This window comes from Streptomyces sp. NPDC015171 (assembly GCF_043079545.1).
GTDB lineage: Bacteria > Actinomycetota > Actinomycetes > Streptomycetales > Streptomycetaceae > Streptomyces.
Genome location: NZ_JBIBUO010000017.1, coordinates 1 through 164,079, shown reverse-complemented (window position 1 = coordinate 164,079; position 164,079 = coordinate 1). Strand labels below are relative to the sequence as shown.

At 73.5% G+C, this 164,079-nt stretch carries 157 protein-coding genes and 1 riboswitch; of the genes, 86 read left to right on the top strand and 71 right to left on the bottom strand.

What is annotated here, in order from left to right:
* The first annotated feature begins 2 nt into the window (after positions 1 to 2).
* Positions 3 to 92 carry a hypothetical protein gene (locus ACF073_RS34560; RefSeq protein WP_392075427.1) on the top strand — a complete coding sequence of 30 codons (90 nt, stop codon included), beginning with the start codon at positions 3 to 5 and terminating at the stop codon, positions 90 to 92.
* A gap of 120 nt (positions 93 to 212) precedes the next feature.
* Here ACF073_RS34560 and ACF073_RS34555 read toward each other — a convergent pair whose 3' ends face one another.
* Positions 213 to 1,049 (bottom strand): Rieske 2Fe-2S domain-containing protein, encoded by an 837-nt coding sequence (locus ACF073_RS34555; protein WP_392075426.1) that lies wholly within the window; start codon positions 1,047 to 1,049, stop codon positions 213 to 215.
* 162 nt (positions 1,050 to 1,211) lie between these two features.
* On the opposite strand from ACF073_RS34555, the gene ACF073_RS34550 reads away from it, so the two are divergent.
* Positions 1,212 to 2,129, top strand: coding sequence for a class I SAM-dependent methyltransferase (locus ACF073_RS34550; protein ID WP_392075423.1), 918 nt, complete (start codon positions 1,212 to 1,214; stop codon positions 2,127 to 2,129).
* A gap of 82 nt (positions 2,130 to 2,211) precedes the next feature.
* Here the strand turns inward: ACF073_RS34550 and ACF073_RS34545 are convergent, their stop codons facing one another.
* From ACF073_RS34545 to ACF073_RS34535, 3 genes are read right to left on the bottom strand one after another with little or no spacing between them, the layout of a single operon-like run.
* Positions 2,212 to 2,607, bottom strand: coding sequence for a hypothetical protein (locus ACF073_RS34545; RefSeq protein WP_392075422.1), 396 nt, complete (start codon positions 2,605 to 2,607; stop codon positions 2,212 to 2,214).
* On the bottom strand, positions 2,607 to 3,281 hold the full coding sequence (locus tag ACF073_RS34540; protein ID WP_392075421.1) for a hypothetical protein: 675 nt from the start codon (positions 3,279 to 3,281) through the stop codon (positions 2,607 to 2,609). The genes ACF073_RS34545 and ACF073_RS34540 overlap by 1 nt, the downstream gene beginning before the upstream one ends.
* Positions 3,272 to 3,868 (bottom strand): RNA polymerase sigma factor, encoded by a 597-nt coding sequence (locus tag ACF073_RS34535; protein WP_392075425.1) that lies wholly within the window; start codon positions 3,866 to 3,868, stop codon positions 3,272 to 3,274. Before ACF073_RS34535 ends, ACF073_RS34540 begins: the two co-directional genes overlap by 10 nt.
* 285 nt (positions 3,869 to 4,153) lie before the next feature.
* Here ACF073_RS34535 and ACF073_RS34530 point away from each other — a divergent pair, with 285 nt between their 5' ends.
* The 6 genes from ACF073_RS34530 to ACF073_RS34505 all read left to right on the top strand — a co-directional run bounded on the left by ACF073_RS34530 (position 4,154) and on the right by ACF073_RS34505 (position 6,875).
* On the top strand, positions 4,154 to 4,642 hold the full coding sequence (locus tag ACF073_RS34530) for an Asp23/Gls24 family envelope stress response protein (RefSeq protein ID WP_392075420.1): 489 nt from the start codon (positions 4,154 to 4,156) through the stop codon (positions 4,640 to 4,642).
* 100 nt (positions 4,643 to 4,742) lie between these two features.
* On the top strand, positions 4,743 to 4,913 hold the full coding sequence (locus ACF073_RS34525) for a hypothetical protein (protein ID WP_392075419.1): 171 nt from the start codon (positions 4,743 to 4,745) through the stop codon (positions 4,911 to 4,913).
* Positions 4,910 to 5,317 carry an Asp23/Gls24 family envelope stress response protein gene (locus ACF073_RS34520; RefSeq protein WP_392075418.1) on the top strand — a complete coding sequence of 136 codons (408 nt, stop codon included), beginning with the start codon at positions 4,910 to 4,912 and terminating at the stop codon, positions 5,315 to 5,317. The genes ACF073_RS34525 and ACF073_RS34520 overlap by 4 nt, the downstream gene beginning before the upstream one ends.
* Positions 5,318 to 5,363: 46 nt before the next feature.
* On the top strand, positions 5,364 to 6,032 hold the full coding sequence (locus ACF073_RS34515; RefSeq protein WP_392075417.1) for a DUF6286 domain-containing protein: 669 nt from the start codon (positions 5,364 to 5,366) through the stop codon (positions 6,030 to 6,032).
* A 29-nt stretch (positions 6,033 to 6,061) separates the two neighbouring features.
* On the top strand, positions 6,062 to 6,670 hold the full coding sequence (locus ACF073_RS34510) for an alkaline shock response membrane anchor protein AmaP (protein ID WP_392075416.1): 609 nt from the start codon (positions 6,062 to 6,064) through the stop codon (positions 6,668 to 6,670).
* Between the two features lie 49 nt (positions 6,671 to 6,719).
* Positions 6,720 to 6,875 (top strand): DUF6131 family protein, encoded by a 156-nt coding sequence (locus tag ACF073_RS34505; protein WP_392075415.1) that lies wholly within the window; start codon positions 6,720 to 6,722, stop codon positions 6,873 to 6,875.
* 220 nt (positions 6,876 to 7,095) lie between these two features.
* Here the strand turns inward: ACF073_RS34505 and ACF073_RS34500 are convergent, their stop codons facing one another.
* Together ACF073_RS34500 and ACF073_RS34495 are read right to left on the bottom strand one after the other, a co-directional pair.
* Positions 7,096 to 8,685, bottom strand: coding sequence for a phytoene desaturase family protein (locus tag ACF073_RS34500; protein WP_392075413.1), 1,590 nt, complete (start codon positions 8,683 to 8,685; stop codon positions 7,096 to 7,098).
* A complete protein-coding gene (locus tag ACF073_RS34495) occupies positions 8,678 to 9,148 on the bottom strand; it encodes an SRPBCC family protein (RefSeq protein WP_392075412.1) in 471 nt (156 codons plus the stop codon). Before ACF073_RS34495 ends, ACF073_RS34500 begins: the two co-directional genes overlap by 8 nt.
* A gap of 303 nt (positions 9,149 to 9,451) precedes the next feature.
* On the opposite strand from ACF073_RS34495, the gene ACF073_RS34490 reads away from it, so the two are divergent.
* Positions 9,452 to 9,640 carry a DUF6381 family protein gene (locus ACF073_RS34490; protein WP_392075411.1) on the top strand — a complete coding sequence of 63 codons (189 nt, stop codon included), beginning with the start codon at positions 9,452 to 9,454 and terminating at the stop codon, positions 9,638 to 9,640.
* A gap of 256 nt (positions 9,641 to 9,896) precedes the next feature.
* On the opposite strand, the gene ACF073_RS34485 is transcribed toward ACF073_RS34490, so the two are convergent.
* Positions 9,897 to 10,196, bottom strand: a complete 300-nt coding sequence (locus ACF073_RS34485; RefSeq protein ID WP_392075410.1) for a hypothetical protein — start codon at positions 10,194 to 10,196, stop codon at positions 9,897 to 9,899.
* Positions 10,197 to 10,642: 446 nt separating this feature from the next.
* Here ACF073_RS34485 and ACF073_RS34480 point away from each other — a divergent pair, with 446 nt between their 5' ends.
* The 7 genes from ACF073_RS34480 to ACF073_RS34450 all read left to right on the top strand — a co-directional run bounded on the left by ACF073_RS34480 (position 10,643) and on the right by ACF073_RS34450 (position 18,719).
* Positions 10,643 to 12,274, top strand: coding sequence for a sulfite oxidase (locus ACF073_RS34480; RefSeq protein ID WP_392075409.1), 1,632 nt, complete (start codon positions 10,643 to 10,645; stop codon positions 12,272 to 12,274).
* Positions 12,275 to 12,377: 103 nt separating this feature from the next.
* Positions 12,378 to 13,040, top strand: coding sequence for a fasciclin domain-containing protein (locus ACF073_RS34475; protein WP_392075408.1), 663 nt, complete (start codon positions 12,378 to 12,380; stop codon positions 13,038 to 13,040).
* A gap of 214 nt (positions 13,041 to 13,254) precedes the next feature.
* Complete coding sequence (locus ACF073_RS34470) at positions 13,255 to 14,565, top strand: NAD(P)/FAD-dependent oxidoreductase (protein ID WP_392075407.1); 1,311 nt, start codon at positions 13,255 to 13,257, stop codon at positions 14,563 to 14,565.
* On the top strand, positions 14,559 to 15,323 hold the full coding sequence (locus tag ACF073_RS34465) for a DUF1365 domain-containing protein (protein WP_392075406.1): 765 nt from the start codon (positions 14,559 to 14,561) through the stop codon (positions 15,321 to 15,323). Before ACF073_RS34470 ends, ACF073_RS34465 begins: the two co-directional genes overlap by 7 nt.
* Positions 15,320 to 16,603, top strand: a complete 1,284-nt coding sequence (locus tag ACF073_RS34460) for a class I SAM-dependent methyltransferase (protein ID WP_392075405.1) — start codon at positions 15,320 to 15,322, stop codon at positions 16,601 to 16,603. The genes ACF073_RS34465 and ACF073_RS34460 overlap by 4 nt, the downstream gene beginning before the upstream one ends.
* Entirely contained in the window at positions 16,600 to 17,916 is a 1,317-nt protein-coding gene (locus ACF073_RS34455) for a class I SAM-dependent methyltransferase (protein ID WP_392075404.1), read from the top strand. The genes ACF073_RS34460 and ACF073_RS34455 overlap by 4 nt, the downstream gene beginning before the upstream one ends.
* Entirely contained in the window at positions 17,913 to 18,719 is an 807-nt protein-coding gene (locus ACF073_RS34450; protein ID WP_392075403.1) for a DUF1295 domain-containing protein, read from the top strand. The genes ACF073_RS34455 and ACF073_RS34450 overlap by 4 nt, the downstream gene beginning before the upstream one ends.
* Positions 18,720 to 18,767: 48 nt before the next feature.
* Here ACF073_RS34450 and ACF073_RS34445 read toward each other — a convergent pair whose 3' ends face one another.
* Positions 18,768 to 19,517, bottom strand: a complete 750-nt coding sequence (locus ACF073_RS34445) for an anti-sigma factor domain-containing protein (protein ID WP_392075402.1) — start codon at positions 19,515 to 19,517, stop codon at positions 18,768 to 18,770.
* A complete protein-coding gene (locus ACF073_RS34440) occupies positions 19,514 to 20,098 on the bottom strand; it encodes a sigma-70 family RNA polymerase sigma factor (protein WP_392075401.1) in 585 nt (194 codons plus the stop codon). The genes ACF073_RS34445 and ACF073_RS34440 overlap by 4 nt, the downstream gene beginning before the upstream one ends.
* A gap of 458 nt (positions 20,099 to 20,556) precedes the next feature.
* On the opposite strand from ACF073_RS34440, the gene ACF073_RS34435 reads away from it, so the two are divergent.
* The 3 genes from ACF073_RS34435 (at position 20,557) to ACF073_RS34425 (ending at position 22,474) form a co-directional block, all read left to right on the top strand.
* Positions 20,557 to 20,880 (top strand): hypothetical protein, encoded by a 324-nt coding sequence (locus ACF073_RS34435; protein WP_392075428.1) that lies wholly within the window; start codon positions 20,557 to 20,559, stop codon positions 20,878 to 20,880.
* Positions 20,804 to 21,184, top strand: a complete 381-nt coding sequence (locus ACF073_RS34430) for an NUDIX domain-containing protein (RefSeq protein ID WP_392075424.1) — start codon at positions 20,804 to 20,806, stop codon at positions 21,182 to 21,184. The genes ACF073_RS34435 and ACF073_RS34430 overlap by 77 nt, the downstream gene beginning before the upstream one ends.
* Positions 21,185 to 21,310: 126 nt before the next feature.
* Positions 21,311 to 22,474: an agmatine deiminase family protein gene (locus ACF073_RS34425; protein ID WP_392075400.1), complete on the top strand. Its 1,164-nt coding sequence runs from the start codon at positions 21,311 to 21,313 to the stop codon at positions 22,472 to 22,474.
* Positions 22,475 to 22,530: 56 nt separating this feature from the next.
* Here ACF073_RS34425 and ACF073_RS34420 read toward each other — a convergent pair whose 3' ends face one another.
* Positions 22,531 to 23,079, bottom strand: a complete 549-nt coding sequence (locus tag ACF073_RS34420; RefSeq protein WP_392075399.1) for a DM13 domain-containing protein — start codon at positions 23,077 to 23,079, stop codon at positions 22,531 to 22,533.
* Positions 23,080 to 23,404: 325 nt separating this feature from the next.
* Between ACF073_RS34420 and ACF073_RS34415 the strand changes: the two genes are divergently transcribed.
* Positions 23,405 to 24,118 carry a hypothetical protein gene (locus ACF073_RS34415; RefSeq protein ID WP_392075398.1) on the top strand — a complete coding sequence of 238 codons (714 nt, stop codon included), beginning with the start codon at positions 23,405 to 23,407 and terminating at the stop codon, positions 24,116 to 24,118.
* A 99-nt stretch (positions 24,119 to 24,217) separates the two neighbouring features.
* On the top strand, positions 24,218 to 24,979 hold the full coding sequence (locus ACF073_RS34410) for a DeoR/GlpR family DNA-binding transcription regulator (RefSeq protein WP_392075397.1): 762 nt from the start codon (positions 24,218 to 24,220) through the stop codon (positions 24,977 to 24,979).
* A gap of 5 nt (positions 24,980 to 24,984) precedes the next feature.
* Here ACF073_RS34410 and ACF073_RS34405 read toward each other — a convergent pair whose 3' ends face one another.
* A complete protein-coding gene (locus ACF073_RS34405) occupies positions 24,985 to 25,464 on the bottom strand; it encodes a DUF3574 domain-containing protein (protein WP_392075396.1) in 480 nt (159 codons plus the stop codon).
* Positions 25,465 to 25,654: 190 nt separating this feature from the next.
* Here ACF073_RS34405 and ACF073_RS34400 point away from each other — a divergent pair, with 190 nt between their 5' ends.
* The 3 genes from ACF073_RS34400 to ACF073_RS34390 are packed head-to-tail and all read left to right on the top strand — an operon-like array spanning position 25,655 to position 28,376.
* The gene (locus ACF073_RS34400) at positions 25,655 to 26,125 is read left to right on the top strand and encodes a MarR family winged helix-turn-helix transcriptional regulator (RefSeq protein WP_392075395.1); all 471 of its coding nucleotides are present in this window, start codon (positions 25,655 to 25,657) and stop codon (positions 26,123 to 26,125) included.
* Entirely contained in the window at positions 26,122 to 27,783 is a 1,662-nt protein-coding gene (locus ACF073_RS34395) for an MFS transporter (protein ID WP_392075394.1), read from the top strand. The genes ACF073_RS34400 and ACF073_RS34395 overlap by 4 nt, the downstream gene beginning before the upstream one ends.
* The gene (locus ACF073_RS34390) at positions 27,780 to 28,376 is read left to right on the top strand and encodes a cysteine hydrolase family protein (protein ID WP_392075393.1); all 597 of its coding nucleotides are present in this window, start codon (positions 27,780 to 27,782) and stop codon (positions 28,374 to 28,376) included. Before ACF073_RS34395 ends, ACF073_RS34390 begins: the two co-directional genes overlap by 4 nt.
* A gap of 979 nt (positions 28,377 to 29,355) precedes the next feature.
* Here ACF073_RS34390 and ACF073_RS34385 read toward each other — a convergent pair.
* The 4 genes from ACF073_RS34385 to ACF073_RS34370 all read right to left on the bottom strand — a co-directional run bounded on the left by ACF073_RS34385 (position 29,356) and on the right by ACF073_RS34370 (position 32,518).
* A complete protein-coding gene (locus ACF073_RS34385; RefSeq protein ID WP_392075392.1) occupies positions 29,356 to 30,375 on the bottom strand; it encodes a hydroxyacid dehydrogenase in 1,020 nt (339 codons plus the stop codon).
* Between the two features lie 37 nt (positions 30,376 to 30,412).
* Positions 30,413 to 30,535 carry a hypothetical protein gene (locus ACF073_RS34380; protein WP_392075391.1) on the bottom strand — a complete coding sequence of 41 codons (123 nt, stop codon included), beginning with the start codon at positions 30,533 to 30,535 and terminating at the stop codon, positions 30,413 to 30,415.
* A 106-nt stretch (positions 30,536 to 30,641) separates the two neighbouring features.
* Positions 30,642 to 31,874 (bottom strand): Gfo/Idh/MocA family protein, encoded by a 1,233-nt coding sequence (locus ACF073_RS34375; protein WP_392075390.1) that lies wholly within the window; start codon positions 31,872 to 31,874, stop codon positions 30,642 to 30,644.
* Entirely contained in the window at positions 31,859 to 32,518 is a 660-nt protein-coding gene (locus ACF073_RS34370) for a ThuA domain-containing protein (protein ID WP_392075389.1), read from the bottom strand. The genes ACF073_RS34375 and ACF073_RS34370 overlap by 16 nt, the downstream gene beginning before the upstream one ends.
* Before the next feature lie 360 nt (positions 32,519 to 32,878).
* On the opposite strand from ACF073_RS34370, the gene ACF073_RS34365 reads away from it, so the two are divergent.
* Positions 32,879 to 33,517, top strand: coding sequence for a DedA family protein (locus tag ACF073_RS34365; RefSeq protein WP_392075388.1), 639 nt, complete (start codon positions 32,879 to 32,881; stop codon positions 33,515 to 33,517).
* A gap of 93 nt (positions 33,518 to 33,610) precedes the next feature.
* Here ACF073_RS34365 and ACF073_RS34360 read toward each other — a convergent pair whose 3' ends face one another.
* Both ACF073_RS34360 and ACF073_RS34355 read right to left on the bottom strand, forming a co-directional pair.
* Complete coding sequence (locus tag ACF073_RS34360) at positions 33,611 to 35,326, bottom strand: amidohydrolase (protein WP_392075387.1); 1,716 nt, start codon at positions 35,324 to 35,326, stop codon at positions 33,611 to 33,613.
* A 283-nt stretch (positions 35,327 to 35,609) separates the two neighbouring features.
* Positions 35,610 to 36,245: a TetR/AcrR family transcriptional regulator gene (locus tag ACF073_RS34355; protein ID WP_392075386.1), complete on the bottom strand. Its 636-nt coding sequence runs from the start codon at positions 36,243 to 36,245 to the stop codon at positions 35,610 to 35,612.
* A 91-nt stretch (positions 36,246 to 36,336) separates the two neighbouring features.
* Between ACF073_RS34355 and ACF073_RS34350 the strand changes: the two genes are divergently transcribed.
* On the top strand, positions 36,337 to 37,788 hold the full coding sequence (locus tag ACF073_RS34350; RefSeq protein ID WP_392075385.1) for a purine-cytosine permease family protein: 1,452 nt from the start codon (positions 36,337 to 36,339) through the stop codon (positions 37,786 to 37,788).
* Positions 37,789 to 37,798: 10 nt separating this feature from the next.
* On the opposite strand, the gene ACF073_RS34345 is transcribed toward ACF073_RS34350, so the two are convergent.
* Positions 37,799 to 38,308, bottom strand: a complete 510-nt coding sequence (locus ACF073_RS34345) for a hypothetical protein (protein WP_392075384.1) — start codon at positions 38,306 to 38,308, stop codon at positions 37,799 to 37,801.
* A 123-nt stretch (positions 38,309 to 38,431) separates the two neighbouring features.
* Here ACF073_RS34345 and ACF073_RS34340 point away from each other — a divergent pair, with 123 nt between their 5' ends.
* Both ACF073_RS34340 and ACF073_RS34335 read left to right on the top strand, forming a co-directional pair.
* Positions 38,432 to 38,791, top strand: a complete 360-nt coding sequence (locus tag ACF073_RS34340; protein WP_392075383.1) for a DUF779 domain-containing protein — start codon at positions 38,432 to 38,434, stop codon at positions 38,789 to 38,791.
* 75 nt (positions 38,792 to 38,866) lie between these two features.
* Positions 38,867 to 40,105: a phosphodiester glycosidase family protein gene (locus ACF073_RS34335; RefSeq protein ID WP_392075382.1), complete on the top strand. Its 1,239-nt coding sequence runs from the start codon at positions 38,867 to 38,869 to the stop codon at positions 40,103 to 40,105.
* 1 nt (position 40,106) lies between these two features.
* Here the strand turns inward: ACF073_RS34335 and ACF073_RS34330 are convergent, their stop codons facing one another.
* The 6 genes from ACF073_RS34330 to ACF073_RS34305 all read right to left on the bottom strand — a co-directional run bounded on the left by ACF073_RS34330 (position 40,107) and on the right by ACF073_RS34305 (position 45,332).
* Entirely contained in the window at positions 40,107 to 40,301 is a 195-nt protein-coding gene (locus ACF073_RS34330) for a hypothetical protein (RefSeq protein WP_392075381.1), read from the bottom strand.
* A gap of 102 nt (positions 40,302 to 40,403) precedes the next feature.
* A complete protein-coding gene (locus ACF073_RS34325) occupies positions 40,404 to 41,267 on the bottom strand; it encodes a phosphatidylinositol-specific phospholipase C/glycerophosphodiester phosphodiesterase family protein (protein WP_392075380.1) in 864 nt (287 codons plus the stop codon).
* Between the two features lie 160 nt (positions 41,268 to 41,427).
* The gene (locus ACF073_RS34320; protein WP_392075379.1) at positions 41,428 to 42,510 is read right to left on the bottom strand and encodes an acyl-CoA dehydrogenase family protein; all 1,083 of its coding nucleotides are present in this window, start codon (positions 42,508 to 42,510) and stop codon (positions 41,428 to 41,430) included.
* Positions 42,507 to 43,688, bottom strand: coding sequence for an acyl-CoA dehydrogenase family protein (locus ACF073_RS34315; protein ID WP_392075378.1), 1,182 nt, complete (start codon positions 43,686 to 43,688; stop codon positions 42,507 to 42,509). The genes ACF073_RS34320 and ACF073_RS34315 overlap by 4 nt, the downstream gene beginning before the upstream one ends.
* Positions 43,685 to 44,656 (bottom strand): NADPH:quinone oxidoreductase family protein, encoded by a 972-nt coding sequence (locus tag ACF073_RS34310; RefSeq protein ID WP_392075377.1) that lies wholly within the window; start codon positions 44,654 to 44,656, stop codon positions 43,685 to 43,687. Before ACF073_RS34310 ends, ACF073_RS34315 begins: the two co-directional genes overlap by 4 nt.
* A 67-nt stretch (positions 44,657 to 44,723) precedes the next feature.
* The gene (locus ACF073_RS34305; RefSeq protein ID WP_392075376.1) at positions 44,724 to 45,332 is read right to left on the bottom strand and encodes a helix-turn-helix domain-containing protein; all 609 of its coding nucleotides are present in this window, start codon (positions 45,330 to 45,332) and stop codon (positions 44,724 to 44,726) included.
* 269 nt (positions 45,333 to 45,601) lie between these two features.
* Between ACF073_RS34305 and ACF073_RS34300 the strand changes: the two genes are divergently transcribed.
* From ACF073_RS34300 to ACF073_RS34270, 7 genes are all read left to right on the top strand, one after another.
* The gene (locus ACF073_RS34300; RefSeq protein ID WP_392075375.1) at positions 45,602 to 47,140 is read left to right on the top strand and encodes an ATP-dependent DNA ligase; all 1,539 of its coding nucleotides are present in this window, start codon (positions 45,602 to 45,604) and stop codon (positions 47,138 to 47,140) included.
* Positions 47,137 to 47,610, top strand: a complete 474-nt coding sequence (locus ACF073_RS34295) for an NUDIX domain-containing protein (protein WP_392075374.1) — start codon at positions 47,137 to 47,139, stop codon at positions 47,608 to 47,610. The genes ACF073_RS34300 and ACF073_RS34295 overlap by 4 nt, the downstream gene beginning before the upstream one ends.
* 75 nt (positions 47,611 to 47,685) lie before the next feature.
* A complete protein-coding gene (locus tag ACF073_RS34290) occupies positions 47,686 to 49,071 on the top strand; it encodes an NADP-dependent succinic semialdehyde dehydrogenase (protein WP_392075373.1) in 1,386 nt (461 codons plus the stop codon).
* A 26-nt stretch (positions 49,072 to 49,097) separates the two neighbouring features.
* Positions 49,098 to 49,331 (top strand): DUF6213 family protein, encoded by a 234-nt coding sequence (locus ACF073_RS34285; protein WP_392075372.1) that lies wholly within the window; start codon positions 49,098 to 49,100, stop codon positions 49,329 to 49,331.
* 664 nt (positions 49,332 to 49,995) lie between these two features.
* Positions 49,996 to 51,054, top strand: coding sequence for a type III polyketide synthase (locus tag ACF073_RS34280; RefSeq protein WP_392075371.1), 1,059 nt, complete (start codon positions 49,996 to 49,998; stop codon positions 51,052 to 51,054).
* The gene (locus ACF073_RS34275; protein WP_392075370.1) at positions 51,051 to 52,274 is read left to right on the top strand and encodes a cytochrome P450; all 1,224 of its coding nucleotides are present in this window, start codon (positions 51,051 to 51,053) and stop codon (positions 52,272 to 52,274) included. Before ACF073_RS34280 ends, ACF073_RS34275 begins: the two co-directional genes overlap by 4 nt.
* A 7-nt stretch (positions 52,275 to 52,281) precedes the next feature.
* Positions 52,282 to 52,800, top strand: coding sequence for a cupin domain-containing protein (locus tag ACF073_RS34270; RefSeq protein WP_392075369.1), 519 nt, complete (start codon positions 52,282 to 52,284; stop codon positions 52,798 to 52,800).
* A gap of 52 nt (positions 52,801 to 52,852) precedes the next feature.
* Here ACF073_RS34270 and ACF073_RS34265 read toward each other — a convergent pair whose 3' ends face one another.
* Positions 52,853 to 54,079, bottom strand: coding sequence for an acyl-CoA dehydrogenase family protein (locus tag ACF073_RS34265; protein WP_392075368.1), 1,227 nt, complete (start codon positions 54,077 to 54,079; stop codon positions 52,853 to 52,855).
* A 170-nt stretch (positions 54,080 to 54,249) separates the two neighbouring features.
* Here ACF073_RS34265 and ACF073_RS34260 point away from each other — a divergent pair, with 170 nt between their 5' ends.
* On the top strand, positions 54,250 to 54,894 hold the full coding sequence (locus tag ACF073_RS34260; protein WP_392075367.1) for a TetR family transcriptional regulator: 645 nt from the start codon (positions 54,250 to 54,252) through the stop codon (positions 54,892 to 54,894).
* Positions 54,895 to 54,898: 4 nt separating this feature from the next.
* Here the strand turns inward: ACF073_RS34260 and def are convergent, their stop codons facing one another.
* Entirely contained in the window at positions 54,899 to 55,438 is a 540-nt protein-coding gene (gene def, locus ACF073_RS34255) for a peptide deformylase (RefSeq protein ID WP_392075366.1), read from the bottom strand.
* Between the two features lie 152 nt (positions 55,439 to 55,590).
* On the opposite strand from def, the gene ACF073_RS34250 reads away from it, so the two are divergent.
* From ACF073_RS34250 to rocD, 8 genes are all read left to right on the top strand, one after another.
* Positions 55,591 to 56,829, top strand: coding sequence for a MurT ligase domain-containing protein (locus ACF073_RS34250; protein WP_392075365.1), 1,239 nt, complete (start codon positions 55,591 to 55,593; stop codon positions 56,827 to 56,829).
* A 20-nt stretch (positions 56,830 to 56,849) separates the two neighbouring features.
* Positions 56,850 to 57,578: a type 1 glutamine amidotransferase gene (locus tag ACF073_RS34245; RefSeq protein ID WP_392075364.1), complete on the top strand. Its 729-nt coding sequence runs from the start codon at positions 56,850 to 56,852 to the stop codon at positions 57,576 to 57,578.
* Positions 57,579 to 57,858: 280 nt separating this feature from the next.
* Complete coding sequence (locus tag ACF073_RS34240; protein WP_392075363.1) at positions 57,859 to 58,884, top strand: 6-phosphofructokinase; 1,026 nt, start codon at positions 57,859 to 57,861, stop codon at positions 58,882 to 58,884.
* Positions 58,885 to 58,988: 104 nt separating this feature from the next.
* The gene (locus ACF073_RS34235; protein WP_392075362.1) at positions 58,989 to 59,939 is read left to right on the top strand and encodes a cytochrome c oxidase assembly protein; all 951 of its coding nucleotides are present in this window, start codon (positions 58,989 to 58,991) and stop codon (positions 59,937 to 59,939) included.
* 136 nt (positions 59,940 to 60,075) lie between these two features.
* Entirely contained in the window at positions 60,076 to 60,243 is a 168-nt protein-coding gene (locus ACF073_RS34230) for a hypothetical protein (protein ID WP_392075361.1), read from the top strand.
* A 37-nt stretch (positions 60,244 to 60,280) separates the two neighbouring features.
* A complete protein-coding gene (locus ACF073_RS34225) occupies positions 60,281 to 60,766 on the top strand; it encodes an Lrp/AsnC family transcriptional regulator (protein ID WP_392075360.1) in 486 nt (161 codons plus the stop codon).
* A gap of 153 nt (positions 60,767 to 60,919) precedes the next feature.
* On the top strand, positions 60,920 to 61,729 hold the full coding sequence (gene ddaH / locus ACF073_RS34220) for a dimethylargininase (protein ID WP_392075359.1): 810 nt from the start codon (positions 60,920 to 60,922) through the stop codon (positions 61,727 to 61,729).
* Positions 61,729 to 62,946: an ornithine--oxo-acid transaminase gene (gene rocD / locus ACF073_RS34215; protein ID WP_392075358.1), complete on the top strand. Its 1,218-nt coding sequence runs from the start codon at positions 61,729 to 61,731 to the stop codon at positions 62,944 to 62,946. Before ddaH ends, rocD begins: the two co-directional genes overlap by 1 nt.
* 86 nt (positions 62,947 to 63,032) lie before the next feature.
* Here the strand turns inward: rocD and ACF073_RS34210 are convergent, their stop codons facing one another.
* Both ACF073_RS34210 and ACF073_RS34205 read right to left on the bottom strand, forming a co-directional pair.
* Complete coding sequence (locus tag ACF073_RS34210) at positions 63,033 to 63,632, bottom strand: DUF305 domain-containing protein (protein WP_392075357.1); 600 nt, start codon at positions 63,630 to 63,632, stop codon at positions 63,033 to 63,035.
* Positions 63,633 to 63,724: 92 nt separating this feature from the next.
* Positions 63,725 to 64,123: a DUF6153 family protein gene (locus ACF073_RS34205; protein ID WP_392075356.1), complete on the bottom strand. Its 399-nt coding sequence runs from the start codon at positions 64,121 to 64,123 to the stop codon at positions 63,725 to 63,727.
* A 278-nt stretch (positions 64,124 to 64,401) separates the two neighbouring features.
* Between ACF073_RS34205 and ACF073_RS34200 the strand changes: the two genes are divergently transcribed.
* The gene (locus tag ACF073_RS34200; protein WP_392075355.1) at positions 64,402 to 65,127 is read left to right on the top strand and encodes a lysophospholipid acyltransferase family protein; all 726 of its coding nucleotides are present in this window, start codon (positions 64,402 to 64,404) and stop codon (positions 65,125 to 65,127) included.
* A gap of 113 nt (positions 65,128 to 65,240) precedes the next feature.
* Here ACF073_RS34200 and ACF073_RS34195 read toward each other — a convergent pair whose 3' ends face one another.
* From ACF073_RS34195 to ACF073_RS34155, 9 genes are all read right to left on the bottom strand, one after another.
* Positions 65,241 to 66,836 (bottom strand): alpha/beta hydrolase, encoded by a 1,596-nt coding sequence (locus ACF073_RS34195; RefSeq protein WP_392075354.1) that lies wholly within the window; start codon positions 66,834 to 66,836, stop codon positions 65,241 to 65,243.
* A gap of 112 nt (positions 66,837 to 66,948) precedes the next feature.
* Positions 66,949 to 67,740 (bottom strand): urease accessory protein UreD, encoded by a 792-nt coding sequence (locus ACF073_RS34190; protein WP_392075353.1) that lies wholly within the window; start codon positions 67,738 to 67,740, stop codon positions 66,949 to 66,951.
* Entirely contained in the window at positions 67,728 to 68,405 is a 678-nt protein-coding gene (gene ureG / locus ACF073_RS34185; protein ID WP_392075352.1) for an urease accessory protein UreG, read from the bottom strand. The genes ACF073_RS34190 and ureG overlap by 13 nt, the downstream gene beginning before the upstream one ends.
* A 102-nt stretch (positions 68,406 to 68,507) precedes the next feature.
* On the bottom strand, positions 68,508 to 69,182 hold the full coding sequence (locus ACF073_RS34180; protein ID WP_392075351.1) for an urease accessory protein UreF: 675 nt from the start codon (positions 69,180 to 69,182) through the stop codon (positions 68,508 to 68,510).
* Positions 69,183 to 69,192: 10 nt separating this feature from the next.
* The gene (locus ACF073_RS34175; protein WP_392075350.1) at positions 69,193 to 70,914 is read right to left on the bottom strand and encodes an urease subunit alpha; all 1,722 of its coding nucleotides are present in this window, start codon (positions 70,912 to 70,914) and stop codon (positions 69,193 to 69,195) included.
* A complete protein-coding gene (locus tag ACF073_RS34170) occupies positions 70,907 to 71,218 on the bottom strand; it encodes an urease subunit beta (protein WP_392075349.1) in 312 nt (103 codons plus the stop codon). Before ACF073_RS34170 ends, ACF073_RS34175 begins: the two co-directional genes overlap by 8 nt.
* A gap of 11 nt (positions 71,219 to 71,229) precedes the next feature.
* A complete protein-coding gene (locus ACF073_RS34165) occupies positions 71,230 to 71,532 on the bottom strand; it encodes an urease subunit gamma (protein ID WP_392075348.1) in 303 nt (100 codons plus the stop codon).
* Positions 71,533 to 71,758: 226 nt separating this feature from the next.
* Positions 71,759 to 72,037 (bottom strand): type II toxin-antitoxin system Phd/YefM family antitoxin, encoded by a 279-nt coding sequence (locus tag ACF073_RS34160; RefSeq protein WP_392075346.1) that lies wholly within the window; start codon positions 72,035 to 72,037, stop codon positions 71,759 to 71,761.
* Positions 72,038 to 72,068: 31 nt separating this feature from the next.
* Entirely contained in the window at positions 72,069 to 73,157 is a 1,089-nt protein-coding gene (locus tag ACF073_RS34155; RefSeq protein ID WP_392075345.1) for a S1C family serine protease, read from the bottom strand.
* Positions 73,158 to 73,360: 203 nt separating this feature from the next.
* Between ACF073_RS34155 and ACF073_RS34150 the strand changes: the two genes are divergently transcribed.
* The 3 genes from ACF073_RS34150 (at position 73,361) to ACF073_RS34140 (ending at position 75,361) form a co-directional block, all read left to right on the top strand.
* Positions 73,361 to 73,996, top strand: a complete 636-nt coding sequence (locus ACF073_RS34150) for an ATP-dependent Clp protease proteolytic subunit (protein WP_392075344.1) — start codon at positions 73,361 to 73,363, stop codon at positions 73,994 to 73,996.
* An 8-nt stretch (positions 73,997 to 74,004) separates the two neighbouring features.
* Positions 74,005 to 74,310: a hypothetical protein gene (locus tag ACF073_RS34145; RefSeq protein WP_392075343.1), complete on the top strand. Its 306-nt coding sequence runs from the start codon at positions 74,005 to 74,007 to the stop codon at positions 74,308 to 74,310.
* Positions 74,311 to 74,651: 341 nt separating this feature from the next.
* A riboswitch (cyclic di-AMP (ydaO/yuaA leader) is annotated at positions 74,652 to 74,884 on the top strand.
* 3 nt (positions 74,885 to 74,887) lie between these two features.
* Positions 74,888 to 75,361 carry a C40 family peptidase gene (locus tag ACF073_RS34140; RefSeq protein WP_392075342.1) on the top strand — a complete coding sequence of 158 codons (474 nt, stop codon included), beginning with the start codon at positions 74,888 to 74,890 and terminating at the stop codon, positions 75,359 to 75,361.
* A gap of 812 nt (positions 75,362 to 76,173) precedes the next feature.
* On the opposite strand, the gene ACF073_RS34135 is transcribed toward ACF073_RS34140, so the two are convergent.
* Positions 76,174 to 76,626: an ATP-binding protein gene (locus ACF073_RS34135; RefSeq protein ID WP_392075341.1), complete on the bottom strand. Its 453-nt coding sequence runs from the start codon at positions 76,624 to 76,626 to the stop codon at positions 76,174 to 76,176.
* Positions 76,627 to 76,838: 212 nt separating this feature from the next.
* Here ACF073_RS34135 and ACF073_RS34130 point away from each other — a divergent pair, with 212 nt between their 5' ends.
* The gene (locus tag ACF073_RS34130) at positions 76,839 to 77,699 is read left to right on the top strand and encodes a helix-turn-helix domain-containing protein (protein WP_392075340.1); all 861 of its coding nucleotides are present in this window, start codon (positions 76,839 to 76,841) and stop codon (positions 77,697 to 77,699) included.
* A gap of 9 nt (positions 77,700 to 77,708) precedes the next feature.
* The gene (locus ACF073_RS34125) at positions 77,709 to 77,930 is read left to right on the top strand and encodes a DUF397 domain-containing protein (RefSeq protein ID WP_392075339.1); all 222 of its coding nucleotides are present in this window, start codon (positions 77,709 to 77,711) and stop codon (positions 77,928 to 77,930) included.
* Between the two features lie 82 nt (positions 77,931 to 78,012).
* On the opposite strand, the gene ACF073_RS34120 is transcribed toward ACF073_RS34125, so the two are convergent.
* The gene (locus ACF073_RS34120; RefSeq protein WP_392075338.1) at positions 78,013 to 79,140 is read right to left on the bottom strand and encodes an 8-amino-7-oxononanoate synthase; all 1,128 of its coding nucleotides are present in this window, start codon (positions 79,138 to 79,140) and stop codon (positions 78,013 to 78,015) included.
* A gap of 147 nt (positions 79,141 to 79,287) precedes the next feature.
* Between ACF073_RS34120 and bioB the strand changes: the two genes are divergently transcribed.
* From bioB to ACF073_RS34100, 4 genes are all read left to right on the top strand, one after another.
* The gene (bioB, locus tag ACF073_RS34115; RefSeq protein ID WP_392075337.1) at positions 79,288 to 80,547 is read left to right on the top strand and encodes a biotin synthase BioB; all 1,260 of its coding nucleotides are present in this window, start codon (positions 79,288 to 79,290) and stop codon (positions 80,545 to 80,547) included.
* Complete coding sequence (locus tag ACF073_RS34110) at positions 80,540 to 81,829, top strand: adenosylmethionine--8-amino-7-oxononanoate transaminase (protein WP_392075336.1); 1,290 nt, start codon at positions 80,540 to 80,542, stop codon at positions 81,827 to 81,829. Before bioB ends, ACF073_RS34110 begins: the two co-directional genes overlap by 8 nt.
* Before the next feature lies 1 nt (position 81,830).
* Positions 81,831 to 82,547, top strand: coding sequence for a dethiobiotin synthase (gene bioD / locus ACF073_RS34105; RefSeq protein ID WP_392075335.1), 717 nt, complete (start codon positions 81,831 to 81,833; stop codon positions 82,545 to 82,547).
* Between the two features lie 341 nt (positions 82,548 to 82,888).
* Entirely contained in the window at positions 82,889 to 83,590 is a 702-nt protein-coding gene (locus tag ACF073_RS34100) for a class I SAM-dependent methyltransferase (RefSeq protein WP_392075334.1), read from the top strand.
* Positions 83,591 to 83,622: 32 nt separating this feature from the next.
* On the opposite strand, the gene ACF073_RS34095 is transcribed toward ACF073_RS34100, so the two are convergent.
* On the bottom strand, positions 83,623 to 83,997 hold the full coding sequence (locus tag ACF073_RS34095; protein ID WP_392075333.1) for a fic family toxin-antitoxin system, toxin component: 375 nt from the start codon (positions 83,995 to 83,997) through the stop codon (positions 83,623 to 83,625).
* 4 nt (positions 83,998 to 84,001) lie between these two features.
* The gene (locus tag ACF073_RS34090; protein ID WP_392075332.1) at positions 84,002 to 84,244 is read right to left on the bottom strand and encodes a toxin-antitoxin system HicB family antitoxin; all 243 of its coding nucleotides are present in this window, start codon (positions 84,242 to 84,244) and stop codon (positions 84,002 to 84,004) included.
* Positions 84,245 to 84,362: 118 nt separating this feature from the next.
* Between ACF073_RS34090 and ACF073_RS34085 the strand changes: the two genes are divergently transcribed.
* From ACF073_RS34085 to ACF073_RS34075, 3 genes are all read left to right on the top strand, one after another.
* On the top strand, positions 84,363 to 85,175 hold the full coding sequence (locus ACF073_RS34085; RefSeq protein ID WP_392075331.1) for an ABC transporter ATP-binding protein: 813 nt from the start codon (positions 84,363 to 84,365) through the stop codon (positions 85,173 to 85,175).
* Between the two features lie 4 nt (positions 85,176 to 85,179).
* Positions 85,180 to 87,756, top strand: coding sequence for an ABC transporter permease (locus ACF073_RS34080; protein ID WP_392075329.1), 2,577 nt, complete (start codon positions 85,180 to 85,182; stop codon positions 87,754 to 87,756).
* A 126-nt stretch (positions 87,757 to 87,882) separates the two neighbouring features.
* Positions 87,883 to 88,770 (top strand): LLM class F420-dependent oxidoreductase, encoded by an 888-nt coding sequence (locus ACF073_RS34075; protein ID WP_392075328.1) that lies wholly within the window; start codon positions 87,883 to 87,885, stop codon positions 88,768 to 88,770.
* Between the two features lie 81 nt (positions 88,771 to 88,851).
* On the opposite strand, the gene ACF073_RS34070 is transcribed toward ACF073_RS34075, so the two are convergent.
* Positions 88,852 to 90,477 carry a phospholipase D-like domain-containing protein gene (locus ACF073_RS34070; RefSeq protein ID WP_392075327.1) on the bottom strand — a complete coding sequence of 542 codons (1,626 nt, stop codon included), beginning with the start codon at positions 90,475 to 90,477 and terminating at the stop codon, positions 88,852 to 88,854.
* 679 nt (positions 90,478 to 91,156) lie between these two features.
* Between ACF073_RS34070 and ACF073_RS34065 the strand changes: the two genes are divergently transcribed.
* From ACF073_RS34065 to mug, 7 genes are all read left to right on the top strand, one after another.
* A complete protein-coding gene (locus ACF073_RS34065; RefSeq protein ID WP_392075326.1) occupies positions 91,157 to 91,582 on the top strand; it encodes a GNAT family N-acetyltransferase in 426 nt (141 codons plus the stop codon).
* Positions 91,583 to 91,733: 151 nt separating this feature from the next.
* Positions 91,734 to 93,161: a hemolysin family protein gene (locus ACF073_RS34060; RefSeq protein WP_392075325.1), complete on the top strand. Its 1,428-nt coding sequence runs from the start codon at positions 91,734 to 91,736 to the stop codon at positions 93,159 to 93,161.
* Positions 93,158 to 94,177, top strand: coding sequence for a hemolysin family protein (locus ACF073_RS34055; RefSeq protein ID WP_392075324.1), 1,020 nt, complete (start codon positions 93,158 to 93,160; stop codon positions 94,175 to 94,177). Before ACF073_RS34060 ends, ACF073_RS34055 begins: the two co-directional genes overlap by 4 nt.
* A gap of 1,014 nt (positions 94,178 to 95,191) precedes the next feature.
* Complete coding sequence (locus ACF073_RS34050; RefSeq protein ID WP_392075323.1) at positions 95,192 to 95,980, top strand: SGNH/GDSL hydrolase family protein; 789 nt, start codon at positions 95,192 to 95,194, stop codon at positions 95,978 to 95,980.
* 10 nt (positions 95,981 to 95,990) lie between these two features.
* The gene (locus ACF073_RS34045) at positions 95,991 to 96,350 is read left to right on the top strand and encodes a DUF4326 domain-containing protein (RefSeq protein WP_392075322.1); all 360 of its coding nucleotides are present in this window, start codon (positions 95,991 to 95,993) and stop codon (positions 96,348 to 96,350) included.
* A 73-nt stretch (positions 96,351 to 96,423) separates the two neighbouring features.
* Positions 96,424 to 97,866, top strand: a complete 1,443-nt coding sequence (gene purB / locus ACF073_RS34040; protein WP_392075321.1) for an adenylosuccinate lyase — start codon at positions 96,424 to 96,426, stop codon at positions 97,864 to 97,866.
* A gap of 62 nt (positions 97,867 to 97,928) precedes the next feature.
* Positions 97,929 to 98,459, top strand: a complete 531-nt coding sequence (gene mug / locus ACF073_RS34035) for a G/U mismatch-specific DNA glycosylase (protein ID WP_392075320.1) — start codon at positions 97,929 to 97,931, stop codon at positions 98,457 to 98,459.
* On the opposite strand, the gene ACF073_RS34030 is transcribed toward mug, so the two are convergent.
* The 3 genes from ACF073_RS34030 to ACF073_RS34020 are packed head-to-tail and all read right to left on the bottom strand — an operon-like array spanning position 98,420 to position 100,544.
* Positions 98,420 to 98,863, bottom strand: a complete 444-nt coding sequence (locus ACF073_RS34030) for a hypothetical protein (RefSeq protein ID WP_392075319.1) — start codon at positions 98,861 to 98,863, stop codon at positions 98,420 to 98,422. The two genes, mug and ACF073_RS34030, sit on opposite strands and share 40 nt — an antisense overlap.
* Positions 98,864 to 98,904: 41 nt before the next feature.
* Positions 98,905 to 99,621, bottom strand: a complete 717-nt coding sequence (locus ACF073_RS34025; protein WP_392075318.1) for an ABC transporter permease — start codon at positions 99,619 to 99,621, stop codon at positions 98,905 to 98,907.
* 2 nt (positions 99,622 to 99,623) lie between these two features.
* Positions 99,624 to 100,544, bottom strand: a complete 921-nt coding sequence (locus ACF073_RS34020; protein WP_392075317.1) for an ATP-binding cassette domain-containing protein — start codon at positions 100,542 to 100,544, stop codon at positions 99,624 to 99,626.
* Between the two features lie 107 nt (positions 100,545 to 100,651).
* Between ACF073_RS34020 and ACF073_RS34015 the strand changes: the two genes are divergently transcribed.
* From ACF073_RS34015 to ACF073_RS34005, 3 genes are all read left to right on the top strand, one after another.
* Positions 100,652 to 101,806, top strand: coding sequence for a sensor histidine kinase (locus tag ACF073_RS34015; protein WP_392075316.1), 1,155 nt, complete (start codon positions 100,652 to 100,654; stop codon positions 101,804 to 101,806).
* Between the two features lie 14 nt (positions 101,807 to 101,820).
* Complete coding sequence (locus tag ACF073_RS34010) at positions 101,821 to 102,477, top strand: response regulator (protein ID WP_392075315.1); 657 nt, start codon at positions 101,821 to 101,823, stop codon at positions 102,475 to 102,477.
* 280 nt (positions 102,478 to 102,757) lie between these two features.
* Complete coding sequence (locus ACF073_RS34005) at positions 102,758 to 103,900, top strand: ROK family transcriptional regulator (RefSeq protein WP_392075314.1); 1,143 nt, start codon at positions 102,758 to 102,760, stop codon at positions 103,898 to 103,900.
* A 252-nt stretch (positions 103,901 to 104,152) separates the two neighbouring features.
* Here ACF073_RS34005 and ACF073_RS34000 read toward each other — a convergent pair whose 3' ends face one another.
* Positions 104,153 to 104,914: a GntR family transcriptional regulator gene (locus ACF073_RS34000; RefSeq protein ID WP_392075313.1), complete on the bottom strand. Its 762-nt coding sequence runs from the start codon at positions 104,912 to 104,914 to the stop codon at positions 104,153 to 104,155.
* Between the two features lie 256 nt (positions 104,915 to 105,170).
* Positions 105,171 to 106,055, bottom strand: a complete 885-nt coding sequence (sigJ, locus tag ACF073_RS33995; RefSeq protein ID WP_392075312.1) for an RNA polymerase sigma factor SigJ — start codon at positions 106,053 to 106,055, stop codon at positions 105,171 to 105,173.
* 154 nt (positions 106,056 to 106,209) lie between these two features.
* On the opposite strand from sigJ, the gene ACF073_RS33990 reads away from it, so the two are divergent.
* The 5 genes from ACF073_RS33990 to ACF073_RS33970 all read left to right on the top strand — a co-directional run bounded on the left by ACF073_RS33990 (position 106,210) and on the right by ACF073_RS33970 (position 114,701).
* The gene (locus ACF073_RS33990) at positions 106,210 to 107,049 is read left to right on the top strand and encodes an alpha/beta fold hydrolase (RefSeq protein ID WP_392075311.1); all 840 of its coding nucleotides are present in this window, start codon (positions 106,210 to 106,212) and stop codon (positions 107,047 to 107,049) included.
* Between the two features lie 138 nt (positions 107,050 to 107,187).
* Entirely contained in the window at positions 107,188 to 108,774 is a 1,587-nt protein-coding gene (locus ACF073_RS33985; protein ID WP_392075310.1) for an alkaline phosphatase D family protein, read from the top strand.
* 224 nt (positions 108,775 to 108,998) lie between these two features.
* Positions 108,999 to 110,402 carry an SWIM zinc finger family protein gene (locus ACF073_RS33980; protein ID WP_392075309.1) on the top strand — a complete coding sequence of 468 codons (1,404 nt, stop codon included), beginning with the start codon at positions 108,999 to 109,001 and terminating at the stop codon, positions 110,400 to 110,402.
* The gene (locus ACF073_RS33975) at positions 110,399 to 113,107 is read left to right on the top strand and encodes a DUF6493 family protein (RefSeq protein WP_392075308.1); all 2,709 of its coding nucleotides are present in this window, start codon (positions 110,399 to 110,401) and stop codon (positions 113,105 to 113,107) included. Before ACF073_RS33980 ends, ACF073_RS33975 begins: the two co-directional genes overlap by 4 nt.
* Positions 113,108 to 113,261: 154 nt before the next feature.
* Positions 113,262 to 114,701, top strand: coding sequence for a GNAT family N-acetyltransferase (locus tag ACF073_RS33970; RefSeq protein WP_392075307.1), 1,440 nt, complete (start codon positions 113,262 to 113,264; stop codon positions 114,699 to 114,701).
* A 227-nt stretch (positions 114,702 to 114,928) separates the two neighbouring features.
* Here the strand turns inward: ACF073_RS33970 and ACF073_RS33965 are convergent, their stop codons facing one another.
* Complete coding sequence (locus ACF073_RS33965; protein ID WP_392075306.1) at positions 114,929 to 116,164, bottom strand: trans-sulfuration enzyme family protein; 1,236 nt, start codon at positions 116,162 to 116,164, stop codon at positions 114,929 to 114,931.
* A 60-nt stretch (positions 116,165 to 116,224) separates the two neighbouring features.
* Between ACF073_RS33965 and ACF073_RS33960 the strand changes: the two genes are divergently transcribed.
* The 6 genes from ACF073_RS33960 to ACF073_RS33935 all read left to right on the top strand — a co-directional run bounded on the left by ACF073_RS33960 (position 116,225) and on the right by ACF073_RS33935 (position 122,402).
* Positions 116,225 to 116,710: an Lrp/AsnC family transcriptional regulator gene (locus tag ACF073_RS33960; RefSeq protein WP_392075305.1), complete on the top strand. Its 486-nt coding sequence runs from the start codon at positions 116,225 to 116,227 to the stop codon at positions 116,708 to 116,710.
* Between the two features lie 53 nt (positions 116,711 to 116,763).
* The gene (locus ACF073_RS33955; RefSeq protein ID WP_392075304.1) at positions 116,764 to 118,455 is read left to right on the top strand and encodes a DUF885 domain-containing protein; all 1,692 of its coding nucleotides are present in this window, start codon (positions 116,764 to 116,766) and stop codon (positions 118,453 to 118,455) included.
* A 209-nt stretch (positions 118,456 to 118,664) separates the two neighbouring features.
* The gene (locus tag ACF073_RS33950) at positions 118,665 to 119,342 is read left to right on the top strand and encodes a hypothetical protein (RefSeq protein ID WP_392075303.1); all 678 of its coding nucleotides are present in this window, start codon (positions 118,665 to 118,667) and stop codon (positions 119,340 to 119,342) included.
* 160 nt (positions 119,343 to 119,502) lie between these two features.
* A complete protein-coding gene (locus ACF073_RS33945; protein WP_392075302.1) occupies positions 119,503 to 119,748 on the top strand; it encodes a ferredoxin in 246 nt (81 codons plus the stop codon).
* Positions 119,738 to 121,129: an NAD(P)/FAD-dependent oxidoreductase gene (locus ACF073_RS33940; protein ID WP_392075301.1), complete on the top strand. Its 1,392-nt coding sequence runs from the start codon at positions 119,738 to 119,740 to the stop codon at positions 121,127 to 121,129. Before ACF073_RS33945 ends, ACF073_RS33940 begins: the two co-directional genes overlap by 11 nt.
* A 34-nt stretch (positions 121,130 to 121,163) precedes the next feature.
* Entirely contained in the window at positions 121,164 to 122,402 is a 1,239-nt protein-coding gene (locus tag ACF073_RS33935; RefSeq protein ID WP_392075300.1) for a cytochrome P450, read from the top strand.
* Between the two features lie 79 nt (positions 122,403 to 122,481).
* On the opposite strand, the gene ACF073_RS33930 is transcribed toward ACF073_RS33935, so the two are convergent.
* Positions 122,482 to 122,958: a rhodanese-like domain-containing protein gene (locus ACF073_RS33930; protein ID WP_392075299.1), complete on the bottom strand. Its 477-nt coding sequence runs from the start codon at positions 122,956 to 122,958 to the stop codon at positions 122,482 to 122,484.
* Between the two features lie 94 nt (positions 122,959 to 123,052).
* On the opposite strand from ACF073_RS33930, the gene ACF073_RS33925 reads away from it, so the two are divergent.
* Positions 123,053 to 123,499 carry an Lrp/AsnC family transcriptional regulator gene (locus ACF073_RS33925; RefSeq protein ID WP_392075298.1) on the top strand — a complete coding sequence of 149 codons (447 nt, stop codon included), beginning with the start codon at positions 123,053 to 123,055 and terminating at the stop codon, positions 123,497 to 123,499.
* Here the strand turns inward: ACF073_RS33925 and ACF073_RS33920 are convergent.
* From ACF073_RS33920 to ACF073_RS33900, 5 genes are all read right to left on the bottom strand, one after another.
* Positions 123,496 to 126,489, bottom strand: coding sequence for an AAA family ATPase (locus ACF073_RS33920; protein WP_392075297.1), 2,994 nt, complete (start codon positions 126,487 to 126,489; stop codon positions 123,496 to 123,498). The two genes, ACF073_RS33925 and ACF073_RS33920, sit on opposite strands and share 4 nt — an antisense overlap.
* Positions 126,486 to 127,649, bottom strand: coding sequence for an exonuclease SbcCD subunit D (locus ACF073_RS33915; RefSeq protein WP_392075296.1), 1,164 nt, complete (start codon positions 127,647 to 127,649; stop codon positions 126,486 to 126,488). The genes ACF073_RS33920 and ACF073_RS33915 overlap by 4 nt, the downstream gene beginning before the upstream one ends.
* 104 nt (positions 127,650 to 127,753) lie before the next feature.
* On the bottom strand, positions 127,754 to 128,383 hold the full coding sequence (locus ACF073_RS33910) for a YigZ family protein (protein ID WP_392075295.1): 630 nt from the start codon (positions 128,381 to 128,383) through the stop codon (positions 127,754 to 127,756).
* Between the two features lie 65 nt (positions 128,384 to 128,448).
* Positions 128,449 to 128,994, bottom strand: coding sequence for a SixA phosphatase family protein (locus ACF073_RS33905; RefSeq protein WP_392075294.1), 546 nt, complete (start codon positions 128,992 to 128,994; stop codon positions 128,449 to 128,451).
* A complete protein-coding gene (locus ACF073_RS33900) occupies positions 128,991 to 129,728 on the bottom strand; it encodes a hypothetical protein (protein WP_392075293.1) in 738 nt (245 codons plus the stop codon). Before ACF073_RS33900 ends, ACF073_RS33905 begins: the two co-directional genes overlap by 4 nt.
* A gap of 140 nt (positions 129,729 to 129,868) precedes the next feature.
* On the opposite strand from ACF073_RS33900, the gene ACF073_RS33895 reads away from it, so the two are divergent.
* The 3 genes from ACF073_RS33895 to ACF073_RS33885 all read left to right on the top strand — a co-directional run bounded on the left by ACF073_RS33895 (position 129,869) and on the right by ACF073_RS33885 (position 133,414).
* Positions 129,869 to 130,276, top strand: a complete 408-nt coding sequence (locus ACF073_RS33895; RefSeq protein WP_392075292.1) for a CoA-binding protein — start codon at positions 129,869 to 129,871, stop codon at positions 130,274 to 130,276.
* A 216-nt stretch (positions 130,277 to 130,492) separates the two neighbouring features.
* A complete protein-coding gene (locus tag ACF073_RS33890) occupies positions 130,493 to 132,127 on the top strand; it encodes an APC family permease (protein ID WP_392075291.1) in 1,635 nt (544 codons plus the stop codon).
* A gap of 66 nt (positions 132,128 to 132,193) precedes the next feature.
* Positions 132,194 to 133,414 (top strand): 4-hydroxybenzoate 3-monooxygenase, encoded by a 1,221-nt coding sequence (locus tag ACF073_RS33885; RefSeq protein WP_392075290.1) that lies wholly within the window; start codon positions 132,194 to 132,196, stop codon positions 133,412 to 133,414.
* A gap of 96 nt (positions 133,415 to 133,510) precedes the next feature.
* On the opposite strand, the gene ACF073_RS33880 is transcribed toward ACF073_RS33885, so the two are convergent.
* The gene (locus ACF073_RS33880) at positions 133,511 to 133,876 is read right to left on the bottom strand and encodes an ArsR/SmtB family transcription factor (protein ID WP_392075289.1); all 366 of its coding nucleotides are present in this window, start codon (positions 133,874 to 133,876) and stop codon (positions 133,511 to 133,513) included.
* A 61-nt stretch (positions 133,877 to 133,937) separates the two neighbouring features.
* Here ACF073_RS33880 and ACF073_RS33875 point away from each other — a divergent pair, with 61 nt between their 5' ends.
* Complete coding sequence (locus tag ACF073_RS33875; protein ID WP_392075288.1) at positions 133,938 to 135,047, top strand: cation diffusion facilitator family transporter; 1,110 nt, start codon at positions 133,938 to 133,940, stop codon at positions 135,045 to 135,047.
* A gap of 39 nt (positions 135,048 to 135,086) precedes the next feature.
* Here ACF073_RS33875 and ACF073_RS33870 read toward each other — a convergent pair whose 3' ends face one another.
* The 3 genes from ACF073_RS33870 to ACF073_RS33860 all read right to left on the bottom strand — a co-directional run bounded on the left by ACF073_RS33870 (position 135,087) and on the right by ACF073_RS33860 (position 137,231).
* Positions 135,087 to 135,644, bottom strand: coding sequence for a YbaK/EbsC family protein (locus tag ACF073_RS33870; protein ID WP_392075287.1), 558 nt, complete (start codon positions 135,642 to 135,644; stop codon positions 135,087 to 135,089).
* 43 nt (positions 135,645 to 135,687) lie between these two features.
* Positions 135,688 to 136,260, bottom strand: a complete 573-nt coding sequence (locus tag ACF073_RS33865) for a helix-turn-helix domain-containing protein (RefSeq protein WP_392075286.1) — start codon at positions 136,258 to 136,260, stop codon at positions 135,688 to 135,690.
* Positions 136,261 to 136,466: 206 nt separating this feature from the next.
* Positions 136,467 to 137,231, bottom strand: a complete 765-nt coding sequence (locus tag ACF073_RS33860) for an acyltransferase (RefSeq protein WP_392075285.1) — start codon at positions 137,229 to 137,231, stop codon at positions 136,467 to 136,469.
* A gap of 111 nt (positions 137,232 to 137,342) precedes the next feature.
* On the opposite strand from ACF073_RS33860, the gene ACF073_RS33855 reads away from it, so the two are divergent.
* Complete coding sequence (locus ACF073_RS33855) at positions 137,343 to 137,882, top strand: gamma carbonic anhydrase family protein (protein ID WP_392075284.1); 540 nt, start codon at positions 137,343 to 137,345, stop codon at positions 137,880 to 137,882.
* 26 nt (positions 137,883 to 137,908) lie between these two features.
* Here the strand turns inward: ACF073_RS33855 and ACF073_RS33850 are convergent, their stop codons facing one another.
* Entirely contained in the window at positions 137,909 to 138,553 is a 645-nt protein-coding gene (locus tag ACF073_RS33850) for a DedA family protein (protein ID WP_392075283.1), read from the bottom strand.
* Positions 138,554 to 138,812: 259 nt separating this feature from the next.
* Between ACF073_RS33850 and ACF073_RS33845 the strand changes: the two genes are divergently transcribed.
* Positions 138,813 to 139,883 (top strand): YbhN family protein, encoded by a 1,071-nt coding sequence (locus ACF073_RS33845; RefSeq protein WP_392075282.1) that lies wholly within the window; start codon positions 138,813 to 138,815, stop codon positions 139,881 to 139,883.
* A gap of 43 nt (positions 139,884 to 139,926) precedes the next feature.
* Here ACF073_RS33845 and ACF073_RS33840 read toward each other — a convergent pair whose 3' ends face one another.
* From ACF073_RS33840 to ACF073_RS33805, 8 genes are all read right to left on the bottom strand, one after another.
* Entirely contained in the window at positions 139,927 to 140,994 is a 1,068-nt protein-coding gene (locus tag ACF073_RS33840) for a class I SAM-dependent methyltransferase (RefSeq protein ID WP_392075281.1), read from the bottom strand.
* On the bottom strand, positions 140,991 to 142,172 hold the full coding sequence (locus tag ACF073_RS33835; RefSeq protein WP_392075280.1) for a glycosyltransferase: 1,182 nt from the start codon (positions 142,170 to 142,172) through the stop codon (positions 140,991 to 140,993). The genes ACF073_RS33840 and ACF073_RS33835 overlap by 4 nt, the downstream gene beginning before the upstream one ends.
* Positions 142,169 to 142,966 (bottom strand): alpha/beta fold hydrolase, encoded by a 798-nt coding sequence (locus ACF073_RS33830; protein ID WP_392075279.1) that lies wholly within the window; start codon positions 142,964 to 142,966, stop codon positions 142,169 to 142,171. Before ACF073_RS33830 ends, ACF073_RS33835 begins: the two co-directional genes overlap by 4 nt.
* Positions 142,967 to 142,969: 3 nt before the next feature.
* Positions 142,970 to 143,290 (bottom strand): acyl carrier protein, encoded by a 321-nt coding sequence (locus tag ACF073_RS33825; RefSeq protein WP_392075278.1) that lies wholly within the window; start codon positions 143,288 to 143,290, stop codon positions 142,970 to 142,972.
* Complete coding sequence (locus ACF073_RS33820) at positions 143,287 to 148,173, bottom strand: beta-ketoacyl synthase N-terminal-like domain-containing protein (protein WP_392075277.1); 4,887 nt, start codon at positions 148,171 to 148,173, stop codon at positions 143,287 to 143,289. The genes ACF073_RS33825 and ACF073_RS33820 overlap by 4 nt, the downstream gene beginning before the upstream one ends.
* Position 148,174: 1 nt before the next feature.
* Positions 148,175 to 156,121, bottom strand: a complete 7,947-nt coding sequence (locus ACF073_RS33815) for an SDR family oxidoreductase (RefSeq protein WP_392075276.1) — start codon at positions 156,119 to 156,121, stop codon at positions 148,175 to 148,177.
* 476 nt (positions 156,122 to 156,597) lie between these two features.
* Positions 156,598 to 158,604 (bottom strand): RICIN domain-containing protein, encoded by a 2,007-nt coding sequence (locus ACF073_RS33810; protein ID WP_392075275.1) that lies wholly within the window; start codon positions 158,602 to 158,604, stop codon positions 156,598 to 156,600.
* A gap of 389 nt (positions 158,605 to 158,993) precedes the next feature.
* A complete protein-coding gene (locus ACF073_RS33805; RefSeq protein ID WP_392075274.1) occupies positions 158,994 to 160,322 on the bottom strand; it encodes an MFS transporter in 1,329 nt (442 codons plus the stop codon).
* Between the two features lie 71 nt (positions 160,323 to 160,393).
* Here ACF073_RS33805 and ACF073_RS33800 point away from each other — a divergent pair, with 71 nt between their 5' ends.
* Positions 160,394 to 161,404 carry a GlxA family transcriptional regulator gene (locus ACF073_RS33800; protein ID WP_392075273.1) on the top strand — a complete coding sequence of 337 codons (1,011 nt, stop codon included), beginning with the start codon at positions 160,394 to 160,396 and terminating at the stop codon, positions 161,402 to 161,404.
* 52 nt (positions 161,405 to 161,456) lie between these two features.
* Here the strand turns inward: ACF073_RS33800 and thpD are convergent, their stop codons facing one another.
* The 4 genes from thpD to ACF073_RS33780 all read right to left on the bottom strand — a co-directional run.
* On the bottom strand, positions 161,457 to 162,347 hold the full coding sequence (gene thpD / locus ACF073_RS33795; protein WP_392075272.1) for an ectoine hydroxylase: 891 nt from the start codon (positions 162,345 to 162,347) through the stop codon (positions 161,457 to 161,459).
* Positions 162,344 to 162,904, bottom strand: a complete 561-nt coding sequence (gene ectA, locus ACF073_RS33790; RefSeq protein WP_392075271.1) for a diaminobutyrate acetyltransferase — start codon at positions 162,902 to 162,904, stop codon at positions 162,344 to 162,346. The genes thpD and ectA overlap by 4 nt, the downstream gene beginning before the upstream one ends.
* Before the next feature lies 1 nt (position 162,905).
* A complete protein-coding gene (locus ACF073_RS33785; RefSeq protein WP_392075270.1) occupies positions 162,906 to 163,310 on the bottom strand; it encodes an ectoine synthase in 405 nt (134 codons plus the stop codon).
* Positions 163,311 to 163,360: 50 nt separating this feature from the next.
* A partial coding sequence (locus ACF073_RS33780) for an aminotransferase class III-fold pyridoxal phosphate-dependent enzyme (RefSeq protein WP_392075269.1) occupies positions 163,361 to 164,079 on the bottom strand: 719 nt, incomplete at its 5' end.

Below are 164,079 nucleotides of genomic sequence, written 5' to 3'. Positions count from 1 at the left end.
AAATCGCCGCCGCGATCGCCTTCCTGGCCAGCCCCGCCGCGTCGTACGTCACGGGCGCGGTGCTGGACGCCCACGGTGGCTACAACGCCTGAACCGGAACCCCGCTGCGCGCCCCGAAAAAGCTGAACCCGGACGGCGTCGAGGCGGGCGGGTCGGCTCCGGCCACGCGTCTGTCGAGTTCGCCGGTCCGGAAGGCGAGTTCCTCGGGTGGATCAGAGTTGCGCGAGGCGCACCTCCACGGCGCCGTCCGGAGCAATCCGGCATTCGAAGCTTGGCTGCGGTGCCGTCGCCGGGCCCTGGAGGGTGGCGCCGTCCGAAAGCCGGAACCGGCTTCCGTGCCAGGGGCATTCGATGCAGTTCTCCAGCACCTTGCCCTCATGGAGCGGGCCGTCCATGTGGCTGCACCGGTCGGCCAGCGCGTTCAGCGCCCCCTCTTCGTCCCGTACCACCACCAGCGCCACCTCACCCGTCATCCGGCGTACGGGCACGCCCACGGGAAAGTCGTCCAGCGTTCCGACGCGGTGCCAGCCGGGTTCGACCAGGACCGGCACGGCCTCCGCATGGTTGACACCGGCGGCCTGCCGGTAGGCGAGATGACCGCCGAGTACGCCCCCGACCGTGGCGACGGTCAGCCCCCCGAAGCCGAGCACGCGGCCCAGCACAGGGCGCCCCTTCGTCCGCGCCGTCAGAGAAGCGGCGTAGGAGACGACAGCCGCGAGGTTCGCCGCCGCGTGGACCAGACCCACCCGGGACTGCCGTGGGCGCTGCTCCGCCCAGTCCACCCAGCCGGCCAGGGCGGCAGGTGCCGCGGCGACGAGTCCGACCGCCACCAACCGGCGTGCCGCCCGGCTCTCACCCGGCAAGAGGTCGAGGATCGCGGCGGAACTCCATGAGCCGATCGGGAGTTGCACGAGGGCGGGATGGAGCGGATGGCCGAGCCATAGTCCTCGCAGGACGTCCCTGCCCCGCCCGAGGGGCAGTGTGCGCACGGTCGTACGCATGCGCGTGGCCACCCCGTCCAGCCACTCCTGGTCTTCGAGGGCGTCCATGAGCGTCGCGAGCGCACCGCTGCGCGAGCCCTGCGGTCCAGGCGTCGGTTTTGTGAGTTTCATGCCGCCCGACTTTCCCATTCCGCCCCTGACAAACCGGACCACCGCGCGGGCGGGAACCCGCCGAGCCGGTCGGCCAGGGGTGGTGTTGAATACGGCTCCATGAGCGAGAGCGGGCGTGCGGCGAGCCGGACGGCGGTGCTGGTCTGCCAGGGGCGGGCGGCCGCGAACGGGAGGGTTGCCACAGAGCGGTTCGCGGATCCGGTGGCGACAGAGCTGCTGCGCGTGGCGGAACGCACCGCCGTGGACGAGGTACGCGCGAACACTCCGCCGAAGGGCTGGCGGGAGCGCACCGCGTACGAGAGTGTGCGGGCGTGCGCCGACGTGGTCGTCCCACGGACGGTCGCGATCGACGAGGCACTGCGCGCCCGTATGACCGGTCAGTTCGTGGTCCTCGGGGCCGGCCTGGACACGCGCGCGTGGCGTCTGCCCGGGCTCGCGCAGACAGATGTGTGGGAGGTCGATCATCCGGCGTCCCAGCAGGACAAACGGGCCCGCCTCGCCGACGCGGCGCCGGCGCTCCGCGCACCGGACGCGGGCAGTCGCCTCGCCGCCGAGCTGCCGGCCGTCGCCCGATCCGTACGGTTCACGCCGGTCGATCTCGCCGTCGATGATCTCGGTGCGGCGCTGGATGCCGCCGGGCACGACCCGTCCTCGCCGACGACCTGGTTGTGGGAGGGCGTCGTCCCGTACCTCACGCGCGACCAGGTGCGCACCACAGTGGCCGCACTCGCCGCGCGGACGGCACCGGGCAGCACACTCGTCGTCAACTACCAGGCGCCGTCGGCGAAGGCGGCCGCAGGGCGGCTGCTGACACGCGTGCTCGGCAGTTCGATCACCTCGGGCGAGCCATGGCGCTCTCTGTGGAAGCCGGAGCGGATGGCCGCACTGCTCGCGGAGTACGGCCTGCGGGTGGTGTCGGACGACGACCTCCTCGCCCTCGCGCATACCCTCGGCGGCCCGGCACGCGTGCGGGCGTCCTTGCGGTCGAGTCGCGTGGCCGTCGCAAACCGCGCCTGACGTCTGTGTTGTGCCCGCTGTGGGGAACGACCGCGGCCATGGCAGGCATTCGCTCCCTGTGCGGAGGGGAACGCGGCCGATCTCACCGCTGGTGGTCGGCGGATCCGTCGCCTGAAGGGCTCCAGGCGGCGATACGGGTCACCGTGACCGTCACGGTGACCGGCTCCGGGGCGGGGAGGCGGGAGGTGACGGCGGTCCGCACCCGGTCGTGGACATTGCGGGCGATGTCCAGTGCCCGCCGGCCCTCGGCGAGTACGCAGCGCACCTCGATGTGCCATCCCCCGCCGTCCGGCGAACGGTCGGCGCGGATGCCCGCGCCCGCCTCGGGTGACGTGCGGTGCGGCGTGGTGTGCGTACGGGCGGGCGCGGCTGCCGCGAGGCGGTGGGCGAGGCCGGGTTGCAGGCCGCCCACGCCGGGAACCGCGAGGGCCGCCTCGGCCGCGACGCCGCGGAGTGTGCCCGCGCCGACGGTGGTCATCACGTACTCCCACCCGCCGGGGGGCCGGCGCCGACGGGCGGCGGCCACGGTTCCAGGACGTCGGCCACGGTGATGTCGACGGCCGTGACAGCCAGACCCAGGTCCGCTCCGGCCGAGTGGAGGACCGATCGGCGCACCTGGTGGACCCGCTCGGGCAGCGGGCTGTCGAGGGCGGCGGCCAGGGTCATGGTCACCCGCACGCCGGCGCCCTCGCCCGCAGGTGTGAACCGGCAGATCGCGGCCCTGGCACCGGGGACCGTGTCCGCGGCCCGCCGCAGTACTTTCGCAGCGGTGCACTCGGCGATCCGCAGGTCCCGGTCCGGGTCGGCCAGGGGCAGCAGCCGCCCGAGCCGCACCTCTGCCCTGACGATGTCCATGACGCGGTCGGCGAGCACGTGGAGGCCGGACGTGTCCTCGGCGCACAGTGCCCGGGTGACCGCGTTCACGGCGGCCAGCCCCTCGACGGCCTCGCGGCAGTACGGGCAGGACACGGTGTGCGGGTCCGCCGCCGGCGCCTCGTCCCGCGCCTGTTCCCAGACCCGGCTGAGCAGGCGGCCGCAGGGCAGGACCTCATCGCCCGCGAACAGGGGCCCGTCGGCGGCGGCCTCGCGAGGGCGGGGCCCGTCGGCGCCGGGCGGTTCGGGAGTCCGCGTGTGCGGGTGGTCTATCGCCATGGGCCCATCGCCTCCTGCAGGGATCGACGTGCCCTGAACAGTCTGCCGCGCACCGTCGGCTCACTGGCCCGCGTCACATGGGCGATCTCCTTGTAGGGCAGACCTTGGACTTCGCGCAGGATCCAGCAGATGCGCTGCCCGGCGTCCAGTTCGGCGAGCGCGCGGGTCAGGGCGGCGGTGGCCGCGTCCTGCTCGGCGGCCCGGGCGGGCTGGCTCCGGGCATCCCCCGCCACGGGTTCGCCGACGGTGTTCAGGGAGAGGGGCGGCGGCCGGCGCCGGCGCATGGTGAGACAGCGGTTGACGGTGATCCGGTACATCCAGGTACGGAACTCCGCGCCGTGGCGGTATTCCGGCAGACGGCGCCAGGCGCTGACGAAGGCGTCCTGAACGGCTTCCTCAGCGTCCTGCGGGTCGCCGAGCATGCAGCGGGCCAGGGAAAGCAGCGGCCGGCCGTGCCGCCGGACGAGAACGGCGAAGGAGTCCTCGTCGCCCTCGGCCGCCCGTATGGCCAGCAGCCGGTCCGGCACGTCGCGTTCCGGCACGTCGCGTTCTGGCACTTCACGTTCTGGCACTTCACGTTCTGGCATGTCGCGTTCCGGCACTTCACCTTCTGGCATGTCGCGTTCCGGCACTTCACGTTCTGGCATGTCGCGCTCTGGCAGATCGCGTTCCGGCAGATCGCGTTCCGGCGGTGGGAAAGCAGTGCGTTCGATCATGGCGCTCCCGCGCAGGGCTCGGGCCGTCCGGGTACCCGATGGGCGATCTGTGACGCACACCACATGCGATGCGCGTGAGGAACGTGCTGCCCGATATGTCCAACCTTGTGACGGGCGCCACACCGGCGTCCGACCGAATCGATCGAGGCGACCGCCATGACGGAGAACATCACCAGCGTCGGCGGGGCCAGCCGTCCCGAGGCGGGCCTGAGCGCGTTGAAAGGCCGTACCGGGGCCGGGGCTCCGGCCGAGACCCGGGGGAAGACCACGATCGCGGACGGGGTGGTGGCCAAGATCGCCGGCATGGCCGCCCGTGAGGTACCGGGAATCTACAACCTGGGAGCGGGGATGGCCCGCGCCTTCGGCGCCGTGCGCGACCGCGTCCCCGGCACAGGCGGCGGGTCCCTCACGCAGGGAGTGAAGGTCGAGGTCGGCGAGCGGCAGGCCGCCGTGGACCTGGACGTCGTCGTCGAGTACGGCGTCTCCATCGTCGATGTCGCCGGCGGCGTACGTACCAATGTCATCAGCGCCGTCGAGCGCATGACGGGACTGGAGGTCGTCGAGGTGAACGTCGCCGTCGACGACGTCCACCTCCCCGACGACGAGGACGAGCTGAACGAACCGGACGAGGGCCGCGTGCGGTGACCGCCGCCGTGACCGCCGTCCACCGTCGTGACCACCGCCGTGTCCTCGGGCCCGAGCGGGCGGTCACGGCGAGAGGCACCCTCGCGAGACAGGTGAATGCATGATGAACACAGCGACGACGGGCCTCGCGGCCGGCATGGCCCTGGGCTTCGCCGCGTACTTCGGCGGATTCTGGGCGTTCCTGCTCGTTCTCGTCCTGGGCACGGTGGGGCTGGCCGTCGGCCTCGCCCTGCAGGGCGACCTCGACCTCCACACGCGGAGACAGCGATGAAGAGCCGGCCCGGCTCTCCTGACGAGGGGGCGGGCCCGCCGGCGGCGGCCGCCGGCCTGCCGTCCCCGGCCGAGCGGGGCGCCACCGTCATCCCGGACAGGGTGGTCGCCCGTATCGCCGCCCGGGCCGCACGTACCGCGCAGTCCCAGCGCGCCGCCCTGCCGCCCGGCCGGGACGGGCCGGCGGCGCCCCACGCCTCCGCCGCCGTCCATACCGGCTCGGTGCGCCTGCACCTGACGATGGACCTGCCCTATCCCACCGACATACCCCAGGTCTGCGAGCGGATCCAGCGCGATGTCGCCGAACGGGTGGCCCAGCTGACCGGTCTGAAGGTGCCGGAGGTCACCCTCACCGTCCGGCGGCTGGTGACCGCCGCCGGCGCGAGCCGGGGGCGGGTCCGGTGAGCGGCCACGCGGCCCCGACGACCGCGCATAGGGAAGGGGGATCACGATGACATCCGATTCCGGTCCTCCCGGCCCCGGCTCCGCGCCGTCCGCGGTGCCGCCGGCCAAGGAGCCCGGCCCGACCGCAGGCGACGTGTCCGGCTCGAACCCCCGGGCCGGTGAACACGGCGAAGGGCACCGGACGCACCGGCCCTGGTCCGCACGCCGCCTTCCGGCCGCACTGGTCGCCTCGGTGGTTCTCGTGGCGGCGGGCGCTGCACTGATCGACGTGATCGCCGTACGGGCGGGACGCCCAGCGGCGGCCTGGCGCCGGCATCTGGCCGACGAACTGGCCTCCCGCCCCGTCGACGACGTCTGGATGCTCACGGGAGCCGCCGTGGCCGCCGCCCTCGGCATCTGGTTGCTCGTGCTGGCACTCACTCCCGGCCTGCGCCACTCGCTGCCCCTGCGCTCCCCCGCGCCCTGGCTGCGGGCCTCCCTCGACCGAGACGGCGCCGCCGATCTGCTGCGCGACGCCGCCATGCGGGTACCCGGGGTCAGCAAGGCCCGCGTCCGGGTGCGCCGCCACCGCGTCACAGCACGCGCGGACGTTCGTTTCCGCGACCTCGACCAGGTGAAGGACGACCTCACCGCCGGCCTCGAGCACGAGCGCGACCGGCTCGCCCTCGCCCGCCCTCCCCGCATCGCCGTACGAGTGCGGCGACGCACCCACTGACCGAAAACCCCTGGACCGGAGCACGCACCATGACGCCGCGACCCGTACTCAACCGCAGTCTGCTGGCCCTCGCCGGGCTGGTACTGCTCGGCGGCGGTCTGCTGATCCTCTTCGCCGGACTCGATCTCTACCGGCGGCACGATCTGGTCCCGCCCGCCGGCTGGCCCCTGACCGCCCCGGACGCTGTCCTGCTGGGCTCCGCCGACCGGGCCCGCTGGAGCGATCAGGGCTGGTGGTGGTGGCCCGCGGTCATCGCCGCCCTCGCCCTCGTCGTCCTGCTCGCCCTGTACTGGCTGCTCGCCCAGCTACGCCGAGACCACCCCGGAGCACTGCCCGTCGGCGGCACACCCCCGAGGGAAGGCGTCGAACTGCGCGACTCCGCGCTCAGCGACGCGATAGCCGCCGAAGCCGGCGCGCTGCCGGGCGTCGACCATGCGGCCGTACGCATCACCGGCCGCCCTGCCCACCCCCGCACCCGCGTCGGGCTCACTCTCACCTCTCAGGCGGCGCCCGGCACCGTCCTCGACGTCCTGTGCCAGGGCCCGCTCCGAACCGCCCGTCTGTCCACCGGCTCCCCTCCCATGCCCACCGAGGCCCGGTTGCAGGTCGCCGGCCACAAACCGCACCGCGCGGAGTGAGGAGGAGACCGTCCGTCCACCGGCACCACTACCTCCCAAGGGAGAGATCATGATCATCGTAGGCATCATCCTGCTCGTCGTAGGTTTCCTCACCGGGATATCCATCCTGTGGACCATCGGGATCATCCTGCTGGTCGTCGGCGCCATCCTGTGGATCCTCGGCTCGATGGGACACGCCGTCGCCGGGCGACGCCACTACTGGTGACCCAACCGCGGCCCGCCCGCGACGGATCCCCCCGGGACCGCCGCGGCCGGCCGCGGACCCCTGCGCCGTCGGCGAGGTGCGCCGACGACGAGGCGCGGCGACGACGAGGCGCCGCGCGGGACGCGGCGGGCAGCCAGCACATACGGTGCACTCCGGAGCGGGGGCCGGACGCGGCCCGTCTCCGGACCACGCAGACGTCGAACGCCTCGCGCCGGTCGGTTCAGATCCGTTGGGCACGGTGGAGGAGGGCGTGCGGTCCGCAGGATCGCAGCGCCGCCCGGGCGGCGTTCGCTCCGGGGGCGCCGTGGACTCCTCCGCCGGGGTGGGCCGCGGCGGAGGCGAGGTAGAGGCCCTTGACGGGGGTCTCGGGCCGGCCTGTGCCGGGGACGGGACGGAAGACCGCCTGCTGGTGCAGGGCGGTGGTGCCGTTGTTGATGGCGCCGTTGCGGAGGTTCTCGTTCATGGCCTGAAGGGTGAGGGGGGCCAGGATCCGGCGGGCGAGGATCCTCGTGCGGAAGCCGGGCGCGAACCGTTCCACCTGGGCCTCGACGCGGTCCGCCATGGCTTCCTGCTCGCGGGCGTCCCAGCTGCCGGTGATGCGGTCGGGACCGGCGTCGGAGGTGACGCGCTGCGGGACGTGGGTGTAGGCCCACGCCGATTCCGTGCCGACGGGTGAGCGGCTGGGATCCGCCGTCGTCATCTGTCCGAGCAGGGCGAACGGCTCGTCGGGCACCTGTCCCATGGCGATCTGCGCGGCGAACCGGGTCAGGCTGTCGACGCCGTCGGCCACGTGGACCGTCCCCGCGCCGGCGGCCTGCGGGGCCGTCCACGGCACCGGTCCGGTCAGCGCCCAGTCGACCTTGAAGGTCGCGAAGTCCCACTGGAAGCGCTCCAGATCGCGCAGGAGGCGGGACGGCAGGTGTTCCTCGCCCACGAGCTCCCGGTACAGCGCCGGTGCCGAGGTGTCCGCGAGCACGGCACGCCGCGCGCTCACGGCTTCGCCGCCCGCCGTCCGGACGCCCACCGCCCGGCCGCCCCGTACGACGACGGACACGGCGCGCTCCCCGCAGCGCACGACGCCGCCGCGGTGCCGAAGGCGGCTCACCAGCGCCGCGGTCAGAGCGCCTGCCCCGCCGACGGGGACCGGGAAGCCGTGGCTCTGTCCGAGCATCGACATCAGCCAGCCGAATCCGCCGCTGCCCACCGCCTCGGGAGCCAGGTCGGCGTGCAGGGCGTTCCCGGCCAGCAGGAGCCGTCCGCCCTCGCCCCGGAACTCCTCGTCGCCCAGCCGGCGCACCGGCAGCAACAGCTTCCGGGCCAGCCGCAGTCCGCCCGCGGCGCGGAGCTTCGCCGCCAGCCGGAGCCCGGAGCGGACCGGCGGGAACGGCGTGAACAGGGCCTGCACCAAGTCCCGCCCGACACGGCCCCACACCTCGTACAGGTCCCGCCAGGCGTCACCGTCGCCCGGCGCGAACTCCTCCAGCCCGGACGCGGTCTCCCGCACGCGGCGCTCCAGCACGGCGCATCGTCCGTCCCTGAGCGGGTGGGCCAGCACGCGCGGGGCGTGGCTCCATCGCAGTCCCTCCGCTGCGAGGTCGAGACGGGCGAGGACCGGTGACACGGCAGCCAGCGGGTAGAAGGCGCTGAAGAGATCGGAGACGTAGTCGGGGTGGACACCGCGGTCACTGCGCACGGCGCCGCCGGGCTCCTGCTGGGCCTCCAGCACTTCCACGCTCCACCCTGCGTCCGCGAGCACGTTGGCCGCCACCAGCCCGTTGGGGCCGGCACCGATCACCACCGCGTCAGGCACGGCCGGCCCCGGCGCGGTCCCGCCCGGCATGGTCCTGTTCCACGAGCCTGGCGAGGCGTGCGAGCATGCCCCGGTGCCGCAACTGGAACACCGCTTCACTGGCGGCGTTGTGGAGGGTGCCTCCCAGGCCGCGCAGGGGGTGCTCATCGCAGATGACGAGCGTTTCGTCCTCGCCCCAGGGCCGGAGCTGGAGGAAGATCCTCGCTGTCCCGAGCGATTTGAACGCGGCTTCCAGTTCCAGCTCACTGCCGGTTTCCCGGTGGCGGACCGTCGTCACCCCGTCGGCCGTCCAGGGCCCCAGCCGCACGGTGTAGCGGAGCCGGGATCCGACGGCGGGCCAGGTCTGGTCGAGCGGCACGGACGTGGAGGGCCCCACCACCCACTCCCCGTACCGGTTCGGATCGGCGAGCACCGCCCATACCGCCTGCGAGGGACGCCGGATCAGCTGGTGACGGACGGCCATGGAGGGAGCCTCTCAACGGATGGGGGGTGGCACGGCCGCGCTGTACGGCACTCGGAACGCCTGCCTGTGTGCGTACCCGCGCTCGGCCGTGGCCGGACCTCTCGGGCACGCGGGCACGGAGGATCCTTCGTCCACCTTGTGGTGTCACGGTCATGGTGCGCGTACTCGAGCGCCCGCGCATCTCGCCCGCGCCGCCCTCGCATCTCGCCCGCACCGAAGGAGCGTGCGGCTTCGGTGGCGAAGTCCCTCTGCCCCTGCTTGGCTGGGAAGGACCCCGCACTCCCCCCCGACCGAGGTTTGATCATGAGCACCGAGAACCAGCCGAACGAGCGGGTCCGGCAGATGCGCGACAAGGCCGAACAGCTGGAGCAGGCGGCGCAGCACTCCGCCGATCCCGCGGAACGCCGAAGGCTGACGGACAAGGCCATGCGCATCCGGCGGCAGAGCGAGCAGGAGAACGGCAGGGGCAGCGGAACCATGGACCCCATGTAGGCACACCCGCGGACGACCTGGGCCCGCGCCGGGTCCCCGGCGTCGGGGGTGCCGGCCGGCCGCCGGCCCGTCGTACGCCCCACCCGCCGACGTCCGCCCGGCCGCCCGCCGGTACCGGCCGCCCGGCGTCACGTCCGGCGGATCCCCGCGGGGCGCGTCACGAGGTGCCGGGCGCCGGTGGCGCCGAGCGGGCACCTCCTCGGCGGACGCGGTCCCGGACTGGACGGCCGGGGCGTGGCGAGTGGGCGAGGGGGCCTCAGGAGGTCTCGCCCTCATGGGTGCGATCGGCGGACGGTCTGCTGGAGTCGAGCCAGGTGCCGAGCGGGCCGGCGGCACGCGAGGCGTCCAGGGTGAGGTGCAGTCGCGTCCCGCTGCCCGAGGGGCCCGCGGGACAGCTGCGCTGCTCGTCGCCCGAGAACAGCAGCCGGAGCGCGTCGGCGACGCGCCGGGCCGCCGCGGGGTCGGCGGAGACCAGGCGGACCTCCACCCGGCCCTGGCCGCTCGGGTCGTGGGCGGCCTCGGGAGGAAGGGGGCGGAGCGGGGCTTCGGATGTCATGGAGCGGAACCTGGCCCGGACCTGAGCGGCCCGAATCTGTCTTCCGACGAGGACGAGACCGGCTCGAACACCGGCGTACGAGGTGCCCTCGACCACTTCAGCGTACTCCTGCGGCCCGGCGGAGCAGCCGCTCCGGTGCGCCTCACCGAGGGCGGGTCGGGGCACCTGTCGTGGAGTGATCGAACACAGCGTCACGGGACGCCACCCTCGGTCACGCATGGCGAGGCCCCGCTGTGCGAAATCAGAGCAGACCTGTGCGAGGGTGCCTGAACTCCTGCTCAGGCACCCTCGCACAGGCTTTTCCCCTCGCAGCAGGGACGGCGATGCCCCGTCGGCGTACATCCGGGTAATCCGTTGCGGAACGTCTGGGGGATTGGTCCGGGATCTTTTTTCACCTGATCAGGTCTCGGGCCAATCCGCCCGGCGGGCAGAACCGGATTCCCTGCGTGAGGGACGAAGAGAGGGATCAGCGAGTACGGCCAGGTCTGCCGCTTCTGGCGCTGGGGGCGCTGAGCGGGGTGTTGGCCGGCTTCGCCGCGCTGGCGGCGGCCGAACTGGTCGCGGCGCCGGTGCGGCCGCAGTCCAGTCCGGTGATCGCGGTGGGCGGCGCGTCCATCGACGCAACGCCTGCCCCGGTCAAGGACTGGGCGATCCGCCACTTCGGCACCAACGACAAGCTGGTACTGCAGCTCGGCATCCTCGCCGTCCTGACCGTACTGGCCTTGGCGCTGGGTGTGCTGGCGGTGCGGTTTCGGCGGGTCGGAGCCGCCGGGATCCTTCTCTTCGGGATCATCGGGGCAGCGGCCGCCATCAACCGGCCCGACTCCACCGGCATCACCGACGCACTGCCCTCCATCGTCGGGGCCATTGCGGGGGCTCTGCTCCTGTACGTGCTGGCGGGCCGTCTGACCACGGTGAGAAGGTCACCGGCCTCAGTGGCCGAGCCTGTGCCCGGGGAAGCGGCAGAGGGTCTGGCCGCATCTGAGCGATGGGACCGGAGGGGATTCGTCCTGGCGGCCGCATCAGCCGCAGTCGCCTCCGCGGGGGTGGGCGCGCTGGGCCGGTCGCTGAACGCCTCACACGGCAAGGACGCGATCGCCTCACGGAACAAGCTCGTACTGCCGGCACCGGGGTCACCGGCGCGTCCCGTGCCCAAGAGGGCCGCGCTGCGCGTACCCGGAATCAGCCCGTTCGTCACCCCGAACACGGACTTCTACCGGGTGGACACCGCGCTGGTGGTGCCCAGGGTGGACGCCACGACCTGGCAGCTTCGTATCCACGGCAAGGGCGTACGCCGCCCGGCCGCCTACTCCTTCGACGACCTGCTGCGCAGGGAGCTGATCGAGCGGGACATCACCCTGACCTGTGTCTCCAACGAGGTCGGCGGCCCGTATGCGGGCAACGCCCGCTGGACCGGAGTACGACTGGCCGACCTGCTCGCCGAATGCGGCGTCGAACCGCCGTCCCGGGGAGGGCGGGCGGACCAGTTGGTGGCCCGCTCGGTGGACGGCATGACGATCGGCAGCCCGGTCGAGGACGTCATGGACGGCCGGGACGCCATGCTCGCGCTCGGTATGAACGGCGAACCGCTGCCCTTCGCACACGGCTTCCCCGTCCGGATGGTGGTCCCGGGCCTGTACGGCTTCGTGTCGGCCTGCAAGTGGATCGAGGACATCGAGCTCACCACCTTCGATTCCTACGATCCCTACTGGGTCAAGCGGGGCTGGGCCCGCAGGGCCCCGATCAAGACCGAGTCCCGGATCGACACCCCCAAGCCCTTCGCCCGGCCCAGGGCCGGCACGGTGATGGTGGCCGGGGTCGCCTGGGCCCAGCACCGGGGCATCGACAAGGTCGAGGTCCGTATCGACGACGGCCGCTGGCAGGAAGCCCGCCTCGCCGCCGAGGACACCCGCGACACCTGGCGCCAGTGGTCCCTTCCCTGGCAGGCCACCACAGGCGGGCACACCCTGACCGTGCGCGCCACCGACCGGACCGGCGCGGTGCAGACCGACCAACGCACCCGCACCATCCCCGACGGCGCCAGCGGCCGGCACTCCGTGGTCGTGACCGTCGACTGACCGCCCACCCCCCATGGCAAGGGTCCCGTGGCCCTTTGCGAACCACCTTTCCGCAACACCCCCTGATGCAGCGGAACGCTGCACTGTCCGACAGGAGAACATGATGAACCCCCGTATCCGCCGCACCGCCGGTCTCCTCGCCGCCGCTGCCGTGCTGCCCCTGGCGCTGACTGCCTGCTCCGACGCAAGCAGCGACTCGAGCAAGGCCGACTCCGCCGACAAGGCGTCGGCTCCGGCCGCCAAGAGCAGCGACGACATGGGCGGCTCGACGGAGTCCGCGAGCAGCATGGACCAGCCCTTCGGCCCCGCCTGTTCCGCCGTGCCGAAGAACGGTGCCGGCTCCTTCGACGGCATGGCCAAGGACCCGGTCGCCACCGCCGCCTCCAACAACCCGGCCCTGTCCACCCTCGTGAGCGCGGTGAAGAAGGCGGGCCTGGTCGACACCCTCAACAACGCCCAGGACATCACGGTGTTCGCGCCGACCAACGACGCCTTCAAGAAGATCCCGAAGGCCACCCTTGACAAGGTCCTGAACGACAAGGCCCAGCTGACGAAGATCCTCACCTACCACGTCGTCGGCAGGAAGCTCACGCCGAAGGACCTTCGGAACGGCTCCTTCGACACGCTGGAGAAGTCGAAGGTGATGACCTCCGGCTCCGGCGAGTCCTACAAGGTCAACGACTCCGCGAACGTGGTCTGCGGCAACGTGAGGACCGCCAACGCCAACGTCTACATCATCGACACCGTCCTGATGCCGAAGAGCTGACGCTGGTGCGGGCCGAGGACGCGCGCCCCGGCCGGTCGCCTTGACGGGAGCGACCGGCCGGCCCGCGTCCTTCGTGCCGGGGCATCCGCCGGCCGCCCGACCGGCACAGCCTGCCGGACGCCCTGATCACAGGGCTGGTCCGTAGATCTCACCGCCTGCGGACCGGTCCTCCGACAGTGCGCCGTTTCATCCGACCGGGAAGGGACACACCACCGTGGAACGATCATCCGACCCAAGGCCGAGCGGGCGGGCGGCGGGTGCCGGGAGCTCGCGCCGTACGGCTGTCATCGGCAGCGGGGTGGCGGGACTGACCGCCGCGTACCTCCTGGCCCGCGCCCACCAGGTCACCCTCTACGAGGCCGACGACCGCCTCGGCGGCCACGCCCACACCCACGACCTCACCGGGGCCGACGGGCGCACGCACCGCGTCGACTCCGGATTCATCGTGCACAACCGCCGCACCTACCCGAACCTGCTCAGGCTCTTTCGCGAACTCGGCGTGGTCACGCAGGAGTCGGAGATGAGCATGTCCGTGCGCTGCGAGGGCTGCGGCCTTGAGTACGCCGGCGCCCGCGGACTTCGGGGGCTGTTCGCCCAGCCGCGCAACACCCTGCGCGGTCCCTACCTGCGCATGCTGGCCGAGGTACCGCGCTTCCACCGGGCGGCCCGCCGTCTCCTGGACACGGGCGCCGACGACACTCTGACGCTCAGTGCCTTCTTGGCCCGGGCCGGCTTCTCGTCCTACTTCCGCGCGCACTTCATGACGCCGGTGGTGTCCGCGGTGTGGTCCTGCGACGCGGAGACGGCACTGCGGTATCCGGCGGTCCATCTCTTCCGGTTCCTCGCCCACCACGGCATGCTCTCGGTGAGCGGATCACCGGTGTGGCGGACTGTCACGGGCGGCTCGGGAACGTATGTCGAACGGATCGCGGCCCATCTGCACGAGGTACGCGCCGGCACCCCCGTGCGGTCCGTGCTCCGGCATACAGACGGCGTGGAGGTGACCGCGGACGACGGGACCACTGCCTCCTACGACCACGTCGTCGTCGCCGCACACCCCGATCAGGCACTGCGGCTGCTCAGCGACGCGACCCCGGAGGAGAAGGAAGTCCTCGGCGCCTTCCGCTACTCGCCCAACGCCACCCTGCTGCACACCGACACCTCCCTGCTTCCGCGGGCGGGCGGGGCCCGCGCGTCCTGGAACTACCTGATGCCCGACTGCCGGGCCGGTGCCGACCGGGTGCGGGTGAGCTACGACATGAACCGCTTGCAACGACTCGACACCCCGCAGACGTACGTCGTCACCCTCGGCGGCCAGGACCGCGTCGACCCCGCCCGGGTGCTGGCCCGCATGTCCTACGAACACCCCGTGTACACACCCGAGTCGGTCGCTGCCCAGCGCCGGCTGCCCGAACTGACCACGGCCGTCACGGCGTTCGCGGGCGCTTACCACGGCTGGGGCTTCCACGAGGACGGCTGCCGCAGCGGTGTCGAGGCCGCCGCGGCCCTAGGGGTGAGATGGTGACCGACCTGCCTGTACGGCGGCAGGCACGGCCGGGGGCGCCGGCCCTGTACCCGTGCACGATCACCCACGTGCGCCGGGCTCCCCGGCGCTACGCCCTGCGGCACCGCACCTATATGTGGCTGGTCGACCTCGACCACCTGCCCGTACTGCCGCGTCCGCTGAGGCCGCTCGCACACTTCTGTACCCGCGACCACTTCACCGGGCGTGCTCCGTCGCTCCGCGCCGCGCTCGACGGCTTCCTGGGCGAGCACGGCATCGACCTGCGGGGCGGCCGGGTGCTGATGCTCGCGCACGCAAGGGTCCTCGGGCATGTCTTCAACCCGCTGACCCTGTACTGGTGTTACGGCCGCGATGGCGGCTTGCGCTGTGTGGTGGCCGAGGTCCACAACACCTACGGCGAGCGCCACGCCTACCTGCTGCGCACCGACACGGCCGGCACCGCCACGGTCGCCAAAGACTTCTACGTGTCGCCCTTCCATCCGGTCGACGGCCACTACGAGATGCGGCTCCTGCCGCCCGCTGAGCGCCTGCGGTTGTCCGTGACGCTGCGGCAGCCCGGCAGCCCGCCTTTCACCGCCGCGGTGCATGGCAGGCGCCGCGAGGCGACGGTGCCCGTGCTGCTACGCCTGGCCCTGCGTCATCCCTGGTCGACCCTCAGGGTGTCGGCCGCCATCCGCTTCCACGGTATCCGCCTGTTCCTGCGGGGCCTTCCGGTGCAGCCGCGCCCGGGCCGCCGCACCCCGGAGAGTACGTCATGACCCAAGTCGAACCCCGTCCCGCCGCCCGCCGTCGGGCCGGCGTCGAAACCCTGCCCGTCGACGGCGAGCGCTGGCCCGATGTGGCCGCCGTACCCCGGGCGTCCTGGCCGGTGCGGGCCGTCACCGCCTCCGTACTGGAACGCGCCCTGCGGCGGCTGCCCCTACGGGTCCGGTTCGCCGGCGGCTCCACCCTCGGCACGGGCGGCCCGCTGATAGAAGTGCGTGACCCGAAGGCGTTCCACGCCCGGATCGGCACACGCGGGCTCATCGGGTTCGGTGAGTCCTATATGGCCGGCGAGTGGGACGCGCCGGACCTGGTCGGCGCGCTCACCGTGCTCGCTGCCCACGCGGCCGATCTGATCCCCGCGCCGCTGCAAGGGCTGCGCGGTGTGTGGGCGCAGCGTCAGCCCGACAGGCAGCGCAACACCCCCGACGGGTCGCGTACCAACATCAGCCGTCACTACGACCTGTCCAATGATCTTTTCGCGTTGTTCCTGGACGAGACGCTCACCTACTCCTCGGCCGTGTTCCGGGGCTTTCCCGCGGACTGGTCGCTGCTGGCCGCTGCCCAGCAGCGCAAGATCGACCGTCTGCTGGACCTGGCCGCTGTCCGCGAGGGCACCCGCCTGCTGGAGATCGGCACGGGCTGGGGCGAGCTCGCCCTGCGGGCCGCCGCCCGCGGCGCGCACGTCACGTCGCTCACGCTGTCGAAGGAGCAGCGTGAACTGGCGACGGACCGCGTACGTGAGGCCGGCTGCGCCGACCGCGTGTCGATCGAGCTGTGCGACTACCGCGAGGCCCGCGGCAGCTACGACGCGGTGGTCAGCGTGGAGATGATCGAGGCCGTCGGCGCCGAGTTCTGGCCCGTCTACTTCCGCACTCTGAACCGGCTTCTGGCGCCGGGCGGCCGGGTGGCGCTGCAGGCCATCACCATGCCGCACGAGCGGATGACGGCCGCCCGTCACACCTACACCTGGATCCAGAAGTACGTGTTTCCCGGCGGCCTCATCCCCTCCACGCAAGCCATCGAGGAGACGGTTCGCGACCACACGGCACTGGCGGTGGCCGCCCGGGACGGTTTCGGCGCGCACTACGCGGAGACGCTGCGTCTGTGGCGGGAGCGGTTCACGGACCGCGCCGCCGAGGTCGGCGCTCTCGGTTTCGACGCGACTTTCCGCCGTCTGTGGACGTTCTATCTGGCCTATTCCGAGGCCGGATTCCGCTCCGGATACCTCGACGTCCAGCAGTACCTGCTCACCAAGGAGGACCCGGCGCGATGACGACCGCCCGCACTTCAGCCCTTACCGGTGCCGCACAGCGGCTCGCCGCCCTCGCGGAGGGCGCGCTCGGCGGCCCGCTGCCGGTGCGGCTGCGCACCTGGGACGGCAGCGAGTCCGGTCCGGCCGGCGCCCCCGTGGTCGTTGTGCGCTCGCGGCGCGCACTGCGCCGCCTGCTGTGGCAGCCTGGCGAGCTCGGTCTGGCCCAGGCATACGTCACCGGGGAGATCGACGTGGAAGGCGATCTCCCCCAGGGGCTGCGTGCCATGTGGGCCGCCGTTCGGGAGCGGGGTCTGCACGCCCCGAGGCTTTCCCCGGCCGACTGGACACGCGCGGTTGCCGAGGCCGTGCGGCTCGGTGCCATCGGCCCGCGACCGCCTGCGCCCGCCACTCAGGCCCGGCTGCGCGGCGGCCTGCACAGCAAGGCCCGCGACCGGGCGGCCATCAGCCACCACTACGACTTGTCCAACGACTTCTACAGCCTCCTTCTCGACGAGACGATGGCGTACTCCTGCGGCTACTGGACTGGGGCGGAATCCCAGGCCGGGCCGGCCGATGCGCAGCGCGCCAAGCTGGAGCTGATCTGCCGCAAGCTCGGCCTCGTCCCGGGCGCCCGCCTGCTGGACATCGGCTGCGGCTGGGGCTCGCTGACCTTGTACGCGGCCGAGGAGCACCAGGCGCAGGTCACCGCCGTCACCCTGGCCCGCGAGCAGGCCGCCTACGTGCGGGAACAGGTGCGCGGCCGGGGGCTGGAAGACCGGGTGGAGGTGGTGTGCCAGGACTACCGGGACATCACCGGCTCCTCCTACGACGCCGTGGCCACCGTCGAGATGGGCGAGCACGTCGGAGACGAGGAGTACCCCGCCTTCGCAGCCGCCCTGCACCGGCTTGTCCGCCCGCAGGGGCGCGTGCTGGTCCAGCAGATGTCCCGCGGCACGCGGGCACCGGGCGGCGGCGCGTTCATCGAGGCGTACATCGCCCCGGACATGCACATGCGGCCGACGGCCGAGACCGTCGGCCTGCTGGAAGCGGCTGGGCTGGAGGTCCGGTCGGTGGAGTCGATGCGCGAGCACTACGTGCGCACCATCGAGGCCTGGCACCGCACGCTGGAGGAACGGTGGGAGCAGTTCGTCAGGCTGGTCGGCGAGGAGACGGCCCGCGTGTGGCGGCTGTACCTGGTCGGCGGGGCCCTGGCCTTCGAGGAGCGGCGCATGGGTGTGGACCAGTTCCTCGCCGTACGCCCGAAGGCCACGGGTGACAGCGGCCTGACGGGGGCGGAGGCCGGCGACTGGTACCGGCACCTGGGGGAGCGGTGAACCCGCTCGCCTGGGACGTGTTCGCCGCCAACCTCGGATGGGCGGCCGCAACGGCGCTGGCGGTCATGCTCGGCACCTTCGCGATGGCCCTGAACCTGGCCATGCACCGTGTCGTCGACGTCGCTTGGGGTGTGGCCTTCGCAGCCGTGGCGGTGGTGACCTTCGGCCTCTCGGACGGCCAGGGCGATCCTGGCAGGCGCCTGCTGGTCACCGGCCTCATTCTCGTGTGGGGGTTGCGGCTCGCAGTCCACATCGCCCGGCGGGGCAGCGGCCACGGCGAGGACCCGCGGTACGAGGAGATGCTGTCCCGCGCGCGGGGCAACCGGAACGTGTACGCCCTGCGGAAGATCTACCTGCTGCAGGGCGCCCTGGTGTGGCTGGTGTCCCTGCCGGTGCAGGCAGCCCAGTACACGCCCCGGCCGCTGTCCGCCCTGGCCTGGGCCGGCACGGCCGTCTGGGCTGTCGGGCTGTTCTTCGAAGCTGTCGGCGACGCCCAACTGGCCCGTTTCAAGGCGGCCCCGGCCAACCGGGGCCTCATCATGGACCGGGGACTGTGGCGGCTGACCCGGCACCCCAACTACTTCGGGGACTTCTGCGTCTGGTGGGGGCTGTTCCTCGTCGCCTGCGACGGCGGATGGCAGGCCGCCGCGGTGTCCGTCGTTTCACCGCTGGTGATGAGCATGTTGCTGATCAACGGAAGCGGGAAGCGCCTTCTGGAACGGCATATGGCAGGCCGCCCCGGCTGGGACGCGTACGCGGCCCGCACCAGCGCCTTCTTTCCCCGGCCACCGCGTCGGGGCTGATAACCGCGGGGGGAGCCCGTCCGTCGGACGGGCTCCCCCCGCGTACGCTCACGTTGGTACGCCGAGCAGGGCGAGGGGCGCCGACGTCGGCTGCTTCGATCCGCCTGCCGGTTCCAGCGTGATGCCAACCCCGGAGGCGTCGTCGACCGCTCCCTGCAGGGGCACGGCCTGGTTGCTGCGGCCGGGGTCCATCAGGCCGGCCGAGCGCATCTTCCCGCCGTCGGCGAACCACAGCTGGTACACCTTGCCCCGCGGTGGTGCCGCCATCTTGGACGCCACGAACACGGCCCGGTCCCGGCTGGCGGAGATCACCAGCGTGCCCGCTCCGCCCGCCACCTTCGCCGAACGCGACTTGGCATCAGGCGCGGCCAGCACACCGGCCAGGTCCTCGACGTGCCGCTGAGCCTGGGCGGCCTGGCTCTGCGCGTCCTGGGCGCGTTCGTACTGCCATACCGCGGTTCCGCCGAAGGCGGCCGCTGCGGCCGCACTGGCGGCCAGCGCCCACCGGGCAAGGCCCCGGCCGCGCCGCACGCCACGGCGCACCCGCTTCAGTGGCACGGCACCGGGCGGCACCTGCCGCACGGTGGTGATGCGCCGCAATACCTGTTCGCGCATGACGGGGCGTGTGCCCACCGTGGCGGCCAGGGCCAGGCGTCCGGTGGTCGCCGTGAACTCCGCGACCTCCTGCTCGCAGGCGTCGCACTCGGCCAGGTGATGCTCGAAGGCGGCGCGCTCATCGTCATGCAGCGCATGCAGCGCATAGGCGCCGGTCAGAGCATGCAGGTCAATCGTGGTCATGCGGTCACCCCCAGGCAGTCACGGAGCCGGATGAGGCCGTCGCGCAGCCGGGTCTTCACCGTGCCCAGAGGCAGCGCGAGCGCCTCGGCGACCTGCCGGTACGTCAAGCCGCGGTAATACGCGAGGGTGACAGCCTGCCGCTGCAGCTCAGTCAGAGTGCGCAGGCAGCGGCGCACCTGTTCCTGCTCCAGCCGGGTTTCCACCTGCTCGGTGACCTGGTCATAAGCGGGCGTCCGCTCCAGCAGCGCGGCCTTGGTGTCCCGCGCGGCGGCGGCCTCCACCGACCGGACCCGGTCCACTGCGCGGCGGTGGGCCAGCGTCAGGATCCAGTTCAGTGCCGTGCCCCGCTCAGGCCGGTAGCGCGGAGCGGTCCGCCACACCTCCACGAGCACATCCTGCGCCACCTCCTCCGACTGTGCCTGGTCGCGCAGCACCGCACGGACGACGCCAAGCACAGAACCCGCCACCGCGTCGTAGACCGCAGCGAACGCCTCCTGATCTCCCAGAGCGACTTCGTGCATCAACTGTTGCAGGTCGGGCCTGGATGACGGATGGGCGCCGATGTGCACGGCTTCCTTCACAACGGTTCTCCCTGAGTGGTGCGGTCCGGAACGTCCCCGCGTAATCCGAGGCCGAACGACCCGGGGATTGGTCACACGGCCTACAACATGACCGCGGCCGCAATCGTCATGCTTCGAACAGCAGTCCCATCGACTCACCGCCCTCACGCATCCGGACCCGCCGTATGAAAGCTTCACCCTTGAACAGATCTTCGGTGGTCCCTGCAACCGACCCTGCCAGAAGCCGACGGCATGGACACGCGCACACCCGCCGTGGGTATGAACGGTGACGAGCCAGGCAGGGAGCGGCCACCGGCCGACGCCCACCCCGGATGTCGGTCCGAGCACAGGTAGCCGCGGGCGTCCCTCTCGGGGGCCCGTGCCTGGACCGCCTACGGACGGCGCCAGCTGACCCGCTCCTACCTGCCGCCCGTCCCCGACCACCTGGCCTGGGCACGCCCCTGCCGGCCCGGATGTGGGTGCCGGCACCGCAGTTGTGGGAGGACCTGCTCACCGAGTACGGCTTCCGCGTCGAGGCGATCGACCTGCTGCGCCACACCGAGGGGAGCACCCCGGTCGTCCAGCAGCTCATCCGCGCCCGCCGCCTCCCCGACCGGCCGGCACGGGTTTCCAGCCGCCCTCGCACCGCCGAGCCACCGGTGCCGCACGCGGCCGTCGGTGTCGGCGCGACCCTCCTCAGCGGGCAGGGACTGCTCCTGGGCCGCCATCCGCGCGGCACCCCTCGAACCGCCCGGCGGGGCCGTCGAGGCCGGGGAGTCCTTCGAAGCCGCTGCGGTCCGTGAACTCGGCGAGGAGACGGGGCGGATCGCCCGCCCGGAGGACGTGCGGCTCCTGGGAACACTCGTCGACCACGTCGACGGTGTCCTACGGGTCACGGTGGGCGCGCTCGTCCACGCCTGGCGGGGGCGGCCGGCCACGCACCGGACGAGAGCGTCGGCGACTGGGCCTGGCACCTCCTCGACCACCTTCCCGACGGCCTGTTCGTGTGCAGCGCGCGGATCCTCACGGCCTGGCGCCCCGACCTGCCCGTCGACCACACGCCGGCGCACTTCACGCCCTTCGCCTACGGCACCCCACCCACGATGACGGCGGACGGCCCGGCATGACACGCTGCCCGGACTGCGCTTCCAGCGCCGGTGACCGCGCGGTCCGGGCACGGGCCGTCAGCCGATGCCGCCGGACGGTCTCGGCAGCCCACGATCGGAGCACACCATGTCCCACCTCCCCTTCTCCCGCCGCACCGCCCTGCACGCCTTCGCCGGGACCGGCGGCGCCTTCGCCCTCGGCGTCTCGGCCTGCGCCCCCGAGGACTCCGTGGGCGGCGGCACGTCCACCCGCTCCTCCCGCGGCTCGGCGTCGGACGGCACGCGCCGCTTCGGTGCCGAGTGGGAGAGCCACACGCGTACGTTCATGTGCTGGCCGGCGCTCGCCTCCGTCTGGGAGGAGGACCTGCCCCGTGTACGGGGGGACATCACCCGCATCGCACGGGCCGTCGGCGAGTACGAGGCGGTCGTCATGTCGGCCCGCCCCGAGCAGCGGGCGGTGGCCCAGCGGGCGTGCGGATCACAGGTCGAGGTGATTGCGCTCGCCGTCGACGACCTGTGGGCCCGCGACACCGTCCCCGTCTTCGTCGAGGACGACGGTGAGGTCGTCGGCGTCGACTTCAACTTCAACGGCTGGGGCGGCAAGCAGGAGCACACCCACGACGCCCGGGTGGGCCGTGAGCTGCTCGGCGAGTACGGCATCCCCCACGAGCGGGCGCCGCTGGTCGCCGAGGGCGGCTCCTTCGAGACCGACGGCGAGGGCACCCTCCTCGTCACCGAGAGCTCGATCGTCAACGACAACCGCAACCGTGGAAAGAGCCGGGAGCGGATCGAGGAGGAGCTGATCGGGACCCTCGGTGTGGAGAAGGTGATCTGGCTGGCGGGCGTCCGCGGCGAGGACATCACCGACGCGCACGTGGACAGTCTCGTACGGTTCACCGCGCCGGGCGTGGTCCTCCTCGACCAGGCGTTCCCCGGCACTCCCCCGGACTCCTGGTCCCGTGCGGCCGACCAGGCCCGTTCCGTGCTCAGCAGGGCGACCGACGCGCGGGGCCGGCGCTTCGAGATCGTCGACCTGCCGCAGCCCGACCTCGACAGGATCGCCGGCGCGGGTGACGACTTCGTGTCCACGTACGCCAATTTCTACATCGCCAACGGCGCTGTCCTCCTGCCCGAGTTCGGCGACCGGAAGGCGGACGCCCGGGCGAAGGCCATCCTCCAGGAGCACTTCCCGAACCGGGACGTCGTCCAGGTGCGGATCGGCACCATCGCCTCGGGCGGCGGCGGGATCCACTGCTCCACGCATGACCAGCCCGGCAGGCCCGCCGCCTGAGGCGGCGCGTCCCGACCGGGTTCGCCGCTGCTGCGAGGAGGGACGGGAGCGGTGACTCAGCCGGCCGTGCGCAGCTGTGCCGCGCCGAAGGACACGCTGAAGCGCTCGCACCAGATCGAGACGCCGGTGAGGTCGTCGAGCTCCACCGAGGCGGGCAGTGCGTAGTTCTGGTCGCCCTTGTTGCCCTTGAGCGCGCCGAGGTCGACGTGCCGGCCGTCGTCGAAGAGCCGCCATCCGCCCGTGCCCGCCTTCACCGGGGCGTCGGTGATCCAGACGTGCAGCGCCGGGCCGTTGCTGGTGTCCAGGTCCTCCAGGCGCAACGTGCGAGTGCCGTCGGGGAGTCCGAGGACGCGGCCCCTGCCCCGGGTGGTGTGCTCATGGCTGATGAACGTCCCCTGGGCGAGGGTCGTCGGCTCGCCGGCCCCGGCGCCCGAGCCGCTCGCGCCCGGCGCCTGGGTGCCCGCGGCGGGGAGTGCCTCGCGTACCGTCTCGTCGGTCCACACCTTCCATGGCTGGAACCAGTACAGCCCCGCCGCGGCCAGGGCGAGGACGAGGGTCAGGGCGCCGGTGGTCACCGCCTTGCCGGGCCTTCGCCGAACGCGCATGTCTGCCTCCAGGTCACGTCGAGTGATGCTCGTGATCGATTCAACGGCGAGGCGGCGGCTCCGCCTCCCGGATCCGGATGACGGAAGTCTTACGGCGCCCGGCACGTGCTCACGGAAGGCCGTGTGCCCCGTGCCGCGCCGGGCCGCGGATTCGCGGCGAACGCGTGATCTTACCGATTGCTGACGCACCGCCGGAGCGGCGCCCGCACCGGTCGGACCGCCTCTAGCGTGAGCGGTGCATCCCCGTCCGTGACCGGCCGGCGCGTCCTGCGCCGGGGGCCGGTACGGCGTGGAGGATCCCGCATTTCCATGGAAGGACAGGAAGATGACTGTCGAGACGCTCCCGGTCTGCGCCTACCCGGACTGCGCCAACCCCGCCGAGGCGCCGACGCCCGGGGCCCCCGCGCCTCGATACTGCGCTCACCCCGAACACAACGCGCTCGGCGCGTTCCGTACCTTCCGGGCCAAGAGGCAGCAGCGCAAGGAAGAGAGGCGCCAGGCGGCCGAGGCGAAGAAGGCGGCAGCGGCCCCCGCCGCGGGCCCTGCCGAGACGGTCGTCGCCCCCGTGGAGGAGGCGACGGCGCCCGCGCAGGACGGGGTCGCGGGCCGCGACGATCTCGTCGCCCTCATGTCGCGGCTGGCCACGGACCTGCCCGTCTACCTCGAAGAGCTGGCCGTCATCACGGACTCGGCCGCGGCGGAGGAGCGCATCGCGACGGTGACCAGTGCCTCCGCTCAGCGCACCCTGGCCGCCGAACAGCGCACCGTGCTGGCGGAGGAGGCGGCGGAGACGGCCATAGCCGAGCTGGACGAGGCGGCGCGGCGGTTCGAGGAGGAGACGGAGAAGGTCCGCGAGGAGGCCGCGCGGCAGATCGCCGACGCCGAGTTCGTGCGTGCCGAACTCGGACGCTACCGCGAGCGGGTCGGTCAGCTCGAAGTCCGTCTCGACATGGTGCGCGAGGAGGCGGACACGGCCCGCCGGGAGCGCGGCGACCTCGCGCTGGAGCTGGAGCGGCACCGCGCGGAGCACAAGCAGTAGTCATCGCCCGCCTCGCGGCGAGCAGCATCCGCTCGCCGCGAGGCGCGGGGCACGGAGCGCGGGGCACGGGGGGTTCCCGATTGCTGACGGGGAGGAATCATGCAGGGCGAGGAGCGGCAGCGGCTGATACTCGCATGGGCGCGGGACCGGGGTTCGGTCGATGTGCAGGTCTTGGCCAAGGAGCTGGACGTGTCGTCCGAGACGGTCCGGCGGGATCTGCGCCTGCTGGAGTCGCACGGCTTGTTGCGGCGTACGCACGGTGGCGCGTATCCGGTGGAGACCCGGCACTACGAGACGACGCTGGAGATGCGCACCCGTCGTCTGGTGCCGGAGAAGAAGCGGATCGCGAGGGCGGCGGTGAAGCTGCTGGGACCCGCGGAGACGGTGTACATCGACGAGGGGTTCACTCCGGAGCTGATCGCCGAGGCGCTGCCCGTCGACCGGCCGGTGACGGTCCTGACGCCCGCGCTGGGCGCCGCGCACCTGTTGAGCCGGCGGGAGAACACGACCGTGATGCTGCTGGGCGGTCAGGTGCGGGGAGGTACGCGGTCCGCGGTGGGGCCGTGGGTGGTGCAGATGCTGGGCGAGTTCGTGATCGATCTGGCTTATCTGGGCGCGAACGGGATTTCACGGGAGCACGGGCTGACGACACCGGATCCGGCGGTGGCCAAGACCAAGGCGCAGGTGATGAAGGTGTCCCGGCGCAAGGTGTTCTGCGGGGTCCACACCAAGTTCGGCGCCGTGAGTTTCTGCCGGTTCGCCGACGTCCGCGACTTCGAGGCCGTCGTCACCGACGCCGAGCTGTCCCTGGCCCAGGCGCGGCTGTTCGGCCGGGCGGGCGCTCGGGTGCTGCGTGTATGAGCCCGTCAGAAGTCGACCCGTTCGTCGTCGTCGACGCGGGCGACCGACTCCTGCTGGAACCGCTTGCCGTACGCGGCGCGGATCTCCTCGATCCTGCGGCCGGCTCCGGCGGCCTCGCCCCTGGGGTAGAGAAGGGTGAGCCGGTACGACCGCTCCCGTTCGATCGTTCCGTGCGCGTCGCGGTATTGGCCGTGAACGTCGTCGACGGTCAGGCCGGCGGGGAAGCGTGGCGTGACGAGCGTGTCCAGGAAGCCGCGGAACTCCGCGTCGGTGACCGGCGCTCCCCCGTCCGGCCGGGCGGTGCCGAACAGCAACTCGGTCTTGATGTACGGCTTGCCCACGGGAGCGACGGACGCCGGTGCCCCGGACGGCGCCGGGCCGTGCCCGCCGAAGGCGGCGTACGCGGCGGAACCGCTCGCGCCGAGAAGCGCGGCGGCGAGGGTGACGGTCACCATGCGGGTGCGGGCGGCGAGCTCGAACGACACGGGCGGCGGTCCTTCTGGTACGGCGGCGGGATGCCCTTGCTCAACGAGCGGACCTTCTGGATGTATCGCCTGAATCGGCCTTCTCCGGATGAAGATCAGGGACAGCGCGATATGCACGTCAGGGGCTCGGCGACGAAGTAATTAGACAAGCAACTTGGCAAAGTTGCTTGTCGAGTTTTACGGTAGGGGCATGGACACGAACCCCGGGCCGCGGCAGACCACCGCGACCGCGCAGCGCCTCAACGACGCGATCAAACGCCTGCGCGCACGCCTGCGCACGGAATCGGGGCAGCACGCGACCGGGCTCACCCCCACCCAGCTCGCCCTGCTGGCGAGCGTGGTGCGCGAGGGCCCGGTCACCGCGGCCCGGCTCGCCTCGCTGGAACACGTCAGCGCCCAGTCCATCGCGCAGAGCCTCGCGGTGCTCAAGGCGGCCGGTCTCGTCCACAGCGAGCCCGACCCCGAGGACGGCCGCAAGAAGCTGGTGAGCCCCGACCCGTCCGCGACGGAACTGGTCGACCGGCTGCTCTCCGGGCGCGACCGCTTCCTCGCGCGGGCCATCGACCGGGTCGTCGCACCCCACGAGCGCGCGGATCTGGAACGGGCCGTCGAACTGCTGGAGCGTCTGGCCGCCGCCGATCTGAACGACGACGGCATATGAGGACCGCCGCCGCCCGCACCGACACTCCCCCGCACGGCCTCTCCCGCAAGCCCTTCGCGTGGACCTTCACCACGCCCCTCTACGTCGGCTCCAGCCTCAACCCGATCAACAGCTCGATCATCGCGACCGGCCTGGTGCCGATCGCCGACGACCTGCGTGTCCCGGTGGGCAGCACCGCCGTACTGGTCTCCTCGCTCTACCTGGCCAGCGCCGTCGCCCAGCCCACCGCCGGCAAGCTCGCGGAGGTGCTCGGCCCGCGCCGGATCTTCCTCTCCGGCATCGTGCTGGTGCTGCTCGGCGGCCTGGTCGGCGGCCTCGGCCAGAACATGGCGATGCTGACCGTCGCCCGGGTTCTCGTCGGCGTCGGCACCTCGGCCGGGTTCCCCTGCGCGATGGTGCTGATCCGGCGCCGCGCCGAGGAGGCGGGCCTCGCCCAGCCACCCGGCGGAGTGCTCGGCGGCATCGCGATCGCGGGCATGGCCACGGCCGCCGTGGGCCCGCCGATCGGCGGGCTGCTGGTGGGCGCGGCGGGCTGGCGCTGGGCCTTCCTGATCAACATCCCGGTCACCGCGATCGCGCTGGCGATGGCCCTGCGCTGGCTGCCCCGGGATGCCGGGCTCGACCGCGCGAACAGCGGCTTCCGGCGGATCGCCGACCGGATCGACCTGCCCGGCATCCTCGGCTTCGCGGTGTCGATGAGCGCCCTGGTCATCTTTCTCATGGGCCTGCCCCGCACCGAGTGGGCCGCGCTGGCCGTCTTCGTCCTGGCCGCCGTTCCCACGGTCGTCTGGGAGCTGCGCGGGACCGCCCCGTTCTTCGACTTCCGCGGGCTCGCCGCCAACGGCGCTCTCGCCCGCACCTATCTGCGCCAGGCCCTCACCCTGCTGGGTGTCTACTCCGTGATGTACGGCATGACCCAGTGGATGGAGGCCGCGCACGGGATGTCCACCGTGACGGCGGGACTCCTGCTGCTGCCCATGGGCGCGGTCTCCGCGGTGCTCTCGCGCCCGCTGGCCAGCCGCAACCTGGTGCGCGGACCGCTGATCGCCTCGGCGGTGACCATGCTGCTCGGCTCGGTCGGCATCATGCTGCTCACCTCGCACAGTCCCGCGCTCGCGATCGTGCTGGTCTCCCTGGTCTTCGGCGTCACCTCCGCCGCCACCACGGTCGGCAACCAGACCGCCCTCTACCTCGCCGCACCGCCCGACCAGATCGGCACCGCCTCCGGCCTGTTCCGCACCTTCGGCTACCTCGGCACCATCACCTCCGCCGTGATCGGCGGCATCGTCTTCCGCGACGGCGCGAGCGACCACGGCCTGCACACCCTCGGACTCGTCCTGGTCGGCGCGGGCGTCGCCGTCCTGCTGCTGACCGCTCTCGACCGCCGCCTGATGAACCGCGGCGGGGAAGGGCGGCCCGCCGCCAAGACCGGGCCCGGGACTGGCACCGGCCCCGGCACCGGCACCGGCACCGGCACCGGCACCGGCACGGAGAGGACGAAGGACCCCGACACCGCCGAACAACCACCCCGCACCGGCGAACGCCCCCTCAACCCCGAGAAGTCTCACACCCCTGAGACCCATCGCACCCCTGAGAACCCTCGCACCCCTGAGAACCCTGACACCCCTGCGAACCCGCACAAGGAGACTCCCGCGTGAGCACCCCCGACCTCCCCACGATCAACCCCGAGCGCACCGCCCTGCTGGCCATGGACTTCCAGAACGGGATCGTCCCGCTCGCCCCCGACGCCGACGCGCTCGTGGAGCGGGTCAAGGGCGCCATCGCCGACGTCCGTGCCGCCGGCGGCACCATCGGATACGTCCGGGTCGCCTTCACCGAGGACGACTGGGCGGCGGTCCCCGAGACCAACAAGGCCTTCGCCGCCGTCGCCGGGGCGAAGATGCTGCATCACGAGGACCCGGTCACCCAGATCGACGAACGGATCACGCCGGAGGACGGCGACATCGTCGTACGCAAGATCCGCTTCGGCTCGGTCTCCACCACCGATCTGCACGAGCAGCTGAGCGAGCGCGGCATCGACACGCTGATCCTCACCGGGATCAGCACCAGCGGCGTCGTCCTGTCCACGCTCATCGACACCGCCGACCGCGACTACCGCGTCCTCGTCCTGACGGACGGCGTCGCCGACTCCGACCCGGAGACCCACCGGGTACTGATCGACAAGGTCTTCCCGAGCCGGGCCCACCTCCTCGACAGCACCCAGCTGCACGACCTGCTGCGATCCGCCTGACACGACGCCGCTCCCGCTGCGGCGTTCTCGCCCGGCGCGACGCAGACCGACCGTCGACGAACGGGGCGCTCTGACGAACAGGGGCTTGGCGATCACAGGTCCGATGAACGCCAGCAGCCGGTCCGCGACCAGATGCCGGGCCGGCCCACCTTGACAGTCGAGCCGCGGTCCTGGCACGCCGATGCCGGGGCCCAGGTCGGTGGAGGCGGTCAACGAGCGGGCCGCGCTCTTCAGGTCGTTCTCCCATCCCGGGAGCTGGTCCGGGCTGATCCATTCACTGTAGTGCGCTGCGACGGAGAGGAACCGTGTCTCCTCCCGGGTTCGGGCTGCGACCGTCGTCGACAGCCGGTCGGCCACGTCCTTGGGCCTCAGTTCGCTTGTCACGAGACCGAACGCGAGGCTCACGAGGAGGTACCGGCCGGCTGTCTCCGCGTCGGGGAGAGGGATACCGAGTTCGTGCAGGGCTTGGACGTACAGTTCACGGATCTCGGTCTGGTCGCTCCTGCGCGGCAGGCCGGCCAGTTCGCGCAGGGCAGGCGAATCACCTCCGTCAGCGAGCACATGTGCGGCGAGCATCGGGAGTTCCTCGGGAGGGAGTACCTCTGCCACGTACTGCCAAGCGCTCTGCTGAAACTGGTCCATGCGGCCATCGTGAGGGTGACGAGACACCCTGGCCAGCCGATTACTGTTGTGGCCTCGGTTTCCACTTCCTCTGGGTCTTGCCGGGGACCTTGGTGAGCCGGGCTATTTGCCTTTGGGTGCTGTCGAGCGATCTCGGACGGCCCAGGGGCGGCCCGCTCGCGGCGCGCGACTGAATTTGCCGAAGCGACCGGAGCGATGCCGTGTGGGAGCGCCTGGATCTCCGCCGGCCAGTTCCCCGTTGTGACCTGTCGTTCCTCGCACGATCTGGCACAGGTCTGGCACCGTCGGTTCTCACGCGGCGCAGGCCGATGCGCGCTATCGGGGCGGGACGTGATGTTCAAGCCGAATGGGCAAGGCCCTCGCGAGTTACCTGCCCCCGCAGCGGTTTGCCCGTCAGCCAGCGTTCGAGTTCCGTGACCGCGTATTCGCCGAGGCGGCGTACCTCCCTGCCCTGGGCGCCGGCGATGTGGGGGGTGATCAGTACGTTGGGCAGAGCGAGCAAGGGGTGGCCGGGCGGGAGGGGTTCGGGGTCCGTCACGTCGAGGTACGCCTCCAGTCTGCCGGAGGCGCACGCGCGGGTCAGGGCCTCGGTGTCGACGATGGCGCCCCGGGCCGTGTTGACGAGTGCGCCGCCGTCGGGGATGAGTCCCAGCATCCCGGCGTCCAGGAGGCCGGTCGTCTCGGGCAGCAGGGGCGCGTGGACGCTCACCACCGCCGACCGGCGGCACAGCTCGGCGAGTTCGACGCGTTCGGCGCCCAGCCGGCGGGCCTCTTCGTCCGTCACGTACGGGTCGTTGAGGAGCAGCCGGTATCCCGCGTCGGACTGGCGCAGGCCGGCCAGGACGCCACGGCCGATGCGCGAGGCGCCGACGATGCCCACCGTGGTGCCGTCGGCGCCCGTACGGCCGGCGAAGTCCGGCCAGCCGGCGCCGTAGCGGGCCGCTGAGGTCAGGGTGCGCCGGGCGGCCAGGGTGATGAGAGCCAGCGCGTAGGAGACGACGGGACCCGCGTTGGCGTCGGCCGCCGACGACACGACGATGCCCCGCTCCCACACCGCCTCGCTCACCAGCGACTTGACGCTGCCGGCGGCGTGCATCACGGCGCGCAGGCGCGGTGCGCCGGCCAGGACGTCGGCGGTGAGACGGGGGCAGCCCCAGCCGCTGATCAGGATCTCCGCCTCGGCGAGCGCGGCGGGAAACGCGGCGGGAAACGCCGCCTGTGCGGTGGAGCGTGACGGTCCGGGGGTCAGCCGGACCAGTCCGGAGAGCCGGGTGCGCAGTTCTTCGGGCAGTACCTCGTCGGCGATGGCGGGGTCCATGACGTACACGGCCGCGGGCAGGTCGGGGGGAGCTGTCATGTGTGGTGGTTCTCCGTGGGGTCGTGCGGGGGGGGCGTCAGGCGCGCGGCAGGGGCGGGGTCATGGTCGAGGAGGGGGGCAGGGCGGGTACGGCGGCTTCGTCCCGGGTGCCGGGCGGCGCCGCGTCCTGGAGCGGGCGTTCGAGCAGATCCGTCGGCACGAGCCGGTCCGCGGTTCCATTGTCCTGAAGTTGCCTGCCGTGTGTGTGGGGCGTTCTCCTGTCGCTGCCGAGTCGCGGGCGGCCGGCGTGTGGGGGTGGGTGTGGGTCAGAGGGTGGGTCGGGGTACCGGGGCGGGGCGCTCGCAGGTGCTGGTGACCGGGAGCGCACGGCCCTGGCCCGCCGCTTCCATGAGGGTGAACATGATGTCCAGGACATGCGCCGCGAGTTCGGCCGACGCGCGGTGCGGGCGCCCGTCCGGCAGGGCCTCGGCCAGATCGGCGAGGCCGGTGCCGCGTCCCGCGTCCGGGTATCCGGCGGACACGGGCAGGGGTTCCCAGCCGTCGCCGCGGTGGATCTCGACGAGACCGTCGAAGGCGTTCGGGTCGGGCACGGACAGCGAGGCGTCCGTGCCGTGCACCTCGATGCGCGGCAGCCGGGCGGCGCGCACGTCGAAGCTCATGACGAGGGTGGACAGGGCTCCGCCCGTGTGTTCCAGGACGCCGGTGACGTGGGTGTCCACCGCCACCGGGAAGGTGTGCCCGGCGCGGGGCCCGCTGCCGATCGTCCGTTCGGCGTGCGGCCGGGAGGAGGCTCCGGTCGCACGGGCCACCGGGCCCAGCAGGTGGACGAGGGCCGAGAGGTAGTAGGGGCCCATGTCGAGTAGGGGGCCGCCGCCGGGCTGGTAGTAGAACTCCGGGTCCGGGTGCCACTTCTCGTGTCCCGCGCTGGTCATGAAGGCGGTGGCCGCGACCGGTCTGCCGATCAGGCCGTCGTCGACCGCCTTGCGCGCGGTCTGGGTGCCGGTGCCGAGGACGGTGTCGGGCGCGCAGCCGACGCGCAGTCCCGCCCCGCGCGCCGCGGCCAGCACGGCGGCGGCCTCCTCGCGATTCGCCGCGAGGGGCTTCTCGCCGTACACGTGCTTGCCCGCGGCGAGCGCCGCGAGGGCGACCTCGGCGTGGGCGGCCGGGATGGTGAGGTTGAGCACCGCGTCCACGTCGTCCCTGGCCACGAGGGCGGCGACGTCCGGTGCCACGGCCGCCTCGGGCGCCTTTCCCGTCACGGTCGCATCGGAAAAGGCCCGCACCGCTGCCGGCACGGACCCACCCCGCGTACCGAACGCCTCTGATACGCCCCACGTACCGACCGCCTCTGACACGCCCCGTGTACCGACCGCCTCGGACGCGAACCGTGTCGTGAGCGCCTCCGCCCGGCTCCGGTCGAGGTCGGTGACGGCGGTCAGCCGCAGGGACCTCAGCCGTGCCAGTGTCGAGAGGTAGGCGCCGCTGATCCTTCCCGCCCCCACGACGCCGATGCGCAACGGCGTCAGCGGCTCGCCCACAGCAGTCCCCTCTCGGTGAGGGTGCGGACCTCCGGTACGTCGAAGTCGTCGGGCTTGTGCCCGATGGTCGAGACGAACACCCGTCCGGCGCCCCAGGTCCTGGTCCACACGGCGGGCATCACCACGGGCCGGTCGTGGAGTCCGTCGGGCGGGAAGGTGGTGGTGGCCAGCACCTCGATGTGCGGGTCGGTGAGCACCCAGTACTGCTCGGTGTGTACGGCGAAGTCGGCGAGGCCCGCGATGACGGGGTGGCCGGCGTGCTCGGGCGACAGGCGGTACGTGTGATCGAGGAAGCCGGGCGGGTGCATCACGAAGGTGCCGCCGGTCAGCAGGTGGTAGCCGTGGTCGTGGAAGGAGTCGACGATGCCGCCGTGCCAGCCGGCGAGGCCGGTGCCCGCGCGCACCGCGGCGGCGAGATTGCCGCTCTGCTCCGGGGTCGCGGTCCCCATGGACCAGCACTGCACGATCAGATCGGTGGCGGCCAGGCGCTCCGCGTCCTCGTACACCGCGAGGTCCTCGGAGGTCTCGACGACGAATCCCCGCTCCTTGAGGAACGGGACGAATCCGTCGCTGATCAGTACGGGCTGGTGCCCGTCCCAGCCGCCGCGGACGACCAGCGCCCGCCGGGTGTCCTCAGTGGTCATGGTGATGGCACGCTCCCATCGGTATCGCCGCTGCTCGGGGTGGCGCACAGTGCCCTGGGAACCGGAGCGGAGGTTCTGCCTGGGGTGCTTCCGGGCTCATCCCCCCGGGCAGCCCCGGCCGCCTCCGGCCACCCCCGGCCACCCCCGGTTGCCTGCCGGAAGGAATCGGGACGTCGTCCGGCCGGAGCATAGTGAACCGGGTAGGGGGCGGGGAACCGTCCGGACCGGACCGGACCGGGCCGTTCCGGGCCGCGGCCCGGAACGGAGAGCCCCCGGTGTCCGGACCGGCGCGCACCGGTGCGCCGGACAGGTGATGCTGGGGAGCGGACAGGTCCCCGAGAAGGCCAGGAGGCTCGGCCGGTGATCGCCGTCAATCCGATGGACAGCGCCGCGGTACTGGCCGCCTTCGGTGCGCTCGGCGTCCTGGTGGTGATCTTCGCCGAGTCGGGCCTGCTGGTCGTCGGCTTCTTCCTGCCCGGTGACACGCTGCTGTTCCCGGCCGGGGTGCTGTGCGCGGGCAGCGCGGGGCAGCCGCCCCGGCTGGCGCTGTGGCAGGTGCTGGTGTGCGCGGCGGTCGGGGCGGTGGCGGGCGGCCAGGTGGGGTACCTGATCGGGCAGCACGGCGGGCGGGCACTGCTGGCGCGTACCTCCGGGCGGCGGCTGCGGGGCGCGGTCAGCCGGGCCGAGCGGCTGCTGGCGCGCTACGGCTACGGCAAGGCGCTGGTGATCGGCCGGTTCGTGCCGCTGCTGAGATCGGTGCTGCATCCGGTGGCCGGGGCCCTGGGGGTACCCGTGCGGCCCTTCACGCTCTGGCAGAGCGTGGGCGGTGTGCTGTGGTCGCAGACGCTGGTCCTCGCCGGATACACGCTGGGCGCCTCGGTCCCGCACATCGACGACTATCTGCTGCCGCTGGTGGCCCTGGTCGTCTTCCTGTCGCTGCTGCCCCTGGTGCCGGAGGCCCTTCGGGCCCGCCGGGCGCGGCGCGACACCTCCCGCTGAGGCCCGCGCCGGGCACCGCGGATACGCCGCCCGGCGCGTGCGACCCGACCGCCGGCCACCGTGATCGCCACCGGCAGCCCGGCCGGCCCGCCGCTACACCCGCACCGACCGGTACGCGACCCGACCGCCCACCACCGTCAGCACCACCGGCAGCCCGGCAAGCTCGGTGTCGGGCATCCGCAGCGGGTCGTCGGCCAGCACCGTGAGGTCGGCGCGGTGGCCCACGGCGATCCGTCCGGCGCGGTCCTCCTCACCGGCGGCCCAGGCGGCGTTCACGGTCATGCCCTGGAGCGCCTGCAGCGGGGTGAGGGCCTGGTCCGGGCCGTGCGGGGGCAGCGAGAGATCGGCCGGGCGGCGGTGCCGGGCACCGGCCATGACCTGGAGCGGCGGGTAGGGCGCGATGGGCCAGTCGGAGCCGAGGACGACCCGCGCCCCGGCCTCCCACAAATCACGGCAGCGGAACGCCCGCCCGGCCCGCTCCTCGCCGAGCCGCCGGGACCAGTTGTCGGTGTGGTCCGCCCGGGTGAACTCGCAGCAGTGGGTGGGCTGCATGGAGGCGGCGACACCGAGCGGTCCGAAGCGTCCTACGGTGTCGTCCGGGACGGTCTCGATGTGCTCCACCCGGTGACGTACGGTGCCGGGGCCGTCCGTCCGTACCGTCTCGGCCTGGGTGCCCGTCGGTGCCGTCCCGGCCTGAGTGTCCGTCCGTACCGTCGCGGCCTGGGTGCCCGTCGGTGCCGTCCCGGCCTGGGCCCGCTCGACGGAGTCCAGCACATGGCGCACCGCCGCGTCGCCGATCGCATGGGTGGCCGTGGGGACGCCGGCCCGGTGCAGGGCCGCGATCACCTGGGCGTAGCGCCTCGGATCGGGCCAGTAGGCGTGGCCCGACTCGCCGTGGCAGTCGGGGCTTTCGAGCCAGGCGGTGCCGTTGTCGATCGTGCCGTCCATGAACAGCTTCACACCCGCCACCCGCCACAGCGCGCCACCGGTGCCCTGCGCTCCGATCAGCCCGGCGACGGCGTCGTCGTCCGCCTCCGGCGGGCACCAGGGGGCGATACGCAGCCGCAGGGGCAGCGCGCCCTCGGCCTCCAGGGCGGCGTACACGCCGAGGCTGTCGCCGTTGGCGTCCATGGCGTGCCCGCCGGTGAGCCCGGACGCGGCCATCGCGGCCAGCACCTCGGCGGCCCGGGTCCGGATCTCGGCGTCGGTGGGGCGGGGGGCGACGGCCTCGACGAGTGCGCAGGCGGCGTCCTCCAGCAGCAGTCCGGTGGGCCGGCCGTCGGCGTCGCAGACGATCTGCGAGCCCTGGTCGAAGCGGCGCGGTCCGTCGACGCCGGCCAGTTCCAGCGCCCGTGCGCTGGCCAGCGCCGAGTGGGCGTCGAACAGGTCGATCAGGGCGGGCACGCCGTCGAGGACGTCCGCGAGGGGCGCGTTGCCGACCGGGGCGGTGCCGAAGGCGTTGGGGTCGAGGCCCCAGCCGCGCAGCCAGGTGCCGGGGCGCAGCCGCCGGGCCGCCTCGGCGAGCGCGGCCCGTACGGCGGCCAGGTCGCGGCAGCCGGACAGATCGACGCCCATGGTGCGCTCCGCGCCGGAGACCGGGTGCAGATGCCCGTCGGTGAGCCCCGCGGTGACCACCGCTCCGCGCAGGTCGACCACGGTGGTGCCGGGCCCGGCGACGGCGCGGGCGTCCCGGTCGTCGCCGAGGAAACTGATCCGGCCCCGCTCCGCGGCGAGCGCGGTGTGCGGCAGGATCCGGCCCGTACCGGGGTCGAGCAGCCGGGCGGAGAGCAGGACGAGGTCGGCGGGCACGGGGCTCCTTCGGTCTTCGGTCACAGGGGGGCGGGGGCGGGGCTCGGCCGGCGATTCGGCCGGCGGATCGGCCGACGGCCCGCTGACCGAGCCAGCCGCCCGGTCGGCCGCCGGCTCGGTCAGCGGGCCGGCCGACCGGTTGACCGGCGACTCAGCCGGCGGGACAGCCGACCGGTTGGCCAGCGGCTCAGCCGACGCCTCGGTCAGTGACTCAGCCAGCGCTTCGGCCGGCGTCTCAGTCAGCCGTTCGGCCGGCGACTCAGCCGGCGCTTCGGCCGGCGACTCATTCAGCCGTACGGTCGAGTGCGCCTTGTGGCAGGTCGAGTTCCCGTTCGGCGGTCGTCAGCGCCATACGGAGGACCGCCGCGGGGCGCTCGGGGGTCGCGGTGTTGGCGTGGACGCCGAGGCCGTCGAGGACGACGAGGATCTGGATGGCGGTGGTCCGCGGGTCGGCGGTGCGGAACTCGCCGGCGGCCACACCGTCCCCGATCAGGGTTTCGAGCCGCCCACGCCAGGCTGCCTCCTGCTGGGCGACCCGGTCGCGCAGCACCGGCCGGTAGCGGCTGAGGTGACGGGCGTTGATCCACAGCCGGCTGATGGCGTCGTACGCCTCTCCCGAGGTGCGGGCGAGGAAGCGGGCCAGCAGGCCGGTGGGGGTGTCCGCGGGGTGCCCGGCCGGGAGGAGGCGGTCGAGTTCCCCGGTCGCGGCGCTGCCGAACGCCTCGGCCACGAGGTCCTCCGCCGAGGGGAAGTAGTGACTGATCAGCCCGGGACGGACGGCGAGTTCCTCGGCGATCCGGCGCAGGGTGACGCACTCCAGGCCCTCGGCCAGGGCGACGGCGGCCGCGGCGTCGACGATCTCCGCCCGGCGGGCGGCCGGGTCCTTGCGAATCCGTTTGCGCTGAACGCTTGACGACATGACGGCGATGCTATTGAGTGTGCGACCAATAAGCAAATGGTCATGTGCCCAATAAGCGTCCGGGCCGACCCCACCGCTCCCGGAGGGCCTCATGGCGTCCATGCTTCCCGACCCGCACCCCGACGCGGGGCCCACGGCCGGCGACGGGATCGCCGCCGCCTCCCGGGCTCCCGGGCGCACCGGCGGCATCGAGGCCCACGGCATCGACCACATCCCGGACTCCGAACGCCGGGGCAGGCCCCGGGAGCTGTTCCCCGTGTGGGCCGCCGCGAACGTCAACTACCTGAGCCTGGTGGTGGGCGGCGCGCTGGTACTGATGGGCCTGACCCTGTGGCAGGCGCTGGCCGTGATCGTCGTCGGCAACCTGTTCTGGCTGCTCACCGGCCTGCTGGCGATCCCCGGCCCGGCGGCGGGCACGCCCAGCGAGGTCGTCACCCGGGCGCTGTACGGGGTGCGCGGCAACCGGGTGAACAACGCGGTGACCGGCTGGATGATCTCCGTCTGCTACTTCGCGCTGAACCTGGCCGCCGCCGCGACCGCCGCGTTCTCCCTGGTGGACCGGGCCGGTCTGCCGGTGAACACCGCCGTGAAGGCGGCCGTCGTGGTGCTCATCGCCGCCGTCACCCTCGCCATCAGCGTCTACGGCCATGCCGCGATCGTCCGGCTCTACGTCCCGATCACCCTCGTGCTGACGGCCGTGTTCGCGGTGCTGGGCGTCGCGGTGCTGCGGCACACCGACTTCGGCCACGCCCCCGGCCGGCCGCTGACCGGCACCGCCCTGTGGGCGACCCTGCTGGCCGGGGTCGCCCTGATCGCCTCCGGCCCCCTCTCCTACACCACCAGCGCGGACTTCTCCCGCTATCTGCCGCGCAGCACGCCCGCGAAGGCGGTGGCCGGCTGGACGGCGCTCGGCGGCTTCCTGCCGGGCCTCGTGGTGTGCGGCCTCGGCGCCTGCGCGGCGACCGCCGTCGACATGAGCGACCCGGAGTCCTCGCTGCAGCGGCTGCTGCCCGGCTGGTTCCGGCCGGTGTTCCTGCTGGCGCTGGTCCTCGGCACCATCGCGCTCAACGCGCTGACCGCCTACAGCGCGGGACTCGCCCTCCAGGCCGTCGGCATCCGCATCCGGCGTTCGCTCAGCGTCCTGGTGGACGGCGCCGTCTCCGTCTCCCTCACCCTGTACGCGCTGCTCGTGTCCGACTTCCTCGACACCGTCGGCGACGTGCTCCAGCTGACCGTGGTCCTGCTCGGCCCCAGCACCGCCGTCTACGCCACCGACATCCTGCTGCGCCGCAACCGCTACGACGGCCCCGCGCTCGCCGACGAGAGCCCCGCCGGGCCCTTCTGGTACACCGGCGGCGTCAACTGGTCGGGTGCGCTGGCCCTCGGCGCGGGCGTGACGGCGTCGGCGCTGTGCGTCGACACCGTCTACACCGGACCGGTGGCCGCCGCCCTCGGGGGTGTCGACCTGGCCCTGCCGGCGGGTCTCGTGGCGGCCTCGGCGGTGTACGCGCTCCTGATGCGGGCTACCCCGGCCGCCGGCTGACCCCGGCCGTTCACCGCCCCTCGGAGTCCTCGCGGCGCTCGCGGTCCGGGCGGCGGGGGCGGTGGACGGAGTCCAGCTCGCCCACGGCCGCGCGGATGTGCCCCGGATCCCCCGGGCCGCCACCGGCGCACCGCCACGACGGACGCCCGGCCTCCTCGCCCGGGTGCAGCCCGAGCCCGTGCACGGTACAGACCGGCCATGTCTGCCACAGACACCCCATGACCGTTTCCTGGGCCGCCTCGGCGACGGCCCACAGGGCCCCGGCCGGGGTCGACTCCGGCTCCAGCGCGTTGCCGTGCCAGTCACCGTTCGCGAGGGCCACATGGAGGACCTCGCCCGGCCCGTCCGCACCGTCCTCCCCGTCCGGCCAGCCCGGGTACGCGACGAGGCGCAGCGGAGGCTGCTCGGGCAGGGTCGCGGCCAGGTCCCGGTTGACCACGGCCAGCGCCTCGTCCCACAGGGGGTGTTCGCCCTCGGCGGTGAGACGCGGCTCGGGCTCGTCAGGGAAAGATCGGTGCATCTCCGCATCCTCGCAGGCCGGCCGGAAGGCGGTGACGGCGGGCAAGCACGCCTTCTGGACCGATCCATGACCAGCCGTGAGACTGGACCCGGTCCACGCTCCCCAGCTGTCCAGGACGGTGCCATGGAAGTCGAGACCCCGCGCGTCGAACTCACTCCGCAGGCCCAGGAACTGATCCGCCGCCTGCGTACCGCACACGGCCCGCTGATGTTCCACCAGTCCGGCGGCTGCTGCGACGGCAGCGCCCCCATGTGCTACCCCGACGGCGAGTTCCGCACGGGCGACTCGGACGTGCTGCTGGCGGAGCTGGCGGTGGAGGGCGTACCGGAGCCCGTCACGTTCTGGATGTCGCGCAGCCAGTACCAGGCGTGGAGCCACACCCGGCTGATCGTGGACGTCGTACTGGGCCGGGGCAGCGGTTTCTCCCTCGAAGCACCCGAGGGGGTGCGTTTTCTCACCCGTTCTCGCGTCGTCGACGCCTAGTCGGCCCGCCGGCCGCCCGGGTCTGGTGCACTGCCCCTGCACATAGGGACAGTTGACGAGACATCAGGAGGCACGGTGACCAGACGTCGCGGGCGTTCGGCAACGGGCAGAACGGTTCTCACGGTTGTCACGGCGTTCGGTGTGCTGGCCGGTGCGGCCCTCGCGGGGGCGGCGCCGGCCGGTGCCGTTCCGGCGGGCAGACGCGTCGCGCCGGGTGTCACCTACCGGCAGTTCGACGTCACCGCCGGGGCGGGGACGGCACGCGTCCACCTGCTCACGGTGGACCTGGCCGATCCGCACGTCCGCGTCGACCTGCTCCACCCGGGCGCGGTGGCGGCCCGGGCGACGGTCTCCCGGCTGGCGGACTCGGCCGGCGCGGTGGCCGGGGTGAACGGCGACTTCTTCGACATCACCGAGACCCAGCACCCCGGCGTGGAAGCCACCGGCGCGGCCGTCGGACCGGCCGTGGCCGCCGGGGAGGTGTTCAAGGCGGCGGTGCCGAAGGGCCAGCGGTTCGGCCCCTCGCTGCCTCCGGGCACGGCCACCGAGGACGTGTTCGGCGTGGGCACCGACCGGCGGGCCCGCCTGGACCGGCTCTCCCTGACCGGCTCGGTCACCACCCCCGAGGGCTCGCTGCCCCTCAAGGGCCTCAACCAGTACGCGCTCCCGGTGAACTCGGTCGGCGCCTTCACCGCGCGCTGGGGCACCGCCTCCCGGGTGCGTGCCGTCTGCGGCACCGACACCCAGCGTTCGGCGCCGTGCAGCGACGAGACCTACGAGGTGAAGGTGCGCGACGGCCGGGTGGCCGCCGTCTCCGACGCCCCGGGCAGCGGCACGATCCCGGCGGACACCACGGTCCTGGTGGGCCGCGAGGAGGGCGCTCGGCAGCTGCGCGAGCTGTCCGTCGGTGACCCGGTGGACATCACCCACGCCCTGGTGGCGGCCTCGTCCGAGGTGCCGTACGCCTTCGCGATCGGCGGGTTCCCGGTGCTGCGCGGCGGCGCCCCGCTCGCCGGCCTCGACGACACCACCTCGGCGGTGCGCACGTTCGTGGGCTGCACCGGCGGCGGGCGGCAGCTGCTGATCGCGGCGCTGGACGGCGCCGCCGACTACCGCACCGGCATGACCGTCGCGGAGGAGGCGGCCGTCATGCAGGCGCTGGGCGCCTCCGACGCGTTCAACCTCGACGGCGGCGGCTCGACGGAGATGGTCACCCGCGACACGGGCGCCGGAGCCGTGACGGTCCGCAACCACCCGAGCGGCGGCGCCGAGCGCCCGGTACCCGACGGCATCGGTGTCTTCTCCGCCGCCTGAGTCACGGCCGCAGGCTGCTCACCAGGTCGGCGGTCGCGGTGAGCCCGCTGTGAATGGTGGGCGCCATGCTCGTGCTGGCCAGGTAGAAGCCGAGCAGCATGCAGATCAGGGCATGGGAGACCTTCAGCGAGCAGTTGCGGATAAAGATCACGGCAAGGATCAGAAGCAGCAGCACCACAGAGATGGAAATGGCCATCGGGAACCTCCTCCGCCACGCCCCATGTGCGGCGTTCGGCCGCAAGTGTGGCGTAGCGGAGGGTTCGTCCGGGCGGCTGACATGTCCTCCGATCGTGTGGTGTTACGCGGAGGGGCGGGCGTCGAGGAAGGCTTCGAGGCCGGCGAGGTCGTCGGTGTTGAGGTAGTCGACACCGGCGGCGAGCAGTTCCGACCACAGGGCGTCCCGGTCCGGGCCCGCCGTGTCGGGGGTGGCCCAGAACCGGACCCGCTGCCCGCGCGCGTGGGCGGCGCCGGTGATGCTCCGCAGCTTCTGCCGCTCGGCGGCCGGGAAGTCGCCGGTGCCCGTCCAGGTGAAGTTCTGCGTCCAGTTGTCGCTGATCAGGGAGATGAGGGAGGCCGGGGCCGCGCTGCCGAGGTCGCTGAGCCGGCCGTCGTAGAAGGCGCGGCGCTCGGTCTGCGCCTCCATCGGGGTACGGGCCGCCCGGTCGCCGGAGACGACCACGGTGACGGGGCCGGGGTGGACGCGGCCGTGCGCGTACCGGGTGAACAGGTGCGGGTGGCGGCGCAGCGCGCGGTCGAGGGCGAGGTAGGTCGAGGAGCCCTCGGTCTTGATGTCGACGAGCAGTTGGAGCGGCCGGCGCCGGCCCCGGTAGACGGAGCCGTGGTTGGCCTCGGTCCGGGCGGCGAGCGGGGCGAGGTAGAGGGACTCCAGGGTGCGGGACGGGTCGAGGTCGGAGAGCTCGTGGCCGATCAGGAGCTGGTCGCCGACGAGGAAGATGTCGGCCTCGACGCTGCCGAAGCGGTGGTCGAGGGCGTCGGACAGGGGCCGCGGGTGGGCGTAGTCGTTGTGGGCGTGCGCCTGCCACAGCGGGCGCGGCCCGTGCCGCTGTCCGGCGGCCGGGGCGGGGCTCGCGGTCAGGGCGAACGTGCCCGCGAGGGCGGCGCCGAGGGTGGTGAGGGCTCTGCGGCGGGTGGTGAGGGCCATGCGCTGCCTCCCTGGGGGTGCCGGATGGGACCGGGGAGAGTATGGAGGCAATGACCGCGCACGTGCCCCTCTCTCGCGGGGAGTTGGCACCCTGTTCACTTCACCGGCGGGCGCGCGGGAAAGCCCGCCCCGGGCCGGGGCGGGCTTCATCGGAGGTGCGTCAGGGGGCCTGGAGATCGACCAGCCCGGCCAGCGCCGAGCGATGCGCGCCCGCCGTGCCGTAGGCGATCGAGTCGGCCTTGGCCCGCTTCAGATACAGATGGACCGGGTGCTCCCAGGTCATGCCGATCCCGCCGTGCAGTTGCAGCGCCTCCTCGGTGGCGCGCACGGCGACGGGTGCGGCGTAGGCCTGGGCGACGGCCACCGTGACGTCGGTGTCCGCACCGGTGGACAGCGCGTCGGCGGCGGCGCGGGCGGCGGCCCGGAGGCTGACCACCTCCAGCCACAGCTGGGCGAGCCGGTGCTTGAGCGCCTGGAAGCCGCCGACCTGCCGGTTGAACTGCCTGCGCTCCTTCAGGTACCGGACCGTCTCGGTCAACGCCCAGTCGGCGACGCCGAGTTGCTCGGAGGCGAGCAGTCCGGCGGCGGCCCGCAGGGCACGCCGCACGGCGGGCGCGCAGTCGCCGACGCGCCGGCCGGCCGCGCCGGCCAGGGTGACCGTGGCCAGCGGGCGGGTCAGGTCGAGGGAGACCTGCGGGGTGACCGTCGCGGCCTCGGCGGCGACCGCGTACAGCCCGCCGTCGTCGGCCGGGACGAGCAGGACGTCGGCGACCGCGGCGTCCGCGATCCCCGTCAACTCGCCGTGCAGCGTGCCGTTCTCCAGCCGTACGGTCGTGACCGGGGCGCCCGCCGCCGTGTGCAGGCCGACCGCGAGGGCGCCGATGGTGCGCCCGGAGGCCAGCTGCGCGAGCAGCTCCCGTTCGCCGCAGGCGAGCAGGGCCTCGGTGGCCACGACCGCGCTGGTGAGGTAGGGCACCGGGGCGACGGCCCGGCCCAGCTCCTCCAGTACGACGGCGGCCTCGCGGTGGGAGGCGCCCTGGCCGCCCTGCTCCTCGGGCACCAGGAGGCCGGCCAGGCCCATGCCCTCGGTGAGGGACTTCCACAGCGCGCGGTCGTGCGGGGCGTCCGTCTCGGTGCGGGCGATCACACCGGCCGGTGCGCAGTGGTCCGTGAGCAGGTCGCGGACGGCGGCGCGCAGCGCCTCTTCCTCCTCCGAGTACAGCAGGTCGGACTGCGTCGTCATCGGGCCAGGTCCTTCCATGCGACGTCCTTGTCGGTGCGCGGCTCGGCGGGCAGGCCGAGGACGCGCTCGGCGACGATGTTCAGCAGCACCTCGCTGGTACCGCCCTCGATGCTGTTGCCCTTGGAACGCAGATAGCGGTAGCCGGCGTCGCGGCCGGTGAAGTCGACGAGTTCGGGCCGGCGCAGGGTCCAGTCGTCGTACAACAGGCCCTCTTCGCCCCGGAGTTCCACCTCCAGGCCGCTGATCTCCTGGTTGAGGCGGGCGAAGGCGAGCTTCATCCCGGCGCCCTCGGGTCCGGGCTGTCCCGCGACGAGCTGCTGGCGCAGTCGCTCGCCGGTGAACCGGGCAACCTCGGCCTCCACCCACAGCTTCAGCAGCCGCTGGTGCAGTTCGTGGGTGCGCAGCGCGGGGCGCTCGCGCCAGGTCTTCGCGACCGGGCCGATCATGCCGCCCTCGCGGGGCAGCCGCATGCCGCCGATGGCGACGCGCTCGTTGTTGAGCGTGGTCTGGGCGACCCGCCAGCCGTCGCCGGCCTCGCCGAGGCGGCGGGAGTCGGGGATGCGGACGCCGGTCAGGAAGACCTCGTTGAACTCGGCCTCGCCGGTGATCTGGCGCAGCGGCCTGACCTCCACGCCCGGGTCGGTCATGTCGCAGAGGAAGTAGGTGATGCCCGCGTGCTTGGGCACGCCCGGGTCGGTGCGGGCGATGAGGATGGCCCAGCGGGCCAGGTGGGCGCTGGAGGTCCACACCTTCTGCCCGTCGACCACCCAGTCGTCGCCCTCCCGGACCGCGCGGGTGCCGAGCGCGGCGAGGTCGGAACCGGCGCCGGGCTCGCTGAACAGCTGGCACCAGACCTCCTCCCCGGTCCACAGGGGCCGCAGGAAGCGTCGCTTCTGCTCCTCGGTGCCGTACTTCAGGATCGTCGGCGCGGCCATGCCGAGGCCGATACCGATGCGGCGGGGGTCGTTGTCCGGTGCACCGGCGGCCTCCAGTTCGGCGTCCACGGCGCTCTGGAGGGAGCGCGGGGCGCCCAGTCCGCCGAGGCCCTCCGGGTAGTGCACCCAGGCGAGGCCCGCGTCGAAGCGGGCCCGGAGGAAGTCCAGGCGCCCGGTCGTGGCGGGCGGGTGCGCGGCCAGCAACTCGCTTGTGCGGGTGCGCAGTTCCTCGGCGTCGGTCATGCCGCTGCTCCGTTCCCGGGGACGACCGCGATCCGGCCCGTGGTCACCCCGTCGGCGACGCGCTGCACGGCGTCGGCCGCCTGCGCGAGCGGCACCCGCTCGCTGACGAGGGGCTTGATGGCGCCCCGCGCGGCCAGCTCGGTGAGCTGCTCGTGGCAGTGCTGGATCAGCTTCGGGTTCTTGGTCGCGTACAGGCCCCAGTGCAGGCCGAGGATCGAGTAGTTCTTCACCAGGGCGTGGTTGAGGGCCGGGCTCGGGACGGTGCCGCTGGCGAAGCCGACGACGACGATCCGGCCCTCGAAGGCCACCAGCTTGGCGGACTGGGCGTAGGCCGCGCCCCCGACCGGGTCGTAGATCACGTCGGCGCCCCGCCCGCCGGTGGCCTCCTTCACGGCGGCGACGACGTCCTCGCTCCGCCGGTCGACGACCACGTCGCAGCCCAGTTCCCGGGCGACGGCGGCCTTGTCGGCGCCGCCCACGACGCCGATCACCGTGGCGCCCGCCGCCTTGCCGAGCTGTACGGCGGCGCTGCCCACGCCCCCGGCGGCGGCGTGCACGAGCAGGGTCTCCCCCGCCTCCAGAGCGGCCCGGCGGTGCAGACCGAACCAGCCGGTCTGGTAGCCGATGTGCAGGGCCGCGACCTCGGCGTCGTCCAGCGACTCGGGGGCGGGCAGCAGGGCGCGGGCGTCGGCGAGGGCGTACTCGGCGAAACCGCCGTGGGGCAGTGCGGGGTTGGCGATCACCCGGCGGCCGTCCTCGGTCTCGCCGCAGATCTCCACGCCGGGTGTGAAGGGCAGCGGCGGACGCACCTGGTACTGGCCCCGGCACAGCAGCGCGTCGGGGAAGTTGACGTTGGCGGCGCGCACCCGCAGCAGCACCTGGCCGTCGCCGGGCGTGGGGCGCTCCACCTCCGCCAGGCGCATCACCTCGCTCGGCTCGCCGTTCTCGTGCACTTGCCATGCCTGCATGCGGGGCCTCCACGGGACTGCTTCGTCTGACCGGGTTCCGAACGCATACTAAGCGGTCGCTTGCTGATCAGGGAACAGCCTGCCCGTCCTCGGTCCCGGTTCGCTTGCTGGACGCCGGCCGGGCCCGTACGTGCATCCGCTCCCCCTGCGGCCCGAACAGGCTCAGGAACTCCACCGGCCCCTCCCCGGTCGATCCGAACCAGTGCGGCACGCGCGTGTCGAACTCGGCCGCCTCCCCCGCCGTCAGCACGACGTCGTGCTGTCCGAGCACCAGCCGCAGCCGCCCGGACAGCACGAACAGCCACTCGTAGCCCTCGTGGGTGCGCGGGTCGGGTTCGGCCGCCCGCTGCGGCTCCACCATCTTGTAGGCCTGGAGGCCGCCCGGCTGCCGGGTCAGCGGATAGAGCGTGCGCCCGAACCGCTCGATCGGCTTGGCCCGGATCCGGGGGTCGCCGACCTGCGGGGCGCCGACCAGCTCGTCCAGCGGGACCTGGTGGGCCTGGGCGATGGGCAGCAGCAGTTCGAGGCTCGGCCTGCGCAGCCCGGACTCCAGCCGGGAGAGGGTGCTGACGGAGATGCCGGTGGTCTCGGACAGCGCCGCCAGGGTCACCTCCCGCTGCTTGCGGATCCGCCGCAGTCGCGGGCCCACCTCGGCGAGAACGTCGTCGGTACTCATATGCGTATTGCAGGTTCGGCAAAGCGGTTTGTCAATGCGGCAGCGGGCTCGGCGAGCCCGGGGAGCGGCGGTCCCGCGGGCCGGTGCCGATCACGTGTTGCCGGGACCGCGTCGACCACCCGGTGCCGGACCGGCCGCACCCCGTACGGGCGGCCTCCGCGTGTCCGAAGGCGCGCGCACGGCACGGTCCGCGCGCGCGAGGTGCGCTCCGCCCGCGGCCGGTCCCCCGCCCGGGTGTAATCGGGCCGCCTCCGGTGCACCATGACTGCATGCTGCTGAGCCGGTTGGCCGAGGTGTCCCGTGAGGTTGCCGCGACGGCGGCGCGGTCCCGCAAGACCGCGCTGCTCGCCGAGTTGTTCCGGGACGCGGAGGCGGACGACGTGCCCATCGTCATCCCCTACCTGGCCGGGCGGCTGCCGCAGGGCCGGATCGGGGTCGGCTGGAAGGCGCTGAGCAACCGGGTGCCGCCCGCCGCCGAGCCCGGTCTCACGGTCCGGGAGGTCGACGCCCGGCTCACCGAGCTGAGCAAGGTGTCCGGGCCCGGCTCCCAGGCGGAGCGGGCCCGGGTCGTCGGCGAGCTGATGGGCGCGGCCACCGAGGAGGAGCAGCGCTTCCTGTTCGGGCTGCTCACCGGTGAGGTCCGCCAGGGCGCCCTGGACGCGGTCGCGGTGGAGGGCCTCGCCCGGGCCACCGGCGCCGCGCCGGCGGACGTACGGCGGGCCGTGATGCTCGCGGGATCGCTGCAGACGGTGGCCCGGGCGCTGCTCGCCGAGGGGCCCGGGGTGCTGGAGCGGTTCCGGCTGACCGTGGGCCGCCCGGTGCTGCCGATGCTCGCGCACGCCGCGTCCTCGGTCGCCGAGGCGGTGGACAAGCTGGGCGCCTGCGCGGTGGAGGAGAAGCTGGACGGCATCCGGGTCCAGGTCCACCGGGACGGCGACACGGTACGGATCCACACCCGCACCCTGGACGACATCACCGACCGGCTGCCCGAAGTGCGGGCCGCCGCCCTGGGGTTGGCGGGCGAGCGCTTCATCCTGGACGGCGAGGTGATCTCCTTCGACGCCGCGGGCCGCCCCCGGTCCTTCCAGGAGACGGCGGGCCGGGTCGGCTCCCGTACGGACGTGGCGAAGGCCGCCGAGGGGACCCCCGTCGCCCCCGTCTTCTTCGACGCCCTCTCGGTCGACGGCCGTGACCTGCTCGACCTGCCGTTCGCCGAGCGGCACGCCGAGCTGTCCCGGCTGGTTCCCGAGCCGATGCGGGTGCGGCGCACGGTGGCCGCGGGCCCGGACGACATCCCGGAGGCGGAACGGTTCCTCGCCGACACACTGGCCCGCGGCCACGAGGGCGTGGTGGTCAAGGCGCTCGACGCCGCCTACAGCGCGGGCCGGCGCGGCGCCTCCTGGCTGAAGGTGAAGCCCGTCCACACGCTCGACCTGGTGGTGCTGGCCGCCGAATGGGGCCACGGCCGGCGCACCGGCAAGCTGTCCAACCTCCACCTGGGCGCGCGCACCCCGGACGGCGGCTTCGCCATGCTCGGCAAGACCTTCAAGGGCATGACCGACGCGCTGCTCGCCTGGCAGACCGACCGGCTCCGGGAACTCGCCGTCGAGGACGACGGCTGGGTGGTCCGGGTCCGCCCCGAACTCGTCGTCGAGATCGCCTACGACGGCCTCCAGCGCTCCTCCCGCTACCCGGCCGGCGTCACTCTCCGCTTCGCCCGCGTGGTCCGCTACCGCGAGGACAAGCGCCCCGAGGAGGCCGATACCGTGGAAGCCCTGCTGGCGGCACACCCGGAGGTCAGGCCGTGACGGTACGGACGACGAAGCGCAGCGCGGGACTGCTGTTGTTCCGGCACACCGACCAGGGGATCGAGGTGTTGCTCGGCCATATGGGCGGCCCGTTCTTCGCGAAGAAGGACGCGGGAGCCTGGACCGTGCCGAAGGGCGAGTACGAGCCCGACGAGCCGGCCTGGGAGGCGGCCCGGCGCGAGTTCCAGGAGGAGCTGGGTCTTGCTCCGCCGGACGGCGAGGCCGTGCCCCTGGGCGAGGTCGTGCAGTCCAACGGCAAGATCGTCACGGCCTGGGCGGTGGCGGCGGACCTCGACCCGGAGACGATCACCCCGGGCACCTTCACCATGGAGTGGCCGCCGCGCTCCGGCAGGACCCAGGAGTTCCCGGAGCTAGACCGGGTGGCGTGGTACGGACTCGACCGGGCCCGCGCGCTGATCATCACGGCCCAGGCCGCGTTTCTCGACCGGCTGGCTGAGCACTCGGACTGACCAGGGCCTGTCGCGTTGCGCCTTGCCGGGCCGCGCGCGAAGGTCGAGTCAAGCCCGCTCCCAGGGAGGTCAGCCATGCCCATCGCGACGGTGAATCCGGCGAACGGCGAGACGCTCAAGACGTACGAGCCCATGGGCGAGGAGGAGCTGGAACGCCGGCTCCAGCTCGCCGAGGCCACGTTCCGTACGTACCGGACGACCTCGTTCGCCGATCGCGCCCGGTTGCTGAACAAGGCCGCCGACCTGCTGGACGAGGACCAGCGGGAGATCGGCCGGGTGATGACCACCGAGATGGGCAAGCCGGTCAAGCAGGCCCGCGCGGAGGCCGCCAAATGCGCCAAGGCGATGCGCTGGTACGCCGAGCACGCCGAGCGGCTGCTGGCCGACGAGGAGCCCGCCGAGGCGGACGTACGGGACTCCGGGGCCTCCTGGGTGCGGGTGCGCTACCGCCCGCTTGGCCCGGTGCTCGCCGTGATGCCCTGGAACTTCCCGCTGTGGCAGGTGATCCGGTTCGCCGCGCCCGCGCTGATGGCCGGGAACGTGGGCCTGCTCAAGCACGCCTCCAACGTGCCGCAGACGGCCCTGTACCTGGAGGACCTGTTCCACCGGGCGGGCTTCGGCGAGGGCTGCTTCCAGACGCTGCTGATCGGCTCGGGCGCGGTGGACGACATCCTGCGCGACGAGCGTGTGAAGGCGGCCACCCTGACCGGCAGCGAGCCGGCGGGCCGGGCGGTCGCCGCCACCTCCGGGGAGATGATCAAGAAGACGGTGCTGGAGCTGGGCGGCAGCGACCCCTTCGTCGTGATGCCCTCCGCCGACGTGGAACGGGCGGCCGGGGTCGCGGTGACCGCGCGGGTGCAGAACAACGGGCAGTCCTGCATCGCCGCCAAGCGGTTCATCGTGCACACCGAGGTGTACGACGCCTTCGCCGAGAAGTTCGTCGCGGGCATGAAGGCCCTCAGGACCGGCGATCCGCTGGCGGAGGAGACCGAGATCGGGCCGCTCGCCAGCGAGCGGGGCCGCACGGACCTGGAGGAGCTGGTCGACGACGCCAGGCGCAGCGGCGCCGAGGTGCTGTGCGGCGGCGAACGGCCGGAGGGGCCCGGCTGGTACTACCCGCCGACCGTCCTCGCCGGCATCACCCGGGAGATGCGCATCCACCGCGAGGAGGCGTTCGGTCCGGTCGCCACGCTGTACCGGGCGGACGACCTGGACGAGGCGGTGCTGATCGCCAACGACTCCCCGTTCGGCCTGAGTTCGAACGTGTGGACGCGTGACGAGAACGAGGTGGAGCGGTTCGCCCGGGACCTGGAGGCCGGCGGCGTGTACGTCAACGGGATGACCGCCTCCCATCCGGCGTTCCCGTTCGGCGGTGTGAAGCGGTCGGGGTACGGGCGTGAGCTGTCCGGGCACGGAATCCGGGAGTTCTGCAACATCACCACGGTTTGGCAGGGTGCGTGAGCGCGGCGCGGCTACCATCCCGTTCTGTGAACCGCGAAGTGACCCTGCCTCTGATCGTCGACGACCGCGGTGCCTTGCAGGTGGCGGCGGCCGACGTGAGTAAGTTGCTGCGGACCGTGGGCGCGCGGTGGCTGCATCTTGTCGATGCGGGCGAACAGGAGCTCGACGAGGACACCGTGGCCGCACTGACCATCGAGCTGGCCAAGCTGGCGGACCGTATCGACGTGGCGTGCATCGCGCACAGCAGCGGGGCGCCGTAACGCCCCGTGTCCGCCCACCTGGGCCGGCGGCGCCGGCGGCGCCCGGAACACGCCCTCGTACGTCTGCGGCAGGCTCCCGTACCGGTGTGCCAGGCCGGGTCGGGCGCACCGGTCTCCAGCCCCCGCCGCACCGCAGCCGTCACCTGCCCCCTCGCCGTGCGGGCGCCGGAGCGTCAGTGGCTCATCCCGGCCGGCCGCACGGCCTTCCGGCACCCGGCCGGGAGGGCCGACGCGGAGTCCGAGTGTCCTGGCCGGCCCTGACCGCGTCCCCGCCGGACGTCGCGGCGGCCTCCACCGCCAACTTCGCCGCCCGGCGCGGCTCTTGCGGCCGGACCGCCGCCGGCCAGCGCACCCGCCACGGCTGTCTCCAGGGGCGCCGCGCCGCTGTCGATCCGGGGCACCGGCGGGTGGGCGGCGGGGGCGGGGGCGAGGGCCCGTGCGGCGTTCCCCAGCAGGTCTTCGGCCGTAACAGCGGTCATGGCGCTTTCCCTCGTCCGGCGGCACAAATCGTTCGTCGAGCCTGACACGGGGTCCCCGATTCGGAGTAATCCAACGCGAGATCGTCGCCCTCTCGGGTGACGGTGGGTGGAGCACCCACAGAGGTGAACCACCTTCCGACCCGGTTGGCACAGGCCATCCGGAAACAGGAAAGCAGGGACGGTTCATGGCGACCTTGTGCAGACCCTCGGTGTCGGTCCCGGAGCACGTGATCACGATGGAGGAGACGCTGGAGCTGGCGCGCTCCCGCCACGAGGACCACCCGCAACTCCCACTGGCCCTCCGGCTGATCGAGAACACCGGCGTCAAGAAGCGGCACATCGTCCAGCCCATCGAGGAGACCCTCAAGCACCCGGGTTTCGAAGAGCGCAACAAGCTCTACGAGGCCGAGGCCAAGGCCCGGGTGCCCGCGGTGATCCAGCGGGCTCTGGACGACGCTGAGCTGCTCACCAGCGACATCGACGTGATCATCTACGTCTCGTGCACGGGCTTCATGATGCCCTCGCTCACGGCGTGGCTGATCAACGAGATGGACTTCGACAGCACCACCCGCCAGCTCCCCATCGCCCAGCTGGGCTGCGCGGCCGGCGGTGCGGCGATCAACCGGGCGCACGACTTCTGCTCGGCCTACCCGCACGCCAACGCGCTCATCGTGGCCTGCGAGTTCTGCTCGCTGTGCTACCAGCCCACCGACCTCGGTGTCGGCTCGCTGCTCTCCAACGGCCTGTTCGGCGACGGCATCGCCGCCGCCGTGGTCCGCGGCAGCGGCGGCACGGGCGTCCAGCTGGAGCGCAACGGCTCGTACCTGATCCCGAAGACGGAGGACTGGATCGCCTACGACGTGCGGGCCACCGGTTTCCACTTCCTGCTGGACAAGCGGGTGCCGACGACCATGGAGCCGCTCGCGCCCGCGCTGAAGGACCTGGCGGGCACGCACGGCTGGGACGCGTCCGACCTGGACTTCTACATCATCCACGCGGGCGGTCCGCGGATCCTCGACGACCTCAGCACCTTCCTTCAGGTCGACCCGGAGGCGTTCCGGTTCAGCCGGTCCACGCTCACCGAGTACGGAAACATCGCCAGCGCCGTCGTCCTGGACGCGCTGCGCCGGCTCTTCGAGGAGGGCGGCGCCGAGGACCGGGCGCGCGGACTGCTCGCCGGGTTCGGCCCCGGCATCACCGCCGAGATGACGGTGGGCCGCTGGGTCAACGGAGACACCCGATGACCCAGGAGGTCCTCCTCACCGGCACCGGGGCGCCGCCCCCGATCCGGCACTGGCCGGCGCTCGACCTGCCGGGCACGGAGTTCGACCCGGTGCTGGCCGAGCTGATGGCCGAGGGCCCGGTCACCCGCGTCCAGCTGCCCAACGGCCGGGGCTGGGCGTGGCTGGTCACCCGGTACGACGACGTGCGCATGGTGGCCAACGACCCCCGGTTCAGCCGTGAGGCGGTCATGGGCCGGCAGGTCACCCGGCTGGCCCCGCACTTCATCCCGGACCGGGGCGCGGTCGGCTTCCTCGACCCGCCCGACCACACCCGGCTGCGCCGCTCGGTGGCCGCCGCGTTCACCGCGAAGGGTGTGGAGCGGGTGCGGGAGAAGGCGCGGGACATGCTGGACGAACTGGTCGGCGAACTCCTGCGGGGCGGCCCGCCCGCGGATCTCACCGCGGCGGTGCTCAGCCCGTTCCCGATCGCGGTGATCTGCGAGCTGATGGGCGTCCCGGCCGGCGACCGGCACCTCATGCACGTCCGTACCCAGCTGATCCTCTCGTCCTCGCACGGCAAGGACGTCAGCGAGCGGGCCAAACGGGAGATGGCCGGGTACTTCGCCGACCTGATCGGGCTGCGCGAGACCAGCACGGGCGAGGACGTCGCCTCGCTGCTGGGAGCCGCGGTGGGCCGGGGCGAGATCACGCCGGACCAGGCCGTCGGGTTCGCCGTACTCCTGCAGATCGGCGGCGAGGCGGTCACCAGCAACAGCGGGCAGATGTTCTACCTGCTGCTGACCCGTCCCGCCCTGGTCGAGCGGTTGCGCGCGGAGCCGGGGATCCGCCGCCGGGCGATCGACGAACTGCTGCGCTACATACCGCACCGCAACGCGGTCGGGCTGTCCCGGATCGCCCGGCAGGACATGGAGATCGGGGGCGTCCGCATCCGCGCGGGCGACCCGGTCTACGTGTCCTATCTGGCCGCCAACCGCGACCCCGAGGTGTTCCCCGACCCGGGGACCATCGACTTCTCCCGCAGCCCGAACCCGCATGTGGCGTTCGGCTCCGGCCCGCACTACTGCCCCGGCGGCATGCTGGCCCGGCTGGAGGAGGAACTCCTGCTGGACGCCCTGCTGGACCGGGTACCCGGCCTGCGGCTGGCCGTGCCGCCGGATCAGGTCCCCTTCAGCAGGGGCACGCTGATCCGGGGGCCCGAGGCCCTGCCGGTGACCTGGTGAGCCGCCCATGACGACCGAGGGACTGTACGTGCCGCCGGGCCACGGCCGGATCGTCGAGACGCCGGCCCAGCGGGTGACGTTCAAGGTCACGGGCACCCACTCGCGGGCGGCCTCCACCTTCGAGGTGGACGTGCCGCCGGGCTTCGACGTGGGCGCCCATGTGCACACGCGCAGCGAGGAGCTGTTCTACGTCCTGGAGGGCGAGCTGGACGTGCTCGCCTTCGAGCCGCGGGTCCGCACTCCCGACAACTGGCAGAAGTGGGAGTCGAGTTCGGGCAACCGGGTGGTCCGGGCGACGCCGGGCACGCTCATCGTCGTACCACCGGGCTGCCCGCACGCCTTCGCCAATCCCACGGACGCCCCGGCGAGGATGTTCTTCCAGTCGTCTCCCCCGCCGGACCACGAGAGGTACTTCGACGAGCTGCTGGAGATCCTCAGGGACGGCGGCCCGCCGGACCACGAGGCGATCGAGGCGCTGCGGGCGAAGTACGACATCGAGCAGCTCACGCCGTTGCGGCACAGGTGAGCGGGCCGGCCCGCGGGGGCGCCTTCCCCGCGGGCCGGCCCGGTGCGGCGCGCTACCGGATCGGCATCCCCGACAGGGTGCGCGCTATGACGAGCCGCTGGATCTCGCTCGTGCCCTCGAAGATGGTGTAGATCGCGCTGTCCCGGTGCATCCGCTCGACCGGGTACTCGCGGGTGTACCCGTTGCCGCCCAGGATCTGGATCGCCTGCGCGGTCACCTTCTTCGCGGTCTCGCTGGCGAACAGCTTGGACATCGAGCCCTCGGCCGCGGTGAACGGCTTGCCGTTCACCGCCATCCACGAGGCCCGCCACACCAGGAGCCGGGCGGCGTCGACCTGCGTGCGCATGTCCGCGAGCTGGAAGGCGACGCCCTGGTTGTCGATGACGGGGCGCCCGAACTGCTCACGGGTCATGGCGTAGTCGAGGGCGACCTCGTACGCGGCCCGGGCGGTGCCCACCGCCATGGCCCCGACGGCGGGCCGGCTCGCCTCGAAGGTGGCCATCGCCGCGTTCTTCACGCGCTCCCCGCCGGCCTTGGCCCGCTCCCGGGCGCGGGCGAGCCGCTCGTCCAGCTTCTCCTTGCCGCCGAGCAGGCAGGAGCCGGGGACCCGGACGCCGTCCAGGACGACCTCGGCGGTGTGCGAGGCGCGGATGCCGTGCTTCTTGAACTTCTGGCCCTGGGACAGCCCGGCCGTGCCCGGCGGGACGATGAAGGAGGCGTGGCCCTTGGAGCCCAGCTCCGGGTCGACGACGGCGACGACCACGTGGACGTTGGCGATGCCGCCGTTGGTCGCCCAGGTCTTGGTGCCGTTGATCACCCATTCGTCGGCGGCCTCGTCGTACACGGCACGGGTGCGCATGGAGGCGACGTCGGAGCCGGCGTCGGGTTCGGAGGAGCAGAACGCGGCGACCTTGACATCGGTCGGGTCGCCGTACATCTGCGGGATCCAGGTGCCGATCTGCTCCTCGGTCCCGTTGGCGAGGACGCCCACGGCGGCGAGGCCGGTGCCCACGATGGACAGGGCGATGCCCGCGTCGCCCCAGAACAGCTCCTCCATCGCCATCGGGATGCCGAGGCCGGTGGGGTCGAAGTACTGCTGCGCGTAGAAGTCGAGGGAGTAGATGCCGACCTTGGCCGCCTCCTGGATGACCGGCCAGGGGGTCTCCTCGCGCTCGTCCCACTCGGCCGCCGCGGGACGGATCACATCGGCGGCGAAGCCATGGAGCCAGTCCCGGACTTCCCTCTGTTCGTCGTTCAGCTCCATGGTGAACTCGGCCATGTCCCCTCCAGCGGCGGCGGTGCGATGTTACTAGCGGTAACCCGAGTCTGTTACTGATGGGTAGGAAAAGTCAACCGGCGATGACGCCTCGGCATCCCGTTCGATGTCAGGGGACCGGTCAGTGTTAGTTTGCGCAGGCGTCACCGAATCAGCACGGGTGGGGAGAGCACATGGACACCACGCAGCGGACCGAGCAGCAGCGGTCCGCCGACCGCCGACGGCGCGAGCTGCTGGAGGCCGCCGACCGGGTGGTGCTGCGCGACGGCCCGCAGGCGTCGATGAACGCGATCGCGGCGGAAGCGGGAATCACGAAGCCGATCCTGTACCGGCACTTCGGCGACAAGGGCGGTCTTTACGCGGCCTTGGCCAAACGGCACACCGACGCCCTGCTCGCCTCGCTGCGGGCCGCACTGGACGCGCCGGCCGAGCGGCGCGAGCGGGTCGAGTCCACCCTGGACACCTACCTCGCCGCCATCGAGGCCCGGCCCCAGGTCTACCGGTTCCTCATGCACCCGGCGGAGGGCAGCCAGGGCGGCGACCCGGGCTTCGACGTCGGCAAGCACAGCGTTCCGCTGCTGCGCCGGATGGGCGAGGAGCTGGCCCAGGTCATCGAGGAGCGGGTGGACCTCGGCCCGGAGAGCCAGCAGCTGGCCCGGGTCTGGGGGCACGGCATCGTCGGGATGATGCACGCCGCCGGCGACTGGTGGCTGGGAGAACGCCCCTGCTCCCGGGCCGCGTTGGTGCGCTCCCTCGCGGATCTGCTGTGGGGACGGCTCGCCGCGGCCGGGGACCGGGCGGGCGGCCCCGGCTTCTGACCCCTCACCGGCTCCACGGAGCCCGCTCGGCCTGCCGGAGCAGTCTGCGTCTGCGCCAGCCCGTGAGACGGTCCGCGTACACGCGCCCCTCCAGGTGGTCGCACTCGTGCTGCAGGCAGCGGGCGAAGAAGCCGGTGCCGTGCACGGTGACCGGTTCGCCGGTCACCGTGCGGCCCTCGACCACCGCGTGGTCGTAGCGCTCGGTGCCCGCTTCGAGGCCCGGCAGGGACAGACAGCCCTCCGGGCCCCTGATGACGACACCGTCGGCCTCGACCAGGCGGGGGTTGACCACGTGGCCGAGATGGCGCACGTCCTCGTCGTCGGGACAGTCGTACACGAACACCCGCAGACCGACCCCGATCTGGTTCGCGGCCAGGCCCACCCCCCGCGCCGCGTACATCGTGGCGAACAGGTCCTCCACGAGGGCCGCGAGGTCCGGACCGAAGTCGGTGACGTCCCGGCAGGGCTCGCTCAGGGCGGTGTCGCCGAGCAGGGTGAGGGGCCGGACGCGCCCGTGGGCGCCCGGGATGGAACCGTGTCGCATGGCGGCAAGGGTACGGTTCCTTAAGCTCATGCCCGTCGCCGGAGGCGGGAGGCGGGATTCGGGTGTGCGAACGGATCTCGATAGGCTGACGTTCACACCACGTTGCCGGATGGCCCCAGGCGCGGCGCGTACGCAAGGAGGATCGAGAACTGATGGCAGGCAACTCGGACCCGCTCTCGCCGCGGGCCAAGCTGGCCGTGACCGCGGGCAAAGCGGTCGCTGCGGCCTCGCGGGCAGCGGGACGCGGCAGCGGGTCGGTGATCGGTGGCCGGATCGCGCTGAGACTCGACCCCGACCTGCTCGCCCGGCTCGCCCAGAACCTGGACGTCGTCCTGGTGTCGGCGACCAACGGCAAGACCACGACCACCCGGCTGATCGCCGAGGCGCTGCGCGCCGCCGGCCCGGTCGTGTCGAACGCGCTCGGCGCCAACATGCCGGCCGGCATCACGTCCGCGCTCGCGGGCGGCTCGGAGGCGAAGTTCGGCGTCATCGAGGTCGACGAGAAGTACCTGGCCGGAGTGGCCCGGGACACCGACCCCAAGTGCATCGCCCTGCTGAACCTCTCCCGGGACCAGCTGGACCGCGCCGCCGAGACCCGGATGCTCGCCGAGAACTGGCGCGAGGGCCTGGCGGGCTCCAAGGCCGTCGTCGTCGCCAACTGCGACGACCCGCTGGTGGTGTGGGCGGCGTCGTCCTCGCCGAACGTGGTCTGGGTCGCGGCCGGCCAGATGTGGAAGGACGACGCCTGGTCCTGCCCGTCGTGCGGCGGCGTGATGCAGCGCCCCGGCGACGACTGGTTCTGCGGTGAGTGCGGCTTCCGCCGGCCCCAGCCGACCTGGGCGCTCTCCGGCGACCATGTCCTGGACCCGCACGGCTCCGCCTGGCCGATCCACCTCCAGCTGCCGGGCCGCGCCAACAAGGCGAACGCGGCCAGCTCGGCGGCCGTCGCCGCCGTCTTCGGGGTGCCGCCGCAGGTCGCCCTGGAGCGGATGTACCAGGTGCAGGCGGTGGCCGGCCGGTACGACGTCGTCCAGTTCCAGAACCGCGATCTGCGGCTGCTGCTGGCCAAGAACCCGGCCGGCTGGCTGGAGACGTTCTCCCTGATCGACCAGCCGCCCGCCCCGGTGATCCTGTCCGTGAACGCGCGCGGCGCCGACGGCACCGACACCTCCTGGCTGTGGGACGTGGACTACACGCGGCTGACCGGCCACCCGATCTTCGTGATCGGCGACCGGAAGCTGGACCTCGCCGTCCGTCTGGAGGTGGCCAACCAGCACTTCCAGGTCTGCGAGAACCTCGACCAGGCCGTGCAGATGTGCCCGCCGGGCCGGATCGAGGTCATCGCGAACTACACCGCGTTCCAGGACCTGCGCCGCCGCGTCGGCAACTGATCACGAAGGGCGATCACCTCATGAGCGACAACCAACTGCGGCTGGTGTGGATCTACCCCGACCTGCTGAGCACCTACGGCGACCAGGGCAACGCGCTCGTCGTGGAGCGGCGGGCCCGGCAGCGCGGCCTGGACGTGGCCCGGCTCGACGTGCGCAGCGACCAGCCGATCCCGACCTCCGGCGACATCTACCTGATCGGCGGCGGCGAGGACCGTCCGCAGCGGCTGGCGGCCGAGCGGCTGCGCCGCGACGGCCATCTGCAGCGTGCGGTGCAGAACGGCGCGATCGTCTTCTCCGTCTGCGCCGGCTACCAGATCCTCGGCCACGAGTTCATCAACGACCTCGGCCAGCGCGAGCCGGGCCTCGGCCTGCTCGACGTGGTGTCGGTGCGCGGCGAGGGCGAGCGGTGCGTCGGCGACGTCCTCGGGGACATCGACCCGCAGCTCGGCCTGCCCCAGCTGACCGGTTTCGAGAACCACCAGGGCGTCACCCACCTCGGCCCGAGCGCCCGCCCCTTCGCCCGGGTCAGCATCGGCAAGGGCAACGGCACCGGGGACGGCACGGAGGGCGCGTACAACGGGACCGTCTTCGGCACGTACATGCACGGCCCGGTCCTCGCCCGCAACCCGCTCATCGCCGACCTGCTGCTGAAGCTGGCGCTCGACGTCAACGCGCTGCCGCCGATCGACGACCACTGGTACGAGGCACTGCGCAACGAGCGCATCGCCTCGGCGCAGCAGCCCGCCTAGCCACCACGGCACGGCACAGCCCGCGTAGCCACGGCCGCGCGACAGCCTGGAGCAGGCTGTCGCGCGGCCGTGGGCGTAACCGGGGATTCAGCGGGATTTCAGCGTGGTCCGGCAGGCTTGTCCAGGGCCCGCCTGACAGCCCGTCCGCTCACATGTGCGGGCGCGTCCAGCAGGCGGACGCCTGCTGCGGAGCGACCCCCTCACGCCGGTAGGGTGACCGGGAATCCGCCGGACAACGTGGTCCGGTTACCCGGCCCACGTTGAGAAGGTATTTCGGGCTATGCGCATTGGTGTCCTCACGTCCGGCGGCGACTGCCCCGGCCTGAACGCCGTCATCCGGTCCGTCGTGCACCGCGCCGTCGTCGACCACGGCGACGAGGTCATCGGTTTCCGGGACGGCTGGAAAGGCCTCCTGGAGTGCGACTACCTCAAGCTCGACCTCGACGCCGTGGCCGGCATCCTGGCCCGCGGCGGCACCATCCTCGGCTCCTCCCGGGTCCGCCCCGAGCACCTGCGGGACGGCGTGGAGCGGGCCAGGGGCCATGTCGCGGAGCTGGGCCTAGACGCGATCATCCCGATCGGCGGCGAGGGCACGCTGAAGGCGGCCCGGCTGCTGTCGGACAACGGGCTGCCCATCGTGGGCGTGCCCAAGACCATCGACAACGACATCGCCGTCACGGACGTCACCTTCGGTTTCGACACCGCGGTGACCGTGGCGACCGAGGCGCTCGACCGGCTGAAGACCACCGCCGAGTCCCATCAGCGGGTGCTGATCGTGGAGGTCATGGGCCGGCACACCGGCTGGATCGCGCTGCACTCCGGCATGGCGGCCGGCGCCCACGCCGTCGTCGTGCCCGAGCGGCCCTTCGACATCGAGGAGTTGGCGAGGAAGGTCGGCGAGCGGTTCGAGGCGGGCAAGCGGTTCGCGATCGTGGTCGCGGCCGAGGGGGCCAAACCGCGCCCCGGCTCCATGGAGTTCGACGAGGGCGGCAAGGACATCTACGGCCACGAGCGGTTCGCGGGCATCGCGCGCCAGCTCTCGATCGAGCTGGAGCAGCGGCTCGGCAAGGAGGCCCGGCCGGTCATCCTCGGGCATGTGCAGCGGGGCGGCACGCCGACGGCGTACGACCGGGTGCTGGCGACCCGGTTCGGGTGGCACGCGGTGGAGGCCGTGCACCGGGGCGAGTTCGGCCGGATGACGGCGCTGCGCGGCACCGACATCGTGACGGTGTCCCTGGCCGAGGCCGTCGAGACGCTGAAGACCGTCCCCGCCGAGCGGTACGACGAAGCGGAGTGCGTGCTGTAGTCCGCTCCGGAACAACCCGCCCCCGGTCGCAGCCGTGACCGGGGGCGGTTCTACTCTTGGGGGCGGACAGACACGTACAACCCCCACGAATCAGGAGCCGCCGGATGGATCACAGCGGGCACGGCATGATGATGGATCTGCCGCCGTTCACGCTGGGGCGGGGGCTCCAGTGGTCGGCGGATCCGTTCTTCCTCGTGGCCTGTCTCGCCGGGCTCGCGCTGTACGGCTGGGGGGTCGTGCGGCTGCGCCGGCGCGGGGACTCCTGGCCGGTCTCCCGGACCGTGTCGTTCGTGGCCGGCGTGCTCACCATCGCACTGGTGATGTGCACCAAGCTGAACGACTACGGCATGGTCATGTTCAGCGTGCACATGGTGCAGCACATGGTGATCAGCATGCTGTCGCCGATCCTGATCCTGCTCGGCGCCCCGGTCACCCTGGCGCTGCGCGCGCTGCCGGCGGCCGGCAAGGGCCGCAAGGGGCCGCGCGAGCTGCTGCTGTGGCTGCTGCACAGCCGGTACATGCGGATCATCACCCATCCGGCGTTCACCATCCCGCTGTTCATCGCGAGCCTGTACGCCCTGTACTTCACCCCGCTGTTCGACTTCCTGATGGGCTCCCGAACCGGGCACATCGCGATGATGGTGCACTTCCTCGCGGTCGGTGTGGTGTTCTTCTGGCCGATCATCGGCGTGGACCCGGGTCCGCACCGGCCGGGGCATCTGATGCGGATGCTGGAGCTGTTCGCCGGCATGCCGTTCCACGCGTTCTTCGGTATCGCGCTGATGATGGCGTCGGAGCCGATGGTCGAGACGTTCAAGCACCCGCCGGCCTCGCTCGGCATCGAGGCGCTGTCCGACCAGAGCGCGGCGGGCGGCATCGCCTGGGCCTTCAGCGAGGTCCCGTCCGTGCTGGTCCTGATCGCGCTGCTGTTCCAGTGGTACCGCTCCGAGCAGCGGCAGGCCAAGCGCGCCGACCGGGCCGCCGACCGCAACGGCGACCAGGAGCTGGCGGCGTACAACGCCTACCTGGCCTCGCTGAACGCGCGCGAGAGCTGAGGCCCGGCGCGCGCCTGAGCTGTGTCCCGGAACCCTTGCGGGCCGGAGCGGTGTCCGCTCCGGCCCGCCGCCGTATCCCCTCCGGGCCGGAATCGGGGCACCATGGTCGGGGACGGACCACGAGGAGGGTGCCGCGATGCCCGGTTCCACGAACGGTTCCACCAAGGCGATGGGGGCGCTCACGGTCGGCGGGCTGGTCGTCGTGACCGCCTACACGGTCGCGCTCGGCAGCAACGGCTGGCTGTGGTTCGGATGGGTGGTGCTGGGGCTGCTGACCCTGGCGCTGATCGTCACCCAGTCCTGAACCGCGCCGTCCGGGCGGGTCTGGTTACAGTGCCCGCATGAACAGCAGGACGCCCTCCTTCGACGAGCTGGACCGCCAGATCGTCATCGCGCTCATGGCGAACGCCCGGACCAGCTTCGCCGAGATCGGCGCGGACGTGGGGCTGTCCGCCACGGCGGTCAAGCGGCGCGTGGACCGGCTGCGGGAGACCGGGGTGATCACCGGGTTCACGGCGACGGTCAGGCCGGCGGCGCTCGGCTGGCGCACGGAGGCGTACGTCGAGGTGTACTGCGAGGGCGCGGCCCCGCCCCGGCGCCTCGCCGAGGTCGTCCGCAACCATCCGGAGATCGCGGCGGCCATGACCGTGACCGGCGGCGCCGACGCGCTGCTGCATGTGCGGGCCCGGGACGTGGAGCACTTCGAGGAGGTGCTGGAGCGGATCCGCGCCGAGCCGTTCATCCGGAAGACGATCAGTGTGATGGTGCTGTCCCATCTGCTCCCGGAGAGCCCGGAAGCGGGCGCCACTCACGCTGCCCCCGAATGACCCGTGCGACACGCAGGAGTCATGCGTGCCGCCCGGGAACAACGCAGCGATGCTGCGCATCTGCGCAATCTTTCTCGCTTGTCGCGCGTCCCCCTCCCTTCCTACCGTGGTGTCACCCCTCAGTGACACACAGGAAAACGGAGGAAACCCTCTGTGTCCGAACGTCGTGTGCCGCGTGCTCGGCGTTTTCTCGTCTGCGAACCCAGACACTTCGCCGTCCAGTACGCGATCAACCCCTGGATGCAACCGGACCGGCCCGTCGACATCGACCTGGCCCAGGAGCAGTGGCAGTCGCTGATCCGGGCCTACCGCACGCACGGCCACACCGTCGACAGCGTCGAGCCGGTCCCCGGGCTGCCCGACATGGTGTTCGCCGCCAACGCGGCGTTCGTCGTCGGCGGCCGGGTCTTCGGTTCCCTCTTCCACGCTCCGGAGCGGCGTCCGGAGTCCGTCCACTACGACACCTGGTTCAAGACGGCGGGCTATGACGTGCACCGCCCCGAGGCGGTGGCCGAGGGCGAGGGCGATCTGGTGTGGACGGGCCGCTACGTGCTCGCGGGCACCGGGTTCCGCACCACCCGGGAGGCCCATCGCGAGGTGCAGGAGTTCCTCGGCCACCCGGTGATCGGCCTCACCCTGGTGGACCCGTACTTCTACCACCTGGACACCGCGCTGTTCGTCCTGGACGACGACAACATCTGCTACTACCCGGAGGCGTTCTCGCCGGGCAGCCGGGAGGTGCTCGACCGGCTGTACCCGGACGCGGTGCCGGCCACCCGCGAGGACGCTCTGACGTTCGGCCTGAACTCCGTCTCCGACGGCCGGCACGTCTTCATCGCGCCCAGGGCCGAGGCGCTGGCCGAGCGTCTCGCGGGCCACGGCTATGTCCCCGTCCCCGTCGACCTGTCCGAGCTGCACAAGGCCGGCGGTGGCATCAAGTGCTGCACCCAGGAGATCCGCTGATGACCGCACCCGCGCGCCCCCGTACGTCCGACGACCTGATCCGTGCGGAGGAGCCGGTTCTCGCGCACAACTACCATCCGCTGCCCGTGGTCGTGTCCCGGGCCGAGGGCACCTGGGTCGAGGACGTCGAGGGCAACCGCTACCTCGACATGCTGGCCGGCTACTCGGCCCTCAACTTCGGCCACCGGCACCCGGCGCTGATCGAGGCCGCCCACCGCCAGCTGGACCTGCTCACCCTCACCTCCCGCGCCTTCCACAACGACCGGCTCGCCTCCTTCGCCGAGCGGCTCGCGGAGCTGACCGGCCTGGACATGGTGCTGCCGATGAACACCGGCGCCGAGGCGGTGGAGAGCGGCGTCAAGGTGGCCCGCAAGTGGGCGTACGACGTGAAGGGCGTGCCGGCCGACCGGGCGACGATCGTCGTCGCGGCGGAGAACTTCCACGGCCGTACGACGACCATCGTCAGCTTCTCCACGGACGAGACCGCGCGCACCGGCTTCGGCCCCTTCACCCCCGGCTTCCGGGTCGTGCCGTACAACGACCTGGCCGCGCTGGAGGCGGCGGTCGACGAGACCACGGCCGCGGTGCTGATCGAACCCATTCAGGGCGAGGCCGGGGTGATCATCCCGGACGACGGCTATCTGACCGGTGTGCGGGAGCTGACCCGGCGCAAGGGCTGCCTGTTCATCGCCGACGAGATCCAGTCGGGTCTCGGCCGCACGGGCCGTACCCTCGCCGTCGAGCACGAGGGCGTCGTCCCGGACATGCTGCTGCTCGGCAAGGCGCTGGGCGGCGGCATCGTGCCGGTGTCGGCGGTGGTGGCCCGGCGCGAGGTGCTGGGTGTGCTGCATCCGGGTGAGCACGGCTCGACGTTCGGCGGCAACCCGCTGGCCGCGGCGGTCGGCACGGCCGTGATCGAGCTGCTGGAGAGCGGTGAGTTCCAGCGCCGGGCGGCCGAGCTGGGGGTGGTCCTGCGGGACGGGCTGACCGAGCTGGTCGGCCAGGGCGTGACCGGGTTCCGGGCGCGCGGGCTGTGGGCCGGGGTGGACGTCGACCCGGCGCTGGGCACCGGCCGCGAGATCAGTGAGCGTCTGATGCGCGAGGGGATCCTGGTCAAGGACACCCATGGCTCGACGATCCGGCTGGCGCCGCCCCTGACCATCACGGCGGAGGAGCTGGGGTCCGCCCTCGCCGCCCTGCGCAGGGTGCTGGCCTGAGCGGCGGGCGGGGGCCGGTGGCGTCACCGGCCCCCGCCCGCCGTCGGTCGTCCCGCGCCGGGCTCAGCGCGTGCCGGGGCGCCGGGTCAGCGCGTGCCGAGGAGTCGCTTCATCTCCTTGATCTCGGCGCTCTGCGCGATGACGACGGCGTCGGCCATGGCTTTGGCCGCGCCGTCCCGGCCCTTCGCCCGCTCGGTGGCGGCCATCTCGACGGCGCCCCGGTGGTGCTCGGTCATCAGCGTCAGGAACCGGGTGTCGAAGTCCTTGCCGGTGGCCTTCCGCAGGGCCGTCATGTCGGCGTCGCTCATCATCCCGGACATACCGCTGTGACCCGAGTGGTCCATGCCGGCCATGGGGAGCTGCTCGCCCCAGGCCCGCAGCCAGCCGGTCATGGTGCGGATCTCCGGGTCCTGTGCCTTCTCGATGCGCGCGGCCAGGTCCCTGACCTCGGCCGAGGCGGCCCGGCCGGCGGCGAGCCGGGCCATCTCCAGGGCCTGCTGGTGGTGCGGGATCATGCCCTGTGCGAAGGCGACGTCCTGGGCGTTGTGGGCGCCGGCGGTCGCGCTCGGGGCGGAGCCGCCGTGGCCGCTGTCGGCGTGGTCGCCGCCGCAGGCGGCCAGGACGAGGGCGCCGGCCGCGGCGAGGGCGGCGAGGGCGGCACGGCGCGTCAGGGTACGGGTGGTCATGCGGGAACTCCTGTTGCTCTGAAGGGATTTCGGGCACACGTGCGCACGGCCGCGGCACCCGCGCGGGGCAGGGCGTGCGGCCGGGGCGGCCTCTAGATCCGCAGGAGTTGGAGTTCGGCCAGATCGGGCGGGGCGCGGGCGCCTTCCGGCGTGGCGGCGGCGGCGGAGTGCGGACGGACGGCCGCGGCGGCAACGGTCACCGGGCCGGGGACCGGTCCGGGCAGCTGCGGACCGTCGTGCACGGCGCCCGAGGCGCAGCTCGCGTCGGCGTGGTGCGGCCGATGGCCGCCGCAGTGGCCGGCCCCGTCCGGGCAGTCGTCCGGTGCGCCGACGGCGACCGCGCCGTGCGCGGCACGCATGGGCCCGGCATGCCCCATGCCCCCGCCGGGCGCCAGCGCGTGCATGCCGAGCAGCCCGAGCAGGAGGCCCAGCACGAGCAGCCCGGGACACCGCAGGGGCGGTCGCGGGGCGTGCTTCGGGATGCCGGTCATCGGGGACATCGTACGAGGGCCGGGGGCGGCGGCCGGGCAGGGGCACGGCGGTGCGGGGAGGGGACGGTGGACGGTTCCCCGGCGCGAGCACGACGGACGGCTCCGCGCGAGCTTGCCCGATGTGGTCTGTCGGCCTGGTCATGACGGCCGGAATGCGACTTAATGTCCAGATGGGGCCCATCGCCGCGCTCCGGGCCGCACGCACGGGGACCCGACCGCATGTCCGCGCCGCGGCGGGGCAGTCACCCAGCGAGCCGTAGCCGAGTGAGGAGCGAGCCGTGTTCTACCACCTGCTCAAGTACGTGCTGCTGGGTCCGCTGCTCAGACTGGTCTTCCGGCCCCGGATCGAGGGCCTGGACCACGTACCCGCGTCGGGCCCGGCGATCGTCGCCGGCAATCATCTGTCCTTCTCCGACCACTTTCTGATGCCGGCGATCCTGAAGCGCCGCATCACCTTCCTCGCCAAGGCGGAGTACTTCACGGGGCCGGGGCTGAAGGGCCGGCTCACCGCGTTCTTCTTCCGCAGCGCCGGGCAGATCCCGGTGGACCGCTCCGGCAAGAACGCGGGGCGGGCCGCGATCCGCGAGGGTCTCGGGGTGCTGCGCAAGGACGAGTTGCTCGGCATCTACCCGGAGGGCACGCGCTCGCACGACGGCAGGCTCTACAAGGGCAAGGTCGGGGTCGCGGTGATGGCGCTGCGGGCGGGCTGCCCGGTGGTGCCCTGCGCGATGATCGGCACGTTCGAGGCCCAGCCGCCCGGCAAGGTGGTGCCGAGGATCCATCCGGTCACCATCCGCTTCGGCGAGCCGCTCGACTTCTCCCGCTATGCCGGCATGGAGGACGAGAAGGCCGTGCTGCGGGCGGTCACCGACGAGATCATCTACGCGATCCTCTCCCTGTCGGGGCAGGAGTACGTGGACGAGTACGCGGCCGACGTCAAGGAACGCCAGGCCGCGGAGCGGGGCGCACGGGAGCGCAGGTTCCCGCGGGCACCGCTCGCCTGACCGGTCCCTGGGCGGCGGGGCCGGCGCGGCGCGGGAGGCCCGGCACCCGGGACAGGGCACGGCGAAGGGGCGGCCGGGAAGTCCGGCCGCCCCTCGTCACCGTATCGGCGGGGTTACGGCTTGGGCGTGGTGTGCGGGGCGCAGGTCACGTCCTTGCCGTCCAGCTTGCCGTCGAGCAGGTAGGCGTCGACGCGCTGGTTGATGCAGGGGTTGACCAGGCCGGTCACACCGTGGGAGCCCGCGTCCTTCTCGGTGATCAGGCGGGAGCCCCGGAAGCGCTTGTGCAGTTCGACGGCGCCGTCGTACGGGGTGGCGGCGTCACGGGTGGACTGGACGATCAGCACCTGCGGCAGGCCCTTGTGGGTCTTGACGTCGACCGGGTGGTGCTGCTTGCCGGGCCAGGTGGCGCACGGCAGGTTCATCCAGGCGTTCGCCCAGGTGAGGAAGGGGTAGTCCTTGTGCAGCCGGGTGTTGTCCCGGTCCCACTTCTGCCAGCTGGTGGGCCACTTGGCGTCGGCGCACTCGACCGCCGTGTAGACGGCGTTGCTGTTCTCCGAGGCGATGTTGCCCGCGGTGTCCGACAGGTCGGGGGCAGCCGCGTCGACCAGCGCCTGGGTGTCACCGGCGACGTACTTGCTGAAGACGGTGGCGACCGGCACCCACGAGGAGTCGTAGTACGGGGCGCTCTGGAAGAAGGAGATCAGCTCGGCCGGGCCGACGACCCCGCCGATCGGGTGCTGCTTCGCCGCGGCGCGCAGGTCGAGCCACTTGGCCTGGACGGCGGCGCGGGTGGTGCCGAGGTGGAAGGCGGCGTCGTTCGCGGCGACCCAGTCCTGCCAGTCCTTCCAGCGGCCCTCGAAGGCGACGTCCTGGCCCAGGTTGGCCTGGTACCAGATGTTCTCGCGGGAGGGGTTGACCACGCTGTCGACGATCATGCGACGCAGGTGGCCGGGGAAGAGGGTGCCGTAGACGGCGCCGAGGTAGGTGCCGTAGGAGACGCCCAGGTAGTTGAGCTTGCGCTCGCCCAGCGCCGCGCGGATGACGTCCAGGTCGCGGGCGGTGTTGGGCGTCGTCATGTGCGGCAGCATGGCGGCGCTGCGCTCGCCGCAGCCCTCGGCGTACTCGCGGGCGAGCTTGCGCTGGGCCCTCTTGTCCGCCGCGCTGTCCGGCACCGGGTCGGCCTTCGGCGCCTTGACGAACTCCTGCGGGTCGACGCAGGAGATGGGCGCGGAGTGGCCGACGCCGCGCGGGTCGAAGCCGACGAAGTCGTAGGCCTTGGCCACATTGGCCCAGATGGGGTTCTTGTTGGTGACCCGGGTCGGGAAGCGCAGACCCGAGCCGCCGGGGCCGCCCGGGTTGTAGACGAGCGCGCCCTGGCGCTCCTTCTTGGTACCGGTGTTGCCGATCCGGTCCACGGCGAGCTTGATCTGCTTGCCGTACGGGTGCGCGTAGTCGCGCGGCACGCTGACCCAGCCGCACTGGATGGGCTTCGCCAGCCCCCAGTCGGCCGGGCAGTCCTGCCAGTGGACGCCGGCCTTCGCGGCGCGGGCGGCCGCGATCTCGGCGCCCTTGGCCTCCCGGTCCGGGCCGGGACGGCCGGCGGCGCCGGCCATGGGTGCCGAGACGGCACCCGCGATCAGAGTGGCGGTGACAAGTACTCCGGCGGAACCGAGTGCCAGCAGACGGCTCTTCGGCCTGTTCTCCCTCAAGTGGGCCCCTCCCCCTACCTCGCTGAGTGTGGTCAGACGGGGATCCTCTCGGCTGTGAGCCCGCTGAGAACAGAGCTCTTCACCCTTCTTTACCAATCCGATAACCGGATGATCATGTCCCGCTGAGCGTGACGCTCCGGCCGAACCGCGTCAGTACCTCGTCCAGCAGCCTCCGCAGGCGCAGCGCGTCCGGCGCGACGGCGGTGACCAGAGCGGCGGGGCCCGCCAGAGGCACCAGCGCCGCGTACTCCCCCAGCGGCTGCGCCTGAAGGGGGCTCTGGGCGAACTCCGGGCGGACGAACACGAGTTGTCCCACCGCGCGATGTCCGGCGAGCACGGCCGGGCCGTCCCAGCCGCCCGGTGCGCCCGGCCCGCAGGCCAGCTCCTGGTCCAGCACGGTCCGGCCCGCGATCCGCACGGTCAGCCGGCTGGTGAGCCGCCCGGAGCGCTCCCCGGCCCGCCCCAGCACCTGCTCCTCGCGCAGCACCAGACGGGCACCGGCGCCCAGTTCGGCCCGGGTGGCGAGGTACAGCTCGCTGCCGTCGACGGAGATCAACTGCTCGGGCAGCCAGTGCAGTTCGCCCCCGTCGGCCACGTCGAGCCGTACGTCGTACCGGGCCTCACCCTTGGCCTGGCCCGGCAGGGCGAGGGTGGCGGCGGCCGACCCGACGTGCAGCCGGGCCCCCTGTGCCACCCGGGCGGCCAGCGTGAAGCGGTCACCGCCGAGCGGTCCGCTCATCGCGCCGACGACCATGACCCGCGCCTCCGGTCCGGTCGAGCGGATACGGCGCAGCGCCAGCGGGCCCTCGCCGTCCAGGACGGGCAGCACCGTGCCGCCGCGGCCGTCGGCGCGGGCCTCGATCCGGGCACTCGCCCGGACCCCCGCAGCGGTCACGCCGTCCATGCGGCGAGCCGTTCGCGGACCCACGCGGCCACGTCGGCGACGCCGGGCTCGCCGCGCAACGACTGCATCACGACCGGGAGTTCGGCCCGCTGCGCCTTGGCGTCGGCGGCCATCCTCGCGAGATCGGAGCCGACGTACGGGGCGAGGTCGGTCTTGTTGACGACGAGCAGGTCGGCGGTGGTGACGCCGGGCCCGCCCTTGCGCGGGATGTCGTCGCCGCCGGCCACGTCGATCACGAAGATCTGGGCGTCCACGAGCCCCTTGGAGAAGGTGGCGGTGAGGTTGTCGCCGCCGGACTCGACGAGGATCAGGTCCAGCGGGCCCACCGCGTCCTCCAGGTCCTCGACGGCCTCGAGGTTGGCGGAGATGTCGTCGCGGATCGCGGTGTGCGGGCAGGCGCCGGTCTCGACGGCGGTGATCCGCTCGGGCGGCAGTACGGCCTCCCGGAGCAGGAACTCGGCGTCCTCCCGGGTGTAGATGTCGTTCGTGACGACCGCGAGGGACAACTCCTCGCGCAGCGCCCGGCAGAGCGCGGCGACGGTGGCGGTCTTCCCGGAGCCGACGGGCCCGCCGAGCCCGACGCGCAGGGCCCGCCGGGTCCCGTCGGTGCGGTGGGCGTCCGCGCTGACGGCGGCCGGGCCCTCGTGGGTGTGGTCGAGGTGCATGGCATGGCTCCTTCTCAGCCGGGTTCGGCCTCGCCGGGCCGTCCGGGGTCGGCGGACGGGGCCGTGCGGGCCCGAGGGGGGGTGGGGGCGCGGCCCCCGGGGTCAGGAAGCGAACAGTCGTACCGGCCAGCCGGAGTGCCACTCCGCGCCGACCTCCAGCAGCGGCCCGGAGGCGGCGGGCAGGGCGTCCATGCCCTCCTCGGCCACCTTGCGCGCGGACTCCACCGCCGCGTCGGCGACGCGGTCCAGTTCCGGCGCCAGGCGGGCCAGCACCCCGGTCGCCTCGAACGGATCGAGGCTCAGCAGCCGCACGGTGGCCGTCGCCGGCCCGCTCACGCTCTCGTACACCGCGCAGTGGGCCGCGTCCTCGGGTGCGAGGCCGGCCGCCCGTGCGACCAGGCCGAGCACCACCGGCTGATGGGCTCCCTTGGGGAACTCCCGTGCCAGGGACTCGAGTTCTGCGCTCGGCCAGGCGGTGCGGGCGGCCCGCAGCAGCTGCCGGCCGAGGCGCCGCGCCGCGGCCCGCAGGGCCGGGGACGGGGTGCGGGCGTCCGCCGCCGCGTCCAGCTCGCGCGGGTCGGCGCCCAGGACGGCCGCGGCCGCCAGCGCGCCCGCGACCAGTCCCGCGGTGTGCAGCCGGCCCCGGCAGAACTCCTCCAGGCTCGCGGCGTCGGTGATCCGGCCCGCCTTGACGGCGGCCTCCGCCCCGCCGGAGTGCGCGTGCCCTCCGGCGGGGAAGCGGCCGTCGCCCAGGACGAGCAGTGCTGCCCGTGTCATCGCGTCACCCTCAGAAGAGGAAGTAGCGCTGGGCCATGGGCAGTTCGACGGCCGGGGCGGCCTCGACCAGTTCGCCGTCGATGTGCACGGCGAAGCTGTCGGGTTCGATCCGTACGTCCGGCCGGGCGTCGTTCTCCCGCATGTCGGCCTTGGTGACCGCGCGCGTGGACTCGATCGCCACGAACCGCTTGCCGAGCCCCAGCCGCTCCGGCAGCCCGTCCTCGATCGCGAGCCCGGCAACGAAGTTGACGGAGTTGGCGGCCGGGGCCCGGCCGATCGCGCCGTACATCGGGCGGGGCAGGATCGGCTGCGGAGTGGGGATCGAGGCGTTGGCGTCGCCCATCTGCGCGTACGCGATCTGTCCGCCCTTGAGTACGAGGAGCGGCTTGACCCCGAAGAACGCGGGCTCCCACAGCACCAGGTCGGCGAGCTTGCCGGTCTCGACGGAGCCGATCTGGGCGGCGAGGCCCTGGGCGAGTGCCGGGTTGATCGTGTATTTGGCGACATAGCGCCGCACCCGGTGGTTGTCGGCGCGGCCGTCGCCGGGCAGCGCGCCCCGCCGGCGCTTCATGACGTGGGCGGTCTGCCAGGTGCGCAGGACGACCTCGCCGACCCGGCCCATGGCCTGGGAGTCGGAGGAAATGATCGAGATCGCGCCGAGGTCGTGGAGTACGTCCTCCGCGCCGATGGTGGACGGGCGGATCCGGGACTCGGCGAACGCCAGGTCCTCGGGGACGGCCGGGTTGAGGTGGTGGCACACCATCAGCATGTCGAGGTGTTCCTCGGCGGTGTTGACGGTGAAGGGCCGGGTCGGGTTGGTGGAGCTGGGCAGCACGTTGGACCGCGAGACCACGGTCATGATGTCGGGCGCGTGACCGCCGCCGGCGCCCTCGGTGTGGTACGAGTGGATGCCCCGGCCCGCGATGGCGGCGAGGGTGTCGCCGACGAAGCCGGCCTCGTTCAGGGTGTCGGTGTGGATGGCGACCTGGATGCCGGTCCGGTCGGCGACGGTGAGCGCGGCGTCGATCACGGCGGGCGTGGAGCCCCAGTCCTCGTGCAGCTTCAGTCCGGCGGCGCCGCCGCGGATCTGCGAGAGCATCGCCTCGTGGCTGACCGTGTTGCCCTTGCCGAGGAAGCCGACGTTGACCGGGTAGGCCTCCATCGCCTCGAACATCCGGGCGAGGTGCCAGGGTCCTGGTGTGACGGTGGTGGCCTTGGAGCCCTCGGCGGGGCCGGTGCCGCCGCCGACCAGGGTGGTGATGCCGGAGGCCAGCGCCTCGTCGGCGATCTGCGGGCAGATGAAGTGGACGTGCGCGTCTATCGCACCGGCGGTGAGGATGCGCCCGTTGCCCGCGATGATCTCGGTCTCGGGGCCGATGACCAGGTCGGGGTGGACACCGTCCATGGTGTCGGGGTTGCCGGCCTTGCCCAGGGCGGTGATCCGGCCGTCGCGGATGCCGATGTCGGCCTTGACGACGCCCCAGTGGTCGACGACGACGGCGCCGGTGATCACGGTGTCGGGGGTGCCCTCGGCGCGGGTGGCGCAGGACTGGCCCATGGACTCGCGGATGACCTTGCCGCCGCCGAAGACCGCCTCGTCCCCGGATGTGCCGGGGCCGCCGGAGCGGTCCTCCTCGATCTCGATCAGCAGGTCGGTGTCGGCGAGCCGGATCCGGTCGCCGGTGGTGGGCCCGAACAGGTCGGCGTAGGCGGCGCGGGAGATCTCAGGCATCGAGGGCGCCTCCGGTCTCCCCGCGCAGTCCGGGCACGATCCGGGCGCCGGCCAGCGGCACGAGTTCCGTCTCGACGGGGATGCCGGGCTCGAAGCGGACGGCGGTGCCGGCGGGGACGTCGAGCCGCTTGCCGCGGGCGGCGGCGCGGTCGAACTCCAGGCCGGGGTTGGCCTCGGCGAAGTGGTAGTGGGAGCCGACCTGGATCGGCCGGTCGGCGGCGTTGAGTACGGTCAGCCGGGTCACTTCACGGCCGGCGTTGCAGACGACGGCGTCGTCCGCGAACAGGATCTCTCCGGGAATCATCGCGGCCCCCGTCAGATGATCGGTTCGTGGACGGTGACGAGCTTGGTGCCGTCCGGGAAAGTGGCCTCCACCTGGACGTCGTGGATCATCTCCGCGATGCCGTCCATGACGTCGTCCCTGGTCAGAACCTTGCGGCCGGAGGACATCAGCTCGGCGACGCTGCGGCCGTCCCGCGCGCCCTCCAGGATGTGCGATGTGATGAGGGCGACCGCTTCCGGGTGGTTGAGCCTGAGCCCGCGGGCCCGGCGCCTCTCGGCCACGTCGGCCGCCACATGGATCAGCAGCCTCTCTTGTTCGTGCGGCGTCAGTTGCACGTCCCACCTCACAGTCCTTGCTCCGGACCGTGCGGGGTCCGGCTGCCGCAGCCACCACGACGGGGATAGGTGTAACACACAGACAAATACCCGGATCGTCGTCAATCCGGGTCAGAAAAACCCCTGGTGGCGTGGATGGGCAGGCTAGAACGCCGGAGTTTCAACGACGTTAACCAGACTTTGGCTCGCGGATGACCCCGCTATGGGCTCCCGCAGAGAGAGCGGCTCAGGAGGTGCCCGGCCGCCGGTGCTCGGCGGCGATCCCGAAGCGGTGCCGCTCCTGCGGCGCCGAACCGGTCTCGCGCACCCGGGACACCGAGCTGACGACCTGGTCCTCGGGCTGCTCGTCCAGGGCGTCGAGCCGCTCCAGATCGGCGGCCGAGACCAACGCGACCAGCGGCTTGCCGTGCCGTGTCACGACGACCCGCTCACCGCCGTACACGACCCGGTTGATCAGGTCGGCGAGTTCAGCCCTGGCTTGCGTCACCGGAATCTCGTAGGCCATACCCCCAGCTTACGGGGCACTCCACCGGTGCCTACTGCTTCGGGAGGACCACATCGGTGCTCCAGTCCTCACCGAATCGAGTGACGTGACCGTCGTCCATCGTCGCCCCCGCGTTGAGGCTGTACTTGCCTTCGAGCGGCATCTTCTCGCCGGGGGTGGCGGACTGGAGGACGTCGCACATGTCACCGACCGTGGCCACCGGGGTGTCCTTGATCGCGGTGATGACGTCGCCGGTCTCCAGGTTGGCCTTGGCCGCCTCCGAGTCGGTCGCCACCGACTGCACGAACAGCCCTTCGGTGCCGTCCTTCAGCAGGCGCTGCTGCGTATCGGACACCAGTTGCTCCGACTTGGGATCGTCGGCGTACAGGGAGCTGAGGCTCGCGTCGTCCAGGGACGCGAGCAGCCATCCGGGGGCGTTCTTCTTGTCGCCGTCGGACAGCCCGTCCAGCCTCGAGCGCACATGCTCGCCGCTGATCGAGTAGTACTGCCCCTGCGCGTCGGGGTTCCCCAGGGTGTTCAGCCCGACCACCTTGCCGTCGGCGTCCAGGAGCGGGCCGCCGGAGTTGCCGGGGTTGATCGTGGCGGAGTGCTGGATCGTGTCCGAGTAGTGGGGCAGGGAGGGCGAGGGATCCGCCGGCACGTTCGGCGACTGGACGACGCCCGCGGTGTAGACGGGCTTCTGCTCCTCCGGGTTCTTGTCGAAGGACGCCGGGTAGCCGATGGCCGTGACCGCGTCGGCGGCCTCGACCTTGCCGCTGTCGCCGAACTCCAGCTGTTCGAGGTCCTTCTGCGGCGCGGTGAACTGCAGGACGGCGATGTCCTGGCACGGATCGATGCCGAGGATGCGGACAGGTTCCTCGCCCTTGTCCGGGATGACGGCCTTGAGGGCGCTCTCACCGGCGACGACATGCGCGTTGGTGACGATGAGCCCCTGTTCGGCGTTGTAGATGAAGCCGCTTCCGAAACCCGTCTTGCCCACCACGTGGACAGTGGCCGGTGCGGCCTTCTCGAAGATTTCCTGCGGCGAATCGTCCGCCGGGGCCGCGTACGCGACCGTTCCGCCCATCACCAACGACGCGACCGCCGGTGCGGCGAGCGCGGCTCTGAGTTTCGCATCCACGGCGCGGAGCCTTCCGACATCGGGCGGCATCCCACCGGGACCAGCCCGGAAATGATCGCTTGCACAACCAGCTTAAGCGGGTGCCCGGGGCCTGTCCTGGCGAGCCGTCACCAGCCGAGCCCTTCCCCCCTTCTGTACGTCCTGTACATTTTTTACGGACAGCTCGCCGAAGGCGGCTCCGCCGCGAGGAAGGGTGTGCCCCCATGTCCCGACCGTCCGCACGTCATGTCCTGCCCGAGTTCACCGAACGCACCGGATCCTCCGTGCGCACCCTGGATCCGTACGCCAAGCTCTTCGAGGACCGGATCGTCTTCCTCGGCACACCGGTCGACGACACGGCCGCGAACGATGTGGCGGCCCAGTTCATGTACCTGGAACACGCCGCTCCCGACCGGGACATCACGCTGTACGTGAACTCGCCGGGCGGCTCCTTCGACGCGATGGCGGCGATCTACGACACGATGCGGTACGTCACGTGCGACGTGGTGACCTACTGCCTGGGCCAGGCCGCCGCCCCGGCCGCCGTGCTGCTCGCCGCCGGCACCCCGGGCAAGCGCTTCGCCCTGCCCGGCGCGCGGATGGTGATCCGGCAGCCCGCACTGCCCGAGCCGGTGCGCGGCCAGCCGAGCGACCTGCTCATCCAGGCCGAGGAGTTGACCCGGATCCGCGCGATGCTGGAGGAGATGCTCGTCCGGCACACGGGGCGCACGCCCGGCCAGGTGCGCGAGGACCTGGAGCGCGACCTGATCCTGGACGCCCCGGGGGCGCTCGCGTACGGTCTGGTGGACGGCATCGTGCCCAACCGCCGGGACACGCCCGGCGCACCGGACGCGAGGTGAGCCGCCCCATGCTGCCGGATCTTCCGCCACTGCCCGCCCTGACCCGGGCCGAGGGCGAAGTCATCGACCGCTACCTGGACGCGGTCGACCTGCTGGGCCGTATCAATCCGGCCCGGCACGGGGACACCTACCGCGGCATGCGAGCGGCTCAGGCGCTGGTGCGCAAGGCGGCAGAGCTGTGCGACGCGCTCACGCTGATGCACCGACGGGGCGAGACGGAGCTGCACGGGGACACGCTGGCACGCGCGTTGCGGGTGCTGGACGGTGAGCGCCGGGCCGCTCTCGTCGCGCTCCCGCCGGACGACGTCGGCTGAGGCGGACACCTCTCCGGGCCGTCCGGTCCCGTGCGTCGACACGACCCGTGCGGACCGAACTTGAAACGGCCCGAACGACGTACCGCCGACCGGTGTACATCCAGATCGATTTCCGGGCCTCCCGAGTTGCGCGATACGCGGGTCCATGGGCCGCAGAAGAGGGCATCGTCCCAGGTCCGGGGCTACGTAACGGTTCTGACGGAGGCTCGGGCGGAGCAGTGTCCACCCGAACGGATGAGTGGTGAGTAACGCCACAAATCCCCGATTCCATTGGGATTTTCGGACAGCAGTGAGTGAAGATCCCTGTCTGACGACAAGCCCCCGCCACCGCGGCGGGGCGATCCGGGCGGACGCCGAGTCCTGCCGCCGCCCGGATGACCGGTCGACAGAAGTGGATCGGCAGGAGTGGAGGACCCAGGCAAGACGGGTCGCCGGAACGAGTGCTCGGCTGTTCGACACAGCCGGGTCGCACGCTCCGAGCAGCCCTTGGGGTGAAGCCGTGGCAACGCGGCCGGGCAACTTCGCCAGCCCGAATCCGACAGGTCATCCTTCACAGGCGGCTGACGAAGGGTTGCGCATGACTGCGCTCAATCGTGTCCCGTCGCTGATGGCCCGGGCCGGCACGGCCTCGGCCCTGACCCTCGCCGCCGTGGGCGGCTCCATCGCGGTGCCCGGTCTCGCCGGCGAGGCCTCGGCCGCGACCACAGCGACGAAAGCACTGCAGATCGCCGCGTCCAAGAAGGGTGCCCCGTACTCGTGGGGGGCGACCGGTCCGCGCAGGTTCGACTGCTCGGGTCTGACGCTCTACTCCTACAAGAAGGCGGGCAAGAAGCTGCCGCGTACCGCCGCGCAGCAGTACAACAAGTCGCACCACATCTCCGCCCACAGCCGCAAGGCGGGCGACCTGGTCTTCTTCCACTCGGGCTCCAGCGTCTACCACGTCGGCATCTACGCCGGCCACGGGAAGATCTGGCACGCCCCGAAGACCGGTGACGTGGTGAAGCTCCAGAAGATCTGGACGAGGAGCGTCTGGTACGGCCGGGTGAGCTGACCCGCCGTCAGGCCAGGGGCGGCTCCGGCAGCAGGGCCGCTCCCAGCGCCGTCAGCGCAACCCCGGTGACCGCCCGGATCCCTGGGGCGGCCCGGGGCCCGACGAACAGCGCGAGCAGCGGTGTCCTGGGCGGCCTCGGCCGCGGCCTCCTCCGGCGACGGACGGCCCGGACAGCGCCCCCAGGGCGCACCCGCCGAGCGGGTGCGGGGGCGGCACCGCTGGTGCACCGCCGTGGGCCGCCACCGCGGGGTCCGGCCGGCCGAGGCGGGCTCACCGCAGCTCGTGGCCCGCGCCGGGCGGGTGCTCGACGAACCGGAGCGGGCCCGGCACAAGCCCGCACGACTGACTGGCGGTGAACCGCGGCTCAGCGCCTCCCGGCCCACCGGGGCGCGTCCGCCCCCGCCGACGCACGGCGCGTCCCGCCGAGCACGTTCCGGCGTACGGCCCCCGGTCGCGGACTGCGAGGCGTCGGCCGGTGTCCTCGTGGCAGCGGCCGGCGAGGTGGATCCGGCGCTGACCCACACCTTCTGTGGCATCCGCCCCCGCGGGCAGCGGCTCGATCTCCCGCCGGGCCGGAGGGTACGGCGCCGTGCCGACCCCGGCGCCGCTGGTGCCGGCCCCCCTGACACGCCGTGATGTGCGCGCTCGTCGGCGCGGGGCTCGGGGCGGCCGTCGTACCGGAGACGGCGGCGCGGACCGCGACCGCACAGGGCGGGGCAGGCGGCGGGCGGCCGGCCGCGAGGGATCCGGCGGCGGGCGTTTTCCGGGCACGCGGCCGGGGGCGGCCGGGCAGGCCGGGCCGCGAGGCTCGCTCAGGGTTCCTGTCCCGCCGGGACGGGCGCGGCCGGGACCATCCAGGGAAGCTCGATGGAGACCGTCTTGCCGCCCTCGCGGGTGGGGCGGACCCGGAGTCTGCCGCCGCACTCCGCGGTGAGCCAGCGGATGATGACCATGCCGCGGCCGTTGTCCTGCTGGACGGCGGCGGGCAGTCTCTTCGGGAAGCGCGGGTGGCTGTCCGTGACGCCGATGCGCAGGTGTGCGTCATGGCGCAGCGCGATGTCGACCGTGAAGGTGGGTGACTGACCGAAGGTGTGCTGTACGGCGTTGGTGGCGAGTTCGGAGACGATGAGCCGCACGGTGTCGGCCACCTCGGTGTCCGACGGCAGGCCCCATTCCACGAGGGTTCCCACCACGTAGGAGCGGGCGGCGGAGACCGAGGCGGGATCGCTCGGCAGAGTGACGGATGCTTCCAGATGGTCTGCCATGGCGACGTCGTCCCTTTCCGACGGGGCCGCGGTCCGACATACAGCGGAGGGTTCGAGTACGGTCCCGGACTGGTGCTTGCTCGCCAGCCTGCCATCAACGGGCCGTCACAGGGAGCGATCCACCAAGATATGCATATATCTGTCGCCCAAAGCGGTGAACTCTACTACGCGAGACCGTATTTGGGTGGCCCGGAGGGAGTAAGGAGGAGCCCATGCAGAACGGTCCTGCGGTGCGCCGCCGCAAACTGGGCGCCGAATTGCGCACCATGCGTACCGCCACCGGGCTCACGAGCGGGGAGGCGGCCCGGCTGGTCGGCTGGCACCAGTCGAAGGTGAGCCGCATCGAGACCGGCGCCAGCGGTGTGAAACCGGCCGATCTGCGCTTGCTGCTGGACGCCTACGGGGTGCGCGACAAGCATCTGCGCGAGTTGCTCCTGATGCTGGCGGGGGCGGAGGACGCGGGCGGGCGGCACCGCTGGTGGCACGCCTACCGCGGGGTGCTGCCGCCCACGTACCGCGACTTCATCAGCCTGGAGTCGCAGGCCGGCGCGATGCGCACCCTGGAGACCACGGTGGTACCGGGGCTGCTGCAGACCGCCGAGTACGCCCGCGCGGTCACCCGGGCGGCCGTGAAGGACCTGGCCGAGGACCGCCTCGACACGCTGGTCGAAGTGCGCCTGGCCAGGCAGGACGTGCTCCATTCGGACCCGCCGCTGGTGCTGGACGCCGTGCTGGACGAGGCGGTGCTGCGCCGTGAGGTCGGCGGCCCCGGCGTGATGGCCCGGCAGCTGGAGCGGCTGATGGAGGCCGCCCGGCTTCCGCAGGTACGGCTCCAGGTTCTGCCCTTCACGGCCGGCGCGCATGTCGGCCTCACCGGGCCTTTCGTTATCTTCTCATTTCCGAGCACTTCTGATCTGGATGTGGTTGTTCTCGACCAGCTGACGAGTAGCCTCTACCTGGAACGGAAAGAAGACCTCATGGCCTACACCGAGGCCTTCAACACCCTTCGGTTCCACGCCCTTTCCCCCGAGGACTCGTTGGACTACATCGCCGGGATAGGTGACGGCGCGTAAGGAGGCACCATGTCAGCACTGCCTCGGAACGTCCCTGCCAGTACCGATCTGCACGACGTGCGCTGGCTGCGCAGCAGCTACAGCACGGGAGCGAACAACTGTGTGGAGACGGCCCGGCCGCGCTCAGGGCCCACGGCCGGACTCCTCGCCGTACGCGACTCCAAGAACCCCGCCGGACCCGCGCTGCTCTTCTCCACCGACAGCTGGGCCGACTTCGTGACCACCCTCTGATCAGAGCGGACGATCAGATCGGATGATTAGATCCGATCATTCCCAGTCGTTCTCAGGCGACGCACGGCCGTGTCACGCCGACTCATGGTCGCGTTTCGCCGATGACTCGTACAGCGCGTTCGATCTCGGCCCCGGAGAGGTCCGCGCGGGCGGTCAGCCGCAGCCGTGAGATGCCGTCGGGCACGGAGGGAGGGCGGAAGCAGCCCACGGCCAGGCCTGCCGTACGGCAGTCGGCCGCCCAGCGCACCGCCTGCTCCGGGGACGGAGCCCGCACGGAGACCACCGCGGCGTCCGGACGCACCGCTTCCAGACCCGCGGCGGTCAGCCGTGCGTGCAGTTCCGCGGCCACCGCACGGGCCCGCGCCGCCCGTTCCGGCTCGCGCTCCAGCAGCCGCAGCGCCGCCAGCGCGGCACCGGCGGCGGCCGGCGCGAGTCCCGTGTCGAAGATGAACGTCCGGGCCGCGTTGACCAGGTGGTCGATCACCCGGGCCGGGCCGAGGACCACCCCGCCCTGACTGCCGAGCGACTTGGACAGGGTCGCCGTGACGACCACGTCGTCGGCGCCCGCGAGCCCGGCCGCGTACGGGGCGCCCCGGCCGCCGTCGCCCAGCACGCCCAGCCCGTGCGCGTCGTCCACCACCAGTCCCGCGCCGTGCTCCCGGCACGCGGCGGCCAGCGCGGCCAGCGGCGCCTGGTCCCCGTCGACCGAGAACACCGTGTCGGAGACGGCGATCGCCGCGCCCGCGCGGGTGCCGAGCGCCTTGCGCACGGCCTCCGGGTCGGCGTGCCCGACGACCTGCGTCTCGCCCCGGGCGAGCCGGCAGCCGTCGATGAGCGAGGCGTGGTTGCCCGCGTCGGAGACGATCAGCGAGCCGTGCGGGCCGAGCGTGGTGACCGCCGCCAGATTGGCCGCGTACCCGGAGGAGAACACCAGGGCCGCCTCGAACCCGCAGAACGCGGCGAGCGCCCGCTCCAGCTCGGTGTGGAGCGCGGTGGTGCCGGTGACCAGCCGGGAGCCGGTGGCGCCGCCGCCCCAGGTCCGGGCGGCGCCGGCCGCTCCCTCGATGACCTCCGGATGGCGGGCAAGGCCCAGGTAGTCGTTGCTCGCCAGGTCCAGCAGCGGCGAATCGGCGGGGCGCGGACGCAGGGTGCGGACGAGTCCGGCGCGGCGCCGCGCCCCGGCCTGCTCGTCGATCCAGCCGAACGCCATGGGTCCTCCGGTGCTTTTGTAGGTAGCGGACAGACCCTAGCGGCACCACCTGTCCCCCAGGATGTGGCAATACCCACACGGTGAACCCGCTCCGTTGTGCAAAGTCTCCTTGGCCCGGGGCGGTCCCGTAGGACAGGATCGGGCCTCATGGACCTGCTGAACACGCTGGTGGACAAGGGGCTTCGGCGCGAGCTGCCGACCCGCGAAGAAGCGCTCGCCGTGCTGGCCACCTCCGATGACGACCTGCTCGACGTGGTGGCCGCGGCCGGCAAGGTGCGCCGGCACTGGTTCGGCCGACGGGTGAAACTCAACTATCTGGTCAACCTCAAGTCCGGGCTGTGCCCGGAGGACTGCTCCTACTGCTCCCAGCGGCTGGGCTCCAAGGCCGACATCCTGAAGTACACCTGGCTCAAGCCCGACGAGGCCTCCGAGGCCGCCGCCGCCGGTCTCGCGGGCGGCGCCAAGCGGGTCTGCCTGGTGGCCAGCGGGCGCGGCCCGACGGACCGGGACGTCGACCGGGTCTCCGAGACCATCAAGACCATCAAGGAGCAGAACGAGGACGTCGAGGTGTGCGCCTGCCTCGGCCTGCTCTCCGCCGGCCAGGCCGAGCGGCTGCGCGCGGCGGGCGCGGACGCCTACAACCACAACCTCAACACCTCGGAGTCCACGTACGGGGACATCACCACCACCCACACGTACGCCGACCGGGTGGACACGGTGCGGAAGGCGCACGCGGCCGGTCTGTCCGCGTGCTCGGGTCTGATCGCGGGCATGGGCGAGACCGACGAGGACCTCGTCGACGTGGTGTTCTCGCTGCGCGCGCTGGACCCGGACTCCGTTCCGGTGAACTTCCTGATCCCCTTCGAGGGCACCCCGCTGGCCGAGGAGTGGAACCTCACCCCGCAGCGCTGCCTGCGGATCCTCGCGATGGTCCGGTTCGTCTGCCCGGACGTGGAGGTCCGGATCGCGGGCGGCCGCGAGGTGCATCTGCGCACCATGCAGCCGCTGGCGCTGCACCTGGCCAACTCCATCTTCCTCGGCGACTACCTGACCAGCGAGGGCCAGGCCGGCAAGGCCGACCTGGACATGATCGCGGACGCGGGCTTCGAGGTGGAGGGCGCGGACCGGGTCACGCTGCCGGAGCACCGGACGGCGGGCGGCGGCTGCGGCTCGCACGCGGAGGCGGGCTGCGGTTCCCACGCGGAGGGCGGCTGCGGTTCCCACGCCGGAGGCGGGTGCGGCTCGCACGAGGGCGGCGGCGTCTGCGGTACGGCGGCCGAGCCCGCGGCTGCCGCTGCGGCCGAGCCCGCGGCGGCGCACGAACCCGCCGGGGCGCAGGCGCCGCGCACCGACCTGGTCTCGGTCCGCCGCCGGGGCGCCGGAACGGACCTCGCCCCCAATGCCTGAGCGGTCCCCCCTGGGTGTGCCCGAGCTGCTGGAGCTGGACCGGCGGCATGTGTGGCACCCGTACGGCCCGATGCCCGGGCGCGTGTCCCCGCTCGTCGTCGAGTCGGCGAGCGGGGTCCGGCTGCGCATGGCGGACGGCTCAGGCGAGCTGATCGACGGCATGTCGTCCTGGTGGTCGGCCATCCACGGCTACCGGCATCCGGTCCTCGACGAGGCCGTGCGCGAGCAGCTGGGCCGGATGAGCCATGTGATGTTCGGCGGGCTCACGCACGAGCCCGCCGTCCGGCTGGCGAAGCTCCTTGTCGATATGTCGCCTGACGGCCTCGAGCACGTCTTCCTGGCCGACTCGGGGTCCGTGTCGGTCGAGGTCGCGGTGAAGATGTGCCTGCAGTACTGGCGTTCGCTCGGCCGGCCCGGCAAGCGGCGCCTGCTGACCTGGCGGGGCGGCTACCACGGGGACACCTGGCAGCCGATGTCGGTGTGCGACCCCGAGGGCGGGATGCACGAGCTGTGGTCCGGTGTGCTGCCGCGCCAGGTGTTCGCGGACGCACCGCCCGCCGCGTACGAGGAGTCGTACGCGGAGCAGCTGCGCGAGCTGATCGCCGCGCACGCGGACGAGCTGGCCGCGGTGATCGTGGAGCCGGTGGTGCAGGGCGCGGGCGGGATGCGCTTCCACTCCCCCGCCTATCTGCGGGTGCTGCGCGAGGCGTGCGACGCGCACGACGTGCTGCTGGTGTTCGACGAGATCGCCACCGGCTTCGGCCGCACCGGCGCGCTGTTCGCAGCGGACCACGCGGCCGTCGCCCCGGATGTGATGTGCGTGGGCAAGGCGCTGACCGGCGGCTATCTGACGATGGCGGCCACCTTGTGCAACGCGCGGGTGGCGGACGGCATCTCCCGGGGCGAGGTGCCGGTGCTGGCGCACGGCCCGACGTTCATGGGCAACCCGCTGGCGGCGGCCGTGGCCTGCGCCTCCGTCGAGCTGCTGCTGGGCCAGGACTGGCTCTCGGAGGTCAAGCGGATCGAGGCGGGCCTGCGCGAGGGGCTCGCGCCGGCGCGCGAGCTGCCCGGGGTCCGGGACGTCCGTGTCCTCGGGGCCGTCGGGGTCGTCCAGCTCGACCACGCGGTGGACATGAAGGCCGCCACCGACGCGGCCGTACGGGCGGGCGTGTGGCTGCGCCCGTTCCGCGACCTGCTCTACACGATGCCGCCGTACGTCACCTCGGACGAGGACGTGGCACGGATCGCGCGCGCGGTGTGCGCCGCGGCGCGGGAGGGATGAGATGCCGGTACTGGTGATCACGGGGACGGGCACGGAGGTCGGCAAGACCGTCACCACCGCCGCCGTCGCCGCCGCCGCGCTCGCGGCGGGGCGCTCGGTGGCCGTGTTGAAGGCCGCCCAGACGGGCGTACTGCCGGACGAGCGCGGGGACGCGGACGAGGTCGTGCGGCTGGCGGGTCCGGTCACGGCCGACGAAGTCGCCCGTTACCCCGAGCCGTTGGCGCCGGGCACGGCGGCCCGGCGGGCCGGGATGGCGCCGGTGCACCCGCACGAGGTGGCCGAGCGGGCCGCGAAGCTGGCCACCGAGCACGATCTGGTGCTGGTCGAGGGGGCGGGCGGGCTGCTCGTCCGGTTCGACGCGGCGGGCGGCACACTGGCCGACGCGGCCCGGCTGCTGGACGCGCCGGTGCTGATCGTCGCGCAGGCCGGGCTCGGCACGCTCAACACCACCGAGCTGACGGCGCGCGAACTGCGGCGCGGCGGTCTTGAGCCGCTCGGTGTGGTGATCGGCAGCTGGCCCCGCACCCCGGATCTGGCCACCCGCTGCAATGTGGCGGACCTGCCGGAGGTCGCCGGCGCCCCGCTGCTCGGCGCGCTGCCCGCCGGCGCCGGGACGCTGCCGCCCGCCGCGTTCCGCACGGCGGCACCGTCCTGGCTCGCGCCCCGGCTGGACGGGACCTGGGACACGGAGGCGTTCCGGGTACGGGAGGCGCCGTAGCCCGCGCTGGGGTGGCGGGGCGGGAGGCGCCGTAGCCCGCGCCGTGGCGGCGGGGCGGGCGCCGTGGCCTGCGGCGGGCCGGTGGGACGCACCCTGATCCCCGGCCCGGCTCGGCAGGCTCCGCAGCCCCGAAGGCCGGTGCGGCGGGCACCGCGAGCCCGCCCGCGACGAGGCGTTCGCGTGGGCGGGCCCGGTGTCCGCGCCCGCCTCGGTTCGCGGTGACGTACGCACGAGGCGGCCCGCTCGGTGCCGCCCGGCCGGGGTACGGCGGTCCGGCGGGGGTGCGGGGCCGTGTCCCGGGGGACACTCTTCCCAGGACCGTGCTGTCCAGGGAGGTTGCCATGAGGCTGCTGTCCACCCGTTCCGGCCAGGTGGCGCGGGATCCCGTCCACCATCCGCTGTTCGCCCGGTACTACGCCCGGATCAGTGTGGCCGCCGAGTCGGGGCTCGGGCTGGCCGGGCTGCGGGACCGGCTGCTCGCCGGGCTGTCCGGGCGGGTCATCGAGATCGGCGCGGGCAACGGGCTGAACTTCCGGCACTATCCCGCGACCGTCGCCGAGGTCGTCGCGATCGAACCGGAGCCGCTGCTCAGGCAGTTGGCGCTGGACGCCGCGCTGCGCGCCCAGGTGCCGGTCGACGTGGTGCCCGGCGCGGCGGAGGCACTGCCGGTCAAGAGCGAGGCGTTCGACGCGGTCGTGCTGTCGCTGGTGCTGTGCAGCGTGCGGGATGTGGCACGGACGCTCGGCGAGGTGCGGCGGGTGCTCAGGCCCGGCGGCGAGGTGCGGTTCTTCGAGCACGGGCGGGGCGGCGGCCCGGTGATGACGCTGGCCCAGAAGGCGCTGGACCACACCCTGTGGCCGGTGCTGAACGGCGGCTGCCATCTGTCCCGGGAGCCGGTCGCCGCGCTGCGCGAGGCCGGGTTCCGCCTCGGGCCGCAGCGGCGGGTGATGCTGCCGGAGCGGGGCCCGGCGCTGCCGACCTCCTACTGCGCCCTGGGGGTGGCCTGGCGGCCGGACGAGCCGGACCGGCCCGACGAGCGCTGACCAGCGCCGCCGGGCGTTGCCGCAGGCCGTCGTCAGCTGGTCCAGCGGCGCAGTTCGCGCGCGATGTCGTCGACGCCCGCCGTGCCGTCCTTCACCAGCCGGGCCAGGTCCCTGACCTGCTCGGGTGTGGTGACGACCTTCGCCCCGCTGGCGACCAGATAGGCGTAGGCGACCGCCGAGGCGAACAGCGCGTTGGAGCGCTCCAGGGCCGGCACATGGATCAGGAGCTGGAGCAGGGAGGCGGCGCGGGCGTGCGGGTCGTCGTATACGGGCACGCCGAATATGTCGGCCCGGTGCCGGGCGACGGCGGCCACCAGGGCACCCCAGTCGGTGACCTGCGGATCTCCGGGGGTCCGCTGTTCGGCGAGCATGAGCAGCCAGGCGAGGTCGATGCTGAGGTCGTTCAAGATGTCAGCGGCGGCCTTCAGCGGCGTCGGTGCCGCGGTGCTCGGTGAACTCCTCGGCGAACACGGACTCGTACTGCTTCATGAAGTCGGCGGCGGCGTCGACGAACGCGCGGCCCGCCTCGCCGGTGTCCTGTCTGACCAGCTCTTCGATGTAGCGGTTGACGCTCATGCCGCGGGCCAGGGCGCGCTCGCGGGCCGCGCGGGCGGTGTCCTCGTCCACGCGCACGTTCAGCTGGGTCTTCGCCATGCCTCGACGCTAGCGCCGGAACGCTAGCAACGGCAAGGGCGCACGGAGGCGATGCGCCGGGTCCCGGGTGTCCCTTACGCTCGCCCCCTACGGGAGTTCCGGCGACCGGGAGGCGGCCTTGTCGACACCTGCTGCGCAGCACGCACCCGACCGCACCCCGGACGGCGGGAGCGCGGCCCGCGCCCGCGGGCTGACCAAGGCGTACGGCTCCGGTGAGACGGCCGTACGCGCCCTGGACGCGGTGGACGTGGACATCGCGCGGGGCCGGTTCACCGCCGTGATGGGCCCCTCGGGATCCGGGAAGTCCACGCTCATGCACTGCCTCGCCGGACTCGACACCGTCACCGCCGGTCAGGTCTGGCTCGGCGACACCGAGATCACGGGGCTGCGGGAGCGGGAGCTGACCCGGCTGCGGCGGGACCGGATCGGGTTCATGTTCCAGTCCTTCAACCTGATCCCGACGCTGACCGCCGCCGAGAACATCACGCTGCCGATGGACATCGCGGGCCGGCGGCCCGACCCGGAGTGGCTGGACCAGGTCATCGACACGCTCGGGCTGCGGGACCGCCTCGGGCACCGGCCGGCCCAGCTCTCCGGCGGCCAGCAGCAGCGGGTGGCGTGCGCGCGGGCGCTGGCCGCCCGGCCCGAGCTGATCTTCGCCGACGAGCCGACCGGCAATCTGGACTCACGGGCCGGCCTGGAGGTGCTGGGCTTTCTGCGCGGCGCGGTGGACGACCTCGGGCAGACCGTCGTCATGGTCACCCACGACCCGGGTGCCGCCGCCCACGCCGACCTGGTGCTCTTCCTCGCCGACGGGCGGATCGTGGACGAGATGCCGCGGCCGACGGCGGACACCGTGCTGGAGAGAATGAAGCGGTTCGACGTGGTCCGGGGCCGATCCGGCGACGGACGCAGCGCCCAGGAGGGCTGATCCGGTGCTCAAGGCGACCCTGCGGAGCTTCCTCGCGCACAAGGGACGGCTGGCGCTGTCCGCGCTGGCCGTGATCCTCTCCGTGGCGTTCGTCGCGGGCAGCCTGATCTTCTCCGACACCGTCACCCGCACCTTCGACCGGCTGTTCGCCTCCACCGCCGCCGATATGACGGTCCAGCCGAAGCAGGACCTGGGGGCGGCCCGGCTGAGCGGTGCGGCGCCGACCCTGCCCGCCGCGCTGCGGGACCGGGTGGCCCGGATCGACGGGGTCGCGGCGGCGCGCGCCGAGGTGTCGGTGCAGAACGCCGTCGTGGTCGACCGCCACCACAAGTCCGTCGGCCCGACCACCGGGGCCCCGACCATCGCCATGGCCTGGTACGCCACCGACCGCAGCCCGGTACGGCTGACGTCGGGCCATGCGCCGCGCGGGGCGGGCGAGGCGCTGCTGGACGCGGACACGGCCGGCAAGAAGCACGTGCGGATCGGTGACACGCTGACCGTGCAGGCGCAGCCGGGGGCGTTCCGGGTCCGGATCGTCGGCATCGCCACCTTCACCACCACCAACCCGGGCGCCGCCCTGGTCTTCCTGGACCCGGCGGTGGCCGGCCGGGAACTGCTCGGCTCGTCCGCGCGGGCGACCGGCATCGCGGCGGACGCGGCCCCCGGCGTCTCCGACGCGGAACTCAAGCACCGGATCGGCGCGGCGATCGGCACCCGGACGTACGACCTGAAGACCGCCGCCGAACAGGCCAAGTCGGCCGCGGCCACGCTCGGCGCCTTTCTCGACGTGATCAAGTACGTGATGCTGGGCTTCGCCGGTATCGCGCTGCTGGTCGGGGTGTTCCTGATCGTCAACACGTTCTCCATGCTGATCGCCCAGCGCACCCGCGAACTGGGCCTGCTGCGGGCGCTGGGCGCGGACCGGCGGCAGGTGCGGCGCTCGGTGCTCACGGAGGCGCTGCTGCTGGGGCTCGTCGGCTCGACACTCGGTCTCGCCGCCGGGATCGGACTGGCGTTCGGGCTGATCCGGCTGATGAGCACGTTCGGGATGAACCTGAAGGCCACGGAGATGGTGATCGGCTGGGGGACGCCGGTCGCGGCCTATGTCGTCGGCCTCGGCGTCACCTTCGTGGCCGCCTATCTGCCCGCGCGGCGCGCGGCGGCCGTCTCGCCGATGGCGGCCCTCGCCAGTGACGGGGTCGCCGAAGCGGGCGGCGCCGGCAAGCCGTTGAAGGTGCGGGCGATCGCCGGGGCGGTGGTCGGGGCGGCCGGGGCCGCGGCGCTGGCCGGGTGCGCGGCGGCGACCCGGACCGGGCAGGCCGCCGCGCTGCTGGGTGCCGGTGTCGTCCTGACGCTGATCGCGACCGTGGTCGCCGGACCGCTGCTGGTGCGGCCGGTGATCCGGGTGCTGGGCGCGGCCTTCCCCGCGCTGTTCGGGCCGGTCGGCCGGATGAGCCAGCGCAACGCCCTGCGCAACCCGCGCCGGACCGGTGCCACGGCCGCGGCGCTGATGGTGGGCCTCGCCCTGGTCGGCGGGATGTCGGTGGCGAGCGCCTCGATGTCCGCGTCGTTCGACCGGCAGATCGACCGGACACTGGGCGCCGACTTCGTCGTCCAGAACGCCAACTTCACCCCGTTCACCCGGCAGATCGCGGACCGGGTGACGGCGACGCCGGGTGTCGGGCTCGTCGTACGGCAGCGGCTCACCTCCCTCGCCGTACGGCTGCCGGACGGGCGGCGGGTGACGACGTCCGCCACCGGGTACGGCCCGCGGCTCGACGAGGTCGCGCACCTGACGTACGCGCGGGGCGGTTCGGCGGCGGCCCTGGCCGACGGTCATCTCGCGCTGGACGCCGACTACGCCGCCGACCACGGGGTGCGGATCGGCAGTCTGCTGCCGGTCGAGTTCCCCGGCGGGCGGCGGGCGGAGCTGACCGTGGGCGCGCTGACCGACCAGGAGTCGGCCGAGGGCTTCGGCAACCAGGGCGGCATCTTCTTCGGCCTGGCGACGCTGGAGAAGTACGTGCCGCACGGCCAGGACTCGGCGCTCTACGTCAACGCGGCCCCCGGCACGGACCCGACGGATCTGCGTCCGCGCCTGGAGCGGACGCTCACGGCGTTCCCGCAGGTCCAGGTGCGCGACCAGGCCGACTACAAGGATCTGGTCCACGATCAGATCGCGGTGCTGCTGTACCTGGTGTACGCGCTGCTCGGGCTGGCGATAGTGATCGCCGTGCTCGGTGTGGTCAACACGCTCGCCCTGTCGGTGGTGGAGCGGACCCGGGAGATCGGGCTGCTGCGGGCGATCGGTCTGGGGCGGCGGCAGCTGCGCCGGATGATCCGGCTGGAGTCGGTGGTGATCGCGGTGTTCGGGGCGGTCCTGGGTGTCGCGCTGGGGCTGGTGTGGGGGGTGTGCATGCAGCAGGTGCTGGCCCTGCGCGGGCTGACGGCGCTGGCGATCCCCTGGGGCACGATCGTCGCGGTGGTGATCGGTTCCGCGGTGGTGGGCGTCGTGGCGGCGCTGCTGCCGGCGCTGCGGGCGTCGCGGATGAACGTGCTGGCGGCGATCGCCCACGAATGACCGCCCGCGAATGACCGCCCACGAGTGATCCCCCCCCCCCCCCCCGGCCGGGGCGGACGGGCGGGGCTCGGGCTGGCGTGATGGAATCGGGGAAGTGCTCAAGTCGTCTTCCACCGGGGAGAGTTCATGACGCGTCCGTTCCGCTTCGGAGTCAATCTGCTCACGCCGGCCCCCGCCGCCGAGTGGCGTGCCAAGTGCCGCCGGGCGGAGGAGCTGGGGTACGACGTGATCCTGGTCCCGGACCATCTCGGCATGGTCGCGCCGTTCCCGGCCCTGGTGGCGGCGGCGGAGGCGACCGAACGGCCGCGGCTCGGCACGTTCGTGCTCAACGCGGGCTTCTGGAATCCGGCGCTGCTGGCCCGCGAGGTGGCGACCACCGACGCGCTGACCGGCGGCCGGCTCGAACTCGGCCTCGGCACCGGGTACGTACGGGCGGAGCACGAGGCGGCCGGGCTGCCGTACGGTTCGCCGGGCGAGCGGGTGGACCATCTGGAGCGGACGGTGACGGAGCTGACCCGGCTGCTCGGCTCGCCGGAGCACGAGCCGCGTCCCGCCCAGTCCCGGGTGCCGGTGCTGATCGGCGCCAACGGCGACCGGATGCTGCGGCTGACCGCCGAGCACGCGGACATCGCGGCCTTCACCGGGGCCCGGCCCGGCAAGGCGTCCGGCGCGCTGGTTCCGCTCGGCCCCGAGGAGCTGGACGAGCGCCTGGCGCGCTACCGGGCGCTCGCGGCCCACCGGGCGGAGCCCGCCGAGCTGAACCTGCTGATCCAGTTCGTGGCCGTCACCGGTGATCCCGAGGCCGCGGTGCGGCCGATGCTGGAGCGTCAGCCGCACCTGACCGCCGAGCGGGTACGGGACCTGCCCATCGTGCTGGCCGGTCCGCTGGAGGACGTGGTGGCGAAGGTGCGGGCGCAGCGGGAGCGGTACGGGTTCTCGTACCTGACCGTGCTGGAGCCGTTCATGGAGGCGTTCGCGCCGGTGCTCGACCGGCTGCGCGAGGAGCCCGCGTGATGCGGTCCCCCCGCGTCGGGCGGAGCGGCGGAGGAGGATCCCGGTGAATCGCTCACCGGTGGCCCCTCCGCCGGGCGCCCCCTAGGCCCGGCAGACGCCGCGGGCGTAGTCGTACGTGGCCGTCGCCTGGGAGTACCGCCACTGCGGGTCCAGCAGATCCGCCTTGAGCTGGGCCGCCGCCCCGGGGCTCTCCACGACGTAGCCGAAGTCCTGGAGCCAGGACGGGTAGAGGTTCTTCGAGCCGATGTAGAACGCCGCGTCGTCGACCGACACCAGCTTGTGGTGCTGGGCGTACGGGTGGCCGTCGGCCCACTTGGCACTGTTCGAGCTGCGGAAGGTGGCCAGCTGGAGGGTGGAGCACATCGTGGTGCGGGCGGCGCCCTTGTCGCCGGTGAGCAGGGCGAGGCGGTCGCGCAGGGTGTCGCTGACCTCCGAGAGGGACTTGATCTGCGAATAGCCACCGCTGCCGACCGCGCCGCGGTTGGCGGGGTCGCTGACCACGATGCGCACCTTCACGCCCGCGGCCATCTTCGCGGCGAGGGCGTCGTAGAGCCTGATGTCGTAGCGCGGCAGGGGCGGGCAGGTGGCGTTGAGGTCCTGCTGGGAGATCTCGATGTGGTCGCGGGCGCTCGCGACGAGGGCGCGCAGGGCGCTCTCCTCGGGGTTGACCGTGTCGTAGTCGCGGTCGGCGTTGGTGTTGTCGTGCAGCCCGATCACGCACTTGGTGTCCGGAGCGCTGGGCAGGGCCGGGCGGAACTCCGAGGCGGGGTCGCTGTCCTTGATGCCGACGCCGAGGCCGCCGACGGCGATCGCGGGGACGTCACCGCCGGGGCGCGGGGTGCCGGCGTCCCCGGCCAGCGACGGCATGCAGCCCGCCCCGTTCGACGCGGCGAACCAGACGCTGGCGATGTTCGACTTGTTCGCGCAGGTCCAGGCCCACAGCGTGTCCAGGTACCGGCCCGCCGACTTCGCGGCGGGGCCGGTCAGCGCGAGGTCGACGTCCGTCACCGGGTGGGCGGTGTCGACGTAGTCGTCCTTCCAGCCGTTGATGCCGCCGGTGACGACCGACTGGTTGTCGACGACGAGCAGCTTGGAGTGGTTCCAGGAGAACGCGGTCTTCGAGGTGGTCATCGATGCCACGTTCAGCGTGATGTCGTCGGCCGCGCTGCCCAGCTTGGCGGTCAGCTCGTCGCGGTACTTCGACGGCACCACATTGAGGTGGTAGACGGGCGCGGCGCCGACGAGGACGCGTACCTTCAGCTTGTGGCCGGCGGCGGCCGAGGCCTTGAGCCCGTCGGCGATCGCATCCTGGAAGGCCCCGTTGGGGAACGGCGCGAGGGAGGATATGTCGACGGTGTGCGTCGCCTTGGAGATGTTCTCGGTCATCTTGGCGAGCAGCCGCTCGGTGCCGGGCCGTTCGGCGCACTTGTCGTCGCCCCAGCAACCGGGCGTCTGGAGCAGCCAGTCGGAGCCGCCGGCCGTCGAGGAGTCGAGCCGGTTGCCCTCGGTGCGCTCCCAGACGCTGCCTTCGAGACCGGGCGAGACCTCGCGCAGCGTCTGCTCCACGCTGTCCAGGTGCGGGGTGGCCGATGGACCGGCGGAGTCCGCGAAGGCCGGAGCGGCGGGCAGCACCGCGAGGACGAGAGAACAGGCGGCGGCGCGGCGCGGCATACGGATGCCGCGGCGGCGGAGCTGACGGTGAGGCAAGTCTTCTCGCATTCTGGCTGGCGTCGACAGACGCCTTTTCAAGATCAACTTCGGGAGATTACCAAGCAGGCGAAGACCGCCGGAACCGCCGACGGCACCGTTGGCCGAGAACAGCTCCTCGCTCCCGGCCCTGCCAAGAGTCGGAAGTCAGAAGTCAGAGGGCAGGAGGAGGGAGACCGGTCGAAGTCGCCGTCCACCAGGCCGAGTCGGTGGACCCAACAGGGCCGACACCTCGCGTTCGCGGGGGGGAGGGGAAGGAGGACGGCGAGCCGTTCGGTGGCGGCGGCTGCGGGCGCGGCGGTGACGGTGGCGGGGCGGGGCCGGACGGCGCGGGCGAGGGCCCGGCCCACCTGCTCGCCTGCTCGCCTGTTCGCCTGTTGCCCTGTTCGCCATGGGGCTCGCCCACCTGCGGGGCGCGGGGGACGGGGGCGCGCTCGTCGCCGTCCTCGTCGTCCTCACCGCGAGCACGATCCCGTTCCCCGCGCCCCTGGCCGCGCACGGGCGGCGACGCGCGGACCGCCACCGAGGGCCTGGCCCGGACGTTCCGGGCGGGCCATCACCGCCGCTGCGGCCATCATGATCGTGGCGGTCGGCCCCGTGGGACACGGTCCGGGACCGGCCGCTCCCCGGCACGGAAACCCGTTCGCAGGCCCGGCCGGCGCTCTGCTTGGCTCATCCCATGAGCGATCTCCACATCCGCTGCGCCACCTTCTCGGACATCGATTCCGTGCTGCGGTTCTGGCGCGACGCCGCGGAAGGAACGAGCATCAGCGACGACCACGACGGACTGGCCCGGCTCATCACGAGGGACCCCGAAGCCCTGCTCCTCGCCGAGCACGACGGCGTCCTCACGGGAACCGTGATCGCCGGTTTCGACGGCTGGCGGTGCCATCTGTACCGGCTCGCGGTGCATCCGGAGCGGCGGCGGCAGGGCATCGGCTCGGCCCTGCTGGCCGCCGCCGAGGAGCGGCTCGTACGGCTCGGCGGGCGGCGCGCGGACGCGATGGTGCTGGTCCGCAACGAGCGGGCGCGGCACGCCTGGGGCGCGGCGGGATACGGGCCCGAGGAGCACTGGCGGCGCTGGGTGAAGCCGCTCACCGACTGAACCATGACACCCACTTTGCCCATCCTTTACTATTGAGGGGCACTCGGTCCCCGATGAAAGGTTGTGAGCGTCCGCCCATGGGCGAGCCTCCCAGTCCGCGACACCGCGCGATCTCCCCTGCCCTGTCCGACCATGGGACGGGGGTGACCCGATGACGGAAGTGCTGCTCCTCCTGGTGGCGATCCTGCTGTCACTGGCCTGCGGCGCGTTCGTGGCGGCGGAGTTCTCGCTGACCACCGTGGAACGCGGCGAGCTGGAGCGGGCCGCCGAACGCGGCGAGCGCGGCGCCCCGGGCGCCCTCAAGGCCGTACGGAACCTGACCTTCCAGCTCTCCGGCGCCCAGCTCGGCATCACCGTCACCAACCTGGTGGTCGGCATGCTCGCCGAGCCGTCGATCGCCAAGCTGCTGGCCGGACCGTTCCGGGCGATGGGGCTGTCCGGGACCACGGCGAGTTCGATCGCGCTGGTGCTGGGCACGGCCCTGTCGACGGTCTTCCTGATGGTCGTCGGCGAGCTGGTGCCCAAGAACTGGGCGATCTCCTCGCCGCTGGCCGTGGCCAAGCGGGTGGGCAGCGCCCAGCGCCTGTTCAGCGCGGCCTTCCGGCCCTTCATCACGCACCTGAACAACACGGCCAACCGGTTCGTGCGCCGCCTCGGCATCGAACCCGCCGAAGAGCTCGCCTCCGCGCGCGGCCCGCAGGAGCTGGCCGCCCTCGCCCGGCACTCCGCCAGGCAGGGCGCGCTGGAGGCGGACACCGCCGAGCTGTTCGTCCGCACACTGAACCTGGCCGACCTCACGGCCGAGAACGTGATGACCCCGCGCGTCCAGGTCGTCGCCCTGGACGCGCAGGCCACCTGCGAGGACGTGGCCAACGCCACCCGGGCCACCGGCCTGTCCAGGTTCCCGGTCTACCGGGGCAGCCTGGACTCGGTCGTCGGCACCGCCCACATCAAGGACGTGCTGGCCGTCCCCGCCGACCAGCGGCGCCACCGCAGGGTCGCCCAGGTGATGCGCGAGCCGTTCCTGGTGCCCGAGTCCCTGACCGTGGACCGGCTGCTGGACCAGCTCTCCGGCAGGCGCACCATGGCCGTCGTCATCGACGAGTACGGCGGCACGGCCGGCGTCGTGACGCTGGAGGACATCGTCGAAGAGGTCGTCGGCGAGGTGCGCGACGAGCACGACCCGCACGAGACGCCCGACATCGCCCCCGCGGGCGCGGACGAGGAGGGCCGGGCCCTCTACTCGGCGGACGGCGCCGCCCGCACCGACCAGCTCGCACGCGTGGGACTGCGCGTGCCCGAGGGGCCGTACGAGACGCTGGCCGGCCTGATCGCCGCCCAGCTGGGCCGGATACCCGCCGTCGGCGACCGTGTGGAGGTGGCCGGCTGGCGGCTGGACGTGGTCGACGCCGCGGGCCGCCGGGCCGCCCGGGTGCTGCTGCACGCACCACTGGACGACGGCGAACGGACCGACGGGACCGACGGCGCCGCCGGGGCCGACAGGGCCCGTGGAACGCGCGGGAGCCGTGGGACGCGCGGAGGTCGTGGGACGCGTAGGACACGGGAGGAGACGCGATGACCGTCGTACAGCTGCTGATCGGCCTGGCGACCCTCGTCGTCAACGCCTTCTTCGTGGGCGCGGAGTTCGCCCTGATCTCCGTGCGCCGCTCGCAGATCGAGCCGCTGGCCCAGGAGGGCGACCGGCGCGCGCGGAGCGTGCTGTGGGGCCTTGAGCATGTGTCGGCGCTGCTGGCCGCCGCCCAGCTCGGCATCACGCTGTGCACGCTGGTGCTGGGCGTGGTCGCCGAACCGGCCATCGCGCATCTGCTGGAACCGGTGTTCCACACGCTCGGCGTGCCCGCCGGCGCCGGTCACGTCGTGTCGTTCGTGATCGCGCTGACCCTCGCCACCTATCTGCACATGCTCCTCGGCGAGATGGTCCCCAAGAACATCGCGCTCGCGGAGCCGGTGCGCAGCGCCCTGATCCTCGGCCCGCCGCTGGTCACGCTGGCCCGGGCGCTGCGACCGGTGATCTTCTCCATCAACGCGTTCGCGAACGGCCTGCTGAAACTGTTGCGGGTGGAGGCGAAGGGCGAGGTCGCCGCGACCTTCACGGACACCGAGCTGGCCGAGATCGTCAAGGACGCCAGCCAGGCCGGCCTGATCGACGACCGGGCGCAGGAGCGGCTGCACGACGCGCTCGAACTGGGCAGCCGGCCGGTACGGGACGTGATCGTCCCGCTGGAGCGGGTGGTCTACGCGCGCGTGGGCGTCACCCCGGAGCAGTTGGAGCGGCTGTCGGCCGACTCGGGCTTCTCCCGGTTCCCGGTGGTCGACACCGGCCGCCGGATCGTGGGCTACCTGCACGTCAAGGACGCGCTGGACGCCTCGCCACGGGACATGCCCTTCCACCTGCGGGACATGCGGCCCATCGCCCGCGTGCGGGAGGGGACGCCGCTGGACGACGTGCTCACCGCGATGCGGGGCAGCCGGACGCACCTGGCGGCCGCGCTCGGCGACGACGGCAGACTGGCGGGCCTGGTGACCATGGAGGACGTCCTGCGCGAACTGTTCGGCCAGCCGGCGCAGGGGTGACGCCACGGGCGGGCCCCGGGGTGAGGCCCCGGGGCCGGTCCCGCCGAGACACTCGGAGAGCGGCGCTCCGGCCAGGCACTCCAGGGCAGGACTCCGGCGTGACACCGCGGGGCGGCGCATCGCCGTGATACTCCTGGGGCGGTCCCGCGACGCGCTCCGGGGCGGTCCCACGAGACACCCGGAGGAGGCGGCTCCGGCCACACACTCCGGGGCAGGGCTCTGACGGACACTGCTGGGCACGGCTCCGACGTGTTGCTCCGAGGCCGGTCCCGCGAGGCGCTCGGAGGGCGAGGCTCCCGTCAGACACTTCGGGGCGGGACTCCGGCGTGACCTGCTGGGCAGGGCCCGGGGCCAGCACGCTCTCGACGCGAGGCTCCGACGCGACACCGCGGGGCGAGGCTCCGGCGGGACGCTGCGGGGCGGTCCCGCATGACGCCCGGAGGGCGCGGCTCCTGTCGCACACTTCGGCTCAGGACTCCGGCGTGCCCTGCGAGGGCAGAGCCCCAGGGGCAGCACGCTCTCGACGCGACACCGCGGACAAGGCCCCGGCGGGACGCTCCGGGGCCGGTCCCGCGAGACGCCCGGCGGGCGGTGCGGCGCAGGGCTCCGACGGACACTGCGGGGCAGAGCGCCGGGCGCCGCACGCTCTCGGCGCGAGGTTCCGGGGCCCCGGACCGCTATCGCTTGGCCAGCGTGGCCCGGGGCGACACCCCAAGGGGCCGCGATTCCCCAGCGCCCCCCGGGGCGGCCGGTTCATCGGTGACCTGGGCGCTTCCTTCCTCGGTTATCGGGCCCCGGAGCCCCGACGAGCCCTTTCGCGGTGTCACTCCCCCGCGGGCCCCGCCCCCTGCGGGCCCTCCCATCTGCGACGCTCGCGGACCGCCGCCCACGGGCCCATCAGATGCCCGCCGCCCCCGCCCCCGAGCCCTCCCCGGTGCTGTCCGCGCTGTCCGCCGGGGCCGTTCCGGGGCGACCGACCGGCGGGTATGCCGCCGGGATACCATCGCTGTCGCCATGCAGACGAATCCCACACCTCCCCCGTACAGCAGCCTGGTCGCGGTCGGCGACTCCTTCACCGAGGGCATGTCGGACCTGCTGCCCGACGGCTCCTACCGGGGCTGGGCCGATGTGCTCGCCACGCGGATGGCCGCCCGCACTCCCGGGTTCCGGTACGCCAATCTCGCCGTGCGCGGAAAGCTGATCGGCCAGATCGTCGACGAGCAGGTGGCGGTTGCCGCGGCCATGAACGCCGACGTGATCACCCTGGTCGGCGGTCTCAACGACACCCTGCGCCCCAAGTGCGACATGGGCCGGGTCCGTGCCCTGCTCACCGAGGCCGTGGAGCGGCTCGCGCCCTCCTGCAAGCAGCTGGTGCTGATGCGCAGCCCTGGCCGCCAGGGCCCGGTGCTGGAGCGCTTCCGGCCGCGCATGGAAGAGCTGTTCGCCTGCGTGGACGAGCTGGCCGCCCGGCACGGTGCCCTCGTGGTCGACCTGTACGGGGCGCCCGCGCTGTCCGACCCGCGGTCGTGGGACGTGGACCGGCTGCATCTCACGGCGGACGGGCACCGCAGGGTCGCCGAGGCGGTGTGGCAGACGCTCGGATACGAGCCGGAGGACGCCGAGTGGCGGGTGCCCCCGCCCGCGACGCTCCCGCCGGGCTGGATGACACGGCGGGTCGCGGACGCGCGGTTCGCCCGGGAGTACCTGCTGCCCTGGATAGGCCGGCGGCTGACGGGCCGCTCCTCCGGCGACGGCCGCCCGCCGAAGCGGCCGGAGCTGCTGCCGTACGAGGGGCAGGCGTAGCGTTCCCGGCATGAGCACGCGCGTGATCAACGTCAGGGGCCGGATCCACGAGTTCGGCCCCCGGCTCGAGCACGCGCCCGCGGACGTCGTGTACGTCGGCCGCCGCTGGACGATGGGCGGCTGGGACCTGCCCCGGCACCCGCTGTACAACCCGTTCGCCTACGACACACCGAAGAAGAAGCGGGACGGCACCCGCGCGGAGGTGATGGCGATGTACCGGGCCCGTCTCCTGGAGCACCCGGAGCTGCTGGACCTGATCCCCGGGCTGCGCGGGAAGACACTGGCGTGCTGGTGCGCACCCGAACCGTGCCACGCGGACGTGCTGGCCGAGCTGGCCGAAACCGCCCAGCGGCCCGGACGGACCGGGTGACCCGCGTCTCGTAGCTTCCGCCGAACACCCCCATGGCGCTGGCCTGCACAAACCGCCAGTAGAATCTGGACACGTGACTCCTGCGCCCGCCAAGCCCCGCATCCCCAACGTCCTCGCCGGACGCTACGCCTCCGCCGAGCTCGCCACGCTCTGGTCGCCCGAGCAGAAGGTGAAACTGGAGCGGCAGCTCTGGCTCGCCGTGCTGCGGGCCCAGAAGGACCTCGGCATCGAGGTGCCGGACGAGGCGATCGCCGACTACGAGCGCGTCCTCGACACCGTCGACCTGGCCTCGATCGCCGAGCGCGAGAAGGTCACCCGGCACGACGTGAAGGCGCGGATCGAGGAGTTCAACGCCCTCGCCGGCCACGAGCACGTGCACAAGGGCATGACCTCCCGTGACCTCACGGAGAACGTCGAGCAGCTGCAGATCCGGCTCTCGCTCGAGCTGATGCGCGACCGTACGGTGGCCGTGCTGGCGCGTCTGGGCAAGCTCGCGGGCGAGTACGCCGAGCTGGTCATGGCCGGCCGCTCGCACAACGTGGCCGCGCAGGCCACCACCCTCGGCAAGCGTTTCGCCACGGCCGCCGACGAGCTGCTCGTCGCCCACGGCCGGCTGGAGGAGCTGCTCGGCCGGTATCCGCTGCGCGGCATCAAGGGCCCGGTCGGCACCGCGCAGGACATGCTGGACCTGCTGGGCGGGGACGCGGCCAAGCTCGCCGAGCTGGAGCACCGGATCGCGGGGCACCTCGGCTTCGCCCAGGCGTTCACCTCGGTCGGCCAGGTCTACCCGCGCTCGCTGGACTACGAGGTCGTCACCGCGCTGGTGCAGCTGGCGGCGGCGCCCTCCTCGCTGGCCAAGACGATCCGGCTGATGGCCGGGCACGAGCTGGTCACCGAGGGCTTCAAGCCCGGCCAGGTCGGCTCCTCCGCGATGCCGCACAAGATGAACACCCGCTCCTGCGAGCGCGTCAACGGCCTGATGGTCATCCTGCGCGGCTACGCCTCGATGACCGGCGAGCTGGCCGGCGACCAGTGGAACGAGGGTGACGTGTCCTGCTCGGTGGTGCGCCGGGTCGCGCTGCCGGACGCGTTCTTCGCACTCGACGGCCTGCTGGAGACCTTCCTGACCGTCCTCGACGAGTTCGGCGCCTTCCCCGCCGTCATCGCCCGTGAGCTGGACCGCTACCTGCCGTTCCTGGCGACCACCAAGGTACTCATGGGCGCCGTGCGGGCCGGGGTCGGCCGCGAGGTCGCGCACGAGGCGATCAAGGAGAACGCCGTGGCCACCGCGCTCGCCATGCGCGAGCAGGGTGCCGAGCGCAACGATCTGCTGGACAAGCTCGCCGACGACGAGCGGCTGCCGCTCGACCGCGAGCGGCTGGCCGCGCTGATGGCCGACAAGCTCTCCTTCACCGGTGCCGCCGCCGCCCAGGTCGGTGTGGTCGTCGGCCGGATCGAGGAGATCGTCAAGCAGCGCCCGGAGGCCGCCGGCTACACCCCCGGAGCGATCCTCTGACCCGCACCCCGCGCTTCACCAAGGCGGAACTGGAGGCCGCCCGCGACCGCCTCGTCCCGGACGTGGCCGCGGACGGCCTCCAAGTGCTCTTCTGCGGCATCAACCCGGGGTTGATGACCGCCGCGACCGGCCACCACTTCGCGCGCCCCGGCAACCGGTTCTGGCCGGTGCTGCACCTGTCCGGCTTCACCCCCCGGCTGCTGAAGCCGGCCGAGCAGGGTGAGCTGCTGTCGTACGGGCTCGGCATCACCAATGTGGTGGCGCGGGCGACCGCGCGGGCGGACGAGCTGACCGCCGAGGAGTACGTCGAGGGCGGGCGGCTGCTGACGGCGAAGGTGACGCGGCTGCGGCCGGGGTGGCTGGCGGTGGTCGGCGTGACCGCGCATCGCGCGGCCTTCGGTGACCGCGCGGCGCGGGTCGGCCCGCAGGAGCGGATGATCGGGGAGAGCCGGGTGTGGGTGCTGCCCAACCCCAGCGGGCTGAACGCGCACTGGACGGCGGCCACGATGGCGGAGGAGTTCGCCCGGCTGCGGGCGGCGGCGGGGGCGGACGGTCACGGCGGGTCCGTCTCCGTCACTATCCCGAGCAGCTGAAACGGCAGTTCCCTGTCCCACTGGGAGACGCCGAGGGCGACCCAGCGGCCCGCTTCGGGCACCCGCCACAGCTGGACGTCCGGAACGTGGTCGCTGAGCCCGGACCAGGGCTGGTCGATGTCCTCGCCCCCCATGGCCCGTTCGAGCACGCTGTAGAGGCTGAAGTGCCGGGGCCCGCCCCAGCGCTCGCCGAGCCGCTCCGCGAGACCGTCCCGGTCCGCCTCGTACTGCGCCTCCGTCTCCTCGCGCTCGCTGCCGTCGCCCTCCCAGAAGTCCTCGCTGGTCTGCAAGGCGGCTATGTGATAGCCGGGCCCGCTCTCGCCGTGCTCCGTCCTGCCGTGCGCCGCCGGGAACTCCCGGGCGCACAGCAGGTCGATGAGGGCCAGGCACTTCGCGATGTCCATGAGATCCAGTAAAGCGGGCACCACTGACAATTGGCGGCCTGTCAGGCGTCCCTGCGCCGAAGGCTCCACGCGCCGGCGAACAGGGCCGCGGCGGCCCACAGCGCGGTCACCGCGAGCCCGCTCCACGGGCCGAGCATGCCGTCCCCGTGGCTGTGCAGGGCCACTTGGCCGGCCCGGTCGGGCAGGAAGTCGGCGACGCCACCGGACAGGTCGCCGACGACGAAGGACACGATCAGCAGGAACGGGATCAGCACGGAGAGCGTCACGATCCCGCTGCGCAGCACGGCCGCGAGCCCGGCGGCGAACAGGGCCATCAGGGTCAGGTGCAGGCCGCAGCCCACTGCGGCGCGCACCCCCTCGGACCAGCCCGGGGCCGAGCCGCCGAGCACCGCCCGGCCCACCAGGAGGGTGACGAAGCCGGTGAGCAGGCCGACGGCCAGCACCGGCAGCGCGATCGCCGTCGCCTTCACGGCGAACCAGCGGCCCCGGTCCGGCACCGCCGACAGCGTCAGCCGCAGCGCGCCGCCCCGGAACTCGCAGGAGACGGCCGCCGTGCCGAAGGCGATCGCGGCGACCTGCCCGAAGCTGATGCCGAAGAACACCGAGAACAGCGGGTCGGTGTCACCGCCGTCGGCGTCGGCCGAGGCGAGCGCGGAGAACGCGGCGGTGGCGACGAGGATCGCGGCGAGGGCGCCCAGCAGGGAGCGCAGCGTACGGATCTTGATCCACTCGGCGTGGAGCACGGGGGCGAACGACATGGTCAGACCTCCTGGGGCAGTGCGGTGAACTCGGCCTCGGCCGCCGTCAGATCGAGATAGGCCTCCTCAAGGGTGGCCTCGCCCGCGGCGAGTTCCAGGACCGGGACGCCCTCCTTGGACATCAGCCGGCCGAGGTCGTCCACGCGCGCGTGGCGGACGGTCCAGGTGCCGTCCGCGTCCTGTGAGGCGTCGTGTCCGTGCCGGGCGAGGAGGTCGGCGAGGGCGGCGGAGTCGGTGGTGCGGACGCGGACGTGCGGCCGTACGCGCGCCTGGATGAACTCCCGCACCGGAGTGTCGGCGAGCAGCCGGCCCCGGCCGAGGATCAGCAGGTGGTCGGCGAAGACGGCGGTCTCGCCCATCAGATGGCTGGAGACCAGGACCGTACGCCCCTCGGCGGCGAGCCGGCGCAGCAGGCTGCGGATCCACACGATGCCCTCGGGGTCGAGGCCGTTGGCGGGCTCGTCGAGCAGGACGACCTCGGGGTCGCCGAGCAGGGCGGCGGCGATACCGAGCCGCTGGCGCATGCCGAGGGAGTACGTGCGCACCCGGCGCCGCGCCACCGGGGCGAGGCCGGTCTCCTCCAGGACCGCGTCGGCCCGGCGGGCCGGGATGCGGTTGCTCGCGGCGAGGGCCAGCAGATGGTCGCGCGCGGTGCGGGAGCCGTGCGCTGCGCGTGCGTCGAGCAGGGCCCCGACGTGGCGCAGCGGTTCACGCAGGCCGGCGTAGGCCCGGCCGCCGATCAGGGCGGTGCCCGAGGTGGGCCGGTCGAGGCCGAGGACGAGGCGCATGGTGGTGGACTTGCCGGCGCCGTTCGGGCCGAGGAAGCCGGTGACGCGGCCGGGGCGGACGCTGAAGGTGAGCCCGTCCACGGCCCGCCGGCCGCCGTACTCCTTGGTGAGGTCTCGTACGTCGATGCTGGTCATGGCAACAGCCTGGCCGGGTGGCGGAGTTGGGGCCTCCCCCGCCGGTGGAGACCGTCTCCCCCGTGCGGGGGAGGTCCGTTGTCGGTGCCGCCTGCGACGATGGCGTCATGGTCCGCCTTCTGCGCCCGCTGCTGCGGGGGACGACGTACACGCGCCTGCTGCATCTGTGGGTGCCGATGCTGGTGGTCAGCGTCTGGCTCTTCGTCGCGCCGTCGGCCCCGTGGGTGCCCGCGCTGTTCCTCGTCCCGCTGGGTCTCGTGCCCGCGGTGCGGATGGGCGAGGGCGTGCAGGCACGGCTGCTGCTCACCCCCGGCGAGGTGGAGCCGGGCATCGCCGAGACGCCGTCGGCGACATGGCGGGACCGGCTGCGCACGGTGCTCTGGCTCGAACTGCGGATGCTCCTCGGCGGGGCGGCGGTGTTCGCCACGGTGTGGCTGCCCGTCGTCGGCTACGAACTGGCCCGGTGCGCCTGGGGCCACGCGCCGTCCGGGGTGCCGCTGCTGGACCGGCTGCCCCCGCACCGCGCCTGGGCCCTGCTGACGCCGCTCCCGCTGCTCGCCCTGTACGGCGTGGTCGTCGGGCTCGGTGCGCTGGTCACCGCCGGGGCGCGGCGGCTGCTCGGGCCGTCGGCCGCCGAGCGGCTGGCCGCGCTGGAGGAGCGCACCGAACAGCTGCTGGAACGCACACGGATCGCGCGCGAGTTGCACGATTCGATCGGGCACGCCCTGACCGTGGCGGTGGTGCAGGCGGGTGCGGCGCGGGCGGCGGGCGATCCGGAGTTCACCGACCGGGCGCTGGGGGCCATCGAGGAGACCGGCCGGGCCGCCCTCGCGGACCTGGACCGGGTGCTGGGCGTCCTGCGGGAGGCCGAGCGGCCGGCGGGCGCGCGGCCCACGCTGGCCGAGGCGGGCCGGCTGCTGGAATCGGCCCGGGCGTCCGGGGCGAAGGTCGACGCCGAGGTGACGGGCCCGGTCGAGGCCGTGCCGGGCCCTGTGTCCCGCGAGGGGTATCGCATCCTCCAGGAGGCGCTCACCAATGTGCTGCGGCATGCGGGAGCGGTGCCGGTGCGGGTCCGGGTGGCGGTCGCCGGCGGCACCGTCGCCCTGGAGGTCCGCAATCCGCTGCCGGGACCGATACCCGGCGCCGGGCGGGGCAGCGGCCTGCGGGGCATACGGGAGCGGGCGGCGCTGCTCGGCGGCACCGCCCTGACCGGTCCGGACGAGGGCGACTGGCAGGTGCGCGCGGAGCTGCCGCTGGGCTGATCTAGGCTGGCCGGATGCCGGTCACCGTACTCCTCGTCGACGACGAACCCCTGGTCCGCACGGGGCTGCGGGCCGTGCTCGAGTCCCAGCCCGACATCGAGGTGGTGGGCGAGGCGGCCGACGGCGCCGCGGTCATCCCGCTGGTCCGGCGGCTGCGGCCCGACGTGGTCGCCATGGACGTACGGATGCCCCTGATGGACGGCATCGAGGCCACGCGCGCGGTGCTGCGGACGGTGGCCGAGCCGCCGAAGATCCTCGTGGTGACCACTTTCGAGGACGACGAGTACGTGTACGAGGCGCTGCGCGCGGGCGCCGACGGGTTCCTGCTGAAACGGGCGCGGCCCGCCGAGATCGTGCACGCGGTGCGGCTGGTCGCGGAGGGCGAGTCACTGCTGTTCCCGGCCTCCGTACGCCGTCTGGCCGCACGGTACGGCGACGGCGGCCGGCCGGCGCGGGCCACGCTGGAGCGGGCCCGGCTGACGGAGCGGGAGGCGGAGGTGCTGCGGCTGATCGCGCGCGGGCTGTCGAACGCGGAGATCGCCGCCCGGCTGGTCGTGGGCGTGGAGACGGTGAAGTCGCATGTGAGCGCCGTACTGGCCAAGATCGGCGCGCGCGACCGGACCCAGGCGGTGATCGCGGCCTATGAGTCGGGGTTCGTGGAGCCCCGCTGACGGACGGGGGACGAGAGGCATATGGCCGCGCTGACCGAGGACGGGCAGGTTCCTGCGGCCTCCCTGACCTACAACGGGCAGGTCCGTGCGAGCCTCCCTGACCGACGACGGGCAGGTCCGTGCGAGCCTCCCTGACCGACGACGGGCCGGGGTCGTCAGGCCGGGTTGGCCGACGGTGGCCGGCCTGGCCGGAACACGACCGGCGGGCCCGGCACTCGCCGGGGTGCGCCGGCGCCGAGTACGATCCGGCCAACACGCCCGCGAGCTGGGAGGACGGACGGTGGGGCAGCTGACCGGCGGCGATCCCTCGCTGCTGCGAAGGATCAATTCCGCGGTGGTGCTGCACGCACTGCGGGCCACGGACTGCGCGACGCTCACCGAGATCACCCGTGTCACCGGACTGTCCCGGCCGACGGTCGAGGGCGTCGTGGAGGGGCTCATCGACGGCGGGCTCGTGGTGGAGGCGGCGGCCGACGACGGCGGCACCCGCCGGCAGGGACGGCCCGCCCGGCGGTTCCGGTTCCGGGCCGAGGCGGGGCATCTGCTGGGCCTGGAGATCGGGCCGCACCGGGTCGCCGCGCTCCTGTCCGATCTGGACGGGCGGGTGCTGGGCGCGCAGGCCAAGGAGGTCGGTGTGACGGCCTCGGCGGACGAGCGGCTCGACCGGCTGCGCGGCGCGGTCGCCGAGCTGCTGCGCCGGGCCGGGGTCGCGCGCGGTTCGCTGCGGGCGGTGGGCGTGGGCACGCCGGGCATCGTGGCGGCGGACGGCACGGTGCGGCTGAGTACGGCGCTGCCGCAGTGGACGGGGCTGAACCTGGGCGAGCGGCTGAGCCGATCCTTCAGCTGTCCGGTGCTGGTGGAGAACGACGCCAACGCGGCGGCGCTCGCCGAGCACTGGAAGGGGTCGGCGACCGGGACGGACGACGTGGTGTTCGTGCTGGCCGGGCTGAGCCCGGGGGCCGGTTCGCTGATCGGCGGGCGGCTGCACCGGGGCTACGGCGGGGCGGCCGGGGAGATCGGCGCGCTGCATCTGCTGGGCCGCGAGGCGACGCCTGAGGCGCTGCTGTCCACCACCGACGAGCCGTTGCACCCGCTGGACGAGCAGGCGGTCGCCGAGGTGTTCGCGCTGGCGCGCAAGGGCGACCAGCGGGCCCGTGCGGCCGTCGAGCGGTTCATCCAGCGGCTCGTGCACGATGTGGCCGCGCTGGTGCTGGCGTTGGATCCGCAACTCGTCGTGGTGGGGGGCTGGGCGGCGGGCCTGGACGGCGTCCTGGAGCCGCTGCGCCGCGAACTGGCCCGATATTGCCTGCGTCCGCCCCAGGTGACGCTGTCGCTGCTCGGTGAGGCGGCGGTGGCCACGGGGGCGCTGCGGCTTGCGCTGGACCATGTCGAGGAGCAGTTGTTCGCGGTCACGCGGAGCTGAGCCGGGGCGGGGGTGGTCGGGTGCGGCGCCGTGGTGGCTGGCCGCGCGGTCCCCGCGCCCCGGAGGGGGCGTCACTGCCGTCATGCCGGTGCGGCGCCGTCGTGGCCGGTCGCGCGGTTCCCCGCGCCCCTGGAGGTGGGTGACTGTCGACGGGCAGGCGCGGCGCTGTCACGACTCACCGCGTAGTTCCCCGCGCCCCTGAGGGGGCGTCACTGCCGTCGTGCTCCTGGACGCGGGGGGGGGCTGGGTGGGTCAGGACGCCTGCTGCTGCGGGTCGTGGTGTATCTCCACGCCCGCCGATTCACCGAAGGTCAGCCGGCAGGTGTCGGCACGGTAGGTCGCCACGGAGAGCGCGGCGGTGCGGCCCCGGACGAGGAAGCGGGTGGTGACGACCAGGACGGGCGAGCCGGGGAGCCGGTCGAGTTCCCTGGCGTCCTCCGCGCGCGCGGAGCCCAGTTCGACGGCGCGCTCCTCCCCCTCCAGGGGCAGGTGCTGCAGTTCCCGCAGCACCGCACGCGCGCGTGCCGCGCCGGACGGGGCGTCGATCGCGGTCAGGCCGGGCACCGAAGCCGCCGGGATGTAGAGCAGTTCGGTGGCGACCTGCTGGCCGTGGGACATGCGGGAGCGACGGACGGCGTGCACGAGCTCGCCGGTGCCGGTCTCCAGGGCCGCGGCGACGGCGGCGGGCGGCGCCGCCTGGGCGCTGTCGACGGGCTGCCAGACGTCTCCGGCGGCGCCGGGCCAGGCATGCTCCTCCGTACCGACGGCCACGCCCACGCGCGGGGGCGCGACGGTCGTGCCGACCCCGCGGCGGCGCTGCAGCCTGCCTTCCAGCTCCAGCTGTTCGAGGGCCTGGCGGAGCGTGGCACGGGCCACGCCGAAGCGGGCTGCGAGGTCACGCTCGTTGGGCAGGATCTCGCCGACCGAGAACTCGGAGTCCAGTGCCTCGGTGAGCACGGTCTTGAGATGCCAGTACTTCGGTTCCGGCACCGATTCCAGCTGCGTGGTCCCCACCCTGTCCTCCGCAAGAGCCGTGGTCCGGCGGTTTTTAGCGCCCTTGTTTATTAAAGGTTGTTTCACTTATCTGCGACGATAGGGCGGCCGCCACCCTTGGTCAAGACCAATCCTCGACCCCTTGGGGAAAGCACGGGCGAGCCGCCGCGGAGCGTTCATGAGGCGTTCGTACGCGGCGCCCCGTGTGACATCCCGGCAAAGCCCCTGTCGCACGGCAGGGCCCCCGCCGTACGACGGGGGCCCTGCCGGAGGCGGCTCAGTGGCCGACGAGGTGCCGGAGCTTGTCCGGGTTGCGGTGGATGTACACCGCCGTGACGCGGCCGTCGGCGATGTCCAGCTGGAACAGGCTGTCCGGCTTCTCGCCGGACAGGACCAGCACGGCGGGGCCGCCGTTGACCTCCAGCGCACGGAACGACAGGTCCGTCGGGGCCTTGCGCAGGGCGCCGAAGAGGAAGCGGCCGACCTTGTCGGCGGTGTGCAGGACGCGCACCGGCGCCTTGGCCCTGCCCCCGCTGTCGCCGACCAGCCGCACGTGGGGGGCGAGCAGCGACATCAGCCCCGCCAGGTCGCCCCCGCCGGCGGCGGCGAGGAAGCGCTCGGTGAGGTCCCGGCGCCGGGCGGGGTCGACGTCGTACCGGGGGCGCCGTTCGGCGACATGACGGCGGGCCCGCCCGGCGAGTTGCCGTACCGCCGGCTCGCCCCGGTCGAGCAGCGCGGCGATCTCGGCGTACGGGTACCCGAACGCCTCCCTGAGCACGAACACCGCGCGCTCCAGGGGGGACAGCGACTCCAGGACGACCAGGACCGCCAAGGAGACCGTGTCGGCGAGCACGGCGCGCTCCGCGGAGTCCGGGACGGTGTCGGCGGCCTCGGTGAGGTACGGCTCGGGCAGCCACGGCCCGGTGTACGCCTCGCCGCGCGCCTGCACCTGGCGCAGGCGGTCGATGGCCAGCCGGGTGGTGACGCGCACCAGGTAGGCGCGCGGTTCACGGATGTCCGTACGGTCGGCCCGGTACCAGCGCAGCCAGGCGTCCTGGACCACGTCCTCGGCGTCCGCGACCCGGCCGAGCATGCGGTAGGCGACTCCCGTGAGCAGGCGCCGGTGTTCCTCGAAGACGTCCGTGGCGAGGTCTGCGGTCACGGCTCCATCCCATCCGACACGTCTTGCCCGTGTCCACCTGATTGCCGGTCTCCGATGTGCGTCCGACTGTGGCCACCCCAAGGGGCTACCCGTCGGTAGTAATTGCTGACAAGCTGTCTACGACGTCCGTCAGCAGCCAGACGAGGAGCACCCCATGTCCGCCACCGTCTCCTTCAAGGTCCCCGCCCCGCACGGCCCGAGGGACGTGACCGTCTCCTACGCGCGCGTGGGCCGCGGCGAACCGCTGGTCCTGCTGCACGGCATCGGCCACCACCGGCAGGCCTGGGACCCGGTCGTGGACATCCTGGCCACCGAGCGCGAGGTGATCGCCGTCGACCTGCCGGGCTTCGGCGCGTCCCCGGGGCTGCCGGAGGGCCTGGCCTACGACCTGCCCGGCACCAACGCCGTGCTCGGCGCCCTGTTCGAGGCGCTGGAGCTGGACCGCCCGCACATCGCCGGCAACTCGCTGGGCGGTCTGCTCGCGCTGGAGCTCGGCCGGGAGAAGCTCGTACGGTCGGTCACCGCCTTCTCCCCCGCCGGCTTCTGGACCGAGGCCGAGCGGCGGTACGCCTTCACGGTGCTGCTCGCGATGCGGGGCATCGCCCAGCGCCTGCCGCTGCCGCTGGTGCGGCGGCTGTCCCGGACGGCGGCCGGCCGTGCCGCGCTGACCAGCACCATCTACGCGCACCCCGGGCGCCGTGCGCCGGAGGCGGTGGTCGCCGAGACGCTCGCGCTCGTGGCCGCCACCGGCTTCGAGGCGACCCTGCGGGCGGGCGCCACCGTACGGTTCACCGACAATCTGCCGGGCCTGCCGGTCACGGTGGCCTGGGGCAGCCGCGACCGGCTGCTCGTGCGCCGCCAGGGCGTGCGCGCCAAGCAGCTCATCCCGCACGCCCGGCTGGTCCGGCTGCCCGGCTGCGGCCACTGCCCGATGAGCGACGACCCGGCGCTGGTCGCGCGGGTCATCCTGGACGGCAGCCGCGAGCGCAGCTGACCTCACGTCAGCCCGGGCGGGCGGACGCACCGCGGGTTGTTCACTTGTGGTTCGCGTCCCCGCCGCAGCGCGGCAGTAGGTGTGGCTGTGCACACCGGCCGGATCCCGTACGGCCGTCCCGTCCCTGGAGGCGCAGCCATGTCACACCGTCCGCTCCCCGGCCGCCGCAGCGTACTGCGCGGCTCCCTCGCCGCTTCGGCGGCCCTGACCCTGCCCGTCGGCCTCGGCGCGGCCCCGGCGTTCGCCCGCTCGGGGCGCCCGCGAGCGGGCTGGGGCGTGCAGACCGGTGACGTGACCGCGGACTCCGGTCTGGTGTGGGTGCGTTCGGACCGGCCGGCCCGGATGATCGTGGAGACCTCGGCCACCGAGTCGTTCCGCGACCCGCGTCGCTGGCACGGCCCGCTGCTGGGCTCCGGCACGGACTTCACCGGCACCACCCGGCTGCACGGCCTGCCGTCCGGCGAGCAGATCCACTACCGTGTCCTGCTCGCCGACCCTGACGACCCGCGCCGCACCGGCGAGCCCGTGACCGGCACCTTCCGTACGGCCTCCCGGCGCCGCCGGGACGGCGTGCGCTTCCTGTGGTCGGGCGACCTGGCCGGCCAGGGCTGGGGCATCAACCCCGACCTCGGCGGCTACCGCATCTACGAGGCCATGGGGCGGCTGGACCCGGACTTCTTCCTGTGCAGCGGCGACAACATATACGCCGACGGCCCCATCACCGCCACCCAGGCGCTGCCAGACGGCAGCACCTGGCGGAACGTCACCACCGAGGAGAAGGCGAAGGTCGCCGAGACGCTCGCCGAGTACCGGGGCAACTTCCGGTACAACCTGCTCGACGCGAACCTGCGGAAGTTCAACGCCCAGGTGCCCTCGGTCGTCCAGTGGGACGACCACGAGGTGCGCAACAACTGGTACCCGGGCGAGGTGATCGCCTCCACCGACGCCCGCTACACCGAGAAGAGCGTCGACGTGCTGGCGGCGCGCGCCAAGCGGGCGTTCAGCGAGTACTTCCCGCTCTCCTCGCTGCGCTCCGGCGCCGAGGAGGGCCGGGTCTACCGCGTGCTGCGCCAGGGCCCGCTGCTCGACGTGTTCGTCCTGGACATGCGGACCTACCGCAACGCCAACTCGGCCGACGACCAGACCGTCGACCCGCAGGGCATCCTCGGCCGGGAGCAGCTGGAGTGGCTCAAGCGCGAGCTGTCCCGCTCGCGCGCGGTGTGGAAGGTGATCGCCGCCGACATGCCGCTCGGGCTCGTCGTACCGGACCCGATGGAGGAGAAGCCGAACTTCGAGGCGGTGGCCCAGGGCGACCCGGGCGCCCCGCTCGGCCGTGAGCTGCAGATCGCCGAGCTGCTGCGGTTCATCAAGCACCGGCGGATCACCGGCACGCTGTGGCTGACGGCGGACGTGCACCACACCTCCGCCCAGCACTACCAGCCCTCCCGGGCCGCGTTCACCGACTTCGAGCCGTTCTGGGAGTTCGTCTCCGGGCCGCTGAACGCCGGGGCGTTCCCGGCCAGCGCGCTGGACGGCACCTTCGGTCCGGAGCGGGTGTTCGTGAAGGCGCCGACCGCGTCGAACGTCTCGCCCGCCGGCGGCTACCAGTTCTTCGGCGAGGTCGACATCGACGGCGACAGCGGCGAGCTGACGGTACGGCTGCGCGAGCAGGACGGCACCGTGCTGTTCACGCGGACGCTGCGGCCCGGCCTGGTCGGTCAGTAGGCGGCACGCGCGGAGCCGCCGGGTCCCGTACGTCCTTGGCCGTCCCGCGCCCCCTCCCGTCCGTGCCGCGTCCGCTCCCGGCCGTGACGCGTCCCGGCGCCAGTTGCCGGGCGCGGCACGGCCGCCACCCGCCAACCGCGAACCCGCCTCCCCGCCTCCCCCCTCCCCGGCAGGCGTTTTCGCAGGTCAGGCGGATTGTCAGTGGCCGCCTCTACGGTTTTTCCATGACGCGATCTCTGCAGGCCGTGGCCTATCGCCGACCCTCCGCACTCGAGTCCTCGCCGGACGGGAGCCGGCTCGGTCTTGAAACCTCCCGGGGTGCGACGCCCACGGGTGTCGAGGATCATCCGCGGTTCTTCACGGGCTTCCTGACTTCGCCTCAGGTCGCCGCGGCGGGGCTGCTGGCCGTGGCCGACGTGGCGGCGGCGCGCTACTACCAGCCGCAGCTGCGCGCCTCGCTCGACCCGGTGGTGACGGGCAACGGCGACCGGCTGCGCTTCGAGTCCTTCTCCGGCTGCGGCGGGGTGTACGCCCGGCTGGACGTGCTCACCCCGGGCCTTGACGGCGGCGAGGTGGGGCACGGCACGACGAATGTCGACGTCAACAACCCGCTGCGCGAGGCCCTCTCCCGGCTCGGCACGGACGATCCGCTCCATCTGCGGGTCGGCCCGGACGAGCTGGCGGTCACGACGCTGGACGGCCCGGTCGTGGAGAAGAAGGTCCCGCTGCCCGACCGGTGGCTGCGCGGCTTCGCCGAGGCCCAGGTGACCGCCGCCGGCTTCGATCTGCGGGCGGAGCTGCCGGCCGACGAGGCCGTGCGGTTCCTGCGCGGCCTGCCGAGGGCCGGCGGCGGCCGGCGGGCCGCGGGCGGACCGCGCTGGGTGGTGCCGGCGGGCCGGGGGCTGCGGCCGACGACGCGGGCGGTGCCGGGTGCCGTCTGCCTGCCGGGTCCCGAGCGGCTGGCGGCACTGCAGCGGGTGCTGCGGCACGCGACGGCGCTCCGGGTCTACGGCCCTCCCATCGGCGCCGCCGCCGCGACGGCCGCCGCCTGGGAGGTCGTCCTGCCCGGGATGCGGCTCACGCTCACCCTCTCCCCCGACGCCGCGCGCGGCTTCTCGGGCGAGGGCGGCGTGCTGGAAGCGCTCGCCACGGAGGAGGCCGCCGAGGACGCCGAGCTGATCGCGGTGCTGCTGGCCTGGGAACCCCGCGTCGAGGTGGCCGGCCTCGCGGCGGCCTCGGGCCTGACGCCCGAGCGGGTGCGCGCCGCGCTGGTCCGGCTCGGCACCTCGGGCCGCGTCGGCTACGACACGGCGGAAGCCGCCTACTTCCACCGCGAGCTGCCCTACGACGCCGAGCGCGTCGAGCGGCACAACCCGCGGCTGCGCTCGGCCCGGGCACTGGTCGCGGCGGGCGCGGTGCGCCTGGACGGCACGCTGGCGACGGTGACCGCCGAGGACGGGCATGTGCACCGGGTGCGGGACGAGACGGGGGTGCTCAGCTGCAGCTGCCTGTGGTGGGCGCAGTACCGGGGCGGGCGCGGCCCGTGCAAGCACGCGCTGGCGGTGCGGATGGTGCGGCGGGGCGCCGCGGCGGGACAGGACACGGCGATCGACGGGGGTGTGCGATGACCGCACTGATGGACGCGGTACGGGGCGGGCGCACGGCGGACACGCTGCTGCTGGTGACGGGGATGACGGCAGCGGAACGGCGCGCGTGCCTGGGCGAGCTGAAGGAGCTGCGCAAGGAGCTGCGGGGCGTCCCGATCTGGGAGAGCCGGGCGGAGCGGGTCCTCAAGGCGCTGCACCTGGCCGGAGCCGCCTGTCACACGGGGGCCGCTGCGGCCGCCGCCTGGCTCGCGGCGAGCGATCTGCGCTGGACCCAGGCGCCCCCGGACACGCTCCTGCGGGCGCTGGAGTCCCGGGACACGGGCTGGCAGGCCGATGTCGCGCACCGGCTGGCGGGCCGCCCCGTCTCCGCGCGCGTGCCGTACGGCCTGATGGCGGGTCTGGTCAACCGGTCGGGGTGCGCGGCGCCGGTGACGGACGCCTTTGTGATCGGCTGGGTCCGGCACATCAGCGGCCGTAGCCAGCGCCGTGACGACATCATCGCGCTGCTGCGCCGTGAGCCTCACCTGGCACCGCTGGTCGGCGGACTGTTCGCCGTCACGGATCTCAGCGAGGTCCGCTGGGTGCTCGACGAGGGACCGGGCTGGTGGCCCGGCGCGCTGGCGGCACTGGCCCGGGAGGGTCTCCTGGACCGGGCCTTCCTGGTCGACGCCTGCGTCGCCCGGCTGCTGCGCGGTGGCGGCCCCACCGACCACCGCACCTTCCTGCCGTTCCTCACCGCGTTCGCACTCACCCGGGAGGAGGAGCGGGCGCGGATCCCGGACTGGACCGCGCTGGCCCGCGACGCGGCCTCCCCCGTCGCCGCCCACGCGCAGACGGTGCTGTCCGCCCTGGCGCTGGACGGCGAGCTGACGACGCGGCAGCTGGCCGAGGTCTCCGAGGCGCTGCTGTTCCGCCGGGAGAAGAAGCTGGTGCGGACCCAGTTGGTCCTGCTCGGCAAGGTGCTCCGCCGTGAGCCCGCCACGTCGGCCGCGTTGCTGCCGGTGGTGGCCCAGGCGTTCGGGCACGAGGACACCCAGGTGCAGGAGCGGGCGCTGAAGCTCGTGGAACGGCACGCGCAGGGACTCGGCTCCCCGGAGGTGCGGAACGAACTGACCGCAGCCATCGACCAGTTGGTTCCGGCGCTGCGCGCCCGGGCCGCGACGGCGCTGGGTGTCACCGCGGCCGGTTCCGAGGACGCGTTCGAGGAGGTCCTGCCGCCGGCCCCGGAGCCCGTACGGCTGCGGTCCGCTCCGGCGTCGCCGGAGGAACTGACCGAGGAACTGGGTGCGCTGCTGGCCTCCGACGGCGACGTGGCCGCGTTCGAGCGGGCGCTGGACGGTCTGGTGCGCCACGCGTACCGGGATCCCGGCGCGCTGCGCGAGGCGCTCCTACCGGTGACCGCCAACCGCTGGTGGCAGCACGGTCCCCAGCAGTGGCCCCGCACGGACGACATGTTCGGCACCACCCGCTACGGCACCCTCGACGCCAAGGACGGCCTCGATCTGCTCCTCGCGACGCTGCACGACAAGGTGACCACGGCCACGCTCGACGCGGGGGTGCGGCAGGGGCCGAAGGAACACGAGTGCGCGCACAGCGGGCTCGCCCGGGTCTTCGACTCCCGGCTCCGCGAGGTGGCCCACCGGCTGCGCACGGACCCGCTGCCGCTGCTGCTGGCCACGCCCACCTGGCACACGGGCCTGCTGGAGCCCGCGGAACTGGTGGACCGGCTCGCCGAGTACCGGCGCCTGGACGCCCGGGTCGGCGCCGCCGACTTCGCCCAGGCCCTGCTGCGCGTGCGCCGGGACGACCGTGCGGCGGCGCAGGAGGCGGCCGCGCGGGCGAAGGCGCTCGGCACCCGGGAAGGCGGACGGCTCGCCCACTGGCTGACCGGCGGCGACCCCGCCCCGGGCAGAGGGCTCGCCCACTGGCTGCGCACCGGCGGCGCCGCTCCGGACCCGGCGCGGCGCCGGACCAAGGGGGTCCGGATCCTCGTGGAGCTGGGTGAGATCCCGGAGCTGCAGGCGGGCTTCCCGCAGGAGTTCCGCCGGCTCGGCCGGCCGCTGTCCGTCTTCACCGACCGCTGGCACTGCTCCCACTGGAACCAGGCGATACGCCCGCACTGGGCCGCCGTGCTCCCGGAGCGGCGGGAGCTGGTCGCGGCCCGGATGCTGCCCGACCTGGCCGCGACGGCCGTCGACGACGACCGCGGTGCCGCCGTGCTTCCGCTGCTCGCCGAGGCGCACGGCGAGGCGGGCGAGGCCGTCCACCTGTGTGTGGCGTACGGACTCGGTGCGCGGCACCAGGAGGACCGGCTCGCCGCCGTGGACGCCCTGCTGGTGCTGGCCGCCCGAGGGCAGCTCGAAGCGGGGCGGCTGGGCACGGATCTGGGTGAGCTGGTGGGACGGGGTGCGGTGAAGCCGCAGCGGCTGGCCGAGTCGGCACGGACGGCGGCGGCCACCGGAGCCCATGCGACGATGTGGGAGACGCTCCGGCACGCCCTGCCCGTTCCGCTGGCCGGTCTCGCGACGGCCCGCCCGGAGGCGGCGGCCGTGGCGGCGCGGGGTCTCGGGGAGCTGCTGGCCGTCGCGGCGGAGTGTGCCGAGCGGTCCGGGGCACGGGGAGACGTACCGCATCTCGCGGCGACGGCGGCGCGGGCCGGTTCCTCCCGTCTGGTCACCCAGGCGCGGCGGCTGCGGGACGCCCTGGCCGGGGATGCGGCCGCCTGAGCCGGACCGGGACGCCCGCACCCGCTCACCCGCTCACTCCCTCGCCCGCTCATAGCTCACAGTGGAAAAAGCAACAAAGGCGGCGGAAGCGTGCTTTACCTATCGGTCACAATCAGTTCGTGATCACGCAACACCTCTCGTCCACAGTGGGTGCATGACTCCAGACCTTCCTGATGTGACCCGGGCGAGGCACGGACGGCCCGTGCACCACTGGCGGCGGGACGTCGTCGAGCTCGCCGCGCTCTTCACGGCCGTGACCGTCGCGGACGCGGTGGCCAACCTGATCGGGCACGGACCCGACGGCCCGGCCCTGCTGCTGATCTCGGCGCTCGCGCTGACCGCGACGGCGGGATTCCACGTGTGGTGGTCACGCCGCCACGGACACGCACCCCCGGTGAGTGATACCGACGCCCGGCCGACCGCCGAGTCGCGGCCGGCCGGGCCGTCCGAGCAGCCCAGCGCCGGCGAGGCGGCCGGCGTGCTCTGGCGGATGCGGACGACGGTGAAGGACGAGCCCGGCTCCCTGGCCGCTTTGTGCACGGCGCTCGCCGGGCAGCGTGTGGACATCCTGAGCCTGCAGACCCATCCGCTGGCCGACGGGACGGTGGACGAGTTCCTGCTGCGGGCGCCTGCCACGGTGGCGGCGGCCGAGATCAGCCGAGCGGTCGCGCTGGCCGGGGGCATGGACACCTGGATCGAGCGGGCCGACGCGCACGACCTGGTCGACGTGCCCACCCGGGTGCTCGGCCTGGCGTCCCGCACCGCCCTGGACGCCGCCGAACTGCCGCTGGCGCTGCGTCAGTTGCTGGGCCGCTGCACCATCCGGTCGCTGCCGGGCACGCCGGTCGGCGGGGGCCGCGGTCCGCGGCCGGTGCCGGTCGAGGGCGTCCTGGAGGACACCGTGATGCGGCTGCCGGCGTCCGACGGCGGGGTGCTCATGGTGGAGCGGCCGTATCTGCCGTTCACCCCCACCGAGTTCGCGCGGGTCCGGGCACTGGTGGAGCTGGACGGCCGGCTGGGGCCGCGGATCCCGAGCGGTCAGGACGTACTGACCCTGCCGGAGGGGGCCGACATCACCGTGCGCCGGGTCGACACCGGTGACCTGGCGGCGGCCAGGGCGATGCACGAGCGGTGCTCGCCGCGCACCCTCGGGATGCGGTACCACGGTCCGGTCAGCGACGCGGACCGCTATCTGAACCACCTGCTCAGCCCGCGCTTCGGCCGGACGCTGGCCGCGCAGACCGCCTCCGGCCGGATCGTCGGCCTCGGGCATCTGCTGTGGGACGGCGACGAGACGGAGGTCGCGCTGCTGGTGGAGGACGACTGGCAGCAGCGGGGTGTCGGAGGCGAGCTGCTCGGCCGGCTGGTGGCGCTGGCGGTGGAGGCGGGCTGCGCCAGCGTGTACGCCGTGACCAAGGCGTCCAACACCGGCATGGTCTCGGCGATGCGCGGCCTCGGGCTGCCGCTGGACTACCAGATCGAGGAGGGCACGCTGGTCATCACGGCCCGGCTGGACAGCGCGCCGGCCGCCGGCCGGCCGACCGTCGACACCGCCCGGCGGCGACTGGGCGACCACCCGGCCCACCGCGACTGACCTTCCCACCCCCGGACGGGACTCGGGACAGACCCGCACCGGCACGGGACGAACCCGCACACCGCACGCCCGCCGAGCAGCACGACGGCCGGTGTCCCGGCGGCGGGCCGCCCGTGTCCCGGCGCCGGGCCCGGCGGCGTTCCGTCACGCCGGCACCAGGTCACGGCGGCGAAGCCGGTCCCCCCCCCGGTCCCGGCAGGCCGGGGACCGGGGGGGACCGGCTTCGCTCAGCCCACCGCCTCCCGCAGCGGCACCGGCGTCCGGACGGGCTGCCCCAGCGCACGGTCCAGGTCGGCCCAGAGGTCGTCCACGTCCTCCAGGCCCACGGACAGCCTGAGCAGCCGGTCGCTCACGCCCGCCCCGCGCCGGTCCTCGGCGTCCACGATGCGGTGGCTGATGGAGGCGGGATGTTGGATGAGCGTGTCGACGCTGCCCAGGCTCACCGCCGGGGTGACGAGGCGTACCCGGGAGATCACCTCGTGCGGGTCGCCGTGCACCTCGAAGGCGATCATCGCCCCGCCGAGCCGCGGATAGCTCACCCGGGCCACGCGCGGATCGGCGGCGAGCCGGCGGGCCAGCTCGGCGGCGTTCGCGGAGGCGGCCCTGACCCGTACCGGCAGGGTGGCGAGGCCGCGCAACAGCAGATAGCCGGCCAGCGGATGCAGCACCCCGCCGGTGGCGAACCGTATCCGGCGCAGCCGCCCGGCCAGCTCCTCGTCGCAGGCCACCACCCCGGCCAGCACATCGCCGTGTCCGCCGAGGTACTTCGTCGCGCTGTGCAGCACCAGCCGGGCGCCCTGCTCGGCCGGGCGTTGCAGCACGGGCGTGGCGAAGGTGTTGTCGGCGAGCAGCGGGACCTCGCCGCAGGCGCGCGCGACGGCCCGCAGATCGAGTTCGGCCAGGGTCGGGTTGGCCGGGGACTCCACCATCACCAGGCCGGTGTCCGGGCGCAGCGCGCCGGCGATGCCGTCCGGATCGGTCCAGGTGACCTCCGTGCCGAGCAGTCCGGCGGTCAGCAGGTGGTCGCTGCAGCCGTACAGCGGCCGGACCGCGACGACATGGCGCGGTCCCGCGGCGGCGGAAGCCTCCCCGGCCGGCCCGGGCCGGAGGTGCGGGACGGCCAGGAGGACCGCGCTGAGCGCGGCCATACCGCTGGCGAAGGCGACCGCCGACTCGGTGCCCTCCAGGCGGGCGAGGGCGGTCTCGAAGCGGGCGACGGTCGGATTGCCGAGGCGGCCGTAGACGGGCGGCCCCACCGGGTCGGCGCCGTCGGCGGCGAACGCGTCGATGCGGGCGGCCTCGGCGCGGCTGTCGTAGGAGGGATACGTGGTGGACAGGTCGATCGGCGGGGCGTGCAGGCCCTGGCGGGCGAGATCGTCGCGGCCGGCGTGCACGGCCTCGGTGGCCAGAGCTCTCGGTGCGGTGCGTACCTCGTCGTAGGCACTCGTGGTCGCTGTGTCCATGGGCGGAAGAGTGAACATCGAACGGTTCCCGGCGTTCGAACACCGTGCTACGTTCGGCCAATGGCCGAATCCGTCGTACTGGATCCGGTGGACCTGCATCTGCTGCGGCTGCTGCAGAACGACGCCCGGACCACCTACCGCGACCTCGCCGCACAGGTGGGTGTGGCGCCGTCGACCTGTCTTGACCGGGTGGCCCGGCTGCGCCGCTCGGGCGTGATCCTCGGCCATCGGCTGCGCCTCGATCCGGCCATGCTCGGGCGCGGCCTCCAGGCGCTGCTCTCGGTGCAGGTACGGCCGCACCGCCGCGAGCTGGTCGGGCCGTTCGTGGAGCGGATCAGGGCGCTGCCTGAGGCGCGGACGGTGTTCCATCTGACCGGCCCCGACGACTATCTGGTGCATGTGGCGGTCGCGGACACGGCCGATCTGCAGCGGCTGGTGCTGGACGAGTTCACGGCGCGGCGCGAGGTGGCCCGGGTGGAGACCCGGCTGATCTTCCAGCAGTGGGAGTGCGGCCCGCTGCTGCCGCCCGGCCACGCCCAGAGCTGAATCCCCCCGTTCGCGGGTGACGCGGAGATCCTCCTCGTACGAGGATGGACCGCATGTCTGAGACCCAGAGCCCGCTGCCCCGTCAGGTCGCCGACGCATATGTGGACGACCTCATCGCCCTCGACCCGATCACCGGTACCTACCTCGGTGTGCAGGAGAGTTCGAGCCGACTGCCCGACTACTCACCGGCCGGTCAGGAGGCGCTGGCGGAGCTGGCGCGTGCCACCCTCGCCCGGCTGGACGAGGCGGAGCGGCGGCCCGGCGCGGACAGCGACGCGGAGCGGCGCTGCGGGCGGCTGCTGCGGGAGCGGCTGACCGCCGAACTCGGCGTCCTCGACGCCCAGGAGCACCTGCGCGCGATCGGCAACATGCACACGCCCGGCCACGCCGTGCGGGAGGTCTTCACGGTCACCCCGGCGGAGACGGAGGAGGACTGGGCGGCGATCGCGGAGCGGCTGCGCGCGGTGCCCGGCGCGCTCGCCGGCTACCGGGAGTCGCTCGAACTCGGCCTGGAGCGAAAGCTGTTCGCAGCCCCGCGGCCGACCGCCACCTTCATCGGCCAGCTCGGCGAGTGGACGGACACGGACGGCACGGGCCGCGGCTGGTTCGAGGACTTCGCCGCCGCCGGGCCCCAGGCGCTGCGCGCGGAGCTGGACGAGGCGGCCCGGGCGGCGACCGGCGCCCTGCTGGAGCTGCGGGCTTGGCTGCGGGAGGTGTACGCGCCGGCGATCGAGGACGCCCCGAACGTGGTCGGCCGGGAGCGGTACGCGCCCCTGGCCCGCTACTTCAACGGCACCGACCTGGACCTGGACGAGGCGTACGCCTACGGCTGGGCGGAGTTCCACCGCCTCCTCGGCGAGATGAAGCAGGAGGCGGAGAAGGTGCTGCCCGGCGCCGAGACGCCGTGGACGGCGCTCGCGCACCTGGACGAGCACGGCCGGCACATCGACGGCGTGGACGAGGTCCGGGACTGGCTCCAGGGGCTGATGGACAAGGCGATCGAGGAGCTGGACGGCACGCACTTCGAACTCGCCGAGCGGGTACGGAAGGTGGAGTCGCGCATCGCCCCGCCCGGTGGCGCCGCCGCCCCGTACTACACGCCCCCGACGGAGGACTTCTCCCGGCCCGGCCGGACCTGGCTGCCCACGATGGGCCAGACCCGCTTCCCGGTCTACGACCTCGTCTCGACCTGGTACCACGAGGGCGTGCCCGGCCACCACCTGCAGCTCGCGCAGTGGGCGCACGTCGCCGAGCGCCTCTCCCGCTACCAGGCGACGGTCGGCATGGTCAGCGCCAACGCCGAGGGCTGGGCGCTGTACGCGGAGCGGCTGATGGACGAGCTGGGCTACCTCGGCGATCCGGAGGAGCGGCTCGGCTACCTGGACGCGCAGATGATGCGGGCGGTCCGGGTGATCATCGACATCGGCATGCACCTGGAGCTGGAGATCCCGGCCGACTCCCCGTTCCACCCGGGCGAGCGCTGGACCCCTGACCTGGCCCAGGAGTTCTTCGGGGCGCACAGCAGCCGCCCGGCGGACTTCGTGGAGAGCGAGCTGACCCGGTACCTGACCATGCCGGGCCAGGCGATCGGCTACAAGCTCGGGGAGCGGGCGTGGCTGCTGGGCCGGGAGAAGGCGCGCGAGCGGAGCGGTGACGCGTTCGACCTGAAGTCCTGGCACATGGCGGCGCTGTCGCAGGGTTCGCTGGGCCTGGACGATCTGGTGGACGAGCTGTCCCGGCTCTGACGGTCCGCGGACCTCGGCCGTACCGCGGCCCGCCGCCCCGGCCGTCACGGTCCGTCGCCTCACGTGGCACCTGGCACCCGGCACCCGCCCGGGGCCGGGCGAGGAGACGGACCGTACCGCCTCGGCCGTACGGCCGCCTCCCGGTGGCGCGGGCGGGACGCGGACGGCTAGCTGGAGCCCGGGGGCCGATGCGGAGAGGCGGGCCGGGCATGCAGGAGAAGGGGCCGGGGCAGGAGGCGCTGGAGACACCGCGCGCCGCGGGGCTGGCCGGAGTCGTCTTCGCGCTGCTCCTGGCCGCGGTGATCGTCCTGGTCAGGCTGGGCATCCCGGAAGGCGTCGACGCGGCCTCCGCCCCGGTGTCCACGAACGCCGCGCGGCGCAGCGCGCTGGAGACGGCCCTCGCCCTGGTGCCGTTCGCCGGCATCTTCTTCCTGTGGTTCATCGGGGCCGTGCGCGCGCACGTCGGCGCGGTCGAGGACAAGTTCCTCGCCACCGTCTTCCTGGGCAGCGGACTGGTCTTCACGGCCATGCTGTTCGCCGCGGGCGCCGCGGCGGGTGCCGTGCTCGTGGTGGCGCACTCGCCCGGCACCGCGCAGGCGCCCGACAGCTGGGACTTCGGCCGCCACCTCGCGTACTCCCTGATGACGGAGTACGCCATGCGGATGGCGGCCGTCTTCGTGTCCTCCCTGTCCGTCATCGGCCACCGCCTCGGCGTGCTGCCGCGCTGGCTCACCATCGTCGGCTTCGTCACCGCCCTGACACTGCTCTTCGTCTCCTCCAACGTCCCCTGGGCCGAACTCGCCTTCCCCGCGTGGTCGCTGCTGCTGAGCGGACACATCCTCGCGGTGGGCCGCCGCGACCGGCCCCGGCGGACCGCCGCCCGATGACCCCCGCCCGGGCGGGGCACCTCACTCGATCGGCGTGCCCGGCGCGCGGGCACCCCGGCCGCCCTCGCATGCTGGCGAGCGGGGAACGACCGTCGTCCGGACCGCCCGCGCGCGCCGCGCGGCGCGCACCGGACCTGGCCACCGGAAGGGCGGAGCGTCGATGAGGCTCGTCGTCGATCTCAACAAGTGCCAGGGGTACGCGCAGTGCGCGTTCCTCGCACCCGACGTCTTCGCCATGCACGGCGAGGAGTCACTGATCTACAACCCGCGCGCGGACGAGGAGCAGCGGGAGCGGCTGGCGCGTGCTGTCGCCGCGTGCCCGGTGCAGGCGATCACCGCGGACGGTCTCGACGGCACGGAGGGGCAGGCGGCCGGCTCGGCGCAGGTGGCGTCCGATGGTCGTTGACCAGGTGGAGTGGCTCAGGCGCGAGGGCCGGATCGTGATCGTGGGCGCATCGCTGGCCGGTCTGCGGGCCGCCGAGACGCTGCGCGCCGAGGGCTTCGCCGGTGAGCTGACCCTGATCGGCGACGAGCCGTACGAGCCCTACGACCGGCCGCCGCTGTCCAAGTCGGTGCTGCTGGAGCGGGCCTCCCCGCTCCACACCGAGCTGCCCCACCGCTGGGAGATCGACGCCAAGTGGCGCCTCGGTGTCGCCGCGACCGGTCTGGATCTCACGGCCAAGCGGGTACGGCTGGCCGACGGGGACGAGGTGGAGTACGACCGGCTGCTGATCGCGACCGGGGTCCGCGCCCGGCCGTGGACGAAGGAGGAGGAGGCCCGGCTCGACGGCGTCTTCCTGCTGCGCACGCGGGAGGACGCGGCGGCGCTCTGCCAGCGGCTGAAGGCGGGGCCGCGCCGGGTGTTCGTCATCGGCGCCGGTTTCGCCGGTTCGGAGGTCGCCTCGGCGTGCCGGGAGCGGGGTATCCCGGTCACCGTGGCCGAGCGTGCGGGTGCGCCGCTGGTGGGCGCGCTCGGCGGGGTGATCGGTACGGTCGCGGCCGAGCTGCAGACCGAGAACGGCGTGGACCTGCGCACCCATGTCACGGTGACCTCGCTGGAGGGGGACGCGGTGGGCAGGGTGCGGGCGGTCCATCTGTCCGACGAGAGCGTGGTCGAGGCGGACGTGGTCGTGGTCTCGCTGGGCTCGCTGCGCAACACCGAGTGGCTGAGCGGGTCGGGGCTCGGCGCCGGGCCCCGGGGCATCGCCTGTGACGCGGGCTGCCGCGCCTTCGACTTCCGGGGCATCGTCACGGACGACGTCTTCGTGGCCGGCGATGTGGCGCGCTCCCCGCACGCGCTCTTCGGCTACCAGTTCCTCTCGCTGGAGCACTGGGGCAATGCCGTCGCCCAGGCGGAGACCGCCGCGCACAACATGATCTGCCACGGTGCCGACCGGCGCCCGCACCTGTGGATGCCGGCCTTCTGGTCGTCGATGTTCGGGGTGAACATCAAGTCGGTCGGGGTGCCGCCCATGGGCGAGCAGCTCATGATCACTCAGGGTTCGCTGGCGGAGCGCCGGTTCGTCGGTGTCTACGGGTACAAGGGCCGGGTCGTGGCCGCCGTGAGCTTCGACAACACGCGGTGGCTGGAGTTCTACCAGCGGCAGATCGAGCTGGGGGCGCCGTTCCCGGTGGAGTACCCGACGATGGACCGGCGTCCCGAGGGCCGCCAGCCGGTGTCCGCCGACTTCCCGGACCCGTCCCTGCCGACCCACGGCCCCATGGTGACCCTCACCGGCTATTCGCCGGCCGACCAGCAGCTGGTCTTCCACCCCGCCCGCCACTGACCGCCGCCCCGGCCCGACGCTCCAAGGACCCGCCATGCCGCACGCCTCGATGTTGCGCCAGATCACCGACTTCGCGAACCGCGCCGACCCGTATCCGGTGTACGAGGAACTCCGCAGGACACCGGTGCTCCACGAGGAGGAGGACGGCCCCTACATCATCAGCTCGTACTACGACATCAAGGCCCTCCTGCACGATCCGCGGATCAGCTCGGACGCCGCCAACCTGGCCGCCGCCGGGGACGACGGGACGACCGGGCCGGAGGAGACGGGCGGGCTGCCGCCGTCGTTCCTGCGGCTCGACCCGCCCGAGCACGACCGGCTGCGGCGCATCGCCAACAGCGCCTTCGGACCGCCGCACCGGCCGCGGCGGATCGACGGCATGCGGGGGGAGATGCGGGAGATCGTCACCGGTCTGATCGACGGGTTCGGGGACGCGCGCGAGATCGACCTGGTCGACCAGTTCGCCTACCCGTTCCCGGTGACGGTGATCTGCCGGCTGCTCGGGGTGCCGCGGGAGGACGAGCCGAAGTTCCGCGCCTGGGTCGACCCGCTGGTCGCGAGCCTGGACCCGAACACCGGTCAGGGCGCGGACACCGACTCCCAGAGGGCCGCGCAGGAAGCCCGTATGCAGCTCGGCATGTATCTGGCCGGGCTGGTCGAGCAGCGCACCAAGGAGCCGCGGGACGACCTGCTGTCCGACCTGGTGAACAGCCGGGGCCCGGACGGCTCCATGACGATGATGGAGGTGCTCAGCACCTCGGTGCTGCTGCTGATCGCCGGGCACGAGACGACGGTCAACCTGATCACCAACGGCATGCTCACCCTGCTGCGCCACCCGGATATCCTCCAGCGGCTCCGGGAGGACCCGGGCCTCTCGGTCAACATCGTGGAGGAGCTGCTGCGGTACGAACCGCCGGTGCAGCTCGTGCCGCAGCGCACCAGCATCGCCGACATCGAGGTGCGCGGGGTCACCATCCCCAAGGGGTCACGGATCTGGCTGGTGCTCGCCGCGGGCAACCGGGACCCGGAGCGGTTCAAGGACCCCGCGCGGTTCGACCCGGACCGCGGGGACATCCAGCACCTCGGCTTCGGCAGCGGCATCCACAGCTGCTTCGGCGCTCCGCTGGCCCGCCTGGAGACCCAGATCGCCCTGTCCGAGCTGGCCAGGCGGCTGCGCGACCCGCGTCTCCTCGAGGACCCGCCGCCGTACCGGCCGAACGCGGTGCTGCGCGGCCCCCGGCATCTGAACATCGCCTTCGACGGCGTGGACTGACCGACGGACCGGCCGGTGCGGGACCACCGGCCCCCGCCGTCGCGCACGCCCTGGCCCCGGCCCGGCCGCCGCCGCGGTGTCAGCAGCCGCAGTCGCCCGCCACCGGAGCCGTCAGCGGGTCGGCCTCGCGCCCTGCCGGGCCCTGCCAGGTCTCGTAGGGGAAACCCTCACGCGCCCAGTACTCGAAGCCGCCGAGCATCTCCTTGACCTGGTAGCCGAGCTCGGCGAGGGCGAGGGCCGCACGGGTGGCGCCGTTGCAGCCGGGGCCCCAGCAGTACGTCACCACCGGTACGGACGGGTCGAGGAGCTGTGCGGCCTGCTCGGGGATGAGCGCGGTCGGCAGGTGGACGGCGCCGGGGACGTGGCCCTGGTCCCAGGACTCGGTGGAACGGGAGTCCAGGACGACGAAGCCGGGGTCGCCGCCGGCCGCGAGCGCGGTGGCCACGTCGGAGACGTCGGCGTGAAAGGCGAGGGCAGCCCGGAAGTGGGCGGCCGCCTCGGCGGGGGCGGCGGGAGCGACGCGCAGGACGGGGTTCTCGGAGGTCGTCTTGATCATGACCAAGAATCTATGGCCGGCGGCCCGCCCCCTGAAGGGACGATCCACGGACCACCCCTTGCCCTGCCGGGGATTCCCCTGCTATCCATCCGGGATGACCGTGTATTCCCCGGACGCCACCGACTGGCGCATCCTCGAGGTCCTCCAGCGCGACGGCCGGGCCAGCTACGCCGAGCTGGCGCGGGCCGTGTCCATGTCGCCGAGCGCCGTCACCGAACGGGTCAGGCGGCTGGAGGAGGCCGGGGTGATCCAGGGCTACGCGGCGGTGGTCGACGCCGAGCGGCTGGGCCTGCCGATCCTGGCGTTCGTGCGCCTGCGCTACCCGAACGGCAACTACAAGCCGTTCCACGACCTGGTCGCCGCGACTCCGGAGATCCTGGAGGCGCACCACGTCACCGGCGACGACTGCTTCGTCATCAAGGTCGCCGCGTCGTCGATGTCCCATCTGGAAGCGATCTCCGGCAAGATCGGCGCACTCGGCTCGGTGACCACCAGCGTGGTGTACTCCTCCCCCCTCACCCGCCGCCCGCTGGGCCGCTAGCCGACCCCCCGCTGCCGCACCACCGACCCCGACCGGCCCTTCACGACCTCCAGTTGGGCGTGGATGCGGCGGCGCAGGTCGGCGACGTGGCTGACGATGCCCACGCTGCGGTCGCGTTCGCGCAGGGAGTCCAGGACGTCGAGGACCTCGTCGAGGCTCTGGTCGTCCAGGCTGCCGAAGCCCTCGTCGATGAAGAGGGTGTCCAGCCGGACGCCGCCCGTCTCGTCGGTGACGACGTCGGCGAGGCCGAGGGCGAGCGCGAGGGAGGCGAAGAAGGTCTCGCCGCCGGACAGGGTGGCGGTGTCCCGCTCGCGCCCGGTCCAGGCGTCCACCACGTGCAGCCCGAGCCCGCTGCGCCCGCGCCCGGCGCGGTCGTCGGAGTGGACGAGGGTGTAGCGGCCCGACGACATGCGCTGGAGACGGACGGTCGCGGCGGCGGCGACCTGTTCCAGGCGGGCCGCCAGGACGTACGACTCCAGGCGCATCCTGCGTTCGTTGTCGGCGGCGGTGCCCGCGGTGAGGGCGGCGAGCCGGGCCACCCGGTCGTACTCCTCGCGCAGCGGGGCGAGCCGGCGGACGGCCTCGGCGGCCCGGGTGGAGAGGCGGTCCAGTTCGGCGCAGCAGCGGGCGGCGGCGTCGCGTGCGGAGCCGGCTTCGCGCAGCCGGCGTTCCGCGCCGGCCGCGGTGCGCTCGGCGGCCGCCGGGTCGGCGGGCGGCTGCCGGGCGGCCTCGGCGGTGCCGGTCTCGGCGAGGACCGCGCGGACGGCGGCCTCCTCCTGCTGCCAGGCGTCCAGCCGGTGCTGCAGTTCGCGGTGGGCGGCGGGGTCGAGCAGGGCCGCCGCGGCGGCCTGCGGGGTGTCGAAGCCGGCCCGGTAGGCGGCGTCGGCGAGGCGGGCGTCGGCGTCCTTCAGCCGCTCGGCCGCGTCCTCGGCGGTGCGTACGGCGTCGGCGGCCTCGGTGAGCCGTGCCGCCAGCCGCTCCAGCTGCGCGGCGCGCGCGGCCACGCTGTCGGCGCTGCCGCGGGCCTGCTCCAGCTCGACCGCGAGCCGGGTCTGTTCGCGCTCCAGGGTGTCGCGGCGGGTGAGCCGGGAGGCGGCCCGCACGGCGGCCTGGTGGCGGTCGGCGAGGCGCTGCTCGCGCTCCCGCTCGGCCCGCCGCAGCTCCTCCTGGGCGGCGTGCAGGGCGGAAGCCGCGCGGCGGGCGCCGGCGTACTCCTGCTCCAGTTCGGCGGCCTCGGCGGCGAGCCGGGCGGTGGGCGTGTCGCCGGCCTCGGCGGTGGCGGCGGCCAGGGCCTCGCGGACCACGCCGAGCCGCCGTTCGTCCTCGGTGTGCTGCTCCTCGGCCCGCCGGCTGGCGGCGAGCGCGCGGTCCTCGGTCTCGCGGTCGACGTGTCCGGCGACCTTGCGGGCGGGCGCGGGGTGTGCGGTGGCGCCGCAGACCGCGCAGGGCTCGCCGTCGGTGAGGTGGGCGGCCAGTTCGGCGGCGATGCCGGTCAGGCGCTGTTCCTTCAGGTCGAGCCAGTGGGTGCGGGCGTCGAGCGCGCGCTGCGCGGCGCTCCGCGCCTGCTGCCGGGCCAGTTCGAGGTCGGCGGCGAGCTGGTCGCGGGTGCGGGCCGCGTCCAGGCGCCGCCGCATGGGGGCGCGCTGCACGGCGAGCTGTTCGGCGCGGGTGGCGGCCTCCTGCGCGGAGTCGATGCGGGTCTGGAGTGCGGTGCGGGTGCCGTCCCAGTCGGCGAGCCAGGCGTCGGCCTCGCGCAGCACGTCCTCGTCGGCGCGCTCCTGCCGGTCGAGTCCGGCCCGCTCGGCCGCGAGTTCGGCGAGCCGTCGCTCCGCGCGCCGGGCCGCGTCCAGGCCGCCCAGTTCCTCGGCGGCCCGGCGGGCGGCGGCGGCGAGTCCGCTCGCGTCGGCGTCGGCGTGGTGGCCGGGGAGCTGCGCGCGTGCGTGCGCCTCGGCGGCGGCGGCCCGGCGGTGGTCCGTCTCGGCGGCCTCCCGCAGTTCGAGCGCGGGCCCGACCGCCTCGGCCTTGCGGGCCCGCTCCATGCGCTCCTGTGTCTCGCGGTGGGCGCCCGACCGCTCCTGGAGGCGCTCGGCCCGCCGCCGTGCCTCGGCGAACCGGTCCTGCAGCCGGGCGAGTTCGCAGACCTCCTCCAGGGTGCGGCGGGCCGTGGCGTGGGCGGACTCGGCGGCGGAGAGGCGGCAGTGGGCGACGGTGAGGCGTTCCCGTGCGGTGCTGCGGGCCACGGCGGCGGCGCCGAGGACGGCCGCGGCGAGACCCGGGTCGCCTGGGGCCTGCTCGGGCACCTCCATGGCGTCGCCTGCCTCCTGCTGCATGCGGTGGGCGTCGGCGAGCAGGGCGGTGTCGCCCTCGCGCACGCGTGCCTCGGCGGCGCGGCGCCGGTCGGCGAGGCGCTTTTCGACGTCGCTGAAGCGCTGGGTGTCGAAGAGGCGGCCGAGGAGCCGGCCCCGGGCCTCGGCGTCGGCGCGCAGGAAGCGGGCGAAGTCGCCCTGGGGCAACAGGACGACCTGGCAGAACTGCTCGCGGCTCATGCCGAGCAGCTGCTCGATCTCGGTGCCGATCTCCTGGTGGGAGCGGCTGAGGTCCTTCCAGGTGCCGGCCGCCGCGTCGTACTCGCGCAGCCAGGTCTGGGCCTTGTCGACCGTCATGCCCTTGCCGCGCAGCTTGCGCCGCTCCCACGGGGGCTGCCGGGTGATCTCCAGGCGGCGTCCCGCGACGGTCAGGCCGAGGCGGACCTCGGTGCGGGTGCCCGGTTCGGCGTGGTCACTGCGCAGGTTCATGCCCTGGCCGCTCTGCCGGGCGCCGGGGACGGAGCCGTAGAGCGCGTAGCAGACGGCGTCGAGGACGGAGGTCTTGCCCGCGCCGGTGGGGCCGTGCAGCAGGAAGAGGCCGGCGGCGGACAGCGCGTCGAAGTCGACGCTCTGGGAGCCGCCGAAGGGCCCGAAGGCGGTGATGTCGAGCCGGTGCAGCCTCACCGCGCCACCTCCCGTGCGGCGCCGTCGGCGCGCACGGCGTCGAACGCCTCGCGCAGCACGGCCGCCTCGCGCTCGTCGGGTGCGGCGCCGCGCACATGGGCGACGAAGTCCTGGGCGATCTGCTGGTCGCTGCGGCCCGCGAGGCGCCGGGCGTACGACACCTGGGGGTCGTCCGGGGCCCGCTCGGGGGCGAAGACCAGGCTGAGGGTGTGCGGGAAGCGTTCGGTGAGCCGGGCCATGGGGTCGGCCGGGCGGACCGGGTCGGTGAGGGTGGCCTCGACCCAGGCGTCCTCGTGGCGGGTCAGCGCCGGGTCGGCGAGGAGGCCCTCCAGGGTGCCGCGCAGACGGGCGAGCGGGCGGGGCACCGGGCAGTCGACGCGTTCGGCGGTGACCGCGCCGGCCGGGTCGAGGTCGACCAGCCACATGCTCTTGCGGTGGTCGGCCTCGGAGAAGGAGTAGGCGAGCGGGGAGCCGGAGTAGCGCACGCGCTCGGTGAGGGTCTGGCAGCCGTGCAGATGGCCGAGCGCCACGTAGTCGACGCCGTCGAAGACGCCGGCCGGTACGGCGGCCACCCCGCCGACGGTGATGTCCCGCTCGCTGTCGCTCGCCTGGCCGCCGGTGACGAAGGCGTGGGCGAGGACGACGGAGCGCGTGCCGGGCGGGCGGGTGGCGAGGTCGGCGCGGACGCGGTCCATGGCGGCACTGAGGACGGCCTCGTGGCCGGCCTTGTCGACGGCGAACTCGTCTTTCACCAGGGCCGGTTCGAGGTAGGGCAGGCCGTAGAAGGCGACGTCGCCGTGGGCGTCGGGCAGGACGACCGGGGTGCCGGCGGCGGCGGGCTCGGTGCGCAGGTGGATGCCCGCGCGGTCGATCAGCCCGGCGCCGACGCCGAGGCGGCGGGCCGAGTCGTGGTTGCCGGAGATCATCACCGTGGGCACGCCGAGGTCCGCGAGGCGGTGCAGTGCGGTGTCGAACAGCTCGACGGCGGCGAGCGGGGGCACCGCCCGGTCGTACACATCGCCCGAGACGACCACCGCGTCCACCGCGCGCTCACGCACGGTGGCGACGAGGTGGCCGATGAACCCGGCCTGGGCCCCGAGCAGGTTCACCCGGTGGAAGGCCCGGCCGAGGTGCCAGTCGGACGTGTGCAGGAGTCGCATGATTCCCGAGACTAACGGCCGGGTCTGACATCACGGGCGGTTACTCCCGTACCAGCCCGTCACGACCCGCACCCCATGCGACCGTTATGCCCGATTAACGGCAATTATCGGGCGTCTCCGTAAACTTCACCGCCCAGTACGAAGCCGGCCGTGCCCGCCGTCACATCGGCGAGCCAGCCCCGGAAGGCGTCCACGTCGGCGTCCGGCAGGCCGATCTCGATGGTGACGGCCTCGCCGTAGCGGACGTCACGCACCTCGCGTCCGGTGGCGCGCAGGTCGTTCTGGACCTTGCCCGCCCGCTGGTGGTCGACGGTCACGGTGGCCAGCCGGAAGCGGCGCCGGGTGATCGTGCCGAGCGCGTCCATGGCCTCGCCGACGGAGCCGCCGTAGGCGCGGATGAGTCCGCCGGCGCCGAGCTTGACGCCGCCGTAGTAGCGGGTGACGACCGCGACGACGTACCGCATGTCGCGGCGCAGCAGCATCTGGAGCATGGGGACCCCGGCCGTGCCGCCGGGTTCGCCGTCGTCGCTGGCCTTCTGCACCGAGGCGTCGGCCCCGATGACGTACGCCCAGCAGTTGTGGGTGGCGTCGGCGTGCTCCTTGCGCACGGCGGCGATGAAGTCCTGGGCCTCCCGCTCGGTGGCGGCCGGGGCGAGGGCGCACAGGAAGCGGGAGCGGTTGATCTCGGTCTCGTGCACGCCCGCGCGGGCGACTGTGCGGTACTCGTCCTGCATCCCGCCAGCCTATGCGCACCGCCGCGGCGGCCCGCCGGCGCACCGGCGGGCCCGCTCGCCCCGGGCTATCCGGAGGCCCGCTTGCCGCGCGGGACCGTGAAGGAGGTGAGCAGGGCCGTGTCCGGGGCGAGGTCCGGCCAGCCGGTGCCGTGCCAGGCGAGCACGGCGAGCGCGGAGGTCGGGAACTTCTCCCGCACCCGCTCCAGCGTGTCGTCGAGGCCGTCCGCGGCCAGGGCCGCCACCAGCTCCTCGAGGCCGGGGTTGTGCCCGATCAGCAGCAGCGTCCGCACCTGCGCCGGCACCTCGTGCACCACCTCCAGCAGGTCCGGTACGCCGGCCGCGTACAGCCGCCCGTCGTAGTGCACCGGCGGCGGGGTGGCCCACTCCGCGGAGACCAGCTCCCAGGTGCGGCGGGCGCGCACGGCGGTGGAGCACAGGGTGAGGTCGGGCAGGGAACCGGCGGCGAGCGCGCGCCCGGCGGCCGGGGCGTCGCGCATCCCGCGCGGCGCCAGCGGTCTGTGGTGGTCATCGACACCCTCGGGCCAGGCGGACTTGGCGTGCCGCAGCACCACGAGCCGGCGCAGCGGTCCGGCGCCCGCCGGCGTGCTCACGCGGGGGCCCCGAGGTCGCGCGCGAGGTCCAGGGCGAGCAGCCGGTCGACGTAGGCGTAGGTCTCGAAGCGGGCGCCGTCGGGCAGGTCCGGCGCGTCCGCCACGTCCCGCAGCACCGCCAGCACACCCGGCAGGTCGAGATCGTCCTCCCAGGCGTCGCGCAGCCGGTTCCGCACCTGTTCGGGCACCGGCCGGGAGGGCTGCCTCGCCCAGCCGGCCACCGCCCGCCGCCAGTCGGCGAGCTGCCCGGCGGCCCGGTCGAGGGCGGCGCCGTCCAGGCGCGCGGGCCGGTTCCTGGGGACGGAGAGCAGGGCGAGCCGCAGCGCGGCGGGATCGGTGAGGAGGACCGCGAGCGGCGGCTGCGGATCCTCCCGGACCACGGGCGCCACGGCGGCCACCGGGCCCTCGGCCCGCATGGCGGCGCCGCCCTCCGCGACATGGAGCACCTGCGCCTCCCCGAGCCCGGAGGCGAGGTCGCGGCCGTCCTCGAAGGGGCGGATGGCGAGGCGCGTGCCGGCGGTGCGGAGCTCGGGCAGGTCGCGGGGGGCGGTGAGGATCGTCCAGACGGGGGTGCCGCCCAGTTCCAGGGCCCGGACGAGCAGATCGGCGGTGAGCAGCACCCGCAGGGCCGTGGGATCGAGGCCGGAGGCATGGGCCTCGATGCGGGTCAGGCCACGGCGGGCGGGGGCGGCGGGGACGGGCTCACCGGTTCGGGCGTCGAGGATGCGCAGCACGGGCTGAGCGTAGGCGGGCGGGCGGCCGTATGCAGCGGCTTGCACCGATTCAGGACAGCGTGGCGCGGTACGGCGGGAATCCGCACCACCGGGGCGATGTTGCCCGACACACAGTTCCCCGCAGCCCGAGGAGGCGGCCGATGTACGGCGACGAGGCGACGATCCGCAGGATCCTGACCGAGCTGGGCGACACCTGGGCGGTGGTCGGCCTGTCCTCGAACCGGAACCGGGCCGCCTACGGGGTGGCGCAGGTGCTCCAGCGGTTCGGCAAGCGGATCGTGCCGGTGCACCCCAAGGCCGAGACGGTGCACGGGGAGCGGGGCTACGCCTCCCTCGCGGACGTCCCGTTCGACGTGGACGTGGTCGACGTCTTCGTGAACGCCGAGCTGGCGGGGGCGGTGGCGGACGAGGCCGTGGCGAAGGGCGCGCGGGCGGTCTGGTTCCAGCTGGGGGTCGTCGACGAAATCGCCTGGGCGCGGACGCGGGCGGCGGGTCTGGAGATGGTCATGGACCGGTGCCCGGCCATCGAAATTCCCCGCCTCACCTAGCCTGTCTCACACTCTTCTCACAATTCGGCGCTGAATATTGACATTCGAATTTGATCTCTGACCTGCACGAAGATACTTCCCAAAAGGGACAAGATCCTGGGTCAAGTTTTGTAAAACAGTCTTTTGCCGACACGGAACGTCTTCCTAGCCTGTGGCCTCCCTTGCTCGTTAATTCTGCGTTCACAAAATGAGAGGCCACTTGACATGGCGCAAGACATGACGAAAGTCGACGCCTTGCCACAGGCCAGGACAGAGTCCGGCGGCCTGCGCCGCGATGTCGGACTGATCGGTCTGATGTGGGCCTCCGTGGGCTCCATCATCGGCTCCGGCTGGCTGTACGGCGCCGAGAAAGCGGTGGTCGTGGCCGGCCCCGCGGCGATCATCTCGTGGGTGATCGGCGCGGTGGCCATCGTCCTGCTCGCCCTGGTCCACGCCGAGCTGGGCGGCATGTTCCCGGTGGCGGGCGGCACGGCCCGCTACCCGCACTACGCGTTCGGCGGCCTGGCCGGCATGTCCTTCGGCTGGTTCGCCTGGCTGCAGGCCGCCACCGTGGCCCCGATCGAGGTCGAGGCCATGATCGGCTACGCCGGCCACTGGAAGTGGGCCCAGAGCCTGCAGCATGCCGACGGAACGCTGACGCCCAGCGGCTTCGCCACGGCCGTGGCCCTGATGGCGGTCTTCGTCGCCGTCAACTTCTTCGGCGTCCGCGCCCTCGCACACACCAACAGCGCCGCCACCTGGTGGAAGATCGCCGTCCCGCTCGGGGCGATCTTCATCATCGCCGCGGGCAACTTCCACGCCGGCAACTTCACCTCGGAGGGCTTCGCGCCGTTCGGCGCCAAGGGCATCCTCGGCGCCATCAGCACCAGCGGCATCATCTTCGCGCTGCTCGGCTTCGAGCAGGCGATCCAGCTGGCGGGCGAGAGCCGCAACCCCAAGCGCGACCTGCCGCGGGCGACGCTGGGCTCGGTCGCCATCGGCGCCGTGATCTACATCCTCCTCCAGGTGGTCTTCATCGCCGCGCTGCCGCACGCCTCCTTCGCGCACGGCTGGGCCAAGCTGGACTTCGCCGGCATCAGCGGCCCCTGGGCGGGCCTGGCGACCCTGGTGGGCCTCGGCTGGCTCGGCTGGGTGCTCTACATCGACGCGATCATCTCCCCCGGCGGCACCGGCCTGATCTACACCACCGCCACCTCCCGCGTCTCCTACGGCCTCGCCAAGAACGGCTACGCGCCGAAGGCGTTCGCCAAGACCGACAAGCGCGGTGTGCCGTGGTTCGGCCTGGTGATGTCGTTCGTCACCGGCGTGGTCTGCTTCCTGCCGTTCCCGAGCTGGCAGGAGCTGGTCGGCTTCATCACCTCGGCGAGCGTGCTGATGTACGCGGGCGCCCCGCTGGCCTACGGCGTCTTCGCCGACCGGCTGCCGCACCACGAGCGTCCGTACCGGCTGCCCGGCGGCAGGTTCATCTCGCCGCTGTCCTTCGTGGTCGCCAACCTCATCATCTACTGGGCCGGCTGGGACACCCTGTGGCGGCTGGGCTTCGCGATCCTGCTCGGCTATGTGCTGCTGGGCTCCTACGCCTGGTACGCCACCGCCAAGCGGAAGCCGGACGCGCCCCGCATGGACTTCCGGGCCGCGCAGTGGCTGCCCGCCTACCTGGCCGGCCTCGGCCTGATCTCCTGGCAGGGCGGCTTCGGCGGCCAGGGCCACATCCCGCTGTGGTGGGACATCCTGGTCGTGGCCGCCTTCTCGATCGGCATCTACTACTGGGCCCGGGCCGTCGCCTCCGCGCCCGAGGCGATCGAGCGCAGCATCGACGAGGTCGTGGTGACGGACGCGCCCGCGCACTGACCCACCCGCCCGGCACCCACGGTGTCCCGTCGGCTCCGGCTGACGGGACACCGTCATAATGCTCGCGTGACGTCTCCTTCCCCCCACTCCAACTCCCCTTCCGCTTCCCGGTTTCCGGTGGTCGTCGTGGGCGCCGGCCCGGCCGGCCTGACCGTCGGCAACATCCTGCGGGCCGCCGGTGTCGACTGTCTGGTCCTGGAGACCGAGAGCAGGTCCTTCATCGAACAGCGGCCACGCGCCGGGGTCATCGAGGAATGGGCCGTGCGCGGCCTCGAACAGCGCGGCCTGGCCGGCCGGCTGGTGGAGCGCGCGGAGCGGCACTCCGAGTGCGAGTTCCGCTTCGACGGCCACGGCTACCGCTTCGCCTACACGGAGCTGACGGGGCGTCACCACTGGATCTATCCGCAGCCCGCGCTCGTGACCGATCTCGTGCGCGAGTACGCCGATGCGCGCGGCGGCGAGATCCGCTTCGGCGTGCGGGACGTACGCCTGCACGACCTGGACTCGGACCGGCCCGCCGTCTCGTACACCGACCCGGACAGCGGTGAACGGCGGCTGGTGCGCTGCGACTTCGTGGCCGGCTGCGACGGGGCCCGCGGAGCGAGCCGGGCCGCACTGCCGCAGCGGACACCGACGACCCGGCACGACTACGGCGTCGGCTGGCTCGCCCTGCTGGCCGAGGCCCCGCCGTCGGCCGACCGCGTGCTGTTCGGCATGCACCCCCAGGGGTTCGCCGGGCACATGCCGCGCAGCCCGGAGATGACCCGCTACTACCTCCAGTGCGGGCCGGGCGAGGGCCCGGACGACTGGCCCGAGGAGCGGGTCTGGGCCGAGCTCCAGCAGCGCCTGCGCGCCGCTGACCGGCCGCCGCTGGCCGAGGGGCGGCTGCTGCAGAAGCGCGTGCTGGACATGCACAACTACGTCGTGGAGCCGATGGTGTTCGGCCGCCTCTTCCTGGCCGGTGACGCCGCGCACCTCGTCGCGCCGATCGCCGCGAAGGGCATGAACCTCGCCCTGAACGACGCGTTCCTGCTCGGCGACGGCCTCGTGGACCAGCTGACCCGGGGCGACTCGACCGGCCTGGACGGCTACTCGGCGGCCTGCCTCAGGCGCGTGTGGGACTACCAGGAGTTCTCGCAGTGGCTCTCGGAGATCTACCACGGCACCTCCTGCGGCGACCCCTACCGCGCCGGGACCACGCTGGCCCGGCTGCGCCGGCTGTTCACCTCACCGGTCGCAGCGGCGGCCTTCGCCGAGCAGTACCTCGGCACGGCAGCGGGGTTCTGAGCCCGCGGCACCACCACCGCGCACCGAACCGGGCTGCCGTCCGGTCCCGTCGGTCCCGGCGCCGCACCGACGAGGCGCCGGCCCTCCCGGAGCGGCTCAGCTCTCCGCTCGGCCGTCCCGTTCGGCGATGCGGTGGTCCGCCGTCCGCAGCGCCTCCTCGACCAGCCGGCGCAGATGGCCGTGGCGCAGCGAGTAGATCACCCGCCGGCCCTCCTTGCGGGTGTCGACCAGACCCGCGAGCCGCAGCCGGGCGAGATGCTGGCTGACGGCCGGACGGGCGGCACCGCACGCCTCGGTCAGCGTGCTGACGTCGGCCTCGCCCGACGTCAGCACGTGCAGCAGGGCGAGCCGGGTGCGGTCGCCCAGCAGGGCGAGGAGTTCGGCGGCGAGCGCGAACTGCTCCTCGCCCGGACTGCGCGGGTGCGCATGATGCGCAGGTGACAGGTGCATGCGTGCGCTCATACGCACATAATGGCTCCGTGGGCGCCCCGCGTCCACTCCCGCACACCGGAAGGGGATCGACGTGAACCACCGGCACCCCGACGAGCACCCGACGCACGAGCACCCGCACCCGCACCCGCACCCGCACCCGCAGCACCAGCACCCGCACGGGCACCGGCACACCCACGGGCGCCCCACCCGCTCCCCCGGCCCGCGCCACCGCCTGGCCCGTCTCCTCACCCCGCACTCCCACGAGACCGCCGACAAGCTCGATACGGCGCTGGAGTCCTCGGCGCGCGGGATGCGCGCCCTGTGGGTGTCGCTGGCCGTGCTCGGGGCGACCGCGCTGGCGCAGGCGGCGGTGGTGGCCGTGTCCGGGTCGGTGGCGCTGCTCGGGGACACCGTGCACAACGCGGCCGACGCGCTGACCGCCGTCCCCCTCGGCATCGCCTTCGTGCTGGGGCGGCGGGCGGCGAACCGCCGGTTCACCTACGGCTACGGCCGCGCCGAGGATCTCGCCGGGCTCGTCATCGTGCTGACCATCGCCGCGTCGGCGGCCTTCGCCGCGTGGGCGGCGGTCGGGCGGCTGCTCGATCCGCGCCCGGTGACGCAGCTGCCCGCCGTCGCGGTGGCCGCGCTGCTCGGTTTCGCCGGCAACGAGGGGGTGGCCAGGTACCGGATCCGGGTGGGCCGGGAGATCGGCTCGGCCGCGCTCGTCGCCGACGGGCTGCACGCCAGGACCGACGGGTTCACCTCGCTCGCCGTGCTGCTGGGCGCGGGCGGCTCGGCGCTGGGGTGGCGGCTCGCCGACCCGGTGGTGGGGCTGGCGATCACGGCCGCGATCGTCCTGGTGCTGCGGGACGCGGCGCGGGAGGTGTTCCGGCGGATGCTGGACGCAGTCGACCCGGCGCTGGTGGACCGGGCCGAGCGGGCGGTGCGCGCGGTGCCGGGTGTGCGGGAGGTGGGCGAGCTGCGGCTGCGCTGGATCGGGCACCGGCTGCGGGCCGAACTCGCCGTGGTGGTGGACGGGGAGGCGACGGTACGGCAGGCGCACGCGATCGCCGTGGCGGCCGAACACGCCCTGCTGCACGCCGTGCCGAGGCTGACGGCCGCCCTGGTGCACGCCGACCCGGCACCGGTCCCCGGGGAGGCGGACCCGCACCTGGCGCTGGCCCACCACGCGACGGCGTGAGACCGGGCGGCACCCGGCCCGCACCGCCTCGTCCGGCCGTCAGGCGACGCCCAGGCCCTCCAGGACGACCGCGCCGGGCAGTTCGGCGAGGGCCTTGCCGGGCACCAGGAGCTTGCCGCGCCGGCGTCCGCTGCCGACCAGGACGTACGGCAGGTCGACGACGGCCGGGTCCACCAGCACCGGCCAGCCCGCCGGCAGCCCGACCGGGGTGATGCCGCCGTACTCCATGCCGGTCTCCCCCGTCGCCGTCTCCATCGAGGCGAACGAGGCCTTGCGGGCGCCCAGTTGGCGCCGGACGGCACCGTTGACGTCGACACGCGTGGTGGACAGCACCAGACAGGCGGCGAGCGTGGTCTCGCCGCCCCGCTTGCCCGCGACCACGACACAGTTGGCCGACTGCTCCAGCAGGTCGCGGCCGTAGTGCTCGACGAAGGTGGCGGTGTCGGCCCAGCGCGGGTCGGTGTCGACGTAGACGATCAGGTCGGCCGGGGTCGCGCCCCGCCAGTCGCGCACCGCGGCGGCGACGGGCGCGGTCAGCTCGTCCAGGCGGTCCGGTGCGGGGGCGGCGGTGTCGAAGTGTCCGATGGGTGCGCGCATGGCCGCACGCTAGCAAGGTTCGCCCGCCCGCCGTGCCGGTGTCTCAGGGCACGGGCGGCACGGACACGGCCATGACCATCTCCATCGGCACCTCGCCCCGATTGCCGTACAGGTGGGGGACATTGGCCTCGAAGGAGGCACTCGCGCCTGCCGGGACGCGGTACTCCGCGCCCTCCACGGTGAGCGTCAGCTCGCCCGCGGTGACATGGACCAGCTCGACGGTGCCGCCGGGGTGCGGTTCGGAGGGGCTGCTCTCCCCCGGCATCAGCCGCCAGTCCCACATCTCCAGCGGTCCGGGCGCCTCGGTGCCGGCGAGCAGCCTGCTGAAGCTGCCGGCCTCCGTGTGCCACAGCCGTACCGCCCGTTCGGCGGGGACGACGCGGACCTTCGGGCCCTGCTCGTAGTCGAGGAGCGTGGGGACGCTGACGCCGAGCGCGTCGCCGATCTTGACGACCGTGCCGATGCTGGGGTTGGTGCGGGCCTGCTCGATCTGGATGAGCATGCCGCGGCTGACACCGGCCCGGGCGGCCAGCACGTCCAGCGTGAAGCCGCGCACCGCGCGCCAGTGCTTGACGTTGCGCGCCAGGGACTGGGTCAGGAGTTCGAGGTCCGACACGTTGTGTCCAATATCCGGGAAGTTCAATATGATTGTCAGTACAGTTCAGTGGAGTGAACTACGGTGCGGTGCACCCGATCGTTCATCGAACTGTACTGCGAGGCCGCCCGTGACTGGCGCGAGGCGGGCCCCGGCCGTGGTGCGCGTGCGCGGCCGGTCCGGTCGGGACGCAGGGTGCCGCCGGCGAGCGGCCGAGCCGGCCCGCGTCAGCTGTCGGGCTCCAGCGCGGCGAGCCGCGCCACCGCGTCCTCGTCCAGCTCCGCCAGCGCCCGCAGCTGATCCGATGTGGTGCCGTCCGGGATGGGGACCGGAGCCGGGGTCCGCAGCGGCGGCTGCCAGCCGTCCTCCGGCGTCCAGCGGCGTACGACCCGGGCGGGCGCCCCCGCCACCACCGCGTGGTCGGGCACCGCACCGCGGACCACCGCCCCGGCCGCCACGACCACGTTCCGCCCGATCCGCGCGCCCGGCAGGATCACCGCGCCGGTGCCGATCCAGCAGCCCGGCCCTATCTCGACCGGCTCCATCCGCGGCCACTGCCTGCCGATGGGCTGGTGCGGGTCGTCGTAGGAGTGGTTGGTCGAGGTGACGTAGACGTACGGGCCGAAGTAGCAGTCGCTGCCGATGGTGACCGTGGTGTCCGCGATGACATGGCTGCCGCGGCCGAGGACCACGCCGTCGCCGATGCGCAGGATAGGGTCCGGGCCGAGATCCAGGTCCGGCATCAGGCCGGCGGTGAGGGTGACCTGCTCGCCGATGATGCAGTGCGAGCCCAGCCGGATCCAGGGTTCGCCGAAGACCGTGCCGAGCGGGAAGGCCAGCCGGGTGGCTTCGCCGATGGCGCCGAAACGGAACCCCGCGGGATGCTCGGCCGTGACCGACCCGGTGCGCTGCGCCCAGGACCAGGCCGTGTGTACGGCCCGCTGGGCGAGACCCCGTCGCCAGGATGAGAACGTGTTCTTGCGCTTCGGCACGGGCTCACGTTACTCAGCGGTCGCCTCGGGCGAGAGTGCGGGCTGCTGTGATCTTTGCCCCACCCTGTGCCGTACCGTGCGGGGTACTCACACGGACACGAGGAGACGGTGATGACACAGCAGGCGCTGATCGTGGGCATCGGGGGCAACGAGCCGCGGATCGATCCGGACGTGTTCGTGGCGCCCACGGCTTCCGTGATCGGGGACGTCACGCTGCGCGCGGGCGCCAGCGTCTGGTACGGGGCCGTCGTGCGCGGCGATGTCGAGAAGATCACCGTCGGGGCGCAGGCCAATGTGCAGGACAACGTCACCCTGCACGCCGATCCCGGGTTTCCGGTGAGCATCGGCGAGCGGGTGTCCGTCGGGCACAACGCGGTGGTGCACGGGGCGACCGTGGAGGACGACTGCCTGATAGGCATGGGCGCGACCGTGCTCAACGGGGCGGTGATCGGCGCGGGGTCGCTGGTCGCGGCTCAGGCGCTGGTGCCGCAGGGGATGGTGGTGCCGCCCGGGTCGCTCGTGGCGGGGGTGCCGGCGAAGGTGAAGCGGAGCCTCACCGACGAGGAGAAGGACGGGGTCGTCCTCAACGGCACCCTGTACGCGGAGCTGGGCAAGGCGCACAAGGACGTGCACCAGGAGGAGCGGCCGTAGGAAAAAAGGGGAGCCTGTCGCCCGCCTCAGTCCCGGGCACCCACCGGTTCCGCCTCCCGCTGCTCGGACCCGGCCTTCTTCGCCTTGCGCTTGATGATCAGCATGGAGGCAAGGCCGATCAGGACCGCGATCGCGAGGCCCAGGTACGAGAAGCGCTTCAGCCAGTCCTCGGCGACGACACCCACGTAGTAGATGACGGCGGTGGTGCCGCCGGCCCAGCAGACGCCGCCGAGGACGTTGGCCGTCAGGAACTTCCAGTACGGCATGTGCAGCACGCCCGCGAGGGGGCCGGCGAAGATGCGCAGGAGGGCGACGAAGCGGCCGAAGAAGACCGCCCACATGCCCCACTTCTCGAAGGAGCGCTCGGCGGTGGCCACATGGCCCTCGCTGAAGTGGCGTGGGAACTTCCGGGCGAGCCAGGCCAGCAGCGGGCGTCCGCCCTTGCGGCCGATGGCGTACCCGATGGAGTCGCCGATCACCGCGCCCGCGGTGGCGCAGACGCCCAGAATGACGGGGTTGATGCCCGAGTGCTGGGAGGACATCAGCGCCGCGGAGATCAGGACGATCTCACCCGGCAGCGGGATGCCCAGGCTCTCCAGACCGATCACCAGGGCGACCAAGGCGTAGACGGCTGCCGCAGGCACCGAGTCGAGCCATTCCTGGACGTGCACTGCCGGTTCCTCCCCTGTCGCTGAGCTTGTTCTCCGGCTTTCCGGGCCGTCGCATGCGCAGCACGCCCCAAGGGAAGGCTACCTGGTCGTCGGTGAACGGCCGCTTGCCCGTGCCCGCGCGACGGCACCGTCCCGCCCTCACGCCTTACGTTTTCGGACATCCCCGTGTCACGCGGGAGGGGAAGGCTCCCACGCGGTTCGCCCCGCCCGCCTCCCCCAGGTCCTGTCGTGGGACCCGCCGCGGAAGGACGACGTCCCCGTGTCCTCACTGTCCCCGTCCCGCTCGCTGACCCCCGCGCCCCGCCCCTGTCCGAAGACCCCCGCCCCCGCCCCCGCCCCCGGGCCCGTCCCCGTCGCCTGCCCGGGGTCCGCGGCGCCGGCCAGCCCGGTGTCCTGGATGTCCGGCCGGCCGGTACGGCTCGCCCTCTGCCTCGCGCCGCTGCTGCTCGCGGCCGGCTGGGCCGCGGCCAACCGGCCCGTGGTGTACGAGGGGGTCAGGCGCCTGGTCGCGGCCGACCCCTGGTGGCTGCTGGCGGGAGCCGGCCTCACCTGTCTGAGCTGGGTGGCCGCCTCCTGTGTACGGCAGGGCGCCCTGTCCGACCGGCTGCCGCCGGGGCTGCTGCTGGCCTCGCAGTTCGCCGCCGGCGCCGCCAACCACGCGCTGCCCGGCGGGCTCGGCGCCCACGCCGTCACCCTGCGCTTCCTGCGCGCCCAGGGCGTACCGCTCGACCGGGCGACCGCGTCGATCGGGCTGTACTCGCTGGCCAGGTCGGCCGCGAAGACCGTGGTGCTGCTGGTGTTCCTCGCGGCGTCGCCCGCCTGGCGTCGCCTCGGGGACCTGATACCGGACGGCCGGCTGCTGGTGCCGCTGGCCGCGGTCGCGGGCGGGGCGCTGGCGGTGGCGGGGGTGCTGCTGACGGTCGTACGGCCGTTGCGGCGGCCGGTGACCGGACTGCTGCGGGCCGCCGTCGCCGACGCGCGCTTGGTGCACACCCGGCCGGCCCGGGTGCTCGCGCTGTGGGGCGGGGCGGTCGCGATGCCGCTGGTGCAGGCGGGCACGCTGGCCTGTGTCGGGGCCTCGCTGGGGCTCGGGCTGCCCTGGGAGCAGGTGGTGCTCGCCTGCCTGGCGGCGGGCACGGCTGTCGGGGCGGTGCCCGCGCCGGGCGGGCTCGCGGTCGACGCCGCGCTGGTGTGGACGCTGGTCACGTTCGGCGCCGCGCCCGCCGCGGCGACGGCCACGGTGATCGGGTACCGGGTGCTGACCGACTGGGTGCCGTTGGTGCCGGGAGCGCTGGTGCTGTCCGCGCTGATCCGGGGGAAGGCGTTGTGAGCGGGTGTCCCGCCGACTCGGGTACCGGCCGGGGCGCCCCGGTTCAGGTGCGGCGGGCCACCAGACGGTAGGCGTTGGACACGTGCAGGCGGTGGGAGAGGGGCCGCAGCGCGAGGCGGTCCAGGAGGGTGGCGGCGAGCAGCGCGGGGACGCCGGCCAGGAGGAGCGCGGTGCGTGCGGCGCGGCGGCGGGCGCCCGGCGGTTCGGCGAGCCAGGGGGCGTCCTCGCGCGGGGCGGTGTGGTCGAGCGCGAGCCAGACGGCGGCGAGCAGATCGACCGGGTCATGGGCTTCGGCGTGCTGCTCGGCGACCACCGTGAAACCCAGCTCGGTGAGCCGGCGGCGCAGGTTGCCGACCGGCATGAAGTGCAGGTGCTGCGGCTGGAGCCAGGGCAGCCACCAGCGGCCGAGGAGCCGGGCGTAGCGGCTCTCCGGGTCCGGTACCTCGATCAGGAGGTGGCCGCCGGGTCGTACCGCCTGGCGGGCGGCGCGGAGTTCACGGTCCGGGTCGGTGCTGTGCTCCAGGTAGTGGAACATGCTCACCACGTCGTAGCGGGCGGCCAGTTCGGGGGCCAGGTCGGGGAAGGCGCCGCGGTAGGCGTTGGCCACGCGGCCCTCGCGGGCGGCGAGTTCGACGCCGTCGGTGAAGTCGAGCCCGTCGAAGGAGGTGCCGGGCAGCACCGTACGGGCACTGGCGCAGAAGTGGCCGTGCCCGGTGCCGACGTCCAGCCAGGTCTTGGGCGCCGGGTCGTGGGGCAGCATCGCCTCGGCGCGGCCCCGGTACATCGCGCCGCGCCCGCCGAAGGTGCCGCTCATCCGCTGCTCGCCGAGGCCGTCGTAGAAGTCCCGGTAGTAGAACTCGAGACCGTCGTCGTTCAGCCGGGGGTTCTGGAAGACGTGGCCGCAGTCGGCGCAGCGGTCCAGGGCGAAGCGGCCGGGTTTGTGCTGGAGCAGGTCGGTGGTGCGCAGCCGGGAGGTGAGCCGGCCGGAGGCGCACCAGGGGCAGGTGGTGCGCCGGGGGGCGAAGAAGCGGTCGGTGCCCGCGGCCAGGTCGGCCCGGTAGGCGGGGCGCAGGGCGGCGATGCGGGCTGTCTTGTCACGGGCGTCGCTCATCGGGCCTCCGCTGCCATGCGTTCGAGGTGGGCCGCCGCGGCCTGGGCGCCGCCCGCCGCGCGGAACGCGGCACGGATCCGGGCGGCGGCGGCCCGGTGGGCGGGATCGTGCAGAACGGTGTCGAGGGCCTCGCCGAGCCGGGCCGCGGTGACCCGGCCGAACCTGACCCGGACGCCCGCGCCGGAGTCCACGACCTGTCCCGCCACCACCGGCTGGTCGTCCCTGATGGGTGCGACGACGAGCGGGACGCCGTGCCACAGGGCCTCGCACACGGTGTTGTGGCCCGCGTGGCAGACGACGGCGTCCGCCCGTTCCAGCAGCGGGAGTTGCGGTACGGACGGCAGGACGAGGACGTCCTTGTCGTCGGGTGCGGCGGGCAGGGTGCCGCCCGGGTCGACGATCACCGACTGGATCCGGTCGGCGCGGTCCCGCAGGGCGGCCAGGCAGTGGGCGAGGAACCGGCCGCCGGCGTCGGCGTTGGCCGTGCCGAGCGTCACCAGGACCTTGGTCCGGCCGGTGTCCAGCCGTTCCCAGGGGAAGCCGGGACCGGCCGGACGGCCGGCGAGCGACGGGCCGACGTAGTGGATGTGCGGTGCCAACGGCGCCTGCGGGCCGATGAGTTCGGGTGTGCTGAACACCAGCAGCAGATGGGGTGAGGAGCGCGGGTCGGCGGTGCCCGCCGGGTCGCCGATCCGGGTGCGCAGCTCCGCGAGGCGCTGCCCGAGCCAGTCGGCGACCTTGGGCATTCCGTCGTAGGCGCCGGTGAACTCGGCCGAGGTGGTGGCCGAGGTGGCCCAGGGCAGTCCGAGCCGTTCGGCCACCAGGGCGCCGGCGAAGGCCTGCTGGTCGGCGACGACCACATCGGGGCGGGCCGCCGCGACGGCCGCCCGGACCCCGGGCGCCATCGCGTCGGCGAGCGGCAGCAGATACCCCTCCCACAGGAACCGCAGCGCCTCGGCGCCGCGCAGGTCGGGCGGGCGTACGGCGCCCGGGGTGCCCGGTACCGGCCCCGCGCACCCGTACACCGTGGCGTCCGGGCCCGCGAGCCGCCGTACCAGCACCGGGTCGGCGCAGACCCAGGCCACCCGGTGGCCGCCGGCGGTGAGGCGGGCGGCGACACCGACGGCCGGGTTGATGTGCCCGGTCAGCGGCGGGACGACGAAGAGGAACCCGCTCACCGGACTCCCGCCCCCGCCCGCACCAGGTCCAGGATGTGGCCGCCGACGGTGGCGGGCGCCTCGACCAGGACCGAGTGCTCGTGCCCCGGCAGGACGACCGCGCGGAAGTCGGACAGCAGCCGCCGCTGCGCCGGCACCAGGTCCGCCAGGTCCGAGTCGCCGCCGTACACGCCGAGGACCGGGCAGCGTACGGCCCTGATCTGGGCCTCGGTGAGGACCCGGCTGGCCGGGATGTCCCGGCCCAGGGTGGTCTCGCGGGCCAGCCGGGCCGCGCCCTTGGCGAGACGGGCGGTGTTGTGGCCGCGGTGGGCGGTGATCCAGGCGATCGCGTCGGACTCGTTGTGGGCGAGTTCGGTCACCACCCGGCGCAGGATGCCGCCGAGCTTCCCGGCCCAGGCGGCGGTCGCCGGTTCGGACTCGATCAGGGTCAGGCTGGCCACGCGACCCGGGTGGCGGGCCGTGTACCCGAAGGCGACGGTGCCGCCGTAGGAGTTGCCGACGAGGTGCACGGGCCCGGTCACGTCCAGCCGGTCGAGGAGGGCCGCCAGGTCGTCGATGTTGTGGTCCAGGGTGTAGCCGTGCGGCGGGCGTTCGCTGCGGCCGTGGCCGCGCAGGTCGTACATGACGACGTCGAGCCCGGCCGCCGCGAACGCGGGCGCGACGGTGAAGTAGTAGCTGGCCAGGCTGTCGGTGAGCAGGCCGTGCACCAGGACGATGGTGGGGTGCGGGCCGTGGTCCGCGGGACCGGTCCGCTGGACGTGCAGCCGGATGCCGCCGGCGTCGACCATCGCCATGGCTCAGCCCGCCTCGGTGTTCTTCAGGCTCCACACCACGTACTCCACGAGCCGGCCGACGGTCAGCTCGATGATCTCGTCGAACTCCATGCCGGCGAGGAACTCGGCGAGGTTGACCCGCTGTCCGTACCGCTCCTCCAGCAGACCCGCCAGGGTGACGAGGTCGATGCTCTCCAGTTCGAGGTCGCGGTTGAAGGTGGTGGACATGTTGATCACCACGTCGTCGTCGCCGTACTCCGCGAGGACCGTGCGGAGCAGGACGCTGATGTCGGCGAGCACGGTGTCGGCGGTGGGCTGCGCCGGAGCCGGCTGGGTGGGGTTCATCGGGCGTACTCCTCGGCTGCTGCGTCGTGTTGTCGATCGTCGGCCGCGGGCCCGGTCGTCCAGGCCACCGCATAGCGGCGGTCCGGCAGGGCGGGCGGGTTGGTCACGGGTGCGCAGTGCACGGTGTAGGCGCGTTCGAGGCGGCCGGAGACGAGCAGCCGGCTGCCGTCCGGGGCTGCCTCCCGTACGGCGAAGTCCCGGGGGCGGCCGTCGAATCCGACGCCCTCGGCCTTGGCGACGGCCTCCTTGGCGGCCCAGAACCGGGTGAACCACACGGATTCCGGGTCGCCGCCGTCCGCGCACCGGGCGCGCAGGAGCCGCAGCTCCGCCGGGCCGAGCGCGATGGCGAGGGTCGCCGGGTCGCGGTCGGTGACCTCCTCGATGTCGATGCCGTTGCCGGGTCCCGGCCCAGGGCGGTGCGGGCGGACGATCGCGACGGCCGCCTCGGCCCGGTGGGCGAGGGAGACGTCCAGCGCGGGCAGGGTGCGCCCGTGCACGCCGGTGACGAAGGGGCGGCCCGCTTCGTCGTTGCCGACCCGGATCTCCGCCGGGAAGACGGGCCCTTCGCCGTGCCGCCAGAGCCACTGCCGTACGGCGTCCTTGAGCGCGATCCGGCCGAGCAGCCACTGCCGGCGCCCGCGCGGCGGGTGCTGCGCGTACCCGGCGCGCTCCGCGCCGCCCAGCGAGTTGCGCATGATCAGTTCGCGCGAGGCGAGGTCGGGCCAGCGCTCGTGCACCAGCGCCCAGCCGCCGGGCATGGCCGCGGCGAGGGTGTGGCGTTCGGGGAAGCGTTCGACGGGCCGGGTCGTGGGGTCGTTGTCGAAGCGGCGGTCCTGCCAGCCGGTGAGCCGGGCCCACACCCGGCCGCCGACGGTCAGCTCCGCGTCCGCCTCCAGCACGGTGTCCGTGAGGGAGGTGACGCGCAGCAGGCAGTGGACGGCGGTGCCGGGTTCCGGGTGCGGGCCGTGGAACCGCGCCTCGCCCAGGTGCACCGGGAAGACGACGGTCCGCTCGGTGCGGGTCGCCATGATCCAGTAGCCGAGCAGCTGGCCCACGTTGTCCAGCAGGGCGCCGGGTGCCGCGGGGGTGGTGATCACGCCGCGGATGTGCCGCTCGCCGATCGCGGTCAGCTCGGTCAGGCCCTGGAAGCCGGGGCCGTGGAACATCCAGCGGTCGCGGTAGACCTGCGCGGCGGTGTGCTCGGGCCGGCGTTCGGGCGCGTCCGGGCGGGGGCTCGGCGGAGGCGGTGCGGGCCGGTGCGGTGCGAGTTCGATCTCGGCGCGGGCGGTGGGTCCGAAGGTGACGGCGACCCGGTCCGGGCGGCCGGGGGCCGGGGTGACGGTGACCGGGACGTCGACGGCCGGGACGGCGGTGAGCCAGCGGTCGAAGCGGGCGCCGTGCACGGCGACGGCGTGCAGTCCGGGGGCCGCCGCCTCCGCCGCGTCCATCATGTGCCGGACGATCGTGGTCGCGGGAACCACCGGCCACCGGTCGGCCAGCTCGGGCCAGCCGGGGCGCTGCGGGAAGAAGCAGTGGTCGAGGAGGTGGGGCATGGTGCGGGGGGAGACGTGGAGGGTGGTGGTGGTGCCTAGGGGGGTGGCGGGGACGGGGGGTGCCGCGGGCGCCGCGGGTGCTGCGGGCGCCGCGGGTGCTGCGGGCGCTGCGGGCGCGGGGGGTACGGGGGGTGTTGTCGTCACTGCGGAGGTCGCGGCGGTGGGGGTGATCGTATGGGCCGTCGGCGTGGGGGTGGTGGTCGTCGCGTGAGCCGTCGGCGTCGCGGTGGTCGTCGTGGCGTGAGCCATCGGCGTCGCGGTGGTCGTCGTGGCGTGAGCCGTCGGCGTCGCGGTGGGCGCGTGGGCGGGGGCCGTTGGGGTGACGGCGGCGGCGGTCGGGGGGCCGCCGGGGGGCGCGGGGGGCTTTCGGTCGGCGGGCCGGCGGCCCGCCGCGATCAGCTCCGCCGCCGTGTGCGCGGTGTCCCGCAGGAGGGCGGTCAGTTCGGCGGCGACCGGGTGCTGAACGGCGAGGTCGTCCAGCGCGGGGGCACGCGGGATCCGGTGATCCGGCCGTAGGTCCCCGCCGCTCGGCAGCAGTTCGGCGCGCAGTGCCTCCCGGGCCGGGCCGTCCAGGGACACCAGGGCGCTGCCGAGGTCGAGGCGGACGGGCGGGCGGACACCGGACGGGCGGTCCGCCGGGGTGCGGGAGGGCACCGCGGGCGCGACGGCGGCCCCGGCCGTCCACAACGCGGCTGCCGCGCGCCGGAGTTGGGCCAGTCCGCTGTGATGGGGCGCGTTGGCGGCGACGGCCAGGTGGTCGCGGTCGCCGAGGGTGTCGCCGATGAGGGAGGGAAGCCGGCCGGGGCCGAGCTGGACGAAGACGCGGTGGCCGGCGGCGTACATGGCCTCGGTCAGCTCGCGGAAGCGGACGGGCTCCAGCAGGTGCCGGACGAACAGGTCACGGACCGCCGGCTCGTCCCGGGGGAAGGGCGCGGCGGTCGTCCCCGACCACACGGGCACGCTCGGCGGGTGGATCCGGAAACTCTCGGCGGCCTCCTTGATGGGGGCGAGGAAGGGTTCCAGCATCGGCGTGTGGAAGCCGGAGCGGAAGGGCAGCACCTGGCAGAGCACGCCCTCGGCACGGAGGGCTTTGACGAACCCCTCCACGGCCGGCCCGGGGCCGCAGACCATCGACTGGCGGGGCGCGTTGTCGTGGGAGAGCACGATCCCGGAGCCGGCCCAGGCGCCGGCGAGCGCGGCGCGGACCTGGGCGGCGGAGGTGCCGGCGGCGGCGAAGACGAGACCGGGGACGGTGAGCGAGTCGGGGTCGAACCCGGCCATGAAGGCGTCGACCTGGGCGGCCGAGTACACCCCGGCCGCGGCCATGGCGGTCCATTCGCCGACGCTGTGCCCGGCGACCGCGTCCGGTACGACGCCCATCCGGCGCAGCGCCCGGTCCAGCAGGCGGCCCACGCCGACGACACCGAAGCCGTGCCGGCCGATGTCGCCGACCTGGACGTCCGGGCCGGTGCCGGTGACCGGGGACAGGCCGAAGTGGGCGGCGATGTCGTCGGTGCGGGGCGCGAAGTCGGCCTCCAGGCCGGGGAAGACGAAGGCCAGCCCGCCGCCGGCCCGACCGAGCAGCGGGGCGGGCCGGAACCACACATCGCCGCGGCCCTGCCAGGCGCGGCCCTTGGCGACCGCGCGCCGGGCCAGGGCGAGGCGCTTGGCGGTGGGGTCCACGACCGCGAGCCGGGCCGGGCCGGCCCCGGTGTGCGGCCCGGCGGGGTCGAGTCCGGCGGCGCGCACGGCCGGGTCGTCGCCGCCGAGGAGAGCCGTGAGCGCGGCCGTGTCGCCGGCCGCGAGCAGCAGGACCCGCTCGGGCTCCGTGACCCGCGCGACGGCGGATCCGTCCCGCTCACGGGGAGCGGTCACGGGAACGGGGTGAGCGGCGGGGCGACCGTACGGCGTCTCCTCCAGCACCACGTGCGCGTTGATCCCGCCGAAGCCGAACGCGTTCACCCCGGCCCGCCGGAGCGGCTGCCCGGTGCCGGTCTCCCAGGGCCGGGCGCGGTCCAGGGTCCGGAAGCGGGTGGCGGCGAGGCCGGGGTGCGGGTCGTCGCAGTGGAGGGTGGGCAGGAGGGTGCGGTGGTGCAGGGCGAGGGCGGCCTTGACCAGGGCCGCCACCCCCGCCGCCGGCATGGTGTGGCCGATCATCGACTTCACCGAGCCGAGCACCGGCCGCTCGTCCTCGCCGTAGCCCGTTCCCGGCCCGAACACCTCAGCGAGCGTGCTCAGTTCGGCGCCGTCTCCGGCGGGTGTGGCCGTGCCGTGGGCCTCCAGCAGACCGACCGAGCCGCGTGCGGCGGGGTCGAGTCCGGCGGCCTGCCATGCCTGGCGCACGGCCCGGGTCTGGCCGCCCGGATCGGGTGCGACGAGCCCCGCGGTACGACCGTCACCCGCCACGCCGGTGCCCCGGATCACCGCGTACACGCGGTCGCCGTCGCGTTCGGCGTCCGCGAGCCGTTTCAGTACGACGACGCCGGTGCCCTCGCCGATGAGGATGCCGTCGGCCTCGCGGTGGAAGGGGCGGATGCGCTCCGTCGGGGACAGGGCGCGCAGCTGGGAGAAGACGCTCCACAGGGTGATGTCGTGGCAGTGGTGCACTCCCCCGGCCAGCATCAGGTCGCAGCGGCCGGTGCCGAGCGCGGTGACCGCGTGGTCGACGGCGACCAGGGAGGAGGCGCAGGCCGCGTCGACGGTGTAGGCGGGGCCGCGCAGATCGAGGCGGTTGGCGATGCGGGAGGCGGCGAGGTTGGGGACGAGGCCGATCGCGGCGTCGGGGCTGTCGGGGCCGAGCCGGTCGGTGAACGCGGTGCGGACGCGGTCGAGTTGGCCGGGTGTCAGGTCGGGCAGCAGCTCGCCGAGGGTGCGCACGAGCTGGCCGGCGGTGCGCACCCGCTGGTCGAGGCGGGCCAGGCCGGGGGTGAGGTAGCCGCCGCGGCCCAGGACGACCCCGATCCGGTGCCGTTCGGGCAGCCGTCGCGTGCCGCCCGCGTCGGCGAGCGCGGCGGCGGCCACCTCCAGGGCGATGAGCTGGTCGGGTTCGGTGCCGGGCACCGAGGCGGGCATGATGCCGTGCCGGGTGACCTCCACCTCGGCCAGGCCGTCCACGAATCCGCCGCGCCGGCAGTACACCTGGCCGGCGGCGACGGCGGGTCCGGTGCCCGTGCCGGGCCGGTAGTACGCGGCGTCCCAGCGGTTCGCGGGGACCTCGCTGATGGCGTCGGCGCCGTCGCGCAGATTGCGCCAGTAGGCGTCCAGGCCGCCGGCGCCGGGCAGCAGCACCGCCATCCCGACGATGGCGACAGGCGTTTGACGGTCCGTCATGTCACCAGCCCGACGCGGTGTAGACGACGGCATGGGCCGCCGGGTCGCCCCAGGCGAGTTCCCGGAGCAGGGCCGCGGTGCCCTCGTCCGGGTCGATCAGCGCGACTCCGCGCCGGGCGTACTCGCGGCCGAGTTCCGCGCCGACCATGCCGGAGTGGCTGCCGGCCGGCGCCCAGGGGCCCCAGTGCACGGTCAGGGTGCGCCGGCCGGTGCGGGCGCTCCGGTCGGCACCGAGCGCTGCCAGGGCGTCGTTCGCCGCGGCGTAGTCGGCCTGGCCCCGGTTGCCGAGCACGGCGGCGATGCTGCCGAACAGCACGGTGAACGCCGGTGCGGCGGGCAGTTCGTCCAGCGCGGCGAACAGCGCGCCGGCCCCGGCGGTCTTCGTGCCGAAGACCCGCTGGAAGGACTCGGGGGTCTTCTCGGCGATCAGCCGGTCCTCGATCACCCCGGCGGCGAACACCACCCCGTCGAGCCGGCCGTGTTCGGCGTATGTCTCCTTGACGGCCTGCAGGACGGCGTCCCGCTCCCGGAAGTCCACCGAGCGGTAGCGGACCGGGCAGCCGAGGGCGGCGAGTTCGGTGAGCGTGGCGGTGATCTCCCGCTGGGCGAGGATCAGTTCGGCGGCCCGGTTGATCTCGGCGGGCTGCGGGGCGCCGGGTCCCGCGGCGAGCGCGGCCCGCAGCTCGACGGGGGTGCGGGCGGCGGCGATGTGCGCCTCCTCGGCGGTGCCGGGCGCGGGGGTACGGCCCAGCAGCTCGATCCGGCACCGGCAGGCGGCGGCCAGGGTGGCCGCGAAGCGGGCCGTGATCCCCCGGGCGCCGCCGACCAGCAGGATCACGGAGTCCCGGTCGAGTCCGAGGGCGGCGGCCTCGGCGGCGCCGTCCCCGGCGGGTCCCGCACCGGTGGTGCCGAGCGGGCCGAGGGGAACGGGCACCAGGCCGAGGCCCTGACGGGGACCCGCGGCCGGGCGCAGCACGACGGGGGCCGGTTCCGGGGAGCGCAGTTCGGCGAGCACCGCGTCGGCGACGGCCTCCGGGCCGGTGTCGCCCACCGCGAGTACCCGGGCCAGGAGGTCCGGGTACTCGCGGGCCACGCTGCGGAACAGTCCGTCGAGGCCCGCCGCGCGCAGTGCACCTGCGCCGTCGGCGGCGCGCACGGCCAGCAGCGCCCGGGGGGCGCGGGCCAGCGCCGCCCGCAGCACCGGGAAGGCGTCCGGCAGGACCGGGAGGTCGGGAAGGCCCGGGCCGGACAGCGCGCCCAGGTACAGGACGCCGTCGACGGGGCCGTCGGCCGGGCCGAGCAGGTGGCCGCGGTCGAGGAGAACGGCGTCGGCGCCGTGGGCGGCGAGCCGGGCGGCGACCAGGGCCGCGGCGCCGTCACCGCAGCCCTCACCGTGTCTGTGGCTGTCGCCGGTGGCGCGGCCGTCGCCGAGGACGGCGAACCGCATCCCGGTCAGGTCGGTGGCGAGGTCCGGGCCGGGGCCGGGCAGCGGAACGGGACGCAGCTCGCAGCGCCGGGGGGCGACGCCGAGGGGGAGGTCCGCGGTGCCGGCGGCCGGCGCCGGCGCTTCCTGCGGTCTCGGGCTGTCCGCGCCACCGGTGTCCGCCCCCGTGCGCGCCGTCAGCCACGCCGTCACCGCCGCCGCGGTCCGCGCCTTGGCCAGCTCCTCGAGCTGGGCGTCGTCGAGCAGTTCCGCGCCGCCCGCGATTCCCAGGCGCTGGGCGAGTTCGCCGGCGATCTCGGCCCGTTTGATCGAGTCGATGCTCAGATCGGCCTCCAGGTCGAGGTCGGGCTCGATCATGTCGACGGGATAGCCGGTGCGTTCGCTGATGATCTCCCGGACGACCTGTTCCACGTCGTCCGCCGTCCGCGCCCGCGCCGGGCCGCTCGACGGCGGTCCGGCGGCGGCGGCGGGCTGCTGCCCGTACTGCCCGACGGGTTCTGCGGCGGCCCCCCGGACGGGTTCGGCGGCCCGCGCGAGCTGGGCCGGCGGCGCGAGCGAGGCCGGTGCCGCCGGCGCGAGCGGCGCGGCGGGAGCGACGGGCGCCGGTGCCGTGGCACCGAAGTAGGTGAGCAGCACGTCCCGCTGGGCGGCGATCATCTCCCGGCTGGTGCGCAGGAATTCGGAGATCAGCGCGTCCCGGTCGGCCGGGGCGCCGTTCGGCTGGTGGGTCGTCACTGTGGTCTCCACGACGCGTCGGGCCGGTGCGAGGGCACCGGGCAGGAATGCTCCGTCGGCCGTTCGGACGAGATGTCCGTCGACCGTCCAGCCGGGCCGCTTCGGCGCCGGGTCGCGCAGCGCGTCGACGGCGTCGCGGCCCCGCAGGAGCCACGCGGTGCGCACCGGCTGCCCGGCGACGGCGAGCCGGGCGAGTGCGTCGAGCCAGCCGGCGAGACCGCTGTCGGCCCGGGGTTCGCAGGCGACCGTGCGGTGCGGACGGTCGCCGAGGATCTGACCGACGAGCCGGGTGAGCACCGTGCCGGGGCCCGCCTCGACGAAGGTCCGCGCCCCGGCCTCGTACATCGCCTCGATCTGCGCGGCGAAGGCCACCGGTGCGCCGATCTGGGCGGCGAGTCCGGCACGCACGGCCTCCGGATCCGCCGGGTAGGGCGCGGCGGTGCGGTTGGCCCAGACGGGAAACTCGGGCGCCCGGACCGGTTTGTCCGCGAGCACCTCGGCGAACCGCTCCCCCGCTGCCGCCACCACCGGGCTGTGGAAGGCGCAGGCCACCGGGATGCGGCGGGCACCGAGCCCGGCCGCGCGCAGCGCCCGTACGGCGGTGTCGACGTCCTGGGTGGGCCCTGAGATCACCGTCTGCTCGGGCGAGTTGAGGTTGGCGACGACGACCGACCCGGGTGCCCCGGCCGTGCGCAGGGTGTTCACGACGGTCTCGGCGGCGGCGCCCACGGCGGCCATGGTGCCGGGCTCGTCCCCGGCCGCCGCCAGGATCGCGGCGGCCCGCTCGGTGCTCAGCTCCAGCAGGGTCTCCGCGTCGAGGGCGCCGGCCGCGGCCAGGGCGACCAGCTCGCCGTAGCTGTGCCCGGCGGCCAGATCCGGCTGGACGCCGGCCGCGGTCAGGAAGGCGTGGGCGGCGAGGCCCGTGATGCCGAGCGCGGGCTGTGCCGTCCGGGTGTCGGTGAGGGCGGCCCGCTGCCGCTCACGGGCGCTGTCGTCGAAGGCCGCCGGCGGGAAGAGCCGGTCGGCGTGGGCGCGGCCGAGGTGCAGGTAGTGCCGCAGCTCGGGCAGGGCGACCAGGAGGTCACCGAGCATGCCGGTGCGCTGACTGCCCTGGCCGGGGAAGAGGAAGGCCACCCGGCCCGGAGCCGGGTTGGCGGGGTGGGGCGCGGGGTCCTCATCCGCGGGGTGGGGCGCGGGGTTCGGGGTCGCCGGGTGGGGGTTGGGGTTCGAGGTCGCCGGATGAGGTTCGGGGGTCGCAGCCGCCGCTCGGGGCCCGGGGTTCGGGGCCGGCAGATGAAGGCTGGGGGTCGGGGTCGCCGGATGAGGTTCGGGGGTCGGGGCCGCCGCTCGGGGCCCGGGGTTCGGGGCCGCCGGGTCAGGCCCCAGGTTCGGGGCCGCCGGGTGAGGCCCGAGGGTCGGGGCCGCCGCTCGGGGCCCGGGGTTCGGGGCCGCCGGGTCAGGCCCCAGGTTCGGGGCCGCCGGGTGAGGCCCGAGGGTCGGGGTCGCCGCTCGGGGCCCGGGGTTCGGGGCCGCCGCTCGGGGCCCGGGGTTCGGGGCCGTGAGAGGGAGCCTGGAGGTCGGGTCCGCGAGAACGGGCCCGGAATCCTGGTCCGCGAGAAGCGGCTGGGAGCCCGGATCCGCCCTAGGGAGCCCAGAATCCTCGTCCGCGCGAAGGAGCCCGGGGTCCGGGTCCACGAGAGCGGGGCGGGAGGCCGGACCCGCCAGAGCGAGCCCGGAATCCTGGTCCGTGAACAGGGGCCCGGGGTCCGGGTCCGCGAGGTGGATCCCGGCACTCGGGTCGGCGTCCCCGGCCAGGATGCGGCGCAGCTGTCCGATCAGCTCCCCGGTGTCATGGGCCACGGCGGCGGCCCGCACCGGTGCGTGCGAAGTGTCGGCGCGGCGGGCGGCGGCGAGGGCGAGGTCGCGCAGCCGCCACGGGCTGCCGTCGGACTCGGCGGCCCGGAGGAGCTCCTCGGCCTCCCGGCGGGCCGCCGCCATGTCCCGGCCCCGGAAGAGGAACAGCTCGGCGGGCCAGGCGTCCAGCGCCTGCGGGGGCGGGGGCGCCTCCCCGTACGCGGCGAGCACGGCATGGAAGTTGGTACCGCCGAAGCCGAACGCGCTGACCCCGGCGAACCGTTCGGCGGCCGGTGCGGCCCAGGGCTGGGCGCGGGTGTGGAAGGCGAACGGGCTGTCGTCCTCGGTCCAGGCCGGGTTGGGCCGCTCCAGGTGCAGGGTGGGCGGTTTGACGCCGGTGTAGAGGGCCAGGGTGGCCTTGATCAGTCCGGCGAGTCCGGCGGCGCACTTGGTGTGCCCGATCTGCGACTTGACCGAGCCGAGCGCGCAGCCGCCGGTCGCGGCGCCCGCCTCGGCGAACACCTCGCCGAGCACACCGAGTTCGGTGCGGTCGCCGACGACGGTCCCGGTGCCGTGCGCCTCCACCAGGCCGACCGCCGCGGGCCGGACACCGGCGTTGCGGTACGCCCGCTCCAGCGCGGCCCGCTGCCCCTCGGGCCGGGGTGCGGTCAGGCCGAGGGAGCGGCCGTCGCTCGCGGAACCGAGGCCCTTGACCACGCCGTAGATCCGGTCACCTGCGGCTTCGGCGTCGGCGAGCCGTTTGAGGACCACGCAGGCCACGCCCTCGCCGAGGGCGATGCCGTCGGCGGAGGCGTCGAAGGCGCGGGACCTGCCGGTCGGGGAGAGGGCGTGGACGGCGGTGAACAGGACGTAGTCGTTGATGCCGTTGTGCAGGTCGGCGCCGCCGCACAGCACCAGGTCGCTGGTGCCGCAGACGAGTTCCTTGCAGGCCACGTCCAGGGCCGCGAGGGAGGAGGCGCAGGCGGCGTCGACGGTGTAGTTGGCGCCGCCCAGGTCGAGGCGGTTGGCGATCCGGCCGGAGATGACGTTGGCGAGCATGCCGGGGAAGGAGTCCTCGGTGAGCCGGGGCAGCTGCTGCTCCAGACCGTCCGGGACCTTGCCGTAGTACGACGGGAGGACGGCGCGCAGAGTGGCGGCGTTGGACAGGTCGCTGCCCGCCTCGGCACCGAAGACGACGGAGGTGCGGGAGCGGTCGAACTCCCGGCCCGTTTCGCCGTATCCGGCGTCGTCCAGCGCTCTGCGGGCCGCCTCCAGGGACAGCAGCTGGACGGGTTCGATGCTGCCGAGGGAGGCCGGCGGGATGCCGTAGCGCAGCGGATCGAAGGGGACGGGCGGGAGGAACCCGCCCCATTTCGAGGCGGTGCTGCCGGCGGTGTGGTGCACCTCCGGGTCCCAGCGGTCGGGCGGGACCTCGGTGACGGCGTCGCGGCCGGCGACGATGTTCGCCCAGAAGGTGGCGAGGTCGGGGGCCTGCGGGAACATGCAGGCCATGCCGACGATCGCGATGTCGAGCGGCGGGGGCGGCGGCGGTACGGCGACGGAGCCCGGGCGGGGTCGCACGGCCCGGTGACGACGGCCAGGTGCTGCGGCTCGTACGGCCTCGGTGGCCCGTACGGCCTCGGCGGCTCCGACCGCCGCGGTGGCCCCTACAGCCGCGGTGGCTCCTACGGTCTCCCTGGTCTCGTCGCCCGTCGAGGCACCCCCAGCCCCAGCCGGCAGAACCTCCGCGGCCGTCCCTGCCGTCCCGGGCGTCACGGCCTCCCCGGCTTCCACGGCCGCCGCCGCTTGGGCCGCCCGGGCGGTCAGGAAGTCCGTGGCGCCGTCGGTCACCGCGCGGTGGAGGTCCGCCACGGTGGTGGGCGCCGAGCGCAGCACGGCCACCTGGCCGGCCATGAACAGCCCTTCGCTGAGCTGCCCTTCCTCGTCGACGTCCCGCAACTCGCCGCCGTCGGTACGGGTCATGCCCTTGCTCGCGATGCGCAGCCGCCCGACATTGAGCCGTTCCAGCCGCTCCCAGACCTCCCGGTCGGGCACGCCCCGCGCGCGTAACGCGGCTTCCCGCTCCCGGTAGTCGTGAGTGAAAGGGCTCGGCACGCAGCGGGTGGCGTGGCCGGGCGCGGTCTCCAGCAGGGCGGTCGAGGTGGCGGCCAGAACCTGCCGCTGGAAGAGCGGCCGTACGGCTCCACGGGCGACTGCTTCCCGCGTGAACAGGTAGGCCGTGCCCATGAGTACGCCCACCGCGGCACCGCGAGCGGTGAGCGGAGCGGCCAGGGCGGCGACCATCGCCGCGGACCGCTCGTCGTGGACACCGCCCGCGAAGAAGACCTCCAGCGGGGGCGTTCCTGCGCCCTCGGTACCCGATCCGGTGCCGGCACCCTTCGCCGTCGACGCCAGGAAGTCCTCCAGTACGGCGAGTTGAGCCTCCCAGAGCGGAAAGGAGGCCCGGGGCCCGACATGGCCGCCGCACTCGGACCCCTCGAACACGAACCTCCGGGCACCGGCGTCCAGGAACTGCCGCAGCAGCCCCGGCGAGGGCACGTGGAGGAAGGTGCGGATCCCGGCCCGCTCCAGCGCCTCGGCCTGGGCGGGCCGGCCGCCCGCGACGATGGCGTGCGTGGGCCGCAGCTCCCGTACGGCCTCCAGCTGGGCGTTCCTGATCTCCTCGGGCGCGAAGCCGAGCACGCCCACGCCCCAGGGGCGGCCGTCGAGCGCGGCGCGCGCCTCGGTGAGCAGCGCACGGGTCCGCTCGCCGTCGGCCAGGGCCAGCGCGAGGAAGGGCAGCGCGCCGTCCCCGGCCACCGCATCGGCGAATCCTGCCTGGTCACTGACCCGGGTCATGGGCCCCTGCGCGATCGGCAACCGGGTGCCCAGCGCACGGCTCATGGCCGCCCCGGGCCGCAGGGCCGCACCCGCACCCGCTCTCGCACCCGGCGCCGGCCCGGTCGGCTCGGCCACGTCCGCTTCCGTCGTCCCGGGCGTGTCCCACACTTCGGGCCACACCTCGGGCCACACCTCGGGGCCGGCCTCCGGCCCGACCACGTCGAGCACCGCCGCCGACACGCCGCGCACGACGCCCCGCACATCCCGCCACCGCTCGGCGAACCGGGCGGCGAGGAAGCCGTCCTGGCCCACCGGGAGCAGCCGGCCGCGCGGTTCGCGGGCGCCCAGCAGGGCAGCGACCGCCTCGGGGTCGTCGGCGGGCGGCCGCGGAGCGTCCGGGCCGCGTCGGCGCAGCACCCGGTGGCCGCCCAGCAGCACGGTCTCCGAGCCGTCCAGGGACCGCAGCACCGCCCGCACCGACTCCGGCAGCGCCGACTCGGTCAACAGGGCCAGTTGGCTGTCCAGGACCACACCGGCCGCCCCGCCCGCCACGGCCGCCGCCGCGGTACGGGGGCCGATGCCGCCGCAGGCCCAGACCGGCAGGCGGCCCGACTCCTCGTCCGCCAGCAGCTGTTGGAGCAGGACGAAGGTGCTCAGCTCACCGACCCGGCCGCCGCTCTCGGCACCGCGGGCGATCAGGCCATGGGCGCCCGACCGTACGGCCGCGCGGGCCTGCCCGATATCGGTCACTTCCGCCAACACCCGGCGACCGATGGGGAGTTCGGCCGGAATCCAGGGCGTGTCCGGGGCGAGCACCACGGTGTGCACGGCGTCCGCGGCACGGCCGAGATCCGCCGGGGCGAGGGCGCAGCGCCCGGCGATCCGGACGCCGAAGGGCCCAGGTGCCGCACGGCTCAGCCGGGACAGCTGTTCACGGGATATTCGGTCGCCGGTGCCGAGGTCCAGGACACCGAGCGCACCGGCGGCGCAGGCGGCAGCGGCGAGACCGGCGTCCGGTTCGCCGAACGGGGTGAGGCACAGAATCAGGTCATGGGCACGCACAGGGGAGGTCATGATGCTCCGGCACGATCGGCGAGACAGCACGGTGGGGGGTGTGCGGCAAGACGCTCTGATGCGAGGGCACCGGAAACTAGCGAGGTGCTACTCACGGGTCAATAACGTCGCGGCCTTTCCATGTGCGGTGGCGCCGATCCGGCCAGTCCGGCGAATTCATCGCAAGGAGCGACAAATCGCGCGAGTCTCTGCGGAGACGAGGGCCATGCGCTGCCCAGTCTCGTGCGGCAGACCGTCACAGATCCGTCAAACCGGCCGCCCGCTTCACCCTGCACTCACCCCCGCGCCATTCGCCGGGACAGTCAGCCGCAGTCTGTAAATTCCGCATGACGTCCTCCCGCTGGCTCGAACCGGGCCGACGGGAAACGGCCAGGGCGGCCGGGGTGTGCGCTGGCGCGCGAGAAGGGGCCACCCGCACCGGAGCGGCCCCCTCGCCGGACGGCCCCGCGCCCGTCGGCCGGGGCGAGGCACGCAGGTCAGCCGAGGAGCGACCGCGCCCGGGCCGAGACGGATCCGCCGGCGCCCGCACCGGCACCGCCGGCCGGCGGGTTCAGCGCGTCGGCAGCCGGCGCCATCAGAGCGCCCACCGCTGCCGGCACGGCTCGCACGCCGCGTGCTCCCCCGTCCGCACCGGCACCGCCGCCGGACCCGGCGGGCCGCTCCGCCTTTCCGGCACGGATCTGCGCGACACGCGGTGCGTCCGGCTCCCCGGTCTCCTGGCCGGCGCTCCCGGACGTCCCGCGCGAGGTGCCGCCGCCGTCCGCGCGCCCCGGAGGCTGCCCGGCACCGCCCCGCGGAACCCCCGACCGCCCGGCGTCACCGGCCCCGCCCGAACCATCCGGACCACCTGGACCATCCGAACCGCCCGGGCCGCCCGAACCGTCAGGGCCCGCCGGCGCGGCGTCGCCCCCACTGTCCGCACCGGCCCCACCGGCCCTGCCCACCCCACCGGCTCCACCGGCCCCCGCTTCCCACACCCACCGCTGCTCCCGCGACCCGTCGCGAGGCGCGACCCCGACCGCCGCACCGGAGCGGCCGGAGCGGCCCGAGGTCGGCGCGAGCGCCAGACCCCGGTGCCAGCGCAGCAGGATCTCGCCGCGCACGGTGACGTCGTAGGACACCTCCCCGGCCGGCACGACGCAGGCGGCCAGCGCGACGCCCCTCGTGCCGGGGTCGGCGGCGAGGCAGAGGGCGGGGTCCGCGGCGCTGCGCAGCAGACCGTCGTCCCGGTAAGACCACTGCTGTGCGGCAGTTGCCGAACAGGGGGCGAGCCGGACGCCCGCGCCCGCCGCGAGCCGGTTGCCGCGCACGTCCAGACAGCGCCCGGAGGCGAGGCCGCGCAGTGTGCCGTGGGCGATCTCGGCGGGGTCGCCCACAGAGGCGGCGGAGGGCGACGGGGCGGGGCGGGCGCCCGCGCCGCCCGGCCGCACGGTGCCGCCGGCGGGGGCGCCCCAGGTGGCGCCGGGTGCGGGGACAGCGTTGTCATCGGACCAGCTCCGGACCGCGAGAACGGTCGCGAGCAGCGCGAGGGAGGTGAGTCCGACCCCGAGGGCGACGGCCGTGCGGTGGCGGTGCCCCGGTCCGGTGCGGTGCCGGCCGCCGGGCGCGGCCGCCGCCGGCGGCGCCGACGGCGGCGGCCACTCCTCGGGGGCGCCGCGGCCGGGCCGCGAGTCGAGGTAGCGGCGGGCGCCCCAGCCGAGCACGGTCTCGGCGAGCAGGAGGTGCAGACCCCCGTCGAAGTGGCCGAGTTGCTCGGCGGCGTGCCGGCAGTGATCGCAGACCGTCAGATGCCGGCGCACATCCGGCAGCAGGGCGCCGCCCCGGCGGATGGGGACGTCGAGGAGCCGGTGGTAGAAGCGGCATTCCTTGGTGGGCGCGAGTTCGTGGTGGGCGCGTACGCAACCGGCCCGGAATTGCTCGCGTGCCTGCTCGAGCGCGGTCGCCGCGGTGGCCGTGTCGATACCCAGCAGACCAGCGGGTATGTTTATGGGTTCGGCTTCGACCTCGATGTGCCAGAGAAGGCATTGCGAGGCGCCGGGAAGGGCCCGGAATGCGCGGGCGGCGAGCCGCCTGCTTTCCGATGGTCCGGACTTTGTGGCACGCAGCCCGCGACCACCGGTGGTTCTGCGCAATTCCGGCAGGGCGGCGCAGGCCACTTCGTCGGCGGCCCAGGCGCGGACGGTGTCACGGACGGCGGCCAGCAGCTGCGGGCGCAGCGCGCCGCCGAGCACGCCGCCCGCCGTCCGGCCGAGCACCTGGTGGACTGCGGCGGTGGCCACCAGCTGGGCGGCGGGTCCGGCGGCGGCGAGGCAGACCACGGCGTAGTCGCGGGTGGCCCGCCAGTGCCGGGCGAGCAGCAGCGCGACGGCGTGGTGGCGGCCGTCGTCCGGGCCGCCGAGCCGGGCGAGGAGGTGGCGGTCGGACTCCCCGGCGGGGCCGGGCAGCGGCGGATAGGGCGGGCGTGGGGGGTAGAAGGACTGCACGGAACCATTTCCTTTCCAGCCGCAGAACGCATACGCAAGCGCGTTCTGTCGGAAAGCAGTGCCTGATTGGTGCGTACCTAAAGGGCCGGCCTTGACGTCGACGTCCGCCTTTGCCCTCCCGCGGGGACGCTCACCTTGGCACAAACGGCGCGCAGGAAACAAGGAGTTGGAATGCCCGGCTCGGCATCCCGGGTTTACCGCACTATGGTTACCGCCGGTATCCCCTCCCGGGATCTGGTTCTACGGTCAACTTCCCTCTGGGAAAAGCCGGTTGGGGTACGAAATAAGCGGTTGTCCGGCGGCTCACCGAGGCCGCGCCCGGCCAAGTGCCCATGCCGGCAACGGAACCGGCACAGGCACGGGCACGGGCACATGCACAGGCGTGTGCGTCATGACGTGATGCCGGCCTCCGGCACGAGCCGGCGTTCGCCCTGGGACGCACGGACCACCATGGCGAGCAGAGCGGCCACGAGGCAGACCGCGCCGAGGGTGATCCACACCGTGTCGTAGGTGCCGAAGACATCGCGCGCGGTGGCGCCGAGGAAGGCCGACGCGCCGGCCCCCAGCTGATGGGCGGAGTTGGTCCAGCCGAAGACGATGGGGCCGTCGTCCCCGTAGGTCCGCTGGCAGAGGGCGATGACCGGGGGGACGGTCGCCACGTCGACGAGACCGTAGATCACCGCGAAGGCGATCATGGACGGCTGGGCCGAGGCGGTGAACACCATGGGCAGGGCGAGCAGGGTGAGCGCGCGGACGGTGAAGTAGACGGTCAGCAGCCGGCGCGGATCGAAGCGGTCGGTGAGCCAGCCCGAGAACGCCGCGCCCAGGGCGGAGCAGACGCCGATCAGGGACAGCATGGACGCGGCGACCGTGGCGTGCATGCCGTGGTCGTGGGCGGCGGGCACCCAGTTGCTCCACATGATCCCGTTGGTGGAGGCGCCGCAGATGACGAACATGCCGGCCAGCAGCCAGAACGTACCGGTGCGGGTGGCCTGGAAGAGGACGGACACGGTGCGGCGGGCGGCGCCCTCGGCGGGGGCGGGCTTCTCGACGAACTCCTCGCCGCCGTACGGCATGGCGCCGACATCGGCCGGGTGGTCGCGCAGGAACAGGGCGACGAGGGCGGACACGGTCAGCGCGACGAGCGCGAGCGTGACCACCGGGGGCTGCCAGTCGTAGCGGTCGACCGCCCAGGCGAGCAGCGGGAGGAACAGGAGCTGGCCCAGGTGGCTGGAGGCGCTGAGCGCGCCGGTGACCAGGCCGCGCCGGCGGGTGAACCAACGGCTGGTGATCAGGGCGGCGAAGGTCATCGTCAGGCAGCCGCTGCCCAGCCCGATCAGCACACCCCAGTACAGGATCAGCTGCCAGGGTGCCGCCATCGCGTTGGTGAGCAGGGCGCCGACGGCGATGAGCAGCATGGCGCCGGCGGCCACGCGGCGGATCCCGGCGCGATCCATCAGGGCGGCGGCGAACGGGGCGGTGAAGCCGAAGAGGACCATGTTGACGGAGGCGGCCAGCGCGATCTGGCCGCGGTCCCAGGCGAATTCCTGGTGCAGGGGGGTGACCAGCAGGCCCGGGACGGTGGTGAAGGCACCCGCGGCGACGATGGCCAGGCCGGCGACGACGGCGATGGCCCACGCGCGGTGCCCGGCGGGACGAGGGCCGTCCGGCACGGTGGTGGGGGGCGGGGTCACTGGGGTCTGCGCGTGCTGAACCATGCTTCCAGCCTGTCGGGCAGGCCCCTCGCCCAGCGAGTGTCTGCATGGCCACGATGCGCAAGAATGTGGCCATGACCGACCGGACCGTCTTCTCCCGTCCCGCACGTCACCGCGTTGCCGTACTGGCCCGTCAGATGACCCTGCCCATCGAACTGGGCATCGTGCACCAACTGTTCGGACAGGCCCGTACGGGGGCGTCGGCGGACGGCGAGCCCCTGTACGAGGTCGTCACCTGCGCGCTGCACCCCGGCGAGGTGCGCACCGACGGGGACTTCACCCTGAACGTCGCGCACGGGCCCGAGGCGCTGGCGCAGGCGGACACGGTGATCGTGCTGTCCTCCTACGACGACTACGAGCAGCGGCACCCCGGGCTCTCCGGGCCGCTCGGCGCGGCGCTCGCCCTGATCAGGCCCGGCACCCGGGTGGCGTCGATCTGCACCGGCGCCTTCGTGCTGGCCTCCGCCGGGCTCCTCGACGGGCACGTCGCCACCACGCACTGGCGCTACGCCGACCAGTTCGCCGGGCTGTTCCCGCAGGTGGAGCTGGATCCGGATGTGCTGTACACCGACGGCGGCGAGGTGCTGACCTCGGCGGGCTGCGCCTCCGGCATCGACCTGTGCCTGCACATGATCCGCCGCGACTTCGGCACGGCCGTCGCCAACGACGTCGCCCGCCGTACCGTCGTACCGCCGCACCGGGAGGGCGGGCAGGTGCAGTTCGTCCGCCGGCCCGTGCCGGAGCCGTCGTCGCCGTCCACCGCGGCGGCGCGCGGCTGGGCGCTGAAGCGGCTGGACGAGCCCGTCACGCTGGGCCAGATGGCCGCTCAGGAGGCGATGAGCGTACGGCACTTCACCCGGCGCTTCCGTGACGAGGTCGGCACCACCCCGATGAACTGGCTGACCCAGCAGCGTCTGGAACGGGCCAGGGAGCTGCTGGAGGAATCGGACCTGCCGGTGGAGCAGGTGGCCGAGCAGTCGGGGCTCGGCACGGCCGCCAATCTGCGCCAGCACTTCCACACGGCGCTGGGCACCTCGCCCAGCGCCTACCGCGCCACCTTCCGCGGCCCCGGCGCCGCGGCATGACGCGGCGTGGGGCGGCCGCGAACGGCCGCCCCACGCGTCGAAGACCGGACGTCTAGCGCCGGAACTCCCGGTTGCCGAGGTGCTGCGGACGCGGCTTGGGCGCGGCGAACGGCTCCTCCAGCGTGTTCTCGACGCTGTTGTAGACGATGAAGATGTTGGAGCGGGGGAACGGGGTGATGTTGCCGTTGGAACCGTGCAGCAGGTTCGAGTCGAACATCACCGCGGAGCCGGCCGGCCCGGTGATCTGCTCGATGCCGTGCCGCTCCGCCATCCGCGACAGGTGCTCCTGGCCCGGCGAGCCGACCGTGATCCGGTGCACCCGCAGCGATTCCCTGTGGAAGTCGGGCGGCGTCTGGCCGACCGAGGGGATGAACGTCCGGTGCGTGCCCGGCATGACCAGGAGCGGCCCGTTGAACGCGTAGTTCTCGCTCAGCGCGATCGAGACGCTGAACGCGCGCGGCCGGGGCATGCCGTCCTCGGCGTGCCAGGTCTCGAAGTCGGAGTGCCAGTCGAACTCGGCGCCGCCGAAGCCGGGCTTGTAGTTGACGCGGCTCTGGTGGACGTACACGTCCGAGTCGAGCACCTGCCGGGCGATGTCGGTGAGCCGGGAGGAGAACAGCAGCCGGGCGAAGACCTCGCTGACCTTCTCGACCTCGAACACCGAGCGCAGCCGGTCGGAGTCCGGCTCCAGCACGACGCGGTCGCCGGCGCGCAGCTCCGCGTCCTGGCCGAGGCGCTCCAGTTCGGCGCGGTAGGTCTCCACCTCGGCCGGGGAGAGCAGCTGGTCGAGGACGAGATAGCCGCTGGACTCGTAGGCCGCCAGCTGCTCCTCGCTGAGCGGGCCGGGGCCCTTGCCCCACACGACGGGGTCGACCCGCGGCTGCGGTACGGCCTCGCCGCTGACACGCGTGGGGTAGAGGTCGGGGCGCAGCGTGGTGCTCATACGGCGGTCTCCTTCACACGGGAGGGGGCGGGGCGGGCGGTGGGGTCGGGGTCCGGGTCCGGGGCGGCGAGCGGGCCGATGCGCTGGAGGATCTCGTCGTGGTGGCCGTCGCCCAGCAGGTCGGCGGGGAAGAGCAGCTGCTCGGTGATCTCGGCCGCCTGCCGGCGGGCGTACTGCCGGAGCACCATGAGGATGGAGCGGTTGTCGGCCGACACGCTGGCTTCGACGAAGCGCGCGCCGCGGGCGCGCTGCCGCTCGGCCGCCGCCTCGAAGAGTTTGACCCCGAGGAAGGGGATGCCGTGCCGCGGGCTGACGGCGGTCTGCCACACGAAGTAGGTGTCCGGTTCCTCGGGTCGGCGGTAGCCGGTGAGGAAGCCGACGATCTCGTCGTCGACGGTGGCCACCAGGGAGGATTCGGCGAAGTCGCGGAACCACAGGACGTACGCGTACGGGCTGTTGGTGTCGAGGCCGGGCGTGTTCGCGACCAGCTCCCACACCGCGAGGCCGTCGTCGGGGGTCGGGGTGCGGAAGACGGGCTTGGCGCGTGCGGTCGTCATCTCAGGCCGCCCCCTCCTCGGTGACGAGCGGATAGACGCCGTTCTCGTCGTGGTCCTCCCGTCCGGTCACGGGCGGGTTGAACACGCAGACGTAGCGGGAGTCGGTCTTGGGGCGCAGCGTGTGGCGCTCGTGGCCGTCGAGGAGGTACATGGTGCCCGGGGTGATCCAGTGCTTCTCCCCGGTCTCCTCGTCGGTCAGCTCCGACTCCCCTTCGACGCAGAGCACGGCCTCGATGTGGTTCTGGTACCACATCGATGTCTCGGTGCCCGCGTAGACGGTGGTCTCGTGCAGCGAGAAGCCGACTCCTTCCTTGGCGAGCACGATGCGCTTGCTCTCCCAGGTGCCGGACGCGGCCTTCACATGGCGGTCGGTGTCCTCGATGTCCTTGAACGATCGGACGATCACGGTGCGATGCCTCCTGGATCGGGGTGTTCGGACGGTCGGTGGGCCAGAGGTCAGGCGGTCTCGCGGACGGATCTGGCGAGGACGCTGAGTCCCTCGTCCAGCTCGTCCGGGGTGATGGTCAGGGCCGGCAGCAGCTTGGCGACCTCGCCCTCGGGGCCGGACGTCTCGATGAGCAGTCCGAGTTCGAAGGCCCGCCGGGCGACGCGCGAGGCGCGCTCCTTGTCGTGGAACTCCAGGCCCCACACCAGGCCGCGTCCGCGGTACTCCTTCACATCGGCGAGGTTCTCCCCGGTGATCGAGACCAGGGCGTCCTCGACCTGTTCCCCCCGGGTGCGGGTCTGCTTCTCGAGGACGGAGCCGTCGGCCCAGTAGGTCTCCAGGGCGGCGGTCGCGGTGACGAAGGCGGGGTTGTTGCCGCGGAAGGTGCCGTTGTGCTCGCCCGGCTCCCACACGTCCAGCTCGGGCCGGAACAGGCACAGCGACATCGGCAGCCCGTACCCGCTGATCGACTTCGACACGGTCACGATGTCCGGCGTGATGCCCGCCTCCTCGAAGGAGAAGAACGCGCCGGTGCGGCCGCAGCCCATCTGGATGTCGTCGACGATCAGCAGCATGTCCTGCCGCTCGCACAGCTCCTTCAGCGCCCGCAGCCACTCCGGGCGCGCGACGTTGACGCCGCCCTCGCCCTGCACGGTCTCCACGATCACCGCGGCCGGCTTGTTCAGACCCGAACCCTGGTCCTCCAGCAGCCGCTCGAACCACAGGAAGT

Excerpts from the sequence above, each read along its gene's own strand:
- ACF073_RS34555 (WP_392075426.1), bottom strand. The coding sequence starts at position 1,049 with ATGGACGCCCTCGAAGACCAGGAGTGGCTGGACGGGGTGGCCACGCGC.
- ACF073_RS33935 (WP_392075300.1), top strand. The coding sequence starts at position 121,164 with ATGCCGCACGCCTCGATGTTGCGCCAGATCACCGACTTCGCGAACCGC.
- ACF073_RS34050 (WP_392075323.1), top strand. The coding sequence starts at position 95,192 with ATGCAGACGAATCCCACACCTCCCCCGTACAGCAGCCTGGTCGCGGTC.
- ACF073_RS33985 (WP_392075310.1), top strand. The coding sequence starts at position 107,188 with ATGTCACACCGTCCGCTCCCCGGCCGCCGCAGCGTACTGCGCGGCTCC.
- ACF073_RS33960 (WP_392075305.1), top strand. The coding sequence starts at position 116,225 with ATGGCCGAATCCGTCGTACTGGATCCGGTGGACCTGCATCTGCTGCGG.
- ACF073_RS34130 (WP_392075340.1), top strand. The coding sequence starts at position 76,839 with ATGCAGAACGGTCCTGCGGTGCGCCGCCGCAAACTGGGCGCCGAATTG.
- ACF073_RS34485 (WP_392075410.1), bottom strand. The coding sequence starts at position 10,196 with ATGACATCCGAAGCCCCGCTCCGCCCCCTTCCTCCCGAGGCCGCCCAC.
- ACF073_RS34125 (WP_392075339.1), top strand. The coding sequence starts at position 77,709 with ATGTCAGCACTGCCTCGGAACGTCCCTGCCAGTACCGATCTGCACGAC.
- ACF073_RS34310 (WP_392075377.1), bottom strand. The coding sequence starts at position 44,656 with ATGCAGGCATGGCAAGTGCACGAGAACGGCGAGCCGAGCGAGGTGATG.
- ACF073_RS33925 (WP_392075298.1), top strand. The coding sequence starts at position 123,053 with ATGACCGTGTATTCCCCGGACGCCACCGACTGGCGCATCCTCGAGGTC.
- ACF073_RS33975 (WP_392075308.1), top strand. The coding sequence starts at position 110,399 with ATGACCGCACTGATGGACGCGGTACGGGGCGGGCGCACGGCGGACACG.
- ACF073_RS34445 (WP_392075402.1), bottom strand. The coding sequence starts at position 19,517 with ATGACCACGATTGACCTGCATGCTCTGACCGGCGCCTATGCGCTGCAT.
- ACF073_RS33815 (WP_392075276.1), bottom strand. The coding sequence starts at position 156,121 with ATGACCTCCCCTGTGCGTGCCCATGACCTGATTCTGTGCCTCACCCCG.
- ACF073_RS34100 (WP_392075334.1), top strand. The coding sequence starts at position 82,889 with ATGAGGCTGCTGTCCACCCGTTCCGGCCAGGTGGCGCGGGATCCCGTC.
- ACF073_RS34075 (WP_392075328.1), top strand. The coding sequence starts at position 87,883 with ATGACGCGTCCGTTCCGCTTCGGAGTCAATCTGCTCACGCCGGCCCCC.
- ACF073_RS33800 (WP_392075273.1), top strand. The coding sequence starts at position 160,394 with ATGACCGACCGGACCGTCTTCTCCCGTCCCGCACGTCACCGCGTTGCC.
- ACF073_RS34535 (WP_392075425.1), bottom strand. The coding sequence starts at position 3,868 with ATGCCAGAACGTGAAGTGCCAGAACGTGAAGTGCCAGAACGCGACGTG.
- ACF073_RS34055 (WP_392075324.1), top strand. The coding sequence starts at position 93,158 with ATGACCGTCGTACAGCTGCTGATCGGCCTGGCGACCCTCGTCGTCAAC.
- ACF073_RS34315 (WP_392075378.1), bottom strand. The coding sequence starts at position 43,688 with ATGACCGACGCCGAGGAACTGCGCACCCGCACAAGCGAGTTGCTGGCC.
- ACF073_RS34170 (WP_392075349.1), bottom strand. The coding sequence starts at position 71,218 with ATGATTCCCGGAGAGATCCTGTTCGCGGACGACGCCGTCGTCTGCAAC.
- ureG (WP_392075352.1), bottom strand. The coding sequence starts at position 68,405 with ATGCACCTCGACCACACCCACGAGGGCCCGGCCGCCGTCAGCGCGGAC.
- ACF073_RS34350 (WP_392075385.1), top strand. The coding sequence starts at position 36,337 with ATGGCGTCCATGCTTCCCGACCCGCACCCCGACGCGGGGCCCACGGCC.
- bioB (WP_392075337.1), top strand. The coding sequence starts at position 79,288 with ATGGACCTGCTGAACACGCTGGTGGACAAGGGGCTTCGGCGCGAGCTG.
- ACF073_RS34490 (WP_392075411.1), top strand. The coding sequence starts at position 9,452 with ATGAGCACCGAGAACCAGCCGAACGAGCGGGTCCGGCAGATGCGCGAC.
- ACF073_RS34175 (WP_392075350.1), bottom strand. The coding sequence starts at position 70,914 with ATGCCTGAGATCTCCCGCGCCGCCTACGCCGACCTGTTCGGGCCCACC.
- ACF073_RS34020 (WP_392075317.1), bottom strand. The coding sequence starts at position 100,544 with ATGACCAGCATCGACGTACGAGACCTCACCAAGGAGTACGGCGGCCGG.
- ACF073_RS34135 (WP_392075341.1), bottom strand. The coding sequence starts at position 76,626 with ATGGCAGACCATCTGGAAGCATCCGTCACTCTGCCGAGCGATCCCGCC.
- ACF073_RS34290 (WP_392075373.1), top strand. The coding sequence starts at position 47,686 with ATGCCCATCGCGACGGTGAATCCGGCGAACGGCGAGACGCTCAAGACG.
- ACF073_RS33855 (WP_392075284.1), top strand. The coding sequence starts at position 137,343 with ATGACACAGCAGGCGCTGATCGTGGGCATCGGGGGCAACGAGCCGCGG.
- ACF073_RS34495 (WP_392075412.1), bottom strand. The coding sequence starts at position 9,148 with ATGGCCGTCCGTCACCAGCTGATCCGGCGTCCCTCGCAGGCGGTATGG.
- ACF073_RS33830 (WP_392075279.1), bottom strand. The coding sequence starts at position 142,966 with ATGGCGATGGTCGACGCCGGCGGCATCCGGCTGCACGTCCAGCGGACC.
- ACF073_RS34395 (WP_392075394.1), top strand. The coding sequence starts at position 26,122 with ATGAGGACCGCCGCCGCCCGCACCGACACTCCCCCGCACGGCCTCTCC.
- thpD (WP_392075272.1), bottom strand. The coding sequence starts at position 162,347 with ATGAGCACCACGCTGCGCCCCGACCTCTACCCCACGCGTGTCAGCGGC.
- ectA (WP_392075271.1), bottom strand. The coding sequence starts at position 162,904 with ATGACGACCGCACGCGCCAAGCCCGTCTTCCGCACCCCGACCCCCGAC.
- ACF073_RS34120 (WP_392075338.1), bottom strand. The coding sequence starts at position 79,140 with ATGGCGTTCGGCTGGATCGACGAGCAGGCCGGGGCGCGGCGCCGCGCC.
- ACF073_RS34230 (WP_392075361.1), top strand. The coding sequence starts at position 60,076 with ATGCCCGGTTCCACGAACGGTTCCACCAAGGCGATGGGGGCGCTCACG.
- ACF073_RS34300 (WP_392075375.1), top strand. The coding sequence starts at position 45,602 with ATGCTGCTGAGCCGGTTGGCCGAGGTGTCCCGTGAGGTTGCCGCGACG.
- ACF073_RS34225 (WP_392075360.1), top strand. The coding sequence starts at position 60,281 with ATGAACAGCAGGACGCCCTCCTTCGACGAGCTGGACCGCCAGATCGTC.
- ACF073_RS34270 (WP_392075369.1), top strand. The coding sequence starts at position 52,282 with ATGACGACCGAGGGACTGTACGTGCCGCCGGGCCACGGCCGGATCGTC.
- ACF073_RS33805 (WP_392075274.1), bottom strand. The coding sequence starts at position 160,322 with ATGGTTCAGCACGCGCAGACCCCAGTGACCCCGCCCCCCACCACCGTG.
- ACF073_RS34010 (WP_392075315.1), top strand. The coding sequence starts at position 101,821 with ATGCCGGTCACCGTACTCCTCGTCGACGACGAACCCCTGGTCCGCACG.
- ACF073_RS34400 (WP_392075395.1), top strand. The coding sequence starts at position 25,655 with ATGGACACGAACCCCGGGCCGCGGCAGACCACCGCGACCGCGCAGCGC.
- ACF073_RS34245 (WP_392075364.1), top strand. The coding sequence starts at position 56,850 with ATGAGCGACAACCAACTGCGGCTGGTGTGGATCTACCCCGACCTGCTG.
- ACF073_RS34515 (WP_392075417.1), top strand. The coding sequence starts at position 5,364 with ATGACATCCGATTCCGGTCCTCCCGGCCCCGGCTCCGCGCCGTCCGCG.
- ACF073_RS34550 (WP_392075423.1), top strand. The coding sequence starts at position 1,212 with ATGAGCGAGAGCGGGCGTGCGGCGAGCCGGACGGCGGTGCTGGTCTGC.
- ACF073_RS34210 (WP_392075357.1), bottom strand. The coding sequence starts at position 63,632 with ATGACCACCCGTACCCTGACGCGCCGTGCCGCCCTCGCCGCCCTCGCC.
- ACF073_RS34525 (WP_392075419.1), top strand. The coding sequence starts at position 4,743 with ATGATGAACACAGCGACGACGGGCCTCGCGGCCGGCATGGCCCTGGGC.
- ACF073_RS33945 (WP_392075302.1), top strand. The coding sequence starts at position 119,503 with ATGAGGCTCGTCGTCGATCTCAACAAGTGCCAGGGGTACGCGCAGTGC.
- ACF073_RS34425 (WP_392075400.1), top strand. The coding sequence starts at position 21,311 with ATGTCCCACCTCCCCTTCTCCCGCCGCACCGCCCTGCACGCCTTCGCC.
- ACF073_RS34260 (WP_392075367.1), top strand. The coding sequence starts at position 54,250 with ATGGACACCACGCAGCGGACCGAGCAGCAGCGGTCCGCCGACCGCCGA.
- ACF073_RS34235 (WP_392075362.1), top strand. The coding sequence starts at position 58,989 with ATGGATCACAGCGGGCACGGCATGATGATGGATCTGCCGCCGTTCACG.
- ACF073_RS34030 (WP_392075319.1), bottom strand. The coding sequence starts at position 98,863 with ATGGACATCGCGAAGTGCCTGGCCCTCATCGACCTGCTGTGCGCCCGG.
- ACF073_RS34160 (WP_392075346.1), bottom strand. The coding sequence starts at position 72,037 with ATGGCCTACGAGATTCCGGTGACGCAAGCCAGGGCTGAACTCGCCGAC.
- ACF073_RS33890 (WP_392075291.1), top strand. The coding sequence starts at position 130,493 with ATGACGAAAGTCGACGCCTTGCCACAGGCCAGGACAGAGTCCGGCGGC.
- ACF073_RS34110 (WP_392075336.1), top strand. The coding sequence starts at position 80,540 with ATGCCTGAGCGGTCCCCCCTGGGTGTGCCCGAGCTGCTGGAGCTGGAC.
- ACF073_RS34205 (WP_392075356.1), bottom strand. The coding sequence starts at position 64,123 with ATGACCGGCATCCCGAAGCACGCCCCGCGACCGCCCCTGCGGTGTCCC.
- ACF073_RS33840 (WP_392075281.1), bottom strand. The coding sequence starts at position 140,994 with ATGAGCGACGCCCGTGACAAGACAGCCCGCATCGCCGCCCTGCGCCCC.
- rocD (WP_392075358.1), top strand. The coding sequence starts at position 61,729 with ATGACCGCACCCGCGCGCCCCCGTACGTCCGACGACCTGATCCGTGCG.
- ACF073_RS33910 (WP_392075295.1), bottom strand. The coding sequence starts at position 128,383 with ATGCAGGACGAGTACCGCACAGTCGCCCGCGCGGGCGTGCACGAGACC.
- ACF073_RS33820 (WP_392075277.1), bottom strand. The coding sequence starts at position 148,173 with ATGACGGACCGTCAAACGCCTGTCGCCATCGTCGGGATGGCGGTGCTG.
- bioD (WP_392075335.1), top strand. The coding sequence starts at position 81,831 with ATGCCGGTACTGGTGATCACGGGGACGGGCACGGAGGTCGGCAAGACC.
- ACF073_RS34180 (WP_392075351.1), bottom strand. The coding sequence starts at position 69,182 with ATGACACGGGCAGCACTGCTCGTCCTGGGCGACGGCCGCTTCCCCGCC.
- ACF073_RS34545 (WP_392075422.1), bottom strand. The coding sequence starts at position 2,607 with ATGACCACCGTCGGCGCGGGCACACTCCGCGGCGTCGCGGCCGAGGCG.
- ACF073_RS34320 (WP_392075379.1), bottom strand. The coding sequence starts at position 42,510 with ATGACGACGCAGTCCGACCTGCTGTACTCGGAGGAGGAAGAGGCGCTG.
- ACF073_RS34540 (WP_392075421.1), bottom strand. The coding sequence starts at position 3,281 with ATGGCGATAGACCACCCGCACACGCGGACTCCCGAACCGCCCGGCGCC.
- ACF073_RS34045 (WP_392075322.1), top strand. The coding sequence starts at position 95,991 with ATGAGCACGCGCGTGATCAACGTCAGGGGCCGGATCCACGAGTTCGGC.
- ACF073_RS34355 (WP_392075386.1), bottom strand. The coding sequence starts at position 36,245 with ATGTCGTCAAGCGTTCAGCGCAAACGGATTCGCAAGGACCCGGCCGCC.
- ACF073_RS34015 (WP_392075316.1), top strand. The coding sequence starts at position 100,652 with ATGGTCCGCCTTCTGCGCCCGCTGCTGCGGGGGACGACGTACACGCGC.
- ACF073_RS33980 (WP_392075309.1), top strand. The coding sequence starts at position 108,999 with ATGACGCGATCTCTGCAGGCCGTGGCCTATCGCCGACCCTCCGCACTC.
- ACF073_RS33950 (WP_392075303.1), top strand. The coding sequence starts at position 118,665 with ATGCAGGAGAAGGGGCCGGGGCAGGAGGCGCTGGAGACACCGCGCGCC.
- ACF073_RS34150 (WP_392075344.1), top strand. The coding sequence starts at position 73,361 with ATGTCCCGACCGTCCGCACGTCATGTCCTGCCCGAGTTCACCGAACGC.
- ACF073_RS33895 (WP_392075292.1), top strand. The coding sequence starts at position 129,869 with ATGTACGGCGACGAGGCGACGATCCGCAGGATCCTGACCGAGCTGGGC.
- ACF073_RS34305 (WP_392075376.1), bottom strand. The coding sequence starts at position 45,332 with ATGAGTACCGACGACGTTCTCGCCGAGGTGGGCCCGCGACTGCGGCGG.
- def (WP_392075366.1), bottom strand. The coding sequence starts at position 55,438 with ATGCGACACGGTTCCATCCCGGGCGCCCACGGGCGCGTCCGGCCCCTC.
- ACF073_RS34330 (WP_392075381.1), bottom strand. The coding sequence starts at position 40,301 with ATGGCCATTTCCATCTCTGTGGTGCTGCTGCTTCTGATCCTTGCCGTG.
- ACF073_RS34520 (WP_392075418.1), top strand. The coding sequence starts at position 4,910 with ATGAAGAGCCGGCCCGGCTCTCCTGACGAGGGGGCGGGCCCGCCGGCG.
- ACF073_RS34145 (WP_392075343.1), top strand. The coding sequence starts at position 74,005 with ATGCTGCCGGATCTTCCGCCACTGCCCGCCCTGACCCGGGCCGAGGGC.
- ACF073_RS34345 (WP_392075384.1), bottom strand. The coding sequence starts at position 38,308 with ATGCACCGATCTTTCCCTGACGAGCCCGAGCCGCGTCTCACCGCCGAG.
- ACF073_RS34415 (WP_392075398.1), top strand. The coding sequence starts at position 23,405 with ATGACTGTCGAGACGCTCCCGGTCTGCGCCTACCCGGACTGCGCCAAC.
- ACF073_RS33880 (WP_392075289.1), bottom strand. The coding sequence starts at position 133,876 with ATGAGCGCACGCATGCACCTGTCACCTGCGCATCATGCGCACCCGCGC.
- ACF073_RS33955 (WP_392075304.1), top strand. The coding sequence starts at position 116,764 with ATGTCTGAGACCCAGAGCCCGCTGCCCCGTCAGGTCGCCGACGCATAT.
- ACF073_RS34385 (WP_392075392.1), bottom strand. The coding sequence starts at position 30,375 with ATGACAGCTCCCCCCGACCTGCCCGCGGCCGTGTACGTCATGGACCCC.
- ACF073_RS34420 (WP_392075399.1), bottom strand. The coding sequence starts at position 23,079 with ATGCGCGTTCGGCGAAGGCCCGGCAAGGCGGTGACCACCGGCGCCCTG.
- ACF073_RS33870 (WP_392075287.1), bottom strand. The coding sequence starts at position 135,644 with ATGCGCGCACCCATCGGACACTTCGACACCGCCGCCCCCGCACCGGAC.
- ACF073_RS34510 (WP_392075416.1), top strand. The coding sequence starts at position 6,062 with ATGACGCCGCGACCCGTACTCAACCGCAGTCTGCTGGCCCTCGCCGGG.
- ACF073_RS34455 (WP_392075404.1), top strand. The coding sequence starts at position 16,600 with ATGACGACCGCCCGCACTTCAGCCCTTACCGGTGCCGCACAGCGGCTC.
- ACF073_RS34090 (WP_392075332.1), bottom strand. The coding sequence starts at position 84,244 with ATGGCGAAGACCCAGCTGAACGTGCGCGTGGACGAGGACACCGCCCGC.
- ACF073_RS34065 (WP_392075326.1), top strand. The coding sequence starts at position 91,157 with ATGAGCGATCTCCACATCCGCTGCGCCACCTTCTCGGACATCGATTCC.
- ACF073_RS34275 (WP_392075370.1), top strand. The coding sequence starts at position 51,051 with ATGACCCAGGAGGTCCTCCTCACCGGCACCGGGGCGCCGCCCCCGATC.
- ACF073_RS34475 (WP_392075408.1), top strand. The coding sequence starts at position 12,378 with ATGAACCCCCGTATCCGCCGCACCGCCGGTCTCCTCGCCGCCGCTGCC.
- ACF073_RS34410 (WP_392075397.1), top strand. The coding sequence starts at position 24,218 with ATGCAGGGCGAGGAGCGGCAGCGGCTGATACTCGCATGGGCGCGGGAC.
- ACF073_RS33965 (WP_392075306.1), bottom strand. The coding sequence starts at position 116,164 with ATGGACACAGCGACCACGAGTGCCTACGACGAGGTACGCACCGCACCG.
- ACF073_RS34505 (WP_392075415.1), top strand. The coding sequence starts at position 6,720 with ATGATCATCGTAGGCATCATCCTGCTCGTCGTAGGTTTCCTCACCGGG.
- ACF073_RS34325 (WP_392075380.1), bottom strand. The coding sequence starts at position 41,267 with ATGGCCCTCACCACCCGCCGCAGAGCCCTCACCACCCTCGGCGCCGCC.
- ACF073_RS34370 (WP_392075389.1), bottom strand. The coding sequence starts at position 32,518 with ATGACCACTGAGGACACCCGGCGGGCGCTGGTCGTCCGCGGCGGCTGG.
- ACF073_RS34265 (WP_392075368.1), bottom strand. The coding sequence starts at position 54,079 with ATGGCCGAGTTCACCATGGAGCTGAACGACGAACAGAGGGAAGTCCGG.
- ACF073_RS34465 (WP_392075406.1), top strand. The coding sequence starts at position 14,559 with ATGGTGACCGACCTGCCTGTACGGCGGCAGGCACGGCCGGGGGCGCCG.
- ACF073_RS33825 (WP_392075278.1), bottom strand. The coding sequence starts at position 143,290 with ATGAACCCCACCCAGCCGGCTCCGGCGCAGCCCACCGCCGACACCGTG.
- ACF073_RS34280 (WP_392075371.1), top strand. The coding sequence starts at position 49,996 with ATGGCGACCTTGTGCAGACCCTCGGTGTCGGTCCCGGAGCACGTGATC.
- ACF073_RS34340 (WP_392075383.1), top strand. The coding sequence starts at position 38,432 with ATGGAAGTCGAGACCCCGCGCGTCGAACTCACTCCGCAGGCCCAGGAA.
- ACF073_RS34190 (WP_392075353.1), bottom strand. The coding sequence starts at position 67,740 with ATGGACGGCGTGACCGCTGCGGGGGTCCGGGCGAGTGCCCGGATCGAG.
- ACF073_RS34250 (WP_392075365.1), top strand. The coding sequence starts at position 55,591 with ATGGCAGGCAACTCGGACCCGCTCTCGCCGCGGGCCAAGCTGGCCGTG.
- ACF073_RS34060 (WP_392075325.1), top strand. The coding sequence starts at position 91,734 with ATGACGGAAGTGCTGCTCCTCCTGGTGGCGATCCTGCTGTCACTGGCC.
- ACF073_RS33970 (WP_392075307.1), top strand. The coding sequence starts at position 113,262 with ATGACTCCAGACCTTCCTGATGTGACCCGGGCGAGGCACGGACGGCCC.
- ACF073_RS33930 (WP_392075299.1), bottom strand. The coding sequence starts at position 122,958 with ATGATCAAGACGACCTCCGAGAACCCCGTCCTGCGCGTCGCTCCCGCC.
- ACF073_RS34530 (WP_392075420.1), top strand. The coding sequence starts at position 4,154 with ATGACGGAGAACATCACCAGCGTCGGCGGGGCCAGCCGTCCCGAGGCG.
- ACF073_RS33990 (WP_392075311.1), top strand. The coding sequence starts at position 106,210 with ATGTCCGCCACCGTCTCCTTCAAGGTCCCCGCCCCGCACGGCCCGAGG.
- ACF073_RS33915 (WP_392075296.1), bottom strand. The coding sequence starts at position 127,649 with ATGCGACTCCTGCACACGTCCGACTGGCACCTCGGCCGGGCCTTCCAC.
- ACF073_RS33940 (WP_392075301.1), top strand. The coding sequence starts at position 119,738 with ATGGTCGTTGACCAGGTGGAGTGGCTCAGGCGCGAGGGCCGGATCGTG.
- ACF073_RS34240 (WP_392075363.1), top strand. The coding sequence starts at position 57,859 with ATGCGCATTGGTGTCCTCACGTCCGGCGGCGACTGCCCCGGCCTGAAC.
- ACF073_RS34140 (WP_392075342.1), top strand. The coding sequence starts at position 74,888 with ATGACTGCGCTCAATCGTGTCCCGTCGCTGATGGCCCGGGCCGGCACG.
- ACF073_RS34025 (WP_392075318.1), bottom strand. The coding sequence starts at position 99,621 with ATGTCGTTCGCCCCCGTGCTCCACGCCGAGTGGATCAAGATCCGTACG.
- ACF073_RS34460 (WP_392075405.1), top strand. The coding sequence starts at position 15,320 with ATGACCCAAGTCGAACCCCGTCCCGCCGCCCGCCGTCGGGCCGGCGTC.